The following is a 230,686-nucleotide window of genomic DNA, read 5'->3' as shown; positions in this document are numbered from 1 at the left end:
ACATATTTTTTTCCTCCACTTCCTTTACTGAAGCTTCTTGTTCGACGTTTCTATATTTTTTTTTCAAAACTAATTGCATATATACTGTCCCTCCTTCCTGTTGCAGTACATATTATGCACTAGGTAAGAATTTGTGAAGGTAAGTTTAATGAATTTAATTAATCCATTTAAAAAAGACCCTGTGTTTGATCCACAAGGGCCTTATCTTAAATAAGTACTTCTCAATTGTTGGTCATGTATTTCAATTTCGCTAATATAGTTAGCATTTTTCCGGTTCTACATAGGCAATACCAAAGGTTTCAACGGTAACTTCCTTTATTCTTTGGTCCTCCTCCGGCTTATCTCTAAAGTCACGCTTAACAGACACAATTCTGTCGGCCTCATCAATTCCCTCGATCACCTTTCCAAAGGCTGCATATTGACCATCCAGGTGAGGTGCATCGGCTACCATAATAAAAAATTGTGAGCCTGCTGAATCAGGATGCTGAGATCTTGCCATGGAAAGTACTCCCTTTGTATGCTTTAAATCATTCTTAACGCCATTGGCAGTAAATTCACCCTTAATACTATACCCAGGGCCTCCAATGCCAATTCCTTGGGGATCACCCCCCTGTATCATAAAGCCCGGAATCACTCTATGGAAAATAACGCCATTATAAAAGCCTTTATTGACTAATGATATAAAATTATTGACTGTATTAGGGGCAATATCCGGAAACAGCTCTGCCTTCATCTGATTTCCATTTTCCATGGTGATGGTCACTATGGGATTTTGTCTACTCATTAACATCTTCCTTTCCTCATTCATATTTTTTTCAATGTATCGAGTAAAGACTTCATTATTAATCATACTATAGCTTAATTGAATTTACCACTCATTTGTCCCATTACATAAAATGTCCATACTCCGTTAAAAAATACAAGGATTATACCAATTGAAGCTTTTTCCTAGCATACTTTGCCAATAGCAGCATAAAAACAGTACCCGTTAACAGGGTCAATACCAGGGACAGATAAAAATGATGATATGGTTGCCCGGTTAAAAAGAGATGTCCTAATGTTTGGAATTGCCAATAGTTAGGAAACAAATAAAATAAAAATTGTAATTGTTCCTTTACAAAAACAGATATGATGGGTACGGCTAAATATATTGGCATGAGCAGCTTAATAACCGCTATGGCACTTATTTGATTTTCTGCAAAGGATCCAATCAGCAACAAAATAATTAGACTAATGCCATAGGCCGAAAGAGTTGATATGGTTAAGTGTAAATAGCTAATTCCCTTTCCCACCATAATTAAGCTGCTGCCAATGGTTAGTAGTATTCCAATGCCAAGGGCAATGATACCCTTGGCAGCAATATATTGAATTGCCGTAACAGGTGAGGCATTAATAGCTCTAATCACCTTCGATTCCCGGTCAGAGACAATATTAAAGCCAGAGACAATCCCACCAAATAGACTGGCCAGCATCATCATGGATATGGTAAACAGCTCCAGTATAAAATAACTTTTTTCCTCCAGGTACTGATGCTCCACTTTGAAAGATTCACGATTCTCAATGACTGCTTGAAAGATACTTAAATAAACATTGGTAAGCTCTGGGGGTTCATCCCCCTCCAGCATCAGAATATAGTGACCTTCCTTCTGCATTAGACCCGGTACTGAATCTACAGCCTCCACTCGTTTCGTAAGGGCTTCGTAGCCTTCATAGACCTCAACCCTTCCATAAGCCTGAAGCCGCCCTTGCAGGGCCATATCAACCTTTTCCTCAACAGCAAAGGTCATGCCGGCATCCTCCACCGAAGGCAATAAAAACCTCATTCCCAGGGCCAGCAATAGGGGGGCGATAATTAAATATATCATTAAATTATCTCTAAAGGCCCTGGTCATATCCTGCTTCATTAAGCTAACAATTCCCTTCATGCCCTTCCCTCCTTCATTAGTCTTGTACTAACCAACCAATGGCATAGCCCGAAGGCTAACAAATTTCCGGCAATTAAAAGCTGTATTGACGATATAATAGAGCGCCCTGTTGGAAAAAGTAATTCACTGAAGGCATACATAATTGGATAAGATGGTATGAGAGTAATGAATCTTGGAGAAAAGGACGGAAAACCGTAGGAGATGGATGGGAGAATATTTACGGTTAATATCCCCAACCCTACAAAAAACCAATCGGAAATATTATTAAAGAAAACAGCTACGATTAAGCCAAGGAGTGTGTAAAAGCCAACACCTAAAATCATCAGCAGGGCCAGGGGCACCAGATTGATGGAAGGGCCAACAGTTAACAATATTAAGGAAAACCCATATACCAGCGACATTGTAATAAACACTAAATTCTTTGAAAGGATATAAAGAGCTGTGCCTCCAGGGCTTACCCGGTAGGCCCTGAGACTCCCCTCGTTTTTTTCCTGAAATACCAATACTGCAACCATTAAAAATCCTAAAATGAGCACCTCAAAGGTTAGCAATGGGGGGATTGCCGTCAACCTTCTGGGGACTACCCTTCCAGGTTTCCTCAAATAGTTTATTTCAAAAGCCCCTTCTGCTGTTGTTTCCCGAAGGGATTCTACTAAATTTTCCAGGGCAGCATTTACAACACTTTCATTTTCAATACTGATTTGATTCCGATGGACCACTGTAAAGTCAGGCTCCTCTAAGGTTCCATGGAAGATGATTCCCAGGCCCTTTTTGTCATTGTCAAGGGCTTCATATAGGGCTGTTATAGAAGGAACCACCTCTATATAGTCGTTATTAAGACCCTTCAGGCTTTTTTCCAGGACTTTTTCCTGACTTTCATCGTACAGGTACTGGATCTTTTCTTGACTGAAATTTTCCGGCAACAGGAACCTTACAAAACCAACCATGATGAACAGCGTACCCATTAAGACCCACAGAAGGGCATTTCGAAGGATTACCGCCATGTCTTTTTTATATAAATTAATTAAAGTCTTCATGGCGTCAACTTCCTTCCCGTTAATTTTATAAATATTTGCTCCAGACTGGCCTCTAAGGAATGGATGGTTTGGATTTTTTCCGTATTGATAACATGATTTAGGGCTTGGCGATCTGCTTTATTTTCTAAAAAAAACATTCCTTCCTTCAAGGCTCCCTGGCTGACATATTCTACCCTTACAGCCTTCTCTCCGTATTGCAGCTTCAGACTTTTTGGTGAATCCAGGGCAGCAATCCTTCCTTCATTTAAGAAGGCCACCTGATTACACAGGGTTTCCGCCACAAGCATATTGTGGGTGGTTAAAAAAATAGTACAGCCCTGCTGCTGCTTTTCTAAAATTATATCTTTAATTCTGTCGGCTGTAGTGGGATCAAGACCTGAGGTGGGTTCATCTAAAAATAAGATGCTTGGATTATTGATAAGTGCCCTGGCAAATACCAGCCTTTGCTTCATTCCCTTTGAATAGGCCTCAGCTTTTTTATTGGCAGCCTCCTTCAGGCCCACCTGTTCTAAGAGCAGCATCGGGTCAAGGGTATCGGTTTGAAATAGTCCCCCATAATATTTAAGATTTTCATATCCCGTTAGCTTTCCATAAAGATTAGGATGCTCAAAGGAAACACCTATTTGATTATAAAACTCCCTTCTTAGCCCTTGAATGGATTTTCCCCCATAAAGTACCTTTCCCCTTTGCAGCTTCAATAACCCGGTCATAATATTTTGAACAGTGCTTTTACCAGCCCCGCTGGGGCCAAGAAAGCCGAATATTTCCCCCTTGCCGATCTCAAAGGAAATATCTTTTACAGCATAGTTTCCCTTCCCCGTATAGTCATGGTATAGGTTTTCCACTCTAATCATTGCTTTCCCTCCCTTTTTTTAATCCCCCTGCCTCTGCTTTACAGCTCTAATCAAGCCCTCCATTTCAGCAAGATATTCATTAAGACGGTTCAAGCCCTCTAGCGTTAAAGCCACCTTAGTCTCTGACTTATTATTTTTAATTCTTTTGTGGATTTTTATATAGCCTGCCTCTTCTAAATTTCTCAGCTGAACCGATAGGTTCCCGGCAGTTAGCTCTAGTCCCTCCTTGATCTCATTAAAGGGCACCTTTTTTTCCTGATGGCTGGCTAGATAGGTTAGTATTAGTAATCTAACCCTTTCATGGATCACTTTATCGATTTCAAACTTCATCTGCTTCCTCACTCCCCTTTAGAACCCGCCAAAATAAAACTTGCCCCGTACATCATCAATAATCCCATTCCGAAGCAAACAATGGTTCCTATTAGTGGATGCAGACCAGTAAAGACCATCATCAGTAAAAAGCCTGTAACGACAAACCAGCCTCCAAGGAGACCCAGCTCTTTTATATGGAAAATATTAATGACTCCAAAGCACAGAAGCCCAAGAAAGATTCCTAAAAAGGGAACAATCAGGTTTCCCAGGCCCTGGCTATAGAAAAAGCCAGACACCATTATGGCCGAAAGGACAAAGGGAACAATTACCAATGCCGACTGAAGGGTATAAACCTCTCGCAGCAGCCGAATCAGTGTCATATTACTCTGATTTTTTTTGAAAGCTATAATTATATTTCTGATTTTTAAGCAGAATATTCCACCTATTAACAAAATCACCGCGCCATAGAGAACCCCTTTAACCTTAACGGGAACAGCTTCATAGGCTCCATAGGCTTGAATAACATAATAAAATAATCCTGCCAATGATATAATGGCAATGCCACTAAAGAGATATACCGTCCTTAGGGTCTCTGTCAGAGATATAAATTTAAAGATGTTACTGTTTTTTGAAATGGCTTGCTTAATATAGAGCAGGTCTTGAATAATTTCTTGGCTCTTTTTATTTGAATCCTTCATTTACAAACACTCCTTTCAGTTTATATTATAAACTTAATTATATTATAAACATATTTATGATAATGTCAAGTATTAACATAAAAAAAACCCTGCCTCCAGTAGGAAACAGGGTGTAAGGAAGGATATTTTGTTATTAAGACAGGTTTTTTACCCAGATATTCATGTCTTCAAAGCCCCCTGATATATGACAATTTTGTACCAGGGTACCTCGATATTCATAGTCATGTTTAGCTATCACATGGTTCATTCCAGCAGATTTCGCTCTTGTTAAGGAAAACAGATTAGGCACCTGCTTCTTATTGAGGCGCTTTTCCAAATGATTGATAATATAGCTTAACAAGCCCTTTCCACGATAGTGGGGCAGGGTTGCACAATCGGTAATCTCGGCATTATTGTATTTAGGGTTAATATCAGCCGATGCAATGCTTACAATTTGATCGTCGTAGGTTACAAGGGAAAATAAGGTTTCCTGGTCTATCACCTTTTTAATATAGGCCGGCTCATTCATGGGTGTTGGGTAGCTTTGAAAGACCTCAGCATATACCCTGGCCATTTCCATGACATCACCTTTTTCTGCATTTCTCAATTCAAAACCTTCAGGAAGCTGGAAGGTCATTTCTCCCTCATACTTGTTTTGGGCTGATTGAATAATTGCCTCTTGTTTTTCTCTTAAAGGGCTGATACTCCTTTCAGGATTAATAAATTGAGAATAAATATAGGCATCCTCACCATTGAAAAAGCCATCGATTTTCCCTTCCAGGGTTAAATCCATTTCCTCAAGCATGGCAATTTTCCCTTCGGTACCATAGACACTGACCTTTTCAATATTGTGGACCTTTTCAAGGCTTTCTATTTCCTTTAAATGCTTTTCCAAATGATTTTCATCATATTGATAGAAAATAACCCGTTTATTTGGTTCATCAACCAAAATATCCTCATGCTTACATTGATCTATTAATTTTCTTAGTTCCATCCTCTATTCCTCCTTTTCTGTTTAATTCCATCAATTCCTCCCTTACATTAAATTAATAAAAAAGGGCACGCTTCCTCGGGTGAGGAAGAGTACCCAGATTTCGCCTTAAAAGACTCATCTTAAGCCACCATAAAATGATAGCCTACCACTGACCCCTCTGGACCCGTGGGAATCCCATCTCATAACTGTTTTTCTTTATGGGTTTTGGCTCTTACAAGGGTCTCACTATTATCCGCCTAAACATATAACAGCTCAGCCCTTTCCCTTATTAACCATAAATACTTCACATAGATTAATTTTATTAAATTGACTTTTCTATTATAACATAATATGTTATTTTTTGCAAATTCCTTAACCTGGCAAGGAACTTGCTACATTAATATTAGTTTTTTTATATTATGTTAGTCTTTTAGTGGCTTATCAATAATACCGCCCCCCAGACAAACTTCACCATCATAAAAGACCACTGCCTGACCGGGGGTGATGGCGCTTTGGGGCTGCTCAAAGACCACTCTGCAGGTGGTGTCGGACGTGACATGAACAGTCACACCATTATCTTTTTGTCGGTATCGGAATTTTGCCGTACAGGTAAAGGTAGACGCCGGTGCCTTTCCTGCAACCCAGCTTACATCTGTAGCCAGCAGTCCCTTGGAAAACAGGGCCGGATGTTTATCTCCCTGTACAATATATAGTATGTTTTTCTCAAGATCCTTGCCAGCAACAAACCAGGGTTCACCGCTTCCAGATCCGCCGACCCCCAAGCCCTTTCGCTGACCAAGGGTATAATACATTAACCCGTCATGTCTTCCCTTTACTTCACCGTCAAGGGTCTGAATCTCGCCGGGTTGGGCAGGTAAATAATGGCTTAAAAACTCTTTAAAATTTCTTTCTCCAATAAAACAGATACCAGTACTATCCTTTTTCTGAGCCGTCGCCAGCTGATGGGCCTGGGCAATTTCCCTTACCTTTGACTTCGGTAAATGTCCAATGGGGAACATGGCTTTAGATAGCTGATATTGATTGAGGGCATTTAAAAAATAGGTCTGATCTTTGTTGGAATCAACACCCCTTAAAAGACGATAGCTCCCTTGATGATAGTCCACCTGGGCGTAATGGCCTGTTGCCAGGTAATCGGCCCCCAGGGTCATGGCATGGTCAAGAAAGGCTTTAAACTTAATTTCCTTATTACACATGACATCAGGATTAGGTGTTCTGCCCCTTTTATATTCCTCTAAAAAATAGGTAAATACCTTGTCCCAGTATTCCTTTTCAAAATTCACTGTATAGTAGGGAATCCCGATTTGATTACAGACCTTGATCACATCCTCATAGTCTTCTGAGGCTGTACAATATCCAAACTCATCGGCCTCATCCCAATTTTTCATAAAAATTCCAACGACATCGTAGCCCTGCTCCTTCAATAAAAGGGCGGCCACCGAGGAGTCCACTCCCCCCGACATACCAATAACAACACGGGTGTCCTCTTTTCGCTTATTCATCCAGTCACCTCTCCTTTTTAACAAATTTATCTATCGGCAGCCTGGTGCTTATATTATCATACCGATTTCTTAAGAATTATACAAGGGCAGTGAAAATTATTTTAATGAATTGACCTCTAAATCGGTAAAGAAATTGGGATCTCTTTTCTTAATTTCATTATAATATTTTCCTCGATTCCCTTCATACGGAAGATTTTCACCAAAGACCATATTTTCTAATATTTTCCTTGTTTGATTACCTACACAATTTTGCTGGTGGTCGCTGCACTGTAAACAGACTTCAAGGGTCTCAACCAGACTTTCCTTTAATCCTGTAATCTCCTGCTTATTAATTTGGCAACAGGGAATTTCCCATTCCCCTTCCACTAAATAGGCCTCTTTAGCGTGGGCTTCCTGTAACAGCCTTTTTAGAAGCTCAATGGCGCCTTGGGCCTTAAGACATGCCTTATCCTCGATGTTGCTAAAGGTAATATTATCAAGGGATCGGGTAATTCTTTGGGTATTAATATATAATTGTGAGGCCGCTCTTTTATAGGGAGTCTCCTTCCTTCTGGAAATACCAAGGGCTCTATTGACTAAAACTGCCACTATTAAAATTAAAAACACAAAAAATATCGTAACTGAATAGTAGTTTATGTATTGGGCAGGAATTGTATCCTTTAATCCCATTACACCGAAAATGAGAAATATCATGGCAGCACCAAGCTTTAAGGCAATTTCCGGAATCCGCTTTCCTAAACGGCTGCCAATTATAATTCCAATGGCACTGGTAAAGACCATTCCCGTAACTGTCCCTAACAAAATGCAAAGAGGATAATTGGCGCTGGTAGACAGGGTAATGGCGGTTAGTTGGGTCTTGTCCCCCAATTCACCTATAAAAAAGGCCATGGCCACCGTCATAATAGGCCCAAAACCTCTGTTCGTTGCGTTTTCTTCCTCTTCCTCTTCAATTTTCAATGTCCACAGCCCAAAAACGATAAAGGCAATGGCAGCAATCAATTGAATGGCATCAATGGGTATGAATTGGGTCAGATAGTTTCCTAAAACCACTGCAATACCATGATTCAGCAGGGAACCAATCAAAACCCCCACCAATACTTTTTTTAACGGATATTTCGCAGCAAAGGCCATGGCTAAAAGCTGAGTTTTATCGCCCATTTCTGCCATAAATATAAAGAAAAAGCCCCTTATTATTTCATATAACATGTCTCCTTACTCCTCCTTTGAAATCATTTTATAAAATAAAAAAAGCGAAACCTTTATGTTCAGTAAACCTGTTTTGGCTTACTCAACGTAAAAGTCTCGCTCCTTTAGATCATTCTAAAGTGGATAGCACCAGACCCGAGGTCAGTATGTTGACACTATCCGCAGCTTGCTGCAGCTACTCCCTTTTAGCAGTTAGTACCGAAATACAAATTATATTCTACCATAGGCTTTGGCTGTTGTCAATTGAGAATTACAAAAACCTTCCATGACAACAGCCGACCTTAAATAAATTCTACTACATTTTTTACCCACTTTTTAGATAAAACCCTTGGTATGCCAAATAAAGCCTTGACCACCTCTTCACAGGATACCATGGCCACTACCAAATAGACCGGCAGCTTTAAAAAATGTGCCCCTAAAAAGGCCATGGGCACTCCAAATAGCCATATACTGCACATTTCTAACATCAATGAAAAAGTGGTATCGCCGCCACTTCGTAAAATACCGATCACCAAAATGGTGTTAAAGATTTTAGCACAGATAAAAAGGGACATCACCTGCAAGATGTTTTTTGCATTTTCATAAACTGTAGGTGAAATATTATAGAAGCTGAGAATTAACGGGGCAGAAAGAAATAGCATTATTCCCAGGCCAATCCCAATGACAGGCCCCACCACAGAAAATCTAAAGGCATATTCAACGGCCTTCTCCTCCTCCTTAGCCCCAATAATATTACCGATCATAACAGCACAGGCATTTCCCAGTCCCATTGCCACCACCATAAAAACGCTTTGAACCGTATTGGCTATTTGTACAGCAGCAATGGCCTCGGTACTAATTCGAGCATAGGCTATGGAATACATGGTGGTTCCCAGGGACCAAAGCCCCTCATTTAAAATTACCGGCAGGCCGGTTTTAATATATCTGCGGAAAAGGGAAAAGTTAATATTAAACATTTCTCTGAAGGTTCCACCAATGACCATCCGCTGACCATAGATAATAGTTAGCAACAGGGTAGTTTCAATAATTCTGGCCAACAGGGTGGCAAGGGCCGCCCCCCTTACACCCATCATGGGGAATCCTAGCTTTCCAAATATCAAAATATAATTAAAGATGGCATTACTTAACACAGAAACAGCACTAACAAACATCGGCAGTTTGGCCTGGCCAATGCTTCTTGCCGTAAAGGAAAAGGAAAATCCCACAGCCGTTACAAAATAGCTAAAGCAAATAATTCTTAAATATTGACTTCCTAAGTTGATTACCTCTGTATCGTTGGTAAAAATCTGAAGAATTCGATGTGGAACCATAAAGGCACCAATTCCGAAGATTACACTTAATGATCCTCCCATTATCAAGGTTATGCCTATAATTCGCTTAATATTGGCAGTATCATTTTTCCCCCAAAACTGAGAGGTGAAAATGGCAGCGCCGCTATTGATGCCAAAAAGTAATAAAACAAAAATAAAGAAGTATTGATTGGCAAGGCCAACTGCGGCGATCTCAATCTCTCCCAATCTGCCAATCATTACAGTATCGATCATATTTAAAGACGAGGTAATCAGATTTTGAAGGGCAATCGGGAGGGCGATGGCCAACATTGTTCGATAAAAAACCTTGTCCTTCCAGTTTAATTTCTGCATTCAATCACTCCTAGACTGCCGTTATGGCTTATCCTATTTATTATACACGATTACTTGCCTTAATAAAATAATTAAAAGGATAAGTTATTTTATACACGCATTGTCTCCCACTTTCCTATTCTATAGGCGATTAGTATCACCATCATTTCAACAAAGTTAGATACCCCAAAGCTTACCCAAACCCATTCCACAGGGTACTTTAAAATGTTGACCACTAAAAATAACAGTGGAATCTGGGCTCCCCACCTTCCTGCAACGCTTGAAACTAAATAGGGGACATTATACCCTGATCCTGAAAAAACGCTTCCCAAGCCCATCATAACACTGGACATCATAAGACTTGGTATAATAATTCTCATCATGGGAATACCCACTTCGATTACCGATGCCTCAGTGATAAAAATACTCATTATTTGAGAGGGAAAGAAAAAAGCTATAATTGATAAAGCAAACATAAGGAGCACCCCATAGGCTGAAGCATATTTGGCTGTACTTCTGGCCCGCTGAAGATTTTCACTGCCCAAGCATTGGCCTACAATGGTACTGCTTCCCATGGAAAGCCCGATGAGGGGCATAAAGGCGAAATTAAAGAGACGGTTGCCGATTCCCATGGCCGCTACCGCATCGGTGCCATAGAAGGTAACAAATTTCAAGGTAAATATTCCCACCAGATTCCTTGATAGCGCCTCTGCTCCCGAGGGTAAGCCAATGGTAATTAGTTTTTTATCAATTTCAAAATTTAACTTTAGCAGTCTTTTTATATTGATCTTTACCTTGGTTTTGTTAGATAAGATAAAGCCAAAGCCCACCAGGAAGGTTACTGAAACGGAAATAACCGTTGCCAGGGCGGCGCCAAATACCCCCAGACCAAAGCCTGGAATCCTTGTGCCTGGAATAACGTCAAACATTAAAATCGGATCAAGTACAATATTTAAGACAGCAGCAATAATCATAATAATCATTGGTTTTTTGGCATCCCCTACACAGCGAAAGGCAGTGTTTACCGTATAGGAGGAAAACATAACGGGTAGAAAAAAGATTCGTATGTAACCATATTCCAGGGCTGCATGAAAGACCGTTGCTTCCTGAGTAAAAAAACCCAGTAGGGGTTTGAAAATAACAGAAAAAATTACCCCGGCAATAACAGCCACCAGAGCCTTAAAGGTAAGGGTTTGTTCAATACAAAGGCTGGTTCTATCCTCATCTCCCTTTCCATAGCTTTGAGAGATCAGGGAGATAGAGCTGGTTCCTATCACTTCATTTAGAACATTGACAATCCAAAACATTGTTGAAAAAATTGTAACCCCCGCCACGGCATCGGCAGATATTCTGCCAATCCAAACCATATCAACCAGATCGTAGAGCATTTGAAAGGCAAAGCCCAGCATAGTGGGTAATGCAATGGAAAATAATTTACTTGAGATGCTCCCCTCAAGCAGATTCGAAGCTGCACTTTTCTCCATAAAAAACCTCCTCACCCTTATCTGTAATCTAATGTAATCTGTATTTTACTCTAGTGCTTGCTTAAAGCAGCGGAATAAAGAAAATACTTTTTATTCTTGTGTAAATTATGTTACCATTTTAATAATAAACTTCAAAGCTCTTTACTATATTAACGAGGTGAAAAACATGTGTACATTGGTTTTTGCATATAAAGTACATCCCCGGTATGACTTGATTTTTTTAGGTAATCGGGATGAGTTTAAAAACAGGCCCACCGAGTCCGCCCACTTCTGGCAATCGAACCCCTCTATTTTAGCCGGAATTGATCTGGAAAAGGGGGGCACCTGGACAGGAATCACCCGACAGGGACGAATGGCCTTTATCACCAATCATCGAAATTTTTCCCTTTCATCTGTTTCTAAGCTTTCGAGAGGATATCTGACCCGTGATTTTTTAGCAGGTAATACCGATTCCCTGGATTATCTAAAGAATCTCGAGCAGCAAAGACGGGAATATGCTCCTTACAATTTAATTGTAGGAACCCTGGCACAGCTATGGTTCTATTCCAATATAGAAGATCAAATTCGTCTCCTTCCCGCTGGACTTTACGGCCTAAGCAACGGCTTTTTAGACACCCCCTGGCCCAAGGTAATCAAAGCTAAGAGCAGGCTGGCTCAGCTAATAACCGCTGAATTCACCCTCGACCAGCTATTTTCTATTTTAGCTGATACGGAACAGGCCCCTGATGAAGCATTGCCCGATACAGGCACCACCTTGGAATTGGAGCGAATGCTTTCCAGTATTCATATTGATAGCCCTAATTACGGAACAAGGTTTAAAACCATTATTTTAATTGATAAGTCGGGAAGGGTTGAATTTCATGAGGCGTCTTTAGATGAACAGAGACAATGGAAGCGGTCATCCTTTCAATTTCAACTGGAACAGTAGTCCTTTATAAAGGGGCAGCACCCATAACAGGTTTTGCTGCCCCTTTCCTTCTATTCCCTTAAATATTGGTTAAACCAGCTGGTTATCTCCTCAAGTCTTCGAATTCGATGCTTGGGCTTTCCGCTTCGGCTCAGCTCATGGTTTTCTCCCCTGAAAATACATAGCCTGGAATCCACACCGTGGTACTTTAAGGCCGTAAACATTTGATAGGCTTCGGTAATCCAGCATCGATAGTCCTCATCGGAATGAATAAAGAGGGTCGGTGTCTTTACCTGATCGGCATATTTCAACGGCGAATGCCACCATAACTTATCATGATTATTCCAAGGGGTAGCACCCTGCTGGTCATCCACGAAATAAAATCCGATGTCTGTCGTACCGAACTTAGAAATCCAGTTTGAAATGCTTCGTTGGGATACCGCTGCCTTGAATCTGTCAGTATGACCGATGATCCAGTTGGTCATAAAGCCTCCATAGGAGCCCCCTGTTACACCTACCCTGCTTTCATCTATATTGGGGTATTGCTTTAGGACCTCGTCGGTAAATTTCATGATGTCGTCATAGTCAACAGTACCATATTTACCCCTTATATCGGAAAAATCATTCCCCCTGCCGTCGCTCCCCCTTGGGTTGCAGAAAAAGACAAAGTAGCCCTCGTTAGCCCAGTATTGCATCTCGTGGTAGAAGACCTCTCCATAGACGGTCTTCGGCCCCCCATGAATATCCAGTATTGCAGGATATTTCTTTGATTCATCATAATCCACAGGCAGCATTACCCAACCTTCAATATAAAAACCTGAAACGACCTCCACCTTAAGGGGCTGGGGAACAGACAGCTTAACCGATTCACCAAGCCATTGATTAAAGCTGGTTAACCTAATCTCTTGCCCTTCTTTCAATCGATATATCTCCTGGAGCCTTAATCCCCGTAGGGCAACAAACAAAATTTCCTTTCCCTTGACAGCAAAGCCATCTACTGACCCCTTTTCATGGGTAAGCTGCTCTATCGTACCCTCCATTAAATGAATCCTGTTCAAATAGGCGCTGTCGTTAACGGTACTAACAAAATATAAATAATCACCATCAATTTGATAGGGCTTAAAGGTACCATAACGGCAATCCGACCCGACACTGCCATAGAGGCTTATATCCAGCGTAGGTGTTATACAGGTGATTTCATTGGTGGACAGGTCAATTTGATAAAATTTTCGATTTTCATTAATACCATAGTCCTTCATCTCGGTTCCAATAAAAATTAATCTATTGTCATTTATTAGGGTGCCATAGGCACAGGAAAAACGACCTTCCTTCAACAGCTCGGTGGTCTTTCCCGTTTCTAAATCATATAGTGAAATCCCATTGGTTCGTGAAGAAACCCCTTGAAAGCCCTGGGTAAAATAGACCACTTTATTTGTTTCCTTGTTGAGGCTAAAGGACACAACACTATCCTTTTCCTTAGATAGCACCTGGTATTGTTTAGTTTTTAAATCATATGTATATATTCTATTTCTTTTTTGATTGGTATAACCCTTTCCGTTGCTCCAAAAAGGAATTTCATCGATCACCTCATAATCCTGCTCCTCCTGGCGTTTTTTCAGCGCCCTGGCACGATCCTCCTGGCTTAGGATACTTAAATCCTCTTCCCCTGGTCCATCAATGGCAGTAAATACAAAGGTACCTTCCTTTGCCTCGTCAATTTCAGTCACCTTTAGAGGAATGCTGAAATATTTTTGGGCTTCTCCCCCTTCTGCATTGATTCGATAAAACTGTGTAAAATTCTCTCCCTCTGCCTTTCTATTTTGATCCTTTTCCTCTCGTATGCTTGAAAAGAGAATGTGCCTGCCATCTGCCAGCCACAGTAAGCTTGATTCCCTATTAAAGCTGGTTAGCTGCATCGATTGACTATTCTGAAAATCATATAACCAGAGATTGGAATCATAGTTATTTTCCTCAACATTGGCTTTGTGGACTGCAAAGCAGGCGTACCTGGCATCAGTCGACAATTCGATGCCAGACAAAAATCTGTACTCGGTAAACTCATCTAACTTTAACTTCCTCATAGAACTCCCCCATTTCTTTATGTCTATTTAATTTAGAATATCTACCTATATTTTATCAAAATAAAAACCATATGTACAAAAATTATTATTTTTAATAATATTCTAAACTTTAATTTTTTCAAAATAAAACAGGGTAACGATTTAATCAAATATCGTTTCCCTGTTAAAATGCTGATTATATCCTTGATCCAGCGCTAATCCCAGCAGGTAAAATATCCTTCCTTCGATAGATTCCCAGCAGCAGTCCGATTAAAGCCATATTCATGGTGAAATTTCCTCCCCCATAGGAAATAAAGGGCAATGAAAAGGAGGTAATGGGGAACAATGAAAGGTTCATCAATAGATTTGCCATTGCCTGCAAGGTAAATACAGTCACCACAGCACTGGCCCCATATCTGCCAAAGGGGTGGTGAATTTTTTTAGCGGCCAAAAACATTCTTCCGATGACCAGGCTAATGACAATCAGCATAAAAATCCCCGCGAGCCATCCAAAGGCCCCCACCAGGTAAGTAAAGACAAATTCAGAGTCCATCGAGGATAGGGAAAAGGTAATTTTCCCGAAGGCATTTTGATGATAAAGGGCCTGACTGCTCCCCAAAAGCCTGGCTTCCCTTAAAATTTCCTTTACTATAGTGTACTGATAAGCATAGCTCTCTGGATAGGACCTGAAATACAAAAACGTTGTCAACCGCAGCCAGCGAATATATGAGGATTTTAAGTATAATAGCCCACCCAATGCCCCTGTGCCATAGATACCGATTAAATATAAAAGGCGATTGCCCTTAAAGCTTTTATCCAAAATAGAGATAGTTAACATAATTAAAATACCACCACTTAATAAAATAGCATTGGGGAGGGTGGAATGGATGAAGGATAAAATAATTGCCAGGCCCCCTAGGCCCACTAACTTTAACATCCCCAACAACTCCCCTGTTCCCCATCTTCTTAGGAGCCCTGCATAGGAAATCAGTAGAACCGGCAAGGTAATGGTCACCATTGATATGGTAAAGCTACCCGATACAAATACAGCATCACCATTCACACTATAGGGAGATGCGCCTATGCCGATAAATAAAAATAGCAGCGTTGCGCAAAATATTTTTAGGGCATACTTTTCGATCAAGGTATAATCAAAATAATAGCAGCCCAGAAAGGCCCCTAACCCTACCAGGGTGTAGAAAAAATACCGTTTGCTGAAATAATCAAAGGGAAGCTGATAGGCAGGGTCCCTGGCGATAGAGAATAAAATGCCGCCCCCCATTAACACTAGGGTACCGACTAAAATAATAATGGACCATTCCACTTTGGGCTGATGGGTTTTGTGGAGATCCCTTCCAATGGCCACCGGGTCTCCCATTTGCTTAATGGCCCTATGGGCCGCTTCTTCCTCCGACATGCCCCTTTCAAGGCAGTCCTCCATTATTTCGTCAATATGACCCATTAGCTCCTGAGCCAGCTCCCGGTGAATCTTTTTATACTTAACCTGCCGGCAGACGGTTTCTATAAATTGACTGATCGCACTATTCAAGACAGGCACCCCCTATGACATGCTTTACCCCTTTACTAAATAGCTGCCATTCAGCCTCCTTTTCCTTAAGGAGCTTTTTTCCCTGGGGGGTAATTTGATAATACTTTCTTTTCCTGGCAGATGTGGTGTCCTCCCAATAGGATACAATCATTCCCTGGCTTTCCAATGTATGAAGGATGGGATACAGGGTTCCCTCCTTCAAAGTAAAGATTTTTTCCGACCGGGCCTCCAGCTCTTTAATCATTTGATAGCCATACATGTCACCGGTGCTAAGCAAGTTTAAAACCAGCATGGTGGTGCTTCCCTTGATTAGCTCCTTACTAATCTTCATTTTAATACCTCCTATATCTATGTATTGTATATCTATATATTAATTGATTTAATGAAGATTGTCAAAAAAAAATTGAGCCAAATTAGCTCAAAATGTGTTTTGCATAATCCATGATAATTTTCTCGATGGTATCCTTGGCCTCCCAGCCCAGCAGCTCCTTGGCCTGGTCTGACCTGATTTCTGAAAAAACTTCCTCATGAAGATTAGAGCAAATTAAGTTTGATGGCGAGCTACATAGGTCAATAATATTTTTCGCCACCGTTCTTATCTCCATGCTGTCGTCATTTGCTAGATTCAAAACTCCGCTGACCAAGGGCCCCTTTAATATGACTTTAAGGACCCGTGACAGGTCTTTAATAGATAAAAGCTGAATTCTTCGGTTTTGAGGAACAAAAACCTCAATGGGCTCTCCCTTAACTGCCCTGGAAAAGAAGTAAGGAATAATCGCCTTGTTCTCTTGCTTTACTCCTGTTATATTTACCGGCCGAAGGATCAGTAGCTTTTCCCGGGCAATTTTCATTTGACATAGCTCTTCAGCCTCTTTTTTAGAACGCTCATAGAAGGATTTGGGGGCCAGGGGAGATGCTTCTGTAATATACCCCCCTTGCCTTTCGTATAGATTAGCTGTAGAAAACAAGATGAACCTTTCAAAGTAACAGCTGTTAATTACATTTTCCGTCCCCTCTACATTAATGGATTTAAAAGCTTCATAGGCAAAATCACTGTTTATGTTGGTCTGATTCAATGCCGCCAGATGAATAATTGCATCTACCTTAAGGGAGAGTTGGAAGGGTATGGTAATATCCTGGGCGTAATATTCCTTTATCTTGCTTAAGCTTCCCTGATATTCCTGGCCCAGGCCTAAAGCGTAAATTTCGTATTCCGCTGGGTTTAATTCTTCAATCAGGCTTTGACCAATGAATCCATTGGCACCGGTTATTAATATACGCTTTTTCATTTACGGTCACCTTCGACTATGTTATTTCCCGATAAAGGGTATAGGCTTCGGCATAATTGGTGTTGATTTCTGCTCCCCGGTACATGGCTACCCGCCTAATGGTTTCCATATTCCTGGTCTGTACATGGTTTTCTGTCGTATATAAGGAAAGGGCCTTTAGCTTTGATTCAATATATTCATCAATATCTATATAATAGTTGGGTATGAAGCTTCGAGTAGACCCAAAGACCTCGTAGAACAGCACCTTTTTTAAAAAGGGTGCCTTGGAGGGTCGACACCATACCATTGAAGCCTCGTGAACAATTCGATGGTCTGAATTGATGTCATCCTTGGAATGGGTATAGATGATTTGGGGTTTAATTTTAAAAATTACTTCTTCCAGAGCGGTTACAATTTCCAATTGGGGAATGGTATCCAGCATAATAATGGGAAAATCGTAAAAATAGATTTCTTTAATTCCCAATAATGCCCCTGCTCTTCTGGCGTGATCTCTGCGGGTTTCCACCAGCTCCTTTTCAGGATAACGAACAGAGGTTCCTCCACATATAAAGCAGATATAAACATTATGGCCTTCCCGTACATGCTTTGCAATAGCTCCCCCGCACCCAATCACTTCATCATCCAGATGGGTTGCTATAACTAAAATATCCATAATCGGTTCCATTCCTTTCTCAGTTCATTCTCATCCTTTTTTATGTATTAAAAAACCTCGTTATCTCCCAATACAATATGAATGGCCCCGCCTAAATCAACATCCTCTCTGGTTTGGGGCTGAATAGCAATTAGGTGGTTGGTTTCCTTACTTTCTGTAAAGCCCTTCTCTAAAAATTTGTCACGATCAATACTTGACCCCCATACATTAATCAGCTCAAAGGGAGCCTCAAGGGTATCGGCCACCTCCAGTAATGAATTGAATACTGTCTTGTTACTTGCCTCTAAATCTACAATGTGGAGCCTGGCCATCGGTGCATAATATTTGTACACAACATAGCCCTGGGGCTCATCTTCCTCTAAATACATCAATATTTTGTAGTCTACCAGCGGCTTTTCAAGATACCGCCATTGAAAAAAAGCTTGATCTTTAATAACTGAAAAGGATCGTTTTTCAGCCAGACGATAGGATAATTCTTCGAGTTTTTTCCTATATTGAGGATAATTTTCCTTTGTTAAGGGACAGACCTTTTCCGGCAGCCTACCCTTTGACCGGGCCAGTATTTTCTTTTCTAGAAAATTAATTTCATTCAGGAAGGTCCAGCCTACCTTTTTATGGCCCGGTACCGCATTTTTGTTAGGAATACCAATGGCCATGGTAATCCCCTGGGCTGCGGCCTCCTTTAGGGCAAATTGACCCAATAGTGTAAAAAGCTTTTGCCCCTGATAATCAGGATGAACAAATACATTGTTACACAAGGCTCCTTTTTGAACCCTGCCATGAACCAGCATCCTTTGGTTTAACAGACAATAGCCGGCAGCCAATTGTCGCCCGTCAAAAACACCGTACATAATATTTTCTGGGTGAAGGAACAGCCAGCGGGCCATTTCCCTCGGCAGTTTCTGGCCAAAGGCGGCCTCCCAGGATTCAATAAATTGCTCCTTTTCCCACACAGCTGTAATTAATCGATAATCCATGAGTTTTCCCCCTCTCCTTGGTTCTTTTAGGGCCTTTCATAGCTTCCGCTGCCTTCATCAGCCACCCTTCCGTCTCGAATTTTAATTAGTCGATCTGCCTGCTTCATAATATCGGGGTCATGGGTTGCAATAATAAAGGTGGTCTTTTCATGCCTTTGAAGCTCCTTTAAAAGACTTAAAATGTTATTGGTATTGGCCGTATCTAAATTAGCCGTTGGTTCATCGGCCAGTACCACCTCGGGCTTGGTTACCAGGGCTCGGGCAATAGCCACCCGCTGCTGCTGGCCACCTGACAGCTCGTCGGGTCGATGCTCCAGGTACTGCTTGATTCCCACCGCTTCTGCCAGTTCCTCAATTCTGCGTCTTCGTTCCTCCTTGGGCACCTTATTGATCAGCATAGGAAAATCAATATTTTCATAGGCGGATAATATCGGTATCAGGTTAAAGTTTTGAAATATAAAGGCAATCCGTTCCTTACGAAAACGATGTAATTCCTTACTTTTTAACTGAGATACGTTTTTTCCGCTAAATATGATTTCACCCGAGGTGGGGGTGTCAATCAACCCCAATAGATTTAAAAAGGTTGATTTCCCTGATCCTGAGGGCCCGGCTACACATATATATTCTCCCTTTTCAATTTCAAGGTTTACATCATTTAAAGCATTCACTAGGTTCTTACCCATCTCATATTGTTTACTTAACTTTATAGTCTTGATTATATTCATTGGCCACCCTTCCTTTTATCAGTCTTTTCCCTCAAATTTTTCGTCAAGCCCTTCCCTTACAGCCCATATATTAAAAATGTCATCAGGGTATTCTATCAGTTCTTCCTTTAATATAGTAATAACACTGTACTTTCCAGGCTCATAGGGTGAAAAAAAGGTGTATCGCATCGGCTTTTCATATCCATTAACTTCCGTCACCTGGTCATACTCCACCGTTTTAATGTGCTTTTGGGTTTTTGAAAACAATTTAGCATAGATGGGATAATACCCCTCTTTATTAATTTTCATTTCAATTCCATGGTATGGCACCGATCTGCTGGTGGAAGTAAGGGCTATTGTCCAGGTTTCCTGATCCCTGTCAATAATCTGGCCTTCATAGTGATTGGAAATATTTAACCTCATCATATCACCATGGGCAATATCCGTTCCGCCAAAGGCCATGCTGGAAGGTACCTGCATAAATCGGTCTGAGCTGCGGTCATAGATCCAGATATCCTCCTTCAGCATTAAAATATCGGTGTTAACCCATCGGGAAGGTGATAAATAGCGCAGTAGAAGGTACTGGTTGTTATCCTTGGCCTTCATATTAATTAAATAGGTATCCCTTTTATCTTGATCAATTACCTCCATTTCAACCTGAAGCAGGGCATTGGGGTTCATTCTTCGGTCCATTTCCTTTAGTATTTCCGATACCTCCTGGTCTTGCCCGGGGTTCGCTTCAGCCTCTTGAGCTCCTTCCTTTGGGGTAATGCTTAGGGGCTGGGCCACCGCCCAGACACTGATCAATAACATAGAGATCAGACAAAGGAATACTCGAATGGTTGTTTTCATCTTAACACCTCCTCCAAAAATCTATTCTTCAATTTCCTGAAGTGCCGCTATGGGCGAAACCTTTAAGGAAGACCTTAAGGATACCAATGAGATCAGCAGCGTAATGAGTACGACACTCAATAAAAGGGTTAGTGCTGTAGAGAAATTAAACTGCATGTAAAAGGTGCTTCCCCCAAAGGCCAATTGTACCCCAGGATTGGTGGAGGATATTTTCAGGCTATTGATCAACTGCTGTATACCAAAGCCCAGCAGAATTCCCGTGATGGTGGATACTACATTAATCATTAATATTTCAGCTGTATAGATGCCAATCAGCAATGATTTTTCCGCTCCTATACAATAATAGGTACCAATTTCCTTTCTTCGGTCGAATAAATTGATTAAAATCATGTTAATGATCCCAATCATCACGAAGAAAATAACCAAATAGGTCAGGGCCGAAATCATCGTTCTGCCGGTGCCATAGAGCTGATCATCCTGCACATAAATATCATTAAAAGCATTGAATTCAATATCTAAATGGTTGGCATCGGCCCAAAAATTTAAATCCTTTACTCGACTGTCCACCGATTGGCCCCGCTTTAAATCAATGTTTAAAAAGTTCACCTCATCCGCAGTATAGCCTGAAACCCCGTTATAGCCCATTAAATCGGCAAAGACCAGGGTGGTGAAAAAGGGATTGTCGATTTTAGGCCGATAATAGCCTATGATTTTAAAATCCTCCGAAACGACATGATTAAATAGATCACTGCCTAAAACCGTTATTTCATCCCCCACACCGGCCTTTAGCTCCTCTTTATTAGCAATGTTCAGCAGCAGTACATTTTTATCCTCCGGTGTGATCATACGGCCCTCTACGATCTCCAGCCTGTCCTTCAGATAGGGCAGCATACTGGCATCTACTCCCCTGATGCTCAGATCCTTAAAGCGAAAGTCATTTAGATACAGATCCAGCACTACGGGAATGGTTTTGGCATAGACCGATTCAACATAATCTAAATCAAGCATGGCTTCCCGAAGGGCTTCGTGGTTTGTAACGGTCATTTCCTTTAAATCCTCGGAATTGGCATTAATTCTGCGTAAATCGGCATAGCCCTTTTGGGTGGCAACAATTTGAGACCTGGGATTATCCAGGGCCTGAAAGCCATTTCTAAAATTCGATACCCCACCGTCGCCAAAGGCCAGAAACAAATAGAGAATGGTGCTGACGGAGGTAAAAATGGCAAAGATAATGGTATTCCTTCTTCGGTTGGCAAAGACATTCCTCAGCCCCAGCTTAAACATTAGTGAAAATTGATTATTTACCTGTTTTAGGGGGCCTTCCTTGAAAGCTTTGCTGCTCTCTTTCTTTCTTTTACTTAGCTCACCCTTTAAAAGGGATACAATGCTTACATTCCTAAGCCTGGTAATAGGTACCAGGGGGGCCAGAAGCCCCGGTATGACAATTAACAGATAGGCCTGAATAAAATAGCTGGCCTTGAAAATAAAATACAGCTTACCCTGGGGAAAGAACACAATTCCCCCCAGCCCATTATTTGAAAGGTAATGTAATAAAAAGGCCATGGGAACCGTGGCCGCAAGCCACGCCACTGTCATGGTCAGGAGATTTTCTCCTAAAATCACCAGTATGTTTTCCAGGGGACTCATTCCCAGGGTGATGACCGTACCCATCTCCTTACGTCTCCTAATTAATGAAATGGTGACAATATAGGATACGAAGAATACTGATATGATTAGAAACAATAGTACCAATACCCTAAAAACCACCGATACCCCAATGGCAATGGGCATATGGGTTTTGTTTCCTATGTATTTGTAATCCACCACTTGATAATCCAAGCCCCGTTCTGCTATATAGGCTTCAAGCTTGGCCATTACCTGGGGGATATTTGCCTCGTCATAAAGTCGAATCAGATAGGCTGTGCAATCATCTGGGCTTACATCCAAATACTGTTGCAGCACCTCTAATTCAATGAAGTTATAACCATAAAACTCTGGAATTCCCTCAACATATCCTACAAATTCAATCGGTATCAAGGTGGGGGGCCTTGTATCGTCGGTAGACTCAACAAAAAGACCCATGGGCTTATTCAGGGCAATTGCCTCGGGTACCTCGGAAATTTCATCGGAATACAGGGCCTGAATCAATCTTTTATTCCAATTCTTTAATTCTGCCTCTTCATTAAAGCTAAGGGTTTGTAATTGTTCAATAACATATAGTAGATGAAACTGATTGCCCTCGGTGTACTGCTGGGGTATTTCCAAGTACAGCTGCGGTTTGGAAAGCCCCTGATTCAGAGCCTGGAGAAAGGCTTCGGTGCCTGACTCCCCGGAATAGCCTTGATTTTGAAATATTTCGGGAAAATCCCTGACTACCTGCTCCTTAAAATTCTCAAATTCTTGCCCGGCGACCTTAAAATCATCTTGGGTAAATTGATCAAGGTTTTGTATGATTTCATTCCTTTGCAGGGCCCACCTTAGAAAGGGTACCGAGGTCGAACCCGGAGCTGGAATTAAGTCTCCCCTGCCCTCAATGGTAACAATTCCCGGGAAAATTTTATTAAAATCCCTTCCCCTAACCCCAGTAACGGTTCCTCCCGACTGAATTTTTCCCTCCAGGGTATAAAATATCCCTCCCGTCTCTATGATGGGGGTGCCCAATTCTACCTCTGGTAGGGTGTTGACATACTGATTGAATTCATCGTCAATTGTCAGCAGGGTCAAGCCTTCCTTTTGTATTGAGGTAAAGGAGTCCTTCAGCCATACTGAATCGGGAGAATAGATATTAATATGAGCATTCCGGGCATCGATTCCCAATTGAACATATTCCTCATAAAAGCTATCCTGAAAGCTCAAGCTCAATATGGCCATCATAAAGCAAACCGCAAGCAGTATAAAAAACTTGATACCCCTTTTTTTATGTCTTGTAATTCCCCTAATGATTAATTTTAGATATAACATATTTACCCCCTTACTTAGCCTAATGCCAATCTGATGATGACTATTTTAAGCTATTGCTGTATCAATGCTGTGGCCATAATATAATCTCGATTGTTTTTTACCTTTATCTTAACAGGATATTTTTGCCCCTCTATTTTAATGCTATATTCTTCTTCAGAAGCAGTGGGGTCAATCCTTACACTGAAATTGGGAAAGCCAATCGAAAGGCCCAGACCTATGGCCTTACTAATGGCCTCCTTCTGTACCCATACCCGGTAAAAGGCCTCTAGTCGGCATTCTTTTTCAATGGATAGGTACTGCCTCCTCTCATTGGTGGAAAATACCGCCCCCATCAATGCTTCATGGTTAAGGCCTTCATTGATCTTCTCAATATCTACACCAATTTCTGCATTTTCGGCTACCCCAATCAACAAATACTCCTTTGAATGGGATAGGTTAAATCGAAGGCCTTCCTCACCAATTAAATAGGGCTTTCCATAACGGGTATAGCCATAGCTGACCTCCGAAGGCTTTCGTTTCAAAATATGAGCCAATAGAATCCTTGTTAAGGCCCTACGCAGGCCATAACGTTGCCTTCCGTCCCTTGTGTTGATTTTCTCATATTTAGCACGCTCCTGGGGAGTAAGATATTGGCCCAGTTGATCGTGCTGCCCCATAAAATCCTTTAGATTAATCAGCCAGGCCTGCTGCTTTTCTAAATAAACTGCTTTTTCCAGTAGAATTTTAACTGTGTTCTTCATTGACCCTGGATGGGAATAATCTAAATTCATCATTTAGTGCCTCCACCGCTTTTTCGTAGCCCATGGCATTTAAAAAGGATTGTCTATATCGATCAAGGCCTGCTTTCATTTCTTCATTTTGCAGCACCTGAATAATTTTCCTCCGAAGCCTTTCAACATTGATTTTTTTCTGTACATACACCGTTCCGCATTGACATTGCTCCACCAGCTTCCCATTGCTGACCTGCTCCGCCGTCAAGGGGCAAACCAGTAAAGGGGTCTTGTATAAAATGGCATCACTAATACTGTTAAATCCCCCATGGGAAATGAAAAGGGCCGATTCCTTCAATACCCTTCGATAATCCTCAAGGCTGAGATTGTCATAGATTTTCACATGGTCTGGAACCCTATCATAGCTGATTTTATTGTTTTTGGCTCCCCCAAAGGAAATTACCACCTCATAGCCTAAGCCCCTGGTGGCTTCGATGCAATCATCCCAGAAGGTATCGCTGAAGGCAATGGTGCCGAGGCTGATGAATATCTTATTTTTATTTTCTGGAATTTCACTGTCTTCCCGATAACTGGGCCCAATAAATTTTACATTTTCACCATATTCCTGACCGCCGGGATGAAATTCCCTGGAGGTCATAACAATTGAAAATTTACCCTGATGGGCCATTATTTCCTGGGGCTTGTCGGTAACGGCCCCATACTGGGCTTCAATACGCCTTCTAATTCGCTGGAACTTTAAGACATAGGGAAAATGCAGCAGGGCACTTTTTAAGAGCCCCAATGCAAAGGAGGGTGATTTTTTGATCACAACGGAATCTCCCATCAATGACGAGAAAAAATAGGCCATGGGAATGTCATAGGTTCTGGCGGCAATTTTACCCCAAATGGCCAGACTGTCACACAATATCAAATCTGGCTGCTCCCGCTCCACCTCCTCCATAAAAAAGGGCAGTATTTTTTCTGTTAAGGTATAAAATACATAAATAAAGGCGATGAATTCATGGAGTCGTTTATCCTCTGCCAGCTGATAATAATAGTCTTTAAACTCCCTGGGGTATGGCTTCAGCTGAATATTGTCAATTCCTTTAAATTTAGGGAAATAATCATCAAAGGTGTAATATATTAATTGAACTTCTTTTTTGGCCAGCTCCCTGCACATATTTAACTGGGGGTTAACATGGCCAGAGGCAGGAAAATTAACAAACATTATTTTCTTCAAGGATTTTCTCCTCCTTTTCCTGCTGTTCTAATTCCTCAAGCTCCCTCATCAGAATCGTTGCCTGGTAAAGCTGCTCAAAGGTTCCGGCATCGGTCCATTTTGATTGAAGCATGCCATAGGTAAGCTCCCCCCGTTGGGCATAAAGATTTAATACATCGGTGGTTTCATATTCATTTCTGGTGCTTTTCTTTAATTGCCACAGCAGTGAAAAAACCTCCGGCTTAAAGATCCAAAGCCCTGTATTGACATAATTAGAAAAGGGTACCTCGGGCTTTTCCACCAGCCGGGTGATTTTTTTCCCTTTAAATTCTACCACGCCATACTTACAGGGATTATCAACCCTGGTAATCAAGGTTTTGGCCTGAAACTCCTCTTGCTCGATTTCAAAATCATCCACAAAGCCCTTGATATTTTCAACCACAATATTATCTCCCAGAACCACAACAAAGTTATCGTCCTTTACAAACTCCTCTGCACATAGAAGGGCGGCACCGGTTCCTTCATTTCCCTCCTGAATGGCATAATGAATTTTTACCCCCCATTCCTTTCCAGTCTGCAGCAGCCTGAAAAAGTGGCCCAAGTATTCCCCCGAGGTTACAATTAAAATATCCTGTATTCCGATCTTTACCAAGGTTTCAATGGGGTAATAGATCATTGGCTTTTTATAGACCGGCAACAGATGCTTATTGGTCACCAGGGTTAAAGGATGAAGCCGCTTACCATGCCCCCCTGCTAAAATTACACCCCGCATAGATAACACCTCACTTGTATTTTTAAGTTTGAATTATGCTTTGCTGCCCCAGAAGCCGTGTATGTATCGTTTATCCAACTTTTCCTTGAGCTTTTTCCAATAGTCGGTATTAGCCACATACCAATCGACGGTTTTCCTTAACCCTTTTTTCAAATCATATTCAGGGCGCCACCCGGTGGCCTTTAGCTTGGACGTGTCAAGGCTGTACCGGAAGTCATGGCCTGGCCGGTCGGCCACATACTTAATTGCCTCGGGCCCTTTTCCAAGGTATTCTAAAATCATATGGGTCAGTTCCAGGTTTGTATATTCTTGATCGGCCCCAACATTATAGACCTCACCATTTTCCCCATACTGAATTAAATGGTAAATGGCACTGCAGTGATCATCCACATAAAGCCAATCTCTGATTTGGCTGCCAGAGCCGTAGAGGGGAACCTGAAGCCCCTCCAGCAGATTGGTGATAAAGAGGGGAATCACCTTCTCGGGGTAGGCCCAGGGCCCATAGTTGTTGGAGGCCCGGGTAATGATAACCGGCAAATCATAGGTGGCAAAGTAGCTATAGGCAAGCCTTTCTCCCCCGGCCTTTGAGGCAGAATAGGGGTTACGGGGCTTCAGCTCTGAGGCCTCATTGAAGCTACCGGTCAGGATTTGGCCATATACCTCATCGGTGGAGATTTGAATAAAGCGCTCCAGGCCGCCACGATTGGCCAGGGCATTTTCCAACAAAACATGAACCCCCAGCACATCGGTCTTTAAAAAGGATTGCTGGTCCTGAATGGAACGATCCACCGCCACCTCAGCAGCAAAGTTGACCACCACATTAACCCCTTCCATGGCTTTTTTGACGACCTGCTGATCACATATGTCGCCATGTATAAATTCAAAATCCTCTCTATTCATGAATTCCTCGAGATTATCCAGATTGCCTGAATAGGTCAGCTTATCTAAAACCCTTACCTTAACCTTTCCCTCATGCTGGTACAGATACCGCACAAAGTTTGAACCTATGAAGCCTGCTCCTCCGGTAATCAGATATTGTCTCATTTTCCTTCCTCCTTTTAGCCCTGGTATTTTTTATAAACAATGGTGGCATTATGTCCCCCAAAGCCAAAGGAATTGGAAAGGGCAGCACGAACTTCCTTTTCTCTGGACTGATTCGGAACATAGTCCAGATCTAATTCCGGGTCTGGATCAGTATAGTTGATGGTGGGGGTCAGGGTTGAACGATAGATGCTTGAAACCGTAATGATTCCCTCTATGACACCGGCGGCCCCAAGGGTATGTCCCAGCATTGATTTCGATGAGGAAATGGGAATTTCCTTGGCCCTTTCCCCGAAGCATTTTTTAATCCCCATGGTTTCGTACTTATCATTCAAAAAGGTTGAGGTACCATGGGCATTAATATAATCAATTTCCCCGGGAGCTACGCCTGCATTCTCCAGGGCCAGCTCCATGGTTGTAGCCATGCCTTCGCCATTTTCCTTGGGGGCGGTAATATCGGTGGCTTCACTGGTAATGGCATAGCCTGCCACCTCTCCATAGATGGTCGCTCCCCTTTGTCGGGCAATTTTTTCAGATTCCAGCACCATTACCCCTGCCCCTTCGCCCATGACAAAGCCATCTCTGGAAAGGGTAAAGGGTCTTGAGGCCTCCTGGGGCCTGTCATTTTTAACAGACATTGCCAAAATTTGATTAAAGCCTTTAATACATTCAGGCTCAATGTGGGAATCGGTTCCCCCTACGATTACAATATCGGCCATACCCGATTTGATCATTTGATGCCCTAAACCAATGGCATAGGCCGAGGATGCACAGGCAGTAGAAACGTTGAAATTTGGCCCCTTTAGCCCATATTTCAATGATATCCAGGCACTGGGTGCATTGGGCATAGATTTTACAATTATATTGGCATCGGATTGCTGCCGTTCCATTTCATTGTAGGAGGTAGTAATGACCCCCATAATAACTGCAATTTTTAACCGGTCATATTGTTCAAAATCAATGCCGCTCTGTTTGATGGCTTCATTGGCCGCCGCCAGGGCCATTCGTGTTGTTCTGGTCATTTGCTTTCGTTCCCGACGGGTGATTAGCTTTTCAGCATAGGCTTCAAATTCCCGGCTCACTTCAGCGGCAATTTGGGTTTCATGGCCTTCCGGATCAAAAAGGGTAATCCTTCCTACCCCCGATTGACCCTTCACCAATTGATTCCAGCTGGTTTCTAAATCAAGTCCCAGGGCAGTTACCATTCCCATCCCTGTTATGACTGTTCTATTACTCATGAATTTATCCCTCCTATGACTGATAAGTCAGAATGTTGAATTTTGGGAAAGGGCCAGCCCCTTAAGCCTTGATAAATCCTCAGGAAAATAAACTTCCTCTCCCAATTGTCGATGGCTTGTCAAAAGGGTTGACTTAATTTGCTCCTGGTCAAGCTCCTCTGCCATATCCATTGGTGATTTTATCAACCCAAAAACCTCCTGAACCGCATTATTTAGAGCTGCTGCTTCAATCTGATGACGTCTGGTTAAATAGGCCAGCTCATTTACGATCAGGGCTTTAAGCCTTAATACCAGATCAGCCTTATAGCGGCCGGGGTCGGCTATTGTCTTAAGAACGGGCGTATGCTCCCTTTCATAGGCCACCAAGCCCTTGTTGCCCGTTCCCCCGCTATAGCCCCCTTGAAGGAGTGCCAAGCCCTTTTCATATAACGGGCGATAGAGGCCATGGTACCGATCTTCCGTAAAATTTTCTATACTCCTTAAAATGATATTAATTCCGGTGGAATCAATAATTTCAAACAATCCGAAGGTTAAGAGGCTGTCCTTCAAAAGGGAATCTATTTCCTCGATGGCTAGATGCCCTTCCTGGTATATTCTATAGGCCTGGGTAATGACTGTGGTAAACATCCTGGTCAGCACCATATTGGCCTCAGGCTCCAGTACAAGGGGCGCCTTATTTACCCCTAATAACAGCTCCTTTACCAGATCCACATAAAAGTCCTCGGTTTCTTCCAGCTTATTGATTTCAACGGTTTGAATCACCTTGACAGGGTAAAAGAAGTGTAGTCCAATACATCGATTCTTTGTCTTTACCTGCTGAAAAACCACTGTCAGGGGGATCGAAGAGGTATTTGTTGCCAATACGCACTGGGGCTTTACTATAGCCTCCAGCCTTCTAAAGAGCTCCTGCTTAAGGTCTTTGTCCTCCCAAACCGACTCAATAACCAGATCACAATGCTTCAAGTCTTCATATGCCGCTGAAACCTGTAATTTCTCACGTTTTTCTTCATAGCCTGATTCATCTATGTATCCCCTTCGAAGAAGCTTTTTCAGCTGCTTTTCGATGGATGCCCTTAGGGGGGCTACGTCCTCCTGTCTTCTTAATACCAGTGTAAGCCGATGATCGTATTGAAGCAAATAATCCAATATATCCCTTCCCATCTTGCCTTTACCAATGATACCGATCTCCATATCCCTAACCCCTTCCTGCTGCCGCCTGATCCATATTCCCATAGATTGAAAAATATTTCTGGGCTGATCTTCCGCTTAGTCGGTACAGTGCTGTCACCCTGTCATAGAAGGCTCGCTCCGGTAGCTTGGTTTTCAATACTGCATTGGTTAAATTATAGTAGTCGTAATCCCGAATGACAATTTCATCCTGTAGCTCTTCCCACTGCTCTGTTCCAGGGAAGGGGGTAAGAATAGTAAAGCCTGAGTTGTAGATAGGGTTTTCCTCTACGAATCGTCCCACCCGTTCAAAATCTGCTTCATCATAATCAGGCCGAATAATATAGTTGCCGCTGACGTAAATGCCTGCCTCATTTAATATCTTCAATGCCTGTTGAATATTGGCTACTGTGTTATCCTTGCCATATTTAAGAAGCTCTTCGTCACTGGTGGCCTCTAAACCACAAATGGTTACCTTTAGTCCTGCTTTGGCAGCCAGTTCAATTAATTCAGGGTATCGAATGACCGTATCGGTCCTTACATCTGCTATGTAAAAGTGCTTATTAAGTCCTTCCTCAATAATTCTTGTAAATAGATGGCTGACCTTTCTAATATCGCCGAAGGTATTGGAATCGCAAAAACGAATAATAGGGTATTGATCCATCTCCTTCAGTTCAGCAATAATAGATTCCACCTCTCGGTGAAAATAACGGCCATCGGTCATCTGCCATAAATAACAAAAATTACATTTATGGGTACATCCCAAGGAAGTACTTAAATAATGAACCCGTTTATTCATATGGGGAATTCTGTAATCATAGTGATCGGTCAGGGCCCTATTAGGCGTTGCATTGTCCAACAGAAAATCCCTTTTGAATTCCTGAAAGCTGATTTGGGAAAGGGACCTGGTAAAGTAATAGCTGCTCCCTTGATTAATGGCCAGTCCCGGAATTTTAGAGTAATCTGCCAGCTTCCCCCTGGCCTTGAATTCCTGAATGACATGATAAAAGCTGGATTTACCCAGGCCAATGGCCAATAGATCAGCCTTGGATTCGTTAAAATCCTTGGGACAGGAGGTGGGATGAATTCCACCTACTATCGTAAGGATGTCAGGATTAACCTTTTTGACCAGCTCTAAAAGCTTCATCACCGAATTATACTGGGCCGTCAGGCAGGTAAAGCTGATCACATCGGGCTTAAAATCCTCCATTACCTGAAGCAGTCTGGCCACATGATCATAGTCAGCATCCTGATCTAGCTCTGCCTTTTGATCTAAAATGATGACATTTTCCTCTGGTACTACAGCCGCCAGCTCATTGAGGGCCAAGGGAGGCCCCACCAGCACCCTTCTGGCAATGGCTTTTTTTCCTTCTTCATCAGCATACTCAAACATTCTGAATTTATATGGAATGGGCGGGTTAACTAGTAATATGTTCATTTTTATCTCCTGCCTTATCTTGTTATTCTATGTACCGTATTGTAAATCCGGCCTGCATAAATTTGCTGACCTCCATTACAAAGCTAAATATTAAATCGCCATTTTGAAATTGTTCATTGCCCTTTAACAGTGTGTCAACTGATATGATTGCGGCGGGGGGCCCAGCATAGCCCACCTGTTCAATGGCACTATAAAATTGATCCATTTTGATATTTAATTCAGTACATTCATTCATAATATCCTCTCGAACAGCTCGGGAGGGCATATTAACAACAAAATACTTTAATTGAGACAGATCGATTTGCTGAGTATCAAGCATTCTCTTTAAGGCATTGTAGAAAATTGTTTTGTTATTTGCCTCCAGGGCAAATTCCTTCATTTCATTCAAATAGATCTGATTTACATGATGGGCCCCATTTTCGTAGTCTACCAGGGGATTATTCCAATGACTGGGGTAATTGTTGCACATGGCAGAACGCTTTTTCCCTCCGGCAGACTCAATATAGGTATTTTCTAAATAAAAGCCCTTCTGCTGCTGATCCACCGCCGAAAGAACAAAGGCCCCTGCGCCGTCACACAGGTACCAGCGTAAAAAGATATCCTCCTTGGTGACCTTTTCTTGATTATAAAATTCCGGTATAAAGCAGGAGCTCGCCACATGGGAGGATATGACCAGGGCATTTCGATACTCTCCTGATTTCAGCAGGCTATGGGCTACCTTGATGGCTTTATACACCGAGGTACAGTTGGAATGAATATGAAATTCTCCACAGATTTCTATTCCAAGGGCCTCTTGAATCCTTGTGGATAGGGGTGGCAGCTGATGGGAATAGGCACCACCAAAAATTAGCAGATCAATCTCCTTGGCCTCCAGGTTGGCATCCCTTAAGGCCGCCTGGGCTGCCTTAACCGACAGGCTCAGGTTATCCTCATCAAAGGTTCTAGTTTGACTATTAAAGGCATAATGGCAATACTCAATTCCCAGCATTTCCTTCATGATGGGCTGAATTCTTTCAGTCCATTTCTGAAGCTTCTGGGGGGCCTTGGTAAATTTACCTAAATAATCATTGATATCTTCAAATTTTATCGGATCACCGGGAAGATAAGCACTGGTACCCAATAATTTAACGTATTTTTCCATATACTACAGTTCCTTTCCTGAAAGATGATTTTCCTGGTAATACCTGTTGAAGGCCATGACATATTCATCGCCCCTTTTGGGATCATATTGAGTCGGCTGGGCTAATATATACTCCATTAATCCTTCGCAATAGGACAAGGTTTCTTTTTTACCTGTGACCCTATGGATTAATCCTATTTCCAACGCCTCCTCTGCCGTAAGGGTTTCTCCCTTTAAGACCAACTCCAGTGCCCTGCCCAACCCTACAAGCTCCAGGCTCCGGAGGGTACCCGTCACTCCGGGTAAAAATCCGAAGGTTGATTCCGGCAGTCCCAGCAAACTGCCCTTGCCGCTGATTCTGATGTGGCTGCAAAGGGCCAGTTCAAGCCCCGAACCGTAGCAAAGGCCATTGATGGCACTTATAACAGGAATATTAAGGCTTCGAAAATAGTCAAAGGTGGTTCGATTATCCAAATACCAGGTGGGATAGGCAATTAAATTTCCCTCGTTATCTACCAGGCTCTGGGAGGCAACAATCTCCTTTAATTGCTCTACATCAGCACCAGAGCTATAGTGCCGCCCATGCCCTCGAATAATGATGCCCCTCAGCCTTGTCTGGGTCACATGGCATCTAACCATGACGATAAACTCCTTCAAAAAAGCAGCAGTCATTTTATTGGCCGGCGGATCATGAATTACCAGATGGCCTATATCATGATTAATTTCTAAATATAGCTTGTTTCCTTCAATTCTCATGTAACAACCCACTTTTTTCATATTCTTTAATTATTAAGCTGCAAAATTCCTTCGATTCCTGCTCAAGCAAAAGCTGGCGATTTACATTTAAACCCAGCTGTTTATAATGCCTAAAGCATCTTAATATTGCTTCAATCTGTTCATCATGCCTGTTTTGCAGTAATTTATTAATATAATCTTCTACTTCCTCCTTGAGGAGATTCATATCTATCATCCTGTTAATAAAGCCCATTTCACAGAGCCTTTCAGCCCCTAATCTTTGGTCGGTTAATTGGGCCTCCCACCGTCTGCCTTCTTTACCCATCAGCAGCTGGCACCTTTCCATCACATCAAAATGAAATATATTTTCCTCCCTCGGGAATTGAACGGATAAATCTATTCCTCCCAGCCGAATATCACATTCCATCATTAATGCTAAAAATTCCATATTGCACCGGCCATTCCCCACAGCGATAACAAGACAAGGTCTACTATTAATCCAGTCCAATAAAGAGCCATTTGCTGAATCATTCACTGACCCTTTTTGTACGCTACCCTGGTTAATTATTACCAGTACCCTGATGCTGCCGTCCTTTAGATTGTTATCAACCATCTCCTGGTAGGAAAGCAGGTCGGCCATTTCAATAATTTCTAAGAAGCAAATCTTATTTTTTATATACAGGCTAGATCTGCCGGCCTCCTTGATCATAGGCTTCCCTCCTGATCCATTTGCTCCTTCATAAACGGCGGGATCTCATGAATAATTCGGTCATTAGATACCAAGAGCATCTTTACCGTTGCCTTGGTTACTCTTTTTCTTGTATCTTCACGATATATGCTTTGATTGGCAATTAAATAGTTGCCGTCATAATACCACTGGCTTTTTATCACGGCCCTGTCAAACACCCTTAACTCACCGATATAACGAATATTGGTTTCAATCACAATGGCCTGGAGGGAATGCTCCAGCATATAATCCAGCCATTTTACTTCCTTTAGAAATTGCCATCGGGCTACCTCGATATAATTAAGATAAACCGCATTATTCACATGGTTAAAGGAGTCCAGCTCGTATCCCCGTACCTCTAATACATACTCATGCCTCATTGCTTTTTTGTTCCTTTCTTTTTCTTTGGGTTTCTTTTATCAGCCTTTTTTTCAGCAGCCAATAGCGCCATGTCATAAAGGGAAGGTGGGGAGGTCTGATAAATAGCCAGTAGTAAATATGGATCAGCCGGTTGGCAGCCCTAAACCGAAAGGGATGCTCATATAGAACGCCGTCTTCTTTTTGGGTAAAAACACCGGCAATTTCTCCTTGAATGGCTCCCCAAACCTTAGCTCGATACAGTTTGTTGGGTATGACCTCCACAAAGGTGAAGTGGTAGCTAAAGGGAGGAAAAAAATAGAAGGTTCCTGTACAGCCTACATCACAATGCCCTTGATCAAAGCGAAGCCATACGAAGGGAAAAAAGCTGACCCACCTTTGAAATTTTTTAGTTTCATATATGTGCTTTACAAAATCCTCAAGGCTGGCCTCCTCTGCTTTAATGAACAAAGAGGAGGGAAAGTCGTATTCAGGTGGTGCTTCTTTTAGAAAATACTCCTTTATTCTTTTCAACATATGTATTAAACTCCCCGGGTTAATGCCCCCAGACAAAGCTAGGAGGCTAAATTAACAATTTCATTTTCATGAACATACAAAAGACAGGCTGTTTCGATGACTTGTTCAATGGTCTCTGCAGGGTTTCTTAACAAATATTTTCCAATGGTTTGAAGCTGTATATTGAGTCCATATTTCTTTTTCATCAACTCTACCAGCTCCACAAACAACAGGGAATCCCCATCTAAATCATCAATGATGGAGGTATCAAGGCTCAGTTCATCCTGCTCAACCTCGCACTCCTCAGCAAAGAATTCATAAATTAGTGTCTTTAATTCCTCTTTAATTTCAGCTGTTAATTCTCTCATGATGTTTCCTCCTCATTTTTTAAATTGATTACTAATTCCATAAACATGTTTTCTTCCTGACTTAGGGCCTGGGCCCTGTTTTCATTAACTCCATTGTTTACCGCCTTGACAATCCGATGAATTTGCTCCAGGGATTTATTTTGGGTTACCCCATTAATCATCTCTATGGCTGATTCCAGATGACTTTTATTGGGCACAAGCCTGTCGATCAGTCCTAGGGCCAAGGCCTCCTCGGGTGTGATTGTCTTACCGGTTAAAATTACTTCCAGGGCCTTTTGTCTTCCAATCCTTTCAGCTAGCCGAAGGGTGCCCCCCAGTCCAGGCAGAATTCCTAAATTTGATTCCGGAAGGGCCAAAATACCATTGGCCGTACAGACCCGAAAGTGGCAGCTAAGGGCAATCTCTAGGCCTGCACCGAAGCAGGCACCGCTGATGGCTGCAACCGTAATAATCGGCAGCCCTTCTATGTAATCTAAAATTTCCTTTCCTTTTCTTAGGCTCTCCCTTAGGTATTCCGGGCGATGTAGATTGGCTTTAATGTTATTTACATCAGCCCCGGCAGAAAAATGTCTTCCCCTTCCCTGTATGACCAAGCCTTTAAAATCTCCTTCACTTAGCCATTTCTTCAGGGCAGTCAGCTCTAAAAATTCACCCTGACTAATTTTATTCTGTATACCATTATCTATGGTTAATATGGCGATCTGATCTCGGGCTTCAAAAACCACGACCCCCGATTTTGTCCCATCTAAAACTTCCATTAGCTGGCAGACCCCAGGTTTACAATTTCGTTCTCATGTTCATAAATCAAATAAGCTGTCTCAATTACCTGACCAATGGTTTCGGCAGGATTCCTCAGTAGGTACTTGCCAATGGCCTGCAATTGAATATTCAGGTTATATTTCTTTTTCATTAATTCCACCAATTCTACAAATAACAAAGAGTCACCATCCAAATCATCTATAATGGAGGTTTCATCACCTAATTCCTCCAGTTCCACCTCGCACTCCTCTGAAAAAAAGCTGTAGATTAATTCCTTTAATTCCTCTTGAATTTCTGGTGTTAAATTTTTCATGATACTGTCTCCTCTCTTTGTTTTATTTCTTCAAATTGATTGCTTTTAGCCTTGGCCTTTTCCTTTAAGTACTTTTTCTTTTCACTCTTGTCCTTTAAATCCAGCAGACGGCACAGTAATTGGGAGATAATAAAGCCCTTTATTCGATCCCCCAGGGTCAGCTTAATATTTAATCCAACAGTTGTCAGCAGGACTTTTAAATTTTGTGCCTCTTTATGGTCCACCAGCTTTGTCTTATCGACATAATCCTCTAGCCCCAGCTCTAAAAAGCGCTGTAGGGTAGGCTTTCCATCCTTGGTCAGGCCCCTGTACAGGAAATATTCCGGCAGCATACCGGGCTCATCTCTAATATCAATGGTGGTCTCTTGAATATATTCCTCATCTATATCGGGGTCCTTTTTTCTTACGGGCCACTGATAATCCTCAAGGGTTAGGCCGCAATGAACGTTAAAGGCATTTTGAAGCTGATAAATTCGTTCGCCGGCATAGAAAATATCCTTATCGGTTAAGCTGTAGCCGTAAAGATAATTCATTATATTGGCGAAGTCTTGAAAGAAGGCGGTACCTGTATTGGGCAGTCCATGAATGGCGAAGATACAAATTCCTAGGCTGTCGACAACATATTTATAATTTTCATGCCACCACACAACTCGCCCTTTTTGATCAGGATGGGCCATTACCTTTTTCGCATCTACATTAAACACATGTTTTGCTACCACCTGGGCAAAATACCCGCCGGAAAGCATGGTATAGGGAAAGTTCTTTAAATGGTCCCCTCCCCTGGTGGAGGTCAGATAGCCCAGTGACCAGGCCAGTCGATCCTTAGATTGGGTGCCGGTGGTGGATTTGTTGATACAAAAGGCATAATCCTCAGCCCCCAGGGCTTTAGCTGCCCGATAGGTACCCTCGGCAATCAAATCGCCAATGCCTTCCCTGTCAATGGTTTTGTGAATCAAATATTCAATGGCTTCATCATCGCCAAATTGAATTTTTCGCCCATCCAGGTCAGCTTCTGTAATGATTCCCCGTTCCAGGCATTCGATAATTAAACCAATCACTCCCGCCATCTCAATGCTATCTACCCCTAAATAATCGGTTAACAGCTTCAAATGGATAATACTGGCCCAGTCAAATATCCCAAGATTTGGTCCTACACTGACGGCGGCTCCATAATCTATTCGGTCTCCCTTTTCGCCCTTATACTTCCCCTCTTTAATTTCATATTCCTTTGAACAGCCTACAGGGCAAGCATAGCAGGATTTTCTTTTTGTTTGAAAATCAGCCTTAAAGGAGGCAGGGTAAATATTCTTTGTCTTTTCATCATGGGCCGACTTACAGTTTCTAACGGGGATGTGCTTATCCTTGTCATAGGTTTCAAGCAAAAACAAGGTACCATTGACACTACCCATTTTTGATACCACTGAGCCGCGGCAGTTTTTAATCCATAAATCCCTTATTTCCTTAATTTTTTCCTGATTATAGATTTTGGGCCTTAGGTTACCCTTCTCTATTACAATGGCCTTAAGGTTTTTAGAACCCATTACACAGCCCATACCCATTCTTCCAGCAGCATGGCATTTCGACATAATTACGCTGGCATACCGTATGAGCTTTTCTCCCCCTGGCCCAATACAGGCTACCTCGCAATGTTCTCCATGCCTTTCTGTTAAGATATCGGTCACCTTATCGGTCCACATCCCCCACAGATCAGAGGCATCAATTATTTTGACCTCCCCCTGGCTGTCAATATGTAAATAAACAGGCTTATTGGCCTTTCCTGTAAAAACCAAATTGTCTATCCCCACCGAACGCATCCTGACTGTAAAATCACCACCAATGTTAGAGTCGCCATAGCGATCTGTTACGGGGCTCTTTGCCGTAATGGTACAGCGGTTACCTGCCAGCAGACCTGTCCCTACGGCGGGGCCCACTCCAAAAATCAACACATTTTTTTCGGAAAGGGCATCATTTATTATTGCCTCAGAATCATACAGGATCTTGGTATTAATTCCGATTCCACCGATGTATTTTTTTCTAATGTCAGGGGTAATTTCCTGTCGGGTAATTTTTTCATTGGTAAGATCCACATAAACAATATGATTATCCCTTGTTTTTTCCATTATTCTTTTTCTCCATTTTCAAATATTCTCAAGATAAAATTTTATAACTACTTGTAATATTCAGTTAATTTTATTCCCGCATCTACCATTTTTAGTCCCCCCTCATCCCTTAGGCATTTTTTACTATAACCTCCGGGGCCAGAGGACTAAAATTCTTCTTTAACCTCTTGATTTTGTTATAATTAAGAAAAGTCCAATCTAAATTAATTGTCTTGGAAAACTTAACAACAGAATCATCCAGACTCACTTCAATAAAGCTCTCGATGCCCATGGCAGCAATTTTTTCAATGGCCGTTTTCCAATACATTCTACCTGTCATGTTTTTAATTAATTCCCTTTGTAAATCCGGAGACTTTTGTAATATGCTATGATCAAAGCTTGATATAATTGGTATTTCACAATCATATACATCAAGTTCCGATACAAATTTTACAAAGGGCTCAATTCCCTTGGCTGCAAATTGTGAATGAAAGGCATAGGGGGCATTGACCTCCTTGACCTTTAAAGCACCCTTTATTTCTGACAGCCCCATGACCATATTAACTGCTGCTTCCATACCTGATATTACAATACAGTATTCGTTGTTTTCACTGCCTATCTCCACCTGCCCCAGTAGATTATTTTCTCGAATTATTTCCTCTACATCATGGCAGGTTAAGCCAACGATAACAGCCATGGCTTCATCCTCTCTGTTAGCCAGCTTAGGATATTGATAAATTGTTAAAAGCATATGTAAGCCAGCTTCAAAGGAGATTGATTTACCACAGGCCATGGCTGTGATTAATCCCATACTGTAACCTAGTAAAATGGCGGGTTCCATCCCTAGACTTCGATAACGCTGATAAACGATATAGTCACAGGTATATATGGCGATCCAATCAGTGAACATCTTGTCATGGCTGGTTTCAGCAGCATTAAATAAATAATTCCACAAATCCATATTTAATTCGTGTCGAACAACGGAGCAATAATAGTTCAGAATCTCCAGCTGTTCTTTGTCAAATCTAGTAATTAGTTTTTGATATTCTGCCCCAACTCCTTGAAATAGAAAGGCATGACGATCTTGAAGCATCGTTTCCATCTTGTCACCTCACTTTGTCTTAATATAGTATTACTTAGATTATGTCACACGATATCGCCAGATGCAAGTAATAATTTAATTTATTTTAACATTTTTATATTTAAAATATATTACTTAGTACTTATTACCTAGAAGATTTTTGTATCATTTTTGAGCTAAAAAAATAATGATTATCATCATTAATTCATTGTCAATAGTCCTGCTGTTTCAGTATTTTGAATTAACTCCTGTACTTCCCTATATTTAACAACCAATGGATATTTTAACATTATGATCATTTTACCTTTAAAATCATTGTAATTGGTTAATTAGATGTTATAAACATGTTAATATTTATACTGTTACATATTTACGCTTATTTGTTTATCTATAGTATTAAAGCCATCGAAGCACCCCCCTTGGAATTCTTCAATGGCTTAAAACTACGCATATTTATTTACTTAATTTTACACGCTGATCAATAAGCCTTATTTATTTTTAACATTATCTGACCTATTGATCCTGGCAAACATCAATCCAAGTGGCATTGGTCAATTGCTGTATTTCCTCTGGCGTTATTTTTAGGGCTGAATACCGGGACCCAGCTGCAGGATAAACGTACTCAAAATCCTTGATGGATTGGTCAATATACACATCTAAAGGCCTTTCAAGGCCGAAGGGACACAGTCCTCCCACAGGGTGACCCGTAACAGCTTCCACCTCCATATGATTTAACAGCTTTGCCTTAACCTGAAAGTAACGCTTGTATTTTCTATTATCAATCTTACCGTCCCCCCGGGCTACAATTAAAATATTTCGATCCCTTAACCGAAAGGCCAGGGTTTTGGCAATGAAGGCAGGCTCTACGCCGATGGTTTTGGCGGCTAAATCTACCGTGGCGCCGCTTTCAGCCAATTCAAAAACAGGATCAGCTAATCCCCTTTCCACAAAAAAACGTCTTACATTTTCTACACTCAATTCTAATCAGCTCCTCATCTTTCGGTTTTATACATAAAAGCTATTTCTATGTATAAAAAAAACCCCTTTCTTATGAAAGAGGAATATTTTTAGTGGTGGTTTTCCCCTCTCATCTTGCGAAATATTCCGCAGGAATTGGCACCGCTGCTTAAAATTCAAGCCGGTTGCCGGGTTTCATCGGGCCTTTTCCCTCCACCTCTCTGGATAAGAGTACTGCTAATTAAATTATATTATTTTGATTTTAATGGTTATTAAGGCTGTTGTCAAGCATTATTTTCATATTGTACCGTTATCTATGATTCATTTATGATAATATATTATTATACGTCAAATAATTATGTCCCAAATGATCGTTTCTATATTAGATTTAGGTTTATTAAGGTTACCTAAAATCAAGGTCTTACAACAACACTTTTTTAAATTAAAGTTTAAGCTCGCATCAGGCTTCTGGTGCTATGTTAAAACTTTTTTGGGGACATTTTCCAAAACGCTTGACACAATAATATACGTATCTAGAACTCAAAAAGCATTATGGGACTATAAAAATAGTCCCCAAGTCAGTTAGAAACCCTTAAAAAAGCGTAATACTTGATTTTAGCTATAGAAATTCCATATCACCAGTAACGCTATTAAGATACCTAACATCACCATCGATAAAATCGTCTGTCGCCTATTCCCTTTAGACGAATTGTAGGTATTTCGCTTTACCACTAAAAATAGCATCGTAATAAAGGCCAGTACTGTAAAGATAAGGTTGATGAAAAAATGTATTTTTATCTCATCATAGCTTCGGTTGTTATCCATCACCATACGTGCGCTCAGTAACAAACAGTTACCTACGAGGGATATTCCTATAAAATTCAGCAGACCAAAATACATCCGCCCATTTTGAAAAGAAATTCTATTCTTCTCTTTTCTAACAAGGCTACGTATCCATTGAATAAGATGAATCAACAACATCGTGATAAAATATAGCCCACATAGGGCGGCTGCAACAATGTATAGGATTAAAAAGGGCGTTGTTCTCCCTGCAGGAAGGGGCAGATAATCTGAGACCACTGAGGAAATTTGTATTACGCTGCCATTTTCCACCTGAAAATATAATTGAGGGATGGGATCAAACATAGAGCTTCCAGAAGCTTTACGATACACATTGGGTGCCGTTTGGATGTATTCAGCAGTCTCTGTCATTTGACTGACTTGAATTCGATTTTCTCCAATAGCCTCGACCTTTAAAGGGATAAAATAAGGATATAACTTAGCTACACTATGCTCTGGCCGTCGCGCCATCAGATATTTTCCCTCTAAGAGCTTTGCACCTAAACCCGTTCCTTCCATAGGGGTAATTGCTCCCCCCCGCTCTACAAGTGCCTTCGGTAAACCATAGCATAGATCGATTTCTCCCCCTTGATTCGTTAAGACAATTACTGCAAATCTTTCCTCTGGTACAAGATGGAAATTGCTTGAAAAGGCGATAGTATTACCTCCATGGGTTAACCCTCGTTTTTCCCCTGGGTACTCCCAAAAACCATGGGCAATATCTAGCATATTTTCGTTGGGCGTATAGCTTTGGGAAAGCATCTTATCTAAGGTTTCTCGTTTTTGAAATAAGGGGGTCTGCTCCTCAGGGAGAGGCATTAAGGCCATTGCAAAGGCTGCTAAATCTTCAACGGTGCCATTGGCAGCACCGCAGGGGTACAGTGACATATAGCTCCAAGAGGAGAGGCTAAACGCCCCTTCTCCCTATTACTCCTGGAGTGCTTACTGCTGGTATTGGTATTGATATGGATATACCACGGGATGGCTCCATCACCAAGCCCCCGCCATTTACATTGAATCTTCCTGTAAAATTTGGCCTTTTAAAGTTAATATCATAGGTCTTCATGGCCTGCTGATTGGCTTGTCCCCCGGTTTGGTTGATCATCATAAAGGGGGCAATTACTATTGTTTCTAGTGATGCCAGCAGCATTAGCCCTTCTTCTACCTTGGCTAGCTTTTCGTCATCTCCGCCTAATGCTATATCTCTTAATGGGTTAAAGGCTTTTGTTTCTAAATCTCCCTTTGATGCATAGTTTATTTCTTCTATTCCTTCTCTTAGCTTTGATGATGCTGCTGCTACTAATCCCAAGCCTGTTAATCCCGTGGCTATGGTGAGCCCTGTAACTGCTACTGAACCTATGGTTAACGCTGTGGCACTGGCTCCCAATGCTACGCCTATTGCTGGCACCATCATGGCTCCCACGCCTCCTGTTAATGCCACAAACATGCCTACTGCCGCTACCGCGGCCAACCCCAACACCGCTGCCCCTAGTATCTTACCCCAGCCTAGCTTTTTCCTCTTTTTTACTCCTTTATGTAGCACTCATGGTTATACATTTAGTAACTACGTATCCTTGCCCAGCACCTTTAAAGCAAAAGGAGTAATAATAAATGGAGTTCATTACCATTAATTTTTCTATATTTTATTTTACTACAAAAATATTGGAGGAAGCAAAAGAACCGTCCCCTCGCTTCTGTGTTAAAAAACTAAGAAAAACCTTGAAAAAGTTGTATCCACTTCAGCGGAATGTGAGCCCTATCACATTCGCAAAAAAAAATGGTCACATCAGCCGAAACTATGTGACCTGTAAAATATCCTACTACTTTGGGAAACAATCTTCAAAACTTTTTTTCGTTAGCTTGCCAAAATACCTTAGCAATATTTCTTTGATCTTTGAATTTTCTTCATAATACAAACTTTCAATTATGGCAACACCGATTAAATTTTTTGTTTCTTCATCGCCATTTGCAAGCATATCTTCAACAAAAACAAAAATAGTTTTTAGTTTGTCCTCATGATAACAATTAGCTTTATCCAAAATGAATTTCACAAATACAGATTCATAAAATACATATGGAAGATCTTCGTAATCATCAATATTTTCCTCATAAACTTTTCTTAGTTCAGGAAATTTGTTTATTAAATTACTTATAGCTTCTTTGTATTTGTACATAAACACCCTCCTATTGACCTTTTAGTGCATTGGTAATGTCCTCAATTAAAGCATTAACAACTGACTTGTCATAATCATTTAAGTCTCCAGCCCTTAATCTTCTTTGTAATGCGTTTAAATAGTCGTTAAGTTTTTGAGTATGGAATTTTCCATGTGTAGGAAGACCAGTTTTAATTTCATTTCTAACGGCATCCATTGTAGTTCCATTACCAATAGTATTAGGTCCACCTTGACCTTTGTATAAATCATTTACAATATTCTTTAATTTTTCGTTCGAAACATTGGGCTTTTGATTTATATCAATGTTAGGCGTTCCCTCATTTCCCTTATCATCCCCATTACCATTACTCCCACCATTATTCGCACTATAGGCAATCGTCAAATCTGTCATCTGTTGCCCTGTTAAGACTACTCCTGATGCGTTTACTGCTAGTTTTGGTATGGACATGGATATGCCGGAGGATTGGCCCATTACTACGGCTCCGCCATTTACATTGAATCCTCCTGTGAAATTTGGCCTTTTAAAATTAATATCATAGGTCTTCATGGCCTGCTGATTGGCTTGTCCCCCGGTTTGGTTAATCATCATAAAGGGGGCAATTACTATTGTTTCCAGTGATGCCAAAAGCATTAATCCTTCTTCAACCTTAGCTAGCTTTTCATCATCTCCGCCCAGTACATTATCTCTTAATGGGTTAAAGGCTTCGGTTTCTAAATCTCCTTTTTTAGCATATTTTAGATCTTCACGTCCTTCTCTTACCTTTAATGACGATGCAATTCCTAATCCCAGCCCTGTTAGTCTCATTCATCAGATTTGTTTTGATCTTACATGACCTTCCTTTTTTTAAAAAAGAAACCACGAGACAATTAAACTACAGAATTATCTCTAAGGTCTTGTTTATTAATTAAATATCTACAGTGACCATTGTTAGTGGTATGGTTGGCTAATTTTTGTAGCAGTAAGCGTTATATTTGTATGCACTCTAGATTTTGATAGAATCGAATGTATTGCAATATAAAATTTTACGTAAATTTACATAGAAAATCTTCTAATATTTTTTTTGTTGCAATTCCAGCATTTTCAATTCTCTCCTTGATATCGTTTATAATGGACGGATTTGACGCAACGTACTTATGTCCATTTTCATTATCAAATGCTCTTAACGTATCTACACACATATTAAATAATTCTAAGTCATCTACAGTTATCAACTTTAAAATGATATTTAGTTCCTCAGCAATTATTTCGTTATCAAGACAGTAAATAAGTTTTCTTTGCCATTCTAATGGCTTAGTTAAAACTTGTTTTGATAGTTCTTCCCAATCACTAGCAGAAAACTGCGATAACATTTCTTGAGCAACAGAAAAACCATCATCATACCATGAGTCAATCGTTACATCTTCTAATAAAAATTTGTCTAGTTGTTATACACTAAAAATCACCTCATCGTAGATATAGTAATTAAAAGCCTGATGGTTTAGGTGCATTAACTCTGTCTGTTGGATACACAGATATTATGACCTTAAATTTTTAACTTTACAATTTTAAATACTCTTCATATAAAGCTAACAACTCAATTCCTAGATTATTTGAGTAATCCCAAGAATCAATAATCATTCTTTGATAACTAGGCATAAATTTACTGCTTGATAAATTTTGTATCATACAATTTACTTGCTCTTTTATTATTTCTAGTTGAGTAACGTTGCTAATACTACCAGAACCACTTCTATGTGCGTTTATCTCATTATCTATTTCTAATAATACTTTATCCGTTTTTTGTAAAAACAGACTTGGTTTTATGGGATTAGATCGTTTAGATTGTTTATATACCATTGTGTTTCACCTCCTATGTATTGAGAACCAAATTGAAACTGCGGTGCTGCATTTCCTTTTAACATTACTGTACCTGGATTCACTTGAAATTGCTGTATACCAGTCATCTTATTCCATTCTGGTGGTAGTGCTAAATTCTGACGGTTCGTTAATGGATTAAATGTCTCAAATAAATATCTACCTTTTGCATTAGCATTTACCCCATCATAAAACCTTAATCCGTATGTACTATCGCCAGCTACATCCATTTTAATTGTCCTTACATCAAATGACTCTAATATTTGTTTTCTATACTGTCTAGGCACACCTTGTGATTTTAAATATTCCGATGCCTGCTTAACACCTGAGTATGTATCTTGAGTATTAGCCGTTCCCCCATTTCCCCTCATCTGATTTCCAGAAAATTGAGAGCTCTTATTTTCCTTCATTGCCTTCTCGTTGGCGCTGGAAGCTGTTTTTCTCGCTTGTTGATAGGGTTGGGCAAAGCTAATTTGCAGCATGGCTAAAAACATCATACCCTGTTGAAATGTTGCGTAGTTCTGTTCATCCCCTGCAAAGGCCAGGTCTCTTGCAAAATTGAAGGATTCTGTTTGGGTATCTTCTTTAAAGCCATGGGCTATTTCTTGCACTCCTTCGGCAGTATCTGACACGGCCATTGCTCCCATCACTGCCACTGATCCTATGGCCACCACCTTTGCGGCAACTACTGTAGCTGTTACTAATCCTGACCACTCCCGTGGCTGCGGCTGCCATGGTTCCTACTACCATGGCTCCTGCTACTATGGCTGGCAGCATACTTACTACTGCTACCGCTGTCAAGGCCAATACGCGGTCCAAAATTTTTTAAGTCTCATGCAGCAATAGAACCGCTCCCTTGACACTATTAAAATTGGAAATTTTCACTATTACAATCGTTATTTTCTATACCAATTCTTTCAAATTATTACATTGCTACTATACATTGTTGTCTGCTAATCCAGTATTACACTTTCCTTTTTATCACATCACCTTAATTGCCACGTTACATGTTATACATTTTTATCTGAACATCTTATTCAACAATTCTTACTGCAATAGCATTCTCCTTATACTCTTCTAAATCATCTAATGCTATCCAACTATCTTCCTCATCTCTAAGCTTATAAAATCGAATTGTTGTATACTCACCATCAAACCCTATTATTATATGAAATTTATAATTTGGAAAGTCTCTTTTTAACTTACACTCCCAAATTTCAGATAGCTTAACAGCCATTACAAGACCTTCTAACGGTTTTCCTATGCACCAGTCAAAATAATCTTCTATTCGGAATTCATTGTAGCTCGCCTCGAATCCAATTTTATCATAATAAACTGACAGTATTTTTTCCTCATCTAGTTCTTCAATAGTATCTTTGTACTTTTTTAATAGCACAAACCCCTTTATCTCAAAAAACTCTGGCCATATTCTCATTATTTTGTCTAGAAAATCCTGATGAAATAGTTCTACTCTATTTAGGCAATCCATCATATTTTTATTACACTTAAGCATTTATATCCCCCTTAAAATTATTTAAAATACTTTTCCTCACCTAATACTTGAAGGCCCTTATTTATAGCTCTTTGAACATCTTTAATTTGTAGTACCTTTTGTATCTTGTTAGGTCCTAAATTTCCAACTTCATCATATAATTTCCCTGTAACTGGGTCAAATCTATATTTAACATTATTAGAATCATGATAATGAACATCACCCGGTCTTTGTCCTGGCTTTGGATTCTCAACATCAACTCTCTCTGTTTTTCCATCCTGCCATAATGTTTTACTATCAACTCTAGTACCATTTTTCCCAAGCATCTCACCATCTTTATTAACACCAGTTTTCCGCTCATTCTTCTTTTCCCCACCTCCATTACCACTACCCCCACCATTATTCGCACTATAGGCAATCGTCAAATCTGTCATCTGTTGTCCTGTTAAGATTACTCCTGGAGTGCTTACTGCTGGTATTGGTATGGATATGCCAGGGGATTGGTCCATCACTAAGGCCCCGCCATTTACATTGAAGCCTCCTGTGAAATTAGGTTTTTTAAAGTTAATTTCGTAGGACTTCATGGCCTGCTGATTAGCTTGTCCTCCGGTTTGGTTGATCATCATAAAGGGGGCCGTTACCGTGGTTTGCAGCGTTGCCAAAAGCATTAATCCTTCTTCCACTTTGGCTAGCTTTTCGTCATCTCCACCCAGTGCTATATCTCTTAATGGGTTAAATGCTTTTGTTTCTAAATCTCCTTTTGATGCATAGTTTATTTCTTCTATTCCTTCTCTTAGCTTTGATAATGCTGCTGCTACTAATCCTAAGCCTGTTAATCCCGTGGCTATGGTGAGCCCTGTAACTGCTACTGAACCTATGGTTAACGCTGTAGCACTGGCCCCTAATGCTACGCCTATTGCTGGCACCATCATGGCTCCCATGCCTCCTGTTAATGCCACAAACATGCCTACTGCCGCTACCGCGGCCAACCCCAACACCGCTGCCCCTAGTATCTTACCCCAGCCTAGCTTTTTTCTCTTTTTTACTCCTTTATGTAGCACTCATGATTATACATTTAGTAATTACGTATCCTTGTACGTATCCTTGCCCAGCAACTTTAAAGCAAAAGGAGTAATAATAAATGGAGTTCATTACCATTAATTTTCTATATTTTACTACAAAAATATTGGAGGAAGCAAAAGAACCGTCCCCTCGCTTCTTCTTGCTTTAAATTCTACTTCTTCTATTTCTCCTTTTTGATAGGCCTCCACCCTTTCACGAAATTCCTTCTGCTCCTCTAGAATTCTTTCGGGTATTTGTATCATGTGTGATCCCCCTTTTTTGATTTAGAATTGTGAAACTTTACAGAAATGATTAAACTTTAGGTAATGAAACAAGATCATCAATGCCTATTATTCATGTATGTTTAATATGTTTTAATCAGAAAAATATCATATATTTCATATATTTTCAATATATAACATTGCAAAATTTTCACACTTTTTATCTCTTTTTTATCTGATGGATCTTCTTTCTTTTCTATTTACTGTTTTCGGGGCTACGATGAAAAACTAAAGAACCTCAGATTTTAGCATAAAAAGAGACCCTACAGATTAATCTAATTTAATCAATTGGGTCTTCATCTTTACTTTTACACAATAGTGACACTCTTAAAAAAATCATCTCACAATAAAAAGCTCTTAAATTAACTTTTTTAGTTCAGAGTTACTTATCGGATGAATAATTGCAGAACCTTGTGTCCATTTTGTATTGTCAAGATTTTCTGCCCACCCGCACGTATCACATTCTAAAATTAATTTTTTTTCTTTAGTTTTCTGTACTTCTGCAATAACATAGTTTAGTTCATCATCTTTACATCTTGGACAATCTTTTCCTGAACGCTGTTTAATTATATCCCATAATGTGTTACTAATACGCATAATTAGCGAATCGACCGTATCTGGCTTATGACTAAACATCCTTTTTTTCTCTTGAATAAGTTCAATTTCAGGGTTTGGGGAAAAGTAATCCCTGACATCAATATCTAATATATTATCTAATCTATATTCAAATATTAGCTCACTATTAAGAATATAAAGATGCTCTTTCAACCAATTAACCAAGCTATTAAAATAATTACAATAATTGTTAAATATTTCTTGATTTTGCTGAATACTTTTAAAATCCTCCCACAAATCATTATCTAAGCGTATTTGAAATTCTTCCATTTATTTTTTACTCCTTTCACTTTAAGGTGCTGGAACAGGATACGTAGTTATTAAATTTCCTGCTTTGTCTGTAAAAATTTTAATCCAAGTGGTTTCGCCCCCGCCGTACTTCAGAGCAGTATTCCCCACTATTTGTCCGACATCCACAACCCTTACATATTGACCACCTTCAATAACAGTAACTTGAGATCTAACAACGTCTTGACGTTGCAATATTTCTTTAAGATTTTCTGCCTTAATCGTAAAGATAGATCTACTATTCGCTAAAGGCCTATTGAAATGTCCATCACGAACGTGATCAAATCCTGCCGAAACTGGTTTTCCAGTTTCTCTTAGAGGTGTAAATCTAGTTTGTCCATTTGCAATATTTATCCTACTTTGAACTACGCCATTTCTTCTTCCATCTTGTATTTGATTTCCAGAAAATTGAGAGCTCTTATTTTCCTTCATTGCCTTCTCGTTGGCGCTGGAAGCTGTTTTTCTCGCTTGTTGATAGGGTTGGGCAAAGCTAATTTGCAGCATGGCTAAAAACATCATACCCTGTTGAAATGTTGCATAGTTCTGTTCATCCCCTGCAAAGGCCAGGTCTCTTGCAAAATTGAAGGATTCTGTTTGGGTATCTTCTTTAAAGCCATGGGCTATTTCTTGTACTCCTTCGGCAGTATCTGACAGGGCCATTGCTCCCATCACTGCCACTGACCCTACGGCCACCACCTTTGCGGCAACTACTGTAGCTGTTACTAATCCTGCCACTCCCGTGGCTGCGGCTGCCATGGTTCCTACTACCATGGCTCCTGCTGCTATGGCCGGCAGCATACTTACTACTGCTACCGCCGTCAAGGCCAATACGGCGGCCCCCAAGATTTTTTTGAGTCCTAGCTTTTTTCTGTTTTTTGCTGCTTCCTTCTGTTGTTCTTCTTGTTTTTTCTTTTCTTCTTCTAATGCCCTTGCTTCTTCCTCTGCCTGCTGCTTTGCCTGCTGCCCCTCTGATTCAATCATGGGCAGGGGGCTTTTGAGGTCTCCTTCAAGCTCTAAAACCAGTTGGCTTGATAGTCTGTTGTCTATATCAAGCTCTACGCTGCTGCTGGTGCTGTTGACCTTGAGGGTAATTAGTTCTTCTGCTTCAATGGTGATGTTTTTGCTTTCTTTGATGATCTCGGTTTCTTTTCCTTCTATTATGGCCTTGGTGATGGTTTTCCCGATGTTGAGGTCGTTGGCGGCTTGGATGATGATTTTATCGTTACTCACCACCTCTATGCTGTTTTCATCCAGCTTTACGTTCATCAGGCCTGTTTCGATGTTGATGTGATCTTCTTTTAATTTTAACTCTTTTCCCCATTTGGTTTCAAATATTTTTTCGGTTGTTTTTTCCATATTGGGGTTCTTTTGCTTTTCGGCTCTGCCTCCCCTTTCTGTGGTTATGGCCATGGCCTGGCTGGGGTTGGTGTTGGGGAAGTATAGGTTGATTTTTGTTCCCATATGGGGCATGCTATACCATGCGTTATTGGCCTCTGGGGAATAGGGAAACCAGTGGGCCTCTTCCTTTGTTTGGCCGGGGTCTATGTCAAGGTGTATCTTCAGTTGGTTTCTTGCTACATCGATTACCTTCCCCGGCAGGCTAATTCCCTTGAGCTTTTCGTTGACCCTGGCCTTGGTTTTGATGTAGGTGGGCCGCTGGATTCTGTAGGTGTATTTTAATAGGCTCTTCTCCATCTGAATGTGTATCCTGGTGATGGTATGGCCTATCTTATTTAGTTTTATCTGGTCTCCCAGCCCTAGTCTTTCAGATAGCTCTATTTCGTAATAGTAGCCTCTGATATCTGCCTGGGTTTCTGCATATTGTCTGAGGGTATGGTCTTGACTCTGGATTAGGGCTGTTTTTTGGGCCTGGGGCAATCCAAACCAAAATCTTGGCTTGGGGGCTGAAATATCTGGCACCAATATAGTTCCCAGGGTCGAGGCCATTCGCTTTAGAAATTCCCAGTCGGTTTCTTTGTATTGTAGTTGGATTGTATCTATGGCCTGGTGGGGGGCGGCTGTATTAATGTAATCTCCCTGGGGGTATTCCTTGACGATGGCCTCAAGGATTTGGTCAAGGGTCATGGCCTTATTCTGAAAGCTTCGGCTTTGGGGGTCAATATCCATCTTGTAGGTGGCTGATAGGCACTGAAGCTTAATATAGCTGATGCCGCCCCGATGCTCTACTTGTATTTCTGTGGGGATTCCTGAAAACAGTATGTTATCTTCTTCCTGATCAAGGGTGATTTCTATGGTGCTTTCTTCATGGAGGGCGGCTATGAATTCATCCACATTGGTCTCTTCTAATATTCCTGTTAGCTTCATGGTACTGTGTTGATTTAATTGATGAAGAATTTCCAGCTCCTCTATATGCTGTATGGGAAAGGCTCCCTTCAGCTTTATTTTATGGTAGCTTTCCATGCTCTGCATTTGATCCCCCCCTATTCCTGCCCATCTTGTTCTATACTAATGATTCCGCCAAAGACACAGGTTACATTGGCATCCTTCAACAGGGCCTTTTCTTTATCAATGATTAGGTTGGTGTCTAGGTGATTAATCCATTTGGTACAAATACTTGGGGTACAAACCGGCGGTGGTGATGACCTTTTACAGGTACCAAAGCTGATTATATTTGTTCCAGGCTTTGAATCAGCCACATTGAGCTGGGCCTTGTCCTTTAAATATACACCATGGGAAAAGGGCAGATTTAAAACATCCTTGGCTGATCCCAAGGAACAGGATATGACAGCTCCCCTTACCACATAGGTGGTTTTGTTGCCTCCGTCGGTTATTTGCTTTTTCATTTTCCCACCTTCCTTTGCACTTTCCTTATTCCTCCTCCAGCTCCTTAAGGATGAATCCCCCTATATTGCGTCTTAAAATACTTTCTGCCAGCTCCAATCTGACAATATAATATCTTTTTATTTTGTTGGTGATTTGAAACATACTATATTCCTTGGCTCGACTGTTATCAATCACAAGCTTCTTTAGGGTGCCGTCAGGGTAGTATTCTGTTTTGGGAGATAAACAATTAACTTCAGGCAGTTCCACATTCCAGTAAATTTCCTGCTCCTGGGTGTCGAAATTACACAACACCACAGATTTAAATTCCAAATTAGGACAATATCGCCTTAATATATGCTTAAAATCATCCGCTAGGAGCAACAGAGGCGTATCGATAAAATCAATGAAGTCTATCCTCTTTGCATTTTCTATGTAAAGAATATTTATTTTTTCTGCTAACTGATTTTGATGAAGCAGATCCCTCTGAAAGCCCTTAATTTTAGGTGCGGTGGCTATTCCTTGATCCTGCTGAATAATGAAATAGTGCATCTTCCTACACCTCCTATTCAATCCATTGAATCTGCTGTATTTGCCGTGGAGTAAAGGGTCCCGGCTCACTCAGATATTTTTTAGGAACGAGGGCCATTGTTAAATTGGTATTTTTAAAGCTGGCCCCCTCAAGGCAGGCCCCTGTGAAGTCTGCCCCTGTCAGGTTTGAATTGTCCATGACGGCATCCCTCAAATTTGCCTCTTTGAAACAAATTCTTTCGAACAAAGGGCTTTGCAAATTGTCAACTATAAAATACACGTCGCCGTTGCTGCCGTTAAAATTGGCGGCGGCTAAATTACTTTTAGAAAAATCGGTTCCCATTATGGCAGCGCCTTGAAAAGAGACCCCCTTCAGGTCACATTGACTAAATCTGGTTCCCCTTAAAACGCTGTTTTCCAAACTGCTCTCTGCCAGAATACAGGACTGAAAGGCCGTATAGGTAAAATTGCTATCTGAATAATCTCCGCCTCGCAGATCAAGACCTTCATAATACTGATAGCCATAGGCATAGGGATATTTTTTTTCAAGAAAAAACCTGACCTCATGGGAATCCCTTGGAGTATTATCAAGAAGATAGATGCTTTCACTGAAATCAAAATATTCCCCTACCCTGATATCCAGCCTTGAAGCCCTTAGAATATCCTGAAAGGCAGAAGTCGTTACGGCCCTCTGAATACCTTTTCTGGCCACCTGTTTAATGTATTCATGAAAAATGAGGGCCTTTTCCAGCTTAATGTCTTGTACCTGAATAGGAGTAATTTTCCCCACATATCGTTTTGCTTCGAGCCTCAGCCCTTCCTCATATTCATCCAGATACCTTAAGGCCCACGAGACATCATATAATTCCTCACAGGGGATATAATCGGCATACCAGGTATCATCATAGGCATTGATTAAATAGCAGTGCTTTCCACTAATTATTTGGGTTCTTAACAGACTAAAATTGATGTAGGCGATTTCTTTTTTTTCATCCCGGGCCTGCATCTCAGCAATTTTTTCGCAAATCCTGACAAAAGCTGCAATAAAGCCGGCCTGAATTTCAACATAGTTCTCAATCGTATACCTTTCCAGCTCCTTAAGCTTTTCCTGGAAAAGGGTATCGGCATATTCCTGAAAGTTTATTGGCAAATTATCCTTTTTCATTTTCTCAAGCCTCTTTTAATTTGTTTTAACTTCCTTACCCGTAACAGTAATATCCTTTTCTAAATCAATAGAGCTTTCCTTAGCTTCGATTTTGATATGATCTGTAGCCTCCATGTTGACGTTTCTTGCTTTAATTTCTATATCATTTACAGCAGTAAAGGATATTTTATCATTGCTGTTTAAGGTCACCGTTCCGTCGTCATTTAATGACATATACACCATGCCGTCCTTCGAGATGATGTCAATGCCGTTGGGACGAAATTTCAGTTCCTTTCCAAAGGCTGTACGTAAATATTTAACATTGGTATCTGCCATTCGGTGGGAAGGATCAAGGGCTTCAATGTTCTCGCTGGGGTCATGGGGCTTAACAGAGTTGATGACCATTCCCTTTTCCTCTTCATCATCTGGAAAGTACAGTCTGACAGTATCGTTAATCTCTGGCATACAGTACCAACCAGTTTCATCCTCTGAGGCATACATTGTGGCATAGGGAAACCAATAGGCTGTCGATACCTCTTGACTTTGGTCAATCTCTAGGTGAACCTTGACATTGTCCCGAGCCGTGGCAATTACCCTGCCAAATATTGAAGAGCCTGCAATCCTTTGATTGTGAATTCTGGGTCTTTGGGCTCCCTTTTCAAAGGCTAGTAGGTAACGATTTTTAATGACCGATTGATTATGTTCCTCCAAGGTAGCTTCAATCACGTGCATGGTCCTTTTAAAAAGCTTGACGGTGTCCCCCAGATTTAAAATTTGGTCAGTTTCAACCTCATAATAGATAAAGCTGTTTTCATGGGCCCCAGGCACATGCTGATGAAATTTCTGATAGGCCGCCAGGTCCTTTTTCACCCTGTAGTGATGTACCGTTAACTCATTCTTCTCAATTTTCGGAAGGCCAAAATAAAATTTAGGGCCTGGGGACAAGCTGTAGGGAACCAGGCTGGTCTGGAACCTGGAGGCCATTCTCTTTAAAAATTCCCAGTCGGTTTCCCGATATTGAATAATGGGTTTTTCAATGGCGGCCCCCTGGGTAATTTTATCCATGCAATCAGCCCTTTGATAGCCAGAAATAACCGACCTGATTAAATTTTCATAGGTCATACTTTGATTTTGAAAGGATCTGCTTTTAGGAACTAAATCCATTAAATAGGTGCAGGACAAGGCCTTAAGGGAAATATAATAGATACCTCCGCTATGGTTGACCTCCATTTCCACAATAATACCGCTGAAAAGGGTGCTGTCCTCCTTTTTAATTTCGATTGGCTGATCAATGCTCAGCTCTTTCATGTAATTGTCCTCTACGTCATGGGGCAGAATTCCCTTTAATTGCAATTGAGCGTGCTGATTCAGCGCCTGATGAAGCTTTAGGCTTTCGATACTAATCAGCTCATATTGAGCGATTTTAATATTCCCATAACTAACGGTAGCCGCCATGTTCTATCCCTCCTCATGGATTTCTATGGTATTCATTACACCATAAAAGAATAGCTCCCATTTTTTCATGTCCTTCTTGATGCAATTCATATTACATACAAGGGCCTTCCCCTTTAGGGATAGTACAAAGATTAAATTGTACAGCTGGCCTCCAATGACAAAATTTGGAAAGGTATAGTAGGCCACATTGGTTTCCCCTACCATCAACTCCCCGCTGTCTAAAATTTCAGAGGAGGGATTAACTGATAGAAAGCTGTCCTTCATCACATCCCGAAAGGCTGACACTTCATCATTTTCCAGCTCCTGCCGGGAATAATTAATTCCAATATTCACCGTATCCTTTTTATTTGTATAGATGATCTGGGGTCTAGCCTCGCTGGGATATTTAATTCTCGCTACGTTATCCGCCATTCGCCTTAGCTCCTGAGGAATATAGATGGAAAAGGATTTTTGAAACAACAGCTTTTTTTCTGTCTCAATTTTATGGTCCTTTAGCACTACCTTCCCGGCTCTTATTCCTTCCATTACCTCTCGTAGCTGATCTTGGAATTTTTCAGCCTCCTGGGCCTGCTGCCTCTCTTCCTTAATGACATTCACCACTTGAATGATCTTCTCATCAAAATGCTCCATCAAATTCTTCACTCCTTTTGTGCTGTTGGCCTATTTTACTCAATAAATGTTAGCAACAGCTTTTCATAAAAAAATTACATTTCTACATAAATTTACATATTGCTTAAAAATTCGATTTACATGAGGCTTTTCCTTTATTTTCAATATCGGCCTACAGTCCTAATTCTACAAAAAAAATCATTGCCTTATGAAATGTCATCATAAAGCAATGATTTAAAGTAAATTTATCGTAATTGTAATACCACTATCGGCATTGATGATATTGCTTGCACCATACCATATGGTCATTGACCATTCCAACGGCCTGCATATAGGCATAGCAGATGGTGGAGCCTACAAACTTGAATCCATGAGCAATCAGGGCCTTGCTCATGGCGTCAGAGATTTCCGTTTTGGCCGGTACCTGAGATGGGTCTGTCCAGCTGTTAATAATGGGCTTATGGTCTACAAAGCTCCAAATATATTTGTCGAAGGTACCATGCTCCTGTTGAAGCTTCAGAAAGGCCTGGGCATTGGTAACCAGGGCATTAATTTTAGCTCTATTCCTTATAATACCGGGGTTCAGCAAAAGCTCATCCTTTTTTGTCTGGTCATATCGAGCAATGATGGTGGCATCAAAGCCATCGAAGGCCTCCCTCATGGTTTCACGCTTTGTTAAAATGGTGTTCCAGCTCAACCCTGCCTGCATTCCCTCTAAGATCAGCATTTCAAATAATAAGGCATCATCATGAACGGGCTTTCCCCAGGCATTATCATGATATTCAATATCAAGGCTGGTTTTGGCCCATGGGCATCGTCTTTCTTCCAAGGAATCTTTCCCCTTTCAATCTAGTCTTACCCATATTATACCCTATTTTTTTAAAACAGCCCATAGGCCGGCGGCCAATAAAGCACCGGGTAGAGAAAGATAGGCCAGCTTAAAATCCCCTTCTTGGGGAGCTGATTTCCCAACTACTGCTTCCTTTTCTATTGTCTCAACTCCCCTGACGGAAAACTCCTTTAATAGTTTTGTCAATTCATTTCGGTAGGCTTCCTCTATGGTGTCTTCAAGGATTGTAATTTCCTCTAAAAGGGCTTCACCTGATGTAATATTTGTAGAGGATATCTCATTAAAGGCAATGGGCACCACAGCCTGGGGGCTTAGGGGAGTAAAATAGCCCTCCTGTTCAGTAAGGAATAGTAATACCTCATTTCCCCCTGTATCTAAGCTATAGTGGGTACTTACATTTTCCGGTGGTGTTGTTACAGTGATATAGGCTTCTTCACCGGTTCCCTTTAAATAATATTTCACCTGTACCCGCCAGGCAATCTCATTAAATCTCTCTTTTTCAACTTCTCCTGTTTTTCCTTCTACCACCCCGACAATAATGGTATCTGCCTTAACTAAATCCCCAGGTTCAAGATACATCCAACAGGCATTTGAAAAGCTCGCTGTCATTAAAAAGATAAATACCGCCATGATAAAGCTTGATTTCATAACCTTTAGCCTTTTCATCGTCAACTTCCCTTCTCTTTTTCTTTTTTAGACGCCATTTGGTTGATTCTTTAATTGCAAATCGAAATGCAACCCTTTCAATTGAAATTAAAATATATAAAGCGATAAAATGAATAAATTCCAGGTGGTTGCAATCTGGCTTACAAAAGATTGGTCTTGAACCAATCTTTTTATTTACAAACCTTTTCTCTGCCATATATTCTAAATGGGTTGGCGGCAAAAAGGAGAGTAAAATATGTCTAAGTTTTTTACATACGAAGAGAGGCTAACCCTTCAAAAATACCTAAAAGAGAGTGTATCATTTAAAGAAATTGCTCGGAGATTGCATAAGAATCCGACAACGATTTCCAGAGAAGTCCGTAAGCATCTTGCAGAAGTAGCCACTGGATATCCAGGGTTTCCATACAATGCTTGCAAAAACCGTATTAACTGTAGAAAGAAAAGGCTCTGCGGCAAGGAATGCTCGAGGCTTTCAGCAGCATACTGCAAACTCTGTCAAAAGTGTAACCACAACTGCCCTGACTTCATTGAGGAAATCTGTACTGCAAGATTTCGGGTACCTTACGTCTGCAATGGCTGCGAGCAGATCAGTAAGTGTACTTTGATGAAAAACCTCTACCATGCGGAGCATGCTCATGTTAAAGCTCATAAAATTATTTCTGAATCCCGTAGTGGTCTGTGTGTCAGCGAAGAAGAGATAGCCAGACTTAATGCAATTATCAGTCCGCTGGTGAAGCAGGGACAATCCATCCATCAGATTTATGTTACTCATCAAGATGAAATAATGTGTAGTGAAAAAACCATCTATAACTACATCGATGCCTGCTTGCTCGATGTGCGCAATATTGATTTACCCAGGAAAGTAAAGTTCCGCGAGCGATATAAAAAGCCGGAATTTAAAGTAGACAAGGGCTGCAGAATTGGTCGCAACTACGAGGCGTTCCAAAGCTTCATTGACGATAATCCTGATACTGCGATCGTCCAAATGGACACTGTAATTGGTTCCCAGGGTGGTAAGTGCCTACTAACAATACATTTCGTAGAAACTAATCTGATGCTTGCTTTCCTGAGGGAATCCAATACCTCTCAATCGGTAATTGATATATTTAATGACCTTGATCAACGGCTCGGACGTGAACCGTTTCGAAAACTGTTTCCTGTTATTCTTACGGACAATGGTAGTGAGTTTTCCAATCCCAAGGCTATTGAGTATGGGCCTGATTTGCGCACACGGATTTATTACTGCGATGCCGGTTGTCCTCACCAGAAGGGGGCTATTGAAGTCAATCATTGCCTGATTCGTAGAGTGCTTCCTAAAGGGACAAGCTTTAATCACCTAGTTCAGGAAGACATCACAACGATGATGAATCATATCAATTCCTACAAAAGAAAAAAGCTGAACAATCGTAGCCCATACGAAACGTTCAGCTTCTACCACGGAGAAGAGGTTTTGCATAAACTCGGATGTTCACCGGTTGCAGCCGATAACATCACGCTAAAACAAAGTCTTCTCAAAAAGTAACATTAGAAACTAAGTACTGCGCTGCCAACTATCCATGCTTAATCCATAAAACAGGGGTGGATTCTCCGATTACAAAAAAATCGAGAGGGAGTCGATCTCTGTTTGGCATGCCCATTTTAACCCATAATACACCAGATTTTTCGGAAAATCAAACTGCATTTGGGTTACAATAGTGGCTTTTTGTTTTCAAAACTGGCTTCTCGAGTACAAAAACTGCGTTTCGTTTACAAATATTCAGTTGTCGGTTTCAAATATTGCGTTTCACTTTACAAAATGGCATCTCGCCTTTCATTTAAGTCCATTTGGTTGATTTTGGTTCCTTGGGTAAGGGAATAAAATTGAAATAATCCAGTATTTGTTTAATAATCTATATTTTAGTGTTATAATTGTGATTATAAAAGTGCCAGAACATTAGCTAAAAGGAGGGTCTGATACTTGAAAGTAAAAGTTAGATGGATCATTATTGCAATACTAGCCATTTATTTAATTCTTATAATGAAACCTACCCCTGATCTTTTATTTGAGCTGTCAAACAGCAATTTTTCTTATCTATCAATTAGTTTTTTAGAAGGATATAGTCAAAACCAGAGTATTTCAATCAGCGACCCTGAAACTATTCAATGTTTTGTTGATTATATTACCTCCCTTGAGGCAAAGGAAATAAAGAATAATCATCCCTATGATAATTTAGATTCTCACCTAGCTATTGCGCTGTCATCTAGGGAAGATGAAACTGATACTTATTTAATGGAAATTATTAATGACCAGTATCTTTATATCTCTACCATGCTTAAAAACCAGAAGGCAAGGATAAATAAAACCTATATGCTGCAAGATGGAAAATTAGACCGTGAAGTATTGTACAAACTTTTAAATACCAATTAATGTGAGTCTTAAAAGGCAAAAATTTTTAAGAAATAGTGCTTAATAAAAAAGGAGGTGATTCTTTGAATCAATTTAATCAAACAATTGAAGGGCTACAAAGGAAGTACCCGCTCATCGGGGAAATGACCCGTTACCAGGAGGTCTTTTGGATCAATGAAAAATACGGCACCCTTCAACAGTTGCCCTTTAGTTCCAAGGATATTCAAGATGCCCGGGAAAGACTTGAAAGATTTGCTCCCTACCTGGCCCACTGTTATCCTGACACCAGGCCCACGAATGGAATGGTGGAATCACCCCTAAGGGCAATTCCCCAAATGCAGCAGGCCCTATCCAATTATTATGGACAAAAAATACCTGGTCAACTGCTGCTAAAATGCGACAGTCATCTTGCCATATCGGGTTCAATCAAAGCCCGGGGAGGAATTTATGAGGTATTAAAATTTGCTGAGAAGCTGGCAATCGAAGGGGGTTTGCTCTCATGGGAGGACAACTATGCTGTTCTTGCTGACACAGCCTTTAAGGCCCTTTTCTCTCAATATCGTATTGCCGTTGGCTCTACAGGGAATTTAGGCCTTAGTATCGGTATCATCAGCGCCGGCCTTGGCTTCGATGTAACCGTACATATGTCGGCTGATGCCAGGGAATGGAAAAAAAATCTGCTTCGATCCAAGGGAGTTACGGTCGTAGAGTATGCTGATGATTATCAAAAGGCCGTGGCTGAGGGCCGCCGCCAAGCAGCCCAGGACCCATTGTGTCATTTTGTTGATGATGAAGGCTCACCCGATCTATTTTTAGGCTACGGAGTGGCTGCCCAGGGTCTTCAAAAACAATTAGAAGAACAGGGTATCATCGTAGATAAGGAACATCCATTATTTGTCTATCTGCCCTGTGGTGTAGGGGGCGGCCCCGGAGGCGTCGCTTTTGGCTTAAAGCAGATTTTTGGAGACAACCTTTACTGTTTCTTTGGCGAACCCACCCACGCCCCCTGTATGCTATTAGGCTTGATGACTGGTCTACATGACGGCATTTCAGTTTTTGACATAGGTCTTGACGGAAAAACCGCTGCCGACGGCCTGGCGGTTCCCCGGCCCTCCCGTTTGGTGGGCAGCATCATAGAATCCCTATTAAATGGCTGCTTCACCGTTTCAGATCAGGAGCTGTTTAAGCTATTGGCCCTGCTGGCCGACACAGAGGAAATCTATATAGAGCCCTCGGCCTGTGCAGGCTTTTCTGGGCTGCATCACCTTTTCCATTCCCGGCCCTATTTAGAAAAGCATTTTACAGCAAAACAGCTTATACAAAGCACCCATATAGTTTGGGCCACCGGGGGAAGCATGGTACCCCGCGAGGAGATGGAAAGCTATTACCAACAGGGAAAGGTTCTGCTCAATTTGAATCAAAAAGCTTAAGACATTAGTCCTTTTGGATTAATGTCTTTTTTGAAACGCTTTTGAACTTAAATCTAAAGTTCATGGCGCAACTCTAAAAGCAAATTAATATACTACAGTAGAAATGGTATTTCAAAACAAAAGGAGGGATAATCCATGGCTACAAAGCTATTTAAACTTGTTATGAGTGCTGTTACCTCAACTGACACCGATATTAATCCCGAGGTGGAAAAATATTTTTATGATTTTGACGATGCCGACAGGGTCGGCAATACCATTACCATTCCAGCCACAGCCTTTACCGACGATGCTGGAAACACCATGACAGGAAACCTCACCACTGTCACAACCGATAATGGCTATTATTTACTCTTTGTAAACGGCGTACTTCAGCAGTCCAGTCTGTTTACCGTCAGTGCCGGCGGCTCACAGGTTGTTATTTCCCAGGCCTCCACAGTACCTGTTAGTGCGCCAATCACATTGGTAGTTAATAACTTTGCACCATCCTCCACCTCCACCACAACAATAACAGGTTAACTATTCATCAGGATGTGCATCAGCACATCCTGAAATTATATATCTTATTCAACCGTTTCTTTTCCAGCTCAATCAGCTCGCTATCGGGATATTGGCAATATCCCTTATTCAGTATTTTAATCGCCTTGCTGATACCAAGATATAAAAAAACAGGAATCACTTCAGGCCACCGGGCACATTGTAATAAATAATGGGTGGCTTCTTCTGTCCTTTCAAGGAACCACAGACAAGTGGCAACATAGCCAGCATTGATGATCTGTAGACCCTGACTTTTTTCCAATTGAAGAAAACAACTTAACGCCCCGTCAAATTCCTGATTTTTAAAATGAATTGCCCCCCTAATATAGGCGATAAAATCCTCTTTACAGGTAAAATAGCTTCCTTCCTGAACCCAGGGAAGCGCTTCCAGTATATCTGGCTTTTTTCGATACAATTCCTCTATTTTCTCTAATAGCTTTTCATTTAACGGCTCCCATTGTAGGCCCCGTATATAGGCCGTTAGGGCCTGCCTTTCCCTGCGGTTTTCTTCATAATATACTGCAATTTTATAATGAATCGTGCCGGGATTAAATCCTTCCGCCTGGGTTGACTTAAGGCCTTTTTCCCCGGTCAAGCCCTGGTAAAATTTCTTTAAATTTCTGTTACTGCTTCTATCCATTGAACCCCGCTTGTCATTCCATTGTACTCCTCTTGACCATTCAGGAAAGCTTTGACAAAGCCAATCCTGAAGCTGCCCTTCGATTGCCAGGGCTGCCAAAACAGGTTCCAAAGGGCCCTGGGGCTTAACAGCACCCAGCTTTGAAATTGATTGGGCCAGAGCTGTATTACCTGAGCGTATAAATTTCCCGATGACTACTTCTTTAAACTGAAGCTGTTGGGCAGCATTGTCAATGGACAAAAAAATATTCTTCAAAGCCTCATAGTCCTCTACCTGGGCCCAGGCCTCTACCAATACCAAAGGTTCCTTTCCATTCATCTTTAACAGGGGCAAAAGCAGCAATCTGGCCTTTTCTACCTTCTGCAGCCATAAAAAGTTTTCCATAATACTTCTCAGGCTTTCATATTGATCTAACTCTAATTCCCCATTGGCTTCGCCGACCAAAAGCAGCCTGTGAACCCAGTGATACAGAGATTTTTCCTTTGAATCCAGGGCCGGGTGCTGATCCATTTCCCCTAGCAGCTCCTTGGCTTTCTGCCATTGATCCCCAGCCCAATGGAGTTCAATCCGTTGTAATAAAAGCATACTAAAAAATGTGCTCCCTTTGTCAACTAGCTTTAAGCATCTTTCAGCCCTTTTTGTCTGACCCAGCATAGCATAGCAGTAAGCTTGAATACTGGCAACCTGATTTCCCTTTCCTAAAAACTGTTCCAGTCCGGAAGAATACCTTAAAAGCAAGCTATATTGCCGGAATTGAAATAAAATATCCATTATTTTAATTACCTGCTGGGTCCTTCCCAATTCCATGGCCTTCACCAAAAGTTCCTCCAGGCCCTTGAAATTCATTAGTCTTTGGCTTAAGAGCCCAATCTTACCTAACAGAGCCTGGCTTTCCCGTCCTTGACCATAGGCCTTTAGATAATCCTCCAGCCCCCGGGCGTAATTAAGCATCTGACAATGAAGGTCCCCCAGGGTCTCTATAACTATGGTATTGGATATCTCTGGCCTTGGAATCAAATAATTGGCCTGCCCTCTAATTTCCAAAGCCCTTTTCAAATCTTCAAGGGCCTCCTGAAGCTGACCTGACTGCCTGCGGCCTTCCCCCCGAAGGACATAAAGGTCCAGATAAAATGGAAAATGGCCTATTCCTTCGGTGGCCACGACTATGGCTTCATGGTACCTTTTTAGGGTGAGATAGACCCAGCAGAGGCATTTATACAGGTGAGGTGCGAATAAATAATCCAAATTTACCAGCCCACAGGCTTTATGAAGGTATGGGAGACTGGCTTCATATTGCTGCTCATTGATACACCTGACTCCATACTGATATTGAAAAAAGCTGTCTTCTTGATATTCCTGGGTTTTATCTAAGGGGTAATTTCCGATGGTGGTTAAATAAAATTTTTCTTGTTGTATAACGCTGATCTTCAAGGCTCTGACATTGCTTAACACCTCGTCGTCAATTCGCCCAAGGCAGTTAAATTGATATTCCTGCCGATTACGAATTAAACGAAGCCCTTGAAGGGCCGTTAGAATAGGCATCTTACTAAAATGAGGCACCAAGTGAAGCAGATACCCCTCTGCATTGGGATTTTTCAAATGGATCAAAAGCTGCTCTAGCTCCTTTTGGGAAATTGATTCGCTTCCATAGAGAAATAGCACCCATCGGCCCCTGGCCAGACTCAAGGCCAGATTTTTTGCATGGCTTTCATAGGTATTCCCTTCCAACGAATAGAGCCTGGCCCCTGCTTCCCTGGCCAGGGAAGGGGTTTGGTCCTTGGAAGCAAAATCCATCACCAGGATTTCCCCCACCAAGGGCTTCATTAATTTCAGGGTGTGGGGAAGCATTTTTTCATGATCCTTTGTGAGGATACAGAGGGTTAGCTGATTTTTTTCCATCGTAATTGCTTCCTCCCTTCTAAGGCTGCCCCAGGGTGGTATAAATTTCCTCTGCGGCCTTATACTGCCCCAGCTGGTAATGGCAATCCCCCAGCTTTTCTTTAATCTCTCTGCTTTCTGCCTGGGCTAAATAGTTTTCATAGAGCTGAAGGGCCCTGGCTGTTTTACCCAGTCGGCATAAAACCTCACCGTAATGGAGGATAAGGGGATGATAATAAGCATTCAACCGATAGGCCCTTTCAAAATATAATTCGCTATTTTCCCAGTCCTCTAGCTCAAGAAGGCAGATGCCAATTTCAACCAACAGCTCAGCTGTTTCAGGAGCCTTAATCAATTGATCCAGCTTGCGCTGAAGCACTTCACTCATTTTCAGTCTGCCCCCCTTCTCCGCCGGTATTCAAGACCTCCAGCAATTGTCTGATATTGGCCTGGGCATCCTCCAAGTGAACCGATACACTCTGGCATACCACATTGAGATGCTGAAAAAAATCATGCTGAATACCAAATATCTCTGTAATTTTCTCTGGTGTATCCAACAAGCCCTGGCGATTCATTAAGTGATAATAGATAAAAATTACCTGCTGACAAAAGCAGCGAACCAAGTCATCCTTAATAAATAATTGATAGGCCGCTATATTATTCTGATAGGCCCCCTCCAAAATAGGCCGATATTTTTCCTGGTCCTGTTCCCTGGAAAGGACCATCATTTTTCTACAGGTGAGCTTTCCCTTGCTCGCCCTCTGGCTAAGGCTTCGGAACAATCTGGCATAGCTTTCGATACTCTCAAGCAAAGCCATAAGCCTCGGTATTCTTTCAGAAACAGACAACCGGGCCCTATGGTCTAAAATCAACTGATGCACCGGCCTTTCGATTGTATCCTTACAGTAGCCTTCAATTACCTGCTTTAAGGATTGCCGTTGGGCTCCCTTTATTTTAGCCCCTCCCTCGGTGGCATTGATAATGGTCTTATGGGAATGAGTGGCGATTTTTCCCTCCAGCCCCTGCTTAAAGTCAACCCAAAGCTGATTAGAGGCAACCTGCTGCTCCTCATTTCCCTCTACATAAACCACAGGCTTAGCCTCTAAAATCTCCCTGGCCCGTTTCCCTTCCTCCTGTAAATAAAGGGCATCCTTGCTATGGGTCACCCCCTCAGGCCCATAGGCATAGTCCTGACCTACAAACACAATGGGGTCAGCCCCCAAATAAACCGCCAGCTCCAGGGCCAGGTGGGAAACATTGGCTCCTGCCTCCAGGGCACTGCCATCTCCTATAAACCTGTTTAACCACTCATTGATGGCCTCCTGTCTGCGAAAAAGGGGAATTTTTGCCCCGGGAAAGGCTGGATAAACCTGCCTGTCAACCAAGCCTAGGCAAAGCAGCGCCATGTCCTGGGGATAGTCAACATTTTTAAAATGATATTCATAGGTATATTTGGTTCGTTCAATGATGGTGAGAATATGGGGCTTGATTCCGTTTCTTAACAGGGGAATAATGGCCGATTCCGTTGATATAATCAAGCCTCTATCCTGTATTTTCTTTAAGTCCTCAAGGCCTTTGTCCAGGGAAGGGCCGTTGCCGATAATAAAGGCCGGTATATTTTGATATTGGTCTTTAAGGCAGCTTAAATAAGGATTGGTTAAGATTTCTTTGAGATTGGCTAAAAGATTGTGCAGACCAATTAAATTGTCTAAATGATCATTACCGATATAGAATACATAGAGTCCCAACTGAGAGAATACATACTGGTGAATCTTCATATACTGCTCCTTCCAGTTTCTCTGGGCCAAGGGAGTAAAGTACAGGGCAGGGACCGTACAGTTGGCAAAGACTATACTAAAGAACAATTGATCGAAGGCCTTTGAGAAATCCGTTATATCTCCCACTAGAAAAACAATTTTTTGGGTGCTGATAATGGCCTCCATATCAAAATAGTGGAGCATAGCAGCGAAGAGGTATAAATTTTCCTCAAAGACAATGACCAGGGTATGGGCCTGCTTTCGCTTAAACACCTCCGATAGATGATAACCAAAGCCGCTCCCATACATAAATACAGCACCCTTACCCTCTATGGGTACGTTATCACACCAGATACCGGCCTCCTGCCAGGGGTCGGTGCCAGTAATCTGAAAGCTATGATCTCCTTCACAATAGTGGCCTATGGGGTACCCATCGGGAGAATAGGTGACTTTAATTCGTTCCCATAGCACCGTTTCATCTACTTTCTCTAAAATATCCTTTATCCAGGGATTTAGAAGCATCAGGTTTTTTTTGTACATATCTCTTTTTTCATTCTCCCTGGCAATAATCACTGCTTTCACCCCCCATCCATTTCTCAAACAGAGGCAGAATTGTCAGCGCCAATGTATCGGTCATGGCTGCGATATCCCTATGTTTAATGGCCCCATGAAGATCATGCAGCCCCTTTAAAAGCGCCTCCTCGTCAATATAGGGGCCCTCTGCATAATAAATATGAATTAACAGGTTTTCCAGGTCCTCCAGGCCATTAAAAAGCTGTTGAAGACCGGTCTGATCCTGTCCCCTTTGCAGGGCATAAAGGGTTTCTTCAAGGGAATTTTTTAACATCTTACCCCTTCTTTTCAATGGTTCCATCATGATCCCCCCTGTCTTCACCGTAATCAGCCAGCTCCCTCCAAGCATGTTGCTGATAAGCATCCAGGTTTTTGAGGGTATAGTATACCGTGGCCTGAATTCTTGCTTCAAAAAAACTGATGGCATGCTGCTGTTTTTCTTGCTCCCTTTGGGTAATGAAGAAGGCCTCCAGCCCTCGGGCTTCTTTTTTAATTTCATGAAGCAGCCCTCTCATTTCAGAAAGATAACAGGCGTATCTGACCAACCTTTTTTTTTGATCTCTTTGATTGACTTCAAGGGCCACAGCCTTATCACTGTTTTCCATAGACATCCCCCTTTACTACCAGGCGCTTAGCCCTCCATCCACTATGATATTTTGACCCGTTACATAGCTTGAGGCATCTGAGGCCAAATAAATTAATGCTGCCACCATCTCCTGGGGCTGCCCCATTCTACCCAAAGGAACCCTGCTGCCATAATTTTTTATAAATAATTGATTTTGTCCGCTTTCATTCCCCCCTGGCGTCAAAGTATTGACCCTTATTTTTTCTGCTGCCCAATAGGTGGCCAAATATCGGCTCAGTCCAATCACCCCGGCCTTCGAGGCGGCATATACGGCCGGCGTATTGATCTTTTGATTTAAATAACTGGCTCCCTCATAGATTCTCTGATCAGGCCCCAATATTCCATAAATTGAAGCAGTCTGGACAATACTGCCCCCCTTTCCCTGTCTTACCATTTGGGCCCCTACGGCCTGGGCTGTTAAGAACATCCCCTCTAGGTTGACAGCCATAATCTGACGCCATTGATCCAGGGAATATTCTTCAAAGGGGGCAAAAAAAGCATTTAAATCGGCTGATTTACTGGCGGCATTATTATGTAATACATTAATCTCTCCAAAGGTATCCAGCACCTGCTCCACCATTCGGTCTACTGCTTTCTTAGAAGAGACATCACAGCCAATTCCCAGGGCTTGCCCTCCATAGGCTTCCCCCAGGTCTTTGGCAAAGGCCTCGGCATCCTGACTGCTTAAATCTACCACCACCACATTGGCACCAAACTCCGCCAAACCGGCACAAAAAACCCTGCCCAATATTCCCAAACCGCCGGTCACGATGGCAGTTTTATTATCTAATCTGAATAGATCCTGATAATGGGTACTACTCAATACTATATCCCCTCTCCCTCATTAAATATGCCACCAGTTTAAAATCTAGGGCACTGTCGATATCAATTGACCTTTCCGCCGGCATGATATAAAGCCTGGTATCATCAAAAAAGATTCCATTTCCCCTTAACAGAGCCTCCCGTTGCCAGGCGTAGATAGAAGCATTCAAATCATAACAGATGGGGCTTTCCTGACGGCAGGTCAAGGGCCTTAATAAAGGCTTCGACAGCTTTATCCTGCCTGCCTCATCCAGCTCCACCATGTTAAAATAGGGGGAGCGTCTGGAGGGGGTTCCGCTGATAACATTGGAGGCTCGGCTGTTTTCCAGTAGCTCAAGAACCCCAACAATATCCGATACCAGCCTCAGGGGGGCGGTGACATCTAAATCCACCACCACATCAAAGGTTTTTTCCGTCAGCTCCTCAGCCCGCTGTAGTGCATGCTGAATAACTGGAATTTTAGGGGCTTCATCGGTGGCCAGGGAGGCAGGCCTTTTAATGAAACAGCTGGCACCCCAATTCCTGGCCTGCTCTAAAATATCTTCACTGTCGCTGCTTATGGCTATTTCCTGAAATAAACCGGTGGCCCTGGCCTGTAGAATACTATAGGCCATCAAGGGCTTTCCCCCCAGCATCCGGGTATTTTTACCGGCAAGTCCCTTGGAGCCTGCCCGTACACAGATGGTACACAACCTATTTTCCAAAGACCCAGCCCCCTTCCTTTAGGGATTTTCTAGCAGCCTCAACCATTTTCAGTACAGTCAGCCCCTGCTGCCAGGTACACAGCTTGTCAAAGCTTCCCTCTAAAATGGCCCGATGCTCCATTTCGTAGGTATCGTCCCTTTGTAATTGGTATTGAATTACTTCATCATTGATTTGAAGCCTGTGGTTGACCAAATCTGCCCTGTAGGAGTTCCCCTCTGTTAAAAGGGTCGCCTCCCGTCTGGCCACAGGGTCCAGGTAGTTCATGTGAACCTGTACCATAGGGCATCCCTCCATGACCATCATCAAGCTCCAAAGATCATCACTGTTGATTTTTAATGAGCTATACTTTCCTCCCCGGGCCACCATAGCCTGCCAGGGCCCCAGCAGCCATTCCAGATAGTCCAGCTCATGGCTTAAATCCAGCAATACGCCGCCTCCCTTGGCAGTATCCGCAGAATAGCAGCTTCGATAGTCTTGATTGGGCCGCCAATGGGGCAGATATTGCCCCACATAAACCTGGCAATAAAGGGCTCTTTCATGCCGGAGCATATCCTTCAACCCCTGTATAATGGGATGAAATCGAAGGTTGTATCCCACATAAAGGCCCTTAAGGCCATGGGAAAAGGAAGGAAAATATTGATGAAACAGCGGCTTCTCCATCAATATGATTCCTTGAAAGCCAAGGCCAATTAATTCCTGAAGGGTTTCATAATGTCTGTGGGTTTCATTGGCTATGACAATATAGTGGGGCTTTTCCTTCATAAGTGCCTCTGAAAGGGTAAAATACCTAATCGGATACGCTACAGGCCTTTTACTGACGACAGCCACCCGATTGACCAGCCCCTGTAAAACACGTACATGTCTTTGGCCAATTGAACCATAGCCCACCACCAAACAATTCATTGGAACACCTCGCTAAAATCCCTTTCAGCCCGATGGAAATCCCCTAATTCACCGATATCCAGCCAATATTCCCTCAGGGGAAAAACAACAACCTTTTCCTGCTGAACCAGCAATTGCTCCAGAAGCTGGCTCATATCTAAGCAGGTATTCACAGGAATTCCCTTTATAATCCGGGGATGAAAAACATAAATACCAGCATTGATATAGGCAGTATACACCGGCTTTTCCTCAAAGCCAGTCAATTGTTCCTGATTCACCTTTACAACGCCATAGGGAACCTGTAAATCATAGCTTCTAACTGCCACCGTGGCAGCTGCCTGGTGGCTGCCATGAAATCTAAGTAATTCTTCAAAGCTCACCTTTGTTAAAATATCGCCGTTCATAACAATTACAGGCTCAGTGGTCTCATAATCAAACAAGCTCAAGGAGCCAGCTGTTCCCATTTTGAACTTTTCCTCCAAATAGTTAATTGTAACGCCCCATTGGCTACCATCACCAAAATATTCCTTAATCTGATCCTTTTTATAATTAATGGATAGGCAAAACCGGAAAAAGCCCTGCTCAATAAAGTGATCTAAAATAATCTCTAATAGGGGCTTTTCACCAATGGTCAGCATTGGCTTGGGGCACCCATCGGTCAAGGGCTTTAAACGGCTTCCCAGCCCCCCTGCCATGATAATAACCCATTGCTCCTTCTTAGTGGCCTCCAATAAATCCTCCAGCCTAACCAGGTCTACGATACACCCCGCTTCATTCAGCTTGGGTAGATGTCTGATTTGATAACGCCGCAGGATTTTCAGCATATTGTCTTCATTTTCATCTGCTGTCACAGTAATGGGGGCTGTGTTCATAATTTCCGAAACAGCCTGATTCAAGGAAATGCCCTTTAAAACCCCCCGCCGAATATCTCCGTCTGTCACTGTGCCCAACAATCGGTTATCCTCATCCACCACCAGGGCAATCTGAAGGGAATGTAAATCAATCAGCCTGATGGTCTCTTCAATTTTAGTATGGGGAGAAACCAAAACTCGCCTCCAATTATTCATAGGCCTCTTTCCTTTCCTCACTGCTTTGCGGGTATCCCCTTCACTATTGTATGATCGGCTACATCCTTCGTGACCAAAGCACCGGCCCCTACAATGGAAAACTTTCCGATGATTCGCTTGCTGTGAAGGGAGCTGCCCTGCAAAATACAAGCATTGGCCCCCACATAGGCCCCCATGGAAACCCTCACGTTGCCAGAAATATTGACGCCGGGACAAAGGGTTACAAAGTCCTTAATAACACAGTCGTGGGCAATGGTGCAATTCATATAATAGATGCCAAAGCTGCCTACTTCAATTCCGTTGGTCATCCTAACCCCTGGAAAGACAACATTTCCCACCTTTCTATTCAATGCCTCCAGCTGCCCATAGCCAAAGCTGGCCCCCGGGTGGATTAAATTAACATAGGGAAGCCGGGGATAGCGAGCCCATATTTGCTGGCGGATTTGGGGCGATCCGATTCCGATGATGAATTGGTATCCCCACCCCAGCAGATCATACAGGCTGGCTTCCGATACCTCAGGAAATTGATTGTATTCCCTTTTCACCCCTTGATCAATGAAAACAATCTGACTGTATCCCAGGTCCAGAGCGATATCTGCCGTTTCACGACCCAGGCCCCCACCGCCGAATATGGCCAGCCTCATGTTATTACCTCATTTTCGTCGTAGGCCCTTTGGGCGGTTTTGCCGATCAGCTCCCAATATTTCATGGGTGACATGCCTGTACCGGGTCTTTTTACGGCCAGGTTTTTAGCAGTAAAGGCTTCCCCTGTTTGTATGGGCCGTGCAGCCACCAGACTTTTACGAACAAGGCTGCAATTTTTCAGCTCTGTGGGCCCAGGCCCCTTGTGGGGCCTGCCCAGGGCCTGCTGAATCTGCCTGATCCCCTTCACCATTTCTGCAAACTCTCCTGGTTCTAATGAAGCCCTGTGGTCAGGCCCTGGCAGACTCCGATCCAGGGTTAAATGCTTTTCTATCACCTGGGCCCCCAGGGCCACTGCCGCCAGGGGCAGGGCAATACCCTGAGTGTGGTCTGAATAGCCCACCATCAAGCCAAAGCAGTTCATTAGCGTAGTAAGGGCCCTTAAATGAACCTCCTGAAAGGGAGCAGGATAGGCGGTGGTACAATGAAGCAGTGTAACCTTTTCCAGCAGCAGCCGCTGTCCCTCCTCTGAAAAATAAGCCTCTTTAAAGCCGACAAGGGAAGGCAGGGCATCGTTTTGCAGGTACCCGTAGGCCAACACCCCCAGGGCCTCCTCAATTTCCCCCAGGGTTGCCATACCAGTTGACAGAATCACCTTTTTATTTGATTGGGCTGCCTTTAATAATAATGGTCCATTGGTCAGCTCCCCTGAGGCAATTTTGATGATGGGTAACGACAGGGTATTGACCAGAAATACCAAACTATCTATATCAAAGGGGCTGGAAATAAGCTGTATTTTCCTTTGTATACAATATTCCTTTAACCGCAGATGGTCTTCAGGACTTAACTCCAGTTTTTTCAGCATTTCATACTGGTCTTTTTCCTGAACTTGAGCTTTTTGATACGCCGCCAAGGGGGTTTTTTCTGTAACCAATTGATCTGTACGGAAGGTTTGCAGCTTAACCGCATCAGCCCCCGCCTCCTGGGCAGCATCAATCAGCTCCCTTGCCAGCCTTAAGGAGCCGTTATGATTAACACCGATTTCTGCAATAACATAAACTTGCTTTTCCATCTTCGCCGCCCTGCCTTCCCTTAAAGCATAAAAAATTTCTTTTTCAAGGGTAACTTAAAATCCGTAGTTTTTTTAATAATCTTTAGTATCTCCTGGGCAGTACGGCCTCCCCCATAGGGGTTCACTGTAGCAGTACAGTCCATAGTCAGGGCCCTATTAATAGCCTTTTTAATTTCCCTGTGGTCAGGGGAACAGTTAATGACTGAGGCGGCCATCAGCCTGCCCCTTTGGCGATCACCAATATTCACCGTAGGCCTTTGGAAGGAGGGAACCTCATAAAGTCCACTGGAGGAATTTCCCACAACGGCATCCACCAGGCTGATCAAGCTGAAATAATATCGCTGTCCTAGGGAATCAAACAGCCTGGCATTAGGATGCTCATCTACAAAGGCTTCCAATTGCTGAATCATCCTTCTCCCCAGGGGGTCGGCATTGGGCTTGGTAAAAAACAGCCCAAATTCCGGCCCAAGCTGATGAAGGGCCAAAAGCAGCTCCTTTAGCTGCTGAAGGGATGATTTCTCTGACAGGGTAGCAGGATGAAAGGTAATTATAAGATTCTTATTAAGCAGGACTATATCCAGGGTCTTTTCTAATTCCGGCGCCTTCAGGAGTTTTAACTGCTTAATTCTGTCTATGGCGAGGCTCCCCACCAGATGAATATGCTGGGGGTCTTCCCCCAGTTGTCTGACAACCTGCCAGGAATGACCATTGGTAACAAAATGAAGGTGGGCCATTTTGGTGATGCTGTGGCGAATGGCTTCATCAAAGGCTCCCTCCGTAATGTCTCCCCCGGCAATATGGGCCATGGGCAGCCGGGCAATGAGGGCCGCCTGGGCTGCTGCTAATATCTCGTACCGGTCCCCCAATACAACCACCAGGTGGGGCTGTAAAAATTCAAAGGCTTCACCAAAGCCGATAACACCTAACCCAAGGGATTTCGTTACCCCCAGGGGCATATCGCTGGCCAGGAGCATATCCACCTTCCAATGGATGGTGAAGCCATCCCCTTCAATTTCCTGATAGGTTAATCCAAATTCCCTTGACAGATGGCTTCCTGTTACCACCACCTGAAGCTCAAGGTCTGGGTCTCCCTGTATTTCCTTCATTAGACTATACAGTAAACCATATTCGGCACGACTTCCGGTTACCACACATATTTTACGCATCAAATCCCACCCCCAGGGTTGAACTGCTGGGCAGGTTGATTATCCGCTGGGCTAAACTGGGAGCCACGGTTAAATTCATACTGGGACACCCTCTATACATGGGCAGTTGATTCAAGGGAGTCCAGGGGGGACGAGCCAAAATCCCTGCCCGATGAAGCTCCCCAAGAAGCTCCCCTTGTAGATGTTCAAGGGATTCATCCAGCAGCATGGCATTGAGCCAATAGTTGCTTTTAGAATGGGGCGGCTCCGAAAAAAAGCTAATCCCTTCAACCCCTTCCAGGGCTTGGTGGTACCGATAGGCCAGTCTTCTTTTACTGTTAAGAAATTCATTGATCTGCTCCATTTGTCCACAGCCCAGGGCTGCATTTATATTGGGCAGACGATAATTATAGGCCACCTCATCATGAAAAAATGCCCAGGAATGGGGTCGTTTGGCGGTGGTACTGAGATGCCTTGCCCTCTCTGCCACTTGCCTGTCTCCGGTCAAAAGGGCCCCTCCGCCGCCGGTGGTGACAATTTTATTGCCATTAAAGCTCAGGGCCGTAACCCTTCCCCAATGGCCCACATGCTTTTCCTGATAAAAGCTGCCCAGGGCCTCTGCGGCATCTTCAATCAATTCCAGTCCATAGGCGTGGCAGCAGGCTGATAGAGGGGCCAGGTCAACGGGATGCCCAAAGGTATGCATGACAATCAGCGCCTTGATGGGGCGTTGGGTGACCTTATTATAGCAAAGACCCCCTTTATAATAAGTTATTTTTTTCAAATATTCTTCAAGCCTATGGGGGTCTATTCCCAGGGTTACGGTTTCACTGTCAACAAAATGGGGGACAGCACCGCAATAGGCTACTGCATTGGCTGTGGCCACAAAGGTTAGGGCCGGAACCAATACCTCGTCTCCGGGGCTGATTCCCATTAGCTTAAGAGAAAGGTGCAGAGCAGCAGTACCATTAACCACCGCCACAGCATGGTCTATTCCAGTAAATTCCACCAGCTTCCTTTCAAATTGATCTACGTGTTTTCCCACTGAAGAAACCCAGCCTGTATCTATACATTTTTTTACATGGTTCCATTCTCCACTCCCCAAACAAGGCTCATGGAGGGGAACCGGTTTATCGGGTGATTTTAAGACCTCTCTTAATTTTTTGATCAAGCCTTCCATGTTCAACTGCGCTTTCATATTACATACCCTTCCCTCTGGTACAGCGTGAGATGCTTCGGCTCGCTAAACCATTTTACAGTTTCCTCAAGACCCTTCCTCAGGCCTGCCCCTCCTCCAAAGCGTGGGGTATAGGAAAATAAAGTCCTGGCCCTTTCAATATCAGCCCATAAACGTTCTACTTCACTCTTTTGGGGCCTTAGCCGGGTTATATCGGTCTTAACCTCGACCTTCCTTCCCATCATTTCAACTAGCAGCTGTACCGTTTCTTCAATGGAAATTTCGTACCCGCTGCCGATATTGACCACCTTTCCCAGGGCTTCATCACACTGGGCCACCCCTATAAAGCCTGCTACCGTATCGAAAATATAGTTAAAATCTCGGGTAGGTGACAAGGCTCCCAGGGAAATTTCTCTAGCCCCTTGAAGTATTTGACAAATGATGGTGGGGATGACAGCCCTGGCAGATTGCCTGGGCCCATAGGTATTAAAGGGACGAATGATGGCCACAGGAGTAGAAAAGGAACGATAAAAGGAGAGGGCCAGCTGGTCTGCGCCAATTTTAGTGGCGGCATAGGGAGACTGCCCCTGCAGGGGATGCTCCTCTGAAATGGGTACAAATTGGGCCGTACCGTAGACCTCACTGGTGGAGGTATGGATAATCCTTTCCAGTTCTAATTCCCTAGCTGCCTGTAATACATGAAGGGTTCCGGTCACATTGGTGTCAACATAGCTCTGGGGCGAAAGATAAGAATAGGGAATTGAGATGAGGGCCGCCAAATGAAAGACCACCTGACAGCCCTTCATTGCGGCCTTTGTTAAGTAGGGGTCCCGAATGTCGCCTGGAAAAAACTCAATGCTTTTTTGTATATCCTCCGGAGAATGATCCAGCCATCCCCTGGTGTTAAAGGAATTATATTGAACAAAGGCCCGTACCCGGCAGCCTCTCTTGACCAAGGCCTCTGTCAAATGGGAACCTATAAATCCATCGGCACCGGTCACCAGTATCTTTTTTCCCTCTAGCTTCATTTTATCCCCCCTGATTAATCTAGTACCTTGCGTCATCATAAATGAAAGATCAAATTTTCCAGCGTAAGACGGCAGGATTTGACCAGGGATCATCCGTTGATTTAGCTGACCCAGAGTACTAGGATTTATACTATCAATTTTATTTTTTATTTATCTAAATAGAACATGAAAAAGTCTTTAATGAAAGGGTTCTTTTTCTGTATCATCAACATATTCTAAAATGAATATATAATGACAAACCATTGTGTTTTTCATCTATAATTGGAGTGATAGATATGGAGCGTGCAGGACCCATCAATCGGCTTCTTTGCAAAAACGATAAAGTTGTCCATAATTTCTTAAAGGCAGGCCTACAAAAATCATTAAATGGAATGGGGGCAGGCAGCCATTCTAATTGGATCAATCGCCTTGCTGATCAAGGAATCATCAAGGTCATAACCTACCAGTACAACGCCCAGGCCCAGGCCAACAAATGGATTTATACCAATGATGATGAGATTCTAGCCTATGGTAATCAGGGAATATTAGACCCAGGGGAGGTTTCCTATTATAACCTTTATATTAATGGTGTTTTGCAGCCCCCCGTGAACTATGAAATAGAAAAGGGAAGACTTATTTTAAAAACCCAGGATCTTCCCCTGGTGGGTTCACCCATTATTATTTCCTTCGTTACCCTTCTAGGTAATGGAAGTACCCCCTTAAATAGGGCCCAGGCCACAGGCCATACACCAAAAGGCAGCATTACCTGGGGCCCGGTGGAGGATATTAAAATTGATTATGGGGCTTCTAAACAATACTTAACAGTAGAAAACGAGGTTTTATCTGGCCCTGATATAATTTATAGTGGTCAACAGGCCCTTTGGCATTATCAAATTAAAATTACCAATAATGGGCCCCTACCCATCAACAATATTACTGTAACAGACAGCATTTTACTGGATGAGTTGACCCAGCTTGAGGTATCCCCCCAGTCCGCCGGTGAGGTTGATATGAATGGCCCCTCTTTGACCTGGAAAATAGATGCTTTAGCTCCTGAAGCTTCAATGACCCTTACCATGACTATTTCAGGAGTCTTCAGGGCCAGTGGGCTGCGATTTCTTAATCGTGTCATAGCCATGGGGAATGATTCAACAGGCCATCTACGTTCCCAGGCAGTTTCGGGAAGGGCCATTGAGGTATTAAAGGGACTGCATTTAAGCCAGTCCATCACCGATGGCCCCCTGGTAATTGGCAGAGGGGGGTCGGCCCATTGGCGGATAGAAATGATGTTATATAATGAAAGCAACCAAGAGGTGACTGAAGCAATCGTCAGGAATTGTCTTTTAGCTTCCAGGGTTGAACAGATAAAAATCATTAGTGCTTCTCAGGGAAGAGCCAGCCTGATCGACAAAGCCATCGAGTGGAGGGCAGGCCCTTTAAAAGCCAGAGAAGCAGTATTTTTAGTGTTTGATATTGTAGCTTCCTTTGAAGGGGAAGGGGCTGAAAGGTTAAGCATCGCCGAAGCAGTGGGAAAAATCGATTCTATCGAAATTAACGGAGGGCCTTCGTCAGACATTAATATTAAGGTTTTACCTAAAAGGGATAGCTGTCCACCTCCCTTAAATCTTGAAAAACGAATTATTGTAGAGCCCTTAACGGCCTTTCGGGGGGAAGTAAAGAGCTGGCGGTTTTCCATCAAAATCACCAATCTTACGGAATCTACTATTGAAAATGTAATCGTCACCGACTATATTCTGCTGGATGAGATAAAGAAAATTATACCCCTTTCCAATATACCGGGAAAATATACCCTTTTAGAGGATCAAATAATTTGGCAGCTTGACTTTTTGTCTCCAGGCAAATCGATGGTTGCTGTTTTTGAGGTGACAGGAGCCTTTCAGTGGACTGGACTGCGTTCCCTAAGCAGGGCCCTTGGGGTTGGCCGTCGACTGAAGGGGGAGGTCTGTTGGCTGTCAAACGTTGCATCGGGCCCTAATATTAGGGTGCTGGATTTCATCAAGGATCAAAAACCAGCTTGTGTCAGCTTGAAAAAGGTATTTAGTCAATGTAAGCAGAGAAATTGCTTTGAGGATGTTTCGATAGACCTGGGGAATCATGAATTTGAAAGAATTCAATTTCAACCGGGTCACATTGTTAAAGGGAGTCTCACAATCTGTTCCCTGGCCCACCGACCTGATTTTAAACGAATTACCTTTCATTTGAGAATTCCCTTTTCAGTCTTCACCCGGGATGGCACCATTATATCTGGTAATTTACCCGATTTATTGAAGAACGTGGTGGTCTTTATTCCTCAGACCAGAGATGAGCTTACCCTTGATATTATGGTGGAAACCAACACAGTTTCCTTGGGTAAACCCTCAGTGCAAACAGGACAGCTCAGGCTTTCGGCAGGTATTTCATCGGTGATTAAGGTAATTGGCCTTATGGATATGCTTATCCCCAGCTTTGATTTGAATTATATACCCGGCCCCTGTGAAGATTATATTGAATATAAGCCCTGCAGGAAGCTAAATTATTGTCGGCCGGCTCTAGGGCAGCACTGTGATACCCAGTTGGGTAATTTAATCATTGAAAAGTACATTCTTGACGGCCCCCTAAGGATTCAGCCCCAGGGTCTTTATACCTGGAATATTCAGATTAAGGTTACCAACAACGGCTTTGGCCCTGTCAGCAATATACAGTTGACCGACAGCCTTCTGATAGATCAAATAAGCCAGATTCAAATATCCAGTACCAGCCAGGGCAAGGCCACGCACCGGGGGCGCCAGATTATTTGGCAGATCGGCACCCTATCTGCTGGCGAAATGGTAGTCTTAACAGCAACAATATGGGGTACCTTTACAAATCCATATGAAGTGCTGAATTTTCAGTATAATACCGTATCTAAAGGCTTGAAAAGGGTTTTTACAGATGAAGACGAGATCAAGGTCTATGGCAGTACCGGCATTCCCGACCCAGAGCAGGTTTCCTTCTTTAATTTGTTTATAAACGGTGTCCTTCAGCCCCATTCAAATTATGCGGTACAAGAAGGGCAATTAACCCTGACAACAGAGGATATTCCCCCTGAAGGAGCCCCGATTATTCTGGAATCCCTCGTTATTAAAGACTGTTCCGGAGGCCTGATTAAGGCGACCGACCTCTTATATAGCAGTCTGGCCAGCGGAAGGACCTATACGGCCCAGGATGGAATTCCTCTGTATGGAGAAGCAGTAATCCCTACCCCGACCCAAACTTCGTACCAGCAGCTTTTTATCAATGGTGTCCTACAGCCCCCTGTCAACTATCTGATTGAACAGAATGTATTAACCCTGACCACCGTTGATCTTCCCCTGAAAGACAGCCCCATCACATTACAATCAATCATATTAATCATAAAGGAGAGCTGACTAATCCTTCAGCTCTCCTTTAGCGACCATTACTTATTTTTCATCTTGATAAACTTCTCCTTGAATTATCACTCGACCTTGATCCGGGCACCTCATTTGAAATATCTTGGCTTTAGTATCACCGTAATCTAAGCTGCCGTTATTTAATAAAACATAGATGCTTGGGTAGATACTCTGCCATAATTCATGACATATTGGGGGACAAATATCCTCAACAAGATAGCTATCCCCTGCCTGATGATAATTTCCCCGACACTTGCTTTCTAAAACTGTTAATTTGACCTTCATATCAGCTTCTTCTTCACCAGGTGCATAGCCCCCACCATACCAGGCTCTGTTAATTGAGCTAAGGCAACCTGAATTTTTCCCCGCATAATGGGATAAATATACTGCTCAAATCTTACCTTCATTTGGTCTGGAAAATCGGGAACTGCCTTTGCTACACCGCCCCCCAGCACAAATATATGGGGTTCAATTACATGGGCGATGGCCGCCATTCCCTTGGCAAGGGAATCTAAGCCACTTTCGACAATTTCCCTGGCAATTGGGTGGTTTTCCTGGGCCAATAAAAATATTTCGTGGGCCTGCTCCAGGGCCAGTCCCCTTTCCCTGGCCTGCTTCAGCATACAGGTTCCGCTGACCATCCCCTCAAGGGAGCCGGAATTTAAATAGCTATGCTTCACCGGCTGGTCTGAGACAATAATGTTCCCTATTTCCCCTGCGTTTCCATAGGCACCGGATATAATCTCACCATTGATACACAAGCCGCCCCCCACCCCGGTACTGACAGTAATATAAAATACAATGGGTAGTCCCTTCCCTGCCCCCTCCATGCTTTCGGCCAGGGCCGCCACATTACAGTCATTTTCAATATAGCAGGGTATGCCGAAGGATTGGGTTATAATCTGGGCAAGGGGAATTTCATCCCATCCTGGCAGGTTTACCGGGCCCAGCACCACCCCTTCATGGGGATTTAAGGGCCCTGGCATACCGATTCCGATTCCGCCAATGGAGTAACGGGCCATCAGGTTATTTATTTGGGTCTTAAGATTATTAATAATATAATCCGGCCCCTTGTCTGCCTCCGTTGACAGCTTTTCCTGAAATAAAAGCCTGTTCTCCTGGTCAAACAGGCCAATACGAATATTGGTACCTCCAAAATCCACCCCAATTAAATGTTTTTCTTTCATATTTTTCCCCCTTTTTTGGACTGGTTATTTTGATTAATCACTTCTTTATTCAATAGTTTAAATCTTCGCCATCGCCCTATCAATTCCTCTAATTTTCCCATTATTTTAAAGCTAAGGATTCAATTTGCTGGCTAAAAAACAACACCGGCCTGAGCTATCATTGCATCAGGCCGGTGCTGTTTCTCTATGGTTTTAAAATCACTTTAATACAATTATCCTTCTTTTCATCAAAGATCTCATAGGCATGCTCCCCTTTATCTAAAGACAGCTTGTGGGTGATGATGTCTGTGGCATCGATTTTTCCCTCCTGAATGAGCTTCAATATGGGATCAACATAGCTATGGGCGGGACACTGCCCCATCTTTAAGGTAATATTCCTTGAAAAAAAGTCACCCAGGGGAAACATGTTGTATCGGGCACCATAGACCCCTACCATGGAAACCGTGCCTCCCTTTCTGACGGCCTGGGTGGCAATTTCTATAGCTGATTTTGAACCACCCTGAAGCTTTAATGCACTTTCAATCATCTCTAGGGTTGTCATTTTTCCATCCATACCAACACAATCTATCACCACGTCTGCCCCACCGTTGGTAATTTCCTTGATGTATTCGCCGGTGTTGTCATGATGCTGAAAATTAATGGTTTCTACACCATTGTAGCGATTAGCATGCTCCAGTCGATAATTAATATAGTCTACGGCTATGATTCGTCCGGCCCCGAAATAGGCTGCCCACTTCATGGCCAATAATCCTACGGGCCCACAGCCTAAAATCACCACCGTATCATCCTTCTTAACACCACCGTTTTCAACCCCCCAGTAGGAGGTGGGCAAAATATCTGTCAAAAATAGTACCTGTTCATCGGTCAATTCCTCTGGTACAATCGTGGGGCCAACATTGGCATAGGGAACCCTCAGGTACTCTGCCTGCCCTCCGTCATACCCACCAAAGGTTTTACTGTAGCCAAAATAGGCGCCTGTTTCACCATTCTCATTTGAATTATCACACTGACTCCACAAATCATGCTCACAATACCAGCAGTGACCGCAGGAAATTGGAAAAGGGATAATAACTCGATCTCCCTTTTTTACCCGGTGGACATCCTTTCCGACTTCCTCCACAATTCCCATGGTCTCATGGCCCAGCACAAAGCCCTTGGGCATATTGGGCACCATCCCATGGATTAAATGAAGGTCAGATCCACAGATGGCGGTGGAGGTCACCTTTACAATAATATCATCATCCTTTTTAATTTCCGGGTCACCAATATTTTTAACCTTTACATCCTTAATTCCTTCATATACGATGGCCTTCATTTAAGCGTCCTCCCAGCATAGGTTTAGATACTATTAGGTTTTCCATCGTATCAAGAAATATGTGCATGAAGCCCCAATATTTAAATTTAACAAGGTTCCTTTGGATACTTTTCAAGCAAAAAATCTAAGACCTGCTGGTTAAAATCCTTTGCTTCTTCATAAGCACCGTGGCCAAGCCCTTCATAAATTAACAGCTTGCTTGAATTAATTTTTTCTGCCATTTCCACTGAATTATTTTCTCCCACCACATGATCTTTATTACCTCCAATAATCAGAGTAGGGCACTGGATTAGATGCAGTTCATCATAGGCCTGATGGGTTAAACAAGCCTGTGCCTGAATTAAAAACCTATTGAAGGATTTTGGCCTGCTTATTCTGCTAATGATGGGGATAATGGGCTTATATCTTTTGTATTTTTCTTCCGTAAATGTCTTTTTAATTGTATCTGTAACCAATTCTTGATATTTATTTTCTCTGGCCATTTGAATCCAATTTTTAATAACCTGCTGCAATACAGGATTTTGCTTGGCAGCTGAAACACCTATTACTAGCTTCTTTACCCCTTCGGGATAATCAATTGCCAGGTACTGGGCAATCATTCCACCCTGGGAAATACCCATCACATAGGCATCTTCAAGCCCCAGCATTTCCATGGCCTTCCTTTGATCTCTTGCCATATCCCTGGTGGTCATTTCTTCTTCTAATTGATTTTTTCGACTAAAAATATAAACTTGAAATATTTTAGCAAAATGGCGATAATACCATGAAAGATTTAATGCATTGCCCTTAACGGTCTGTAGTCCATCACCTAGTCCAGGCAAAATAATGAATGGTTTATCGCCCCTACCGAAGGTAACATAGTCCATTTCAGTATCTCCCATAATGAGTTGTTTTTTTCTGGCATGATAGAGCATGTTCATTCCCTCCCTTATTTATAATCCACCCTTTAGCATTTCTATATAGCCCCTCAGCTTTTCAATGTATCGATTCTTAGCCTCATGTAAGTCAGAAAATTCATCTATCGATCTCATAAATTCTTCGTTAAAGCCTAATAGAAACCATCTAATTATATTCAAAGCTTTTGTACTATCTCCCTTGAAGGCAGTTTTATCTATGGTCTTCAACAGGCCCTGATAAAAGTTAAGACCCATTTCTCCATATTTTAGAATGGTTTGATGGTAAATAGCTGTTTCATTTGGTGAAAAAGCCCTTTTAATAAATTTGTACTGATTAGGATGCTGAATATACCAGTCTATTTCCAGTTCTGCACACTTAATAATTCTCTCCCAGGGGTCTGTAGGAAGTGACTCCATATATTCTTTAAAGCTGCTTGATAAATTCAAAATTACATTATCTAATAAAAAAAAGTATAGGTCTTCCTTACTGGCAAAATATTTATACAGGCTGCCCTTGCTAATGGCTGCCTCCTTTATTATTCGATTAGTTGAACCCTCATAATAGCCATAACAAGAAAATTCCTCCAGGGCTGAATTCAAAATTTTATGTCTTTTTTCACTTTTTAGCTCATGGAATAATTGTAAAGGCAAGTTTATCATCTCCAGTTCGGTGACCACGTGGTCCCTTCAAAATTTTATCTTAGTGACCAGCTGGTCACTAACTATAACATAGTATATTTTTAAAATATTGTCAAGCTTTCCGTCTGTTTGGTATTCCTTGAAAATATTTTAATTATCATTCCTATTTCCTCTATAATGAATTCTCTATACTTCAGCATATTTGACACACCTTTCAGCCTGTGCTATGCTAGTTATTATCAAATAGTTGCATGAACAACTAATAGAAGGAGGTCTACCATGGATTTACTGACGAAATATATTAGCCGTACTGCCCGCTGTGCCACCCTTTATCGAAGTAGTCAGCTGGAACAGTACGGATTAAACGGCTGCCAGCATTCCTACATATTGAATATTTGTAAAAACCCCGGTATTTCCCAGGATCAGCTGGCTAAAATCATTTATGTCAATAAAAGCAGTGTAGCAAGGCAGCTGGCCCTGCTGGAGCAGGGGGGCTTCATTACCCGAACTCCCCACGAAGCCGACAGAAGACAGATGCAGGTTTTTCCCACCGATAAGGCGCTCAATGTATACCCAAGGCTGATGGAAATACTTGAAAATTGGAATCAGCTGCTGCTGTCTGACTTTTCACCGGAAGAGCAAAGAAATCTCTATGCCATGATGGAAAGGGTGATGGAACGGGCCATCAGCCTGGTAACAGAAGGAACAGCAGGTGACAAGGAATGAAAAAATTTATTGAATATTTAAGGCCCTATTTTTCCAGAATGCTTCTGGGCCTTACAATTAAATTCACCGGCACCATCATGGATCTGCTACTGCCCTGGATTTTAGCCCATATGATTGACTATATTGTTCCGCAAAAAAATGTAAGACTCATTACCCTGTGGGGCCTGATGATGGTAATTGCCTCCATCGTTGCAGTGGCAACAAACATTATTGCCAATCGAATGGCCACCAGGGTTGCCAGGGACACAACGGAAAGAATTCGCCATGATCTTTTTCAAAAAACCGTAGCCCTTTCCTGTAGCCAGGTGGATGATTTTACAATTCCATCTTTAACTTCAAGGCTTACCTCCGATACCTACCATGTTCATCATATGATCGGTATGATGCAGCGGCTGGGTGTTCGGGCTCCGATCTTATTAGTTGGAGGCCTGATGGTGACCCTTACCCTAGACCCGGTGCTGGCATTGGTTTTACTGGGGGTACTGCCCTTTATTTCCCTTGTTATCTTCTTTGTTTCAAAGAAGGGAATTGCCCTCTACCAGAAGCTTCAGCAGTCGGTGGATGATATGGTTCGTATCGTTCGTGAAAACATCACCGGTATTCGGGTGATCAAGGCCCTGAGTAAGGGTACCTATGAAAAAGGCCGTTTTAAGAGCATCAATAGTAAAGTCATGAAGGATGAAAAAAGGGTGGGGCTCACCATGGCCATTACCAACCCCATGATGAACCTTTTATTGAATTTAGGCTTGACCCTGGTGATTTTGGTAGGGGCTTACCGGGTTAATGACGGCCTGACCCAGCCTGGCAAGATTATTGCCTTTTTAACCTACTTTACCATTATCTTAAATGCTATGCTTTCAATCAGCAGAATTTTTATTATATTTTCAAAGGGAAGTGCCTCCTTTCAAAGAATTACCGAGGTACTGGAAACTCCCGAGGATTTGCTGATAGAAGACCACCTGCCCAACCATTCCGATTACCATATTTCCTTTGAAGGGGTTTCCTTTTCCTACCATAAGCAACAAAACAATTTAACGGATATCAATTTTCAATTGAAGCCCGGTGAAACCCTTGGTATTATTGGCCCCACCGGCAGTGGAAAATCTACTATTTTAAAGCTCTTAATGCGCTTTTACGATGTAGATCAGGGAACTGTAAGAATCAATGGTCAGGATATCAAAAGCATTCCTAGAGAGACCCTCCACACAAAATTTGGTGTGGTGCTGCAAAATGATACCCTATTTGCCGACACGATTGCCGAAAATATTAGCTTCGGCCGAAGGCTTCCTGAGCAGGCCCTTCGGGAGGCCGCTGGTTTTGCCCAAGCCAGGGAATTTATCGAGGCCCAGGAAAGGGAATATCAGCATCAGCTAACGGTTAAAGGAAGCAATTTAAGCGGCGGACAAAGGCAGCGCCTGTTGATTTCCAGGGCCCTGGCAGCCAGGCCCGAAATCCTGCTTTTGGATGATTGTACCAGTGCCCTGGATTACCAAACCGATGCTCGCCTCAGAAGGGCTCTCCATAATCATTTTCAAGATACCACCACAATCATTGTGGCCCAACGCATCAGCTCCATCATGGATGCAGACCATATCATGGTTTTGGATGAAGGCCGAATCATTGGCTATGGAACTCACCAGGAGCTTATGGAAAATTGTGAAAGCTACGCAGAAATCAGTCGTTCTCAAATGGGGGTCAGTCAATATGCATAATAAAAAGAAGGGAAAAATTAATCATAAAATTATTCTCCGGCTGTGGGAATACCTCTTTCAATATAAATGGTGGCTGCTGCTTGCCCTGTTTCTGACCCTGACCAGCAATTTATTGGCGCTGTTGGGTCCTTTGCTTTCGGGCTATGCCATTGATGCCATTGAGCCTGGCAGGGGAGCTGTTATTTTTCAGCGGGTCTTTTACTACTGTGGCCTGATGATTGTCTTTTATCTGTTATCCTCGGCCTTGGCCTACGGGTTGTCAATCGTTATGATTAATTTAAGCCAGCGGGTTGCCCATAGCCTGAGGCGGGATGTTTTTGCAAAATTGTCAGATTTACCAGTGGGCTATTTTGATCGTTTTCAAACGGGAGATTTAATCAGCCGAATCACCTATGATATTGATACGATTAATGCCTCTTTATCCAATGATTTAATACAAATTTGCACCAGCTTGATTACAGTTTTTGGCTCCCTTTTTATGATGGTGATGATTTCTCCGGTTCTGGTACTGGTTTTTGCTGTTACCATTCCCATTTCCATCCTCTTTACCAGGTATATGACCAGCAGGGTACGCCCCTTGTTTAGAAGGCGTTCTGCCAAGCTGGGAGAGCTCAATGGCTTTGTTGAAGAGATGATCACAGGACAGAAAACTATTAAGGCCTATCATCAGGAAAAAAACATGCTGGCCCGGTTTGATCTTAAAAATCAGGAGGCCGTCGATGCCTACTACAACGCAGAGTATTACGGCAGTATGGTGGGCCCATCGGTGAACTTTATTAATAATCTGTCATTATCCCTGGTCAGTGTTTTTGGTGCTTTGCTGTATCTCTTTGGTCGTCTTTCGGTGGGAAATGTATCATCCTTTGTGCTTTATTCCAGAAAATTTTCCGGCCCCATTAATGAAATGGCCAATATTATCAGCGAGCTGCAATCTGCCGCAGCTGCTGCCGAAAGGGTATTTCGTTTAATTGATGAAGCCCCCGAATTAGATGCCCGGGGAGCTTATGATTTGACTGACGTTAATGGTGAAGTCACCATGAGCCATGTCAGCTTTGGCTATGGGCCAGAAAAAAACATTATTCATGACCTTAGTCTAAGGGCTCGTCAGGGCAGTCTGGTGGCCATTGTAGGCCCCACAGGAGCAGGAAAAACCACCCTGATTAATTTGCTTATGCGATTTTATGACCCTAACGGAGGTAAGATATCCCTTGACGGAGCTTCTATTCAAGGGGTAACCAGAAAAAGTCTTCGGGCCTCCTATGCCATGGTTTTACAGGACACCTGGTTATTCCAGGGAACCATTTTTGATAACATTGCCTACGGCAGAGAGAACACTACCCTGGAGGAAGTGGTTGCAGTTGCCAAGGCTGCCAAAATTCACAACTATATTATGCAGCTTCCCCAGGGCTACAATACGGTATTACGGGAGGACGGCATGAATATTTCCCAGGGCCAAAAACAGCTTTTAACCATTGCCCGGGCCATGCTGCTGGATGCAAAGATGCTGATTTTAGACGAGGCCACCTCCAATGTCGATACCCGTACAGAGCTTCAAATTCAAGAGGCTATGCGGAATTTGATGAAAAACAAAACCTGTTTTGTCATCGCCCATCGTCTTTCTACCATACAAAACGCCGACACCATTTTAGTGGTAAAGGATGGCAACATTGTCGAACAGGGAGATCATCAGACCCTGTTGGCAGCTCAGGGGCTTTATGCTAAACTATACCATGCCCAATTTGAAAGCTATTAACCTAAATGAAAATCCCTCCCGGTCAATAAAACCAAGAGGGATTTCTATTTCCTCTGTCAGTTGGTTATTCCATTCCACAACAGGGAGGGAATGAGAATAAAAGAAAAAATACCGGCATTTCTCTATATAGAACCTAAAATAAAGCCCTGCCATTCTTTACCGATTTCATAATTCCCCTTTGAATGGGATAAAATGTATTATAATTTAAGAAATTGTGCTATAATCTTTATAAATGGATTACTGTAGTATTTGAAAATTTAAGCAGATGATCTTACAATGAGATCTGGCCCACGGGCTATTTTTGACAGCATAAAAACGACTACCAATTATCTGATATTTAATCATTACTTAAGGAGAATTATTGTCTATGAGTGCACGGGAAGAATTATTAATTAGAGCTGCTGAGCTTTATTACCAGCAGGGCCTTAGCCAGAGTGCGGTTGCAGAAATTTTAGGCACCTCTCGCCCAACGGTTTCACGAATTCTTGAAGAAGCCAGAGAGCTAGGCATTGTCAGGATTACGATCCAAAGCTCAGTTAAAAAAAATGCCGAGCTTTCAAAAAGCCTTAGAAATACCTTTAAGCTCAAGGATGCCATTGTCATTCAAGGAGATTACAATTATGATGAGGGCCTAAAAAAATGCGGTGAGGTTGCCGCACAGTTTTTGCTTAGTATACTGGAAAACAACATGAATATAGGAATTACCTGGGGACCGGCCATTCAATATATCATTAACGCCCTTGAAAAAAATACAGATTTTTATAACATCCATATTATCCAAATGGCTGGAACCCTTGGTACGGGAAACCCCCATCTCGACGGCCTGGAGCTGGCCTTTCACCTGGCGGAACGCCTCAACGGAACCTATTCAAATATTTATGCCCCCGTATTTGTTGATAATGTCGATGTGTACAATCACCTGTTAAATGAACCTCAAATTGCCAACACCTTAGAAAAGGCCCAGCGTCTGGATATAATTTTAACCGGTATTGGCTCCTTGTTTCAGGAATCATCAACGCTGCAAAAGGCAGGCTACCTTAATGAAGCTGAACGCCAGGTGCTCTTGAAAAAGGGAGCCGTTGGTCATATGCTGGCACGCATGTTCAATCAAAATGGAGAAGAGGTTCAAAATCAATCAAAATATGTGGTTTCCGCTCCCCTTTCTACCTTGAAGACAGCAAAATGGTCCATCGGATTAAGTGCTTCCGTTGAAAAGGCCGTACCGGTGTTGACGGCGATTCGGTCAAATTTTATCAATACCCTTATTGCCGATGAAAAACTGGCAAAGGAGCTTTTACGGCTACATTCATTGGAATAAGAAATGGGTCTGACTTTCTTAAAATAGAAAGCCAGACCCATTTTTACGAGCATTTAATAACGGCCTTAACCACCTGAGCCTTCAGGGATTTATCGAATCCTTCCCGCCAGTTGTCTAAATCTACAATTAATGAAACAATTTCATCGGGCTTTACAATGCCTGATTCTAACAATTTCATTGTTTTTTCCCAGGAACTTGGTTTTTGTGATCTTGATCCGATATACCTAATTTCTTTTTGCAAAATAGCTTCTGTATTGATTTCATTAAAATGCTTCGGGAATACCCCCATTTGTATTACATCCGCCTTTTTCCTTGCTATCTCCAGACCTTTATTTAAAGCTGCCACCGCTCCAGAGCACTCAAATATCTTATCTGCCCCCCTACCGTTGGTTAGCCGATTAATTACTGCAACGATATCCTCCGTCTGTTGATCAACCACCATGTCAATTCCAATATTTTTAGCAATTTCAAAGCGATCTGCATCCTTGGTGACCCCTGCCAAAATGACATAAGCCCCCCGGGCCTTGACCACCTGGCTAAGGAGCAGCCCAATGGCTCCGGGGCCAAATACGACACAAATATCACCCTTTTCAACATTGGTTTTTTCCATTGAAGCATGGACACCGCAGGCCAATGGCTCTGAAAGGGCCGCCGAAAGAAGACTCACATTATCCGGTATTTTGTGCACACTCTCTTCTCTGCTCAGAACATATTCTGCGAAGCCTCCATCCACCTGGGTACCCAGGCCCTTGCGATGCGAGCATAGGTTATAGTCCTTTTCCTTACAGGGTTCACAGATGCCGCAGGTAGAAAAGGTGGTTTCAGTCGTTACTCGATCCCCTACCTGAACCTTTGTTACCTCTGGCCCGACAGCCGTAACATAGCCCGATAATTCATGGCCCAACACAACCGGGGTAACGGTACTGCTGTAGGTTCCATGAAAGGCATGTAAATCTGAGCCGCAAATTCCTGCATATTCAACCTTAATCTTTACTAAATTACCGGTTGCCTCGGGTTCCGGAAGGTCAACCAATTCCATATTATCGTATCCATCTTTCTTTTTCATTAATGCTCTCATTGTTATCCCTCCGTTATAAAAGAACTTGTTCTTTAAATTGAAAGATGTATGTCGTTGATTCAACATACACCTTTCTCAATTTTTCCAATCAAGCTATATAAATGTTTTAACCAATTCAGACAGCTTTAGCACCAGCCAATTTAGTATTGAACCGCCTGAGGTAATGCTGGACATCTGCGCAACACCCTCTGGAATACTATAGTTGGCACTGATCATCATATCTGTATAAACAGGGGCAAAGGCTGTGGCAACATAGAATGTAATAGCCAAAAGTATGGTACCTGTCACAACAGATCGAATGATATTCCCTTTATTATGGGCAACAATAAAGGCTACATAAAAGGGAATGGAAGCCAAGTCACCAAAGGGAAGCACCTTATTACCTGGTAAGATTGCAGCCAGCAGTATCATTACCGGTACAAGCAGTAATGCTGTAGATATTACAGCAGGGTGCCCAAGGGCAATGGCTGAATCTAAACCTATATATAATTCCTTATCACCAAATTTTCTTTGTAAAAATACCTTGGCTGCATCTGAAATAGGCAATAGACCTTCCAGTAGAATCTTGACCATTTTGGGCATTAAATACATAACTGCTCCCATTGTTACACCCAGAAGCCATATTTGACCAATTTCATACCCTGCCAACAGTCCCAGTACAATTCCCAGAAGAACACCTAAAATCATTGGTTCTCCAAATACTCCCAGTCTTTTTTGTATGGCATCTGAATCAGCATTGATTTTATTTAGCCCCGGTATTTTATCGACAACTTTATCAATGACAAAGCCAATGGGAACCCACATTAAAGAAGATGCTGTTGAAAGGGAAACCCCTTCGATTTCAAAAAATTCCTCCACATAGGGGGCTGTTTTATCAGTTAATACAAGTAATACGATTTCAAATAAAATTGTACAAATTACAGAAAATATAAGACTGCCAGTTACAACATAGCCTACGGCACCGGCAAACATAACATGCCAGTAGTTCCAGATATCAACATTCAGGGTTTTGGTCGTATTGGTCAAAATCATAATGAAGTTTACCAGAATACAAATTCCTATCAACACTGCGGCAATAGGAGAACCCCATGCTGCAGCAGAAGCCGACGCCCATCCCCCGTCAATAACGGTTAAATTTAAGCCAATTCTTTCGACCATCATTTGGGCTGCCTGCCCTAGATTATCCATTAATAAGCCAATGATTAGATTAATACCTATGAAGCCAATCCCCACTGTGATTCCAGATTTTAGGGATTGCTTTATTCCAAGGCCAAATATAGTACCGATAACTAATAAGGTGATAGGCAGAATAGCTGTGGCACCTAATCCGATGATATAATTAATCACATTGACAATGATATTCATATATTAACCCCCTTTAAGAATGTACTTATGACTTCAGTACTTCTAAAATCTGATTGTCAACCTTCTCAGCGCCGATGCCGGTAATATAGGCTGTGGCTTTAATGGCAGGTATACTGTAGGTGGTGGGCAGTATTGTAGAAGTTACGATTAAATCCGCCTCTCCTTGCTTAGAAGCCACCTCTGCAATTTTACATTGAATGAGCTTAATATTAATTCCATTTTTCTTTGCCAATTCCTCAACACGTTTAGCCACCAGGGTTGAGGTTGCTACACCCGTTGCACATGCTATGATAATTGTTTTTGTCATTTTCTCCACTCCTTTTAAATTATTTACTCAATTTGTTGTAGTATTTCTTCTAATTCTGCTGTTGTTGAGGCATTAATGATTCTGTTGATCATGTCCTCATTCTGAAAAATAGCCACCAGCTGTGTCAATACCTGAATGCTTGATTCCGGTTTGTCCAGCCCCATCATAAATATTAGCTTGATCTCTCCTTCCTGGTTAAAATCCTCCATCATTTTAAATTTCACTGGCTTTTTTAAGGTAACAACAGAAATAAAAGGGACCTGGGTATGAATTGGATCAGTATGGGGAATGGCAATATTATAATTGGTTAATCCAATTCCAGTTGGAAAAGAGGCTTCTCTCTCTTTAATTCCTGTATAAAAGCTCTCTTTTGCATAGCCCTTCTGAACAATATTGCTGCACATAATCTGGAATAGTTCATCCTGATCCCGACAGTCTAAATTCACTTGAATCAGATCTTTTTTAATTAATCCTTTTAAATCCATAAATAGCCTCCTGTTTTAAATATAGGGTTCCCTTAATCTAAAATTCCCACACCCTTTTCAATTGATCATTATTTTAATCAATTGTTCAAATTTTTATTAAATTAATCATATAAGAAAAGGTTTGCATTGTCAATTATAAAAATTATATTTGTTATTCCATATATTTACAAAGGCTATTTTTAACCTTATAATCGTAATATTTATAGTATTTTCATTATCTTTATTTTACTTTTCATATTGACAAATAATTTGTTAAATGAAATAATAGAGTTAATCATAAGTTCATTTTATTGAACATAATTTCAAAACCACTTTTCTTCTGTAGCTTGTCCTTTAAATTAATATAGAGAGGAGATTAACAATGTCTAAAAATTATTCTAATGAAGCGATTCAAAAAGCAGCACATAATATCCGTCGGCATTTGCTTAAGCTGACCATCGAACGTGGTGGTTGTTATTTGGGCCAGGCCTGCTCTTCAGCCGAAATTCTTTCTACCCTTTATATGAGAATACTCAATCTTGGTCCTAGCCAAGGGCCTGTGGTTCCGGGAGCCTTTCCTGGTGTTCCCACCCCTGATAACATGAATTACCTGAAGGGGTCTTCTTATCACGGCGATCCATCGGCGGATTTTGATCGTTTCTTTGTTTCACCTGCCCATTATGCCTCTGCGGTTTACGCTGCTTTAGTGGAATGTGGCCGATTATCGGAAGACGCAATGGAAAAATTCAATGTAGACGGCTGGTCTATGGAAATGATTGGAGCTGAACATTCACCTGGCTTTGAAACCACTGCCGGCTCCCTTGGTCAAACCATCAGTATAGCTGCTGGTACAGCCCATAGTAAAAAGCTAAAAAACGAAAGGGGCAGGGTTTTTGTCTTCAAATCTGATGGAGAGTTTCAAGAGGGTCAAACCTGGGAAGCCCTTCAAGCAGCATCCTTCTATGGCCTTGATAACCTGGTGGTTTATGTAGATGTTAACGGTCAACAGGTAGAAGGCTATACAAAGGACGTCATGAACATTGAACCCTTAGCTTCCCGTTGCGAGGCCTTCGGAGCCAGAGTGGTCAAAGTAGACGGCCATGATATTGAGGCTTTAACTGAAGCTGCTAAGCCACAAAATGATGGCAAGCCCCTTGTTGTATTAGCATATACCTCTGCCACCCATGGAATCCCACTGCTTGAGGAGCGTAAGCCCTTCCTTCACTTCGTACGTTTAACGGCAGAGGAAATCCATCGATATCAAGCATTTTACGACCAAATGTAATCAAAACTATAAATTAAGAGGTGATTTTAATGAAGCTTGAAAAAGGTGTACACGCTAAGCATTTAATTGATTGGGCCAAGGATAAGCCTGAGGTTGTTGTTTTATCGGCAGATCTAGGCAGCTCCTGTGAAATTAAAGAATTTAAAGAGGCGTATCCAGAGCGATATTTTTCTTTGGGAATCGCCGAACAAAATATGATCAGCTGGGCCGCTGGCATGGCCCGAGAAGGCTTTAGACCCTTTCTTCATACCTTCGCTGTTTTCTTCTATCGACGGGCATTAGATCAACTGCAAATGTCTGTGGCCTACCCCAATTTACCAGTAACCTTTGTCGGGTTTTTACCTGGTATTATGACACCGGGAGGAACCACCCATCAAGCCATTGAAGATGTTGCAGTTTTAAGGGGAATACCTAACCTAACCATATTGGATTGTGGTGATGCAACTGACGTAGAATCTGTTTTAGATGTAGCCAGGAAGGTTAACGGACCTGTCTATATTCGTATGCTTCGTGGTGAAATTCCAAGACTTTTTAGCCGAAACGAACCCATGGAATTAAACAAGGGCAGGGTATTAAGCACTGGTACAGATATTGCACTGTTTTCCAGCAATATTTGTACAGAGGAGGCTATGCGTGCCACTAAGGCCTTAAAGGAAAAGGGCTTGTCAATCGAGCATATTCACATTTCAACCTTGAAGCCCTTTACTGATCCCCTGGTGGTGGAAGCCTTGAAAAAGGTTAAATACGGCGCTATAACCATTGAAAACCATACTGTCATTGGGGGCCTCGGAACAGCTGTTGCCGATGTTATGGCTGAAAATGCCATTGGAAAGCCGTTGGTCAAGGTGGGCATCAACGATACCTATACCCACGGTGCCTCTAAGGCTTATTTGATGAAAAAATACGGCTTGGATGCCACCGCCCTGGTAGCAGGTGTTGAAAAACTGATTGGAAAATCTTTAAATATAAAGGAAGAAGACCTTGAGGCTGTTCGTCTGGAGGATTATTCTCAGGTTTAAAGGGATTGGATATATCAAGTCATAGATAAGAAAAGGGATTGTTACATTCTACGGTTTGGAGGTTAATATGTATAAAGCATGTATCTTTGATTTAGATGGAACCCTTGTCAATACCCTTCATTCAATTGCCCACTACGGCAATTTGGCCCTGTCTTATTATGGACTTCAGGAAATCCCTACAGAAGATTATAAGGATTTTTGCGGCTATCACACTGATGAATTCTATAGACGGATGCTCAAACACATTAATATAGAAAATCAATCTATAATTAACCGGGTTAAAAAACTAAATAATGAATTGTATGACAAGGACGTTCTCTATAAAATAGAGGCCTACCAGGGAATCAGCTCCCTTATTAATACCCTCAGGAACCGAGGAATCAAACTGGCGGTTTTATCTAACAAGCCCCATGCTACAACCCAAAATATTGTCTACTCTCTTTTTGGTAAGGATACCTTCGAACGATGCTATGGGCAGCGTAAAGGCTTTCCTGGGAAACCGGATTCCGCCCCTCTTTTGAAGTTAATCGACGAGCTTAACTTAAATAAGGATGATTGTGTCTATGTAGGAGATACCTCCATTGACATTGAAACAGGAAAAAATGCAGGCGTATTAACCGTAGGTGTTTCATGGGGCTTTCGAGATAAGGCCCACCTTGAATCCCACGGAGCAGATATGATTGTTAGTACACCCGAGGAAATACTGCATCAGATTCAATGGCAGGCCCCCATATAATAGCCATTAAAAAAGCTCATTGCCAGAAACTTTATTTCTTATCTGGCCAATGAGCTTTTTATTTATCTATCTTCATAATTGTTTATTTTCATGCTTGATTATTTTCTTAATCCCCTCTACAGCATAGTTAATTGATTCTGTCGAAAGCCAGATGATTTCTTTAATATGTCCATCGAATATATCTCATAAGAGTCCCTCAACAATAAAGCCGGCTACCCCTGATTCATTAAATCAGCAGTATGCCGGCCTTTAATTGAGACTATTCTATTTTTGTCATGTAGTCCATGGGATTAACCGGTTCACCCTTCACTCTAAATTCAAAGTGAAGATGGGGCCCTGTGGAGTTTCCTGTTGAACCCACTTCAGCAATCTTGTCACCCATTTTCACCGTATCACCCAGGGCTACGTTTAAGGTATCGCAATGGGCATATAGGGAACCGGTTCCATTTCCGTGGTCGAGGATAACGTAATTTCCATAGCCATTCATCCCCAATTCCTCGTAGGTTGCAATGACAGTTCCATCCTGGGCTGCAAAGATTTCAGTCCCTGTTGGTGCTGGAATATCGATACCATCATGAAAATAACTATCGCCTGTTACAGGATGGATTCGCTCGCCGTAGGGAGCACTGATACGATCATAGTTTGAAGGAAATTTTAACGGCTCCATCTCATCCAAATTGATTGGCTCCTTATCCTGGTAATACACTTGAAAAAATAGGTCAATTCTCGAAATCTTTTCAGGTGCATGACGATATTCATTGTCTGCTGTCATTGCGTTGACTGTTTCTTGATATAAGGCTTTAAAGCCTTCAAAATCAAAGGCCCCATTTTGATTTTCCACATAATTGTCAAAAACTACATTTTCATCAATCACAGGAACTACGTTCTTAGCCATTACCGTTCCGGTAATCATTAGACTAAGGCCAAGCCCCATGGAAATTGCCATTACCTTCTTTGAAACCTTTCTTTTTTTCATAATCATTACTAATCTCCTTTCAATTCCCCTTCTGTTATCACAAAGGGTTGTATAGATTCCTGCCTTTCTGTTCACACCCCAACTCATCAAATTTAGAATGATCTCTCCATAAAATTGTCTTTCTTCCATGCCCATGGCCTTTACCACCTGTTCATCGCAGGATAGCTCACATAACTCATTCATATGGTTTACCAATCGGTATACAAGGGGATTAAACCAGTGGATGCCATTGACTAAAAATGCCCCTGCCTTTAGCCATAAATCCTTTCGTTTAAAATGAATCAGCTCGTGCTGAAGGATCACCCTCAGCTCCTGATCAGTTAGCTTCACCTCGGGCAAAATTAAGCAGGGCCGAAGCAGGCCTATCATCATGGGGGTATCAATCAATTCGTTTGAAAGCAGGGGAATGGCCTTCCGAATTCCCATGTCTTCCTTACATTCCTGCATCAGCCCATAGGCCCGGGATTCCTCCATACTGAGGCTGGTTCTTAAAATTTTCCTTTTAAAGCGTAAATAGGTGCCATAGCGATATGTAGTCCATCCCAACACACCCAATAGCCAGACATAGGGCAAAAACGGCATGATTGGTGTGATGGGCCCCATATTTTTTCCTTCTAATGACAGCCGTAGGTCTTTATTTTTTAGTTCTGCCCCTTCCAGGGATTCATCAGTGAAGTGGGGATATATATTTTCTACTTGAATGAATTGAAGCATCTCATGCTCTTTAAAATCTGAATCAGCCCCTGCTCTAATCCCTATGGGAACCAGTAAAAAAACAACCACAGTCCAGGTAATATAGTAGTTCCATCTGGCTGAAAAGTGTTTAATGGTTATGGATTTTAGTCCTAAAAGTAGTATTGTTAAAATACTCCCCGTTACAGACATGGCTAAAACAGCTTTAAATATGGTATGCAGCATACCTTTACCTCCCCTTTAAAAGGATTTTCCGCAGTTCTTCAATTTCTTCCTGGCTGATTCCATCTCCTTCATACAGGGCAGTGATAAAGCTTCCAATCGATCCATTATGAACACGGTCTAAGTAAGTTCTGGCCTCCAAACACTTATATTCCCCCTCTGACATCAAAGGAATATACCGCTTGGCCTTCCCTTGCTTTACAGCCTTCAACACGCCTTTTTCCACCAGCCGAGACAAAAAGGTAAATACGGTGGTGGGCTTCCAATCCTTCTCTTGATTGAGCTTTTGTAAAATTTCAGCCGCAGTAATACCTTCTTCTGAAGCCCAGATAACCTGCATAACCTCCATCTCTGCCTCTGATATACGTTGCAGTTTAGACATTATTCTCACCTCCTTCGCTATTCACTCTACATGTTGTAGTATAAATTAATTCTACAGTGTGTAGAGTATAATGTCAAGGAAATTTTTCTCAGTATTTTATCTAGTTAAACAAAAACCCAGGAAAGCCCCCAAAATGAAGGCTCCAAAAAATAAATAAAGATACTAGAATAAATACTGTCAATTCTAGTATCTTTAAAGATTTCTTAAATTGATACCACTGTGTTTTAATATGGCATAGGTTTTGGATCACTCATTAGTTTAATTATGCCCATATCGTTATTACTAATAGGCAGGTTAACTATTTTTTGAGAGCCATATTCAACATCATCAAGTAAAGGGGTATAGGCCAATACATAATTGCTGCCGATGAAAACGAAAAGACAAATAGCAATTGTAATTAGATTTTTTAATATTTTTTTCATTGTAACCACTCCATACTTGTTAATATTAATATTAAAGAAAAATGCTATTTTACCTTAACTTACTCTTATAAGGCTTTAATGTGCAATTGGATTAGGATCTCCCATTGTCCTAATAGGCTGTTCTTGATTTATAATTGTTATAGGTTTATTTTGGTCTCGTAAATTAGGGAAACTCTTAATTAATGTTAGTTGACTACTGAATAAAACACTAAGACAGATAAATAGTGCAGTTAGTTTTCTAATTATTTTAATCATATGAAACCTCCCTCTTTACTTGTTAATATAAATTTCATAAAAGCACTTCATTACTCTTTAATGAGATTTTTTAATGAGTACTTGGATTAGGGTCTCCCATTATCCTAATAGGTTGTTCTTGACTTACTATTTTTATAGATTTATTTTGGTCTTGTAAATTGGGTAAACCGTTAATTAATATTAGTTGACTACTGGAAAAAACAATAAGACAGATAAATAGTGTAGTTAGTTTTCTAATTATTGTAAAAACTTCCCCTCCTTTCATTGTGACTAAGCTATGCTGATTTTACAAAATTTTCTTACTTTAAGTGTGTATTCCATACACTTTTCAACATTATTCGTTTTACAATATAATTCAATACAATAGGTATAAAGCTCCAGTAGCTTATCCTTAATTTCGTTAGTGGTAACGAATTCCTCTAACTGAATTAGATTTTTTTCTGCAATATTAAATTTATTGGTATTAATATGAATTTCTACCAGTAGAAGATGTAAATCCAGTAACGTCTCAATTTTAGTAACCTTTTCTGCAAGCATCAAACCACTATTGATTAAATTAATTGCTTCGTCTATTTTGTTAAGCTTCCAATAGATTTTTGCTTTACAATGTAGTAAATAAGGATAATAATTCGTTTCAATAATATTCTTATATTCAAAAGCACTATTTATATAATGCAAACTTTTTTCATAATCGCCCTTCATTTCATATAACTCAGCAATATTCTCATAAACCAGCATTAAGTTATCAATGGTTAGCTTTTCAGACTTCTTTAATATTCTGTTGTATAGCTTGATCGCCTTGTCAAAATGCTGTATATCTCGATAGGTATTGGCCTCGATAATAGCTATTCTTTGATTAACATCGTCATCAGAGCGGGCTATTTCTTTAAATTGACCTACTGCTTTTAAAACTAAATCATGCCTATTCTGTCTTCGATAACATAGGATTTTATTAAAGAGTAACGCCATATTCATTCTATCATAATTATCGGGCCTATGAAAATTAAGAATAGCTTCAAGTTGAGTAAAGTACAACAGTGCTTGGTCAATCAACATTAATTGATAATGACTTGTACCTATTAAATTATATAAAGAAGCCACTTTATCATATTCTTCCTTTTTAAGATAATAGGTCAAGGCACTGAAGAAATCTTGTAGAGCATGATTATATTGATATGTGTCATAATGAAACCTTCCACGGGTCATTTGCAGCTCTGCCACGACGGAATCAAGCTTCCATTCCTGGGCAAATTCAATTAGGTTCTTAATTCCCTTCTCTACTTGAGCTTCATTTTGCTGAGAAGGATTTTTAAGCAGCTCTTGCATATCGTCCAGCTCTTCTTTAATGAGCCGTTGGGCCTGTTCAACCTCTGTTTCCAGTAGAAAGTCGGGAGTAATTTCCTTTCCTAGATTAGGGTAATACTGATTTAAGGCAGAAGCGATAACAGTGGCGGCCCGATAGGTCAGGTTTCTTTTATTGTTTTCAATCATGCTGATTAGGCTTCGAGTAATTTCATCATTGGTTAAGTCATCTTGATTGAGTCCGATATCTGTTCGCAGCTTCCTTATTTTTTCTCCCGTACTCATGATTTTCATTAGTTGTTTTTCCCTCCTCCATAGGTTATTCTCAGAAAAGTAACACAATTATTTATTTTAAATATATAATTCATCCCATCAATTGTCAATAGGTGCAAGTTATGGGTAATTGTTCAAGAACAGATGGATATTGCCATAGACCTTGTGATTCTGTACATCGTATTTAAATAATTAAATGGAAAAAATTTTTTTAAGGCAAAAGTGTTAAATCAACGTAACACTTACAAACCCAACAAAAGAAAAGCACAGGATACCGAAATACCTGTGTGTGCCATAAGAATTATATTAGTTTGTTTATCAAGAATAAAGAAATGGAGAAAAGCATTATATACAAGAACTAACAGTCAATTCGTTTCAAATTTTCAAGAACATACTTTTGAAAAGCTGATCATATAGATGCTTTGATTTTTTTGGAGAAATAAAAAGGGGATATTCTCTCAAAAATAATAGAATATCTATGAAGAAGCTTTAATCCTTCCAAATTTATATTTTCCCAACTTATAAAGAATAGCAATAATTAATACAAAAATCATTATCGAGTCTGTCAAGAAATTGGTGTAAACATTCCGAAGTTCATATATACGATTAAGAACGAGGGGGGATTAGAATCTCCCCTCAAAATGTATGCTTAACTGACCGATAATCTTAGCCCAATCCCTAGTCCGCATCGTCCATTTCTTAGTGATATCAATCATAGAAAGATAGAGCATTTTTAGGAGAGAATCATCCGTAGGAAAAATGCTCTTTGACTTCGTAACTTTGCGGAGTTGTCGGTTAAAGCTCTCGATGGCGTTTGTTGTATAGATAAGCCTTCTAATTTCCTTCGGATACTTAAACATTGTAGAAACTTCATTCCAATGATCCCGCCAGGGTTTAATAGCAATGTAGTATTTTTCGCCCCATTTCTTATCTAGCTTATCTAGGGCATCCAGGGCGGTTGCTTCATCAATAGCCGTATATATGGGGTTCAAATCCTTAATAAAGGCTTTTCTATCTTTAAATGATAGATATCTTGTTGAATTTCTAATCATATGAACAATGCATCGCTGTACTTCAGTTTGGGGAAAAGTAGCTTCAATAGCTTCCTTAAAGCCTACTAAGCCATCAATAGAAGCGATTAGAATATCTTCTACACCTCGATGCTGCATATCACTAAGTACCTTAAGCCAGAATTTACTGCTCTCGTTCTCACCAACCCACATACCAATGACATCCTTCATGCCATCCAAATCAATGCCTATGATGATATAGACCGCTTTGCTAACGATCTTCCCGTCCTGACGGACTTTGTAGTGGATTGCATCCATAACAAGATGGGCATAGATTGGCTTAAGAGGGCGCTGCTGCCATTCTTTGATAATAGGCATGATTTTCTCAGTGATTTGAGAAATCATTGCAGGAGAAACGTCTATTCCATAAAGATTTTGAAGATGATCCTGAATATCTCGTACAGTCATGCCTTTGGCATACATACTGATTACTTGGTCATCGATGCTTGAAACATCCCGCTGATTCTTTTTTACGATAGTAGGTTCAAATTCACCGATCCGATCACGGGGAACTTCGATTTCAACTTCTCCATAATCAGAGCGTACCTTTTTAGAACGTTTACCGTTTCGAGCGTTATCAGTATCTTTATTCTTAAAATCATATTTGCTATATCCAAGTTCATGATCCAGCTCAGCTTCAAGCATTTCTTCAATTAAGTCCTTAAACTGTTCCTTAAGTAAAGACTGAACATCAGAAATATCCTTGAGTTTACCTTCTTTCATGAGTTCCCTAACTTTTGATTTGTCGATTAATCCTTTAAATGACATAATGGTGTACCCTCCTTAGTGATATTTTTATTTTATATCAACCTCGAAGTTTACACCATTTATTTTACACTCTCTCATTATCGTCGATTGTTGTATGTGTATTATTGAAAATTTCCATAATAAATAGTTAATATAGTGTACACTATATATGAAAAATCCTAATGCATAAGTATCAGTTATATCGTACTTTTTTGTTAAATATTTTTTGGAATTAATAGACCTTTTACTTAATCCTATTGGTAATAAAATTAAAAGAAACGCGGGACTTTTACCCTCTGGCATTACTTTATATCCTATTACAACATCTAAGAAAAGAATAAATACCCACAATACGACTATAAACCAATAAGGTTCGTCAATGTCCTTATTACTTAACACGTTTTTCAATCTGATCACCTCTTATTTAACAGTTAAACTTTCTATCATTTTGCAAGTTTTTACAATCTCACCATATACTATTTTTGTAAATAAAACAAGGCAACGAACTACACTTTTAACGCGTAATCTCTAGCACATCTATTTGTATTTCTAATATATCTATTATCTAACTTACTGATAAACGAGATGGAAATTTGCCCGATAGATATAAATATGGTATAATTTAACAATCTAATATAAAACCGAATAGGCTAAAAGGAGGTGTTTTTATCAAATATAAAAATGCAAATTGGAGTGATTTATAATGAAAAAAATTATAAAAAGTGTAAGTCTTATTAGTTTATTAATAGCTATAGTTTTAATTGTAGTAGAATATGGGTTTGATTATCATAGAATATCATTTTTAAAATATTTTTTCATTGGAGTAGCAGCTATATTGTCAATATTGAGAGAATTGTTAATTAAGGATGGTATAAAATAATTGTTTTATACTTATAAAATAAAAAAATGATAAATGGGATCAAGTGATCCCATTTATCATAGTGATTTATTACTACTCTATTTAACATCCAGCTGCCATTACTACGATAGCCGATGACTTTAAAGAATTTCAAAACGGGGTTGCCAACTTTTATATTATAATTCTAGCTTAAAGTAAGTAAATACTATACATTAGGATGCTTCTGATAAATTCAGAGGCCTTTTGTATGTGTTTAGCATGAACATTTCCCCTACAATCCCTAACAAAAAAGACTTTTAGAAAGAAATTTTAATCTTGCCGGCTGCCAATCCTCAAAATTATGATAAAAGTGGTAAATACAGGCTAAAATAATTGGTTGAATTTTGGCCTGTGTAATATAATAAATATAGGAGCGTAATACAATGAAAAGTATTTGCGGAAATGTTTTAGAGAACAGGAACGGTAAAATTGCTGGGGAATCGACAGATTGAAATTGCTGATATTCCAATGGATTACTGCTCTGTTTGTCAGGAGGAATATATTCCAGCATCGACCCTTGGTATGCTAGACAAGGTAAAACATTATAGTCAGTTATGCGGAGATTCTGAAGGTTCTTATTGAGACATTAAAACACAACCTTTCAAACAGTATGAATCAGAGCATCCACAAAATGAAGAACGCCAAACAACCTTGCATTTGAAACGGGTAACACCGAAGGGTGACCCAACCAGCTAAACATCGAATCGTCCTTGTGGAGTGACACGCTATTTCACGGATAAGTCCTCATAAATTGAGATCCAGGAGAGGTACGTACATCTATCTCTCTGACAAAGAGATTAGCACGATGTTTAGAAATTTCCAAGTGAGAGTGTCACTGATTCATCTGAACAATAGAATTAAATTATCAAAGAACATTCGGGGTAGTTTTGAACCCTGCCTCTATATTTATCTTACAAGGAGGAGTGTTATGAGTAAAAAAAATATTATAAAAATTAGTATAATAATATTGGCTATGCTATTAATTTTTTTGTTGCCAACTTTCAAACCAAGAACAACAACTTTTGAGGAAATTGTATTTGATAAGATCGATAACAAAGGTATAGCTACTCTATCATTCTATATTTTTAGATATAATATTGAAAATACAAACAAATATTCACCTGAGAATAAAATTACTAAAGAAAAAGATAAAATTAATAATCTGATAAGTTACCTTAACACATTTTCGTTACAAGAAAGAAAAAATACAGATAGTGATAATAAAACAGATGATACTAAACTGGTAATATTATTTGATTTTATAGATAATCATTCTATTCAAATTACAACGAAAGATTATCAAAATCTACAAATAACATTAGAATTATCTAACAATAAAGTAATTAGAAAAAATTACCAAATATTAAATAATAAATTAGATCAATATTATCTTGAAGATGTGTTCGATTCTATATAAAACTAAAAAATACGCTTTATATAATAAAAGACTTCTTATTAACAAAGAAATATTTATAAATCCTGTTAAATAGAAGTCATTTATACTTAGTATTACATTATTGGTTCTGCTTGAATTTTGTCTTAATGAATATTAGGATAACGACTAGAAACTGTTCTAAAGCCTAGGTTATCGAATACTAGAAAACCGACATCATTTGAAAACCCCCGGTTCTACCGGGGGCTCCCTTTATTTATCGGTGTAGATTAAGATGGCATCCCTTAAAAACTTCGCTAGTCCCGGCTGCCGTTTGTCATAGTAGGCGGTGAAGCGTTCATCATCCACATACATTTGACCAAGGTTGGCATGGGCCTCTTTGGAATATTGATTCCAAGTAAAGGTAAGCCATTGTCGGTGAAGGTCTGCTGCCTCCTGGGCAAGTGCTCCGGCAGGGTCTCCTGTGGCGAAGGCAGCTTCAAGGGTGTCTAATATTTTTTCTCCCAGCGCTTCAAATTTCGCATATTGTTCTTGACTCATCTGCAAGAACTTTTTATTGGAAGCCTCGACTACGTCTTTACCATATTTTTCTCGAATTTCCTTGCCGTATTTTTCCTCGTTTTCTTCAACCATGCTCTTTTTAAAGCCTTCAAATTTTTCCTGATCTGTCATGGGTATCCTCCTTTCCTCTTGGGCTATGGTCTTATCAACATTTTTAATCAGCATATCCAATTGGTTACGCTTGGCCAGAAGCTTTTTCCGATGCTCCCTCAAAGCAGCCACACTATCAAAGTCATCAGAGGTAATGATGGCTTTGATCTGTTCGAGACTAACGTCCAGCTCTCTATAAAACAGTATTTGCTGTAGACGATTCACCTCTGCCTGGCCGTAAATACGGTATCCCGATGAGTTGATTCTTGCCGGCTTAAGAATTCCCAACTGATCATAATACCGCAGGGTTCTTGTACTGACCCCGGCCATGGTGGCTAGCTTTTGTATTGTATATTCCATGGGTTCATCCCTCCTGACAGTTCTCATTATATAGGTTTACGCAACGTCAATGTCAACAGTATTTTTAAAAATTTTTTTATAGCTTATTTATAATTAAATTCCCCGATTCATATCTTTTCAATCCCTTCATGAATATATATAGGCGGCCGGTATTAAGCTTAAAAAGCCCAGGAGAAAAGTCTTCATTGAGACTCCTCCTCTGGGCTCTTATGATAAAGTCATTCAATTCTTCCAAAACTATCTAATAAAATTCATCATGGTCTTTTTCTCTCGTTCCGGCTCTTTAACGCTACCCTTTCCATTCTCAACCAACTTTAGCAACCAGGCCATATTTTTGCCCAATACCCGCATGATCTGTACACCTTCCTGGTCCTGTAGGGCTTCCCCGGGTCTGGCTCCATGGATAACATTCCAGTAATTTGATGTAGGAATCAGCATTTCTGAATAGTTCAGGAAATTGTTCAGCTGCTCAAAGGTGGGCAGTCCACCAGAGCGTCTGACGGCCACCACTGAAGCTCCTACCTTATGCCGCAGCATACTATCATTGACTCCTGCCACATAAAAGGCTCGATCTAAAAAGGACTTCATAGTACCTGCAATGGCTGAATAATGTACTGGTGATCCCAGTAGAATACCATCGGCCTCCTTCATTTTTTGAAGCCATTCATTGACGTTGTCATCGGACATGGCACAGCGTTCATCTTTATTTTTTACACATTGATAACAGGCAGTACAGCCTCTGATTTTCTGATTACCAACATGGATTATTTCTACCTCAATACCTTCCCTTTCCAGCTCCTCTGCCACCAATTTCAGGGCATGATAGGTATTTCCTTCTTTATTGGGACTTCCATTAAAAGCCAAAACCTTCAAAATAATTCCTCCTTTATAACGATTCTGCTGTCAGTATATATCAATGGAGCCGTAACTTCAAGTAGGCACTTTTTTGTTAGTTAAAAATTTCCTCCCATTGATTGAATGTAAATGTTTTAATGCTCAAGGCAAAAGACTGCGGGTAACTATACGGGTATACAGGCGAAGGGGCAGCATACCGTCATGGGGCTCCCAGGTATAATCGACTGACATTTGGCCCCAGGCTGTAATTCGTTTTACCCCTGCTGCATAAAAAATTTTACTTAATTGTTCATATTCTTCATCAGCACAGCTTAACCCTGCTGTTTGTAAATATCCTCGGTGGGGCCATAAAAGCTCCATCAGGGCCTCTCGTTTCACCGGCATCAGCCAAATATTTCGATAGAGGGGGGAGGGCTTTAACATGGGCCTCTGGTCTATCATGATTCCATAGCTCCTGGCTTCATCGGTTATTAGCTTTTTTTGACCCAGTACCTCCTCCATTTTCACCAGCTCATGGGTTAGTGTTATTTGTGCCTGAAGGGCCGGGCTTCTTTCTCCCTCTGAAAACGTCTTCACCATGGCCTTCATTTCCTCTGAAAGGGCCTGGGCCAGGTCTTCAAGCTCCTTTAGGGAATCTGTTTCATAAAAAATACATTGGGGAGAGCTGCAATATAGCTGATCTGTCAGGCATATTTCCCTTGCCAGCTCCCGTAATATTTTGGCTTCCCGCTTCTTTTTTGTCAAGTAGGCAAAACTCAGCCGCTGCCCCCATTCGATAAGGGGAATGGCTGGAGGAGCCAGTCGACGAATGGCTTCAATGGCTTCATCTGACCCCCAAATTGCCACCCCGTTGACCATTTCCATCAATTGTTGAATAATCACTTTATTTTCCGATGAAAGGTCAATGACGTACAGATAGGGCTTTAAACGGGGCTCTATATTGACCAGTTGAAGCAACAGTTTTGTAGAAATTCCTCCGTCTCCCTGGGGCAGCTTCACCAGGTTAATATTGCCCGTCAATAATCCCTCTATTACGCTGTAGACAGAAAGCCCCAGGGCATTTCCTGCCCCAATATGGAAAATGACCCCCAGGGGCTGCTCCCGGGCTTCTATACCCTCTCCAAGCTGACGCCAGGTAAAGGGGCCTTTTCCTAGTTCGGTATGGAGCTTTTGCATTAGTGCCTTACTATTTAACTGCTTCACAATTGTTTTTATGAAGGTACTGGCACTCTCCATTGACATGCCCCGTTCAGCAAGGTGCCGGGCCCACTCCTCTTGATCAAGCTGCCCGGTGAGCTTATCAATGGCTTCTATTACCACCCATGGTTCAGGTGGGTTCAACAACAGATCTGAAACAATATTTTCCTTTAGCCCCTTTAATTGATGGATAAAGTCTTCCGTTGAAATGGCTTCACCCCGGTAAATGCTGTTCATATTCCCCCTCCCTTCATATATTCTGTGGCAGCCACCGCACAGCTTTTTCCCCTTAATACCTCTGCTCTGCCCAACACCTCAAAATAAGGGGTTGTGATACCACAGCCACAGCCTCTTCCATCCCTTAATACTGCCATGTCTCCCATTAAAATTGACGAAAGGGGCATTGAAGAAACCAGGGGGCTAATAAAGCTCAGTAGACCAGGCTGGTCAAAGCCCAGGGGCGCCAGGGACCTAACATCTCTAATGATGATTCTGCTCCAGATAGGTACATGGATATGATGATTTTTACAGGCAGGATAGGCAACACTATGCTCTACGGCACTATAGAAATCTCTGCAATTTTCAGCTGGTATACCCAGGTATTCCTCTACTAGGGCATATAGCTTCTGGGGGCTGATCATAAAGCGATCATACCCCTTCCAGCCTCCTCCAGTTAATATGACTGATCTTTTATTCAACTTCAGAGGCTTTATTCCGGTCTCCTTCATTTTTTTTAACAGGAAATATAAATAGGCTGGAAAGCCTAACAGTCTAACAGGCAATTTTTGTCTGTTGAAACGCTGAAGGGCATCTATTACACCAAAATAATCGGCCTCATAATCATTCCCCAGGGCCCTTAAGGTATAGACCTTTTCCCAGGCTGGGGCAAAGCGGGTCATCCCCTGGGCGACTTTAATATTGCCCATCTGACTTTGAAGCTTGGGCTCATAGCCCAGTATGACATAATTGGTAGGCAGTATTGAAATCAGCCCATGGAATTTCATGGCCTTTACAGCCATTTTGGTTCCCAGTCTGAGGGTTTCACTGTCCAAAAAGACCTGACTCCTTTGACCCTGGGTGCCCGAGGAGGTGGCATGAAGGACGATTTCTTTTCTATCAATACTGAGAATTTCATGATACTTAAAAAACTGGGTAGTAATGGGGGGAATCTTCTCACAATCCTCTATGCTTTTCATTTCATCAACGGAAAAGTCATTCATAGCTAACAGCCTGTCATAAAAGCTGCAATGTCTTTGATGATGGCCAATGGATTCCTTCATGGCCTCAATAAAGAGCTTTTCACTTCCCTTTTGATCATATATTTTTCTATAGGCAAATAGCCTTTCTCTGGCTGTCATTGATTTCCCCCCATGAGACTAAAATGTTTTAATTATATTGTATCTGATTTCCATGGAAATTTCACTTTTAATTCATTTATTTCAGTGCATAGCCCTAAAATACAATAAAGCCATGGTCAGCCCCACAGGGAATCACCATGGCTTTATTCAGTAGTATTTTTAAGAACGAACAATTTTAGTATATTGCCCCTTGGTAATGAAATAGAATATTGCGTACACAACACCATAGGCGACATACATCATGGCAGAAAAGGTCAACACCGTCAAATAGGAATTTCCTGCATCGATCATGTTTGAAAAGACCATTGTATCGGCCGTCTTCATGGCAAATATACTGTGGATAACGCCCATAACCATGGGGACTGCAAATACTGGGGATAACCTTTTTGCAATAACCCTTTTTTCGACTTGATGGTTCATACCTATTTTTCTCAAGGTCTCGTACTGATTGCGTTCTTCTTCGGCTGCCATTACTTGCTTAAAATATAAAAGGCTGGCTGTCATTAATATAAATACAGCACTCATAAAAAAGCCTATGAAGCAGATCAGACCAAAGGTTTCTCTGGAATTACTGTAGTGATCGTGGATTGTTTGGTAGCCTCCTGCCTGACTTAAAATTTGATGCATCTCATCATTTAACGCCTTATTCTCAAAGGAATCGTCAAATGTAAAGAAATGGCCTTGGCCCCTTTCCTTGACCATTTTCTCGTTATTGAGCAATCGAGCAAAATCGTCATCATTTAGAACCAGCGCATGATGGCTGCCAAGGTGCAGAAACTTAACATAGATGATTTCGGAAATTTCTACTGCAAAATCATTAAAATCCAGCAATTGCTCCTTCATAGCATTTTCAAAATCGTCATTCTTAAATCTTAATAGGTATTTGGCTTCTCCAGCCTGTACCTCCACCGGCTTCAATCGGCTCTTTGAAAAAGTCACCAGTTCATTATACATAGATTCAGAATAGATTCTAAAATAATCATCCTGATTATAATAGGTTATATTCTCATAATTAATTTCCCCTACTTCTGGGTAACCACGATAAAGGGGGACATGATGATATGCCGGCGAAATACCATGTTTTTTAAAGACATCTTCAACCCCTTCCAGCAGGTTAGCTTCCTCACCATCGTAGTAATAAAGGTCATAGCCCACCATGTCATAGGCATTGTTTTCCATATTTCGGTAGAGGGTAAAGCCTGTGGCAATGGCGGTTGTGGCCACAGCAGACAGCACTGCAATGGTGGCCATAACTGAACCGATGGATTTCATTCTATGGGAAAAGGAGGAGGTGGATATTAGATTCACACCCTGATAATAGCGTTGCTTATTCCTTTTCATCAGGCTCAGCACCTTGGGAAGACCACCCCAGAAGAACAGGTAGGTGCCCAGAACCACCAGCAATAAAATAGGAATTGCCATTACCACCAGCTCAAAGGGATCCCCTAAATAAGCAAAATAATAACCGGTACCCATTAGCAGCAGAGACAACAGCAGTATCACATAAGAGCCCTGGGATCTACCCTCGGATTTCTTGTCTGCCCTGAATAATTCCACCAGCTCAAATTTGTTTATAACCCATAGACCAGAAAGACCCATAAGGGAAAAGATTGTAATGAAAATTAATAGGGTAATATAGATGGCCTGAACACCAATGGAAAAGGAAATATTACCTGTAAAGCCTGCCAGGGAAATATCTAATAAAAACATGGCCATTAGCTTGGAAAAGAAAATACCGGCTCCGATACCCACTGCCAGGCTGGTTAAACCTACCATCATGGTTTCAAGGAAAATGAGCTTGCCAATTCTTCTATTTGTCATGCCAAACAGGGCATAGGTAGAAATTTCCTTTTTTCTGGCCCTGATAAAGCTATTATTGGAGCTAATTAAGAAGAACAAGACAAATACCATAATAATAACGCCAAAGGTCAATAACAAAGCACGATACCGACCATCATAGGTAAAGGCGGCATTCACCTGCTCGTTCTGCATGAGGGCCAGGAAGGTATAAACTGTGAAAACACTGAAATTCAAGGAAAAAAAGAACATTACATATTTTTTGAAGTTACTTTTAATGTTTCGAAGGGCCAGGTCGAAAAGCCTCATTTCCCTTCACCCCCCAGCACACTCATAACATCAATAATGGCATCAAAAAACTGTTTTTTATCATCTCCTGCATAAAGCTCATTATAGATTTCACCATCTCGAATGAATAATATTTTCTGACAATAGCTGGCGGCAAAAACGTCATGGGTTACCATTAAGATAGTCGCCTTGTAAGCGTCATTAATATAGGTTAACAGCTCAAGCAAATCCTTGCCGGATTTTGAGTCAAGGTTTCCGGTTGGCTCGTCGGCTAAAATCAGCTTAGGTTCCGTAATCAAGGCTCGACAAGCAGCAGCTCGTTGCTGTTCTCCCCCAGAAACCTCATAGGGATACTTATCAAGTACCTCGGTGATTCCTAAATCATTGACCAGGCCAAATAGCTTTTCTTCAATATCCTTTACCTTTACACCCCTCAGGGTCAAGGGAAGGATGATATTTTCCTTTAAGGTCATTGTTTCCAATAGATTATAGTCTTGAAATATAAAACCAATGTTTTTCATTCGATGGGCTGCCAGTTGGTTTTTGTTGAGTCTTCCAATCTCCTTCCCATCCATTAAAAATCTGCCGGTGGTGGGCTTATCTATGCTGCCCAATATATTTAACAGGGTTGTTTTTCCCGATCCTGAAGACCCCATCACACCAATAAATTCTCCGGCAGAAACCTCAAAGCTGATGTTCTTTAAGGCGATATACTCCTTTGAACTCTTTTTTGTTCCATATGTTTTACTAATACTTTCAACTCTTAAAATCTGCATAATATTTACCTCCTTTTACGTTTCATGAGATAATTATATCCAATATACAAATTTGTAAGAATCGAAGCACCTTACATTTAAAAGGGTCTGTCTTACATTTTTGTCACCTGGTGCAAGGTTTGATAGGCCTTAAAGGATAATTGGAATTGGGCATATTCTCCATACTTTGATTGAACTGTTAGCCGGTGCCCCAGCAGATCGCTGAGCTTCTTTGATAAATATAAGCCATAGCCTGTGGATTTAACCCCAGTACGATTTTCAGAAGCGGTATAGCCTTTATTAAAAATCTGCCCCAGGTCTTTGGGTAAAATTCCTTTCCCTTGATTTCTAACCGTAATCGTCGTTTCATCGTCATTACAGCTGGTAACAATGTTAATACTAGCACCCATTGGGGTATATTTTACTGCGTTGGATATGATTTGAGACATAATATAGCCACTCCATTTCTCATCGGTCAAAACCTCTACAGCCTCACCCTCCAAAGAGATCTGGATCTTTTTATAACTAAAAAAGCTCGAATATCTTTTTAAGGCCTGGGCAATCAATTTCTTTGAGCTGACCCATGCCAGCTTGTAATCATCATGAAAATTATTGGTTTTTAGCTCATAGAAGACCTGTTGTATCGATTCTTCTATTGATATCAGCTCTCTGTCAATGCTTTGATAATAATCCGCCGGAACTGCTTCTTCATAATCCTCCAGGATTAATCTAAGGGCTGAAATCGGCACCTTAACATCATGAACCCATTTTGTGATAAAATCCAGTTCCTCGGTGGATTTTGTCCTGACATCTGCCTTATACCCTTCATATTCCACCACCAGGCTATGAACCAGGGCAGCATATTCCTGGTCCATCGGATAACCAAATTCTTCTGGTTCCTCTGATGAAGCCTTTAAATGGCAGTATTTTTTAAATTGCTTTACCCGCATTTTTAAAATTGTATAATCCAAGCCTACAAAAATAACAAAGAACAGGCTCCACCCTGCCAACAAATAAGTAGCATTGGACCTGGCCATATTAAATCGCTGATCTAAATGGTAGACTGCTAGTGAAAATATAAAAATCAGAAAAAAAAATGAATAGGTTAGCCATCGTTCCTTTAAATATTGTTTCAAGCTCATATTAATCGATATCCTTCTCCCTTAATGGTCTTGATATAGCCTTCTAGCCCTATTTCCTCCAGCCTTCTGCGCAGACGATTAACGTTAACCGTTAGGGTGTTATCATCTACAAAGCTTTCATCATCCCAAAGGGCCTTCATGATTCGAGTTCGACTGACAATATTACCGTGGTTCCTCACCAGCAGAGCTAGAATTCTACACTCATTTCTTGTCAGCTCGATTTCTTTTTCACCATTAAATACCTGTGAATGTTCTATATTCAGGATCAGATCTCGATACTGCAACACATTGAGCCCTTGATCGGTGTAGGAATAGGCCCTTCGCAGAGCGGCCTGTATCTTGGCGATCAGCAAATCCATTGAAAAGGGCTTTTCAATATAGTCATCTCCGCCCTGGGTAATGGCCCGAATCTTATCTCCATCGGTGTCCCTTGAGGAAATAAATACAATGGGTACATTGGAAAGCTGCCTGATTTTACCACACCAGTAAAAACCGTCATAGTAGGGCAGATTTATATCCATTAACACAAGATGGGGCTCAAAGGAGGTATAGGCAGAAAGAACATCAGCAAAATCAGTGACCTTTAAAACCGTATAGCCCCATTTTTCCAGCTTCTCTTTTATAATGTTTGAAATGGTGTTATCATCTTCAATAATTAATATCTTATACATGATTAGCTCCTTTCTTTAACCCGGCCCTGACTTCTTCTCATCCCTGGACTTACTTAATTCCGCAGGAATCAACAAAATAGGCTTGTATTATACTACGATCGTAATATTTATATTGGTTTTAAGGAGGTTGTGCATTACAATTGATTATTGCCTTCATTTTTTATTTTCAGTCTGGGCTTTCTCAGCCATACCCATTAGGTAGAGCTTTGTTAATTATTATAGCATATTTTTATCTACACGGGTTTTAGATAAATTGAAGCTACAGACCTATAGGGGGAAGGGCGTATTGTTCTGTTATTTTTTTACTGTCATTTGAAGGTATTGAAAAATATGTTCGTCCAACTCTTGACTAATTTGCAGCAGCTTTGTTTCATCACATGTATCCTTTTGATCCATTAATTGATTAATCTCTTTTCTTAATTTTTCTATGTGCTCCTCCAGTGCGGCCTTTTTCATTCATTATTCCTCCAATAAATTGCATTAAACTTGCTCAATAAGCAAATTATAACATTAAACTTGCTCTATAATCAACTTTATAGATCAGAAACGGGTGATTTTTATATGACAAACAATAACAAACAACGTAATTTAATTGGAAACCGGGTACGGCAGGCTAGACATAATTCCAAGCCTAAGATTACCCAAACAGATTTATTGGCACGACTGGCCGTTCGTGGCATAGAATTGGAAAAAACAACAATTTCAAAAATAGAAGCAAAAACAAGACCAGTAACTGACATTGAACTGGTGGCCCTTGCCGAGGCCCTAGGGGTAAGCATACTCTGGCTATTGGAAAAGGAGTAAAAAAAGTACTCCCTTTATGATCATTTCATAAAGGGAGTATTTTTTTCAGTCAACCAAAATATAATCAGCACTTACCCATCCTGTCATGTTATTGGTCAGCCTAACACTGTACCACCCCGACAGCTCGTCAATAATTGTGAGCTTTGTCCCTCTTAAGACCTTAGTCAAAATGGTATGCTGGGTACTGCCTCCTGCTCTGATATTTAGTACGCTGGCAGTTACCGTTCCAGTTTTGGAAGTCGAATTCTGCGTAGCAGAGGGATTTTCCTGTTCAGACACAAGCTGGTTGTACATCATAATTTTATCGTTACACCCAGATCTGCCCTCCAACAGATTCGACATACCATAGTAGAAGCTGCCGCCTACCTCACTATACCTTTGATTAATCAACAATTGTTGATCTATTTCTGCTGCAACCTGATCCTTATACAGCCCATGACCAATATATAGCTCTACATTGGTTCCTGCCACCTCATTAGACCACCATTTAACCAGGGTTTCGTAATCTGCCTGGGGATGCCCTATTTCCCAGTAGATTTGCGGAACAACATAATCAATCCACTGGTTTTTAATCCAGGTTCTGGTGTCACCATATACCGAATAATAGGATTCCTTTCCGGCTGTCTTAGACCCGGTCAAATCAACTGTATTGTTTTTCCAAATCCCCATGGGGCTAATTCCGAAGCGCACCTCCTGATTAATCTTTTTGATGGCTTCGCTAACCCCTTGAATCATATCATTAACATGCTGCCTTCTGGCATTGGCCACAGGCCCGTTTATTCCTTCTCCGGCAGGCAGGGGATAATCGGTTGGATAAAAATAATCGTCGAAGTGGATTGCATCTACATTGTAATTTGTGACAATTTCTTCTACAGTGGCGACAATATGCTCTTTAACCTCTTTTAATTCCGGGTTATAATAAAGGGCATTTTGATGGGTGATGACCCAATCCGGATTTAATCTGGCCGGGTGATTCTCACAAAGCTGATTCAGATCTGTGCCCGATGTGGTAACTCGATATGGGTTTAGCCAGGCGTGGAATTCCATACCTCGCTTGTGGGCCTCCTCCAGCATAAATTGTAAGGGATCATAGCCCGGGTTTTGCCCCTGAACACCAGTCAATACATCAGACCAGGGGTTAATGGCAGAAGGATAAAGGGCATCGGCCTTTGGCCTTATTTGAACAATTACCGTATTGATCCCCATCGCCTTCAGGGCATCAATTTTCTTTATGTACTCCTCTTTTTGCGCCTCTGGACTTATTTTCGTGTTTGGAAAATCTAAATTAAACACCGTAGCAATCCACACTGCCTGGATTTCCTTGGGGGAATCCATCTCAGCACCTTGGGCATAAACCGGTATACTATTCACCATCAAAAGGACAATTAATAAAACGAACATTTTTTTCAAGTATATTCCCCCTTTTCCTTTGTTTTAGCCAACATTAAGCATTGATTTCATTTTTTTCCTCAATTACCTATGTTATGCTACATTATATCATTTTCAATCGACAAAAACCATTTCAATTGTTGGTCTGTTTTTTACAGTTTCATTACAGACTACCTTTCTAAGCATTTTACATCAATGTTTTTTTCTACTACATAAGCAATCCCCCCTGGGCCTTCGGGGCCAGGGGGGACTGTCAGTAATTTTATTGAGTTATATATGCTTGGCACTTGTACCATAAAATGCAGATTTGTAGATTTCCTTCACATCTTCAACTGAGGATTGCCTTGGATTTGTCAGTGTGCAGGGGTCTTCAAAGGCATTTTTGCTCATTCTGTCTAATACTTCATTGAATTTTTCTTCAGAAATCTCAACTTCATCTACTTCTTTTAATGTAGTTGGAATACCAACCCTTTTATTTAGGGCCTTTAATGCTTCGACGAAGTCTTTGACTCCTAATTGTTTTTCTATTTCTGCAAATTTATCTGTGGCCTTCATATTATATTCCACGATGTAGGGCATCAGTATGGCATTGGCAAGACCGTGGGTAATTCCAAACTCTCCGCCAATTTTATGGGCTAAGCTATGGACTAAGCCAAGGGATGAATTGGTGAATGCCATCCCTGCAATGGTAGAGGCATTGTGCATGTCTTCTCTGGCTTTCATATTATCTCCTTCGGCATAGGCAACGGGAAGTTTGTGATATACTAATTTTATTGCCTCCATGGCCAGCGGATCGGTATAGCTTGTTGCATTGGTAGAAACATAGGCTTCTACAGCATGGGTCATTACATCCATACCTGTATTCGCTGTTATATGGGCTGGCATCTTGGCTGGTAGCTTTGCATCTAGCAGTGCGATATCAGGTGTAATTTCATAGGATACTAACGGATATTTAATGTGATTTTCTGTATCAGTAATGACCGAGAAAGCGGTAATTTCTGAAGCCGTTCCGCTGGTTGATGGAATGGCGATGAATTTCGCCTTTGTTCTAAGCTTTGGAAATTTGCCAGCCACTAAATCTTCAAACTTTGTATCTGGGTATTCATAATAGACCCACATGATTTTGGCTGCATCCAGGGCCGATCCTCCTCCAATAGCAATGATCCAATCTGGATTAAATTCTCTCATTTCCCTTCCGCCACGAATAACGGTTTCTACAGAGGGATTCGGCTCAACGCCATCCACGATAGACACCTTCATGCCTGCTTTTTCCAAGTTTTTTTGGGCTTCATCTAAAAAACCGAATCGTTTCATGGAGCTTCCACCGGTAACTAAGGTCGCTCTTTTTCCTTCCAAAGAAGCTAAATATTCTAATGCGCCCTCACCAAACACAATATCCTTTGGTACTCTAAACCATTGTAATGCCATTGTCATACTCCTCCTCTTATCATTTTATTTTTTTATTTTTTTATCTATAGCACTAGCAGCAGTTTTACCTGCGCCCATGGCCAGAATCACTGTGGCGGCTCCTGTAACAGAATCACCGCCAGCATATACATATTCTTTGCTGGTTTCCATGGTCTCTTCTTCTACAATAATACCTCCCCATGGCTGGGTTTTTAACCCTTTTGTGGTTTGTCGGATCAATGGATTGGGGGTTTGCCCAATGGCCACTATTACCGTATCAACTGGAATGATAAACTGACTTTTATCAATGGCGACAGGCCGCCTTCTACCCGAAGCGTCTGGCTCTCCTAGCTCCATTTGAATACATTCAATTCCATTTACAAATCCATTCTTGCCTATAATAGTTGTAGGATTGTTCAATAGTTTAAAAATAATACCTTCTTCCTTTGCATGATGTACCTCCTCTACCCTAGCCGGAAGCTCAGCCTCACTTCTTCGGTAGATAATATATACATTTTCTGCCCCTAATCGCTTAGCTGTTCTGGCCGCATCCATAGCTACGTTTCCGCCTCCGACGACCGCAACATTTTTTCCCACTTTAATGGGCGTAGCCGCATTTTTCTCGTAGGCCTTCATTAGATTAACCCGAGTAAGAAATTCATTGGCAGAATATACACCGTTCAGGTTTTCTCCTGGAATATTCAAAAATTTAGGTAGTCCGGCACCGCTTCCTATAAAAACAGCTCGATAGCCTTCTTTTATTAACTCGTCTATGGTAATGGAGCGCCCTACTAAAACATTGGTATGAATTTTGACACCATGCTTTTTAATATTCTCTACCTCTGTATGGACTAATTTTTTAGGCAGGCGAAATTCTGGAATACCGTAAGTGAGTACCCCTCCAGTTTGATGCAGGGCTTCAAATAATGTAACCGCATATCCCTTTTTTGCCAGCTCCGATGCACAGGTTAATCCAGCTGGGCCTGACCCAATGACCGCCACCTTTATTCCGTTAGATACACTTTCTTCAACATTTTCTTCATTAGGGTGCTCCATAAAATAATCTGCTGTAAAACGCTCTAATCGCCCTATTGCCACAGGCTCACCCTTTATTCCCCGTACACACTTTCCCTCGCATTGATTTTCTTGAGGACATACCCGCCCACAGATGGCCGGAAGGGCATTCTCTTTTGTAATAATCCGATAGGCCTCTTTGAAATTTCCCGTACTGACAGCCTGAATAAACTCAGGTATGGGTACATTGACCGGGCATCCTTGTATACACGGCTTATGCTTACACTGTAAGCATCGCCTGGCTTCTGCCATTGCTTCCTCTTTCGTATACCCCAGTGAAACCTCATGAAAGTTCTTATTTCTAACCTCAGGTGGTTGTTCTTGAATGGGTATTTTTTTCAGTTGTTGGTTCATTCATTATCCCTCCAAAGCTAGTCTGCATTTATGCTCTTCTTCTTTATACATCTCCTGTCTTCTCATGGCCTCATCAAAATCCACAGTATGACCATCAAAGTCTGGTCCATCCACGCAGGCAAACTTTATTTGACCGCCAACGGTAACACGACACCCCCCACACATTCCCGTTCCGTCGATCATGATGGGATTTAAGGATACATTGGTGGGTATATTAAGCTCCTTGGTGTATTGGCATATATTTTTCATCATAATAAGGGGGCCTATGGCGATGACTAAATCATATTTTTTCCCTTCATCTAAAAGGGCTTTTAACTGATCCGTAACAAACCCCTTCATTCCCTTTGATCCGTCGTCGGTGGCGTAGTAGACATGGCTGCATATGCCCTCCATTTCATTTTGTAAAATAATTAATTCTTCGTTTCTTCCCCCCAAAATTGCCTCTACATTCGCCCCCATTTCCCTCATTTTTTTTAGTTGAGGATACAGGGGTGCAATGCCAACACCGCCTCCTATTCCCAGAACATTTTTAACATTGTGAAGGGGTGCTGCTTGACCCAGTGGCCCGACAAAATCCTCTATGAAATCTCCAATCTGCCTTTGACTCAATTTTTTAGTAGAATAACCTACGATTTGATAAATAATGGTGACACTTTCTTCCTCTCGATCATAGTCAGCAATGGTAAGGGGCACCCGCTCACCTTCTTTATCTACCCTCAAAATGATAAATTGACCCGCTTCGCACTTACGAGCTACAAAGGGAGCTTTTATTTTCATTAACTCAACAGTTTTATTCAGCTTTTTTTTATCAATTATTTGATACATACATAGATTCCCCCCTGTGGATACGAGTAATAGATTTAAAATTAATGGAATGCTGCTCTAATACCCTGGGTCATTTAAAAGGCCAGATAGGGCCTGAGGCAAATTTTCTAAGAGTAAGGCAGAGGAGGAAGCCATATCGGGTAATATGGTGACTGACGACAACGCCACGTTAGGAAATTTGACCAGGGATAATCCGTTAATTTAGATGACCCAAGGTACTAATCATTGTAAAAAACTCAAGTTGATATTGTTAAAAAATAAACACTTTGATATACTAGAGATGATTCATTCTATAGGACATCTATCTGCCCTTAATAGCATTATACACGCTCTTTCAATTAAAAACTAACCCAATATTGAATAAAGTAATACAATTTTGAATGACTATGATATTTATTTAACATATATTTCAGGAGGTTCCCCATGCTGAATTCATTTGATCATGGACTAGAAAAGATTGATGGTTTGGAAACAGATCATGTTAAAATTTTATATTATGATTTACCAAAAAATTATTCTGGGGACTATAAATCCTATCATTATGCCCGTTTTTGCACAATTTTGAATGGACAAAAGAAGGTTACCCTCAATACCAATGATATATTTGTTTATAACCAACACAATTACTTGCTGCTGGCCCCCCATACAAAGGTTCATATGGAGATTGAGGAGCATACCCATGCCCTGGTATTTGAAATAAGTAACGATTTAGTTAAGGAGGTCTTGAGCAAGATTGATTTATCTGACCAGGTAAAGGAAGGCCTTACGATTAGTGACTTTTTCCTTGGAGAAAATAAATATAATATTGCGGATGATATTCATAAAATCTTCAGTGTATCGAAGAGCAATGATATAAACAAAGCCTTCTTAATTGATTTGTATGCTCAAAAATTAATCTATGAGCTGATTAAAAACAAGGCAGCCTACCACATTTTACATTCTAACAATGCTTTTCCTGTTCAACAAGCGATCCAATACATTGACAGTAATATTCATAATAAAATTAATCTGGAGGATTTAGCCCAAAGTCTGAATATGTCCTTATCACATTTATCACATTTATTTAAAAAAAATACTGGTATTCGCCTTACAGACTACATTAAAAGTAAAAAATTAGAAGTGGCTCTAACGTATCTTCCCCATGAATCGGTTACTGATATAGCTTACAATTTAGGGTATGATAATATCTCTTATTTTATTAAGCTTTTCAAGGGCAAATATAAAATGACTCCGAAGCAATACAAATTAAAATATTTTAAATAAATGATGGAATCAAAGTATAGGGAACATTACGCCTAAATAAAGGCTGCTCCATAATTGGAACAGCCTCAAATCTCACTTTTATATGGATGCTTAATTTATCTGGTTAAATTTGCCCCCAGGTCCCTTCCACCGACGCCAATCCCTTTAAAGCGGCTGTTGTTGGCTAGCTTAAGGAAGTTTCCAACATTCACCGAACCGTCGGCATTTCGCCAGCTTTCGTGGATATTTCTTAAGTTTGTAGGCACTGCCAGGCTGACAAATTCCCTTGAAGTTGGCGGTGTAATTTCTGTACCCCTGGTGGCACTGTTGGCCTGGTCTACCCTCATTTGATTGGTAATTTGATAATATTTTCGGGAATTATAGAATACGCTGCTGGTGCCTGTTCCCCTGTATTTATCACTTCCGGTTACCCCTATTTGGCTTGTGAAGGACAGTAAATTGACAAATACATTGTTGGAATGGGAATGTCTTGCAAAGTCAAAATTGCTCTTGGAACCCGGATTGGCTTTGCTATTATCAAAGCTTGTGCAGTTTATTAAGGTAATGGTACCAGGATTACTGTTATCGGTAAATCCATGGGCCTTATTGTTAAAGGCAATGGAGTTTTCCACCAAATGATTTACGGCAATGCTTGACCCGCCCAGCTTAAATCCGTTTCCATCGCTGCCGGAGCTGTTGGCACCGCTGGTGGTAATACCATTATTAAAGGCAACGGAATTTCTAATGACCACCGTACCGATTGGTCCCGTATCAGATTTTGTATATAGATCCCAGCCATCATCTACATTATTATATGCGATACAACCATCAAACACATTACCCGGGCCTACGGTAAGCTTGGCTGCAAAACCATCGGCATCCTCGTAATTATCGGGGTCTGCGTTATTGAAGGAGGTACAATTTAGAATGAGATTATTAGAGGGCCAATCTCTCATATTACTTTGGGAAGAATTTCTACGGCCCAGTTGAATCCCCGTATCCCGATTGGCCTCTGCAACACAAAGCTCTATTATATTGTTGCTTCCGGAAATATACAGGCCATTGTCGGCTGCACCGTAGAAGGTAATACCTCTTATTTTCCAGTAGTTACCGTCTAGCTGCAATCCCCTGGCATTTTTGCTGGGGTCACTGGAATTATAGGGCTGAGAAGAAAAATTCAGCACCGGTTTTTCATTACCATAGGCAACGATTTGCTTCATTTGGCTTGCCGTTCCATTATTGCCATGTTCAATGGTAATTTGATGATTATAATTGTATTGACCACCCCTTAGATAAATGACTCCCCCTGGAGCAACTCTCTTAATGGCCTCTGTCAATGCAATGGGGCTTGACAGGGTACCTTGACCATTGGCTGGGGCATTGGGTGCCGAGTAAAGCAGCATAGCCGTACCGCCATTTCCAGGATTTCCTGGATTCCCTGGGTTTCCTGGATTCCCCGGATTTCCTGGTTCCCCAGGCTCTCCAGGGTCTACGGGCCCTGACCCATCCTGGTATTCGATTTTTATTTCATCAATTATAACAGTGGAGTCGCTCTCGGTACGAATTTGTAGGAAGGATGCATTGGTGCCAATATTTGATTCAATTACGATAACTCCCCTAGGCAGTGACCCTACTGTTTGGTCAAATATCCTTGAATTACTTCCATGGATAGAATTTGCCCCACCTGTGGTATTATTATCGACCATAACCTGAAACTTCTTGCTGCTGGTTCCGCCTGTTCCAGCAATTCTGATGGTGATTCGATAGGGCTTTGAAAGATTGAATACGCCACCGGGTGTATAGCTGCTGGTGGTGGAATTGCTGCTCCGGGCACCAATAACCATTCTGCCTCCATTTAAGGTCACCTGACCATTCGATGCAGTAATCGTGCCCCCGCTCCTTAAGTACATTGGTTTGGAAGAATCCCCCGGCAAGGTTCTATAGGCCGTGGTAAACAAATTGTTTGTTGTGGCACCATTAAATTGATCCTGGTACAGCACTGTGCTTGCCAATGCCCCTTGTGTACCCATACCACCAATAATCAGTGTCGCCATCATGGTAAAGCACAAAAATATACTCCAAAATTTAAACTTCTTCATTTCTACCAATACCTCCCTTTAGAATGTACCGACTTAATCATTATTCAAGATCCAATTCGATTTTTTCAACCCTCCTTTTCTGCAAGCTTAGCCTTTGTCCCTTTAATCCGCTTTTCCTCTAATCCTGAGCATATAGAATGCAGTAAAACTGCCATATGCTTGATAAACTAATACTGCATAGAACCTTTAGTAAAGCATGTTAACGTTTGCAAAATGTTAACGTTTTCATTCTATAGCTTATGCTTATTATTGATTAATAATAAGCATTTTGGTGGGTGTATAGGAGAGGTTTTGTATAGAAGTCGCCTTCAATCAAATATTTGTAATTTGATTATATAACTAAAAATTCATAATTGTCAATACATAATAACCGTTTTGGTTTAGTTTTAGTAACATAATATTATTAAACATTTAATTGGCTATAAAAGCATAATTGCCAGGCCTTACCCCATAGGGATAAAGCCTGGCATAATTTACATATTTCAGTATTCAGATCTGAATACAGTAAAGCCATGTGCCTCACTTTTTCAGTGGTAAAAGTTTATACCACATCTCATACAATTTCATACAGTTAGATGGAACTTATTCATATTCCGTGTATTGATACGCAATTCTGGGCGTTCCATTCTGAACATATATGATACCACATTTTTCAAAACCGCTTTTTTCTATTAAACGCTGCATCGTATGGTTATCTTTATGGGTGTCTATCCTTAAGTTGGGAATTCTTGCTTTACAAAACTCCAAACATTGACTAAAAACGCCCCTTACCACGCCATCGCTGGCAACACGGTGAATGGTCCCGTAGGGTGCGTCATTTTTCCATGAACCATTTTCTATATATGAATAGGTTTCCTCTGGTCCGATTATAAAGGCAAAAACCCCGTGTATTTTATTGCTTACCTCATATACAAATAACTGTTCTTTTTCGATATCGCCCTCTAGCATTTCCTTTGAAGGATAGCTATCTGTCCATTGCGTTACGTTGCCATTGTCTGCCATATACTTTCTGGCAGCTGCGTATATATCCATGATTCTTTCCAGATCTTCGTATTTTGCACGCCGTATCATTTGCATCCCTCCAATGTTTTCAAACAACCTGCCCTAGATTGATTGCCCAGATCAGCCCCAATGACCCCTTCCTATAAATTCAATGATTATTCTCTTTACTTCCATTATATAACTAAAGTCAACTTACGCCCAGGGCTTTTCGTCATTTTCCACTGATTTTCCCAGTCTTGCTCTTAAAAGGGAATACAGAGTATTACATACTGCAATCAACAATAAATTAAATTTCTAATAATTTACAAGGGAAAATTGCTTCAGCTTATTTTAACCTGTCTTATTAGGAAAAGAATACTGTAAAGTTCTGCTTTCGTTCAAAAAGGCAGACTTTATCATGTTGTTCTATTTAGTCCTTTTAAAATCAATAACGATAAGGCTCCACAGGCTAACAGGCTGAACAAGCTGATAACAAAATGTACAGGAGTTGATTTATAATAGCCTGCCACACAGAAGGCCGCTGTGATTGGATAGATAGAGCTAAGCATACTTTGCATCCCCATAAAAAGGCCAAGGAACGAATAGATTTCAGCAAAAATCAAAGCAAGCCAGTACCCTTTTTCTAACCTATATACAATGGCTATAATGGGAGATACGGCGAGAAACAGGCCAACCCCCTCTAATAGATATATTTTTGCAAAGCTAAGGACAGTATTTAAATCAAGTAAAGAAATATGAAGCGCCACTTCTACGGTCAATGTAACTGCAAATAAGAAAGCGTACAGACCCACTGAGAAAAGGGCCGTAACAATCATCTTTGCCCCTACTAATTTAGAAACACTGATAGGAACCAGAACAAGAGATTTCATAGTATCGTCTTGATCTTCCCTGCAAATCATATAGCTGCCCATAAGTGCGATGATGGCAGGGAACACATACAGGCTCCCCAAGGATTGTGTCGCCGTCATGTACCATGTGGCTCTATCAACATAACGTTGCCCATAATATTGAAATTGCCCCTGCATCAATACGATAAAGGCAACCATGATGGCAGAAAAGACAGCAATCCATATAATTTTTGAGCGCTTCAGTTTTAATCCCTCTGCCCATAATAATGTTTTCATTTCATCCACCTACTTCCGTTTATAAAGTTCAGCAATCGTCCACAACGTTGAAGCTGTTCCCCATGCACTGATACACAAGAAGGCTTTCCCTATTTGAACCGACTCCTTCATAACAACTCCCTCAATATCCCGCATAAAAATAGCCGTCGTGCTGGAAAGGGGATGAATGTACATATTCACCATCAGCAGAATAAAGCCAAAGAATGTATAAACGATCGTCACGCATACCGGCAGGATATAGCCTTTCTGCGAGGTGGCCACAGTAAGTACGGGTATCATAGCCAAAGGTGTTAATAAGGCGATTTCCAAGCACTTGATAAACATAAAAGAAATACTGTCGGCTGTAAAGGGAATTATCCCCGTTGTAACCCCTGCCAAAATGGAACTGACAACAGTAAGCATCATAAAGCAGAGGGAATAAACCAGTACAACCATAAGTTTGCTGAAAAAGTATCCTGCCTTGCTAATAGGAATAATCCATAGCTGCTTTAACATATCATTTTGATTTTCATCGTACATCAACATGGTACTAAGCATTCCAAGTACAAGGGGCAGAATAATCCACGGTGTATAGGAAAAGGCTGTCCACTTATAAAACTGTATAGGGCTAATCTCTGTCCCATTTGTCGTGCTAAAGTAGAATACGGCGACAAGGGGCATGAATAAAGCGGCAACGAGCATCAACCATATAGATTTCCTGCGGCGAAGCTTTAGAAACTCCGTTTGAACAAGACTAAGCAATGCCCTCCCCTCCCGTAATTTTTTTAAAATAATCCTCTAGCGTGTCATTGCAAAGCTGTGAGCTTATTACAGAAATGTTTTCCATCATCAGGGTTTTGTTGATTTCAGCTATGTCAAGGGCTGTGTCGTAAAGGCGCAGCGTGTGATCATCCTGTACCGAGTATTCTTTTACATTAAACCTGCGTTCTAGTACCAAAGCAGCCTTTGCCGTATCGGAAACTTGTATCAGGATATATTTACGGTTTTTCTTTTCAAGCTCTGCCAAGCTACTTTCTTCCAGTAAAACTCCGCTATGGATAATACCAATATCATCTGCTAACAAAGAAATTTCAGAAAGAATATGACTGGAAATTAGAATTGTCTTTCCCTGTTCAGCACATAGCCTTCGGATAAATTTCCTGACTTCAGCAATGCCGATAGGATCAAGACCATTTGTAGGTTCATCCAGTATAAGAAGCTCAGGGTCATGTAGGATGGCGTTGGCAATTCCAAGGTGCTGTTTCATTCCTAGGGAATACTTGCTGAAAACTTTTTTATCCTTATAAGGCAATCCTACAATCTCGATCGCTTCTTTTACTGCGTTTGGCTTTGTTGTTCCCCGGAGTTTTGCAAAAATTTCAAGATTTTCCGTTCCCGTCAGATTAGGATAAAAGCCAGGCCTTTCAATAATGGCCCCAATACGAGGATAGATACGCTTCTCATTACCTTTAATGTCTTGACCAAAAACCTTGACTTCGCCGGAGGTAACGGAAGTAAGACCCAAAATCATCCTCATAACTGTGGTTTTACCCGCTCCATTACGGCCAAGCAGTCCATAAATACGGCCCTTTTGCACATTAAGATTAACTTTATTTACAACAATTTGATCTCCATATATCTTTGTCAACTGCCGGGTTTCGATGATAGGATTATCCATTTAAATCCCTCCCTTTCCTTCTGCTTTTATCTTTTGATAAGTGCATTATAATGCCCATAGCCTTCCTCATTCTACTTTTCAGTATATCGTATAAACCTTGCCAAAACCTTGCCGCTTTCTTGCGAGATTCTTGTTTTTAAATAAAAAAGCTCTGTTTTATCACAGAGCCTTTGGAAGTGTTATTGTAAACATCGTACCGCCATTAGGGGGAACTTCGACACGAATCTTGCCACTATGTACGGCCACAAGCTCCTGAACAATGGCTAGACCAAGGCCGTTACCAATCCCTCCACGGGATTCATCACTTTGATATAGCCGTTCAAAAATATGGGACAGATCCTTTTCGGGTATCCCTTTTCCATTGTCCGATACGATAATATCTGCTTGTTTTTCATCCGCCGAAATATGAATAAACACTCTATTTCCTTCACTGTGTAAGAGAACATTTTGAAGCAGGTTGTTGAGTATGCGTATATAGGCATTGCGATCTAACCGTATGCTGTATTCCGTTTCAGGGATATCAATTTCATAGGTAAACTTTTTATCCTCCAGCGTTGGTATCCACTCTGTTAAAATATTGCGGGAAAGCTCGTTCAAATCACAAATTTCAAATTGAAATATCTGCTCTCTGGCATCCAGCTTAACCCACTCAAATAGGGATTCCACAAAGTCTTTCAGATGGTATGCCTTGCCTAAAGCCACCTTGATATATTCATCCTTTTCCTCTCCCGTTACGATTTTCTCTTGAATGGCCTCCAAGTAGCCGACTAAAGAGGTCAAGGGCGTTTTGACATCATGGGAAAGGCTTGTCATAAGGCGCTTATAGGCTTGTTCCGATTGTTTTATCCTAATAAGCTTTGCCTGATCATTTACGGCAATTTCATTGATGCTATAACAAATCCTATTCGTCATATCACTTTTTCTCGTAAGAATTCGGCGATTCAAATTTCCGTTTTTGATATCTTCCAGGGCCTCCTTGATGATAGAAAGCTGTTCCCTGACACGATAGAGCCTTGTCCCAAGATAGATAATGACTGAGATACATAAAAGGGTGGAACAAATGAAAATTAGTGTCCAACTCATAGGCTAGGCCTCCTTATTAAAGCGATAGCCGACACCGTGTACAGTTAGGATAAAAAAGGGCTGGTCTGCATCCGGCTCAATCTTTTTTCTCAGTTTACTGATAAAAGACATGATATTGTTGTCATCAAAGGCATATTCATCCTCCCAAACATGCCTGTATATTTGTTTTTTTGTAAATACACATCCCTTGTTGGAAGCCAGAAATACCAGTAAATCAAATTCCTTGCTTGTAAGGGTAACCCCCTTTCCGCTTATGCAGACAGTTCGGTTCCCTTTATCAATTACCATATTTTTGAGATTAAGAATTTCCGGCTTCACTGCTTGGTTAAAGGTTGTATACCGCCTGATCAAGGATTCCATTCGGGCCATCAGTTCATTGATACTAAAGGGCTTTGTCAAATAATCATCCGCACCTAGCCGCAGGCCGGTTACTTTATCTATTTCATCTCCCTTAGCTGTCAGCATAAGTACAGGAACCGTACTGTTTTTTCGTAGTTCTGCTAACACTTGAAACCCACTGATACCAGGCAGCATCACATCCAGAATCACAAGACAATAAGTATCCTTCTGGTCTGCAATTTTTTCCAGCCCCACTTTGCCCGTAAAGGCAATATCGGCCTCCAGCCCTTCCTGTATAACACATTTTCTTATCAAAGCACAAAGCTCTGTGTCATCGTCTATGATTAAAATTCTATTTGACATGCCTTTCCCCTCCTGTATCCCTCGTCTTTTGGCCTAATGGTTTCTTTGGAAATCAATCATACAATCCCATTTTTACATCTCCACCAAGGCCACTGGAAGTAGGATAAAGCACCATTCTATCAACAATGCTCCCTCTAACAGCAGCTTCACTTTTTGTTAGATAATACATGGTAATTCCCTCCAACGCTCTTATTATATTTCTTTTGATCGAAATGTACAAGATATGAGATGGCCCCGGTGATCTCTTACTTTATGCTCAGAAGCCTGCTTAGAACTTATAAAAAATTATTAACCCACCAAATTAAATTTATAGGTTAAAAATGCCCATAGGTTTATTGATATTGCAAAAGCAAAGGCCACTATTAATAATTGTATCTTAAAGCTTAATTGTAGATCTAACGAAGATAACTTAACTACAAAGCTTAATACAAAAGCTATTGCAAAGCATACTCCAAAGGCTATTGAAGCTGCTTTACGTTTATTAGCTATTAAGTGCTCGTCCTTAAATTGACCCAATTTAGACCACCAAAAATAAGAAAAATACCCACCAAAAGCAAAATATAAAAAATATAGTGGATTATTATTTAACCCTCTGAATCCTAGAAAACCTAAAAAACCTAAAAAAAATAAATTCCTACTTGCACCTATTTTCATAAACAGCCCCCCATTAGTGGATATATCTATATCCTTATTAATGCAAATATATCTTATTAAGTTTTATGTTATTACTTAAAAACAAAAAAACATTAAGAAAAAATATTACCCCTACACAACTGTAGCCCTGGTAAACCAGGGCTAAGGGGTAAGGGTATATTCCAATCAGAAAAATTGTCTTTTATATTTTCCCGGCGGCATCCCCATAATATCTTTGAAGGCAGCAGCAAATTTACTGGGGTTGTTATATCCTACCCTGCCGGCAATGGTTGTAATATTGTCATTGGTTTCCCTTAGCATGCGGGCAGCCATTTGAATTCGATGATTTCTCATAAAGGCATAGATAGAAGTGCCATAAATTCCCTTGAAGCAGCGCTTCATGGCAGTTAAGGGAATTCCAAATTGCCTTGATAATTCTTCCAGCGTATGATGTCTTTCGATATGATCAGTCATATACTTCATCATTGCCTTGACAGTCTCTACCTGTTTTTTGGGAAAATAGCTTGGTTCCTCTCCTTTGTCGGGCATTTCTACCACACTTAAGAACAATAACAGCTCCAGTACTTTGATTTTTAAATAATCCTTTTTTATTCTGTCGGGTACGGTATAGAGCTCAGAAAAAATATGCCGAATTGAATCCTGGGCCCGCATAATAAAGGGATGGTTGAGAATACAGAATTTTATTCTAAGCTTTCCAAGGTCCACGTCAAACCCATTAAATACACTGTTCAGGGTTTTTTTAGCTTCTTCGATATAGATGGCAACGGTGATACCATGATAGTGACAAAGGGGAAAGTTGAACTTGTTGTGATGACCCTCTTTAGAATCAATTTGAAGATCCCCCTCCTGTAAATACAGATAGGTTCCATTTTTAAGCTCCCACTCTATACGCCCCTCATGGCAATGGTCAATGGCAATCATATCAGCATTAGGGCGAAACGCTGACAGGCAGCTTTGCATATGAAAATCATTATATAATACATCAATACCTGGGAACACGCTATAACGGGTCATCTGGCCTTCCCCGGTAGCATCCCTCATTTTATAGACAACGCAGTTTTCCTCTTTTTTGATTACCTTGACATTATTACCGTAAAACTGGCTCTCTTCCATTGAGTTTTTCATAATATTTCACCTTACCTATCACTAAACGCCGGCCCAGGGCCAACGTATTTTTATACGCTCCATCCCAGGCTTTCCTGCTGAATGGTGTAAAGCTTTTGATAGAGCCCCTTTTTCTTAATTAATTCTTCATGGGTCCCTTCCTCTGCAATTTTTCCCTTTTCCAATACGATAATTTTATCAGCTCCGGCTATTGTTCTTAGACGGTGGGCGATCACTATAACGGTTTTCCCTTCAATCAGTCTGGATATTGCCTCCTGAATCAGTTCTTCATTTTCCGGGTCGAGGGAAGCGGTGGCTTCATCAAGCAATACAACGGGTGCATTCTTAAGCAGCGCCCTGGCAATGGAAATTCTTTGTCTTTCACCGCCTGACAGGGTACTTCCATTTTCTCCAAGGATTGTTTCATAGCCCTGGGGTAAGCGACTGATAAATTCGTCGCAGCAGGCCGCCTTGGCAGCTGCCAATACCTCCTCTTTGGTGGCATTGAGCTTACCTATTCGAATATTGTTATAAATTGTATCGTTAAAAAGTACTACATCTTGAAAAACAAAGGACATATAGCCCATCAAATGCTCAGGGTCCAGGGTCTTCACATCAAGGCCGCCTATTTTTATGCTTCCCTGATTCACATCCCAAAATCTTGCTATCAGCTTAGCCAGGGTACTCTTTCCGCTTCCCGAAGGCCCCACCAGGGCGGTAATTCCCTTGGCGGGAATGGTGGTGGTAATGCCCTGAATAACGGCTTCTTTTGAATTAAGGTCTTCAGAATAACTGAAGGAAACATCTTGAAGGTCAATGTTGTATTTCGTAATTTCCTTCTCTGTATCCCCTTCCATAATGGGGGTTGTCATTAGGGTTCTCATCCTGCCGGTGGCAACTTGCATATATAAAAGCTCCGGTAAGAGAGTTAGCTCCGTTAAAAGGGGGCCATATATTCTAACCACAATTAAAAAGAACATTAACAATGGGATTAATTCAATTTTTCCTCCTGTTAAAAGATAGGTCCCTACAAATACGGTTAATCCAATCCCTGCCTGAAGGACAATTTGTGCCCCGGTAACAAAAACCCCTGCACCAAATTCCAGTTTCATAGACATTTTCATCATTTTTCGAAGGGCATCATCCAGGGCTGCAAACTTAGCGCCATCCAAGCCGCAGAATTTAATTACCTTAATCCCCTCTAAATATTCCTGAACCTGATCAGAGGCTTTGAGCTTCGATTCCACCTGTTTTTCCCCTAGCCCTTGCTGAATTTTTCTGCTTAGTATAATAATCAAAAATGCGATTGGTACGGTACAAAAGACGCTCAGTGCTAATCTCCACTCAAAAATAGCCAGACAAATGCAAATAATAGAAATCGAAATAGCATTGGCCAAGAGCTGAGGAATGATATGACTTAGTACATGCTCCGTTACAGCGCAATCACCCATAATATTGGTAGTCAGCTCCGATAAATCCTTGGAGTTAAAAAAGCTCATGGGCAGTTTTCTAATATGCTCTGCCACACGGGTTCTGGTTGCTTCTGATTCCCTATAGGAGGCAACATAGGTTTTTTTGTAGTCATTTTTGTTAGCCAAAAACACCAGAATGGCTGCAATGATCCCCAGGCCAAAGAAGCTCCACAGCCTTGCCCATGAGATTTCTGCGCCCATCAGGGGCTTTAGCAGTTCCCTAAAGATTTGGATGGTAATACCAAAGGGCAGCATTAGTGACAGGTTGGTAAGGGTGCAGGCCCCGATGGCCTTCTTGAGATCCTTGTATCCCTTATCGGTTAACATTAATTTATCTTTTAAATTAAGCATTGATTGTCATTCCCCTTCCTGTGTCCATTTTCCAATCTAGGGCCCTTGTATATTTTTGCCACATGGTATGATATTTCCCTTTCTGCTGAAGCAGTTCTTCATGGGTACCCTGCTCTATCAAATGCCCCCGATCCATCACAATAATTTTATTGGCACTTTTTATGGTACCCAGCCGGTGGGCTATGATAATGACGGTTTTATTTAAAATCAGCTTTTCAAAGGCTTTTTGAATTAAATGCTCGTTTTCCGGGTCGGCAAAGGCAGTTGCTTCATCAAGAACAATAATTGATGAATTCTTGACGATGGCCCTGGCAATGGCAATTCGCTGCCTTTCTCCTCCTGAAAGGTGAACTCCCTTTGTCCCAATAACGGTATGATAACCATTAGGGAGCTTTTCAATAAACTCGTGGCATTGTGCCGCCCTGGCAGCAGCCATTACCTCCTCATCGGTGGCATTTTGATTCCCGATTCTAATATTATCCATAATACTTTGCTTAAATAAAAATACATCCTGAAAGACAAAGCTGACCTCTTCCATTAAATCCTCCAGCTTTAGCTGTCGAATATCTACTTTGCCTATTTCAATACTGCCCTCTGTTACATCAAAAAATCTTGCAATTAGGTGGGCAATGGTACTTTTACCTCCCCCCGAGGGCCCCACGATAGCAGTGATTTCCCCCTGCTTTGCTTGAAAGGAAACATTTTTTAAAGCAGTTGTTTCACCATCTTCATCGTAGGAAAAGGATACTTCCTTAAATGCTACACCATAGTCTCGAATATTTTGGCTCTGGGCTGTCTGGGGCAATTCTTTTTGATTTAATATATCATCCATCCGTTCGATACCGCTCAAGATTCTCATGCCATCTGTGGTTACGTACATGATTTTCATCATGATGGAAGAAATTGAGGGAACAAATAAAAGATAGAAAATAAAGGTCATGGCATAAGCTTTGTAATCATCCGTTCTTGTACCAATTAGAATTCCCACCGGAATTAAAAATAAATAGATGTTATTTATAATGGTCATAAAGGCAGACATATAATTTTCCCAGCTCAAGGTATAGGGAACCACATAGCTGGTATAGGCCTTAATGGTCTCGTGGAGTCTTCTAAAGGAATAGACCGTCTGTTTAAAGACCTTGACAACTGTAATCCCACGAATGTATTCAACGGAGGCATTATTCATTTCCTCAAGGGAGGATTGATATCGGTCCATCATGAGCTTAGCCCCTTCGTTTCCGTAGGCTTTTATCTGGATCCCAAAGGCCACCGCCACCCCCACCAGGGCTGCCAAGCCAAAGCGCCAGTCAACACCAAGCAAAATCACAAACATAACAACGGGAGCCACCATGGAAGCCACAATGTCAGGCAGTTGATGGGCAATAAAGCCTTCGATCTTTTCGATGTTTTCGTCCATGACTTTACGAAGCTTACCGCTCCCAAAGGTTAGATGAAAGCCCAGGGGCATTTTGGCAATATGGGAGGCGAAGTTTACCTTTAGCAAATACAGGGTGCCAAAGGCTGCCAGATGAGAACACATTAATGCTGCGAAATAAAGGATTACGTTCCCCAGTACACCCCCAAGGGCAATCCAGCCAAGGGTAATAATCCATTGAACATCCAGATTTGAAAAATCAGGATATACTCCCATGACCTCCTTGATAATATAGTAGATGGCAAGATAAGGAATAAAGGAAGTGACGGATGCCAGGGCAGACAATATACCTGAACTGATCACAAGGGGTTTCTTTGTGGCTGCAATCTCCAGTAGCCTTGCTTTCCCACTCTTTGGCCCACTGTTGTTGGGTTTTTTTTCCATACTTTCGACCTCTTTCTTTAGGTTGTTATTGAAATTGATAATCATAATCATATAATTATCCTACCCTATTTATTGCTTTTCTTCTACGCCGAAAAGTAATGATATTATGCCAAAAAGTATTTTAGGTACCGGGAATGGCTCCCAGTACCTAAGCTAATTAATTACCTTTGATTAATTCGGAAGGATTAATTCCATATTTTTTCCTAAACTTTTTTGCAAAATGGCTGGCATCACTATAGCCGACCCTTTGAACTGCCTCCGTTACCCTCAGCTTTTTCTCTTCCATCAAGATCCGGGCCTGCTCCATTCTTTTGTCAATAATGTAAGCATGAACTGGCATTTCAAAGAGCTCTTTAAAGCCGATTTTTAGCTTATACTCGTTTAGATATACCATTCTGGCCAGCTTACTGATCGTTGGTGGAGAGACGATATTGCCATCAAGAATTTTTCTAGCCCTATGGAGGGCTTCTATGTCTGATGACGTAAGCTTACTGGCAGTAGGCTCTTCCCTTTGAAAAATCAATTCGTTTAAAAAGACGGCAATCAGTTCCAATACCTTGCCTTCAAGATAGATTTTTTTAAGTTCGTCTCGGTAATGGCAATTAATTATTTCATTAAGAATCAACCTTATGGCAGAAGAATATTTAGCTTTATAAAAGCTACACCCATCAAGGCTGCTATAGGCTGCTTCTCTTCCCACATGCTGAAAAAAGCTGGCTATAGTCTGTTGATCCAGTTGTATATTGATGCCTGAAAAGCTTTTGCCCTGATCATATCGACAAATTCCGTTTCCTTCCATTTTACTGAATAGATAACATTCTCCACTCTCCATTTCAAATTCTTTTTTATTATCTTCAAGTCTCCATGGAAATAATCCCCCCAGGCAAAAGGCAAGGCTGTTATGCTCCACCCTTCCTCCCAGTACAACGGTATCCTTTAAGGTCACGTTGGTAATGTTAATCTCCATTGAGGGCTTTAATATGATTCTTTTGCAATATCCCATCCCGGTTTCCTCAGGAAGGCGCAGCTCTTTTTGAAAGGAGTAGGTACTGAAGATTTCATTAAAAATGTCACACATGGGACAATCTTCCTTTTCAGGATTAAATACTTTATATTGACTTAACTGATTTTCTAACAAAGCGATCACCCTTCTTATTCCCTGCTAATCCTTCAAGCAGAAAATTAATACAGTATTATATCAAACATCTACTGAAATTTCCGCTCCATCCCGATGATAAGAGCTCCATTTAGACGTTTTTATTTTGCTGTCTGTTCATATTCTTAGTCTGATAAATGCTAGTTCTCACCTTAGTTGAAATACAGCTACTACCTCTATTATATCATATTAGCCTTTGCCAGTTTACTAATATGACAATCGCAGTAGTGCAGAATAAACCTTGTTTCCATGGGTTTATGAACAACTGAAAAAAGCCATTTTGGATGTTGACTCCTATTGTTCAATGTGATAAACTGTATTTTATTCATCGGAGGGTATATAATATTTTAAATTATATGCTGGATAAGATGTCGGGATTGCACCCGGTATTTTATCCGGCTTTTTTTATCTAATTAAATCTAATATCTTTAGGAGGTAATCGGATGTTAGTATCAAAACCTAAAGTGCGATTATCCGGGACCTTGCCGATAAAAAGAATTCTTCTTATTGTCGGCAGGTGCCCGAACTATGTTCTACAAGGTTATACGGCGCACAGATAAAGACAGGGCAAATTTCCATAGACTGTTGTCTATAAATGTACGTCTGTCAGCGCACAAAAAGAACCCCCTATTGTTACAGGAGTTCTTTGGTTTCATCAGATTGAAATTGTTTAAAGGGTATTGGGGATAATTGATTATTTTAGAACCATTTCAAAATAGCCTGCAATTCGTTCCAGGGTCCCGCTGATTCGATTATTGACCCATTGGCCTGCATCGGCCTTATCGGGCTGGCTTACGGTTTGGGTTGCAAAGTCTATTGTCATCTGCCTTGCCGCTTCAAGTATTTCTGAAACCTTAGTGTGATCCTTTAAATTTGTTAATAGCTCTCGGTAGTCCTCTTGAAGCTTCATTAGCTCCTCTTTACCCGGCTGAAATTTCCCAATTTGATTGGTAATACTAAATTCCTTCGCCTGCTGTGGAGACAGGCTTGTCTTAGGAAGGGAAAGTCGTGCCCTGGCTTGATAAAATCGTTCTTCAATGGATTGGTGATTGTCTACCTTTTCCTGATTATGTTTAACATAATCCTGAATTAGGGAATCAAAGCCCTGCTTCACATCACCAGATAAAAATCTTTCGCTAAAATGCTGTAGGGCTGCCGTAGATGAAGCAAGCTCCAACTGGGCTTCGTAGGAATTCAACTGCCTATGTATACCACTATACAGGCTAATACCGCCGGAAGTAAGGCTGTCAAGCCCATCTGTAATATTTTTCAGTATTTTTTCTAATTCGTATACCTCTTGGTTTGAAAGATCATCGAAGGCATTGCTATCGTGTAAATATTGACTAAAGATCAGCCACTGATCCTGAGGCTTGTAGGAAAACAGATCGTTTGGGTCAGCGTTTTTCACATGCTGGCTATTTTCTATAAACTTATCCATTTCATTTCTTAGCTCAATTACCTCATCAGAAACCGTTAATGAAAAGGCCTTTCCATTTAATTCTCCTTCAATTGTCTTCCCTGCCAGATGATTAGCTGGTAAATTATTACCCGATTCTTTTCGCCTGGCATAAAGCATACCCTGGTAATTGATATCAATTTTCATACTCATTGAAACCCATCCTTTCAAAATTGAAGCCCTTAAATCAAAATATAAACGCCCAATTTTTTTGGTTTTTAATCTCTATATATTCTATCGGCCTGTTAGCTTCATTTCTTTAAACATAATTGAGGGACATAACTGTTACTTTATCATGACGTATTATTTTTCCTGAAAGACTCATATTTTACGATGTGAATTTTTTAGATGTTATTGAAAGGCTCCTATCTAAAGGATGTTTCTGTTCTTTAAAGCCTCATGCTTAAAATCTCCCCTGGCAATCCGTCAATTTCACATACTTTTACTGACTCAAAGCCATTATTAATTAGTATTTTTCGAGAGGGAATGTTATTGGGGTCAATGATTGCTTTAACGCTCAAAAGCTGTCCATCTTCCTTGGCTCTTTTAATTAATATCTTTGCCACCCTACTGCCAATTCCCACTCCCCAATATTGAGGCAATAGCATATAGCCAAGCTCTGCTTCCTTTGAATCCTTTTCTTTGATTTCCAGCTTGGCCAGGCCTATAAAATTACTGTTTTCAAGTATTTTAAAATTACCAAAGGAATAATGAAGCCCATTGTTTTCCAATAACAGGCAGTATTCCTTCCTTGCTTCCTCTAATGGAATGGCCCTTTCAGTAATCATGGCCATAACCCTTTCATTTCCTACTAGTTGATAATATAGGTCAAAATCCTCATCTGTAAATTTTTCTAACAATAATTTTTTCATTCTCTGCCTCCCTGCTTAGATTAAAGTTCAATCATTCTAGCTTTCCACGCATTAATCTATGAACATTTTATTCTGCGCTCCTTTGGTCTTTGCTCTAGGTGGATAAGTTCATCTTTTTAAGAAGGGCAGTAATTCTAATGGTACAATCCCTTTTACGATTAGATGGGCTTCTCCATGAGTCTGACAGGGGAAAGTTAACACCATCCTTAGCTGCCTGGCCTAGATCCCAATAGCCATCTTCGCCTTTGTTTTCCTCCAGCCACCGAACAGCAAAGCTCAGCTGCTCCCCTGCCGCTTTATAGCCCGCCAATAGCTCAAGGGCAGAAAGATATCGGCTGGTCTGTTTAGAGGCAAATTCCTTTGGCAGATCAGCTATTTTAAAATCATAGACATAGTATATGCCCCCTGGAAGGTTGATCAAATACTTAAAATAGCTTCTTTCGGTTTCAGGCTTCAGTACACCCTGCAGGAGTGCCACCTGATAAAAGGAGGCAAAATCCCTTAGCCTGCCGTTATGGGGCCTTATGCCAAAGACCTTGATGTAATACTCTATATATTTTTCATGGCAGTATTTTCCCTCGGCAAAGGCAAATTCAATAATGGCGGCCCATTTTTCTGCAATAGGCTTCATAAGTTTATTTTCAGGTGAAAGGAGCTTCAACCAGGCGGCAAACATAAGGCAGGTAAAGACGTGCCAATCCCTAAATTTTTCTTTTCTGTCGGGTATATCAACAATACCCTTTAAGCAATTCTCTATATAGGTGATGGCTTTTTGAATTCCTTCGTCCTTCTCTGTTAAACCCAATATTGTAAGTCTTCTTAAGGCCTGCTCGGTGGTAATGGCCTGCTTTTTTCCTGGATTGCTTAGGGTATGGAAATATCCCCAGCTGCCATCGGGTCTTTGTAAAGCTAGTATTTCCTTTACCCATTTTGACTCCTTATATTGCTCCTCAAGCATTACCACCCCTCCAATCTTTCATCCTACTTTGATGTAAATTCTATTTTTTTTTAATAATCCCTCCATAATTTTTCCATATAGTAAAGCCTATAGTAAATTCACCATAGGCATAATCAATTATTTATAATTAAAGATATTTGATTAAGGTTTTTCTAACTGCTCCCCTTTCGACCATCAGCTCCATAAAATACTCCTCGATCCGTTCACCCAAGCCTACTTTGTAAAGATTAACTCCGAAGATTGCTTCATTTGAAAGTATCGGCTGAAGCTGCTGGTGAAAGGGCCCCTTATCTCCCAGAGAAATTGATTTAAGATAGCCCGTCAGCTCCTTCAGTAACGGGTCAGGACTTAGCTCCATTTGGTTCCCCTCATCATTTACCCCCATCAGATACCTGCACCACCCTGCCAGCACCAGGGGAATATATTTTAAATCCTTGGCCTTTATATCTGCCCTTTTTTCATACGCCTTTATTGTCTCACCAAAGCGAATACTCAGCTTTTGGGAGGTATCGCCTGCAATTCGCTGAGGGGTATCAGGCATAAATGGATTGGGAAGCCTGACCTTTAAGACCTCCTCTAAAAATCTTCCGGGGTCAATGATCTCTGGGTTGACCACGACAGGCAGTCCCTCCATGTAGCCTATTTTTTCCACCAAAGTCTTCAGTTGAGGGTCCTTCATCTCCTTGGCTATGGAATTGTAGCCCAATAGACAGCCATAGATGGCAAGGGCCGTATGCAGGGGATTGAGGCAGGTACATACCTTCATTTTTTCTACCCTTTCAACAGTCCCTCTGTCAGTAAAAATGGCTCCGGCCTCCTCTAGCTTGGGTCTGCCATTTGGAAACAGGTCCTCTATTACGAGATATTCAGGCTCCTCTGCATTTACAAAGGGAGCTGCATAGCTCTTTCTTGAAGTAACAATATCTTCAACATCCTCAAAGCCACATTCCTGAAGCATACTTCTAATACCAGGGTCGGGCCTGGGCGTAATTTTGTCGATCATAGTCCAGGGGAAGGCCACCTGGTTAGGATTATTAATGTATTCTACGAAGCCTGGGGCTGCCAGCTCCCTTTCTTCCCAAGCCCTTGCATAGGCCAGTACAGCGCTATGCAGCTTGATTCCATTTTGGGAACAATTGTCCATACTGACAAGGGAAACCGGCTGCTTCCCCCTTATATATCTTTCGTAAACCAGTGTTGTCAATTTTCCCATAAAGCTTGTTGGTGAATGGGGCCCCTTATTAAAATCTTCAATCACTCCGGGAAGATACTCACCCCTGGAATCCACCAGGCTATAGCCCTTTTCAGTAATGGTGAAGCTTATCATTTGCAGGCTGGCGCTGGCGAAAATATCCGTTAATCTATTCCAATCAGCCTTCTCCTGGGAATCCAGCACCAAAGACTCCGCAATACTGGCTATTATTGTTTTTTCTATGGTGCCATCGGCCTTTATTGTCACAAGACAGGTCAGGTTATCATGGGCTTGGTATAATTCCCGTATCATCTCATCCCCTGCCGCAATCACTCCTTTATTACCCTTGCCTTCATTCAGCATGTTTTGCAGCATGTTGGCCATAAGGGCTCTAAAAATATTACCAGCCCCAAGGTGAATCCAGACGGGTTCTTTCTTTGTGGCTTCCTTAACCTCCTCTATGTTAAACTTCGGGAGCTTAAAGCCTGCTGATTCCCAAAGGGCAGTCTTTTTCAGTTCATTTAGGTTAAGTCTCATTGTCCTACTCCTTATTTTTATTTAGACGATAGCTTGTGGGTTTTTGCTATTGCTTCCCATAAACCCATTAAGTAGCAGGCACCCAGGGCCCGATCATATAGACCATAGCCTGGCATGGCCTTTTCCCCCCAGATCATTCTTCCATGATCAGGTCTAATCGGCCCCGTCATGCCTATTTCGTAGAGGGCCCGCATGATCTCGTACATATCTAAAGAGCCATCGCAGGAAGGGTGGGCCGACTCATCAAACTTGCCAGGCCCAAGATGAATTAGATTTCTAACATGAGCAAAATGAATTCGGCCTTTAAAGCTCCTGATGATATCGGGAATATTATTGGAGGGATCTGACCCAAGGGAGCCGGTACACAGGGTCAAGCCATTGTTTTCTACAGGCACAGCATCCAGTATCCTTTGTATATTTCCTTTATTGTTTGCAATCCTTGGCAGGCCAAATACAGACCAGGCCGGGTCATCCATATGAATAGCCATCTTAATATTATACTTTTCACAGGTTGGCATGATCGCCTTGAGGAAATATACTAAATTGTCAAACAGCCTTTCTTCATCTACTCCCTTATACATTTCAAACAATTCCTTTACCCGGCCCAGCCGCTCTGGCTCCCAGCCAGGTAAAAGAAATCCATTGGAGCCTGCGTCCATTTCCGCAAACATCCTGGTAGGGTCGATTTGATTGATCAGCTCCTGGTCATAGGAAAGCACGTAGGAACCATCTGGCCTTTGCTTTGCCAAATCTGACCTAGTCCAGTCAAATACCGGCATAAAGTTATAGCATATTAAGTTGATCCCTTCCTTTCCTAGATTCTTTAGGGTTTTGATATAATTTTCAATATATTGATCCCTTGTGGGGAGGCCAATTTTAATATCATCATGTATATTAACACTCTCAATCCCCAATATTTCAAGGCCTGATCCTTCCACCTCGGCCTTCATTGCTTGAATATCAGCAATACTCCATACTTCACCGGGCTGAGCGTTATACAGGGTTGTTATGACTCCGACACAACCGGGAATCTGTCTTATTTGCTCAAGGGTTACCGTATCATGCTTGCTCCCAAACCATCTAAGTACCATTTTCATATATCCATCTCCTATGCTAAAATACTAGTATATCAGTATGAATAAACTTGGCTTTATTCAAAAAAATTAGTCTGCCTTTCTGAAACTAATCCCAAGGGCATACACCTTTATATCAGGTCATTAGGAGAAGCCTAATTCCTTAAGTTCAAAAGTTCAGCCATATAAATTATTCCTGGGAATACTCAAAGCTCCTCATTAAGGTAGCCTCTACATCTGTCTCCTTGAAATATTCAGGATACTTTTTAATTAGCCCCAGCTCCTCCATGGAAAGCTTGGAAAGATGCTTGATTAGTATTTCAGAAGCACCTGCTAAATTGCTGCTGCATATGTTTTCTAAAATTTCCTCATGCTGAAGCACGACATTGGAAAGTATGTCAAGATCCCATAGGGACATCAGCCTGATTCTTTTATAATGGCCTGACATACTCTCTATAATCTCCCAGCACATTTCCTTATCTATGGCCTTGAAGAAGGCATGATGAAAATTATCATCGTAGTTTAAAAATGATATATAGTCGTTATCCTTAAGGCTTTGCTTTTGCATTTCAATACAGTGCTTCATTATGGCTATATCACTTTCCCTATAGCATTTAATAAATTGTCTGATTGCCTTTTCTTCCAGGCTTTCCCTTAGAAAGCGCTCCTCTAAAACCCGCTTTAAATCAATTTTGGAAACAGTGGTTCCCTTTTGAGGAATAATCTCCACAAGGCCCTCCTTTTCCAGCTTGATTAGCGCATCCCTTACCGGAGAACGGCTCACATTCCATTTTTCTGATATATCCTTAACACTCAGAACTTCACCAGGCTTTAGATTTAAGGTCATAATATTTTTACGAAGAGTGTAATATACACTATCCCCAATGTTAAAAGATGAATGTTTAAATAAAGCAATCTCATTTGTATTCATACAACCCTCCATAAAATAAATAATTTATCGTCATTTAATCGATATGTATGCTGTTTATATTAACCTCAACAGCAGTTGGCATCGCATATATAAATCAATGTGTCATTTTATGCTAAATTAATTTAATTCTATCATATTTATTCCCATTTTTGTAATGATTCTAAATTAAAACCTTTTTCACTAACTATATTGATATTCACGCTGGAAACAATAAATTTGGCAGCCACATTACAATCTGCGGGAACAGCGCCAAAAGTACTACCTGAAGTACAATCATTGCAATAAAGGGAACCGACTCCTTAACATATTCTTCGGTAGGACAACCAATCAATTGGCAGGTAGTGTACATTGTAACCCCCACCGGCGGGGTCATCCCTCCCATCGTGATAATGGTCATCATTAGAATTCCAAAGTGTACCGGATCAATCCCTACACTTTTAACAATTGGAAGAAATATTGGTGTCAGCAATAAGGTATTTACCGTAGCCTCCATAAACATTCCTGCCACAAATAAAAAGGACAGGATGATGAACAATAGTAGCTGGGGGTGGGTGGTGATGCCGGTGATGAATTGCGCCATTGTTTGGGGTAGTTGATTGTAAACAATTACGTACCCAAAAATTCCTGAGCAGGCAATGATCAGCATGATCATTCCATTGTCGTTTATCGTTTGGCGCAGCACCTCAATTGCCCCCTTAAAGCTTAGTTCCTTGTAGATAAGGGTACCGACCAAAAATGCATACACTACGGCGAAGGCCCCTGCCTCTGAAGGGGTAAAAATACCAAATCTAATGGTCACTATTAAAACAATTGGGAATAATAATGCCCAGAAGCTTTCCATCATGGATTTTGTAATGGCTTCTTTGGACGCCCTTTCCATCTTAGGTATGGTACAGAGCCCCTTTTTTTCTTTGTCCTTCATTGTAAAATATACAGTGCCCATTAATATACCACACATCATCATACCGGGAATAATTCCGGCAACAAAGAGCCTGCCTATCGAAACCTCCCCGGTAAAGCCATATAATATCAACCCAACGCTGGGAGGAATCGTGGCGGTAATCAGAGAGGTTAAGCCAATTACAGCGGCGCTGTAGCCCTTCGGATAGCCCTGCTTTGTCATATCGGGGCCCAACAATCTTGATTCCATGGCGGCATCGGCAACGGCTGACCCCGAGACACCGCCCATCAATGCAGATAATATCACTGAAACCTGAGCTAAGCCTCCTGTTAAGTGCCCTGTAATGGTTGTAGAGAATTTTACCAGTCTTTCTGTTATTCCTGCGGCATTCATTAAATTCCCTGCCATGACAAAGAAGGGTACTGCCAAAAGGGGAAAGGACTGGGTAGCAGCGATCATCTTCTGTACTGCTATACCAAGGGGAAGATTTGATTGTACTATAAAAAAGGTTAAACTGGAAATTCCAATTGTGAAAGCAAGGGGCATGCCCATTAACAGCAATAAAATAAAAATCAATATCAATATTACCATGATCGAACCTCTCCCTCCTCGTGTTTCACCTCATTTAACGACTGTTTTTGGCTGGCCTCCTTTATAACCTTTAATATTTTTTCACAGTTTGTGAGAAACATCAGGGTGCATCCCACCGGTACGCTGATGGTTGCATAGGAATAGCTTAAGCGTAAGGTGTTAAAAAGCCTTTCATAGTTGTCAATTGACAGATTGACTCCATGGTAGATTATTATAGTTAGAAATGCTTGAATACAGAGAAGATTAACTATTTTGATTATTCTTCTTGTCTTTATGGAAAGCCTGTTGACAAGCATATCTACACCAATATGGCTGTCATTTTTAAGGGCAATGTCTGCTCCTAAAAACACCACCCAGCCAAATAACAGCTGTGCTGCATCGATTGACCAGGCTATGGGAAAGCCAATCCATCTGACCAAAGCCGCAATAAAAACCAGTAGAACAATAAAAGTGATCAACACCGTTCCTATCAAGATTTCAGCTTTTTTAATGATATTTAAAAACCCACTCATGATCCCACTCCTTTTAGAGAAGTCTACTTACCTAATAGCGCATCGACCTGTTTTTTTGCCTCCAGAAGATTATTTTTTTCATAGACTGATTGGCTGGCTTCTTTAAAGGGTGCTATATTCACCTCTATAATTGTCACGCCCTCCGCCTTCATTAGCTCTTCGTTTTCAGTCAGGCTGTTAAGTGTTTGCTGAGAAGCGTATCTTCCTGCGTTTTCTGCTTCTTCAATCAATATTTGCTGTATATCGACAGGTAATGCTTCAAAGAATTGATTGCCCACTATAAGGGGTGACATTAATTGAAAATGCCCAGTTTTAGCTATGTATTTTGAAATTTCATAAAGTCTGGCCCCTACGATGGCCGGATATTGGGCCTCAAACCCATCAATTACCTTTTGCTGTAAGCCAGGGTATACCTCGCCCCAGGCCAGGGCCGTAGCATTGGCTCCCATGGCATTAACTGAGTCTGTAAATATGGGGGAGCCAGGAGTTCTAATCCTTAAGCCCTTTAAGTCCTCCGGTTTTTCCACTGGCTTACTTGTCATAAAATGTCTGTCGCCCTGGTACCAATTAAAGGACAGTACCTTATAACCACTTGCAGCCACTTTATCGTACCAGCCCTTGAATAAATCAGAGGTTACCAATTTTTCTGCCTCCTCATAATTATCAACAACATAAGGGGCCGCCAGGACGCCTATTTCCGGTACGATTTCCGACATCAGCGCAGCATCTGAAATGGCAGCAACGTTTGCACCCATTTTGGCCTGCTCCATAACATCCTTTGTATCACCCAGTTGGGAGCTGGGATAAACCTCTACCTTCATTCTTCCGTTAGTCCGCTCTTCTACATTTTTTTTCAGCTCCATGGCCCCAAGATACATGGGGTCCTGGTCAGTAACCACCATGCCTACCTTTAGAACAAAGACCATGTTATCGTTTTCATTATTGCTGCCTGTTGTTGCTTGCTTTGAGCATGCAGAAAAGGTTGTCAAGATAAAAACCAGGGATAATGCCAATATTAGTTTCCTCTTCATTTCCATCTCTCCTTTAAATTTTAGTGATATACTAATATATTAGTATAATAATATATTAGTATAGTTTTGACATGACTGTCAACAACAAAATTCATAAATATGGTAATTTTCTGATTTTTGCAGAAAATACTGTTCCTCCTAACTCTTTGTTGTTACTAGAATACTAACGGTTTGCCAATAAAGAATACCCGAACAGGTTAACCTATTTAGACAACTGACTGCCTATCAATATGGATTATAAAAAAAGATTCATCAGAGACTTGACAATTGAATAACATATCTGTATTATTGTACTAAGTGATTAATACAATAATACAGAGGAGTGATCAAATGACCTGGGAGCTGCAATCAGATCGACCCATTTATGCTCAATTAATTGACCAAATTGAGTTAATGGTCTGTACTGGTATTTTTCCCCCTGGCTCTAGGCTGCCTTCAGTAAGGGATCTCGCCAAGGAAGCTGCCGTCAATCCCAATACTATGCAACGGGCCCTGGCCAAGCTGGAGGAGGATGGCTTGCTGTACACTAACCGCACCAGTGGAAGATTTGTAACGGAGGATATGAAAATGGTTCAAGAAATTAAAAGAAAAAAAGCGCAGGATCATATTCACTATTTTTTAAATAAAATGACCGAGCTGGGTTTTGATCGTACAGAAATCATCAATATTCTATCTGTCACACTGGAAAAGGAGGCTAAAAAGGATGAATAATATTATTGAATGTAGAAATTTAACCAAGTTTTACGGCAATAAAAGGGTATTAAATGATATCAACTTAACCATACCCCGGGGACAAATCATTGGACTATTAGGGCCCAATGGCAGCGGCAAGAGTACATTAATAAAGCTTTTTAATGAGCTCTTAACCCCCGCCAGCGGCGAAATTTTAATCGCTGGTCACAAACCTGGAATCGAAACAAAGAAAATCGTTTCCTATCTGCCTGAAAGAACCTATTTAAATGAATGGATGAGGGTATCGCAATTAATACAATTTTTTCAAGACTTTTATGGGGATTTTAATGCCGAAAGGGCCTATGATATGCTGACCAAATTAAAGATTAATCCCAATGATAGGCTCAAAACCATGTCAAAGGGTACGAAGGAAAAGGTACAGCTTATTCTTGTAATGAGCCGAAATGCCGAGCTTTACTTGCTGGATGAACCCATTGGCGGTGTTGATCCTGCCGCAAGGGATTATATTTTAGATACCATTCTTAACAACTATAATGAAAATGCTACGATTATCCTTTCTACTCATCTGATATCAGATATAGAAAAAATTCTTGATTATATCATATTTATCAAGGATGGCGAGGTTGTTTTAACCAAGGCTGTGGACGAAATTCGAGAGGAAAGTGGAAAATCAGTAGACGCTTTATTCAGGGAGGTATTCAAATGTTAAGAAAGCTATTGAAATGGGAAATAAAGGCCACCGCCAGGATCTTTGTTCCATTATATATCACTTTACTGCTTTTTACCCTTGTAAATAGATTCTTGAATCCCTTTGAGATGATTGCTGGTTCTGGCGGCTTAAATTTTGAGATGATACTGGGCTTCCTCGGCATGATTACCTACTTCGCCCTTATTGTCGGAATGGTTGTTATTACCCTGTTAATTGTTCTTCAACGGTTCTATAAGGGGCTTTTACAGGATGAGGGATATCTTATGTTTACCCTGCCCGCAGCCACTTGGCAGCATGTTGTCAGCAAGCTGACGGTGGCAAGCCTTTGGTCTGTTTTAAGCACCCTAACTGCCTTTGTCTCTGTGCTGCTGATTGCAAGGGTGGAGGATATATACGAGGTAATAATCGACGTATTTCGTATGGCTCAGGAATATTTAGGCACTCCCTTCCTACTGCTATTACCCGTTGGTTTACTTCTCATCATTGCCATGGCCATATTAATGATTTATGCAGCCTTGACCTTAGGTCATACCTATTCCAAGCACAAGCTAATGGCATCCTTCGGTATGTATGGTCTATTGTACATCATTAATCAAGCCTTAATTGTTACAACCATCGTGGGCTTTGGCCGAAGGCATCTACAAAATCTGTTGGCATCATCCCAACCAACCCCTGTCGAGGCCATGAAATTATTAGTTTTCTATATTCTATTTTCCGCCCTGTTATCTGCCGCCTATTTTGCAATAACCAATTGGCTATTAAAAAGAAAGCTGAATTTGGAATAATATTAAGCAAGATCAAAACTCCTCCCTTACTCTCTAATAAAGGGAGGAGTTTTGATGCTATCAGTACAATCCAAACAGCCTCAACAGCTTTTGCCAAAAATTCAATCGAGCAGAGGGCCCCTGATCTTTAATTTCAATTCCTTGTTTCTCGATTGGATCAGCTCTTAACACGAACTGAAGGTCAGTGGTATTTGTGTTTTTATCAGACACGAAGGAGATGATCCGATCCCCTCCCATAAGGCCCGTAAGGATTTCGTCGATTTGGCTGTCTATGGCGGCATCAAGATGAGCAGTTTGGCTTCTAAATTCATTTGTACCCATTTTATAAGAAGTAAAGCCATTCCGTAATTTTTTCACGGCATCATTCAGCTCTTCACCAGCAAAATATAGCCTATTCGCCAAAGAATAGACTTCTGACGAAGATGCCTTTAAAATTGTGGTACCACTTGCCAGGTCAGAGGCTCCTGCTTGTAAGTGGGCAACCCCACCTGTATAGCCTTTTAGCCCCTTTGTAAAATTTACGACATTGTCAAGCTGGGTTTTTACTCCCGCAAGCTCAGAAATACCAGCTAAAATATCGCTATAATTTTCTGGTGTCAAAGGGGGAAATTGGGGATTAAAATCAGATAGCTGCCCATTTACCGTATCAAAGACAGCCTGTTGCATTGCCAAGGCTCCCTCCATCAGCATATCATTTTGCTGGGATAATTGAAACAGCCTATCTTTTAAGGCCATTGCTCCCTTATTGAGCTGATCGACCCCTTTATCAAGCTCCGATATACCTTTGGTAAATGCCTTTAAGACATTGATGTATTCCCCTATCCCCTTCTGAAAATCCTCAACGGCCTTCAGTAGCTCTCCTGCTCCGTTATCAAGTTCTGCGATGGCATTGACAAGCTGTGCCATTTCCTCTGTAAAGGTACTATCATCAATGGCCAAATCAAAGAACAACCGAATTCCATTAATGGTAATGGCATCCATTTCAAAGTCATGGACATCGGCTGTTATAGAAAACTCAATGCCTTTTCCAGGCAATGCCGTATAGGAAAGCTGTTTTTTGCTACCTGCATTGGCAATGGTGGCGCCTTCTGCCTGAATATTGTCGCATAGCCTGGTATCAAGGGAAAGGGTGATTTGCAGGGCATAATCTTCAAAAAATATAGGATTCGCTTGATCGTTTTGCTTCACGTCCATTTTAATTTCCAGGGTACCGCTTTTTCCCGCCAAATCATCCGCTGAAATTTCCTTTCCGTTCAACCTATATTGAATAGAAAAATTCCATGGTAAATTGGCTGCTGCAAGTGTACCCTGGTAGTACAGCTTGTCGGCCGTGGTGGTTAGGGTGATTTCATCGCCTCTTTGTTCTAATTTCTCTGAAGTAGTCAGATTGCGTACTTCTGTATAATTTCCAAAATCCTTAATTGCTCCTCCATTAAAAATGTTAACAACATAAATGCTGCTGACGCTGCCATCCTTATTTAGTATGCCATAAACAACCTCTTCTTTTTCTGTTGCCTTGGTTTCGGCATAGACCGATACTGATAATGAAAGCATCATCACCATCATTAAAATTAAAGCCACGATCCTCTTCATATCATCCTTCCTCCTTTATCATCATAATATTTCCTGCTGCTGTGGGATTCCATCGCTATTCCTTCGAACTGATCTTGTTACTGAGGTTAACCAGTGTAGTTCTTTGGATTGCCCCATCAAAGAGCACCAGTAGTGCCGGCAGCACACACACCACCATGGTTAAGGAAAACAGGGTACCTCTCCCCATCAATGTTCCAAGCTCAGCTATAACAGGATTTGAGGATGTCAACCCTAAGGTAAAGCCCGCTGTCGCCAGGATTGATGAAGAGATTAAAACCGTCATCAGATTCCTGTCAAGGGTTTCCTTCATGGCTTCTGTTTTGGGAAGCTCCCTTCGGCTGTTTAAATAACGGTCGGTTAATAATATGGCGTAGTCTACCGTAGCACCGAGCTGTACCGTACTGATGACCAAATAGCCGATGAAATTAAAGGATTGCCCTGAAAAATAGGCAAATGAAAGATTGATCCAAATGGCCGTTTCAATGGTGAATAACAAAATTACCGGTATAGAACAGGATTTAAAGGTTAACAGCAGGACAATGAATATTCCAATAATGGCAATCATATTCACAAGTCTTGTATCCTTCGATACGATATTTTTCATATCGTAAAGGGTGGCACTTTGACCTGCCAAGTAATATTCAGGATAATACTTTGCCGCCGTATCTAAAACGGCCTTTACTGTATTAAAGCTCTCACTGCCCTCCTCAGGCATATTGGTATACAGAATCATTCTTGCAAAATCCTCAGAATAAAACTGATTTACCACCTCATTCGGCACATATTCATATGGAATTTCGGCACCAACCGAAGTAACATAAGAAATCACCGTCTTAACACGGGGAATCTCTGCCAGGTCATGGCACAGCTCCAATTCTTTTCCGGTATCTCCCCTGGGAACCAGTAAAGCCAGCTGATTTTCCTTCCCGAATTGTTCTTCAATTAAGGCATTATCCTTTCCTGCACGGGAGACCCCCGTAACCCCTCCCGTTCCATACTGGAATTCTATATTTGACTGTGCCAGAAAGCTGGGGATGACAATGAATAGGGCAAGAATAAAAAATGGAATTCTAATTTTCATCAACCATCTGCCCGCCCCTCGAAAATCAGGTATCAGTCTGGAATGTCTTGTTTGATCCACCAGCCTGTGGCAGACAAGGACAAGGGCAGGCATCAATACCATTACTGATATAAAACTGAGTAATACACCCTTTACAAGATTCAGCCCCAGGTCAAAGCCAATTCCAAACCGCATAAAGGTTAAGGCTAAGAATCCTACAACGGTGGTTGCCGCACTGGCCCCCACGGTGGAGAATACTTTCTTCATAGCCTGCACCATGGCTTCTTGGGGCGCAAGAGTCATTTTGTATTCATTGAAGCTGTGCATCAAAAAAATGGCATAATCCAATGATACGGCCAACTGTAGTATTGGGCTGATGGTTTGGGTGATGAATGAGATTTCACCGAACAGAATATTGGTTCCTAAATTGAGAAGAACAGCAACCCCAATGGAAATCAAAAACAACAGAGGTTCCACCCAGGAGGTGGTGGAAAGAATCAGTATGATAATGATAATAGGCAGTAATATAATCATTGCCTTGATTACTTCCGAGAAGGACATTTCCTGGGTAGTTGCCGTATTGATGGAATCACCTGCCAGGGCATTGTCTGGCCCGATTAGGTTACGCAGGGCTCTGACAGCATTTTGCTCCTGGCCCCCTTCAATGGATATTGTCATTAGCGCATTGTTATCTATAAGATAATTCTTTACAATTGCAGGATCTAAAAATTCAACCGGTATGGTAAGCAGGGTCTGAATACCTACCGCATCATCCAGCCAGGTCACTGAAGAGACCCCTTCTATTTCACCGATTCTTTTTTTGTATTCCAAGGCCTCCTGTATGCTTACATTGAAAATCATTGCCCTTGCATTAGGAAAATCACTTCCAAAGGCTCCCTCCATTACCGTTATTGCAGTGGTGGACTGGGCTTCCTTAGGCAGATAATCCCCCAAGTCATAATTAACGCCAACCATCATAGCAAAGATTGTACTCATAAGGGTAAGCAGGAAAAATACAAAGATAACCGACTTTTTGTGTTTCATAATAAAGTAACAATAACGATCCATTGGTAACCTCCTTGATTTTATTAAACACCTCGTTGACAATAATCTATGTGTATAATATAATCATCATGACTAATAGTCAACAGACAGATGCTTTAAATATGTTTGTTGTTAAACAAATATCTAACTTCTGTTTAAAAAGCAACGCCTTAATTAAAATTGGAGGAATATTTGATGAAAAATACAAAGGTTGACCGCAGGGTTAAGTACACAAAGATGATATTGAAGGAAAGCTTTATCAAATTACTGACCAAAAAGGATATTGCTAAAATCACTGTTAAGGAAATTTGTGAAGAGGCTGATATCAACCGGGCAACCTTTTACGCCCATTATGCTGATCAATATGATTTGATGAGAAAGATTGAGGATGAGCTGTTTCAAAATGTTGGTTCTTATTTAGAGGAGTACATTAAGAGTAAGGCTGATATCAACCTGGTGGAAATGATAGAGAAAATATTTGAATATATAAAGGAAAACGCCGAGCTATGTAAATTGCTGTTAAGTGAGCGGGGCGACTTGAACTTTCAAAAAAAGGTCATGATGCTGGTATATGACAAGAATATCAAGGAGCTGATTGACGAATATGCCCTTTCAAAGGATGATGCAGAATATATTTATTCCTTTACCATTACCGGCTGTGTAGGGGTCATTCAAAAATGGCTTGATGAGGATATGAATAAATCTGCCCGTTTCATGGCAGAAATGTTGGTTAAAATTGCAAAGGAATTGCCAACCTTTTTTTCTAAATAAAAATCGATGAGTTGTATTAACATCCTCTCGAGGTTCAGCTTTTCATTTATAAAGACTTTAGGCACAAACACAAACCGTCAGGAATTGGATATCCCCCTATCAATATGCTTTTCCCTGACCAATGGGCTTTAATCTAACAAAAAACCGGTTATGGTGAAATTTCACCATAACCGGCATATTACAGCTATACATTATTCATCCATTACCGTTGCAATAATTTTCAGGGCCTCTTCTACAGATTCCCTTCTCACCCTCTCAAAGGGAAATAACGTTGTTGTATTGATATCCAGCCCCCTTTCCTTTAAAATTTCTTTAAACAATCCGAAGCAATTACATTCAATATCATATAGCCTCATCAGTGCTAAAATCTTTTGCTTAATGTCAATAATTTGTTCATAATTGCCGCCATTTTTGGCTTTTACCCATTTAGACCAAAGCTCCGGAAAGAGATTGGATAGGGCACCAATTGAGCCTTGGCCTCCAAAGTCGACGTTATCCAGAAATTGATCATCGAATCCTGAATACATTTTAAAATCAGGAAAGTCTTTTTTAATCACCTGCATTAAATCCCTTGTATGGCCAAAGGACGAAACCGATTCCTTCATTCCCACAATGTTGTTATTGGATTGAAGTAATCTGACAACCGTTTCGGGTGTGAAGTCTGTATGGGTTCGGGCGGGAAAATTATATAAGTAAATATTTCCCTCGATGCGTTTGGCCAGATAATCATAATAATGAAAAATATCCGCCTGGGTCATTCCATAATAGTACTGGCCGATAATAAGCACTCCCTCTGCCCCTCTTTTTAAAGCGAAATTGGAGAGCTCAATGGTCTGCCTGTAATCAATAGAGCCTGTTCCAGGTAAAACCTTGACACTTCCATCAATTTCAGATAAATAAAAATCTAAAAAATCTATTTTTTGATCGACGGAAAGGGTGGTAAATTCCCCGGTGCTTCCTAAGGGCACAATTCCATCTACACCATGATCAATTAAATGACGTATCAATCTTCTATTACCTTGATAATCAATGCTTCCGTCATCATTAAATACCGTCAACGCCGGTGTTACAATTTCTGCCTGCATATCATTCACCTACCTTAAAATTTTAACTACACCATATAGAACGGTGGAAATGGTTACCATTGAAATTCCAATCAGCGACTCGTAGGAAATAAGCTTTAATCTTTCTTTGATTTCCATATTAACACTTCCGGCGCTAACATGAAAAAAGGAGCCATGGGGAAGACCGTCAAACACAAAGCTGCCGGAATGAATCATTGCACCAGCGGCCAAGGCGGCTACACCATAGGATAAGATTGTTTCGCCAAATACCTGACTTGCCAAAGCTGTACCTGCTGTTGAAGAGGCTGAAGCTGCTCCCATTAAAATACCGGAAATCGGCGCCAGTAAAAAGGCTGGCAGTCCAACGGAATTTAACGACTGAATGATCACATCTTTTAAAGTTGAATGGGCAATAATTCCTGCCAAGGTTCCTGTTCCAATCAACAACATGGCTACGCCGCTCATTTTTCCCAGACCAAACTCTAAATAAGAGATGGTATGCTTTATTTTCCCCATTGCCAGGATGCCAACCAACCCTCCTACGGGCAATGCTATTAATGGGTCGATGGTAATATTAAAGAGGGGACGGCAAAGTAAAAGAAGAATTGTTACAGCAGGCCCTGCCAGGGAAGCTGCCAGGCTTGGCAGGTTTTCTTGATTTTCCACAGTATTTTCATTAATAACCTCTGTTCCCTTTTTAGACAGCCGATTGGCAATGAGGGTTGTAATAATTATTGCAGTAACGGCAGCAGGTATACCAGCCGCCATCATCGATGTAAGGGGTACATTAAAGGCTTCTGCCGCTGCAATGGCATTGGGGTTTGGACTCATAACATTTCCTGCCTTCACGCCGCCGATCATGGCAATTAATATACCCAATTTTCGATACCCTGCTTTTTGGGCAATTTGGATGGCAATGGGAGAAACAGTAATGACGGCCACGTCGCCAAAAACGCCTACAGCAGTCAACATCCAGGTAGCCAGGGTCATGGCCAGCAAGGCATTTTGGGTACCCATCTTTTTTACAATTGATTCTGCAATGCGGGCAGCTGCACCTGATTCAATCAATGTTCCTGCCAGTACGCCGGCCGCTACGATTCTAATAATGGCCGAAACGATATTTTTTGTACCGTCTATCATATAGGTGACTGTATTGGATAACCCTACTCCCCCAACTAATCCGCCAATTATGGCACCGATAATCATGGCATAGGTCGGCGGAACCTTTTTCAATATTAAAACGATTGCAATTACCAATGCTAATATGGCCCCTAGGGCAGATACACTCATTTAATTCACCTCTCTCTTTTCATCATTAAATCTTCAATATCCCGCCTTCAGAGCCTGAAGCAGCAAATTTAGAATAAAGGGCCAGGTAACCTCTTTTAAACTTTGGTTCAGGTCGTTTCCATCCTTTCATTCTCGCTGCAATTTCTTCATCACTTACCAACAATTTTATGCTACGGTTATCAACATCAATTTCAATTTTATCTCCATCTTTAACAATAGCAATCGGACCGCCTTCAGCCGCCTCAGGAGAAATGTGCCCTACAAAGCAACCATTGTTTGTTCCTGAAAATCTTCCGTCTGTGATTAAGGCTGTTGTTTTGGCTAATCCTCGACCATATAAATACTTCATGGCTTTAAACATTTCACGCATTCCAGGGCCGCCTTTGGGTCCTTCATAACGAATGACAACAACATGTCCATCTCTAACCTTTCCCTTTAATATTGCTTCCTCTGCCGCTTCCTCACTGTCAAAGCAAATTGCCTCGCCGATAAAATGATAAAGGCTCTTATCAAAGGCCCCAGGTTTAGTGACGCCGGTTTCTGGTGCCAGGTTCCCCCTTAATACCGCTACACCTCCCTGGAACCCAAAGGGCTCCTCTACTGAACGGATCACCCGTGTATCTTCGGGGTATTGATAGCGATGGGACTCAATATTTTCCTGAACTGTTCGGCCTGTAACGGTCATGGCATCCAGGTCTAGTTTTGTCCTTAGGGCTTCCATCACCCGTGGTACGCCTCCGGCCCTGTGGAAATCAATACAATTGTACTGACTGGATGGATTAATCTTTGCCACCTGGGGGATATTACGGCTTAATTCGTCAAATGCTTCCAACACATTTATATCCAGCTCCGCCTCATGGGCAATTGCGGTTAAATGCATCACTGCATTGGTACTGCCGCTGATTGCTAGACAAACCTTAATGGCATTACGAACAGCACTTTCGGTGATGATCTGACGAGCCGTTATTTTTTTCTTGGTCAATTCTACAATTTTAATCCCGGTTTCTTGGGCAATTCTTAAACGGTCAGCGGAGGTTGCAGGAATCATTCCGCCATCGGGTAAGGTCATTCCCAGAGCCTCCGACAGACAGCACATGGTATTGGCTGTTCCAAGATAGGAACAGGAGCCGCAGCTTGGGCAGCTTAAGTTCTCCAGGACAGTATATTCATCCTCAGTGATCTTTCCTGCACTCAGCATTCCCAATGCCTCGGCACTGGAGGTCTGATCAGACTGCCTGCCGTCAAATTCAATACCGCCTTCCATGGGACCTCCAGGTATCAGTATACATGGAATATCCAGTCTAGCCGCCGCCATTAGCATACCCGGTACAATTTTATCGCATGAACCCAGTAATACAATGGCATCCAATAATTGGGTCTGGGCAAAGGTTTCCACACTGTCACAAATAACTTGACGGGAAGGTAGGATAAAATGCATTCCATCATGTCCCTGGGCCATTCCATCGCAGCATGCAATGGTTCCGAATTCTACAGGGGTTCCACCGGCACGATAGATTCCATCCCTCACCCGTTGTGCCACCTGTCGTAAATTAAAGTGTCCGGGTACACCCTCATTCCAGGAATTTGCAATCCCTATAATTGGACGACGCAAATCATCAGTTGTATAGCCCATGGATTTATAAGTGGCTCGATAATACTGATTTTCGATTCCCCTCAAGGTCTTTTCACTTCTGAATTCCATTTAAGATTCCCCCTCTTTAAATTTGTTTTTTCGTATATATGATAACTTATTTATATACGAAAATCAATATCTTTGTAAGAAAAAATATATGCTATTTCTACATAAAAATAGAAGATACCTAAAACTATGCCAATTCTTGCAATAGTTTCAGAGTATCTTCTCTTACTTTTATAATAAATTATGATCAATTAAAATTTTTTCGATATTATTTTTATACTTCAGCAATGACTTTTTGATCAGCTCTTTTTTCTCTTCTGTTTTTCGAAAGCTGGGGAAAACGACACTGAGCCCCGCAACCACCTCACGATTTTCACATATTGGAACGGCAATACAGCTTGTATGCTCTCCACTTTCTCCATCTTCCGTAGCGAATCCGTTTATTCGAACATCCTGCAGCTGCCCTTTTAATACATTCATATCTGTAATTGTTCTGGAGGTAAGGGGAAGTAAGCCTTCTGGGTAAATTAGATCTAGCTCTTCTTCAGTATGACGGGATAAAATTGCTTTTCCTAAGGCCGTCGAATATGCCGGTAAGCTTCGTCCAACCTCTGATACAACCCTGATGGGTTCCTGCCCTTCCACCTTTAGCAAATAAAAGACCTGCCCCTCTTTTAGAATACCTAACTGACAAGTCTCATTACAGTCATTAGAAAGTGAATTCATCTCCTGACGAATTAAATCCAAGGTAGAATTTTTGCTGGTAAAAGAGGAACCTATGTAATATGCCTGGATACCTATTGTATATTTATTGGTAGTGCGGTCCAATTCCAGGAATCTAAAATCCAATAATGTTTTCAGTATAGGCGAAATTGTGCCCAGGGGAATATCGGTTTTTTTGGTTAATTCACTGAGGGTAAACCCACCAGGATGATTAGAAATAGCCTGAAGTATTGAAATAACTCTATATGTTGGATTATGCACCATTCATACGCTCCTCATTTAAGAATTATTTAATTATCATATCATCTTATACTTAATTATACAATAGTAATCAGGCTTACTGACTTAGAAATTAATACTTAATCCCAGCAATAGCTTAAATTCTATGCTCTCTATTACTACTATTGCCAATGAATCGAAATTAATATCCTCTATTATCACTTTATTAAAGTTCTTTGGCTTATGCACTATTTTCCTGCCCTCAACCAGAAATCTGCTGCAAATCTTTTAGTTAATTTGAAAATCAACATATATCCTTTTTTGTTAGTTTTGAAAGTTACTTTTATAAGGGAGGCCAGCAGTTGAGAGGGAGTAAAAAAGGAAAAATGTTTGAAAAAGTCTTTTCTTTTGTTTTATAATGTATATGGCATGGAAAAAGCAACCATTTCCAGGGTGGTTCTACTCTGCCCTAACAAAATTGGTCAAGTAAAACCAATTGAAAATTGAAATAGTTATTGTAAAAAAGGTTTAGAGGTCCTCATTTTTCATTTAACTTTACAAAACGAGAGCAATTAAAAGGAGGAAAATATGAAAAGACTTTTTTTGGGGGTTATAGCATTATTATTCCTTTTTACTGTCTGGATGGTAATCGGGCAGTCAAATCAAAAGATAAAAGTAACGGCCCAATATCTACAGGGAAAGATTACTACTCAGGTAAAAACTGAAGACATCCAAAATATCGAATCAACAATTTTTAGATATAAGACTCATTATCTTGATCAATATATCAACGTAGGTCCAGAAGTACAAGTTTATATATTTCCTAATGAGAAAGAGACCCATGTCTTTGAAGTACATGCAGAGTTATTTGAAGGAAAAAAAGACAATTTAGAAGTGGAGGTTGCGGTTAAATACCAGGATGGAACGGAAGAAATACTTGGAAATGTAACCATTCCGGGCATCAAGAAGCAAGTATATGATGATTTTGTCATTAAGCCTGAATTTGAAGAAGGATCAATTTTCTATCGAACTAACGGCTTAACAGCAGTAATTAAACAAGACGAATACGATGAAGAAATATTGTTTTATTCTGATCCCAACCGTGAATTTCCAAATATTTCTGTAGGTTTTCAGAAAGATCATTCACTTTATCCATTAAGTGTCTATGAGGTAATACCTGAAACTGAAGCCTTGAATAGAAACTATGAAGGATTTGCACCTGTGGATTTTACCAATATTTCAGAAGGCCATAAGTCATATATCGTAATTGAACACGGCATGTTTGATTTATGGTGGGATGGACTTTATCCTTATGATAATGAAGGGAATGAGGTGATTTATGAAGCTAGAGAAGAAGATAGCGGCATTGTTTTGGCAAGAGACAATGAAACACTTGAAATATCAAAAGCAAGTCACGAAAAATGGACTAAAATGGTAAATAAAATCCCGAATATTAAATTTCTTATAACATCTTTCAATAAATAATGAATTTAGTACTGTAAATATTGATTTAAAAGTGGCTTAAAAAATTGATTTTCTCAGCAATAAAAAAAGATGAATCCTAGTTTGCACTATAAGATTCATCTTTTTTCTTTCTCTTTTCTAGTATGAATATATGGAATATTTAAGATCATTGTAATACCTAAAACAATTGCCCCTGATATTTTAAGGGTATTTATCTCATAGTATAGTCGTTAAAAACTGCTGAATACTTGACACCAGGCTACTAAGACAGAACCGGCCTACAACGGTGACTGCTTTAAATTACAACTTATACAAAATCCTCACGCATAGGATTAAATATATCCAGCAGCACACCTTTTTTCAGGCATTTGCAGCCGTGCTTTACCCCATCCATTTTAAGCATTGTATCTCCTGCCCTTACAATTTTCTTTTCACCCTCTATTTCAAACTCAAATTCACCGCTGACTACATAGGTTATCTGAGTATGGGGGTGATGATGGAGGCTTCCTATTGCCCCTTCTTCAAAGGCATTTTCAACACACATTAAATCCTGACTATATGCTAGAACCCTTCTTACAACGCCATCGGCAACCTCTCTGGGTGCTGTTTCATCGCGGAATACCCATCTTTGATTTAGCATTTTGTTATACTCCTCCCGTCTATTATTGGCTGTTGCTGCATTTTTTTCTTTAATACATATTTTTTAAATATGGGCCATACAACACTGATAATTGCAATTAACAAAAAGATCAAGGAAATTGGTCGTGTAAAAAATTTGGTGTAATCTCCATCTGCATAACTAACGCCTTTTCTAAAATAGGCCTCTAAGTTTTGGCTAAGGATAAAGGCTAAGATAAAGGGACTGGTAGGCAGTTCACCCAGGGCCATAATTACCCCCAACACACAGCAACCAATCATAACATAAATACTAAAAATACTATTAGCAGTACCATATGCACCTATAAAGGCTAAAATCAAAATAGAGCTGTATAGGAAGTGGTAAGGTATTTTTAAAATCAGTGGGAACCATCGCTTTGCCACAAGCTGCATAATCACTACGATAATAGCACTGACTAAAATTCCTGCAAATATTAAGTAGGATATTTGTGGATTTGAAGTGATCATAAGAGGACCAGGCTGCAATCCATGGATCATTAACCCGGTAAGGAGCATGGCTGTAATACTGTCTCCTGGTATTCCTAAGGCCATCATGGGAATAATGGCTCCACCGATTGATGCATTATTAGATACTTCGGAAGCCCAAATGCCCCCTGGATGCCCTTTACCAAATTCTTCAGAATCTTTACTGCTTGACTTGGCATGGGCATAGGCAATCATGTTGGAAACACCCGACCCCATACCTGGAAGAAACCCTACCCACAGACCGATCAGGAAGGTGCGTATAATAATTCCAATATTTTCTGTAAAATCCTTGATGCTGATGCCCAGGCCGCGAATATTACCTTCCTTCACCTCTGGAAGTACCTGACAGCCCTTTGCATAGTTTGTTGCAATTTGACGGCATGCAAATATACCCAGTGTAATGGCAATAACGCTGATGCCGTTGTCTAGGTTATGATTACCAAAAGTAAAACGCAGCACCCCCGAGACTTTATCCATTCCAACTGAGCCTAATAGGAGTCCCAACGATGTAGCCAAAAGACACTTAAACATACTTCCCTGGGATAATGCTGCTACCAATGTAATGGCTGCAAAACACAGGCTGGCATATTCCCATGGCCCCAATTTCAGTGCAAAATCAGCAATTACGGGGCTTAAAAAGGTTGCAATTAGAATCGATAGCAGTGTTCCTATAAAGGAGGCCAAAATTCCGATAGTAAGGGCCCTAGTGGCCTCGCCCCTCTCTGTCATAGGATAGGCATCGAAGGTTGTTGCAATGGATGAGGAGCTACCTGGGATACCAATTAAGGTGGCACCTATAAAAGAGCCCGATACGCCACTTACATACATAGCAATCAGCATAACGAAACTAGTTACTGTGTCCATTCCTATGGTAACGGGAAGCAGCAGAGATATACCAATTGCCGCACTAAGCCCTGGAATGGCACCAAAGATAATCCCAACTACTGAGGTTAATATGATCAAAAGTAAATTTATAGGCTGAAGAATTAGTAATAAGCTAGATAAGTAAGCTTCCATGATACACCCCCTAGAATTTGCCTTGTGGCAGCATGACTCCAAAGCCTTTTGCAAAGATCAGATAAAGAGCTGCTGAAATTACAATGGAAAGAATTATGTTTACGGCAAGTGAAACCTTTTTTTCTCCACTAAGCATATTGACTAAAGCAAAGGCCATAAAGGGTGTTGCCCATATAAACCCAACATATGTAAGGGCAATGGCATAAGCAATCAATACTCCAAAGGCAATCCCGAGCCTTTTCCAGCCATCTTTGGTTAAGTATGTCTTTTCTTCTTCCTTTTTGATTTCTGACTGTACAATTATGCCGATACCGCAAATAACCATCAGGGCCTCTGCCAGGTATGGCAGAAGACGAGGCCCTGGATCTACAATATTTTCCGGAACTCTGATTGAGCGTGTATGATAAAAGAAAAATATAGCAGTTAAAATAGCACCTATTCCGATTAACCTGTCCTTTTTCACGGTTCCTCTCCTCGTAAATTATTTTTTAAATTAACCCAATATATATTATTTTGTTACGTTGAAAATCGAAAGGGACTTTGCCACATCAGTTAATGTGTTTAGTTCATCTTCAAGTATCGCTTTCGATTCTTCTATACCATACCACTCAGGAACCTGGCCCATTTCCTTCATTCCGTCAACATAGGGAGAACCCTCCTCCACAATGCCCTTTAGGGATTCGCTAATTACTTTAACCTGCTCCTCGTCCATACCAGCTGGCCCTATAATATAGTAATTGGTTACGGCATACACATTTTCGTATCCCATTTCCTGAATAGTTCTATAGTTTTCAGGTGCATTGGACTCAAAGTCTGCAATTTTGGCTCCATTTGCTCCGACAGTGGCTATAACCTTCAGCTTACCTGCCTTTTCATACTCTAAGCCATTTGCTAAAGAAATACTTCCAATATCAATAAAACCACCTGCTAGGTTAGTTAATCTGTCTGTTTCTGCCGAAGCCTCTACATAATTAAACTTAATATCTAATTTATTTTCCAGCGTACCCATTAAGAATTGAGTGGTTCCATTAGGAGATATTCCTGCTTTGACTTTTCCAGGATTTTCTTTAATATACGCTAAAAATTCTTCAAAGGTATCATAAGGTGCATCTACCGGCACCGCAAGGGCTCTAAGTCCATTATTTCCGATATTGGCAATAAGGGTTACATCCTCTAGGGGATGAATATCGGTAGCCCCTGTAACATACTGTGTTATCAATGCTGAGTGAACCATTGCCAGATTTAAACCGTCAGGCTTCTTGCTAACAAGGCTCTTAAAGCATGCTACAGTGGTATCAAAGTTTACTGGTTGAAAATTAATTCCATTTATCTTGTTCCAGCTTTGGGTCAAATATCTAGTTGTCAAGTCAGATCCACCCCCTGGTGTACCAGGTATTAAAATGTGAACTGAATTATTGGTCCACTTAAGACTATCATCTGACACGTTTTCTACATCTTTTGTATTTGATCCTGTATTTTTTTGAGCACAGCCGCTAACCACCATCATCAGCATTAAAGTAACTAATAAACACCCTAAAATTTTTTTCATTTTTTCACTCTCCCTCACTTTGTTAGGTCATTGATTTTGGTATTTAAACCCGACTTTATTTATTTTTCAGTGTAAAAAATTTGTTTGCTTTCAAGTAATCCCTCCCTTTCCAGCTTTTCTATATTCATTCTTTGGGGATTACCGCTGACATCTGTTTGACAGTAGAATCTGCCATTTTTTTCTTCAGGCTGATATAGGGTATACTCCCCAACAGGCCTACTGATTGGCTCATGATATTCTATTAGCTCATCTTCATTATAGAGACAGCCAAATATTGCGTTAAGATAAATCCTGCCCCCTGAAGAAAATCTTACATGATTTTTACGGGCCATATCTCTGATTTGAATCAGATCATCCATTCTTGTCATTCTGCCTACAGAAGGCTGCAAATGATCTACGCCCTTCTCAATATAAGTTTCGTAGGCATAGGAAATTCGCATAGATTCACCAAATGCAATAGGAATCGTAACCCCCATATCCTTCAAGGATTTAATCCCATTCATATCGTGGGAATGAATTGGCTCTTCAAGCCAGGCAAGATTATAGGGCTTTACCAATTCCGAGAAGGCAAAGGCTGTCTTTACATCCCATTTCTGATTGGCATCAACGGCTATGTTAACGTTGTCTCCAACTGCCCTTCTAACCTTTTCTATTCTTCTTAAATCCCGTTCCATATCATCACTGCCCACTTTGAACTTGATTGTCGTGTAGCCTTCTTCCACGTATCTCGTCATATCCTCTATCAGTTCTTCATCATCCAGTAAAATAGACCCTCCGCCTTTATAAGCAGCCGCCCAGTCCTTTGTTGCCCCCATGAATCTATGTAAAGGCTGCCCGGCCCTCTGGGCCAAAATATCTAGCATCATTAAATCTAGCATACCTACCATTACGGCTTGCCCACTTTGAAAACCGCTGTTTCTGATTTTCCAATACAGCGTCTTTCGCCATTCATTATAGCTTTTCTTCTCGCCATTCAGAATCATGGGAAGAATATCCTTTACAAAACCCCTTGCTACTGAAAGGTGGGCACAGGCCCCTTCATCATCATAAAGCTCAATACACCCCTGCTCCGGAGCGAACTTTCCCATACCGCCGGTGGCGTCTTTAAATGGCTTTGGCAGCGGGATCGGCCTAAAATGATAGTATACAGCCTTTGTAAAACGAATCTCATCTTTATAATCAAATGAAAACATCCTTTACCTCCTCGTATAATATTTTTTATGGGCTTTTCTCTTAATTCTCACTTAACCCAGGATACTAACCTAAAAGCTCAGCCAAAATCACCTCCCCTTCTTCAGAGACCTTTAGATTGATATTACCTTTATCCGCAGAATGTAGGATAATAATGATAATCTCTTGTTATTTGTGACGAGGCAGCAATCCTAATAGAAATTGAGTGGAAAACTATTTTTGGCTTACAATGCCTTAAAATTCAGAAAATAGAAGCAGCTGATCTTCTACTTGAAAGGAAAACGTTTAACTTTTTTCAAAAAAAATAACTAGCAACTGGTAAATTATCTCTTAGTCAGTACAATCTTAACTAACTATTTTAATTTTAAAATATCTGTTGTTTTTTTAACATGTATTCTCTATATAAAAATAAAGCTCGTGTGTTGTATGTTTTGTACAACTATTTGTTTTCCACACATTTTAGTATATCATTGATTTGTTTACCGCCAAAATAGCAGCCTTATTTTTTAATCTTAGGCTCTATCTTTAAATAGTAGACATTAAATTAGGTAGAAGGTTATTTAGTACTGGCACCGGGTTTCCCTATTGAAAAAGTGGATGGCACCTTTGGTTATTTAAAGCCTGTTTCAATTGCTTTGAGTCAAAAAATAGAATATCATGAGAATAGAGAAAAAATCGAAGGAGGAATTGTATTGATTATATACGAAGGCTGTAAAAACGCAAATGCAGAAGACATTTTCTATGCCTTTCAAAGAGGCTTCTGTGATTACATAATCAAAATGGAGCTGACACAGGAAGTTTTTATAGAGCGATTTTTTGGTCCTGAGGGAAATCAGCTGGAGAACTCCTTTATTGCCTTTGATGATGACAGGCCAGTTGGAGTGATTTTGGGTGGGATAAAGGTTTATGAGGAAATCAGAACTATGCGTTGCGGTACCCTTGGTGTCGACCCGGATTACAGGGGAAGTGGAGTTAGTAAGGAGCTCTTTGAGCTCCACAGGCAATCAGCCCTTAATAATGGCTGTAAGCAATTGTTTTTAGAAGTGATTGCCGAAAATGAAAGAGCCATCAAATTTTATAAAGGACTTGGCTATGAAAGGGTATATGACCTTAGCTACTATTCCTATGAAGTGAAGGCCCAGGAAAATAAAGCAAAAGCACCCATAGAAGTACAGGAGATATCACTTGAGGCCATAAAGGTTCTTTCAGAAGGGCTGGGGGATATACATATCAACTGGCAAAATGATTTTGATTATATGGAAAAAAAGACTGGCATCAAGCACTTCGGCTGTTACAAGGAGGGTCTACTGGTGGCGGCCTTAAGCCTTCATTCAGCCGGGAGCCTTCATTTTATATGGACAAAGCCCTCTGAAAGACATCAAGGAATTGCAAGGGCTTTGATAAACAGGGGAGCCGAAGCGCTACAGCTTAAGACATTGCATATTAGCTTTCCCAATAATGCTAATCTTTCGGGCTTTGCAAGGCATTTAGGCTTTGCTAAAAAGGAAATTGTACAATATGAAATGTACTTAACCCTTTAGCAAAATAAAGGGCTAAGGTAGAAAGTAAGGGATGGCACTTTGGCACTGGGTAATTGTAGGCATACCTAGACTCTGAAAAAAATATTTGTGACAGACTTATAATCCTCAGCATCATATTGAAAAATGAACATAGAGGGTTCTCGATTGAGGTTAAATTCTATGTAAAATACTTGACATTTGTTGAGAATGATTATAATATTCATTTATTGAGTTAGTTATGATTAACTAAACTTATCTAATTTATTAAATACAAAGGAAGGGATATCTTATGAAACTTAAAGGTATTAAATTCATTACTGCAACAGTAATTGTATTGTCCCTGGCCTTAACAGGCTGCGGAAAGGCTTCAACTGCACCGGATGCCACTGAACCCCCTACCAACCCAGAGGGTGTTACAGCGGGTGAGACTATGTTTCCACTCACCATCAAACATGCCTTCGGTGAAACGGTAATAGAGCGCAAACCAGAACGTATTGCTACCATCTCTTGGGGAAATCAAGATGTATCCTTAGCATTAGGCGTTGTTCCTGTAGGAATTTCTAAGGCTAACTATGGAGTTGTTGACGATAGTGGTCTATTACCCTGGACAGCAGCTAAATTTAAAGAATTAGGCGTTGAAAGCCCGACTCTTTTTGATGATATTACTGAACTAAACTTTGAAGCCATCAGTGATAGTCAGCCGGATATCATTCTTGCGGCCTATTCAGGTATTACTCAGGAAGAATATGATTTATTAAGTGAAATTGCTCCCGTAGTGGCATACCCAAACCTGCCCTGGCAGACCTTCTGGAGAGAGCAGATCGTGATTAATGCAACGGGTATGGGGATGAAGGCTGAAGGAGAAGCACTGGTTGAGGAATTGGAAGCATTGATTGAGGAAAAAATTGCAGAATACCCACAGTTTGAAGGAAAGACTGCTGCCTTCTTCTATTTCAATCCAGCTGATTTAGGAAATTTCTTTGTGTATCTTCCCAATGATCCCCGGGCCGCTTACCTTACAGACCTGGGAATGACCTTTCCTGAAAGTGTAACTAAACTGGCTACAGAATCCGATAGCTTTGCCTTAGAAATCAGTGCAGAAAATGTGGATTTATTAGAAGACGTCGATATTATTATTGCCTATGGAGATGACTCATTATTGACTGCATTACAAGCCGATTCCTTAATGGGAAGGATACCGGCAGTGAAAAGGGGCTCTGTTGTATTAATAGAAGACGGTACACCTCTGGCGGCCTCTGGAACCCCCAGTGCCCTTTCTATTCCGGCGACAATCGATGACTATCTTCGTATCATCGGAGAGGCAGCTGATAAGGTAAAATGAAGCATTCCAAAATAGTCATCCTGGTGATTGGCAGTCTACTTATTTTATCCTTGTGTATTTTGGCTTCTTTAGCCTTTGGTGCCCGATTCATCAGTTTTGATGAGGTCATAACAACTTTAATTCATTCTAATAAAGAGACCATAAATGAAATTGTAGTTCATGAACGGATCCCAAGGACTGTTTTTGGTATCATTGCCGGAGCCGCCCTTGGGGTCTCTGGTGCCCTTATGCAATCTATTACCCGTAATCCAATTGCAGACCCCAGTATTCTAGGGGTTAATACTGGCGCCTCTTTATTTGTCGTCGGTGGTATCACCTTCTTTCACATTAATTCAGCTAATCAATATATTTGGTTTGCCCTGGTGGGGGCTGCCGTTACGGCGGTCTTTGTTTATAGCATCGGCTCCATGGGGGCCGGAGGGGCAACCCCCATCAAGCTTGCTTTAGCCGGTGCGGCTACCAGCGCTGCCCTGTCCTCCATTGTCAGCAGCATCATTCTACCCCGTACCGAGGTAATGAATGCCTTTCGTTTTTGGCAGGTTGGCAGCATCAGTGGCGCCACATGGCAGGGCATCTGGACAGTCTTACCCTTTCTTGCAGTGGGTCTATTAATCGGTGTGTTGGTGAGCCCCGCCCTGGATGCCCTTGCCCTGGGAGAAGATCTTGCAACGGGGTTAGGCGTTCGTACAGGAGTGATTCGATTGACAGGCGCCTTTGCCGGGGTATTGCTGTGTGGTGCCACTACTGCCCTTGCAGGCCCTATCGGCTTTGTAGGTCTAATGATTCCACATATTATGCGATTGATCTGTGGGCCTAATTTAAAGATCATTATTCCCATGTCAGCCATTGGGGGCGGAATCCTATTAACCACTTCCGATGTCCTTGGAAGGCTCATTGGAAGCCCAGGAGAGCTTGAGGCAGGAATCGTAACCGCCTTTTTGGGGGCTCCAATATTAATTATCATTGCCATGAGGGCGAAGGGGCGTGGAATATGATGCAGAAAGAGCTTAATATTGTTCAATCCGGCTATCGTCATAGACGCTTAAGATGGATCATTGTTACGCTACTCCTAGGTTTATTAGTCTTAGCCCTTTGTGTTACTGCCCTTCTACTTGGGAATACCGTCTATTCCCTTGATGTGGTAATTAAGGTTCTTTTGGGTGAGCAAATTCAAGGTGCCACCTTTGCAATCGCTACCCTCAGACTACCACGGATGCTTGCAGGCTTACTGGTTGGTATGGCATTTGGAATGGCTGGCAGTACTTTTCAAACCATGCTTCGGAATCCCCTGGCCAGCCCAGATATCATTGGAATAACCTCTGGTGCCAGTGCAGCTGCTGTTTTTTGCATACTGGTACTTAAGGCCAGCGGTAGTATTGTTTCTATCAGTGCCATGGCTGCGGGCCTTGGAGTGGCCCTATTGATTTATGTCCTATCCAGTGGCGGTAACTTCTCTGGTGGTAAGCTGATCCTCATTGGAATTGGCGTACAGGCCATGTTAAATTCCTTTATTTCTTATCTGCTGCTTAAGGCCTCCCAATATGATGTACCCGGCGCCCTTAGATGGCTCAGTGGAAGCCTCAATGGCATCAGAATGTCTTCAATCCCTGGTTTAGCTCTGATTGTGATATTTTTTGGCCTGGTAATCATCCTGCTGGGCAGAGATCTAAAAATTTTAGAGCTGGGTGAGCAGTCGGCAGTCACCCTTGGTGTAAGAACAAACCTTACTCGAATCATGCTGATCTTAAGCGGGGTATTCTTAATAGCCTTTGCCACTGCCATCACTGGACCCGTTGCCTTCGTCGCCTTCTTATCGGGGCCCATTGCAGCTAAACTGGTGGGAGTTGGTTCCTCTAACGAGCTGCCATCGGGCCTGGTAGGTGCTATTCTAGTTTTGGGGGCAGACTTAATTGGTCAATTTGCCTTTGATGTTCGGTTTCCGGTTGGGATTATCACCGGCATCCTGGGGGCACCCTATCTACTTTATCTACTCATTCGTATGAATAGAACAGGAGGAGCGGCATGAATACTTCACATTTATTAAAAGCTAATCATATCATGGCAGGATATGATAAAAAAACCATCCTTGAAGGAATAGATATTACAATCCCAGACCATCAAATCAGTGTGATTATCGGTGCCAACGCCTGTGGAAAATCCACCCTGCTTAAAACCCTTTCCAGGTTGATTCAGCCAACGGCTGGAGAAATTTTACTGGACGGTAAAAAAATCACCACCATGCCCCCTAAGGAATTGGCAAAGGTTCTGGGGCTGCTTCCCCAATCCCCGGTGGTGCCGGAGGGTATTACTGTGGCGGATTTGGTTGGTCGGGGTCGGTTCCCCTATCAATCCTTTTTCAAGGGTTTAGGCAAAAAAGATTACGAGGCGGTGGAGGAGGCCCTGGCCCTTATGGGTATTACAGACCTGGCAAACAGAAGCGTTGACGAGCTTTCTGGCGGCCAGCGTCAACGGGTATGGATCGCCATGGCCCTGGCTCAACAGACGGACATACTTCTTTTAGACGAGCCTACCACCTTCCTTGACATTACCTATCAGGTTGAAATTCTTGATTTACTGACAGATTTAAATAAAAAGCGTGGCACCACCATTGTAATGGTACTTCATGATATTAATTTATCTGCCCGATATGCAGATTATATATTCGCTGTTCACAAAGGAAAGCTCATTGCCCAGGGTGCCCCCTCAGATATCATTACAGAGACGTTGATCAAGAAGGTCTTTGATCTTGACTGTACGGTCATCGCTGACCCCGTATCTGGGTCCCCCTTTATTGTACCCAAGGGCAGGCACCATGTGAACTGTTAAAGCTTCAATCCTTAGTACTAAACAGAGCCTATATCCTAAAAGTTAAACAGGATATAGGCTCTATCTGAATATTTTTAGCACTAGCCTCTTATAACGCCATCTACATAAGTCCTTTATACGCTATCTAGCACATACTATTTTTTGAACAGGGGATTGACCCCTGATGCAACTAATCCTCCATCGCATAGTATGTCTACACCTGTAAGATATCCTGCACCTTCACCAGCGCAGTAGGAAAAAAGACTTGCAATTTCCTCTACACGGCCAAACCGCTTAATAGCACAAAACTTGATATAGTCATTGGCCTCCTCCTTCTCTAATTCTCCCATGGGTGTTTCAAAATTACCTGGTGATATCGAAAGTACCCTTATCCCTTTATTTCCAAATCTGGCAGCATCCTGTTTTGCAAACCATATTACAAAATTCTTCGATATACCGTAAGCAACGCCGGAACGTACTTTTTGGGGATATAAATTAACACTTCTCATGATTTTTTTCATAAAGTATTCCGGGTCCTTCAGACTGTATTTATACTTCCTGACCGGCATGACAATCCTAGGTGTTAAATAAGCTGACATGGAAGATACATCTATAAGACAGGAACCTTTCTCCATGACCTTATAAAAGGCATTGTTCACATAAATAGTTCCCAGGGCATTTACCTCCATAATGGTTCTTGCATCCCCCATATGGGGTGACATTCCCGCTGCATGAATTACTGCAGCCACCGTCCCCTTGGCTTTTGCATAATATGCCAGCTTCTCGACGCTGGTATAGTTCGAAACATCACAGGGAAAAGCCTCCGCTTCAATTCCTGCGCCCTTTAGTTCCTTTACAGCACCCTCTAGCTTCTGAGGGTTTCTGCCGCATATAATAACATAATGATCCTTTCCCATAACCTTGGCGGTGGCAAGTCCCATACCACTGCCGCCGCCTGTTATGACACACACTTTTCGCATAATCTATTTTCCCTCCTTCTTCAGTCTTTTTTTATCTAGTCCTTTTAGTACTATTTTGTAGCTATTTTTTTATAAAAATAATACTAACTAATGTAATTACTGCCGTTAAAATTACTTTTTTATTTTTCATGGTTACCCCTCATCTCTCTTTTTTTATAACCTTTAGCATTGTCCGCACTTCCCACATCTCCATAACTCCTCTGCCACGGCTTCCCAGGCATTCGCTGCATTTAAACATTTCTCTGATAGTTCATTCACATCCTCCGGATTCTGTAAATCTGTGGAATGGGCTCCTGAAGTGTTGACTGCTTTAGCCAGTGCACCAGGATTATCTAAAAGGGGACAGGGCCTTAAATGGTTTGTGTTAAAGGGCTGTCCTTTTCGATATTCCGTAAACAGTGGTGATTTTAGCCCTTCCAACAAGGTTTTTTCTTTTATATTGGAATCAGAATAATGAATAAAGGCACAGGGTTCCATATCTCCATTGGCATTAATATGCAGATAACGCCTCCCGGCTGCAAGACAGCCCTCGGAATATTCACCGTCATTCCAGAAATCCAAGGTAAACAGTGGTTTCGTTTCCCGGAATTCCCGAATTTTACGATACATGAATTCCCGCTGTTCAGCACTGACCATCAGCTCTGGAACTGCATCCTTTCCTACCGGCATATAGGTAAAGAACCAGCAGAATTTCGCTCCCCATTCTATCATTTGATCAAAGTAGGCTTCCGATCCGATAATATCCACATTCTTACTGGTATAGCAACAAGAAATACCAAAGGGGATTTTCTTTCTTTTTAGCAAGGCCATGGCTTCTCTTACCTTTAGGAAGGTTCCATCACCTCTCCTGAAATCTGTTGCCTCTTCAAAGCCCTCCACACTAATTGCCGGAATAAAGTTTTTAACCCTCAACAGATCATCGGCAAAGGCTTCATCAATTAAGGTTCCATTGGTAAAGGCAGTAAACTGACAGTCTGGATGCGCCTCGCATAAACGAATAATATCTTTTTTCCTGACCAGGGGCTCTCCTCCGGAATAAAGGAAGAAATAGGTCCCCAGTTCATTTGCCTGACTGATAATAGAATCCAATGCTTCATAAGACAGGTTCAGTTTACCGCCATACTCAGCCGCCCAGCATCCTGTACATTTAAGGTTACAGGCAGAAGTCGGATCCATCAGTATCGCCCAAGGAATATTACAGTTGTGTTTTTTCTCCAGTTCCCTTTGTTTTTGAAATCCGATCATGCTTGCATTAATGAAAAAGTTTCGAAAGGTGACCTTTAAAATTTCCGGGTCAGCGTCTTTATATAACCCTAAAACATAGCGGTACCAGTTATTATCAGGGTTTTCTACAATATCACGAAGGGTTTTTCTCTGTGACTCCCAGTGTCCATTTCGATCAAATCCATCGGCCCAGTTTAAAAGCTTCGGCAAGTTTTTCTCTGGGTTTCCCGATACATATTCAATTACTTTTTGTAGTACAAATGCCTCTGTCTTGTCTTTTATGCTCATCATTCATCGCTCTCCTATAATAAGTTATTTAGGCAACCTCTATCTAAAGTGTTAGCCTTTCTTTTCTATATCTTAATCTTAGTACGGTAAGGTAACGTGAAAGTAAATTAAAAAGGATTTTGAAATCATAATTTTATCAGGTTAGAACGACTTATTTCAAAATTTCCTTTATATAATGAAAATCAGCAAAAAAATAAGCCGTAGATTGATCCATCGGCTTATCGGTAGAATGAATTATAGCTTAAATTTATCAGATAATTTCTGTAATTTTTCTGCCTGGTTCGACTGGTTTTCTGCTGAAACTGCTGCTTCATTTAAAGCTAGATTAATTTCACATAGACTGGAATTAATCTCTAGAGTATAATCCGAGCTTTTATCCGCCGTCTCAGCAACATCATTTATCATATGACTGATTTTACGGATGGACTGATTCACAGCTGTAGCTGATTCCTTTACTGAGGTTGATATATTTTTAAAGGCTTTTGCATCCTCTTCATATTGCTCTCCGGTTTGAAGAAGCAATTGGTAATCTGCTTTTACATTCACATCGATATACTTTAGAATATCCTGTGAGCTCTCCGTCAGGTTTTCAAATACTTGAGTTACCTGAGTTACCAGCCTTTCAATGACTGAAATTGCATCCGAAGATTGGTTGGCCAGTTTTTTCACCTCGTTGGCAACAACCAGAAAGCCCTTTCCCCCTTCTCCAGCTCTTGCCGCCTCAATAGATGCATTCAGTGCCAGTAGATTAGTTCGTACTGCAATTTCTTTAATGGCATTGGATATTACTGCTATTTCCCCTACGATCTTTCCCTCTTCAATCGCCCTTACTATTTTTTCGTGTTTATCAGAATAGGTAGTATCTGCCTTGGCAAGAGAGTCTACCACTCTTTTCTTCATGTCTGATGCCCTGGTCTCCATTTCATCAGAAGCCTTTAGTGCAAAAGCAATTTGCTGGGTAAGGGACTGATTGGCCTCGACAATCTCTTCGATGACCAAGGATGCCTTTTGGGTCACCTCTAATAGATAAAGTGCGTCTTCCGAAAGCCTCGAGGAGGTATCATAAATTGTATTAATGCTGGAGGAGGAGCTTTTTGCCGTTATGGCTATTTCATGGCTTGATGCATTGATCTTTTTTGATATTTCCTGCAGCTCTGAAATCAAACATTTAATTTTTGATGTCGCCTTATCAAACCCATGTCCAAGCCTTCCAATCTCATCATTTCCTTCAAAAACCAGTTGGTTTGACAAATCCCCATCTCCCAGTTTTTCTGTATAAAGTAACACCTTCTTCAGTCGATTTAAAACGAATTTATCATAAATGAAGACAACAATCATGACCGAGATAATTATATTTAATCCAGATGATACATAAAAGCCGATTTCACCTTCTAAATAACTGGTTTCTACTCCCAGTGAGGAAATGGCATTTCTTCCTGTGACAAAAACTGCATTCACTAGCTGCCCTATATTGGTGCTTAAAATTTGTACGATGATCACTGCAATAACCAGTTTAAACTTAATTGAGTCCACGGTTGCACTCTTTATCTTTTCTCTAATCTTCACTTAATAACCTCGCTTCATTCGTCAATATGCTAAAAAGAAAACTGGCCATCATCCGCGTATAAAAAGATATGAATTCTGCCATTAATGACTGTTGGAATCCATCACTTTATTGATCATTTTCATTGCAAAGGAAGGTCTGAGACTGTATAAAAGGTTCATTACCTTACAATCTTTTCCGATAAAGACACGGAAACGGTCGTTTTCCATAGCATCAACAATCAGCTTGGCAGCTTGTTCAGGGGAAAGCATATTTTTTGCCCTTTCGTCTTCTGCTGCCGGCTTGCTTCCCTTAATATCAGAATTAATCTTGATATCCGTAGCGACACCCCCCGGAACGATCACCGTAACCTTTACATTGGTTTTCTTTAATTCTGAATGAAGGGCTTCCGTCATTACCTTCACAGCTGCTTTAGAAGCGCCGTAAATACTCTGTCCAGGTACTGGCAGAAAGCCTCCCATACTGGATACATTGACCAGATGGGCTTCGGGCCGCTTCATTAAATAGGGTAAAAAGGCCTTGGTCATGTAGAGTGTACCATAAAAATTTACATTCATGACCCGGTCGATTTTATCAAGCTCCAGTTCGTTGAGATTAATAAAGGGCTGAATAATTCCTGCACAATTAATCAGACCATCCAGGTGTTTGTATTTTAATGCCGCCTCCTTTGCAAATTCCAGCACCTGTTCTCTATTTGATATATCCACAACATGGGTATAAAGCCTTCGATTGTTTCCTGATAATTTAACTGTTTCATCCAAAGCAGCTTGATTAATATCTACAGCGATGACTGATGCTCCTTTTGAAAGTAATGCTAGTACGATTTGTCTTCCTACTCCATTTCCTCCACCTGTGACTACAATACTTTTGTTAAAAGCTTTCATAATAACTGTCTCCTCCTGATTACTGGTATTTTTCCTAAAACATTGTTGAGCAAAATCAATAATTTGATTATAATTACAATTTACATGATAAAGGTAAACTCAAGATAAATTGACCAATATTTTTTTGTGTTTTATTATTTATTACCTTTTTCAAATAAACCATTCGCCGTTAATGATTGACACTGAATTTTTTTATATTGTCTTATATCTCTGTCAATGGCCATTGCTGCAGCCTTCCCAGCCCCCATGGCTAATATGACAGTTGCCGCCCCTGTTACCGCATCTCCGCCTGCATAAATCCCTTTTCGTGAAGTAAGGCCTGTTTTTTCATCGGTAATAATCCCTCCCCATATTTGCGTTTCTAGCCCACAGGTTGTTGATTTAATTAATGGGTTTGGCGATGTCCCAATGGACATAATGACACAATCAGCCTCAAATAGCCTCTCTGATTTTTCTTTTACAATGGGCTTTCTCCTTCCGGAAGAATCCGGCTCTCCTAATTCCATTTCAACGCATTTGATCCCTTTTACATGATTCTTTTCATCACCTAAGATTTCTACCGGATTCGTTAAAAAATGAAAATGAATCCCTTCCTCTCTTGCATGTTCAACCTCTTCTTTTCTGGCTGGCAGCTCCTCTCCAGAACGGCGGTATACAATCATCACCTCATCTGCTCCCAGTCTTATCGCACATCTGGCCGCATCCACTGCTACATTTCCGCCGCCGATGACAGCAACTTTTTTGGCTTTATAAATCGGTGTTCTAGCATCATGCTGATATGCTTTCATCAAATTCACCCGGGTTAAAAATTCATTGGCTGAATAGACACCCTTCAGATTTTCTCCTGGAATCCCCATAAATTTGGGAAGACCTGCTCCTGTTCCTATAAAGACTGCCTCAAACCCTTGATCTAACAATTCATCAATTGACAATATCTTCCCGATGACCATGTTCGTTTTTATTTCCACACCCATTTGAACCAACGTGTCAATTTCTTTTTCTACAATCGCTTTGGGCAGCCTGAACTCCGGGATACCATATACCAATACACCTCCAGCCAAATGAAGTGCTTCGAAAACAGTTACTTCATAGCCCTTTCTGGCCAGATCGCCAGCACAGGCCAAACCAGCAGGCCCAGAACCAACAATTGCCACCTTATGCCCATTTGATACCTCTAAAAGGGGAGCCTCCTTATCATTTTTAATGTGCATATCTGCGGCAAAACGCTCCAGTCTACCAATAGCAACCGGCTCTCCTTTTATCCCTCTGACACATTTACCTTCACATTGGTTTTCCTGAGGACAAACTCTTCCGCAAACAGCCGGAAGTGAATTGGAGCGGGAAAGAATCTCATAAGCCTTTTCAGCTTCACCCTGGGCTATTTGACTGATAAATTCAGGTATATCAACTTGAACAGGGCATCCATTGACACAAGGCTTATTTTTACACCTTAAGCATCTTTCTGCTTCCTCCATTGCCTGTTCTAAGCTATACCCTGGTGCCACTTCCTGAAAGCTCTTAATTCTTGCCATCCTGTCGTGATATAACATTTCATTCTCTTTTAATGACATATTTAGCATTTTACTGAACCTCCTTTTTTAAAAGATTACAAATATTTTCATGGGATTTACGTTCAAAGGAATGGTAAAAATTAGCCCTCTCCATTGCTTCATCGAAATCAACCCTGTGCTCATCAAAATCCGGCCCATCCACACAGGCAAATCTGGTTTCTCCATTGATGGAAAGGCGGCAGCCTCCACACATACCCGTTCCGTCAATCATAATTGGATTCATACTGACCACTGTCTTGATCTTATATGGTTTCGTTAATTGACATACAAACTTCATCATTATTAAAGGGCCGATTGCAAGAACTTCATCATATTTTTCCCCGCTTGCAATTAGATTTTTTAATTGATCCGTTACCAGACCTTTCAGGCCATAGCTGCCATCATCAGTCATGACATAAAATTGACTGGAAACCTGACGAAACTCATCCTCTAATAGAACCAGCTCCTTTGTTCTGAAGCCTGTAATCGAATGAACCTCTGCTCCTTGCTCATGTAACTTTTTTGCAACCGGATAGGCAATGGCACATCCGACTCCTCCACCGATGATTGCAACCTTTTTTAACCCCTTAGTATGGGTGGCGATTCCCAGAGGACCGACAAAATCACAAATGAATTCTCCTTCTTTTTTTTGATTTAATTGCTCCGTTGTGGCGCCAACAATTTGGAATATAATAGAAACAGTTCCGGCGCTTCTGTTAAAATCTGCTATGGTCAGGGGAATCCTTTCTCCCCTTTCATCCACCCGCAAAATGACAAACTGACCTGGCTCAGCTTTTTTTGCAATCAAAGGTGCTTCTATTTCCATGGATACGACAGTTGGATTCAATGTTTTTTTCTTTACTATTTTGTACATATAATAACCTCTCTTACTTAAAGTTTAACCGTTTGTAAACGGTCCATTTGCTGTGCTGCATGCCTTCTTTTACAACTATAAGGTTTTTGCGTAAACCTACAGTAAACTTTCATAACTATTCAGTCACAATTAAGAATTCCTTTTCTTCAATAAAAAAAGAGTACCGCTAAGGATACTCTCTTGGTATTTAAAATTTCATCCAATGGTATGTGATCTCTTGCTTTCTCATAAATCTAAGAAATCCATTTGAATGAGATTTTCACAGTTTACTTTTAATTTATCTTCTTTTCGGTAAAACAATTGTAAATGTGCTTCCTGAACCGGGTATGCTGGTTACTGAAATATTGCCCCCACACAATTCAACAATTCTCTTGACAATTGAAAGTCCCAGTCCAAAGCCTCCAGTTGTATGGGATCCATCTCCCTGATAATATTTATTAAATATATGTTCGAGTACTTCCTTCTCCATACCAATACCTGTATCAGATATTTCTATGGTGATGCTGTTGTCTACAGCCACCATGATAATTGTAATCTCGCCGCCTGGCGGGGTAAATTTAATGGCATTGCTGATAAGATTCACCCATATTTGCTGCATCATTTCAGCGTTTCCATAGTATTTAATCGGGGAAAGCTCCATATTTAAAGTAATCTGTTTTTTCTCCATTTCCCGAAACATTAATATTGTACTTCTTTTAATCTGTTCATCCAGCTCAAATTCCTTCTTATCTGTTATGACTTCCTGTGCATCAAGCTTTGACAGCAATAAGGTATTCTGTGAAAGTGCCGCCAGTCTTCCGGATTCTTCAGCTATAATTTGAAGATATTCTTTTCTTTCCTCTTCTGTAACATTATTTTCTAGAATAAGCTCTGCAAATCCCCGGATAGAGGTGATGGGGGTCTTAAACTCATGGGAAAAATCATTGATGAAATTCTGCATTTCAGCCTTCGTATTCTTTAATTCCCTGACCATTCGGTTAAAGTTCTCATAGATCGGCTTATATTCCCCCGAATTTTCCAGATCTAGCTCGACATCCAGATTTCCTTCAGCTACACTGTTAATCCCTTCTGAAATTTTTTCCATCCTGGATTTTAGATTTTTTATAATTTTATTGAGAGAAAAGCCTACGACAAGGCCCATACACGGAATCATTCCTAGCATGAAAATGGCATTATCTCTGTCAACACCATGTACTGTAAAGTTAATCAATCCAAAGGCCATGACTGAGCTTACAAGAATTACTACATAAAACCATACTGCCCAGCCAATCATACCTATTTTTTTATTTTTATACCTTCTCTTTTTTTTCATATTCATCTATCCCACTGTATTTTTTTATTCACTGAAGAAATAATTACCCTTCATGTATCTCTGCTTTATATCCCAGGCCTCTAATTGTAATAATTTCAAATTCCTGATAATCCTGAAACTTATTTCGTAATCTGTTGATATGGGTTTTGATCGTCGTTTCATCGCTTTCGGTATCATAGCCCCATACTTCATCAAGAAGCTGGGCCTTTGTAAAAATGGTTCCGGGATAGGAAAGCAGTTTATAGAGCAGTTCAAATTCCTTTTTGGGTAAATCTACTGTATTCTTTCCCTTTCTTGACACTGTATAGCTCGTCGAATCCAGCGTCAGCTCACCAATTGTAATTTTTCTTTCACTTGCTATGTTGGCCCTTCTGAGCAAAGCCTTAATACGCCAGAGCAGCTCTTCATAATTAATCGGCTTTGTTAAATAATCATCCGTACCAGAAGCGAAGCCCGTTCTTTTATCATCAAAGGTATGCATTGCGGTAAGCATAATAACTGGAATGGTCATTCCTGCTTCACGTAACTCCTTTACCAGATCATAACCGTTCATAACCGGCATCTGTATATCTGCTATAATAAGGTCGATATGCTTATGATCCAGTATTTCCAGGGCTTGTTCTCCATTCACTGCCTCTTCAACCGTATAATAAGGTTTCAATCTTGCACAGGTAAGGAGCCTTGTATGTTTATCGTCTTCAACTACCAGTATCGTTGCCATCTAATCCCTCCTGATAATAACTACCCTGATTTTAATTTACAGGGGTAAACTAAGGGTAAACTATCCTGAAACTATAATATATGAGTTAGCCGGTTCCCGGGAAGCTAATCCTTATTAGGCAAGGAAAAGATATCTGCAATTAACCTCGAACCAATTCTATCCCCATTTCATAGGCTCTATTACAATCTATGGGGAACACATCCTGACGTCTCTTTTCCTTTGCCTCAACGTTGAACATATCTGCTACAACCTTGGTATAATCCGGAAATTGGTAAGTATCTGTACTATATAATGACATTACCTTACCTCTGAAAATCCTTTTAAACAGACTTTCATTCGATATAAATAGCTGGTCATATTTTACTTGCCCAATTGCTTCTTCTGGAACATTCATAGTATATATCAAGCCCACATGAAGTTCTTTAGGAAAAAGTGATCGTTGGTCTACATTACTATACATCAAATAAGGAAATAATAGTCTTTCCATTAGGGATCTCATTTCCCCTGACACATTTCCAAAATAGATGGGTGAGCCTAAAATAATGGCATCTGCCTCCTCTACCCTTTTTAGCAGAGGCCGTAGCTCATCTTCAACCCTACATTTTCCATAGCTTTTACCACCCTTCAGCTTACAGGCAAAGCAGCTGATACAGCCTTTAAAATTCAGATCATATAAATGAACCAGTTCTGTCTCAGCACCCTGTGAAGCAGCCCCATCAAGGGCCTGCCCAAGCAAGGTTGCAGTATTCCATTTTTTTCTAGGACTTCCATTGAAGGCTATTATTTTCATTACTGAATGCTCCTTTCAATTATATATTTGCTTTAAAAATAGCGCTTAGATGGTTAATATGGTATAATTTTAAAAACATACTAATGAGGTGAAATTTATGATTAAAAAGGCTTTAAAATCAGCAATCGGTATAAGCATTGGAGTAACAATTGGGAGTGTTGTTTTGCCTCGAATTATATTTTCTGATCTTTATAACGATACCTATCCGCCAATATTAGTACAGTCACTACTGTACCTTACGTTTTCTTATGTTGTTTGCTTTCTCGTTTATCTTTTCATGGGATGGATTAAAGTAAAAATGAAAAAAGAAAGCTAGTCCCTATGGGCATAATGGTCAACGGAAAAGCTAAAAGAAGCTTTTATTAAATGGAAAACAAGGATTACAAATAAAAACTTTCCCTCCTTTTCATTAAATGATAATATCTTCACCAATAGTAGTCTGAAAATACTGAAACAGTTCTACCTCCAGGGTTTCAGTATTTTCTGTAACTGGCTCCTGTATGACAGCAATCTTCAGCTTTGAACCCAGTATACCCTTTGGCTTTTCAGGTCTAACAATAAATCCCATGCTTTTGCCTCTGGTAACCGGCTTTGCATCAAGATATGCCTTCGTATAGAACTGAAGGGAAATATCCCCCTGACATTCATACTCAACGACAGTAAAATACATACCCTTAGGACAAAGTTCCAAAAATTCCTTTTCAAAATTTGATTTATGTTGAGCCAGTTCCTCCGAAGTAATCTGCTCTTGTACCCTGGGGTCATTAAATATCTTTTCCAGCTCTGCCCATACATTCATCAGATAGACTCGGTTAATTTGTGCCCAATGGGCTTCTCCCGTAATCATATTACGAAACCTCAGCTTATCAGGATATACACCGCCTATCCTTAAGGTAATAGGTTTTTCTACCGGATAAGTAACCGTGTCGGGGCGCATGACAAAGCGAAGGGCCGCATCTTCGCTAAAGGCTGGAATTGATAAATACTCCCCTTGTAGCTCTAAAGTTGTTAGCATTAAGGTATCTATTCTCTGATAGTTTATACCCTTCGCCTGCCAGCCATTACGAAGGAAATCTGAAAGCAACCATATTGACTCCCAATCCTGAAGATTAAGCCATCGGCTTTGACAAGCGGCTACTTCATAGGCTTTTCCTCCAATGAAAAATCTGTCAACTGACTGAAATGGATTAATAAAATCATTATGCTCCTTGCTCCGCTGCAGCTCTCGATTGCTTTGTGGCCTTTGTGGAGTATCCACTAGCTGTAAAGCCTCTTCCGCCTCACGCTTCTCTTGATAGACCTCGTCGTACTGTAAAACCAATAATTGAAGCTGTCTACTATTTCGAACTACTCCAATAACGTTGCAAATAATCCCCTTTATCTCACTAGTTTTATCAATCACAAAAATTTCTTCTGTACGAGTCAATAGCTCCTGCAAGCTATAAATGTTCATAAAATCACTCCTTGTCAGGGGTCGTTTTTCAAGGTATTTTTTCTATCAATAAAATCATTATACCATGGTAGTTATATCCAACAAACTATATAAGGGTATTTTGACTACAAAATAATCGCTAGTATTTAGGTGCAAAAAACTAACTTCTAATAGGTAGGCCAAATTATAGCAGACTTTAGTTTTTATCTCTATCAATTTGATATAGGCAAGTTATTTATTTGGTTATGTAAAACACTTCATAAATGAGACAAAGAATGTCTGATTCAGACGAGCATAAGCGTATATGGAAAAGAAAGAGGATGACCCTTGTGATAAAATTAGCATAGTTAAGATTTTTTTTAACAAACTTAAATTTTAATATCGGGGGAGGTATTACATTGAAGAAGAAAATCAACCAAATATTCATGATCTTGTTATGTATCATTCTAATTTTTTCATTGGCAGCCTGCCACCCCCAACAATCCCAGGGAGGTAATACAATATATCAGGCAGGAAGCTATACTGCCAGTGCAAATGGAAAAAATGGCCCCCTAACCGTTGAGGTGGTTTTTTCCAGCGAAAGAATTGAATCGGTTAAAGTGCTGGATCACAGCGAGACACCCGGATTCGCTGAAACACCAATAGAAAAGGTGCCTGAAAAAATAGTTTCCGATCAAACTTTAGCAGTTGAAACAATCACCGGTGCTACTTATACCAGTGAAGCAATTTTAGCAGCAGTTGAAGACTGTGTGAAGCAAGCAGGTGGAGATATAGCTGCCTTAAAAACCAAAGAAAATACTGTATCAAGTAAGGTAGAAGAAGTATCCTATGATATTGTTGTTGTTGGTGCTGGTGCAGCCGGTTCGTCAGCGGCTTTAGCAGCAAGCGAAAAATCAGATAAAGTATTATTATTAGAAAAGACGGCTACCCCTATGGGTGCTGGAACGCTTGCAGGCGGTTTGTTTGCTGCAGACAGCAACCTGCAGAAAAAGGCAGGGAAAACGGTAGACAAGGAATGGTTATATAACGAATACATGAAATCCTCAGCAGGTTATATGAACTCAAATCTGGTTCGTACCATAATAGAAGAATCGGGTAAAACCGTGGATTGGCTTATGGAGAACGGTATGAAGCTGAATCTGATAGATCCAGGTACTGGAGGCGCTTTTGTTCATATCGGTATGCCTACTATCCTGCATGGCTATGCAGAGGGCGGCACGGTAGCCATAACAAATCTTATAAAGAAGTTTGAGGAAAATGGCGGCACAGTAATGTTTTCGACACCAGCAACAGAGTTACTGAAGGATTCTGAAGGTAAAATCACCGGAGTCTTGGCAAGGAAAGAAGATGGAACGACACTAAGGATTAATGCAAAGGCTGTTATAATCGCTACAGGTGGCTATGCCGGAAATGAAGAAATGATGAAGGAATATATAGGTTCAAAATATACCTTTGGGCAGATATTGACCAATACTGGAGATGGAATAAAAATGGCATGGAGTGCCGGAGCGGATGAATATGGAATAGGAACCATGCATTATTTCGCCCAAAATTTTACACCCCAAGAAACTGAAGCTTTAGTTTCTAAGTTAGGCCCAGAATTCTGGAATCTAACTAAATTTTCATATTATCCTCATTTACGGGTAAATACCCATGGCCAGCGTTTTTCAGATGAAACTTTGGCAACCAATTTTGCTATCCACAGCGCACAGCTACACATGCAGCCAAAACAGACTGAATATCTGATTCTTGATACTGCTGTTCTGGAACAAATCGCCCAAAGGGGTTATGCATCTGTAGAAGAGCATTACAGCACCTTTAAGAATAACCGCAATTTCTATATGGAATTCAATGAACCCTGTGACACCGATGAGCTCATTAAACAGGAAAATACACCTACAGATTATGTACCACTCCTTGAAAAGGCATTGGGAACAGGGGTGGTCTTTAAGGGCAAAACGATTGAAGAGCTTGCTAATAACATGGGTGTAGATGCGTCTGTATTTAGTGAAAGTGTAGCGCAGTTTAACAATGCCATCAAGACAGGAAAGGATGACCTGTTCTTTGCTAAAACTGAAACTCTGGTTCCAGTAGAAAAAGGCCCCTTCTATGCTGTTAAATATGTTGCCCGTAATCTAAGCTCCCTTGGCGGAGTGAGAATCAACGAGAGAATCGAAGCAATCGATGCAGAAGGAAATCCAATTCCAGGTTTATATGTTGCCGGTGCTGATGCCGGAGGAATGTATGGAAAAGCATATGTTGATTTCGAGGGAGGCACATTAGGATTTGCTTATACATCTGGTAGACTAGCAGGTGAAAATGCGGCTTCTTATATAGACAAATAATTTGAATCTCTCTTTAGAATGTGATATATTTTAGGGGATAATTATCAAACTAAGGTAATTATCCTCTATTATTTATGGAGGAGGGCTATCATGATCAATTTATTTGGATTGATTCAGATGTATAATACATATGATCATAAAAATGTTTATTATAATGTGGCAAGATGCCTTCTAAAGAACTATAACCGTATCGATACGATGACATCTACACAGATTGCCGAGCTATGCAATGTATCTCCTTCAACTTTAAACAGATTTTACAGGATGATGTCCTTTCCAATGACCGTTTCCCAGCTTCCTAATTTAGTTAGTATGACTAAAGATAATTATATGTTCGACGGAAATTATGTCCCATTGACGATAAAAAATACCAGCGAGTCTTCGGTTGATTATTATATGCATGACCTATTAGAAGCAATTAATTCATTCTATAAGTCCATAGATAAAAGCCAAATCAAGAAACTCGTAGAAGAGATAGCTTTATGTAGAAAGGTAGTCTTCTTAGGTTGTCCGATTCCACAGGGAATTTGGAGATTTCAAATGGACTTAGCATTAAAAGGAATTGAAACCTGTGCGTTTATGGACCCCAATTATCAGTACGAGGCCTTAGCCCATCTTGAAAAGGATACCATCGTGTTCTATACACAGTATTATAGGCTCGGAGATAATCGATTTAAAAAAAGTATTTTAGCCTGTAGAGATAGAATAAAAAAACTGGTAGTGATGACGAATAACCAAGCGCATCCTTTATCTCCACTGGCTGATTATGTATTTATGTATCCGGGTAATGCCACTGAACGGGATGCAATTTTAATGAATATATATATTAATCTTATTGCGATGACTTTTTGTGAAATAAGGAAGGAAAACTCAATATAAACTAACCAATAGGCTGCTCTAGCCTCTAAATTTAGGCGTTTTTATAGGGGGTAGGGTGTTTACATACCTGTAAAGGAGGGTCTCCCATATTTTTGAATATAATCACTCAGAGAATTATATCAGAATTTATCATATTTAGATTATAAAAATGGCCTCCTCCCCTTGGAAGGAAGCCATCTTTATATAAGCCTAGTACCCTTATAATCCTATTTTATTTACGTAAGGAATAGTTTAAATAGACAATACTACTATTATATTGTTTTCCGTCCCATTCTGTATAAACCAGTTCTTTACCTGAAGGACTCCAGCTGGTACTCAGGTATTGGATGTCAACGGCTATTTGGGTGGAATCACCGGTTAGCAGATCGTGGATATAAAGGCCGTCTACCGTTCTACCGTTTACATCAGCCTTCAGTTTGTAGGCTATCATTCTCTGATCCGGCGACCAGGAAACGCCTTCCAGTTCTGCACCCTCTGCTATTATTTTTCTGTTGCCTCCATTCCTATCATAAAGAGCCAAGGTTTTTTTAGCACCATCACTTTGTATAGCCAGTATTTGGTTTCCGTCGGGAGAAGGGAATACACTGTGAACATGACTCATATTCAAGCTTACCTTTTCCTTGGAAGACAGGTCTAGCCTCCATAGGCTTTCATCGGAATTTGTATTGTAATAAACATGATTCTTTATTTTTTCAACTATAACCAAAGATTCATCCTTTAATTCGTCTATAGAAGTGATCTCCCCAGATGTACTTGCTATATAGGCGCCTCCACTGTAGGCGGCTCCAATAATTGTCTCATTATCTGCCCATTTTGCACCCATAGCCCCTGCTATATCAGCCCCTGTAATACCAAAGGTCTTTAGGGTACCCATATTCATCACATAAAAGGAGGGATCTCCCAGTGTAAATTCATAATATAGCAGGTTTTTCTTATCAGAGGATAGGGTAGCACCTCCTAGATTCACGTCCTTTTGTTCCTTTAACAGTTGATATTCTTCAGTATTAATGTTATACAAATACAAGCTTCTTGGATAGGAATCTGACAGCTCCAACAGGCTCAATTTATCCAGTGAAGTATTTTCTTTTGAAACAATCACCGTATTTTCATTTAACCAGTCAGTAATTGCCACATTCTCGTACCGGTCAATTTTTACTACCGAAATAATCGGCTCACCAGTCTCCTTACTCCCATCATCAATGATGGTTATGGTTTTTCCCGGCTCCTGAATGGTAATCCGATCTCCATCCTTTGCCTTTTCACAAGCAGTAATGATTAAAGGTAATGCCAGCATTAATATGATTTTTTTCATTTTCGTGTTTTTCATTTTACTCGCCTCCTCGATATACACATATCTTATCAAGGGATTATTTCTATAGGATATACAAATGTTTCAAGATTGTAAACAAATGCTTCAAAGCTGTTAATTATTTTCCTGGCCTGATGGCCTATAGGCAGGAAACAAAATTCTGAAGCTGGTGCCCTTTGAACCAGTCCTCACTAGGACAATGGAACCCCCTTGTATTTCAGCATACTTTTTAGCAAGGGATAGCCCCAAGCCTGCCCCGCCGTTTTCCCTTGATCTGTTTTTATCAACGGTAAAAAAGGGTTCATAGATTTTATGACGGAGTTCTTCTGGGATACCAATGCCAGTATCGGCAATTTCAATTATCACCTGGGCATCCTTTAAGTAATTCCTCACATAAATATTGCCCCTCGTTTGGTTATATTTAATCGCATTATCCATAAGATTCACAAGAATAATCGTCATGCTGTCTTTATCAGCCTCTACATAGGCCTCCGTTAAATCGGTTTCCAGTTTGATTCCAAACTTATCAATTTTACCCTTCAAGCTGTTAATTACCCCTTGAATTACCTGCTTTACATCCAGCTTTTCCTTATTGTATTCGAAATCATATTTTTCCATGGCAGACAACTGCAAAACCTTTTCAACCATTTCATAGAGCCTTTGGGTTTCACCTTTAATATTATTTTTTGCCGTTTCCAGTAGCTTATCATCATCAGGGTACATTTCCAATAAATCAATATAGGCTTTGATCGAGGTAAGCGGTGTTTTAAATTCATGGGTTACGTTCCCGATAAATCGTTTTTGTTGCTGATCAAGCAAAGATAATTTATTGACGGCTAAGGTTAGTTTTTTCTGTTCCTCCTCCATATCCTGAATGGTCCTCATAATTCTCCCACTCATAGCATGAATCCCCTCACTGAGCTTTCCAATCTCATCCCTACGTTGAAGTATGGTGGTATCATAATGTCCTTCCCGAACTCTACCCACCATTTTTTCAAGCCTGATGATTCCGTTGGCAAAGGAGCTAAAATAAAAATAAGCTAGGATAAAGCTTAGAAAAAATACAACGGCTCCGATATAGATAAACAATTGTCTGATGCGATTGTAAAACCCTAGCTCTCCTGATAGAGAGTAGTAGAATTGAACGACCCCCACCTGTTCATTTGCTACCTTTAATGGTGTCAGATAATATAAAGAATCCCTTTCCACCAGATAAGCAGTTTTATTATTTAACGCAAATTCCAATGTTTTTTGAATACTATCGGATTCCATATGGGCGACCCTTTTACTGACTAACGTCCCCTTGCTGTCATACAAAGCCAAAGGCTGGCCGCTTATTAATTCTAGTTCCTCTGCAAATTCCTCTCCTTTTGTTTCCAGAAAGGTTTGAGGTACCTTATTGTCTTGAGCCAAAAGTGTCTGCATAAAATATATATTTGCCCGTTGGGCCTGCTGCTCTAAATACGCTTCATATTGCGATTGCTGATTCACCTTAATTCCCCTCAGCACCGTTAGACTTAATATAAATACAGTAAGAAGCAATAGGGCCGCCAGAAAAATACTAAATTTAATTTTTATACTTGTTCTCACCGTAACCTCCTAGGGCTTTATAGCCAATACCATGAAGGGTTTGTATAATTTCACTGAAATCAGATCCCAATTTTTTTCGCAGCCTTTGTATATGAATGTCTACGGTACGGGTACCGCCGATATATTCCATTCCCCATACCAAATCTAAAAGCTGCTCCCTCGAATAAACCCTATCGGGACTAGATACCAACAGTGCCAGTAGATCATATTCCTTTGGTGTCAGCTCCAGTAGCTTATTTCCTGCAAAAGCAGTTCTTTTACTTAAATGAAGCTCGACTCCACCTAACCTGACGATATCAGACTCCTGTCCTTTTCCAATAGTCTGAATTCTTCTTAGCAATGATTTTAAACGTGCAAGGAGTTCCCGCATATCAAAGGGCTTTGTTATATAATCATCTGCCCCCAGCTCAAGCCCCAGTACTTTGTTAACAATATCCTCCTTTGCCGTCAGCATGATAACGCCAATAGGTTCTTCATTCTGGAGCTTCTTTAAAATATCATATCCATCCATTCCCGGCAGCATTACATCTAAAATAATGGCATCAGGACTGAATTCTCTTAACTTTTCCAAGGCCGCATCCCCATGATAGACTACTTCAACTATATATCCTTCTCTTTTTAATGCATATGCAATTGCATCTGCAATTTTCTGTTCATCCTCAATTACCATAATTTTTCCATTCATTTTCACCATCTCTTCCTGACCAAAAAACGTCGATTAATTTCCATGCCCTTCGACTAGCCCTTGAGGCAGCAACATATTTGACATTGAAGCTGTAACAATATGCTATATTCCAATCTCCTGCATTTTCGCCGTAACTTTTTTTATTCTGTCCTCAGTATCCATGCCATTGAATTTCGGAAACAGCGTTTGGCTCACGATTTTACCATCGCTCATGAAAAGGATACGCTCTGCTCTGACGGCCACCTTGACATCGTGAGTCACAAGCATAACCGCAATACCCTCCATATTGATTTCGGAAAATAGGTTCATAATCTCCTGGGCCGATTTTGAGTTAAGGGAGCCGGTCGGCTCGTCACCAAAAATTATTCTTGGGCTGCTCATCAATGCACGGCATATTCCCGCACGCTGAAGCTGCCCTCCCGAAACCTGAGTAATATCACGGTTTTCCAGTTTCTCGATACCCGTCCTTTTCATCAGATTTCTTGCCTTTTCTATTATTTTCACAAGATTTTTTCTGTTGCTACCCATGGACGGAAGAATGATGTTATCCAGGATATTCAGGTTTTTCAATAGGGTAGGCTGCTGAAAAACAAAACCCATTTTTGTTCTGCGCATATCGGCAAGTTCATTTTCACTTAGTGACAATAGATTTCTGCCGTCAAAAGCAACCCTTCCACCATCAACAACCTCCATACCGCTGAGGACAAACAAGAGCGTCGATTTTCCTGATCCGGAGGGCCCCATCACCGCAACGAATTCGCCTTCGTTAATTTGAACAGACACACCATCAAGGGCATTGCACCTCTCATCACCCTTGCCAAAAGATTTTACAATATTTTCACCGAACACAATCTGTTTCATAAATTACTCCTTTATATTTTGGGATATTTTTATAGTTTCCACCCTCGACATGCCAACCAATGTTGCGATCAGCACCGAGCACGCCATCATCAATGGGCAAAGCAGATAGGCTGTAAGCGGATTAACTGTAAACCGAAACGACGATGCTCCAAACCAAGAAATCATCGCACCTGCAAGTACCTCCCCAAGGGTGTTTGCCAGGAGTATTCCTAAAACAATTGCGATTATTAGAACGAATACTGAACGAAAAACATACTGTAGTGTAATATCCTGGTTTGTAAAACCGAATGCCTTCAATAGGGCAATGGCATGCCGATCCTTTGCTACAATCATTTTCATAAACAGGAGTGTAACCAGGATCGTTATTATTAGAGCAGCCCAAGTTCCGACAAGGGAGGCTTTTCCTATAGAACTGATCGTTGAGCCGAAGGTCTGCAGTATATATTCATTAATATCTGAAACCTTTGCAAAATGATATTTGCCCGCATATTCCAAAACCTTGCCATCAACAAGAGATTGATTCGAAAGCTCCACACTGATTACGCTCCACATCATGTCTGCTGAATGATCGGTAAAAACAGCTTTAGCAGTCTTTCCTCCGTTAGTGATGTCGGAGTAAATTCCAGATACCGTGAGATGCTTCTCCTTTTCCTCAATCATTAATGTAATCACATCTCCAACTTTTTTACCCAACTCGTCTGCGTTCATCACCGAAAGTGCAATCTCATCTTCGGCAGCAGGGGCCCTGCCCTCGGAATATTTTACGGGGAATACCGAATGATCACCCAGTTCAATTTTTAGGCGTTCCACCGTGCCATCCATCCTCTTTACATTGAATGTCTTGGTTATAAGCACAACATATTTGGATATGGCCATGTCGTTCTCCATATCCTTTATAATTTTCGCTGCTTTCTGAAGAATATTATCGGTTTGCTGAATGTCGATGCGTATATGGCTTTTTCCTATCCCCATATAGGTGATAAAATTTTCTGAGGAAATGGTATTGTACAGGTTCTGGGGAACAATGATGATAAAGGCCGAAATCGCTAGCACTACGAGCATGGTTCCGTACAGCCTTTTCCTCGCGAGAACATCTTTGATGCCAAGAAAAATATTCGTATCAAGCAGTCTATTTTGGCTCAGACGAAAATGCGAAGCACCTGAAAATTTTTCCTGGAATGTTCCAAAGCGAATAGCCTCTGCAGCCGATATTTTTCGAAAACGTTTCAGAACCCGCCTCACATAGGCAATGATTGTAAGATAGACCAGCAATACACCACCTACTCCAAAAATCAAAGCCAAAGAAGCATGCTGGCTTTCCCCCATATAAAGTCGTATGTTATCAAGAAGTATGCCCCTGAACACAAAAGAAAGCATAAATCCGAGAACACAGCCCGCTGCCCCAATCACTGCATATTTTGCAAGATACATTTTCCTAATGTCAGAAACCCGCAGCCCAATTGCTTTCATGGTACCTATTTCCCGGTAATCGTCCTCAATTTTCGCAAGTAATGTAAAGCGTATGCATAGAAATGCAATGGCGACCACAAGCACGCTTACAAGCAGGATCACCCCAATCATCAGCCCATCGGAAATTGCGTTCATGGCTTTAAAAAGGGGATAGGTAACCGTCGGTCCGTTTGTTTCAAGTCCTGCGGAAACATAAGCGGCTTCAAATGCGCCAAGGTCAGACAAGTCCTTTAATCTAAACTCAATCAGATACTCTATATTTCCGAAATTTTTTATTTCTGCAAAGTCATTTTCGCTCACAAGAAACCTCTTTGACGACGCCAGCAGCGAATTCATTTGAGAATCCCGCAGAAACCCCGCAACAGTAAACTCCTTTCCATAGATTACCGCCCTGTCACCGGTCCTTGCTGTACCGTCCTTCATATAGCTGATGGGGATATAAATTTCCCCATCGAACACCTTAATAACATTTCCGTCAAGATCAAGGAGATAATCAAATTTTTGGCCCTGGGTACATAGTCCGTTGTCCTGAATGCTGTCCGAAAGCGAGTTTCCTTCAATGACAATCTGAGCTCCGTCAACATTGAGAAATTCAAGAATCTGAAAATCCTCCACATTGCTGTTCTGCTCCGCAAAAGCCGCAAGCCGTACTGTATCCATCTCCCCAGAATGCATTTGCATAAAATGCGGTGTTTTTGCCTGGGTCATTAAGCTATTGATCGCACCGGATAAATTGACTATAAGCACTGCAGCCAGCGAAACAAGCATGGCAGCGGCAGCGATAAATATAACTGTTGTCAATGTAATCATCCTGCTCTTTAATATGTCATTCCGGATCATTCTATAATACATAGGTCACCTCCATTTTCAAGCATTTTCACCGTTTTTAAAAAAGCCATAAGCTCTCATTCCTTTAAAACAAGCCCCCTGAACGTAGCAAGAAACCATAAAGCGGTTATAAATAATATGCAAAAATTCCAATAAATAGTTATATGGAATGATCAGCAGAAAGGCTGCAACGGCCGTGTTTAAAAGAAGGGACGGCATAGGTCACAAGGCCATGGAGGAGGCTCTAACCCCGGGCCCAAATGACATAAGCCCGCTGCGTCTATGGCTGAAATCAGCTATCCCGACCTGGGAAGAAGAATTTTCTGAAAGACTTCCCAGATTATTCATGGCCGCCTCTTCCGCTACCGAACATCTGCATAACAAATAAAAGGCTTCCATTTTCCACACCCAGCAGTCTCTCTAGATTGAAAACAAAGGCCCGTATACGTGAAATCCGTTCCTCGTGTGTCATCTCAATCATATCATCATCAAAAACGGTATTGGTATAGGCCATAACCATTTCCATGCACTCATAGGGATAGGGCGTATTGAATAGTCCCTGCTCAATCCCCTCTCGGATGATATCCGCTAGAATTGGTGTAACGTAGGTGAGTATGGCCTTTTTTATTTTATAGTGCATAAGTGCATTCTGAGGCTTATGGATGTGTTCAATAATTTCCCTTCCTCCCTCGCTGCTGATGTTCAGTGCCATGACGACCCGTACAATGCGTTCATAGATCGGGATGCTTTTATCTTCGTTAATTTCCCGAGCCACATCCAAAATACGGTCATTGTACCGTTCGATAAGTGCATCCATAATATCCTCTTTCGATTTGAAATGATAATACAGCGTTCCTCGTGCAATTCCCACCTTTTCTAAAATATCATTTGTGCTTGTGCCGTCAAAGCCCTTCTGGGCGAAAAGCTCTTCAGCGGCGTCAAGTATCTCATTTTTACGTTCTTTAGCTTCTTTTACTATCCTCATCTTTATATCTCCTTAATACAGACCGACTGTCTATCTAATATTAGAATAATATACTATTTATAAGCTGTCAAGTAAATTACAAGCTGTTTAGTTTCATCCCAATACAGCATAGTCAGGAATACGTCGTGCCGCCGTTAGATTACCCCCGGTAATCCTTGCGTAATTCCTCCTGTGATAAATACAATAGGATTGGGGAGTTTAGCCATGAAGAATGTTGCCAGTACCCATACCGCTATAGCCGATATAATCCTTCCGATTATCATACTACAAACAAGGGAAATATACACGTTTAGCTTGAATTTTCTGTACAGCAAGCTTGTAGTTGCTCCATATGCAGCCAATTCAAATACCATGAAAGGTAATACTGGAAACTGGTGGCATGCCCGTTAACAATGAACTTAAGAAAGGAGTGATTACCCCCACAGCGATGGCATAGGGTAATAAAAAAAACCACAAAAAGAGCTATTTCGAATAGCGTCCCTTCATGGTTTATTTCCCATTCATTTATGACTACAATATACTTAAGCCTTCTTGGCCTTATTTAACAAGTAATAATATAGCACAATGTCATACATTAAGTCAATTTGCATTTCTCCTATTTCATATTTAGATCAAAAACCATCCTTTTTAATATCTCTGGGATCCTTACCTGTTCGTATACCTTTGAAGCTAGCCTGTCTTAACAGATTATCCTTGGTCCATTCGGCGAATTTGATTTCTGCCACCAATTCCGGTTCCAACCATGTAATTTTTTCCTTTGTCCTGGGCTTTGGTGGGAGACTAAAGGGCGGATTCATCCTTTTTAGATGCTCAAATTTATTCTCTAGGTTTTTAATGTCAGTCTCCCTTAGGCCGGTGCCGGCACGTCCGGCGTAAACTAAATCCTGACCTTCATAATAGCCAAGCAGGAGTGAACTGATTCCCCTTTTTTTCTTGTCTGTGAGGGTATATCCTCCTATAACGAATTCCTGCCTTTTATCACATTTTAGTTTGATCCAGTCACCGTTCCTTGTTCCGCTGTAGATGGAATGGGGTTTTTTCCCTATGATTCCCTCCATACCAGTCTCACAGGCCGCAGCAAAGCATTCCTTCCCCTTTCCTCTTACATAACGACTGTAGTAAAGGCCTTTAGGAGCTTCCTTCATCAAGGCCTCTAGCATTTCTCTTCTGTCAACCAAGGGGCGTTCTCGAAGATCTGCACCATCCAGGGCAAGGAGATCAAAGACGATAAAAGTAGGATTTTTGGCCTGTGGATTCTTCATATAGCTTTGCAAGGCCTGAAAATCTGTCTTACCCGATTCGTCGGTTATAACGACTTCTCCGTCCAGCACTATGGCCCTGCCCTTAGCAAGTTCTATAAGGGAAGAGGTAACTGTATGAAATCGGTTGCCATAATCATTACCGTTTCTAGTTATCAGCCGGACATCGTTTCCTTCTACAAAGGCCATAATTCTATAGCCGTCATATTTTAGCTCATATAACCAATCCTCGCCTTCAGGAATCTGACTAACCGATTTCGCCAGCTGTACACTGGCCCTGTCGAAGGGGTTCCTCATAACCTTTTCTTCTTCCCCCCTTTCGATTTCCTCCATGGTGCGGCCCGTCCTGATGCTGGTGGTAAATTGAGATATCCCATTGTCAGCTTTAACATACTCATCCTTTTCTTTTAGTAAAAGCCAGTTATCCTTTGCCTCGCTGGATTTAGCTTTCCATCTGACTAAAGCCCACCTTCCCTTAAGTCGGCTCCCTTTTAAAACAAACTTCAGCTCACCTTTATGGAGTCCTTCTTCCACACTTCCATATGGCTCCCAGAAGCCTTCATCCCAAAGCATGACCACGCCACCACCGTATTCCCCCTTTGGAATTGTCCCTTCAAAATTTCTGTATTCCAGTGGATGGTCTTCCACCTGTATAGCGAGCCTCTTATCACGAGTATTATAGGAGGGGCCCTTGGGTACTGCCCAGCTCAAAAGAGCTCCCTCCCATTCCAGGCGCAAATCGTAATGTTCTCTGCGGGCCATATGATGCTGTATAACAAATCTCAGGCCATCTTCAGAAGATGCTGTTTTGCCTTCCGGCTCTAAGGTTTTTTCAAAATCCCTTTTTTGGTTGCACTCCCGTAGCTTTTCAGTCATAAACTCCCGTAGCTTCCCTTTCTTTTATTGTTTTTTCTAACATATAGAAAGCCATGATCTATTTATGTAATACCATCATGGAAACACCTCCAGGTTTATTGTTTCCTAGCTGATTATAAGTATTCGGTATGCTTTTGATAAAATATACCGAATCTCCCCATAATATTGATGAAAGAAATAGAGAGCAAATATTTTGCTATCTAATCTCCTTTTTTGCTTTTATTAATTAGATTGTAAGTAGCATATATTAAAGGCGATAGTCCAAGATATTGTATAGCTGCAGTTCTATTAAAAAATTCAAATTCTATCAGAACTGAAATTATAATCACTAAGGCAGAAAATACAAGCAATTTAAAGAAGGTAGATTTATCACTTAACATTTTATTCTCTCCCAATTAATCCTTTTGCTAAAACAGAATGGTTTTGCTGCGTGCCTCAGGGTCAAGCCCGGTGGTGATCACAAAATATATATTATATCAAATGCTCTAACCCATCCTTTGATATTAGCAACTCAAGATTATCAAATAATTTCTCTTCGTCCCAATTCCACCATTTAAGCTTTAGCAATAATTCTATTTTTTCATCGTTAAAACGTTTCTTGATAAATTTAGCTGGGTTTCCGCCATATATTGTATATGGTTCAACATTTTTTACTACAGTTGAGTTAGCAGCAATAATGGCGCCATCACCAATTTTAACACCCGGCATAATGGTTACATTTTGACCTATCCAAACATCATTGCCAATCACCGTATCTCCCTTAAAGGGCAGCTGTTCTACTGATGGAGTGACCTTTTCCCAACCATCTCCAAAAATATTAAAGGGGTAGGTTGTTATGCCATCCATCCTATGATTTGCTCCATTCATAATGAATTTAACGCCCTCTGCTATTGCGCAAAATTTACCTATGATTAGCTTATCTCCTAGAAATTCGTAATGATGCTCTATATTATCATAAAATTTTTCAGGGGATTTTTTAGTATCACTATAATAAGTATATTCCCCAATTTCTACATTGGGCCGTTTAGGCAGATTACTTATATAACAAACTGTTTTGATATTTTTATTTGGATATAGTTTTTTCTTATCTGGTCCTGTCATAGGATATACACTTCCTTTCATCTTTTGATAAAATAAAAAACCTTCCCTAACTATCAAGTTTCGGAAAGGTCATATATTGTATCATAATATATAGGGGTAGCCAAAGTAACTATCCTAACCCATAGAGAATAGTATACTGGTACTCAATAAACGAGGTTAAATATGACACATTTATAATCCTATCCAAAACTTATAGTAGTTTAGACCAACTTAGAATAGCATAACCTAACATCAATAGATATACTCAATTCTACTTATACTACTGTAGCTTGTAAAAACTTGGATAAGATTATCTGATCATTTTAACTAATCACCTCATATTTTTAATTTTCAACTCACCTAAATTATAAACAACATGATCATATCGGTCAAGGGTAATATATTAAAATATATTGCATTTTTTGTACACGTACATAAGACTCATTATATACAAAAGGTTACTGATATAACCTTTTTACCGAAATCGATCCCTGTGGGTTAGTATAGGAGCTAGAGGATTTTCCCTATTTTTTGCAGGTAGCATATAAAAATCGCCCATACCCTATTTCCGCTGCATTTTTCATTAATTCTCCATTCAGCCAAAGTGCAATATCGGCAAAGTTCCTATCTTTTAATGGCCATTTGGCATACTGCTTTAAAAGATATTCTTCGTCCGACAACTTACTTAATTTTGATACCCATTTATCGTGCAGTAACTTTATTGTTTCTTTTGCCTTTTCAACATTTCCTGGCCAGGGAATATCTTCTTTATTTAATGTGCCATCTCCGAAATTGCAATCTAATGCAGTAGTCCACCAATATATAATATGCCACATAATCCATGCAATACTGGAGGGCCCAATCTCATAGCCTTCACTTTCAGGCCAATCTATCAACCACCCATCGTCTTGCTTGCGTACCTGGAGAGCCGTGGGGCTGAATGACCAAAGGGCCTCTTTTTCCTCAAGATTTTCAGTATGATAAAGATAAAGCTGCCAGCACATATCTAGCTGAAATAGTATATTCTCTTTGATTTGATGATCTCTCATTGATTGCAACCTCTCCCTATACATTCGCAGTTTTGCTACGTTAGCATCACTTTAGATTATCTGGATACACCCCTAAGCCATGCTTAATACAATAAACATATAGTTTTCCAACGGTAGTTAAAGGAAACCTACAAGTTGGACTTTGCTCTGGATACAAACGATTTAAAAATACTCTGTCGCTTTTCACATAGGCAGCAAAAGAAAGATAATGTTCTTTGGTCATAGGATGGTCAAAGGTGACAAAATAATCAGTATCTATTTCCTCTACTGTGATTTTGGGTACATTAGATGTATCCTTCGGTAGGATAAATTCTAATTTTCTTCCACAACAGAAGATAGAGGCACTTCCTGTGCTAACTAAAATATTTCTACAGGAAGGACAGACATAAAAACGGACTTTGTCAATATTACCACTGTCCGGCTTGTTTGAAATGATTTCGCCCTCCATCATCTGTGTCATATCTACACCTAAAATGGCGGATAGTTCCGGCCATAGCGATAGGTCGGGACACCCTAAGCCACATTCCCACTTGGATACGGTTTTATTTTGAATACCCAGTGCATCTGCAATATTTCTTTGTGTCAAATTCTTTTCCTTTCTCAGTCTGGAAATCAATTTCCCTATTTTCACACAATCCATGTCTCCACCTCCATTTCTGCTTAGTATAGCATATTTACAAAAACCTTGCGATTATTTGTACCAATCTCGCTGGAAGCTGCTTCAAATCAGTAATATCTAAAGTATTTTCAGTACCGTAAAGTTCACGGATAGCCTCTTTATCCTGGCCGATAGCTGCAGCAAGGAATTGAATTCCTTTACGCCGATATTCCTGTAAAGTATCTTTCATATCGTAAACTGCTTTTTCACCTGTATAATCAGGCATAGCCTTGGGCTGCCCGTCACTGATGCTGATTATTAATTTGGTTTTTTGCGGTGCATTGAGCAATCTATCGGAAATAATACGTAATGCCATACCATCCCGGTTATTGCTGCGTGCCTGAATGTTCATAAGGGCATATTTTTCGTCTGTGTCTTTGCTTTCAAAGTCTACATAGGCAAAAATAGACATTTGCTCCAGTTTCGAGCGGTCCGCTGTATCTCCGTAAATCATTATCGGAATGCCACACCCACAGCAGAATTCATATAGCGCTATGGCTGCCTGTTTTGCTGCATCTAAGCGACCGAAGGCTGACATAGACGCTGATTCGTCAATCCTAAGAGCAACTGCAAGGGAGGGTTCTTCCGCAGGCGGCCGCTTACGGGCAAATACACGGAACCCTAAAGAGGTTGCTTGATCAGCACAGAATTTTGTACCGTAAAGCTGAGATTTAGCAAATTCAGCTGAAATTTCATGCTCCAAAAGTGGGTTTGTTTTGCGAATTAGTTCCCGAATTACTGGCAACAAGACGGCAGCCATATTATGGTACTCTTCTCTATTTTGATCGGTAACCTCCGGGCGGTGGACAATAAGCTTGATCGCTTCATGACAGCTGCCTTGAACACTTCGTCGTGCTTCCATGTTTAACCGTCTACGAAACTCTTTTTTTTGAATTTCATTTGTAACGGATTTATCCAACTCATGGTAAGATGGAGTGCCATTTTCTCCATTATCGTTGCTTGAAACATCGGTATTTTTATCACTGCTAGTATCCGAATGCCCCTCGCTGTCTGGTGATTTTCTCAGACGGATTGCATTTGTATCAGCTTTATCTGTGTTAGCAGAGTATTCACCATCATCGGAAATATTTAGTTCCATAACCTCCGTATTTTCTACACCTGAAGTAGAATGACAGCTTTCATCTATTTCTGCAAGCTTATCTATCAAGCCATGCTTTGCTAATGCCTCTTCTAAAATTTCAAGCTCCTGTGGATCAGTGGTGATTTTGTAGAGTGCCTTATAGTATAGTGTATTTAGTACTGATTCACCACTTTGAACAGCATCTACCCAAAAAATATAGGATCGCATCCCAGCCACACCTTTGATTGCATTTGCCCGGGCTGTTTCATCCAGCAAGATAATTGCATCCGCTAAAAGTGAAAGAACACCCTCAGAGTGATAGCCTGTCTTAGCTTTGGCCCTTTCTATCATAACTGATTTGGGGGGTAAGTCTAGTTTTTCGGCATGTTGTACTCTATCACGCAACGCTTCATTTAAGGGACGGTAGCCATTATAGCCACGGTTTGTTGTAATAACAGCAATAAAATCTGGATGTCGATGTGCGATGCGAGTTGGTAGGTTTAAGCTACCATCAGGCTCTAATGCGGAATTAAGAGCCATCAAAACAGCAGCATCCCGAATCACTGTCGGTTCCTGGATTTCCAAGAGCCATCCATTTTCATAAGCACGGACAATTTCTGATGGATAATAACGATATTCAACCGTATCTGATTTATCATTTTCCGCCAATACTGGTAGAATAGCACCCAGCACATCGGATTTATCCATATCTGCAAAACAGGTTATTTTCGTGTAAGGCAGGTTAAAATTGGCAGACAGGGCTTTTGCAAGCTGGGTTTTTCCCGAACCCGCATCTCCCTCCAGTAAGATTGTACTAATTTTCATTTCACCACGGTTCCAATTTCTTATTACTTCTTGGTATATACGTTTTTCTGCTTCACTTTCAATATGTGAAGGGGGTTTCTGCCAGACAAGAGACTGCTCTTGTTCTGTTAGCTGCCTGCCAGGTGATAGAACACAAGTCCTTTTCATCTTAATAACACTCCAATTCTTCTAAAATACGACTTAGCACTCGTTGTCGTTCTCCAATTAATTCCCCTAGTTCATTCAGGCATTGAGCAAATGTTTTTATATCTTCATTAATGTTTTGGTTATTACTACAAATCTCTACGGGTAGTACACCACCTTGTACTCCAATTCGTTCCACGGTTGGTTTTTCCGGGTCGTATAGAAGCGGAAACCGATAAGCCTCCTTAAAGTAAAGTAATGTCCTGGCCAAAAAAATCATCAAATCAAATACTTGATGTATAGGAATCTCCTGAGCTAAAATTGAATTGCCTCCATTGTCAAGTTTCCAAATCTGTGCGGCAATCTGCATTTTTTTATTTTCCTCCAACATTGGCACACCTAAAGTCAAAGCTTTGATGTCTGAGTCATATGCATTTCTGCCATCTATGCGGTCATAACCCTTTGAAATCATAACTGTTTTTTCATTCATCGCCATATCCTCCTTGCATTAGGATTATCATCTAAACACTGGTCTCTTAAATTTTCTAATTCTGCTGTAATATCTTCGTGTGGATCATCATACTTTAACACTTTAATAACTGACAGTTCAAAGCTTTCTCTGCCATATATGTTCCAAAGCTCCTGTAATCGTTTATTGGGGTGCCAGTTAGCCTCTAATTTTACATTCGTGCTGTTGAAGTCCGCTTTTGTATCTTTAGAGATACCTAAAAACACCTCGCTTGTTTCTTTACAACAGTAAGATATTACGCCCATTTCAGGACGCCTGTTTTTATAGGCTTCCAAAAGTTCTTTTTTTCTTTTTAAATTCATTGCCCTCACCTCGACTTTATTATATCCTTAAAGTTTTATAAAAATAATCCACGCTCCGTAGACCAAAGGAATTGGCTCTATTGTAAATTTTAGGTTGTAAATAAAGTATAATGCATAAAAAAAGAGCATATTCAACAATCCCAAGTATAACGACATACCTGAAAGGATTTGATGATTATGCTCTGTTTTTATTATCCCCAAACGAGAATAAAACAGGCTGAAAAAAGAAAAACTTTTCACCTTTGAAACAATTTACTTAATTATAAAAAATAAAATGTTGGATCTTCCTCTTAATAGCCAGTCTAGTATTGATACAGCATCAATGGTATCTAAAATCAAATAAAAAAATATTTACATTTTTAAAGAATGATCTCTATTTGTCAGATATCTGTAGATTTTCTACAGTTGAGAAAATATCTTCAAAGGCCTGTGAGCCAAGACCGTAAAGGAATTGTGTAAAGTTCAAATCATGATCGTATCCATCATAGATATGAACGGTTAAATTATCTTTCCTTAATTCCTCAAATCGGTTTTGAACATCATAGGTACCTTGAACAGGACAATTTGCATCATAGGTACCCTGAAAAATATACATAGGAATATCAACCTTAGTCATTATATCCTCGGTTTTGGGCAGTTCAAAATGGGCCTTAAACCAATCTGTCATAAGGGGCGGCATCATTGTTGACATATTTTCCTCAATCCATTGATTATCGTCATTTTCAATTGCTTCAAAAAGGCCATCTTTAACTGGGGTCATTATAACGGAAAAATCCTCTACAGTTAATAAGCCATCACCATCTACATCAATTTCTTCAAATGCAGCTCCGCCCAATAAACTGTCGATAATTTCATTAGGATCTGTTTCATATTGTTCCTTTGTAATCCCTTCAGCGCCAGGAACATTAAACAAAAGTGTATAATTAAAAAATGACATTTCGCCACCTAACTGGTACTCCAATACATCACGCATATTATCGTTGCAGTATCCCATAAGGAGTAGTGCGTCGGCTTCTACGCCATATTCCGCTACGGCCAGCGGTGCAATAATGGTACCCTCGCTTGCTCCAAAGAGTATAATATCTGCCTCTGCTAAACGAACATCTTGTTTTAATTGCTCAATCATATATTGGATATCCTGCGCTATGTTTTGAGGCGTATATTGTTTATAGCCATTTACATCAATATCAGCATAATAGGTTCCTTCATCCCCTAAGCTAATACCTCTTGTATTGTAAGTAAAAAAGGCTGTGCCATCACTGGTGAATTCATCCGCATATACATCCAGATATTTAAACCTGATCCTTGAAATGTCGTTTTGACGGCGCATCTCATAAGTATTGGGACCTGTACCATGAACGAAAATTACAAGCTTTTCAATTTTTTCTTCCCCTGCCGGTACCGAAAGTCTGCCGGTTACTTCAAATCCGTCAAATGATTTAATGGTCTTAATTTCATCTTCACGGCCTTGTAGCCCAAGGGATTTAATTATGGCAATTGCATTATCCAAGTCTGCACCTGACAGTGGTTCACTTCCGTTAAAATTACCATTTTCATCAGCTGATAAAATGCCACAGGCTACAACCCTTTGAATACTATCTATTGCCCATGAAGGCAATTTCTGCTGATCCATAAAAACTGGAACATCTATCGGCTGGGGCAATTCCATTAAATTATTCATCGCCAGGGCTGCTTCTGCGCGAGTAATAATATTGTTCGGACGAACAGAGCCATCACTATACCCTGCTATATATCCATTTCTCTTTGCTGCCATTAACTCATAATAATCCTCAGTTTCCAAGCCAACATCTGAAAATACCTCCTCCGTTCCCAGTACCGTATAGATATGGAAAGTTTCATTCATCATTTTTATAAAACTAGCTCTGGAAATACTGTTTTCAGATGCATGAACTGTGGATATAGGTGCAATTATAAGCAATAAGGATACAAATAAAGCTGTAAATTTCTTCATAGCATTTTCCTCCTATCTTTTTTGTTCATTTTATCACCGTTACAATCAACTTTAATACTTATGTTATTATTTTAACTCACTGTGGTCACAGATAACAATAGTTTTATTCAAATAGCCATATTTATTATTCCATCAAAGGTAGCTACCTCTTATTTTCTCATTAAATTAACAAATCTAATATTGTGATGCGATTATTGGTTCCTAATTCAAATCTAATTCTTTTTCCATTAAAGCTGATGCAATATGAAACGCCTTAATCCGCCGTATGGCCAGTGTGTGTTGTGGCGTACCTTCCCTAAATTTGGGCTTCACCTTCTCAATCTTTTGAATAAAGGAGGGTATAGCTTGCCTCGCTTCCTCTAATTCTATTTTTGAATAGTTAATTGCAATATCCTGCCTTAATGCACTTGCTATCAGTGAGGCCGCTAGATAGAATACCTTGAGATTTCGAGAAATCATAGCTATTTGCGAAGTGCCTGGGGGCTGTTTTTGGGAAAGTGTTTCTTTTGCTTTCTCATTTTTTCGAATGATTGATAATATTGCTTTCTGTGCTGCTTCTAATTCTGTTGTTGTCAATTCATTCATTTTATTTACCTCCATTTAACGTTTCAGTAGTATACCTACGATCTGTAAAATTACTTTATTTTAGAGACAAGTACTTTTTACTCATACCTCTGTTATTCATTTTACCATATTTTTTTGGATTAAACGTGTATGGAATGGGAGGTATAATTCTATTGTTTTCTTTGTCGCCACATTGCAGCCCATCATAAGCGGCTTCGCTGCCACAATAGCCCGTATCTGTGGCACGACCACACAATACTACATTAGCGCCGTTATTCATGGCCTCAATAAAGGGTTCCGCTCTCATGAGACCAACAATGTTCGCCTTCCTTCCTAAAAATCTCCTCCACAATTTCTGCACTCTCATCTACTGTTGAATTTGTCCCACAGGTCCCACAGGAGCCTACTAATAAAGGAATTCCTGCCCTCATTGCTCCGATTACGCATATGCTCAAGTCATGTTCCAGCATCGATCTCGAATACTTACATTCCCCAAGTGCCAATGAGGCGGGACCGGAATCAGTAGATCCGGCGTCAATCGCAATAACATCTGGTTTCATTGCCATTCCTCGATCGAAGGACTCTTGATTGATACCTCCTCCCAAGCTTCCTATGGGCATTAAAACTCTGCAACTTTTCATTATTCAAACTCCTTTCAGTATTATAAAGTATTAGATATGTTCTCATCTCTAAACAGTTATTTACATCGGGTACCTTATCATGTAATAAGTATAGCTTTTGATTATTAATAAGTGAAATACTATAATGTTTATAAATATTATAGGTATTTCTCTATAATTGCAATTGAAAATGAAAAAATGACCCAACCCTTTCACTATCATGTATGTGACTTATACACTGATATTTAAACCGGCAGAAGTATTACAAGTAGCCGAGATGAGTTGCCTTACTGCCATTCGTTTCCCAAAGTGACGAATCTCTCACATGAAAGTCACAGAGATGTAAGTTAAAAGCTCTATTATATGAGTAGACCATGAGAAAAGGAGGCTTACGTAATGGAGCTATTAAGAATTGAAAATCTATGTAAATTCTATTGCAAGGGCGAAAACCAGGTTACCGCAATTATCGGCTCCTCCGGCTCGGGCAAATCCACATTGCTCAGTTAATAAAAACATACTAAAAAAGGAGTGTTACAGCATTATGAAAATCAGTATCAAAAACATGAGTATGACATACAAAACAGGAAAAAAGGCACTAAGCAACATAAGTTTAGAATTGAACAGCCCGAATTTTATAGGACTTTTGGGTCCCAACGGTGCTGGAAAAAGTACCTTTATGAAACTATTGGTATCGAAGATAATACCGACAGCCGGAGAAATAATTGTTGATGGTAATTCAATTAGGAAACACGAAAAAGAGCTCAGAAAGCATTTGGGTTATTTGCCCCAAAGCTTTGGTTTATATGACGAATTAACCGTTTATGAGTTTTTGGATTACATATGTGCCTTAAAAGAAATAAAAAACGACGTGAAAGATATAATCGGACAAGCCATTGAACAGACCAATTTGCAGGAAAAAAGAAATTTCAAAATTAAAACTCTTTCAGGCGGTCAGAGGCAGCGTGTTGGTATCGCCCAAGTATTACTTGGAAATCCTGAGCTTATCATTTTAGATGAGCCTACAGTTGGACTTGACCCAGAGGAAAGAATTAAATTCAGAAATATATTTTCACAGACAGCAAATGACAAAATAGTGTTACTTTCCACTCACATCATCGATGATATACAAGCCATTTGCAATAGAATTATAATCATTAATAACGGTACGGTTTTATATGACGGAACTTCGCCGGATTTAATAAAAGCGGTACACGGAGGTGTAGGCTTTATTGAGGAAAAAGATAACGAGGCTTTAGAAAAAAGAATTGGAGGTAAGTACATAATCACATCCAAATTGTTTACCGGTAATGGCATCTCTTGTCGTGTGATCGGCAAAGAAATAGAAAGCTCTATACCACTGATCGAGCCTACCCTCGAAGATGCGTACACATACGTCATACACAATGGAGGTGTCCATTAAATGAAGAATGCATTTTTTTCCTATGAAACAAAGCGGATTCTGAAGTCTAAATTTACTAAAATAATTATTTTGTTGGCGTCAGTTTTTCCTTTGATTTGTGCCCTACTCTCACCATACATTAACGAAGATATTAGCATTTTGATATTGGGAATAAATAGCTCTACTCGTTTATCTCAAACGATACTTTTTCCGGCAAAGGCAGGGGCAGTACTTTCATCTCTTGCATTTATTGCACTAACAGTTTTTGAGTTTGATAAAATACTTCGGTTTCGAGTGAATTATATAATTGAACCAATATCAAGCTCTATAAAGATAAATTTAACCAAAATTACAGGCTTAATGTGTGCCGGTCTTATTTCAACAGTCGGTTCGATGATAATTATGATCCCTCACTATATATTTAACATAGGTAGTCTAACCAATTTTAATTATTTCCTGCTCAGTTACTTCTTAATAATTTTGGGTTCGATTGTGTTGGCAATTCTTATGACCGCAGGATTTTATCTTATTTTTAGGAATGTTAATATAACCTGCATTATTATGTTTTTATCGGTGCTCTTTAGTTTTTTGGCAGGAAATATCGATTATCAATATATGTGGGTTCAGACAGGTGCCAGTGGACTTTCTGAAAATTTCGGAAACGGTAATATCGTTTTTGGAATGCTTTGGAATAGGTTGTTTGGTTTTTTGGTAGCTATGTCGATATTTTTATTCGGAATGTTATGCGATAGATGTTATGAAAAAGGATTATTTAAATCTCTCTTTAAAAATTGTAAAAAATATAAATTGTTACCGATTTGCTTTTTAGTTTCTATTCTTGGAGTGTTTTTTGTTTATCAAAATGAACCAATTTTTAAATCACTCTCGCTTACGGATGCCGCGTCTATGCTGATTAGTGGTAAAAATGAAACGCCTGTAAACTTAAGTGTCATAGGAACTTCAAATATGTTTGTAGATCTTAAGATAGAAAAAGACAAAAATTTTGCTGCCGGAGCTTATTGTCAAGAATTGCAAAATAGTACGAATGAGCCTCAAAACATATATTTTGAATTAGCAGACGGCTACCACATTAATGAGATCAAATTAGACAATGTAGATATAAACTACAAACAGGTTTCGCCAAAGATTATAAATAGCGCAAAACTTAGCAACGTTTTTGAAATAAGCATTCCAAAAAACACGAAAGCTAAATTAGATATAAGGTATTCAGGTACGCCGAAAGCCTTAAGTGTAGTTAAAGATTTTTCTAAAGGAATTAACAAAAATTATGTAAATCTAGGGAAAGCTAAAGACATTGCTCCTGTTCTTTGTGTTGAACAAAATGACAGGATCATTAAAGGGACAATAGAAATAGATTCAAAGTTTACAGTCATAACGCAAGGAGATAAAAATCGCAAAATTTCTGAACACGATGGTGTTACTGCTTGGAGTTTTTCTTATGATAAACTAAGTGACTTATCTTTGATAGCCGGACGATATGGAATATTTGAAAGAAATGTAAGTGGTACCGATGTGGAGTTTTTCTATCCATTGGCTGCGAGTAAAGAATTTAAATCCAGGGGAAATGACACCCTCGATATCTTCTCGTTCTTTTCGGAAATTTATGGGCCGCTGGGCGGAGATAGTCTTAAAGTAGTTATAACATCAGGAGTACATGGCGGAAATGGATCTCAAATAGGAAATATTTCTTATATTTCCGAAGATTGTTTAACAAAAAAATCCAACGTGGATTCAGCACAAGCCTCCTCTTCAGATACGTTTGCTTTGTTGACCCATGAAATTGCACATCAATGGTGGGGCGGTGGAATAGATGCGTCGAACAAAAACAGCGATAATCAAATCGATCAAAATCACGATGAATGGTCAAATGAAGCTTTTGCGGAAATTAGCGCTTATTTATTCCTGAAAAACAAATTTGGAGAAAATTATGCCCAAAATTTACTGCTGAAAAAATGGAAAGAAGAAGCAAATGATTTAAATCGAAACTTTTATCGAAGAAATCCTGAATACATGAACAAGCTATCAATGATTCCAAAGTACAACGTTTCATTATTTTTAAGAGGCAATAAACTTTATGGTTTGGGACCGCTCACAGTTTACAATGTTTATAATTACATTGGTGAAGACAATTATTTTAATTCCATGAAAGTTATCTACAAAGAATATTATGACAAAAATGATAAAAAACTATCTTTTTCTGAGTTTTTAAATATTACTGGTGTTACAGAGGAGGTAGCCGTCAATGGATATTAAAATTCTTAAATACGAACTGAAAAAAGTAATTTTTTCAAAAATGTTTGCCATAACTTTCATTATTGCACTATTCTTTACAGTGCTTGACCTCTATACAGAAATCATACAAGGTGTTTCTGGTACGGCACCTTTTTCTCAGTGGAGTTATTGCAAGTTTTTGTGCGACATAAATACGATTATGTTATTAACGCTAATGCTTTCCTGCACAGGACTTTTTTCAAGAAACGAACAAAGAGTAAGAGAAATTACTTCATGTACGTCTTTACCACAGAAAAAGTATTTGGCAACAAAAAGTTTAGCCCTGTTTATTTCTTACATAATTATTGCAATATGTTGCATTTTGATAAGTTTGCTGTTTTACAAGACAACTTTTAACTTTACGTATTTTCAAAGCTTCTCATTACCGGCCTTAATAATACTACTTCCCACTTTTGTGTTTGTTTTTGGAACGAGTATGTTTTTAGGCAGCAAAAGCCAAACCTTGCTTTATGCTTGGATTCCAATTGTCTTGATTTTATCATTGATGAGTTTTAACAGCACACCTTTTATTGATATTTTCGCCAAAGGGTATGTAACTTATATGCCTACAGTGCTACCCGTTGATAGTTTCGGTGAACCTGTTTTTAGTTTGTCTTTCGGTTTTATAATGAGCAGGCTGCTATTTACTCTAGTAGGAATGGTTTTATATGTGGCTTCCTTTAAGAAGCTTTCTGAAAAAACAGATTGAAATTTGTAAATGCTACTTAGCTCTGTCGTACAGCAGGAAGTAGAAAATCTTGGTTACGTAACAAAATACGACAGTTCTACTTGGGCACCTTCTTCAATTCCTAGTATTATAAAAAACGAGAAATACAAAGATGATTATTGCTGGGTAACACCTTTACAGTTGACCCGATTACCAGACGACGATTGGATAATATGGGAGAAGAATACCCCTGCCAGAAAGGATGTAAAAGTGCAGGTTAGCTACAATAAAGGTAAAATTCCCAGTAAGGCGGTATGATTATCGAAAGCGCTTTTCTGGAAGCATTTCGACTATTGATTGTAATAGAACATATTATAGAATTCCTGCAAGTCAAGACTACCGGTGGTCTTGACTTTGTTTTATACCTCAGCTTGTATATTCCCGTCACAAGAAATAAAATAGAGCTATAGAGGTGTTTATCCGTGAGTTATATAATGATAAAAGAAGCAGTGAAAAATTGGGGAATCACAGGGTATCATTGCCCTACTGGTAAATTAAAAAATGGGAAATACATGACTTGTTCCTGCTGACACTGAAAAACCGACTGACGGAGGATATAGAAACAGTAAAGTAAAGGATGGTGAAAATAAATGAAACGGATTTTTTTGGTTGAGGACGATAAGGCAATCGCTAAAAACCTTATACTTTTGCTCCATTCGGAGGGATTTACAGTCACCCACGCCCCTACGCAGAGTGAAGCCCTTGACGCACTTGTCGGGAATAAATTTGACTTGGCGCTTGTTGATATTTCTTTGCCTGACGGAAACGGCTTTACGGTTTGCACGCAAATCAAAGAAACAGGGGATGTTCCCGTTATCTTTCTGACGGCTTCCGGCGATGAGGCGAGTGTTGTTACCGGGCTGAACATGGGTGCCGACGACTATATCACCAAGCCTTTTCGTCCCCGTGAATTAATTGCACGAATTGGAACCGCCCTGCGAAAAGGCGGGCGTTTGGGGTCGGATTTTGAAATTCGTGGGCTTCATGTCGATACGGCAAGCGGCATTGTGAAAAAAAACGGCAACGAGATTTTTCTTTCAGCCTTAGAATATCGCTTGTTGCTGGTGTTTATTAGCAACCCAAATAGTATTATCACGAGGAGCAGGCTACTTGACGAATTGTGGGACGCGGCGGGCGAGTTTGTCAATGACAATACACTGACCGTGTACATCAAACGCTTACGGCAGAAGATAGAAAACGACCCAGCAAGCCCGCAAATTATTTTGACTGTTCGCGGAACGGGGTATAGATTGGGGGGCGAGTATGCTTCGGAATAGAGAGTTTCGACAGTTTGCCACTTTGTTCTCCTTACTGACCGCCACCACTGTAATGTTGGGATTTGCCATCAATGCGGCTGCGGGTATCCTTGCTACTTTTTCTGCCACCGCCTTCGGCACAGTGTTTTTCGTGTTTACCAAAGCCCGATACAAAAGCATTGCAGAAATTGCAAATCAGATCGACCTTGTACTTCATAATGCTGACCATCTATATATTGGTGAATCGGACGAGGGGGAACTTTCCATTCTGCACAGCGAGATAACAAAAATGACGCTGCGTATTCGGGAGCAAAACGATGCGCTGAAAAAAGAAAAAGAACATTTTGCCGATTCACTGGCCGACATAGCCCACCAACTTAGAACCCCGCTCACATCTGTGAACCTCATTCTGTCATTATTAGCAAATAATCCTGATGAAAATGAGCGGAAAGCATTTTTACGAGAAACAGAGGAATTGCTTGTGCGGATGGATTGGCTGATTACTTCCCTCTTGAAATTATCCCGCTTGGACGCGGGCATTGTGTTGTTCCAAAGGGAGCAGATCGAGGTAAACGCTCTTGTATGCACCGCGCTTCGGCCGTTCCTAATTTCAATGGAACTGCACGATATTGCTTTGCAAATAGACGTACCGAAAAGGGTAATTATTCAGGGCGATTCAGGTTGGCTTTCGGAAGCAATTCAAAACATCCTCAAAAATTGCATAGAAAGCATAGGCGATCACGGGAAGATTGAGATTTCTTGTAAGGACAACCCACTGTTTACCGAGATTGCCATCCACGACAGCGGCACGGGCTTTGAAAAAGAAGATTTGCCCTGCCTGTTTGACAGGTTCTATCGTGGGAAAAACCCAAACGCTACAGGATATGGGATTGGACTGGCTCTCTGCAAGATGATCATAACACGGCAGGGAGGGACGATTACCGCCAAAAATCACCCCCAGGGCGGTGCGATATTTGCCATTCGTTTCCCAAAGTGACGAATCTTTCACCTGAAAGTCACAGAGATGTAAGTTAAAGGCTCTATTATATGTATATGGGTAGACCATGAGAAAAGGAGGCTCACATAATGGAGCTATTAAGAATTGAAAATCTATGCAAATTCTATGACAAGGGCGAAAACCAGGTTACCGCCCTTGACCATGTTTCCCTTTCCATTGAAAAGGGGGAATTTACCGCAATCATCGGCTCATCCGGCTCGGGCAAATCCACATTGCTTCACATCATCGGCGGCGTGGACGTGCCGACAAGCGGAAAGGTATATTTGGACGGGCAGGATGTATATGCTAAAAGCAATGAAAAGCTCGCCATCTTCCGCAGGCGGCAGGTCGGACTGATTTACCAGTTTCACAACCTCATTCCTACCCTGAATGTGGTGGAAAACATCACCTTACCTATCCTGATGGACAAGCGCAAGGTCAACGAGGAACGGCTGAATGACCTGCTCGAAATGCTTGGGCTAAAAGACCGCAAAACCCATTTGCCCAATCAGCTTTCGGGTGGTCAGCAACAGCGGGTTTCCATAGGACGCGCTTTGATGAACGCCCCGGCGGTCATGCTGGCCGACGAACCCACGGGTAGTTTGGACAGCCGAAATGGACATGAAATAATCAAACTGCTGAAAGAAAGCAATAAAAAATATGGGCAGACCTTGATTCTCGTCACCCATGACGAAAATATCGCCCTGCAGGCAGACCGTATTATCTGCATTTCAGACGGCAAAGTAGCAAGAGACGAGAGGGTGCGGCCATGAATATTTTTAACAAAATCACTCTGCAAAGCATGAAAAAAAACCGTACCCGAACAATTGTCACGATTATCGGAGTTGTTCTGTCCTCCGCCATGATTACGGCAGTAGCTGCCTTTGGTACCTCCCTGTTAAATTTTATGGTAAATAGTTCTATTGCGAAATACGGCGGTTGGCACGTTGAGTTTTTGGATGTTGATTCCTCTTTCGTGCAGGAGCGAAGGAACGATAAAGATGTTACAAATACCGCAACGTTTGAAAATATCGGCTATGCAACGCTGGACGGCGGGAAAAGCCCCGAAAAGCCCTATCTTTTTATCGCCGAATTCAGCGAGAAAGCCTTTGATACCTTGCCCATAAGCCTGATTTCCGGCAGGCTGCCTGAAAATAGCGGGGAAATTCTTATTCCTGCCCACGTGGCGGCAAAAGGCGGTGTTCGATTCAAAGTGGGCGACACGCTTTCACTTGATGTTGGGAGCCGCATTGATGGAAACAAAAATCTTGGTCAACACAACCCTTATCAGTCCGGGGGAGAATCAGGATCGGTTAAGGAAACTCTTGTGCCAAAATCAAAAAAAACCTACACGGTTGTGGGTATCTGCGAAAGACCCGGTTTTGAGGAACATTCCGCACCGGGATATACCTTGATAACAAAAGCAGACACCAAGGACCAGGCGAACAGCTTCAGCCTGTTTGTCACACTAAAAAATCCGCGACAGGTCAAGGCTTACGCAAGCAGCACAGTTGGAGCAGGGGCTTATGTCTTTAATGATTATGTACTGCGCTTCATGGGCGTTTCGGATAATAAACTGTTCAATACGCTTCTGTACACGGTTGGTGGAATACTGGTTGCAATCATCATGACAGGTTCAATTTTTCTCATTTATAACTCGTTCAACATCTCGCTGAACGAACGCACACGCCAGTTCGGGATTCTCTCGTCGGTGGGCGCTACAGCAAAACAGCTGCGAAATTCGGTACTGTTTGAGGGACTTTGCATTGGCGCAATCGGCATACCCATTGGCATTTTGACTGGCATAGGCAGCATAGGACTTATCCTTCCCATTGTTGAAGGAAAATTCAAGGACATCCTGTACAGTACCATACCTTTAAGCTTGTCGGTGTCAGTCTCCGCAATTGCCGCAGCAGCTGTGGTTAGTTTGATTACCATTTTAATTTCCGCCTATATACCGGCCAGGAAAGCCGCAAACACTCCCGTGATGGAGAATATCCGCCAGACAAATGAAGTGAAAACTGAACCGAAAGACGTAAAAACATCTAAATTTGCGCAGCGTATTTACGGTTTGGAGGGAACTCTCGCTCTAAAGAACTTTAAGAGGAACAAAAAACGCTACCGCGGCATTGTTCTGTCCCTTGTTTTAAGCGTCGTGTTGTTTATATCGGGAAGTTCTTTTGGAACAACTCTGAAACGTCTTTCAAACCATTATACAATGGACATAGATTATGATATTCTTTTTTCTGCCGAGGATATGGACGACAGCGAAATGTTCCCGCTCTACGACAAACTAAAAACTGCAGACGGGGTTTACGAAAGCTCGTACCAGAAGATTTTTCCATATTCATGCGCGGTTAAGGCAAAGGATTTTTCAGACCGTTACCGGGATTACGCGGGCTATGCCGAACCTGAGGAAACAATACATCTAGCAATGGACCTCCAGTTTATTCCGGACAGCGAATATTTAAGCTTTATTAAAGACCTGGGGTTTCCTCCTGAAGAATATACTGGGCAGAACGCAAAAATGATTGCCGTCGCCAAACAACGGGTTAACAAGAAAGACGAACCCGGCGAAGTATTTGATATGTTTGCAAATCGCTCCATGGATTTTCGCATCACTTCCGAAACAAATGATGAGTCAATGCTGGAACAAGGGCAAAAAATAAACATTACATTTGTCGATAACTACCCGGTGGATCCGCCCCCGAAACAATCTTCAGTACCCATACAGAATCCACGCATTTTTATTATAGTAGCCCCTTATTCTCTTATAGAAAGCTTTAACCCCCAGCATACCCATGCAAATATAGGTCTGGCCTTCCGGTCAAAAGATCCCTCCCAAACCATATCTGAAATGGAAGGGATGATTCAGGGCACGGGAATTACGTCTGCGTATACCTTGCACAATGTGTATGAAATACTAGAACAATACCACAGTATATCCTTTGTTATTGATGTGTTTACTTATGTTTTTGTCATCATGATTTCGCTGATTGCAGTTGCCAATGTGTTTAATACAATTTCCACCAATATCAAGCTGCGTAGGCGAGAACTTGCCATGATTCGCTCGGTGGGCATGTCAGACCGCGATTTCCATAAGATGATGAATTTTGAGTGTGTCTTTTATGGAATGAGGACACTGCTATTCGGACTTCCAATAGCCGGTATCATCTCCTGGCTGATTTACGAGGGTTTGGCCTCCGTAGAAAGGATCGATAATTTTGAGTTTATATTCCCCTGGGGCAATATGGCAATCAGCGTGTTCAGCGTACTCTTTATCGTGTTCATTACAATGCTGTATGCCATTAACAAGTTAAAAAAAGAAGACATTGTTGACGCGCTTCGGGATGATATGACTTGATCAAAGCCGATATTGACTTGATATAAAATTAAAAAAACATCTGCATGATTCGGTTCAAGTGATTCGCAATCGTCCCGAAAGGCGATTTAGATAAAATATAGAATTCATCCTACAGAAATAATGTGAAAATTACAAAGAAGTGCTGAACTGCGGTAATAAAAAAACTGCAGTTGTGGTAGATGATGTTAGAGGCCAAAATGTTGCATACGGCGGTTTTGATTGTTATTTCAGTACCGCCGTTTTCCTTTTTCAAATTTATTTCATCTTTCGGGCATTTATGACTTCCGCTATTGGAGAGCCAATTATGGAAGCCAATTAAAATAAATTCATCATCTACAATTAGCGCCTTGGTATGAACTGGTGGGGAATATTTAAGGTTCTCTTTAAGATCAAAAATCCAAGCTCATGATGTGAATCCTATATCTCTTCTGGGCTTGCCGGTAGGTCAAGGTATGCAACGACATACCCTGGTGCATTATATAGTCATCACTTTTTCTTTTTCTGATATTGAATCATCTCCTTTCTGAAATAAAAGAAGCCAGTAAATAATCCGTATTTTTAAAAACGGGATTATCCACTGACTATTTATATAATGTGGTTATAATACTGACTTAATACCATTCGCTCGTTCCATGATTTCCTGTACTATTGATGTTTTGGCATCTGCATAGTGCTGAACATGACGCCACTTATTCTCTGCCAAGCTTCGCTTTACTTGCGCATATTTGTCCCGGTCACTCTCATTGGACCGCAACCAATCACGGAATCGTAGCATTCGTTTAACCTCAGAAGTGCCTACACTGAATACATGTAGGTTAATATCAGTATCAGGACCCTTGAACATACGATGTTCAAACCATTCAGGTTCTCGAATCAGCAATGTGTACCCTGCTGCCTCCAAAGCCGGACTATAGGAGGACTCAACGGCAGAATCTTCCACAACTAAGAGTATGTCTATAATTGGCTTTGCACACAATCCCGGTACTGAGGTTGAGCCCACGTGTTCCAACTGTATTATCCTGTCTCCCAATATTGAACGAATCCGTTTAGCTTCCCTTTCAAAGTCTTTAGGCCATTGTGGATTATATTCAACAAGAGTAACAGGGGCATTATGCGGTTTCAACTCACCCACAATGAACTCCTGAAGTTCTTCATCCTTCCTATATGTAAAGCTGAAGTCGTTCTGCTTTGATGTCATGTACCTACCTCCGTTCTACCATAACACTTACCGCTTTTAAGCTTCATTTCCTTTTCTTCTATTAGCCATTCCAATGAGTATTGCTTCCTAAGCATTATTCATTATATTATACCATATTTTAGCCTAATTTCTTCGATTTTTGAGTTAGATTCTATAAACTCAACGGTTTTGGTTACATTGCATTATGATGTTTGATTCCCTCCTGCAAAATCATTTCATTCGGCTCAAAACGTACTACAAAAGTATATGGGCGAATATTAAAGCTGAAAAGCTATGTTTTTTTCTGATTGAAAAAACATAGCTCTAAATTTTCCCTTGAGGGCGAAATGATCTAGTTCTTTTATAGGTTCTTACTTCTTCTCCATTAATTCCTCCGTAAGCTTCATTATCTGTGGTGCAATCCTTTTGCGCTGTTTCTTTGTTATACAGATAAAAATCGGGTAGGCCATCGCCACTCCCACAATGCCAATTACCCCCACCACAATACCGGGGAGAAAATAGTCCTGCCAGACCAATGTACAGGTCATACCAATTCCAAGCAGCAACGTCCCAATTATGCCGACGATGATAGATGCCATTGTGCCTGGCCTTGTGGCATCTCGGTCGAGCCTGCGAAGCAGCTCCATTTTATTTTCCTCTTGAGGAACATATTTTTGCCGGATACGCTCCACTTCTTCCTGCTGTTTTGCGGAATAGGTATAATTAAACTGCTCATTTTTATTCCCCATTATAGACGACCTCCTTTTAAGGTGATGGTTCTATTATACTTCACAATTATTTGAGAATATAATATCACGTTCTTTAATTGTTTATCTCCAAATTTTTCAATCTTCTGTTCCCTTGCCTCACCATAAATATTGCCATGACAAAAATGATCAAGCACACTACTGCACCTGCCACTGAATTCATAATGTATTGAAACCTTTCTCCTCCACCAAAGGCGGCAAACATGGCAGTTTGAAGCATAAATATCGCTACCAGTGCCACAGCGAAATTGAGGGCCTTGGATGCAGACATAACAGGACTGTCCAGTTTGTGTTGCTTTATTATATTGATGATTGAAATAATAATGCGATAAAAGGCATAGGCCGCCATAGCATAAATCAGAAACCCGGAATACATATAGCCCTTTCCACTGTTAACCATCTGAAAAACCACACCAGCCAGGGCTACATTCAGCACAAAAAGCAAATAACCGCAAAGGCAGTATGCCCGCAGTTCCCCTTCAATGTCCCGCTCTTCTTTGTGGAAGTGATATAAAAGTAGGAAACGAACAGCACATATAACGGCATAGTATGCTGCCACAGCACCATACCAAAAGGACTTATAAATTACTCCGGCAATCAATTGAAAAATAGCGTATGACAGGTTAACGGAAAGGGAGAGATACAAGGTAGTTTTTTCCCTGAACTGAGTATCAGTAATATATTGCCGAGTGTACTGATTTTCATGCAATAGCGTTTTTATACGACCCAGCATGTCCGGTATATTTATCACAAGTGTTACCAATGCGTAAGCGGAAAATACATAGATAGCATAGACAAAGGATGATTCCTCCAATCCCTTTAGAAAGGTAAAGGCCAGAAGTCCACTGCTCAAAACGGTAAACAATATCACCCAAGCTGCTCCAGGGCGCAGTAGTTTGCAACATATCTCTTTAATTCGCTTCATCTATGTTCCTCCACAAGGTCACGATAAATGTACTGCCCTGTCCTGCTATACTTTCCACCGAAATCTCACCCTTTACAATATCTATAACCCGTTTTACCAAGGCAAGCCCTAAACCATTACCCTGTGTGGTGTGGGAAGGCTCACCCTGATAGAATTTTTCAAAGATATGCCGCCCTACCTCCGGTGTCATACCGCAGCCGGTATCAGACACCTTCACCACGGCATACCCATTTTCTTCCTTCAGGCTAACTGTGATCTTACCTCCCGGCTGGGTAAACTTCACTGCGTTGGAGAGCAGGTTATTCCAAGCCAGTGTCAGCAGTTCCCCGTCAGCCCTAACGGATATATCATCAATATCTGTTTCAATCTCCAGATTTTTTTTCTCCCATTCCCTCTCAAAGCCCAGCATACATTCCCGAAGCTGTTCACCCAGGTCATATTCTTTCATATCAGGAAAAATCTGCTGGTTTTCCAGCTTGTTTAGCTTCAGGATATTGGTAATCAATTCTGAAAGCCTGCGTGTAGTATCAGAAATTGTCTTTGCGTATTCCACACGTGTTTTCTCTGGTAAAGCTGAATTTTGCAGCATGGTAGAATAGTTTTGAATGACTGAGAGGGGTGTTTTCAATTCGTGGGAAACACTGGCAATGAAATCTGTACGTAGGGTTTCCGTTCCGCTTAACTCTGCCGCCATTTTATTGAAATCCTCAATGATAGCATCAAACTCATTTAGGCTATTAAAACCATGGAGAGGTTCGATTCGTGCAGTAAAGTCACCTCGTGTGATCTTCCTAGTGGCATTCAAAATACGCTCCACTGGAAGCTGCACTGTAAAGTGACGGCGAAGACCATCAACGATGGTACAGAGTAGGCTTAAAAACATCACATTAATTAAGGTTATGATGGCACTGGACTTCACGTCCACAAGGGTTACGTCTAAACTGTGTAAAAAGAGCAGAAAGCAACAGGTTACAATAAAAGAGATAAGCAGAAAAAATATAAAGTAGTTTCTAATAGAAAACATGCTTCGATTAATTCTTTTATCGTGCCCCGATTTCCTCATTTCAGCACCGCCTTGTAACCTAAGCCATGAACAGTTATAATTTCGAAATCATCGCACTGAGAAAACTTATCACGTAGTTTCGTTATATAGACATCCACCGTGCGGGGTCCTGAGGAAGTTTCCATATCCCAAAATTCATCCATCAGCTGGGAGCGGGTAAAGGTTTTTTTAGGATAGGTCAACAGCTTATAAAGTAAATTGAACTCACGAACGGTCAAAGGAATTTCCTCTCCGTTCAGGTAAGCGGAATGTTCCTCCACATCCATCACCAGGCTGCCTACTGTCAGCTTTTTACTGCTGACGATTCTAGCACGGCGCTGCAAGGCACCGATGCGTAAGATAAGCTCGTCAAGGTCGATGGGCTTTACCATATAGTCATCGATCCCGGCACGGAAGCCCTTTTGTTTGGAAATAATATCGTCGCGAGCCGTCATAAAGAGAATGGGGATTTCCTGATTCAGCCTGCGTACTGTTTCAGCAAACTCAAAACCATCTATACCAGGCATCATGATATCAGATATGATAACATCAAAAAACTCTCCGTACATGGCTTCATAGGCTTCGTTTGCATTCAAACAGCCCACTACCTCATAATCATTCTGATTCAGAAAAGAACAGACCGCATGATTTAGCTCACGATCATCCTCCACAACAAGTATTTTTAACATGGGTCTCCCTCCTTTTTGTTATTGATTATAACATACAGATGTTAAAGTTTTGTTTATAATTCCCCTTTTCAATTTTTTTATCAATCTTCAAAACATGCGACACGCCGTCTTAATAAATTAGGTCCTATCCCATTATTTTCTCATTATACACTGATCACTGACTTCATCAGGCTTCTCGGCCTTTATCAAAAAAGTATCCTTAAATATATCCTCCACCTTCTTATAAGCATCAACTGTACCAGCTTCCACCTTTTTGTATACAGCAACCACGCCATTTTCAATAGCTTTATAGTTGTTCACAACTGTTTTTTCCACAACCTTTGGTACTTTCAGTTTATATGTCTCCATATGATCCTCCTCCTTATTTCAGTCCCTTACAAAGGGGAATCAGGCATATCAGTAACAAGATGCCGATCACACCTATGATGATTCCCGGTACCATCATCCCAGTCCAAACCATTGTCATACACATGCCAACCCCCAACATTAGGGTAGCAACAATACCAAGGACCACCGTTCCAATGGCCTTGCCACTCAATTTAATTGCTGCTTTTCCTTCCATCCTGCGACGTATGACCAGCATAGTGATCAGTACCACAATTCCAATACTAGCAACAACAATTCCCTGGTTAAAAGCGTTCCATTCCTGTAGCAGGCACATACACAAGCCGATAGCAAATAATAGTCCTCCGATCGTTCCCATAAGCAAAGATACAAAATTGCTCTTTTTCATTTTCACTACCTCCTATATTTTTTTATGACTTTCTTAATTCTTGTTTAAATTATAGGGTTAAAATGTTTTTGAAGTAATAATAAAATGTTTAAGCATGATTAAAATTTGGTTATTCTGTTCGATAAAAGACACCTTTGAGGAGAAACCCCCAAAGATGTCCAGTCATTTCTTTCTTATTGATGATTCATCCCAGCGCCGTCTGTATAAAGATCCAGATGGGTAACCATCAGCTTGCCATCCACTTCTTTCAATCTGTTGAATTCGGTAACTATCATATCGAATGTGGGGGCATTTTCTACTCCCTTTGGTGTCAAATACATATGGTAGACCAATGCTGCCACATTGCCCTCTACAATCATCTGCATAATGGGGCCCATTTCCATGCTGCAGGCGTCACGCTGCAGCTTCATGCTTGCCTGATAATCACGGAATTTTTGTTCCTCATCACCAATAGCACAAATGGTAGCATCAGCGGTGTAAAGGCTATTGGACCATTTCACCCAGTTCTCATAGTCCGGCTGCCATTCTCCCCATGCGATGATCAAACGATTTTTAATCCTATCTGCCAGGGTTTCGGCCTTAGCCATTCTTGCAGCTGCTGCTGCCTGTTCTCTAAGTTCTTTGCTTTTTTCTCTCATTTTGATAACCTCCAATTTTTTTATTTTCTGTTGATAATTATAGTTTACAGCGTAATTGTTTAAGAACTATTAACATGATGTTTCCCAAATATGAAACCTTTTTTATTTTGCCGGCCAATTGAACCATCGGCGTGCATTTTCACCTAAGAGGGCAGCCAGTTCCTGTTGTGAAAGCTCAGCATTCCCCTTGACTCCATACAGAATTTCTCCCCAGTTTTCTCCCATCTGGTTCACTGAAAAATCACTGGCCCACAGAATACGGTCTGCTCCAAAGGCAGAAATAGCTTTTCGCAGTACTGGCTGTAAATCCCTGCCTGGAAAGGAAGGAATTCCAAACATGGTAGAATAATGGGCCCATTTTAAAGCAATGTTACAAAATTCTGAGAGGGCCAGCACCCGATCAAACATCTCAAGCTGCTCTTCCTGGGAAAAGGGCTTTCCTCCGCTTAGCGTAGTACGCATTTGATTATTATAAAGCCCGCAGTGATCGACAATGATCTTCAGCTCCGGGAATTTTTGGGCAGTACGGGCAATCAGATCGGGCTGATCTGGAAGATAGAGACACAGGGGTAAACCAGATTCTGAAACTGCCTCCAGGATATGATTATATCCCCCCTCCACAAATGCCTTGATCTCCACAGGATTCATACCAGGAATGATCCGGATGGCTCTGCCATAGGGAGAATCTTTTACCATCCTGATAATGGCCCCATATTCCGGATCGTTGCGATTAACACGCAGCACCCACGAAAACCGATCCGGATACATCTGTGCGGCCAGCTCTGCTGTTGGGCAAACAGGACGAATTTCTCCGTTATTCAAATTATGATGAGGGTGGTAGCTAAAGAAATCCTCCAGCCAATACTCATCAATTAAGATTGAACGAATGCCCAGAGCATCCATTGCTGTTAGAGTTTCCTCAATTTTTCCCGGTCCTATATGGACCTGAGTATCGACAATGTCAAACTTTGGCTGTAATTCCATGAAATATCCTCCTTATATTTTTCTTTACCTGAAGCATATGCTAGTGCTTGAAACTACTATCAAGGAGTGAACTCCTCTATCATATTTTTTCTGAAAATATAGTAAGAAACCAGCTCCCTTCGTTTTTCTGTATTCTATCGTCTATTTATTTTTAAAATAATAAGGAAATGTTTATGTTTTATTTAAAGTGGGAGAATGGGAGCAGATATCTTTACCCTTTTCGATTCTCGTTGCACATCTCCAAACCACCTTGTTGCGCTCTCTCCGTCTCCGATATGAAGCGCCACAGTCTCCACACACAAGAAGATTTCCCAAAAGAAAAAGACGCTCATTTTTATGAACGTCCAAATACTTTAATCTGTTCTAAATACACAATAAAAACAGCATTTTCTCATATTACTTCATTATTGGGGAACGCTGAAATGTTTTATCCTGTTTTTTGCTTCATCTTGCTGTAAGTAATCCTCACGAACTGCCTAGCGATAGAGGTTAAAGCTTAAGGCTTTGTTTTTCTATAAAAAATATTTTACTTCACGACAATAAGCCTCACCATTTCATTTTTATAGTCATCAGTAAATATTTATTACCCATAGCTGAAACACGTCCTTTCTAGGTTTATTAGAACAATCTTTCTACGTGTCCAGCAAATCCAATACACTCTATCGTGGAAGGCTAGTGGTTCTTGGTGTGAAAGTCATAATCTAAGCCAGTCTTTCTTTTTTTGATTTCATATGGTTTCCAATACTTATTGTACAATGGACGATAATATGTTCTTTCTTAGTTAACATTATTTTTCAGATGGAGCTTCATAAAGTCCCGAAGATTAGTTGTCTCCCTATATAACCCATCTCACAAATTTCTTCGAAAATAACCACTGGATTGACAGTCCATATAAAAAAAACACTTATTGATTAAAACGATATGATACCTAAAGAGGCTAAAATATTTGTTATAATTACTAATATTGGTATAGATATTACAGTTCTAAAAATAAATAGTTTGATTACATCCCAAAAACTTAAACCAATTTTACTTTTAACTAGAATCATTCCGGTTTCAGACATAAAAACCAACTGGGTAAATGCTAATACACCAATAAAAAATCTTGATGCTTCAGAAGGTGAGCCGCCAATAAACAAAGCTGGCAAATACATATCAGCAAACCCAGCAACCGATGCAGGTGCCATGACTGCTGCTACTTCCTTGCTATATCCTATCATAGTATATAAAAATACTAGTGGTGCACTAATAATATTAAAAAATGCGGTGTACTCTGCTACTACCAAAGATAATGTTCCAACCACCATAATTATAGGTAAGAACCCAACATATATATTTATAATATTCTTTATTGAATCAATTATTACATCTCTAATTTTGGTATTACCAGCTTGCTTAATTGCAGATTCATATGCATGTTGCAAAACAGTTTTACCTTCTGGAATCTCAATTCTATTTGGCTTTACCCCTTCATAATAAGTTGGTGGAAATTTCTTAAGTGGCATTCTAGATATTATAAAAGCTAATAGAACTGTTACTAATGCAATAGATCCATAAAATATTGGAAAAATATGTCCAAAGCCTAACTCTTCAGCTACTGCAGAAGCGAAAGCAATACCTACAATAGAAAAACTAGTTGCAATTATATAAGCTTCTCTTTTGTTATAGTATCCCCTTTGATATTGGTTATCCGTTACCACAATACCAATTGTACCATCACCAACAAAGGATGCAATGGCATCGATAGTTGAATAACCAGGTACTTTAAATAATTTTTCAACTACAGAACCTAATAAAGTCCCTATAAATTCGACAATTCCAAAATGTGTTAACAAAGGAAGAGCAAGAATACCAACAAAGAAAGTTATATAAAGTGTGGTTAAAAGACCACCATCTCCAGCCATTAGCCCACCAGTATCACCATCTAAAATCACACCTGCAAACTCATAGTTTGCAAGCCAACCATTCAGCACCATAAGATACAAGAATGAACCAACTACTCTCAATACAACATTCAAAGGTGATGCTTTAAATACAGAATTAAAAAACTCATTTTTTGAAGTGTAAAAAGTGAAAAGCACAGTTGCAATTAACACAATCCAAGCACAAATAATGGTGAATCCAATGAATGGATCTAGCATATTACCTGTAACAAAATTAACAATATGTGAAATAGCAATTTTGCTTTCACCATTAATATTAAAAGGCATTAGAAAAAAGATAAATCCAAAAATAGATAATAATATAAATTTCAATTTATTTATCATACATACAACCCTCCATTTTGATTTCGTATCCATTCACATTTTTTAGAGTAACATATACTGAAGAGAGTTACAATAGATTTTTGCATATTTTATCGATATTTTGTATAAATATTCTATAGTATTAAAATCAAATAATCCAAAAGCCCACTTTTTGCTATACCCATTGGTTTCAATCAAAAAATTATTTCACACTGTTGTAAAATCAAACTATAAATACTTTTATCTTTGCCATGGCTATAACCACTAGCTTTTCTAATCTAAATTTATTTCAAAAAAATATACCTGCTTCTATTAAAATTTAAAGTGTATATAAAAGTTATTACTTTATTATATATACGCAATCTGCTTCGATTAAATTACTGACCTGTCTACTATTTTAACCAGCCATCATACTAACCACATTGAACAACGACTAAAGTATACTTCTTTTGCTTTATCTGTTAGAATGACTAGTTTTTCTCTATTTCAAAATAGCTTAGAAAATGTCATTATATTTGTAGTTGAATTAAATCCTTTCTGAAATAAAAATAGCTGCACAAAAAACTTGCCGCCTAGACAACGGTTATTTTTTTATTTTCCGTTAGGCGGCAAGTGTGTACTTGCTTCATGTTCTATTTGATTTCTTGATTGGCGGCTGTATAGTGAATAGGCAGTCTATTTTATTTCTTTCGCACTGGTCTGATATACTTGAAAAACCGTTCAGGATCGTGATACATGTAAATGATTCTGCCAGGAGAGGTGTCAAAACAATACTCTGTGTCTGCAAAATCAAAAGTTGTCATTGCCTTTTCAATCATTTTCTCCACACTACGATTTTCCTGCTCATAATCGAATGGCCCATGTTCAAAAACAATATACTCGGCTTCGGGAACATCAATCATAAGCATTTGTGGTGGTACTTCGCCTTTATAATCAAATGGTAGACGTACACCGTAACACTCTGTACGTGGAATACCCCAATCGCAGAGTCTGCCGTTAGGGTCATTAATGTACGCCATAATCTGACCGCTGCCACTGTTTACTTCGCTCCCGCCATCGTCATCCAATTTACCCTTGATACTATCGAGCAAGCCACAGATAGTTTCGCAGTCCTGTCCCGGAATCAGGCTTTGCTTTTGCCAAAAATCCCAATATCCATTACTCTCATAGTTTTTAATGTGCATAAACTTATGTGCAGGAATGGTTACAAAATAAATTTTAATATTCTCTACAGATTTCACCATACCGATCTCTCCAAATCCTAAAAAGTAGCGGTCAAAAGGGTTTATTTTTGTACGAAGAACGACGGGATTAGGCTTTTTTCGGTATTCACTTGGCGTTACACCATATGCTCCTTTAAAAGCTCTGGTAAAAGCTTCATGTGATGAAAAACCATAATCAAAAGCAATATCCAAAAGGCTTTTCTTACTATCCCTAACCTCTTTTAGCGCAAAGGCTAATTTTCTATGTCGCAGGTAATCCCTAAATTGTATACCCGATATTTCTTTAAATTTCCTCGTTGTATAAAATTCGGAATAACCTAGCCTGCGAGAAAGAAAGCGTAATGTTAAGGCTTCATCATTATAATTTTTAATACATTTGTCAATTTCATCGATAATTAATTGAATTTGCTTCTGCCACTCGTACATTCGTCTGTTCACCTCGTTTCAACCACCCTACATTTATTATACAGAATGGAGGAGGTTACTGCTTGATTTTACTTGCTATTATTTTCAAGGATTTTAACACCGTTTCTCTTTAAAGCATACACTACGATTTAAGGCCTTGGATTACCCACCAAGCTTAAGTATATGATTTATATAAATCCGATAGATAATTTACAACCTAAAGGTATTTTTACGTTTAGTTTGAAAGGAATATTGTTCTGCATATTGTAAAAGCTGAAATATTAGTATACGGCGAAACACTCTATTTTGAAGATGCAGTACCTATAATCAAAACAGCAAAACTTTTTTATCAGTCAGAAAGCTTGCTGAAATATTGGGAATTCAACTTAGATCGGATAACGAGACACGTACTGCTACTTTCAGTCAATAAAGTATAAACCTTATAACTTACAGCATAACTCACAGCATTAAATCTGCTGTGAGTTATGGGGGTTTATAAACAATCTTCAATGTACTTTTTTGCCTGCCCATCACGAGGTGCTCCATTTGTTAGCACCTCCCAATTGAGAATCGATCTTAAATAATTAATTATATTAGTTAAAATTTTAACCACGTTTTTATTGTGGGTTTTTCTTATCAATGATAAAATAGAGGTGAATTTAAGGAGAAAATCTCACTCTACATGGTAAATTCTAGTGTTTAACTGCAAAATCTCACCATTAACGGAGGTGATTTTGTTAATAAATCTCCATTTCATTCAACAAAACTGGCTTCCACTCTTTTTATACTGATGCACTTCTATGGTTGTTGTGATTGATTTTCTAGCTTTCACTGGATATTCATAATTGCAGAACGAATGATTCATTATGTATCGCTGAGATTACGCTCTTGAATTCCCGTAGCAAATTAATCACATTAGGAGGAGAACAATGAAGAAAATACTCATCACACTACTTTGTATCTGTATGATGCTTTCGCTGGTAGGCTGCACTCAGGATTCAAACAACCCAACTCCCGAGGCGCTCATTAACGGCACCTTTGAAGGAACCGCCAGTGGAATGCAAGGCCCAATTGCAGTAAGTATTACTGTTACAGACAGTAAAATTACAGCCATTGAATTGATTGAAAACCCTGAAACCCCCAGTGTGGTGGCTGTTGCCGTAGAAAGAATTCCTGCCCAAATTATTGAGCATCAAAGTCTGGCAATTGACGTTGTAACAGGTGCGACATTGACAAGTCACGGAATCATCAATGCAGTTGCCAATGCTGCTGAAACTGCTGGTCTGGATGTGGCGGCTCTGAAGAAAAATCAGGTTGCCCGTACCTCCAAGGATCCGCAAACTTGGAACGCCGATGTGCTGGTGATGGGCGGTGGAGGTGCTGGACTGACTGCTGCCATTAATGCTGCTCAACAGGGGGCTAAGGTTATTTTAATTGAAAAAGGCTCTGTTTTAGGTGGAAACACGATGATGGCCGGTTCCGCCTATAACGCAGTGGATCCAGAAGCACAGGCTGTGATGATTCTCTCAAAAGCCCAAAAGGACACCCTGGATAGCTATCTTGCCCTGGATCCCTCTGATCCTAAATTGAAATTTGATCTTTATCCCGAATGGGAAACTGTTTTAAATCAGTTAAAAGATGATATTAAAGGATTTTATGCCGCCAATAAAGGAAAAACCCCGGGAGTGGATATGCCTGGCTTTGATTCAGTGGCCTTACATATGTGGCACGTTTATTCCGGTGGACTCAGACAATTATCCCACGGCAGTTGGATTGCTCCAAATATTGACTTGGTGAGAACCTTCGCTTCCAACGGACTGGAAGCCTTTAAATGGATGGGAGAAATTAATCTAGAGGCTTCTTATGGGGCCACGGCACAATATGGGGGTGTCAATGGTATTGGAACGGTATTGGGGGCGATGTGGCCCAGAACCCATACCTTTATGCCGGGCACTGAACGCATCGCTCAGCTTGAAAAAGTAGCCAGGGAAAACGGGGTAACCATTTATACAGAAACCAGGGGGACTGAACTGATTACAGATGCCTCTGGCAGGGTGGTTGGCGCTAAAGCTGAACAAACTGATGGAAGTCAAATTACCATTAACACCACTAAAGGCGTTGTTCTTGCCACTGGCGGATACAGTGCAAACGCAGCCATGGTTAAGGAGTATGATCGATATTGGGGTGATGATCTATCAGATAGAACCCTCTCTACCAATATGGGCACCAATACCGGTGACGGAATTGTTATGGCCAAAGCAATTGGCGCTGGCTTAACTGGTATGGAGGTGGCACAGATGATGCCCTCTTCCTCTCCTGTAAAGGGGACAATGACAGACGGCATCTGGGCCGACGCTGCAGAACAACTGTGGATTGATGGCAACGGAAATCGATTCGTCAACGAATATGCGGAACGGGACGTACTGGCCAAAGCTTCTCTGGCCCTTGAAGATGGTATTTTCTACATCGTCTATGCGGGCAGGGGCAATGTGGGGAATCCCAGTGAATTGCTTAAAGGAGCCGCCTATGATGAACGAATTGCTGCCATGGTGGAAGGCGGCCATATCTGGTACGGAGAGACCTTAGCAGAATTGGCAGAGGCAACCAAAACACTTGCGGCAGGGGTAGCTCCAGGATTCACAGAAGCACAATTGCGGGCAACCATTGAAAAGTACAACAGCTATGTGGCAACTCAGAAGGATGAGGATTTTGGCAAAGAAGTTCTGGCAGGCGCCATTGATCTCGATTATATAGAGGCAACAGAGGGAGTCGGCATTTGTATCAGTCCAAGAAAGGCGTCTCTGCACCATACCATGGGGGGCGTGATGATTGATACGGAAGCCCATGTATTAGATACAGAAGGCAACATTATTCCTGGTTTATGGGCGGCCGGAGAGGTAACCGGTGGCATTCACGCCGGAAACCGGCTGGGAGGGAATGCCATTACAGATATCTTTGTATTTGGTAAAATCGCCGGTAAAAACGCCGCTGCCGGAAAATAGAAAGCTTTCAATATATTATAAGATAAGTCCTGGGCATTTTTGCTCCAGGACTTATTGCTTAATTTTCTGATGAATTGTTCTGCTCTTTTAATATAGCTTCTATTTGTTTCTTGGCTCCTATACAAATGAAATGGCGCAACCCAGTGTTTACAAGGGTTGCGCCGTTTTTGCTTCAAAGCTTGAGAGCATATAATCATGAAATTCATTCATATCCGTTCTATTTTATGAACCACTTCCTGCCTGAATTCTGTGCAAAATCTCTATTGCATAGCCTACTAAATTTGTACATACTTATAGCGCATTTTTATGCTATTGTTTTGTAAGCGATGAATAATTTACCGTTCACCACTTCCTATTATTTCAAATAAACTAGACTATATCGGCAATGCTCCCCTGTTTTCCGGGTTTATCGTTTCCGTTTCGATTAGACCAGTGCATCGTTCCTTTATAAAATCACTCCATGGCAGTAGCATTTCTATACCTTTGGGCTCATTTTTGTGGTCGGCATATATAACAATACTGTGTAGAGATACTGGAACACATTGATCCAAACACCAGTGTCGCAATAGTACCAAAAGCTATCTTGCCTATACCAGGAATATTGAGTTTTATCGGCTCAGCTCCAGTAGCCACAATGACTAAATCCGGAGAGATTTCCTTGATTCTTCCAGTTGTTGGTTTCAATATGGTCGTGAGTACACGCATCAATGCTGTTTTTCCCGCTCCATTTTCTCCTAAAAGTCCATAAATCCCCTGCGGTATTAATCTCTTGTTAAAAACCAGCTTGACGCAATCTGTCATTGAGTACCTCTTTGTACACGGACATATCACGTTCGCCGATAATTGGCTCTCCTACTATTTTTCCGGTCGAATCCACAAATATTGTGGTTGGATAAGCTACCATATTGTGTCGAGATATTGCTTCAATACTTTGTCTGGAACAATGCTTATATATGTGACACCTGTATCTTTTGCAATTTTTTGTGCCAGTTTCAAGTGCTCTTCATCATCTGCATCACCTACAATGGATATCAGTTGTGTGCTCTCTGGCATATCTTCGCTCATTTTCTGTAAATCGGGCAATTCCTTTATACATGGACGACAGAAGGTAGCCCATATATTGATCATTGTCAGTTTGTGCTCCGCAAAAATCGAGCTGTCAACAGCTTCCCCATTGAGATCATATGTATTAAAAGAACCAAGGTCGCTCATCATAACCGTAGTTGGTTTTATGCTTGCCCTAATGGCCGGGAGCATTTCCATAAACTCGTTATAATAATCTTTCATATTGGTATCAAAGGAAGAGGTATCGACTATAGGCTGATCATAGATGTATACGGTACCATCTTTCCTGCTGATTTCTTCTGAAATGGCATTACCCGTAATGTCTGAGGCTTTTTTTCCAGACTGCATCCATTCATCCCACTTTTGGGCAGGATATCCTAAAACTCTGAATAGACAGTATTCACCCTTTTGAGGCATGAAGTATACATCCATATGGTTGGAAGGGTCAGTTTCAGCCTTGGGAATATCCTCCCCAATCATAGAAATATCACCAAACATGATTTCATATTTTCCAGGTATAATAGTATGTTCATCAAGATATTTGCCTGGCAGCTTAAGTGTTATACCCAAGCCATCATCCGTATAGTCCGTAAAATCTGTATAATCATAGTTTTCTTCCTGAGGATCCACGATTTGGTATCCTCTGAAAATTTATTCTGTGTACACCCAACTAAGAATACAGTACACATGAATACGCATAATAAAGCTGTAAAAATTTTACTTTTAATATTCTTTTTCATTACTTTTCTCCTTAACGTGTAATTTGATTATTTTTTCTACCTGGATTGCATTTTGGGTGCATTTATTCTTACATAAACCACAGCGGATGCACTCTGCATGGTTCGGAGTTTTCACAGGCTCCACATTCATTGGGCAAACCCTGCTACACTTCCCACAGTTTGTGCATTGGCTCTGGTCAATGTAATAGCGATAAAAACTAAAACGGTTGAATATTGCATAAAAGGCTCCAAGCGGACACAAATACTTACAAAACGGTCGATTTATCATCATGGAGGAAAGAATTATAACGACTAACACAAACATTTTCCATGAGAATAACCAACCTATGGTGGATTGCAAAGCCTTATTCATACTGATTAGGGGAATACCGCCCTCCAATGTCCCTGCCGGACATAGATATTTACAGAAATACGGGATTGTAGACCCGTAGGAGTCTGCAGCCAATAATGGCAATAGTATTACAAGGAAGATCAGAGTTAGATACTTACCAAACCGCATAATCCGGTCAAGCTTTTGTGGGATTTTCAGTTTTGAAACGGGAACTTTATGTAAAAGTTCTTGTATAAAACCGAAAGGACATAGAAATCCACATAAAAGTCTTCCAAATAATATTCCCATAAGGGCTAAAAATCCAAGTACATAGAAGGATATTCCGTAAATCGAAGAACCTGCCGATACCTGAAGCGAACCGATAGGGCAAGCACCGAGAGCTCCAGGACATGAATAACAATTCAAAATTGGCAGGCAGAGGTTTTTGCTTCTTCCTGTGTATATCTTACCCTTCCAAAAACCGGAAATATTACCATTCATAAGAACGGCAGATAAGCATTGAATGATCCTACGTTTTGATTTTTTAACCAATACCAATACACTCCAAACATATGTTTATAGCTTTTCTATATACTGCTTCATACTCTTGGTTTAAAACACCAACCATTAGCAATCCAATAGCAAAAAAAAATATGAAACATTGTATAAATCGCATTTTTATTCTATTTATCATAAATACCCCCTTTTACCTTTCTTCATAATGTTTATTGAACATGCCAAGTTCATCACCAACATTTTGATAATAGCAGACAGTTGTTTCTTAACTGCGTATAAGTTGTGTCAAAGATGTAATATTTTCTGTATAATCGGATATAGCTGCAAGAAGCAATTTTACAATTTAATAAAAGAGAGTTATACTTACCATAATAATATAATTTTATAGAAGGTTGTTTTACATCTTAGAGACAACTAAGTGTTATACTTTAATAATTATTTGTAGTAGAGAGAGGATAGTGAATCACTTTGCTAAATATTTTAATTGTAGAAGATGAGCAGGCAATCAATGATTTAATTTATGTAAATTTGGTCGATGAAGGATACTCCTGCACACGTGCCTATGATGGGAAAGAAGCAGCCGATCTCATTGAAAACAATGATTATGACCTAATTTTACTAGACATCATGTTGCCAAAAATCAATGGATATGAATTATTGGATTATATACAGCCATTTGGAACACCCATAATTTTCATTACTGCCAAAACCGATATCAATGATCGAATCAGAGGGCTGAGACTCGGAGCCGATGATTATATTTCCAAGCCATTTCAGATGGGTGAATTACTGGCGAGGGTAGAAGCAGTGCTTAGGCGTTTTGGAAAAAGCGAAAGAAAAATTGAATTGTACGGCGTAACTATTGATTTGAAATCCCGTGAGGTACAAAAAGGCGGCCAACTTATTGACCTGACCGTGAAAGAATTCGAATTGCTAATTCAGTTAATTCAAAATAAAAATGTAGCGCTTCGGCGCAGTTGGTTATATGAACGAGTATGGGAAAGCGAATTTACTGGAGAGACAAGGACGCTTGATACTCATATCCAGCGACTACGGAAAAAGCTTAATTGGGAAGATTATATCAAGACTATATTCCGAATAGGCTACCGACTTGAGGTATTCAAATGAAGATGTTTGCGAAAATCTTTTTCTGCACGATGATTATTCTCAGCATCGTACTATCCCTATCTGGTTATCTACTCATTGCATCATCATACAAGAATGCGGTTGAACAAGAAATACAGCACGCAATGGATCAGTACCAATATATCAAATTTCTACTTCGAGCCGCTCTTATTAACCAGCAAACTCAAACAGATAATGATTTGTCTGATACGTTTTCATCAGAATTCTCAAAGTTTAGGGATCAGAGTCTGTTCGGATTCTCAAACGAAGGGAATTACATTTCCATTTTTGCGGAAGATCAGACTTCTATTTATTCGTCCTTTCCCTCTTATTCAAACTTTAATATATCTGACTATGACGTAAATCAAAAAATCATCAACAAAATAGAACAAATCGGTGATAGAACCTGCGTTATGGTACTTGGTAAGATCAAGCAGAGCAACCAAACGGTCTACCTCCTTACCGCGACCGACATTCAGACCGTTATTGACCAAAAGGATAAAATGATCCGGAATTACGGTATGATTTATTTCATTACAATTGGTTTCGGAACTGTTCTGGTTATTATTTTTTCCTCTTTGCTAACCAACCAAATCCGAAAAATGTCGTCCGCTGCGGCCAGGATTGCCAACGGGAATTACAATGAACGGCTGAAGGTTTATTCTAATGACGAAATGGGGGAACTTTCAAAGAGGTTCAATACTATGGCGGAGACTATTGAGGAGAGAATTGCCGAGCTTTCAAATACCGCCAGACAGAAGGAAGATTTTGTCTCCAATTTTGCACATGAGTTGAAAACACCCCTGACATCTGTCATAGGCTATGCGGATATGATATATCAGAAACAACTGTCTAGGGAGGATACAAAGAATGCGGCGGCTTATATTATAGACGAAGGTCTCCGCCTTGAGGCACTCTCACTCAAGCTAATGGATCTGATTGTTTTAAACCGGCAGGATATTATCCTTGAGGAACTACCCGCAGATGAAATCCTGCAGAATATCGCGGATACGCTTAAACCTTTGCTATTAAGTGAAAACATAAAGTTTCGACTTGAAACAGTAAAAGCCTACATTAAGATTGACTATGACCTGCTTAAATCGCTTCTGCTCAATCTCATAGACAATGCGGTAAAAGCGGGAAGCACAGAGATTACTCTAACTGGGAAAATCAAGAGAAATAGCTACATTGTCCGGGTTTCGGATAATGGGCATGGTATTCCGGCAGACGAGCTCGACCGTATCACAGAGGCTTTTTATATGGTGGACAAGTCCCGATCCAGAAAGCAACATGGTGCAGGGCTGGGCCTTGCCCTTGCTTCAAAAATAGCTGGAATACACGGTAGTCGGTTGGAATTTGCCAGCATACCAGACAAAGGGACGACAGTATCGTTTTCTTTAGCAATGGAAGGTGGTGGCGAGAGTGATTAAGCAACGTATCCTGTCAGTGGTTGCCGCTGTTCTCTCACTACTTATTGTATTCATGGGATGGCTTTTGACGAATGATTTGCTGAATCGACAGCATTTGAACTTGATGAATAGGGTGAATTCCATCAGCGTCAAGGAAGTTTCGGAAAATGAGCTAAGTGTCGAACCGGCAAAAGTCACTTTAAACAGCCAGGAGATTTCGAATATCCTTAAAGTAATGCATTCCGGCAGCAAGAGACATTATCATGATCCTTATGATGAACAGCTGACGATGGAAGAGGCCATCAAAGCAGCAAATTCTGGTCTGTCTTATTTTTGTGACAAAGGCGTTTTATCGAAAGAGTTCCTGAAGAGTGGCTTTACGCGGACTAATGCGTTTTTATACGATTTACAGTCCGTTGGACAAATCCCTAAACCTGTAGGCACTGGCACCTTTCCGGACCCGGCGTATAGTTTTTGGTCGATTAATCTGAGCAATCATAATATTTCTGTAAATCTAACACTAAATGCACTAACGGGCCAGATATGGATGGCAGATATCAGTTCTTCTTCTATTAATGTTAATTTTGATAGTATAAAAGTATTAGATATATTAGAGCAGTATGAAGCATATCTTGGTCTTACCAGCAGCGCTGAATTAAGGAGCGACGAAGCATACGCCTTCAAAAGTTATGAAAATAATCAGATTGGGATAACAATTCATAAAAGATCTGGAAGATCCGGACATTATGAATCTCTGCATTTTTCTCTGATATCAGCATCTAATTGACAGCTTAGGAATGGCTTTCCGGTTTGTTGCAAGCTCTGCTGGTGCAAAATTATTCAAGCGGAAATCATAAAAATCTCCCACACATTATCCAATAATATGTGTTGGCATCCCTTGAGTATCCGGGATAAAACTGAAAGGGCGTTTTTACCTCTGCATATTTTTGCAAGACTTGTTCCTGTGCAGGGGGTGTTCTTTTTGCTCCATCTGCTTAATTTCTTTCAAATGTTGTACCGTTTGTATATAAAAACCGTAAGTGATCCAAAAAACAGCGTTATTCCAGAGAACG

The 230,686-nt window shown here is 40.8% G+C and carries 218 protein-coding genes and 1 riboswitch (1 of these 219 running past the window's edge); of the genes, 42 read left to right on the top strand and 176 right to left on the bottom strand.

Annotation, left to right across the window (positions count from 1 at the left end):
* The 12 genes from ACYQ1I_RS13695 to ACYQ1I_RS13640 form a co-directional block, all read right to left on the bottom strand.
* Positions 1-79: the 5' portion of a hypothetical protein gene (locus tag ACYQ1I_RS13695; protein WP_459766247.1), read on the bottom strand. 242 nt of this gene lie to the left of the window's left edge; only the first 79 of its 321 coding nucleotides appear in the window; it begins with the start codon at positions 77-79; its stop codon lies beyond the left edge, outside the window.
* A 180-nt stretch (positions 80-259) separates the two neighbouring features.
* Positions 260-784 carry a peptidylprolyl isomerase gene (locus tag ACYQ1I_RS13690; RefSeq protein ID WP_459766245.1) on the bottom strand — a complete coding sequence of 175 codons (525 nt, stop codon included), beginning with the start codon at positions 782-784 and terminating at the stop codon, positions 260-262.
* Positions 785-926: 142 nt separating this feature from the next.
* Positions 927-1,925 carry an ABC transporter permease gene (locus tag ACYQ1I_RS13685; RefSeq protein WP_459766243.1) on the bottom strand — a complete coding sequence of 333 codons (999 nt, stop codon included), beginning with the start codon at positions 1,923-1,925 and terminating at the stop codon, positions 927-929.
* Positions 1,922-2,962, bottom strand: coding sequence for an ABC transporter permease (locus ACYQ1I_RS13680; protein ID WP_459766241.1), 1,041 nt, complete (start codon positions 2,960-2,962; stop codon positions 1,922-1,924). The genes ACYQ1I_RS13685 and ACYQ1I_RS13680 overlap by 4 nt, the downstream gene beginning before the upstream one ends.
* On the bottom strand, positions 2,959-3,816 hold the full coding sequence (locus ACYQ1I_RS13675; RefSeq protein ID WP_459766239.1) for an ABC transporter ATP-binding protein: 858 nt from the start codon (positions 3,814-3,816) through the stop codon (positions 2,959-2,961). Before ACYQ1I_RS13675 ends, ACYQ1I_RS13680 begins: the two co-directional genes overlap by 4 nt.
* Before the next feature lie 18 nt (positions 3,817-3,834).
* On the bottom strand, positions 3,835-4,146 hold the full coding sequence (locus ACYQ1I_RS13670; protein WP_459766238.1) for a transcriptional regulator: 312 nt from the start codon (positions 4,144-4,146) through the stop codon (positions 3,835-3,837).
* A gap of 8 nt (positions 4,147-4,154) precedes the next feature.
* Positions 4,155-4,826 (bottom strand): hypothetical protein, encoded by a 672-nt coding sequence (locus tag ACYQ1I_RS13665; RefSeq protein WP_459766236.1) that lies wholly within the window; start codon positions 4,824-4,826, stop codon positions 4,155-4,157.
* Positions 4,827-4,959: 133 nt separating this feature from the next.
* A complete protein-coding gene (ablB, locus tag ACYQ1I_RS13660; RefSeq protein WP_459766234.1) occupies positions 4,960-5,799 on the bottom strand; it encodes a putative beta-lysine N-acetyltransferase in 840 nt (279 codons plus the stop codon).
* Between the two features lie 401 nt (positions 5,800-6,200).
* Entirely contained in the window at positions 6,201-7,298 is a 1,098-nt protein-coding gene (gene mnmA, locus ACYQ1I_RS13655) for a tRNA 2-thiouridine(34) synthase MnmA (RefSeq protein WP_459766232.1), read from the bottom strand.
* 96 nt (positions 7,299-7,394) lie between these two features.
* Positions 7,395-8,504, bottom strand: a complete 1,110-nt coding sequence (locus tag ACYQ1I_RS13650; RefSeq protein WP_459766230.1) for a TMEM165/GDT1 family protein — start codon at positions 8,502-8,504, stop codon at positions 7,395-7,397.
* 281 nt (positions 8,505-8,785) lie between these two features.
* Positions 8,786-10,147, bottom strand: a complete 1,362-nt coding sequence (locus ACYQ1I_RS13645; RefSeq protein ID WP_459766228.1) for an MATE family efflux transporter — start codon at positions 10,145-10,147, stop codon at positions 8,786-8,788.
* Positions 10,148-10,236: 89 nt separating this feature from the next.
* On the bottom strand, positions 10,237-11,610 hold the full coding sequence (locus ACYQ1I_RS13640; protein ID WP_459766226.1) for an MATE family efflux transporter: 1,374 nt from the start codon (positions 11,608-11,610) through the stop codon (positions 10,237-10,239).
* 166 nt (positions 11,611-11,776) lie between these two features.
* On the opposite strand from ACYQ1I_RS13640, the gene ACYQ1I_RS13635 reads away from it, so the two are divergent.
* The gene (locus ACYQ1I_RS13635; protein WP_459766224.1) at positions 11,777-12,538 is read left to right on the top strand and encodes an NRDE family protein; all 762 of its coding nucleotides are present in this window, start codon (positions 11,777-11,779) and stop codon (positions 12,536-12,538) included.
* A gap of 50 nt (positions 12,539-12,588) precedes the next feature.
* On the opposite strand, the gene ACYQ1I_RS13630 is transcribed toward ACYQ1I_RS13635, so the two are convergent.
* The 47 genes from ACYQ1I_RS13630 to ACYQ1I_RS13400 form a co-directional block, all read right to left on the bottom strand.
* Complete coding sequence (locus ACYQ1I_RS13630) at positions 12,589-14,598, bottom strand: S9 family peptidase (protein WP_459766222.1); 2,010 nt, start codon at positions 14,596-14,598, stop codon at positions 12,589-12,591.
* A 175-nt stretch (positions 14,599-14,773) separates the two neighbouring features.
* A complete protein-coding gene (locus ACYQ1I_RS13625; protein ID WP_459766220.1) occupies positions 14,774-16,126 on the bottom strand; it encodes an FtsW/RodA/SpoVE family cell cycle protein in 1,353 nt (450 codons plus the stop codon).
* Entirely contained in the window at positions 16,119-16,457 is a 339-nt protein-coding gene (locus ACYQ1I_RS13620; protein ID WP_459766218.1) for a PadR family transcriptional regulator, read from the bottom strand. The genes ACYQ1I_RS13625 and ACYQ1I_RS13620 overlap by 8 nt, the downstream gene beginning before the upstream one ends.
* A gap of 82 nt (positions 16,458-16,539) precedes the next feature.
* Positions 16,540-17,415, bottom strand: a complete 876-nt coding sequence (locus tag ACYQ1I_RS13615) for an NAD-dependent epimerase/dehydratase family protein (RefSeq protein ID WP_459766216.1) — start codon at positions 17,413-17,415, stop codon at positions 16,540-16,542.
* 16 nt (positions 17,416-17,431) lie between these two features.
* Positions 17,432-18,067 carry a PIG-L deacetylase family protein gene (locus ACYQ1I_RS13610; protein ID WP_459766214.1) on the bottom strand — a complete coding sequence of 212 codons (636 nt, stop codon included), beginning with the start codon at positions 18,065-18,067 and terminating at the stop codon, positions 17,432-17,434.
* Positions 18,068-18,114: 47 nt separating this feature from the next.
* On the bottom strand, positions 18,115-19,044 hold the full coding sequence (locus ACYQ1I_RS13605; protein ID WP_459766212.1) for a GNAT family N-acetyltransferase: 930 nt from the start codon (positions 19,042-19,044) through the stop codon (positions 18,115-18,117).
* A 26-nt stretch (positions 19,045-19,070) separates the two neighbouring features.
* The gene (locus ACYQ1I_RS13600) at positions 19,071-19,769 is read right to left on the bottom strand and encodes an ABC transporter ATP-binding protein (protein WP_459766210.1); all 699 of its coding nucleotides are present in this window, start codon (positions 19,767-19,769) and stop codon (positions 19,071-19,073) included.
* Positions 19,770-19,787: 18 nt separating this feature from the next.
* Positions 19,788-20,600, bottom strand: a complete 813-nt coding sequence (locus ACYQ1I_RS13595) for an outer membrane lipoprotein-sorting protein (RefSeq protein WP_459766208.1) — start codon at positions 20,598-20,600, stop codon at positions 19,788-19,790.
* Between the two features lie 21 nt (positions 20,601-20,621).
* Positions 20,622-23,561, bottom strand: coding sequence for an ABC transporter permease (locus ACYQ1I_RS13590; RefSeq protein ID WP_459766206.1), 2,940 nt, complete (start codon positions 23,559-23,561; stop codon positions 20,622-20,624).
* Between the two features lie 50 nt (positions 23,562-23,611).
* Complete coding sequence (locus tag ACYQ1I_RS13585; RefSeq protein ID WP_459766204.1) at positions 23,612-24,334, bottom strand: 4'-phosphopantetheinyl transferase family protein; 723 nt, start codon at positions 24,332-24,334, stop codon at positions 23,612-23,614.
* Positions 24,285-25,511 (bottom strand): glycosyltransferase, encoded by a 1,227-nt coding sequence (locus tag ACYQ1I_RS13580; protein WP_459766202.1) that lies wholly within the window; start codon positions 25,509-25,511, stop codon positions 24,285-24,287. Before ACYQ1I_RS13580 ends, ACYQ1I_RS13585 begins: the two co-directional genes overlap by 50 nt.
* Positions 25,489-26,262, bottom strand: a complete 774-nt coding sequence (locus ACYQ1I_RS13575) for a sugar phosphate nucleotidyltransferase (RefSeq protein ID WP_459766200.1) — start codon at positions 26,260-26,262, stop codon at positions 25,489-25,491. Before ACYQ1I_RS13575 ends, ACYQ1I_RS13580 begins: the two co-directional genes overlap by 23 nt.
* 33 nt (positions 26,263-26,295) lie before the next feature.
* The gene (gene rfbB / locus ACYQ1I_RS13570; protein ID WP_459766198.1) at positions 26,296-27,306 is read right to left on the bottom strand and encodes a dTDP-glucose 4,6-dehydratase; all 1,011 of its coding nucleotides are present in this window, start codon (positions 27,304-27,306) and stop codon (positions 26,296-26,298) included.
* A 14-nt stretch (positions 27,307-27,320) separates the two neighbouring features.
* Entirely contained in the window at positions 27,321-28,541 is a 1,221-nt protein-coding gene (locus tag ACYQ1I_RS13565) for a beta-ketoacyl-[acyl-carrier-protein] synthase family protein (RefSeq protein WP_459766196.1), read from the bottom strand.
* A 27-nt stretch (positions 28,542-28,568) separates the two neighbouring features.
* Positions 28,569-29,732, bottom strand: coding sequence for a 3-hydroxyacyl-CoA dehydrogenase family protein (locus ACYQ1I_RS13560; protein WP_459766194.1), 1,164 nt, complete (start codon positions 29,730-29,732; stop codon positions 28,569-28,571).
* A 4-nt stretch (positions 29,733-29,736) separates the two neighbouring features.
* Entirely contained in the window at positions 29,737-31,146 is a 1,410-nt protein-coding gene (locus tag ACYQ1I_RS13555; protein ID WP_459766192.1) for a B12-binding domain-containing radical SAM protein, read from the bottom strand.
* 22 nt (positions 31,147-31,168) lie between these two features.
* The gene (locus ACYQ1I_RS13550) at positions 31,169-32,287 is read right to left on the bottom strand and encodes a 3-oxoacyl-ACP synthase III family protein (RefSeq protein WP_459766190.1); all 1,119 of its coding nucleotides are present in this window, start codon (positions 32,285-32,287) and stop codon (positions 31,169-31,171) included.
* 3 nt (positions 32,288-32,290) lie between these two features.
* A complete protein-coding gene (locus tag ACYQ1I_RS13545; protein WP_459766188.1) occupies positions 32,291-33,022 on the bottom strand; it encodes an enoyl-CoA hydratase/isomerase family protein in 732 nt (243 codons plus the stop codon).
* Positions 33,012-33,710, bottom strand: coding sequence for a Clp protease/crotonase-like domain-containing protein (locus ACYQ1I_RS13540; RefSeq protein ID WP_459766186.1), 699 nt, complete (start codon positions 33,708-33,710; stop codon positions 33,012-33,014). The genes ACYQ1I_RS13545 and ACYQ1I_RS13540 overlap by 11 nt, the downstream gene beginning before the upstream one ends.
* A complete protein-coding gene (locus ACYQ1I_RS13535) occupies positions 33,707-34,108 on the bottom strand; it encodes an acyl-CoA thioesterase (protein ID WP_459766184.1) in 402 nt (133 codons plus the stop codon). The genes ACYQ1I_RS13540 and ACYQ1I_RS13535 overlap by 4 nt, the downstream gene beginning before the upstream one ends.
* Positions 34,098-34,622, bottom strand: a complete 525-nt coding sequence (locus ACYQ1I_RS13530) for a hypothetical protein (protein WP_459766182.1) — start codon at positions 34,620-34,622, stop codon at positions 34,098-34,100. The genes ACYQ1I_RS13535 and ACYQ1I_RS13530 overlap by 11 nt, the downstream gene beginning before the upstream one ends.
* 38 nt (positions 34,623-34,660) lie before the next feature.
* On the bottom strand, positions 34,661-34,969 hold the full coding sequence (locus tag ACYQ1I_RS13525; protein ID WP_459766180.1) for an acyl carrier protein: 309 nt from the start codon (positions 34,967-34,969) through the stop codon (positions 34,661-34,663).
* On the bottom strand, positions 34,966-35,727 hold the full coding sequence (locus tag ACYQ1I_RS13520; protein ID WP_459766178.1) for an enoyl-CoA hydratase/isomerase family protein: 762 nt from the start codon (positions 35,725-35,727) through the stop codon (positions 34,966-34,968). Before ACYQ1I_RS13520 ends, ACYQ1I_RS13525 begins: the two co-directional genes overlap by 4 nt.
* On the bottom strand, positions 35,727-36,041 hold the full coding sequence (locus ACYQ1I_RS13515) for an acyl carrier protein (protein ID WP_459766176.1): 315 nt from the start codon (positions 36,039-36,041) through the stop codon (positions 35,727-35,729). The genes ACYQ1I_RS13520 and ACYQ1I_RS13515 overlap by 1 nt, the downstream gene beginning before the upstream one ends.
* Positions 36,038-38,161, bottom strand: a complete 2,124-nt coding sequence (locus tag ACYQ1I_RS13510; RefSeq protein ID WP_459766174.1) for an aldehyde ferredoxin oxidoreductase family protein — start codon at positions 38,159-38,161, stop codon at positions 36,038-36,040. The genes ACYQ1I_RS13515 and ACYQ1I_RS13510 overlap by 4 nt, the downstream gene beginning before the upstream one ends.
* Before the next feature lie 109 nt (positions 38,162-38,270).
* Positions 38,271-39,242, bottom strand: coding sequence for an ACP S-malonyltransferase (locus tag ACYQ1I_RS13505; protein ID WP_459766172.1), 972 nt, complete (start codon positions 39,240-39,242; stop codon positions 38,271-38,273).
* Positions 39,243-39,734: 492 nt separating this feature from the next.
* Positions 39,735-40,199 carry a YbaK/EbsC family protein gene (locus ACYQ1I_RS13500; RefSeq protein ID WP_459766171.1) on the bottom strand — a complete coding sequence of 155 codons (465 nt, stop codon included), beginning with the start codon at positions 40,197-40,199 and terminating at the stop codon, positions 39,735-39,737.
* Positions 40,200-40,305: 106 nt separating this feature from the next.
* Positions 40,306-40,410, bottom strand: a riboswitch (SAM riboswitch).
* Positions 40,411-40,793: 383 nt separating this feature from the next.
* Positions 40,794-41,906 carry a serine hydrolase domain-containing protein gene (locus tag ACYQ1I_RS13495; protein WP_459766169.1) on the bottom strand — a complete coding sequence of 371 codons (1,113 nt, stop codon included), beginning with the start codon at positions 41,904-41,906 and terminating at the stop codon, positions 40,794-40,796.
* Positions 41,907-41,925: 19 nt separating this feature from the next.
* Positions 41,926-42,561: a hypothetical protein gene (locus tag ACYQ1I_RS13490; RefSeq protein WP_459766167.1), complete on the bottom strand. Its 636-nt coding sequence runs from the start codon at positions 42,559-42,561 to the stop codon at positions 41,926-41,928.
* Between the two features lie 277 nt (positions 42,562-42,838).
* On the bottom strand, positions 42,839-43,192 hold the full coding sequence (locus tag ACYQ1I_RS13485) for a DUF7674 family protein (protein WP_459766165.1): 354 nt from the start codon (positions 43,190-43,192) through the stop codon (positions 42,839-42,841).
* Positions 43,193-43,202: 10 nt separating this feature from the next.
* Entirely contained in the window at positions 43,203-43,997 is a 795-nt protein-coding gene (locus ACYQ1I_RS13480) for a hypothetical protein (RefSeq protein ID WP_459766163.1), read from the bottom strand.
* 218 nt (positions 43,998-44,215) lie between these two features.
* Positions 44,216-44,542, bottom strand: coding sequence for a hypothetical protein (locus tag ACYQ1I_RS13475; RefSeq protein WP_459766162.1), 327 nt, complete (start codon positions 44,540-44,542; stop codon positions 44,216-44,218).
* 187 nt (positions 44,543-44,729) lie between these two features.
* Positions 44,730-45,029, bottom strand: a complete 300-nt coding sequence (locus tag ACYQ1I_RS13470; RefSeq protein ID WP_459766160.1) for a hypothetical protein — start codon at positions 45,027-45,029, stop codon at positions 44,730-44,732.
* Entirely contained in the window at positions 44,993-45,679 is a 687-nt protein-coding gene (locus ACYQ1I_RS13465; RefSeq protein WP_459766158.1) for a hypothetical protein, read from the bottom strand. Before ACYQ1I_RS13465 ends, ACYQ1I_RS13470 begins: the two co-directional genes overlap by 37 nt.
* Positions 45,633-45,866: a hypothetical protein gene (locus ACYQ1I_RS13460; protein WP_459766156.1), complete on the bottom strand. Its 234-nt coding sequence runs from the start codon at positions 45,864-45,866 to the stop codon at positions 45,633-45,635. The genes ACYQ1I_RS13465 and ACYQ1I_RS13460 overlap by 47 nt, the downstream gene beginning before the upstream one ends.
* Before the next feature lie 214 nt (positions 45,867-46,080).
* Positions 46,081-46,560 carry a hypothetical protein gene (locus tag ACYQ1I_RS13455; RefSeq protein ID WP_459766154.1) on the bottom strand — a complete coding sequence of 160 codons (480 nt, stop codon included), beginning with the start codon at positions 46,558-46,560 and terminating at the stop codon, positions 46,081-46,083.
* A 17-nt stretch (positions 46,561-46,577) separates the two neighbouring features.
* Positions 46,578-47,471: a hypothetical protein gene (locus ACYQ1I_RS13450; protein WP_459766152.1), complete on the bottom strand. Its 894-nt coding sequence runs from the start codon at positions 47,469-47,471 to the stop codon at positions 46,578-46,580.
* A 243-nt stretch (positions 47,472-47,714) separates the two neighbouring features.
* The gene (locus ACYQ1I_RS13445; RefSeq protein ID WP_459766150.1) at positions 47,715-47,864 is read right to left on the bottom strand and encodes a hypothetical protein; all 150 of its coding nucleotides are present in this window, start codon (positions 47,862-47,864) and stop codon (positions 47,715-47,717) included.
* 375 nt (positions 47,865-48,239) lie between these two features.
* The gene (locus ACYQ1I_RS13440) at positions 48,240-48,767 is read right to left on the bottom strand and encodes a hypothetical protein (RefSeq protein WP_459766148.1); all 528 of its coding nucleotides are present in this window, start codon (positions 48,765-48,767) and stop codon (positions 48,240-48,242) included.
* A gap of 21 nt (positions 48,768-48,788) precedes the next feature.
* Positions 48,789-51,215, bottom strand: coding sequence for a contractile injection system protein, VgrG/Pvc8 family (locus tag ACYQ1I_RS13435; protein ID WP_459766147.1), 2,427 nt, complete (start codon positions 51,213-51,215; stop codon positions 48,789-48,791).
* Positions 51,216-51,226: 11 nt separating this feature from the next.
* Entirely contained in the window at positions 51,227-51,589 is a 363-nt protein-coding gene (locus ACYQ1I_RS13430) for a DUF4280 domain-containing protein (protein ID WP_459766146.1), read from the bottom strand.
* A gap of 25 nt (positions 51,590-51,614) precedes the next feature.
* Complete coding sequence (locus ACYQ1I_RS13425; RefSeq protein WP_459766145.1) at positions 51,615-52,118, bottom strand: hypothetical protein; 504 nt, start codon at positions 52,116-52,118, stop codon at positions 51,615-51,617.
* Positions 52,119-52,131: 13 nt separating this feature from the next.
* Positions 52,132-53,262, bottom strand: a complete 1,131-nt coding sequence (locus ACYQ1I_RS13420) for a pentapeptide repeat-containing protein (protein WP_459766144.1) — start codon at positions 53,260-53,262, stop codon at positions 52,132-52,134.
* Positions 53,263-53,277: 15 nt separating this feature from the next.
* A complete protein-coding gene (locus ACYQ1I_RS13415) occupies positions 53,278-54,696 on the bottom strand; it encodes a phage baseplate assembly protein V (protein WP_459766143.1) in 1,419 nt (472 codons plus the stop codon).
* A gap of 3 nt (positions 54,697-54,699) precedes the next feature.
* Positions 54,700-55,326 (bottom strand): hypothetical protein, encoded by a 627-nt coding sequence (locus ACYQ1I_RS13410; RefSeq protein ID WP_459766141.1) that lies wholly within the window; start codon positions 55,324-55,326, stop codon positions 54,700-54,702.
* 244 nt (positions 55,327-55,570) lie between these two features.
* A complete protein-coding gene (locus ACYQ1I_RS13405; protein WP_459766139.1) occupies positions 55,571-56,134 on the bottom strand; it encodes a DNA-3-methyladenine glycosylase I in 564 nt (187 codons plus the stop codon).
* 42 nt (positions 56,135-56,176) lie between these two features.
* Positions 56,177-56,821, bottom strand: a complete 645-nt coding sequence (locus tag ACYQ1I_RS13400) for a hypothetical protein (RefSeq protein ID WP_459766137.1) — start codon at positions 56,819-56,821, stop codon at positions 56,177-56,179.
* A gap of 235 nt (positions 56,822-57,056) precedes the next feature.
* On the opposite strand from ACYQ1I_RS13400, the gene ACYQ1I_RS13395 reads away from it, so the two are divergent.
* From ACYQ1I_RS13395 to ACYQ1I_RS13380, 4 genes are all read left to right on the top strand, one after another.
* Entirely contained in the window at positions 57,057-58,343 is a 1,287-nt protein-coding gene (locus ACYQ1I_RS13395; protein WP_459761661.1) for an IS30 family transposase, read from the top strand.
* A gap of 435 nt (positions 58,344-58,778) precedes the next feature.
* Positions 58,779-59,228, top strand: a complete 450-nt coding sequence (locus ACYQ1I_RS13390; RefSeq protein ID WP_459766135.1) for a hypothetical protein — start codon at positions 58,779-58,781, stop codon at positions 59,226-59,228.
* Between the two features lie 62 nt (positions 59,229-59,290).
* Complete coding sequence (gene dsdA, locus ACYQ1I_RS13385) at positions 59,291-60,637, top strand: D-serine ammonia-lyase (protein ID WP_459766133.1); 1,347 nt, start codon at positions 59,291-59,293, stop codon at positions 60,635-60,637.
* A 135-nt stretch (positions 60,638-60,772) separates the two neighbouring features.
* Entirely contained in the window at positions 60,773-61,153 is a 381-nt protein-coding gene (locus ACYQ1I_RS13380) for a DUF4183 domain-containing protein (protein ID WP_459766131.1), read from the top strand.
* A 19-nt stretch (positions 61,154-61,172) separates the two neighbouring features.
* Here the strand turns inward: ACYQ1I_RS13380 and ACYQ1I_RS13375 are convergent, their stop codons facing one another.
* Genes ACYQ1I_RS13375 through ACYQ1I_RS13310 form a run of 14 tightly spaced genes read right to left on the bottom strand, consistent with a single transcriptional unit; the run spans position 61,173 to position 75,184 of the window.
* Entirely contained in the window at positions 61,173-63,710 is a 2,538-nt protein-coding gene (locus ACYQ1I_RS13375) for a glycosyltransferase (protein ID WP_459766130.1), read from the bottom strand.
* Positions 63,711-63,729: 19 nt separating this feature from the next.
* Positions 63,730-64,077 (bottom strand): tetratricopeptide repeat protein, encoded by a 348-nt coding sequence (locus ACYQ1I_RS13370; RefSeq protein WP_459766129.1) that lies wholly within the window; start codon positions 64,075-64,077, stop codon positions 63,730-63,732.
* Positions 64,070-66,019 carry a motility associated factor glycosyltransferase family protein gene (locus tag ACYQ1I_RS13365; RefSeq protein ID WP_459766127.1) on the bottom strand — a complete coding sequence of 650 codons (1,950 nt, stop codon included), beginning with the start codon at positions 66,017-66,019 and terminating at the stop codon, positions 64,070-64,072. The genes ACYQ1I_RS13370 and ACYQ1I_RS13365 overlap by 8 nt, the downstream gene beginning before the upstream one ends.
* A complete protein-coding gene (locus ACYQ1I_RS13360) occupies positions 65,997-66,320 on the bottom strand; it encodes a hypothetical protein (protein ID WP_459766125.1) in 324 nt (107 codons plus the stop codon). Before ACYQ1I_RS13360 ends, ACYQ1I_RS13365 begins: the two co-directional genes overlap by 23 nt.
* Positions 66,295-66,624: a hypothetical protein gene (locus ACYQ1I_RS13355; protein ID WP_459766123.1), complete on the bottom strand. Its 330-nt coding sequence runs from the start codon at positions 66,622-66,624 to the stop codon at positions 66,295-66,297. The genes ACYQ1I_RS13360 and ACYQ1I_RS13355 overlap by 26 nt, the downstream gene beginning before the upstream one ends.
* 15 nt (positions 66,625-66,639) lie before the next feature.
* On the bottom strand, positions 66,640-67,467 hold the full coding sequence (locus ACYQ1I_RS13350; RefSeq protein ID WP_459766121.1) for an SDR family oxidoreductase: 828 nt from the start codon (positions 67,465-67,467) through the stop codon (positions 66,640-66,642).
* Complete coding sequence (locus ACYQ1I_RS13345) at positions 67,460-68,170, bottom strand: acylneuraminate cytidylyltransferase family protein (protein WP_459766119.1); 711 nt, start codon at positions 68,168-68,170, stop codon at positions 67,460-67,462. The genes ACYQ1I_RS13350 and ACYQ1I_RS13345 overlap by 8 nt, the downstream gene beginning before the upstream one ends.
* Positions 68,160-69,074 carry a Gfo/Idh/MocA family protein gene (locus ACYQ1I_RS13340; RefSeq protein WP_459766117.1) on the bottom strand — a complete coding sequence of 305 codons (915 nt, stop codon included), beginning with the start codon at positions 69,072-69,074 and terminating at the stop codon, positions 68,160-68,162. The genes ACYQ1I_RS13345 and ACYQ1I_RS13340 overlap by 11 nt, the downstream gene beginning before the upstream one ends.
* The gene (locus tag ACYQ1I_RS13335; protein ID WP_459766115.1) at positions 69,071-70,120 is read right to left on the bottom strand and encodes a nucleotidyltransferase family protein; all 1,050 of its coding nucleotides are present in this window, start codon (positions 70,118-70,120) and stop codon (positions 69,071-69,073) included. Before ACYQ1I_RS13335 ends, ACYQ1I_RS13340 begins: the two co-directional genes overlap by 4 nt.
* A 17-nt stretch (positions 70,121-70,137) precedes the next feature.
* Positions 70,138-70,764, bottom strand: a complete 627-nt coding sequence (locus ACYQ1I_RS13330) for a PglD-related sugar-binding protein (protein WP_459766113.1) — start codon at positions 70,762-70,764, stop codon at positions 70,138-70,140.
* The gene (neuB, locus tag ACYQ1I_RS13325) at positions 70,761-71,834 is read right to left on the bottom strand and encodes an N-acetylneuraminate synthase (RefSeq protein ID WP_459766111.1); all 1,074 of its coding nucleotides are present in this window, start codon (positions 71,832-71,834) and stop codon (positions 70,761-70,763) included. Before neuB ends, ACYQ1I_RS13330 begins: the two co-directional genes overlap by 4 nt.
* 20 nt (positions 71,835-71,854) lie before the next feature.
* On the bottom strand, positions 71,855-73,000 hold the full coding sequence (neuC, locus tag ACYQ1I_RS13320) for a UDP-N-acetylglucosamine 2-epimerase (protein ID WP_459766109.1): 1,146 nt from the start codon (positions 72,998-73,000) through the stop codon (positions 71,855-71,857).
* Positions 72,993-74,177, bottom strand: coding sequence for a LegC family aminotransferase (locus tag ACYQ1I_RS13315; RefSeq protein WP_459766108.1), 1,185 nt, complete (start codon positions 74,175-74,177; stop codon positions 72,993-72,995). Before ACYQ1I_RS13315 ends, neuC begins: the two co-directional genes overlap by 8 nt.
* Entirely contained in the window at positions 74,174-75,184 is a 1,011-nt protein-coding gene (locus ACYQ1I_RS13310; protein WP_459766106.1) for an NAD-dependent 4,6-dehydratase LegB, read from the bottom strand. The genes ACYQ1I_RS13315 and ACYQ1I_RS13310 overlap by 4 nt, the downstream gene beginning before the upstream one ends.
* Before the next feature lie 275 nt (positions 75,185-75,459).
* On the opposite strand from ACYQ1I_RS13310, the gene ACYQ1I_RS13305 reads away from it, so the two are divergent.
* Entirely contained in the window at positions 75,460-78,570 is a 3,111-nt protein-coding gene (locus ACYQ1I_RS13305; protein WP_459766104.1) for a DUF4183 domain-containing protein, read from the top strand.
* A gap of 33 nt (positions 78,571-78,603) precedes the next feature.
* Here ACYQ1I_RS13305 and ACYQ1I_RS13300 read toward each other — a convergent pair whose 3' ends face one another.
* The 5 genes from ACYQ1I_RS13300 to ACYQ1I_RS13280 all read right to left on the bottom strand — a co-directional run bounded on the left by ACYQ1I_RS13300 (position 78,604) and on the right by ACYQ1I_RS13280 (position 82,622).
* A complete protein-coding gene (locus ACYQ1I_RS13300) occupies positions 78,604-78,858 on the bottom strand; it encodes a TIGR04076 family protein (RefSeq protein WP_459766102.1) in 255 nt (84 codons plus the stop codon).
* The gene (locus tag ACYQ1I_RS13295; protein WP_459766100.1) at positions 78,855-79,760 is read right to left on the bottom strand and encodes an ROK family protein; all 906 of its coding nucleotides are present in this window, start codon (positions 79,758-79,760) and stop codon (positions 78,855-78,857) included. Before ACYQ1I_RS13295 ends, ACYQ1I_RS13300 begins: the two co-directional genes overlap by 4 nt.
* Positions 79,761-79,944: 184 nt before the next feature.
* Positions 79,945-81,075, bottom strand: coding sequence for a zinc-dependent alcohol dehydrogenase (locus ACYQ1I_RS13290; protein WP_459766098.1), 1,131 nt, complete (start codon positions 81,073-81,075; stop codon positions 79,945-79,947).
* 86 nt (positions 81,076-81,161) lie between these two features.
* Positions 81,162-81,995, bottom strand: a complete 834-nt coding sequence (locus ACYQ1I_RS13285) for an alpha/beta fold hydrolase (protein ID WP_459766096.1) — start codon at positions 81,993-81,995, stop codon at positions 81,162-81,164.
* Positions 81,996-82,007: 12 nt separating this feature from the next.
* Positions 82,008-82,622, bottom strand: a complete 615-nt coding sequence (locus tag ACYQ1I_RS13280; protein WP_459766094.1) for a TetR/AcrR family transcriptional regulator — start codon at positions 82,620-82,622, stop codon at positions 82,008-82,010.
* Between the two features lie 267 nt (positions 82,623-82,889).
* Between ACYQ1I_RS13280 and ACYQ1I_RS13275 the strand changes: the two genes are divergently transcribed.
* The 4 genes from ACYQ1I_RS13275 to ACYQ1I_RS13260 all read left to right on the top strand — a co-directional run bounded on the left by ACYQ1I_RS13275 (position 82,890) and on the right by ACYQ1I_RS13260 (position 88,119).
* Positions 82,890-83,336 (top strand): MarR family winged helix-turn-helix transcriptional regulator, encoded by a 447-nt coding sequence (locus ACYQ1I_RS13275; RefSeq protein ID WP_459766092.1) that lies wholly within the window; start codon positions 82,890-82,892, stop codon positions 83,334-83,336.
* Positions 83,333-85,048, top strand: coding sequence for an ABC transporter ATP-binding protein (locus ACYQ1I_RS13270; RefSeq protein ID WP_459766090.1), 1,716 nt, complete (start codon positions 83,333-83,335; stop codon positions 85,046-85,048). The genes ACYQ1I_RS13275 and ACYQ1I_RS13270 overlap by 4 nt, the downstream gene beginning before the upstream one ends.
* Positions 85,041-86,801, top strand: coding sequence for an ABC transporter ATP-binding protein (locus tag ACYQ1I_RS13265; protein ID WP_459766088.1), 1,761 nt, complete (start codon positions 85,041-85,043; stop codon positions 86,799-86,801). The genes ACYQ1I_RS13270 and ACYQ1I_RS13265 overlap by 8 nt, the downstream gene beginning before the upstream one ends.
* Positions 86,802-87,168: 367 nt before the next feature.
* On the top strand, positions 87,169-88,119 hold the full coding sequence (locus ACYQ1I_RS13260) for a sugar-binding transcriptional regulator (RefSeq protein WP_459766086.1): 951 nt from the start codon (positions 87,169-87,171) through the stop codon (positions 88,117-88,119).
* Positions 88,120-88,162: 43 nt separating this feature from the next.
* Here the strand turns inward: ACYQ1I_RS13260 and ACYQ1I_RS13255 are convergent, their stop codons facing one another.
* The 4 genes from ACYQ1I_RS13255 to ACYQ1I_RS13240 form a co-directional block, all read right to left on the bottom strand.
* The gene (locus ACYQ1I_RS13255; RefSeq protein ID WP_459766084.1) at positions 88,163-89,197 is read right to left on the bottom strand and encodes a zinc-binding dehydrogenase; all 1,035 of its coding nucleotides are present in this window, start codon (positions 89,195-89,197) and stop codon (positions 88,163-88,165) included.
* 93 nt (positions 89,198-89,290) lie between these two features.
* Positions 89,291-90,562 carry a PTS galactitol transporter subunit IIC gene (locus ACYQ1I_RS13250; protein WP_459766082.1) on the bottom strand — a complete coding sequence of 424 codons (1,272 nt, stop codon included), beginning with the start codon at positions 90,560-90,562 and terminating at the stop codon, positions 89,291-89,293.
* A 25-nt stretch (positions 90,563-90,587) separates the two neighbouring features.
* Positions 90,588-90,869: a PTS sugar transporter subunit IIB gene (locus tag ACYQ1I_RS13245; protein ID WP_459766080.1), complete on the bottom strand. Its 282-nt coding sequence runs from the start codon at positions 90,867-90,869 to the stop codon at positions 90,588-90,590.
* 23 nt (positions 90,870-90,892) lie between these two features.
* Positions 90,893-91,354, bottom strand: coding sequence for a PTS sugar transporter subunit IIA (locus tag ACYQ1I_RS13240; RefSeq protein ID WP_459766078.1), 462 nt, complete (start codon positions 91,352-91,354; stop codon positions 90,893-90,895).
* Between the two features lie 361 nt (positions 91,355-91,715).
* Between ACYQ1I_RS13240 and ACYQ1I_RS13235 the strand changes: the two genes are divergently transcribed.
* From ACYQ1I_RS13235 to ACYQ1I_RS13225, 3 genes are all read left to right on the top strand, one after another.
* Positions 91,716-92,618: a transketolase gene (locus tag ACYQ1I_RS13235; RefSeq protein ID WP_459766076.1), complete on the top strand. Its 903-nt coding sequence runs from the start codon at positions 91,716-91,718 to the stop codon at positions 92,616-92,618.
* Positions 92,619-92,647: 29 nt separating this feature from the next.
* Positions 92,648-93,637 (top strand): transketolase family protein, encoded by a 990-nt coding sequence (locus ACYQ1I_RS13230; RefSeq protein WP_459766074.1) that lies wholly within the window; start codon positions 92,648-92,650, stop codon positions 93,635-93,637.
* 67 nt (positions 93,638-93,704) lie between these two features.
* Entirely contained in the window at positions 93,705-94,373 is a 669-nt protein-coding gene (locus ACYQ1I_RS13225; RefSeq protein ID WP_459766072.1) for an HAD family hydrolase, read from the top strand.
* Between the two features lie 259 nt (positions 94,374-94,632).
* Here ACYQ1I_RS13225 and ACYQ1I_RS13220 read toward each other — a convergent pair whose 3' ends face one another.
* The 6 genes from ACYQ1I_RS13220 to ACYQ1I_RS13195 all read right to left on the bottom strand — a co-directional run bounded on the left by ACYQ1I_RS13220 (position 94,633) and on the right by ACYQ1I_RS13195 (position 100,736).
* On the bottom strand, positions 94,633-96,267 hold the full coding sequence (locus tag ACYQ1I_RS13220; RefSeq protein WP_459766070.1) for a M56 family metallopeptidase: 1,635 nt from the start codon (positions 96,265-96,267) through the stop codon (positions 94,633-94,635).
* Between the two features lie 4 nt (positions 96,268-96,271).
* The gene (locus tag ACYQ1I_RS13215; RefSeq protein WP_459766068.1) at positions 96,272-96,646 is read right to left on the bottom strand and encodes a BlaI/MecI/CopY family transcriptional regulator; all 375 of its coding nucleotides are present in this window, start codon (positions 96,644-96,646) and stop codon (positions 96,272-96,274) included.
* Positions 96,647-96,870: 224 nt separating this feature from the next.
* Complete coding sequence (locus ACYQ1I_RS13210; protein ID WP_459766066.1) at positions 96,871-97,068, bottom strand: hypothetical protein; 198 nt, start codon at positions 97,066-97,068, stop codon at positions 96,871-96,873.
* 75 nt (positions 97,069-97,143) lie between these two features.
* Complete coding sequence (locus ACYQ1I_RS13205) at positions 97,144-97,323, bottom strand: hypothetical protein (protein WP_459766064.1); 180 nt, start codon at positions 97,321-97,323, stop codon at positions 97,144-97,146.
* A gap of 270 nt (positions 97,324-97,593) precedes the next feature.
* Positions 97,594-98,919 (bottom strand): hypothetical protein, encoded by a 1,326-nt coding sequence (locus ACYQ1I_RS13200; protein ID WP_459766062.1) that lies wholly within the window; start codon positions 98,917-98,919, stop codon positions 97,594-97,596.
* Between the two features lie 602 nt (positions 98,920-99,521).
* The gene (locus tag ACYQ1I_RS13195; protein WP_459761563.1) at positions 99,522-100,736 is read right to left on the bottom strand and encodes an IS256 family transposase; all 1,215 of its coding nucleotides are present in this window, start codon (positions 100,734-100,736) and stop codon (positions 99,522-99,524) included.
* A 682-nt stretch (positions 100,737-101,418) separates the two neighbouring features.
* Between ACYQ1I_RS13195 and ACYQ1I_RS13190 the strand changes: the two genes are divergently transcribed.
* The 3 genes from ACYQ1I_RS13190 (at position 101,419) to ACYQ1I_RS13180 (ending at position 103,030) form a co-directional block, all read left to right on the top strand.
* Entirely contained in the window at positions 101,419-101,595 is a 177-nt protein-coding gene (locus ACYQ1I_RS13190) for a hypothetical protein (RefSeq protein ID WP_459766060.1), read from the top strand.
* Between the two features lie 447 nt (positions 101,596-102,042).
* Positions 102,043-102,195, top strand: a complete 153-nt coding sequence (locus ACYQ1I_RS13185; protein ID WP_459766058.1) for a YgiT-type zinc finger protein — start codon at positions 102,043-102,045, stop codon at positions 102,193-102,195.
* A gap of 346 nt (positions 102,196-102,541) precedes the next feature.
* A complete protein-coding gene (locus ACYQ1I_RS13180; protein ID WP_459766056.1) occupies positions 102,542-103,030 on the top strand; it encodes a hypothetical protein in 489 nt (162 codons plus the stop codon).
* 228 nt (positions 103,031-103,258) lie between these two features.
* Here the strand turns inward: ACYQ1I_RS13180 and ACYQ1I_RS13175 are convergent, their stop codons facing one another.
* From ACYQ1I_RS13175 to ACYQ1I_RS13135, 9 genes are all read right to left on the bottom strand, one after another.
* Positions 103,259-104,017 (bottom strand): MerR family transcriptional regulator, encoded by a 759-nt coding sequence (locus tag ACYQ1I_RS13175; RefSeq protein ID WP_459766054.1) that lies wholly within the window; start codon positions 104,015-104,017, stop codon positions 103,259-103,261.
* Positions 104,018-104,254: 237 nt separating this feature from the next.
* Entirely contained in the window at positions 104,255-104,890 is a 636-nt protein-coding gene (locus ACYQ1I_RS13170) for a flavodoxin family protein (protein ID WP_459766052.1), read from the bottom strand.
* 123 nt (positions 104,891-105,013) lie between these two features.
* The gene (locus tag ACYQ1I_RS13165; RefSeq protein WP_459766051.1) at positions 105,014-106,306 is read right to left on the bottom strand and encodes an acyl-CoA reductase; all 1,293 of its coding nucleotides are present in this window, start codon (positions 106,304-106,306) and stop codon (positions 105,014-105,016) included.
* Positions 106,303-107,427 (bottom strand): LuxE/PaaK family acyltransferase, encoded by a 1,125-nt coding sequence (locus ACYQ1I_RS13160; protein ID WP_459766049.1) that lies wholly within the window; start codon positions 107,425-107,427, stop codon positions 106,303-106,305. Before ACYQ1I_RS13160 ends, ACYQ1I_RS13165 begins: the two co-directional genes overlap by 4 nt.
* Before the next feature lie 159 nt (positions 107,428-107,586).
* The gene (locus tag ACYQ1I_RS13155; RefSeq protein ID WP_459766047.1) at positions 107,587-109,533 is read right to left on the bottom strand and encodes an FtsX-like permease family protein; all 1,947 of its coding nucleotides are present in this window, start codon (positions 109,531-109,533) and stop codon (positions 107,587-107,589) included.
* Positions 109,530-110,288, bottom strand: coding sequence for an ABC transporter ATP-binding protein (locus tag ACYQ1I_RS13150; protein WP_459766045.1), 759 nt, complete (start codon positions 110,286-110,288; stop codon positions 109,530-109,532). The genes ACYQ1I_RS13155 and ACYQ1I_RS13150 overlap by 4 nt, the downstream gene beginning before the upstream one ends.
* Positions 110,289-110,380: 92 nt before the next feature.
* Positions 110,381-111,409, bottom strand: a complete 1,029-nt coding sequence (locus tag ACYQ1I_RS13145; RefSeq protein WP_459766043.1) for a sensor histidine kinase — start codon at positions 111,407-111,409, stop codon at positions 110,381-110,383.
* On the bottom strand, positions 111,406-112,080 hold the full coding sequence (locus ACYQ1I_RS13140) for a response regulator transcription factor (RefSeq protein ID WP_459766041.1): 675 nt from the start codon (positions 112,078-112,080) through the stop codon (positions 111,406-111,408). The genes ACYQ1I_RS13145 and ACYQ1I_RS13140 overlap by 4 nt, the downstream gene beginning before the upstream one ends.
* 294 nt (positions 112,081-112,374) lie before the next feature.
* Positions 112,375-112,536, bottom strand: a complete 162-nt coding sequence (locus tag ACYQ1I_RS13135) for an aspartyl-phosphate phosphatase Spo0E family protein (protein ID WP_459766039.1) — start codon at positions 112,534-112,536, stop codon at positions 112,375-112,377.
* Between the two features lie 105 nt (positions 112,537-112,641).
* Here ACYQ1I_RS13135 and ACYQ1I_RS13130 point away from each other — a divergent pair, with 105 nt between their 5' ends.
* Entirely contained in the window at positions 112,642-112,884 is a 243-nt protein-coding gene (locus ACYQ1I_RS13130) for a helix-turn-helix domain-containing protein (protein WP_459766037.1), read from the top strand.
* 45 nt (positions 112,885-112,929) lie between these two features.
* Here the strand turns inward: ACYQ1I_RS13130 and ACYQ1I_RS13125 are convergent, their stop codons facing one another.
* The 4 genes from ACYQ1I_RS13125 to ACYQ1I_RS13110 all read right to left on the bottom strand — a co-directional run bounded on the left by ACYQ1I_RS13125 (position 112,930) and on the right by ACYQ1I_RS13110 (position 117,933).
* Positions 112,930-114,285 carry a family 10 glycosylhydrolase gene (locus tag ACYQ1I_RS13125; protein ID WP_459768175.1) on the bottom strand — a complete coding sequence of 452 codons (1,356 nt, stop codon included), beginning with the start codon at positions 114,283-114,285 and terminating at the stop codon, positions 112,930-112,932.
* A gap of 258 nt (positions 114,286-114,543) precedes the next feature.
* The gene (locus ACYQ1I_RS13120) at positions 114,544-115,701 is read right to left on the bottom strand and encodes an iron-containing alcohol dehydrogenase (RefSeq protein ID WP_459766035.1); all 1,158 of its coding nucleotides are present in this window, start codon (positions 115,699-115,701) and stop codon (positions 114,544-114,546) included.
* A 24-nt stretch (positions 115,702-115,725) separates the two neighbouring features.
* Positions 115,726-117,108, bottom strand: coding sequence for an NADPH-dependent glutamate synthase (gene gltA / locus ACYQ1I_RS13115; RefSeq protein ID WP_459766033.1), 1,383 nt, complete (start codon positions 117,106-117,108; stop codon positions 115,726-115,728).
* A 3-nt stretch (positions 117,109-117,111) separates the two neighbouring features.
* On the bottom strand, positions 117,112-117,933 hold the full coding sequence (locus ACYQ1I_RS13110; protein ID WP_459766031.1) for a sulfide/dihydroorotate dehydrogenase-like FAD/NAD-binding protein: 822 nt from the start codon (positions 117,931-117,933) through the stop codon (positions 117,112-117,114).
* A gap of 423 nt (positions 117,934-118,356) precedes the next feature.
* On the opposite strand from ACYQ1I_RS13110, the gene ACYQ1I_RS13105 reads away from it, so the two are divergent.
* The gene (locus ACYQ1I_RS13105) at positions 118,357-119,196 is read left to right on the top strand and encodes an AraC family transcriptional regulator (protein ID WP_459766029.1); all 840 of its coding nucleotides are present in this window, start codon (positions 118,357-118,359) and stop codon (positions 119,194-119,196) included.
* 95 nt (positions 119,197-119,291) lie between these two features.
* Here ACYQ1I_RS13105 and ACYQ1I_RS13100 read toward each other — a convergent pair whose 3' ends face one another.
* From ACYQ1I_RS13100 to ACYQ1I_RS13000, 21 genes are all read right to left on the bottom strand, one after another.
* On the bottom strand, positions 119,292-121,274 hold the full coding sequence (locus ACYQ1I_RS13100; protein ID WP_459766028.1) for a right-handed parallel beta-helix repeat-containing protein: 1,983 nt from the start codon (positions 121,272-121,274) through the stop codon (positions 119,292-119,294).
* Positions 121,275-121,856: 582 nt separating this feature from the next.
* Complete coding sequence (locus ACYQ1I_RS13095; RefSeq protein ID WP_459766026.1) at positions 121,857-122,345, bottom strand: GNAT family N-acetyltransferase; 489 nt, start codon at positions 122,343-122,345, stop codon at positions 121,857-121,859.
* Between the two features lie 326 nt (positions 122,346-122,671).
* Positions 122,672-123,400, bottom strand: coding sequence for an ABC transporter permease (locus ACYQ1I_RS13090; RefSeq protein ID WP_459766024.1), 729 nt, complete (start codon positions 123,398-123,400; stop codon positions 122,672-122,674).
* A gap of 9 nt (positions 123,401-123,409) precedes the next feature.
* Positions 123,410-124,141, bottom strand: a complete 732-nt coding sequence (locus ACYQ1I_RS13085) for an ABC transporter permease (RefSeq protein WP_459766022.1) — start codon at positions 124,139-124,141, stop codon at positions 123,410-123,412.
* Positions 124,134-125,057 (bottom strand): ABC transporter ATP-binding protein, encoded by a 924-nt coding sequence (locus ACYQ1I_RS13080; RefSeq protein ID WP_459766020.1) that lies wholly within the window; start codon positions 125,055-125,057, stop codon positions 124,134-124,136. The genes ACYQ1I_RS13085 and ACYQ1I_RS13080 overlap by 8 nt, the downstream gene beginning before the upstream one ends.
* 159 nt (positions 125,058-125,216) lie before the next feature.
* The gene (locus ACYQ1I_RS13075; RefSeq protein WP_459766018.1) at positions 125,217-126,140 is read right to left on the bottom strand and encodes a sensor histidine kinase; all 924 of its coding nucleotides are present in this window, start codon (positions 126,138-126,140) and stop codon (positions 125,217-125,219) included.
* A gap of 3 nt (positions 126,141-126,143) precedes the next feature.
* On the bottom strand, positions 126,144-126,842 hold the full coding sequence (locus ACYQ1I_RS13070; RefSeq protein WP_459766016.1) for a response regulator transcription factor: 699 nt from the start codon (positions 126,840-126,842) through the stop codon (positions 126,144-126,146).
* Positions 126,843-127,130: 288 nt separating this feature from the next.
* Positions 127,131-127,496 carry a DUF3796 domain-containing protein gene (locus ACYQ1I_RS13065; RefSeq protein ID WP_459766014.1) on the bottom strand — a complete coding sequence of 122 codons (366 nt, stop codon included), beginning with the start codon at positions 127,494-127,496 and terminating at the stop codon, positions 127,131-127,133.
* Positions 127,497-127,661: 165 nt separating this feature from the next.
* Positions 127,662-128,621 (bottom strand): AraC family transcriptional regulator, encoded by a 960-nt coding sequence (locus tag ACYQ1I_RS13060; protein WP_459766012.1) that lies wholly within the window; start codon positions 128,619-128,621, stop codon positions 127,662-127,664.
* A 50-nt stretch (positions 128,622-128,671) separates the two neighbouring features.
* Entirely contained in the window at positions 128,672-130,423 is a 1,752-nt protein-coding gene (locus ACYQ1I_RS13055; RefSeq protein ID WP_459766010.1) for an ABC transporter ATP-binding protein, read from the bottom strand.
* Entirely contained in the window at positions 130,416-132,242 is a 1,827-nt protein-coding gene (locus tag ACYQ1I_RS13050; RefSeq protein ID WP_459766008.1) for an ABC transporter ATP-binding protein, read from the bottom strand. Before ACYQ1I_RS13050 ends, ACYQ1I_RS13055 begins: the two co-directional genes overlap by 8 nt.
* Positions 132,243-132,399: 157 nt before the next feature.
* Positions 132,400-133,389, bottom strand: a complete 990-nt coding sequence (locus tag ACYQ1I_RS13045) for a helix-turn-helix domain-containing protein (protein ID WP_459766006.1) — start codon at positions 133,387-133,389, stop codon at positions 132,400-132,402.
* A 703-nt stretch (positions 133,390-134,092) separates the two neighbouring features.
* A complete protein-coding gene (locus ACYQ1I_RS13040; protein ID WP_459766004.1) occupies positions 134,093-135,007 on the bottom strand; it encodes a hypothetical protein in 915 nt (304 codons plus the stop codon).
* A gap of 236 nt (positions 135,008-135,243) precedes the next feature.
* Positions 135,244-135,726, bottom strand: coding sequence for a GNAT family N-acetyltransferase (locus tag ACYQ1I_RS13035; RefSeq protein WP_459766002.1), 483 nt, complete (start codon positions 135,724-135,726; stop codon positions 135,244-135,246).
* Between the two features lie 94 nt (positions 135,727-135,820).
* Positions 135,821-136,684, bottom strand: coding sequence for a prenyltransferase/squalene oxidase repeat-containing protein (locus ACYQ1I_RS13030; protein ID WP_459766000.1), 864 nt, complete (start codon positions 136,682-136,684; stop codon positions 135,821-135,823).
* A gap of 127 nt (positions 136,685-136,811) precedes the next feature.
* Positions 136,812-138,413, bottom strand: coding sequence for a mannitol dehydrogenase family protein (locus ACYQ1I_RS13025; protein WP_459765998.1), 1,602 nt, complete (start codon positions 138,411-138,413; stop codon positions 136,812-136,814).
* A 17-nt stretch (positions 138,414-138,430) separates the two neighbouring features.
* Entirely contained in the window at positions 138,431-139,510 is a 1,080-nt protein-coding gene (locus ACYQ1I_RS13020) for a mannonate dehydratase (RefSeq protein ID WP_459765996.1), read from the bottom strand.
* A 166-nt stretch (positions 139,511-139,676) separates the two neighbouring features.
* Positions 139,677-140,417, bottom strand: a complete 741-nt coding sequence (locus ACYQ1I_RS13015) for a GntR family transcriptional regulator (RefSeq protein ID WP_459765994.1) — start codon at positions 140,415-140,417, stop codon at positions 139,677-139,679.
* A gap of 196 nt (positions 140,418-140,613) precedes the next feature.
* Positions 140,614-141,909, bottom strand: coding sequence for a TRAP transporter large permease (locus tag ACYQ1I_RS13010; RefSeq protein WP_459765992.1), 1,296 nt, complete (start codon positions 141,907-141,909; stop codon positions 140,614-140,616).
* On the bottom strand, positions 141,903-142,421 hold the full coding sequence (locus ACYQ1I_RS13005) for a TRAP transporter small permease (RefSeq protein WP_459765990.1): 519 nt from the start codon (positions 142,419-142,421) through the stop codon (positions 141,903-141,905). The genes ACYQ1I_RS13010 and ACYQ1I_RS13005 overlap by 7 nt, the downstream gene beginning before the upstream one ends.
* A 23-nt stretch (positions 142,422-142,444) precedes the next feature.
* Complete coding sequence (locus tag ACYQ1I_RS13000) at positions 142,445-143,452, bottom strand: C4-dicarboxylate TRAP transporter substrate-binding protein (protein ID WP_459765988.1); 1,008 nt, start codon at positions 143,450-143,452, stop codon at positions 142,445-142,447.
* A gap of 330 nt (positions 143,453-143,782) precedes the next feature.
* On the opposite strand from ACYQ1I_RS13000, the gene ACYQ1I_RS12995 reads away from it, so the two are divergent.
* From ACYQ1I_RS12995 to ACYQ1I_RS12985, 3 genes are read left to right on the top strand one after another with little or no spacing between them, the layout of a single operon-like run.
* A complete protein-coding gene (locus tag ACYQ1I_RS12995; RefSeq protein WP_459765986.1) occupies positions 143,783-144,163 on the top strand; it encodes a GntR family transcriptional regulator in 381 nt (126 codons plus the stop codon).
* The gene (locus tag ACYQ1I_RS12990) at positions 144,156-144,854 is read left to right on the top strand and encodes an ABC transporter ATP-binding protein (RefSeq protein ID WP_459765984.1); all 699 of its coding nucleotides are present in this window, start codon (positions 144,156-144,158) and stop codon (positions 144,852-144,854) included. The genes ACYQ1I_RS12995 and ACYQ1I_RS12990 overlap by 8 nt, the downstream gene beginning before the upstream one ends.
* Positions 144,848-145,639 carry a hypothetical protein gene (locus ACYQ1I_RS12985; RefSeq protein WP_459765982.1) on the top strand — a complete coding sequence of 264 codons (792 nt, stop codon included), beginning with the start codon at positions 144,848-144,850 and terminating at the stop codon, positions 145,637-145,639. Before ACYQ1I_RS12990 ends, ACYQ1I_RS12985 begins: the two co-directional genes overlap by 7 nt.
* A 60-nt stretch (positions 145,640-145,699) precedes the next feature.
* Here the strand turns inward: ACYQ1I_RS12985 and ACYQ1I_RS12980 are convergent, their stop codons facing one another.
* Complete coding sequence (locus tag ACYQ1I_RS12980; protein WP_459765980.1) at positions 145,700-147,232, bottom strand: hypothetical protein; 1,533 nt, start codon at positions 147,230-147,232, stop codon at positions 145,700-145,702.
* 55 nt (positions 147,233-147,287) lie between these two features.
* Positions 147,288-149,360 (bottom strand): efflux RND transporter permease subunit, encoded by a 2,073-nt coding sequence (locus ACYQ1I_RS12975; RefSeq protein ID WP_459765978.1) that lies wholly within the window; start codon positions 149,358-149,360, stop codon positions 147,288-147,290.
* Positions 149,361-149,531: 171 nt separating this feature from the next.
* Between ACYQ1I_RS12975 and ACYQ1I_RS12970 the strand changes: the two genes are divergently transcribed.
* Complete coding sequence (locus tag ACYQ1I_RS12970) at positions 149,532-150,107, top strand: TetR/AcrR family transcriptional regulator (protein ID WP_459765976.1); 576 nt, start codon at positions 149,532-149,534, stop codon at positions 150,105-150,107.
* A gap of 191 nt (positions 150,108-150,298) precedes the next feature.
* On the opposite strand, the gene ACYQ1I_RS12965 is transcribed toward ACYQ1I_RS12970, so the two are convergent.
* The 4 genes from ACYQ1I_RS12965 to ACYQ1I_RS12950 all read right to left on the bottom strand — a co-directional run bounded on the left by ACYQ1I_RS12965 (position 150,299) and on the right by ACYQ1I_RS12950 (position 155,087).
* Complete coding sequence (locus ACYQ1I_RS12965) at positions 150,299-151,192, bottom strand: dihydrodipicolinate synthase family protein (RefSeq protein ID WP_459765975.1); 894 nt, start codon at positions 151,190-151,192, stop codon at positions 150,299-150,301.
* Positions 151,193-151,201: 9 nt separating this feature from the next.
* Positions 151,202-152,461: a GntP family permease gene (locus ACYQ1I_RS12960; RefSeq protein WP_459765973.1), complete on the bottom strand. Its 1,260-nt coding sequence runs from the start codon at positions 152,459-152,461 to the stop codon at positions 151,202-151,204.
* Positions 152,462-152,486: 25 nt separating this feature from the next.
* Positions 152,487-154,163 carry a dihydroxy-acid dehydratase gene (gene ilvD / locus ACYQ1I_RS12955; RefSeq protein WP_459765971.1) on the bottom strand — a complete coding sequence of 559 codons (1,677 nt, stop codon included), beginning with the start codon at positions 154,161-154,163 and terminating at the stop codon, positions 152,487-152,489.
* A gap of 168 nt (positions 154,164-154,331) precedes the next feature.
* Positions 154,332-155,087: an IclR family transcriptional regulator gene (locus ACYQ1I_RS12950; RefSeq protein ID WP_459765969.1), complete on the bottom strand. Its 756-nt coding sequence runs from the start codon at positions 155,085-155,087 to the stop codon at positions 154,332-154,334.
* Between the two features lie 543 nt (positions 155,088-155,630).
* Between ACYQ1I_RS12950 and ACYQ1I_RS12945 the strand changes: the two genes are divergently transcribed.
* A complete protein-coding gene (locus ACYQ1I_RS12945; protein ID WP_459765967.1) occupies positions 155,631-156,527 on the top strand; it encodes a hypothetical protein in 897 nt (298 codons plus the stop codon).
* Between the two features lie 286 nt (positions 156,528-156,813).
* Here ACYQ1I_RS12945 and ACYQ1I_RS12940 read toward each other — a convergent pair whose 3' ends face one another.
* From ACYQ1I_RS12940 to ACYQ1I_RS12920, 5 genes are read right to left on the bottom strand one after another with little or no spacing between them, the layout of a single operon-like run.
* Complete coding sequence (locus ACYQ1I_RS12940) at positions 156,814-157,146, bottom strand: cupin domain-containing protein (RefSeq protein ID WP_459765965.1); 333 nt, start codon at positions 157,144-157,146, stop codon at positions 156,814-156,816.
* A complete protein-coding gene (locus tag ACYQ1I_RS12935) occupies positions 157,140-158,666 on the bottom strand; it encodes a tripartite tricarboxylate transporter permease (RefSeq protein WP_459765963.1) in 1,527 nt (508 codons plus the stop codon). The genes ACYQ1I_RS12940 and ACYQ1I_RS12935 overlap by 7 nt, the downstream gene beginning before the upstream one ends.
* A 10-nt stretch (positions 158,667-158,676) precedes the next feature.
* Positions 158,677-159,129, bottom strand: a complete 453-nt coding sequence (locus ACYQ1I_RS12930; RefSeq protein ID WP_459765961.1) for a tripartite tricarboxylate transporter TctB family protein — start codon at positions 159,127-159,129, stop codon at positions 158,677-158,679.
* 45 nt (positions 159,130-159,174) lie between these two features.
* Positions 159,175-160,215: a tripartite tricarboxylate transporter substrate binding protein gene (locus ACYQ1I_RS12925; protein WP_459765959.1), complete on the bottom strand. Its 1,041-nt coding sequence runs from the start codon at positions 160,213-160,215 to the stop codon at positions 159,175-159,177.
* Between the two features lie 59 nt (positions 160,216-160,274).
* On the bottom strand, positions 160,275-161,408 hold the full coding sequence (locus ACYQ1I_RS12920) for an enolase C-terminal domain-like protein (protein WP_459765957.1): 1,134 nt from the start codon (positions 161,406-161,408) through the stop codon (positions 160,275-160,277).
* A 591-nt stretch (positions 161,409-161,999) separates the two neighbouring features.
* On the opposite strand from ACYQ1I_RS12920, the gene ACYQ1I_RS12915 reads away from it, so the two are divergent.
* From ACYQ1I_RS12915 to ACYQ1I_RS12895, 5 genes are all read left to right on the top strand, one after another.
* Entirely contained in the window at positions 162,000-162,947 is a 948-nt protein-coding gene (locus ACYQ1I_RS12915) for a GNAT family N-acetyltransferase (RefSeq protein ID WP_459765955.1), read from the top strand.
* Between the two features lie 268 nt (positions 162,948-163,215).
* Positions 163,216-164,268 (top strand): iron-siderophore ABC transporter substrate-binding protein, encoded by a 1,053-nt coding sequence (locus tag ACYQ1I_RS12910; protein WP_459765953.1) that lies wholly within the window; start codon positions 163,216-163,218, stop codon positions 164,266-164,268.
* Positions 164,265-165,263 carry a FecCD family ABC transporter permease gene (locus ACYQ1I_RS12905; protein ID WP_459765952.1) on the top strand — a complete coding sequence of 333 codons (999 nt, stop codon included), beginning with the start codon at positions 164,265-164,267 and terminating at the stop codon, positions 165,261-165,263. Before ACYQ1I_RS12910 ends, ACYQ1I_RS12905 begins: the two co-directional genes overlap by 4 nt.
* The gene (locus tag ACYQ1I_RS12900; protein WP_459765950.1) at positions 165,260-166,294 is read left to right on the top strand and encodes a FecCD family ABC transporter permease; all 1,035 of its coding nucleotides are present in this window, start codon (positions 165,260-165,262) and stop codon (positions 166,292-166,294) included. The genes ACYQ1I_RS12905 and ACYQ1I_RS12900 overlap by 4 nt, the downstream gene beginning before the upstream one ends.
* Positions 166,291-167,094: an ABC transporter ATP-binding protein gene (locus ACYQ1I_RS12895; protein ID WP_459765948.1), complete on the top strand. Its 804-nt coding sequence runs from the start codon at positions 166,291-166,293 to the stop codon at positions 167,092-167,094. The genes ACYQ1I_RS12900 and ACYQ1I_RS12895 overlap by 4 nt, the downstream gene beginning before the upstream one ends.
* A 134-nt stretch (positions 167,095-167,228) precedes the next feature.
* Here ACYQ1I_RS12895 and ACYQ1I_RS12890 read toward each other — a convergent pair whose 3' ends face one another.
* From ACYQ1I_RS12890 to ACYQ1I_RS12845, 10 genes are all read right to left on the bottom strand, one after another.
* On the bottom strand, positions 167,229-168,053 hold the full coding sequence (locus ACYQ1I_RS12890) for an SDR family NAD(P)-dependent oxidoreductase (protein WP_459765946.1): 825 nt from the start codon (positions 168,051-168,053) through the stop codon (positions 167,229-167,231).
* Between the two features lie 162 nt (positions 168,054-168,215).
* Positions 168,216-169,568, bottom strand: a complete 1,353-nt coding sequence (locus tag ACYQ1I_RS12885) for a radical SAM/SPASM domain-containing protein (RefSeq protein WP_459765944.1) — start codon at positions 169,566-169,568, stop codon at positions 168,216-168,218.
* A gap of 231 nt (positions 169,569-169,799) precedes the next feature.
* A complete protein-coding gene (locus ACYQ1I_RS12880; RefSeq protein WP_459765942.1) occupies positions 169,800-171,131 on the bottom strand; it encodes a methyl-accepting chemotaxis protein in 1,332 nt (443 codons plus the stop codon).
* 81 nt (positions 171,132-171,212) lie between these two features.
* Complete coding sequence (locus tag ACYQ1I_RS12875; RefSeq protein ID WP_459765941.1) at positions 171,213-172,013, bottom strand: SDR family NAD(P)-dependent oxidoreductase; 801 nt, start codon at positions 172,011-172,013, stop codon at positions 171,213-171,215.
* Positions 172,014-172,147: 134 nt separating this feature from the next.
* Positions 172,148-173,584, bottom strand: coding sequence for an NADPH-dependent glutamate synthase (gene gltA / locus ACYQ1I_RS12870; protein WP_459768173.1), 1,437 nt, complete (start codon positions 173,582-173,584; stop codon positions 172,148-172,150).
* Between the two features lie 10 nt (positions 173,585-173,594).
* Positions 173,595-174,437, bottom strand: a complete 843-nt coding sequence (locus tag ACYQ1I_RS12865) for a sulfide/dihydroorotate dehydrogenase-like FAD/NAD-binding protein (RefSeq protein WP_459765939.1) — start codon at positions 174,435-174,437, stop codon at positions 173,595-173,597.
* A gap of 277 nt (positions 174,438-174,714) precedes the next feature.
* Entirely contained in the window at positions 174,715-175,749 is a 1,035-nt protein-coding gene (locus ACYQ1I_RS12860; RefSeq protein WP_459765937.1) for a sensor histidine kinase, read from the bottom strand.
* Positions 175,750-175,792: 43 nt separating this feature from the next.
* Positions 175,793-176,470 (bottom strand): response regulator transcription factor, encoded by a 678-nt coding sequence (locus ACYQ1I_RS12855; RefSeq protein WP_459765935.1) that lies wholly within the window; start codon positions 176,468-176,470, stop codon positions 175,793-175,795.
* 139 nt (positions 176,471-176,609) lie between these two features.
* On the bottom strand, positions 176,610-177,260 hold the full coding sequence (locus tag ACYQ1I_RS12850; protein WP_459765933.1) for a flavodoxin family protein: 651 nt from the start codon (positions 177,258-177,260) through the stop codon (positions 176,610-176,612).
* Positions 177,261-177,669: 409 nt separating this feature from the next.
* The gene (locus ACYQ1I_RS12845) at positions 177,670-178,713 is read right to left on the bottom strand and encodes a hypothetical protein (RefSeq protein ID WP_459765931.1); all 1,044 of its coding nucleotides are present in this window, start codon (positions 178,711-178,713) and stop codon (positions 177,670-177,672) included.
* A gap of 377 nt (positions 178,714-179,090) precedes the next feature.
* Here ACYQ1I_RS12845 and ACYQ1I_RS12840 point away from each other — a divergent pair, with 377 nt between their 5' ends.
* Entirely contained in the window at positions 179,091-181,037 is a 1,947-nt protein-coding gene (locus tag ACYQ1I_RS12840; protein ID WP_459765929.1) for an FAD-dependent oxidoreductase, read from the top strand.
* A 90-nt stretch (positions 181,038-181,127) separates the two neighbouring features.
* Positions 181,128-181,916: a MurR/RpiR family transcriptional regulator gene (locus tag ACYQ1I_RS12835; protein ID WP_459765927.1), complete on the top strand. Its 789-nt coding sequence runs from the start codon at positions 181,128-181,130 to the stop codon at positions 181,914-181,916.
* A gap of 211 nt (positions 181,917-182,127) precedes the next feature.
* Here ACYQ1I_RS12835 and ACYQ1I_RS12830 read toward each other — a convergent pair whose 3' ends face one another.
* From ACYQ1I_RS12830 to ACYQ1I_RS12805, 6 genes are all read right to left on the bottom strand, one after another.
* Positions 182,128-183,243 carry a TolB family protein gene (locus ACYQ1I_RS12830; RefSeq protein ID WP_459765925.1) on the bottom strand — a complete coding sequence of 372 codons (1,116 nt, stop codon included), beginning with the start codon at positions 183,241-183,243 and terminating at the stop codon, positions 182,128-182,130.
* 96 nt (positions 183,244-183,339) lie between these two features.
* Positions 183,340-184,815: a sensor histidine kinase gene (locus ACYQ1I_RS12825; RefSeq protein ID WP_459765923.1), complete on the bottom strand. Its 1,476-nt coding sequence runs from the start codon at positions 184,813-184,815 to the stop codon at positions 183,340-183,342.
* Positions 184,793-185,500, bottom strand: coding sequence for a response regulator transcription factor (locus ACYQ1I_RS12820; protein ID WP_459765921.1), 708 nt, complete (start codon positions 185,498-185,500; stop codon positions 184,793-184,795). Before ACYQ1I_RS12820 ends, ACYQ1I_RS12825 begins: the two co-directional genes overlap by 23 nt.
* Positions 185,501-185,602: 102 nt before the next feature.
* Entirely contained in the window at positions 185,603-186,361 is a 759-nt protein-coding gene (locus ACYQ1I_RS12815; RefSeq protein ID WP_459765919.1) for an ABC transporter ATP-binding protein, read from the bottom strand.
* A gap of 3 nt (positions 186,362-186,364) precedes the next feature.
* Positions 186,365-188,683 (bottom strand): ABC transporter permease, encoded by a 2,319-nt coding sequence (locus ACYQ1I_RS12810; RefSeq protein WP_459765917.1) that lies wholly within the window; start codon positions 188,681-188,683, stop codon positions 186,365-186,367.
* 316 nt (positions 188,684-188,999) lie between these two features.
* Positions 189,000-189,644 carry a TetR/AcrR family transcriptional regulator gene (locus ACYQ1I_RS12805; protein ID WP_459765915.1) on the bottom strand — a complete coding sequence of 215 codons (645 nt, stop codon included), beginning with the start codon at positions 189,642-189,644 and terminating at the stop codon, positions 189,000-189,002.
* Positions 189,645-189,848: 204 nt separating this feature from the next.
* On the opposite strand from ACYQ1I_RS12805, the gene ACYQ1I_RS12800 reads away from it, so the two are divergent.
* Positions 189,849-190,034: a hypothetical protein gene (locus ACYQ1I_RS12800; protein ID WP_459765913.1), complete on the top strand. Its 186-nt coding sequence runs from the start codon at positions 189,849-189,851 to the stop codon at positions 190,032-190,034.
* A 221-nt stretch (positions 190,035-190,255) separates the two neighbouring features.
* On the opposite strand, the gene ligD is transcribed toward ACYQ1I_RS12800, so the two are convergent.
* The 11 genes from ligD to ACYQ1I_RS12745 all read right to left on the bottom strand — a co-directional run bounded on the left by ligD (position 190,256) and on the right by ACYQ1I_RS12745 (position 200,603).
* Positions 190,256-191,779, bottom strand: a complete 1,524-nt coding sequence (ligD, locus tag ACYQ1I_RS12795) for a non-homologous end-joining DNA ligase (protein ID WP_459765911.1) — start codon at positions 191,777-191,779, stop codon at positions 190,256-190,258.
* Positions 191,780-192,250: 471 nt separating this feature from the next.
* The gene (locus tag ACYQ1I_RS12790; RefSeq protein WP_459768171.1) at positions 192,251-192,880 is read right to left on the bottom strand and encodes a Vat family streptogramin A O-acetyltransferase; all 630 of its coding nucleotides are present in this window, start codon (positions 192,878-192,880) and stop codon (positions 192,251-192,253) included.
* 503 nt (positions 192,881-193,383) lie between these two features.
* Positions 193,384-193,908: a DinB family protein gene (locus tag ACYQ1I_RS12785; protein WP_459765909.1), complete on the bottom strand. Its 525-nt coding sequence runs from the start codon at positions 193,906-193,908 to the stop codon at positions 193,384-193,386.
* Positions 193,909-193,954: 46 nt separating this feature from the next.
* A complete protein-coding gene (locus ACYQ1I_RS12780) occupies positions 193,955-194,548 on the bottom strand; it encodes a helix-turn-helix domain-containing protein (RefSeq protein WP_459765907.1) in 594 nt (197 codons plus the stop codon).
* A 34-nt stretch (positions 194,549-194,582) separates the two neighbouring features.
* Complete coding sequence (locus tag ACYQ1I_RS12775) at positions 194,583-196,619, bottom strand: AAA family ATPase (RefSeq protein WP_459765905.1); 2,037 nt, start codon at positions 196,617-196,619, stop codon at positions 194,583-194,585.
* A gap of 1 nt (position 196,620) precedes the next feature.
* Complete coding sequence (locus ACYQ1I_RS12770; RefSeq protein ID WP_459765903.1) at positions 196,621-197,085, bottom strand: DUF6530 family protein; 465 nt, start codon at positions 197,083-197,085, stop codon at positions 196,621-196,623.
* Positions 197,082-197,426 carry a GIY-YIG nuclease family protein gene (locus ACYQ1I_RS12765; RefSeq protein ID WP_459765901.1) on the bottom strand — a complete coding sequence of 115 codons (345 nt, stop codon included), beginning with the start codon at positions 197,424-197,426 and terminating at the stop codon, positions 197,082-197,084. The genes ACYQ1I_RS12770 and ACYQ1I_RS12765 overlap by 4 nt, the downstream gene beginning before the upstream one ends.
* A 373-nt stretch (positions 197,427-197,799) precedes the next feature.
* On the bottom strand, positions 197,800-199,398 hold the full coding sequence (locus tag ACYQ1I_RS12760) for an S-layer homology domain-containing protein (protein ID WP_459765899.1): 1,599 nt from the start codon (positions 199,396-199,398) through the stop codon (positions 197,800-197,802).
* 201 nt (positions 199,399-199,599) lie between these two features.
* Positions 199,600-199,983, bottom strand: a complete 384-nt coding sequence (locus ACYQ1I_RS12755) for a hypothetical protein (protein WP_459765897.1) — start codon at positions 199,981-199,983, stop codon at positions 199,600-199,602.
* A 55-nt stretch (positions 199,984-200,038) separates the two neighbouring features.
* Positions 200,039-200,269 (bottom strand): hypothetical protein, encoded by a 231-nt coding sequence (locus ACYQ1I_RS12750; protein ID WP_459765895.1) that lies wholly within the window; start codon positions 200,267-200,269, stop codon positions 200,039-200,041.
* Entirely contained in the window at positions 200,247-200,603 is a 357-nt protein-coding gene (locus ACYQ1I_RS12745) for a hypothetical protein (protein ID WP_459765894.1), read from the bottom strand. The genes ACYQ1I_RS12750 and ACYQ1I_RS12745 overlap by 23 nt, the downstream gene beginning before the upstream one ends.
* Before the next feature lie 520 nt (positions 200,604-201,123).
* On the opposite strand from ACYQ1I_RS12745, the gene ACYQ1I_RS12740 reads away from it, so the two are divergent.
* The 7 genes from ACYQ1I_RS12740 to ACYQ1I_RS12710 all read left to right on the top strand — a co-directional run bounded on the left by ACYQ1I_RS12740 (position 201,124) and on the right by ACYQ1I_RS12710 (position 210,617).
* On the top strand, positions 201,124-202,002 hold the full coding sequence (locus ACYQ1I_RS12740; protein WP_459765892.1) for an ATP-binding cassette domain-containing protein: 879 nt from the start codon (positions 201,124-201,126) through the stop codon (positions 202,000-202,002).
* Positions 202,003-204,255 (top strand): gluzincin family metallopeptidase, encoded by a 2,253-nt coding sequence (locus tag ACYQ1I_RS12735; protein ID WP_459765890.1) that lies wholly within the window; start codon positions 202,003-202,005, stop codon positions 204,253-204,255. It abuts the gene before it with no gap.
* Entirely contained in the window at positions 204,245-204,982 is a 738-nt protein-coding gene (locus ACYQ1I_RS12730) for a hypothetical protein (RefSeq protein WP_459765888.1), read from the top strand. Before ACYQ1I_RS12735 ends, ACYQ1I_RS12730 begins: the two co-directional genes overlap by 11 nt.
* 608 nt (positions 204,983-205,590) lie before the next feature.
* The gene (locus ACYQ1I_RS12725; RefSeq protein ID WP_459765886.1) at positions 205,591-206,277 is read left to right on the top strand and encodes a response regulator transcription factor; all 687 of its coding nucleotides are present in this window, start codon (positions 205,591-205,593) and stop codon (positions 206,275-206,277) included.
* Positions 206,264-207,253, top strand: coding sequence for a sensor histidine kinase (locus tag ACYQ1I_RS12720; RefSeq protein WP_459765884.1), 990 nt, complete (start codon positions 206,264-206,266; stop codon positions 207,251-207,253). The genes ACYQ1I_RS12725 and ACYQ1I_RS12720 overlap by 14 nt, the downstream gene beginning before the upstream one ends.
* Before the next feature lie 89 nt (positions 207,254-207,342).
* Complete coding sequence (locus ACYQ1I_RS12715; protein ID WP_459765882.1) at positions 207,343-208,026, top strand: ABC transporter ATP-binding protein; 684 nt, start codon at positions 207,343-207,345, stop codon at positions 208,024-208,026.
* On the top strand, positions 208,023-210,617 hold the full coding sequence (locus tag ACYQ1I_RS12710; protein WP_459765880.1) for an ABC transporter permease: 2,595 nt from the start codon (positions 208,023-208,025) through the stop codon (positions 210,615-210,617). The genes ACYQ1I_RS12715 and ACYQ1I_RS12710 overlap by 4 nt, the downstream gene beginning before the upstream one ends.
* A gap of 598 nt (positions 210,618-211,215) precedes the next feature.
* Here the strand turns inward: ACYQ1I_RS12710 and ACYQ1I_RS12705 are convergent.
* From ACYQ1I_RS12705 to ACYQ1I_RS12650, 12 genes are all read right to left on the bottom strand, one after another.
* Positions 211,216-211,740 (bottom strand): GrpB family protein, encoded by a 525-nt coding sequence (locus tag ACYQ1I_RS12705; RefSeq protein WP_459765878.1) that lies wholly within the window; start codon positions 211,738-211,740, stop codon positions 211,216-211,218.
* A gap of 425 nt (positions 211,741-212,165) precedes the next feature.
* Positions 212,166-212,543, bottom strand: coding sequence for a hypothetical protein (locus ACYQ1I_RS12700; protein ID WP_459765876.1), 378 nt, complete (start codon positions 212,541-212,543; stop codon positions 212,166-212,168).
* A 73-nt stretch (positions 212,544-212,616) separates the two neighbouring features.
* Positions 212,617-213,486 carry a hypothetical protein gene (locus tag ACYQ1I_RS12695; protein ID WP_459765874.1) on the bottom strand — a complete coding sequence of 290 codons (870 nt, stop codon included), beginning with the start codon at positions 213,484-213,486 and terminating at the stop codon, positions 212,617-212,619.
* Positions 213,473-214,549, bottom strand: a complete 1,077-nt coding sequence (locus tag ACYQ1I_RS12690; RefSeq protein WP_459765872.1) for a HAMP domain-containing sensor histidine kinase — start codon at positions 214,547-214,549, stop codon at positions 213,473-213,475. Before ACYQ1I_RS12690 ends, ACYQ1I_RS12695 begins: the two co-directional genes overlap by 14 nt.
* Positions 214,546-215,217, bottom strand: coding sequence for a response regulator transcription factor (locus ACYQ1I_RS12685; protein WP_459765870.1), 672 nt, complete (start codon positions 215,215-215,217; stop codon positions 214,546-214,548). Before ACYQ1I_RS12685 ends, ACYQ1I_RS12690 begins: the two co-directional genes overlap by 4 nt.
* A gap of 132 nt (positions 215,218-215,349) precedes the next feature.
* Positions 215,350-215,565 (bottom strand): hypothetical protein, encoded by a 216-nt coding sequence (locus ACYQ1I_RS12680; protein ID WP_459765868.1) that lies wholly within the window; start codon positions 215,563-215,565, stop codon positions 215,350-215,352.
* Between the two features lie 13 nt (positions 215,566-215,578).
* Entirely contained in the window at positions 215,579-215,950 is a 372-nt protein-coding gene (locus tag ACYQ1I_RS12675) for a hypothetical protein (protein WP_459765866.1), read from the bottom strand.
* Between the two features lie 173 nt (positions 215,951-216,123).
* Positions 216,124-216,588, bottom strand: a complete 465-nt coding sequence (locus ACYQ1I_RS12670) for a hypothetical protein (protein ID WP_459765864.1) — start codon at positions 216,586-216,588, stop codon at positions 216,124-216,126.
* A 102-nt stretch (positions 216,589-216,690) separates the two neighbouring features.
* A complete protein-coding gene (locus ACYQ1I_RS12665) occupies positions 216,691-217,572 on the bottom strand; it encodes an amidohydrolase family protein (RefSeq protein WP_459765862.1) in 882 nt (293 codons plus the stop codon).
* Between the two features lie 171 nt (positions 217,573-217,743).
* On the bottom strand, positions 217,744-217,887 hold the full coding sequence (locus tag ACYQ1I_RS12660; RefSeq protein ID WP_459768169.1) for a recombinase zinc ribbon domain-containing protein: 144 nt from the start codon (positions 217,885-217,887) through the stop codon (positions 217,744-217,746).
* 596 nt (positions 217,888-218,483) lie between these two features.
* Positions 218,484-219,839, bottom strand: coding sequence for a YjiH family protein (locus ACYQ1I_RS12655; protein ID WP_459765860.1), 1,356 nt, complete (start codon positions 219,837-219,839; stop codon positions 218,484-218,486).
* A 659-nt stretch (positions 219,840-220,498) separates the two neighbouring features.
* Positions 220,499-221,467, bottom strand: coding sequence for a helix-turn-helix transcriptional regulator (locus ACYQ1I_RS12650; RefSeq protein WP_459765859.1), 969 nt, complete (start codon positions 221,465-221,467; stop codon positions 220,499-220,501).
* Positions 221,468-222,375: 908 nt separating this feature from the next.
* On the opposite strand from ACYQ1I_RS12650, the gene ACYQ1I_RS12645 reads away from it, so the two are divergent.
* Positions 222,376-224,448 carry an FAD-dependent oxidoreductase gene (locus ACYQ1I_RS12645; protein WP_459765857.1) on the top strand — a complete coding sequence of 691 codons (2,073 nt, stop codon included), beginning with the start codon at positions 222,376-222,378 and terminating at the stop codon, positions 224,446-224,448.
* Positions 224,449-224,937: 489 nt separating this feature from the next.
* Here the strand turns inward: ACYQ1I_RS12645 and ACYQ1I_RS12640 are convergent, their stop codons facing one another.
* The 4 genes from ACYQ1I_RS12640 to ACYQ1I_RS12625 all read right to left on the bottom strand — a co-directional run bounded on the left by ACYQ1I_RS12640 (position 224,938) and on the right by ACYQ1I_RS12625 (position 227,191).
* Positions 224,938-225,249 (bottom strand): ATP-binding cassette domain-containing protein, encoded by a 312-nt coding sequence (locus ACYQ1I_RS12640; RefSeq protein ID WP_459765855.1) that lies wholly within the window; start codon positions 225,247-225,249, stop codon positions 224,938-224,940.
* Between the two features lie 96 nt (positions 225,250-225,345).
* Positions 225,346-226,143 carry a TlpA family protein disulfide reductase gene (locus tag ACYQ1I_RS12635; RefSeq protein WP_459765853.1) on the bottom strand — a complete coding sequence of 266 codons (798 nt, stop codon included), beginning with the start codon at positions 226,141-226,143 and terminating at the stop codon, positions 225,346-225,348.
* 93 nt (positions 226,144-226,236) lie between these two features.
* Entirely contained in the window at positions 226,237-227,064 is an 828-nt protein-coding gene (locus ACYQ1I_RS12630; protein WP_459765851.1) for a 4Fe-4S binding protein, read from the bottom strand.
* A 43-nt stretch (positions 227,065-227,107) separates the two neighbouring features.
* Complete coding sequence (locus ACYQ1I_RS12625) at positions 227,108-227,191, bottom strand: CD1871A family CXXC motif-containing protein (RefSeq protein WP_459768167.1); 84 nt, start codon at positions 227,189-227,191, stop codon at positions 227,108-227,110.
* Positions 227,192-227,547: 356 nt separating this feature from the next.
* On the opposite strand from ACYQ1I_RS12625, the gene ACYQ1I_RS12620 reads away from it, so the two are divergent.
* The 3 genes from ACYQ1I_RS12620 to ACYQ1I_RS12610 are packed head-to-tail and all read left to right on the top strand — an operon-like array spanning position 227,548 to position 230,400.
* Positions 227,548-228,207 (top strand): response regulator transcription factor, encoded by a 660-nt coding sequence (locus ACYQ1I_RS12620; RefSeq protein ID WP_459765849.1) that lies wholly within the window; start codon positions 227,548-227,550, stop codon positions 228,205-228,207.
* Positions 228,204-229,634, top strand: coding sequence for a sensor histidine kinase (locus ACYQ1I_RS12615; RefSeq protein ID WP_459765847.1), 1,431 nt, complete (start codon positions 228,204-228,206; stop codon positions 229,632-229,634). The genes ACYQ1I_RS12620 and ACYQ1I_RS12615 overlap by 4 nt, the downstream gene beginning before the upstream one ends.
* On the top strand, positions 229,627-230,400 hold the full coding sequence (locus ACYQ1I_RS12610; RefSeq protein WP_459765845.1) for a hypothetical protein: 774 nt from the start codon (positions 229,627-229,629) through the stop codon (positions 230,398-230,400). The genes ACYQ1I_RS12615 and ACYQ1I_RS12610 overlap by 8 nt, the downstream gene beginning before the upstream one ends.
* Positions 230,401-230,686: the final 286 nt, after the last annotated feature.

The organism is Alkaliphilus crotonatoxidans, from assembly GCF_054658015.1.
The sequence above is the reverse complement of the archived record's forward strand: the minus strand, read 5'-3'. Positions and strand labels throughout refer to the sequence as shown.

What these genes read in the sequence shown, in the direction of transcription:
- ACYQ1I_RS13690 (WP_459766245.1), bottom strand. Translation starts at nt 784, where the DNA reads ATGAGTAGACAAAATCCCATAGTGACCATCACCATGGAAAATGGAAAT.
- ACYQ1I_RS13685 (WP_459766243.1), bottom strand. Translation starts at nt 1,925, where the DNA reads ATGAAGGGAATTGTTAGCTTAATGAAGCAGGATATGACCAGGGCCTTT.
- ACYQ1I_RS13680 (WP_459766241.1), bottom strand. Translation starts at nt 2,962, where the DNA reads ATGAAGACTTTAATTAATTTATATAAAAAAGACATGGCGGTAATCCTT.
- ACYQ1I_RS13675 (WP_459766239.1), bottom strand. Translation starts at nt 3,816, where the DNA reads ATGATTAGAGTGGAAAACCTATACCATGACTATACGGGGAAGGGAAAC.
- ACYQ1I_RS13670 (WP_459766238.1), bottom strand. Translation starts at nt 4,146, where the DNA reads ATGAAGTTTGAAATCGATAAAGTGATCCATGAAAGGGTTAGATTACTA.
- ACYQ1I_RS13665 (WP_459766236.1), bottom strand. Translation starts at nt 4,826, where the DNA reads ATGAAGGATTCAAATAAAAAGAGCCAAGAAATTATTCAAGACCTGCTC.
- ablB (WP_459766234.1), bottom strand. Translation starts at nt 5,799, where the DNA reads ATGGAACTAAGAAAATTAATAGATCAATGTAAGCATGAGGATATTTTG.
- mnmA (WP_459766232.1), bottom strand. Translation starts at nt 7,298, where the DNA reads ATGAATAAGCGAAAAGAGGACACCCGTGTTGTTATTGGTATGTCGGGG.
- ACYQ1I_RS13650 (WP_459766230.1), bottom strand. Translation starts at nt 8,504, where the DNA reads ATGTTATATGAAATAATAAGGGGCTTTTTCTTTATATTTATGGCAGAA.
- ACYQ1I_RS13645 (WP_459766228.1), bottom strand. Translation starts at nt 10,147, where the DNA reads ATGCAGAAATTAAACTGGAAGGACAAGGTTTTTTATCGAACAATGTTG.
- ACYQ1I_RS13640 (WP_459766226.1), bottom strand. Translation starts at nt 11,610, where the DNA reads ATGGAGAAAAGTGCAGCTTCGAATCTGCTTGAGGGGAGCATCTCAAGT.
- ACYQ1I_RS13635 (WP_459766224.1), top strand. Translation starts at nt 11,777, where the DNA reads ATGTGTACATTGGTTTTTGCATATAAAGTACATCCCCGGTATGACTTG.
- ACYQ1I_RS13630 (WP_459766222.1), bottom strand. Translation starts at nt 14,598, where the DNA reads ATGAGGAAGTTAAAGTTAGATGAGTTTACCGAGTACAGATTTTTGTCT.
- ACYQ1I_RS13620 (WP_459766218.1), bottom strand. Translation starts at nt 16,457, where the DNA reads ATGAAGATTAGTAAGGAGCTAATCAAGGGAAGCACCACCATGCTGGTT.
- ACYQ1I_RS13615 (WP_459766216.1), bottom strand. Translation starts at nt 17,415, where the DNA reads ATGAAAAAGCGTATATTAATAACCGGTGCCAATGGATTCATTGGTCAA.
- ACYQ1I_RS13610 (WP_459766214.1), bottom strand. Translation starts at nt 18,067, where the DNA reads ATGGATATTTTAGTTATAGCAACCCATCTGGATGATGAAGTGATTGGG.
- ACYQ1I_RS13605 (WP_459766212.1), bottom strand. Translation starts at nt 19,044, where the DNA reads ATGGATTATCGATTAATTACAGCTGTGTGGGAAAAGGAGCAATTTATT.
- ACYQ1I_RS13600 (WP_459766210.1), bottom strand. Translation starts at nt 19,769, where the DNA reads ATGAATATAATCAAGACTATAAAGTTAAGTAAACAATATGAGATGGGT.
- ACYQ1I_RS13595 (WP_459766208.1), bottom strand. Translation starts at nt 20,600, where the DNA reads ATGAAAACAACCATTCGAGTATTCCTTTGTCTGATCTCTATGTTATTG.
- ACYQ1I_RS13590 (WP_459766206.1), bottom strand. Translation starts at nt 23,561, where the DNA reads ATGTTATATCTAAAATTAATCATTAGGGGAATTACAAGACATAAAAAA.
- ACYQ1I_RS13585 (WP_459766204.1), bottom strand. Translation starts at nt 24,334, where the DNA reads ATGATGAATTTAGATTATTCCCATCCAGGGTCAATGAAGAACACAGTT.
- ACYQ1I_RS13575 (WP_459766200.1), bottom strand. Translation starts at nt 26,262, where the DNA reads ATGCGGGGTGTAATTTTAGCAGGGGGGCATGGTAAGCGGCTTCATCCT.
- rfbB (WP_459766198.1), bottom strand. Translation starts at nt 27,306, where the DNA reads ATGAGACAATATCTGATTACCGGAGGAGCAGGCTTCATAGGTTCAAAC.
- ACYQ1I_RS13565 (WP_459766196.1), bottom strand. Translation starts at nt 28,541, where the DNA reads ATGAGTAATAGAACAGTCATAACAGGGATGGGAATGGTAACTGCCCTG.
- ACYQ1I_RS13560 (WP_459766194.1), bottom strand. Translation starts at nt 29,732, where the DNA reads ATGGAGATCGGTATCATTGGTAAAGGCAAGATGGGAAGGGATATATTG.
- ACYQ1I_RS13555 (WP_459766192.1), bottom strand. Translation starts at nt 31,146, where the DNA reads ATGAACATATTACTAGTTAACCCGCCCATTCCATATAAATTCAGAATG.
- ACYQ1I_RS13550 (WP_459766190.1), bottom strand. Translation starts at nt 32,287, where the DNA reads ATGGAAAAATACGTTAAATTATTGGGTACCAGTGCTTATCTTCCCGGT.
- ACYQ1I_RS13545 (WP_459766188.1), bottom strand. Translation starts at nt 33,022, where the DNA reads ATGAGAATTGAAGGAAACAAGCTATATTTAGAAATTAATCATGATATA.
- ACYQ1I_RS13540 (WP_459766186.1), bottom strand. Translation starts at nt 33,710, where the DNA reads ATGATCAAGGAGGCCGGCAGATCTAGCCTGTATATAAAAAATAAGATT.
- ACYQ1I_RS13535 (WP_459766184.1), bottom strand. Translation starts at nt 34,108, where the DNA reads ATGAGGCATGAGTATGTATTAGAGGTACGGGGATACGAGCTGGACTCC.
- ACYQ1I_RS13530 (WP_459766182.1), bottom strand. Translation starts at nt 34,622, where the DNA reads ATGTTGAAAAGAATAAAGGAGTATTTTCTAAAAGAAGCACCACCTGAA.
- ACYQ1I_RS13525 (WP_459766180.1), bottom strand. Translation starts at nt 34,969, where the DNA reads ATGAGAGAATTAACAGCTGAAATTAAAGAGGAATTAAAGACACTAATT.
- ACYQ1I_RS13520 (WP_459766178.1), bottom strand. Translation starts at nt 35,727, where the DNA reads ATGGAAGTTTTAGATGGGACAAAATCGGGGGTCGTGGTTTTTGAAGCC.
- ACYQ1I_RS13515 (WP_459766176.1), bottom strand. Translation starts at nt 36,041, where the DNA reads ATGAAAAATTTAACACCAGAAATTCAAGAGGAATTAAAGGAATTAATC.
- ACYQ1I_RS13510 (WP_459766174.1), bottom strand. Translation starts at nt 38,161, where the DNA reads ATGGAAAAAACAAGGGATAATCATATTGTTTATGTGGATCTTACCAAT.
- ACYQ1I_RS13505 (WP_459766172.1), bottom strand. Translation starts at nt 39,242, where the DNA reads ATGGAAACGATGCTTCAAGATCGTCATGCCTTTCTATTTCAAGGAGTT.
- ACYQ1I_RS13495 (WP_459766169.1), bottom strand. Translation starts at nt 41,906, where the DNA reads ATGTCACTGTACCCCTGCGGTGCTGCCAATGGCACCGTTGAAGATTTA.
- ACYQ1I_RS13485 (WP_459766165.1), bottom strand. Translation starts at nt 43,192, where the DNA reads ATGTACAAATACAAAGAAGCTATAAGTAATTTAATAAACAAATTTCCT.
- ACYQ1I_RS13480 (WP_459766163.1), bottom strand. Translation starts at nt 43,997, where the DNA reads ATGAGACTAACAGGGCTGGGATTAGGAATTGCATCGTCATTAAAGGTA.
- ACYQ1I_RS13475 (WP_459766162.1), bottom strand. Translation starts at nt 44,542, where the DNA reads ATGTTATCGCAGTTTTCTGCTAGTGATTGGGAAGAACTATCAAAACAA.
- ACYQ1I_RS13470 (WP_459766160.1), bottom strand. Translation starts at nt 45,029, where the DNA reads ATGGTATATAAACAATCTAAACGATCTAATCCCATAAAACCAAGTCTG.
- ACYQ1I_RS13455 (WP_459766154.1), bottom strand. Translation starts at nt 46,560, where the DNA reads ATGCTTAAGTGTAATAAAAATATGATGGATTGCCTAAATAGAGTAGAA.
- ACYQ1I_RS13450 (WP_459766152.1), bottom strand. Translation starts at nt 47,471, where the DNA reads ATGATGGTGCCAGCAATAGGCGTAGCATTAGGGGCCAGTGCTACAGCG.
- ACYQ1I_RS13445 (WP_459766150.1), bottom strand. Translation starts at nt 47,864, where the DNA reads ATGATACAAATACCCGAAAGAATTCTAGAGGAGCAGAAGGAATTTCGT.
- ACYQ1I_RS13440 (WP_459766148.1), bottom strand. Translation starts at nt 48,767, where the DNA reads ATGGAAGAATTTCAAATACGCTTAGATAATGATTTGTGGGAGGATTTT.
- ACYQ1I_RS13435 (WP_459766147.1), bottom strand. Translation starts at nt 51,215, where the DNA reads ATGCAGAGCATGGAAAGCTACCATAAAATAAAGCTGAAGGGAGCCTTT.
- ACYQ1I_RS13430 (WP_459766146.1), bottom strand. Translation starts at nt 51,589, where the DNA reads ATGAAAAAGCAAATAACCGACGGAGGCAACAAAACCACCTATGTGGTA.
- ACYQ1I_RS13425 (WP_459766145.1), bottom strand. Translation starts at nt 52,118, where the DNA reads ATGCACTATTTCATTATTCAGCAGGATCAAGGAATAGCCACCGCACCT.
- ACYQ1I_RS13420 (WP_459766144.1), bottom strand. Translation starts at nt 53,262, where the DNA reads ATGAAAAAGGATAATTTGCCAATAAACTTTCAGGAATATGCCGATACC.
- ACYQ1I_RS13415 (WP_459766143.1), bottom strand. Translation starts at nt 54,696, where the DNA reads ATGGCGGCTACCGTTAGTTATGGGAATATTAAAATCGCTCAATATGAG.
- ACYQ1I_RS13410 (WP_459766141.1), bottom strand. Translation starts at nt 55,326, where the DNA reads ATGGAGCATTTTGATGAGAAGATCATTCAAGTGGTGAATGTCATTAAG.
- ACYQ1I_RS13400 (WP_459766137.1), bottom strand. Translation starts at nt 56,821, where the DNA reads ATGAAAAGGCTAAAGGTTATGAAATCAAGCTTTATCATGGCGGTATTT.
- ACYQ1I_RS13395 (WP_459761661.1), top strand. Translation starts at nt 57,057, where the DNA reads ATGTCTAAGTTTTTTACATACGAAGAGAGGCTAACCCTTCAAAAATAC.
- ACYQ1I_RS13380 (WP_459766131.1), top strand. Translation starts at nt 60,773, where the DNA reads ATGGCTACAAAGCTATTTAAACTTGTTATGAGTGCTGTTACCTCAACT.
- ACYQ1I_RS13375 (WP_459766130.1), bottom strand. Translation starts at nt 63,710, where the DNA reads ATGGAAAAAAATCAGCTAACCCTCTGTATCCTCACAAAGGATCATGAA.
- ACYQ1I_RS13370 (WP_459766129.1), bottom strand. Translation starts at nt 64,077, where the DNA reads ATGAGTGAAGTGCTTCAGCGCAAGCTGGATCAATTGATTAAGGCTCCT.
- ACYQ1I_RS13360 (WP_459766125.1), bottom strand. Translation starts at nt 66,320, where the DNA reads ATGGAACCATTGAAAAGAAGGGGTAAGATGTTAAAAAATTCCCTTGAA.
- ACYQ1I_RS13355 (WP_459766123.1), bottom strand. Translation starts at nt 66,624, where the DNA reads ATGGAAAACAGTGATAAGGCTGTGGCCCTTGAAGTCAATCAAAGAGAT.
- ACYQ1I_RS13340 (WP_459766117.1), bottom strand. Translation starts at nt 69,074, where the DNA reads ATGAATTGTTTGGTGGTGGGCTATGGTTCAATTGGCCAAAGACATGTA.
- ACYQ1I_RS13335 (WP_459766115.1), bottom strand. Translation starts at nt 70,120, where the DNA reads ATGAATAATTGGAGGCGAGTTTTGGTTTCTCCCCATACTAAAATTGAA.
- ACYQ1I_RS13330 (WP_459766113.1), bottom strand. Translation starts at nt 70,764, where the DNA reads ATGAGGCTGGCCATATTCGGCGGTGGGGGCCTGGGTCGTGAAACGGCA.
- neuB (WP_459766111.1), bottom strand. Translation starts at nt 71,834, where the DNA reads ATGGAAAAGCAAGTTTATGTTATTGCAGAAATCGGTGTTAATCATAAC.
- neuC (WP_459766109.1), bottom strand. Translation starts at nt 73,000, where the DNA reads ATGCGTAAAATATGTGTGGTAACCGGAAGTCGTGCCGAATATGGTTTA.
- ACYQ1I_RS13315 (WP_459766108.1), bottom strand. Translation starts at nt 74,177, where the DNA reads ATGAAAGCGCAGTTGAACATGGAAGGCTTGATCAAAAAATTAAGAGAG.
- ACYQ1I_RS13310 (WP_459766106.1), bottom strand. Translation starts at nt 75,184, where the DNA reads ATGAAGCTAGAGGGAAAAAAGATACTGGTGACCGGTGCCGATGGATTT.
- ACYQ1I_RS13305 (WP_459766104.1), top strand. Translation starts at nt 75,460, where the DNA reads ATGGAGCGTGCAGGACCCATCAATCGGCTTCTTTGCAAAAACGATAAA.
- ACYQ1I_RS13300 (WP_459766102.1), bottom strand. Translation starts at nt 78,858, where the DNA reads ATGAAGGTCAAATTAACAGTTTTAGAAAGCAAGTGTCGGGGAAATTAT.
- ACYQ1I_RS13295 (WP_459766100.1), bottom strand. Translation starts at nt 79,760, where the DNA reads ATGAAAGAAAAACATTTAATTGGGGTGGATTTTGGAGGTACCAATATT.
- ACYQ1I_RS13290 (WP_459766098.1), bottom strand. Translation starts at nt 81,075, where the DNA reads ATGAAGGCCATCGTATATGAAGGAATTAAGGATGTAAAGGTTAAAAAT.
- ACYQ1I_RS13285 (WP_459766096.1), bottom strand. Translation starts at nt 81,995, where the DNA reads ATGAACATGCTCTATCATGCCAGAAAAAAACAACTCATTATGGGAGAT.
- ACYQ1I_RS13275 (WP_459766092.1), top strand. Translation starts at nt 82,890, where the DNA reads ATGGATTTACTGACGAAATATATTAGCCGTACTGCCCGCTGTGCCACC.
- ACYQ1I_RS13270 (WP_459766090.1), top strand. Translation starts at nt 83,333, where the DNA reads ATGAAAAAATTTATTGAATATTTAAGGCCCTATTTTTCCAGAATGCTT.
- ACYQ1I_RS13265 (WP_459766088.1), top strand. Translation starts at nt 85,041, where the DNA reads ATGCATAATAAAAAGAAGGGAAAAATTAATCATAAAATTATTCTCCGG.
- ACYQ1I_RS13260 (WP_459766086.1), top strand. Translation starts at nt 87,169, where the DNA reads ATGAGTGCACGGGAAGAATTATTAATTAGAGCTGCTGAGCTTTATTAC.
- ACYQ1I_RS13255 (WP_459766084.1), bottom strand. Translation starts at nt 89,197, where the DNA reads ATGAGAGCATTAATGAAAAAGAAAGATGGATACGATAATATGGAATTG.
- ACYQ1I_RS13250 (WP_459766082.1), bottom strand. Translation starts at nt 90,562, where the DNA reads ATGAATATCATTGTCAATGTGATTAATTATATCATCGGATTAGGTGCC.
- ACYQ1I_RS13245 (WP_459766080.1), bottom strand. Translation starts at nt 90,869, where the DNA reads ATGACAAAAACAATTATCATAGCATGTGCAACGGGTGTAGCAACCTCA.
- ACYQ1I_RS13240 (WP_459766078.1), bottom strand. Translation starts at nt 91,354, where the DNA reads ATGGATTTAAAAGGATTAATTAAAAAAGATCTGATTCAAGTGAATTTA.
- ACYQ1I_RS13235 (WP_459766076.1), top strand. Translation starts at nt 91,716, where the DNA reads ATGTCTAAAAATTATTCTAATGAAGCGATTCAAAAAGCAGCACATAAT.
- ACYQ1I_RS13230 (WP_459766074.1), top strand. Translation starts at nt 92,648, where the DNA reads ATGAAGCTTGAAAAAGGTGTACACGCTAAGCATTTAATTGATTGGGCC.
- ACYQ1I_RS13225 (WP_459766072.1), top strand. Translation starts at nt 93,705, where the DNA reads ATGTATAAAGCATGTATCTTTGATTTAGATGGAACCCTTGTCAATACC.
- ACYQ1I_RS13220 (WP_459766070.1), bottom strand. Translation starts at nt 96,267, where the DNA reads ATGCTGCATACCATATTTAAAGCTGTTTTAGCCATGTCTGTAACGGGG.
- ACYQ1I_RS13215 (WP_459766068.1), bottom strand. Translation starts at nt 96,646, where the DNA reads ATGTCTAAACTGCAACGTATATCAGAGGCAGAGATGGAGGTTATGCAG.
- ACYQ1I_RS13210 (WP_459766066.1), bottom strand. Translation starts at nt 97,068, where the DNA reads ATGAAAAAAATATTAAAAAATCTAATTACAATTGCTATTTGTCTTTTC.
- ACYQ1I_RS13205 (WP_459766064.1), bottom strand. Translation starts at nt 97,323, where the DNA reads ATGATTAAAATAATTAGAAAACTAACTGCACTATTTATCTGTCTTAGT.
- ACYQ1I_RS13200 (WP_459766062.1), bottom strand. Translation starts at nt 98,919, where the DNA reads ATGAAAATCATGAGTACGGGAGAAAAAATAAGGAAGCTGCGAACAGAT.
- ACYQ1I_RS13195 (WP_459761563.1), bottom strand. Translation starts at nt 100,736, where the DNA reads ATGTCATTTAAAGGATTAATCGACAAATCAAAAGTTAGGGAACTCATG.
- ACYQ1I_RS13190 (WP_459766060.1), top strand. Translation starts at nt 101,419, where the DNA reads ATGAAAAAAATTATAAAAAGTGTAAGTCTTATTAGTTTATTAATAGCT.
- ACYQ1I_RS13180 (WP_459766056.1), top strand. Translation starts at nt 102,542, where the DNA reads ATGAGTAAAAAAAATATTATAAAAATTAGTATAATAATATTGGCTATG.
- ACYQ1I_RS13175 (WP_459766054.1), bottom strand. Translation starts at nt 104,017, where the DNA reads ATGGAATATACAATACAAAAGCTAGCCACCATGGCCGGGGTCAGTACA.
- ACYQ1I_RS13165 (WP_459766051.1), bottom strand. Translation starts at nt 106,306, where the DNA reads ATGAACAGCATTTACCGGGGTGAAGCCATTTCAACGGAAGACTTTATC.
- ACYQ1I_RS13160 (WP_459766049.1), bottom strand. Translation starts at nt 107,427, where the DNA reads ATGACAGCCAGAGAAAGGCTATTTGCCTATAGAAAAATATATGATCAA.
- ACYQ1I_RS13155 (WP_459766047.1), bottom strand. Translation starts at nt 109,533, where the DNA reads ATGAGGCTTTTCGACCTGGCCCTTCGAAACATTAAAAGTAACTTCAAA.
- ACYQ1I_RS13150 (WP_459766045.1), bottom strand. Translation starts at nt 110,288, where the DNA reads ATGCAGATTTTAAGAGTTGAAAGTATTAGTAAAACATATGGAACAAAA.
- ACYQ1I_RS13145 (WP_459766043.1), bottom strand. Translation starts at nt 111,409, where the DNA reads ATGAGCTTGAAACAATATTTAAAGGAACGATGGCTAACCTATTCATTT.
- ACYQ1I_RS13140 (WP_459766041.1), bottom strand. Translation starts at nt 112,080, where the DNA reads ATGTATAAGATATTAATTATTGAAGATGATAACACCATTTCAAACATT.
- ACYQ1I_RS13135 (WP_459766039.1), bottom strand. Translation starts at nt 112,536, where the DNA reads ATGAAAAAGGCCGCACTGGAGGAGCACATAGAAAAATTAAGAAAAGAG.
- ACYQ1I_RS13130 (WP_459766037.1), top strand. Translation starts at nt 112,642, where the DNA reads ATGACAAACAATAACAAACAACGTAATTTAATTGGAAACCGGGTACGG.
- ACYQ1I_RS13125 (WP_459768175.1), bottom strand. Translation starts at nt 114,285, where the DNA reads ATGTTCGTTTTATTAATTGTCCTTTTGATGGTGAATAGTATACCGGTT.
- ACYQ1I_RS13120 (WP_459766035.1), bottom strand. Translation starts at nt 115,701, where the DNA reads ATGGCATTACAATGGTTTAGAGTACCAAAGGATATTGTGTTTGGTGAG.
- gltA (WP_459766033.1), bottom strand. Translation starts at nt 117,108, where the DNA reads ATGAACCAACAACTGAAAAAAATACCCATTCAAGAACAACCACCTGAG.
- ACYQ1I_RS13110 (WP_459766031.1), bottom strand. Translation starts at nt 117,933, where the DNA reads ATGTATCAAATAATTGATAAAAAAAAGCTGAATAAAACTGTTGAGTTA.
- ACYQ1I_RS13105 (WP_459766029.1), top strand. Translation starts at nt 118,357, where the DNA reads ATGCTGAATTCATTTGATCATGGACTAGAAAAGATTGATGGTTTGGAA.
- ACYQ1I_RS13100 (WP_459766028.1), bottom strand. Translation starts at nt 121,274, where the DNA reads ATGAAGAAGTTTAAATTTTGGAGTATATTTTTGTGCTTTACCATGATG.
- ACYQ1I_RS13095 (WP_459766026.1), bottom strand. Translation starts at nt 122,345, where the DNA reads ATGATACGGCGTGCAAAATACGAAGATCTGGAAAGAATCATGGATATA.
- ACYQ1I_RS13090 (WP_459766024.1), bottom strand. Translation starts at nt 123,400, where the DNA reads ATGAAAACATTATTATGGGCAGAGGGATTAAAACTGAAGCGCTCAAAA.
- ACYQ1I_RS13080 (WP_459766020.1), bottom strand. Translation starts at nt 125,057, where the DNA reads ATGGATAATCCTATCATCGAAACCCGGCAGTTGACAAAGATATATGGA.
- ACYQ1I_RS13075 (WP_459766018.1), bottom strand. Translation starts at nt 126,140, where the DNA reads ATGAGTTGGACACTAATTTTCATTTGTTCCACCCTTTTATGTATCTCA.
- ACYQ1I_RS13070 (WP_459766016.1), bottom strand. Translation starts at nt 126,842, where the DNA reads ATGTCAAATAGAATTTTAATCATAGACGATGACACAGAGCTTTGTGCT.
- ACYQ1I_RS13065 (WP_459766014.1), bottom strand. Translation starts at nt 127,496, where the DNA reads ATGAAAATAGGTGCAAGTAGGAATTTATTTTTTTTAGGTTTTTTAGGT.
- ACYQ1I_RS13060 (WP_459766012.1), bottom strand. Translation starts at nt 128,621, where the DNA reads ATGAAAAACTCAATGGAAGAGAGCCAGTTTTACGGTAATAATGTCAAG.
- ACYQ1I_RS13055 (WP_459766010.1), bottom strand. Translation starts at nt 130,423, where the DNA reads ATGCTTAATTTAAAAGATAAATTAATGTTAACCGATAAGGGATACAAG.
- ACYQ1I_RS13050 (WP_459766008.1), bottom strand. Translation starts at nt 132,242, where the DNA reads ATGGAAAAAAAACCCAACAACAGTGGGCCAAAGAGTGGGAAAGCAAGG.
- ACYQ1I_RS13040 (WP_459766004.1), bottom strand. Translation starts at nt 135,007, where the DNA reads ATGAGTATGAAAATTGATATCAATTACCAGGGTATGCTTTATGCCAGG.
- ACYQ1I_RS13035 (WP_459766002.1), bottom strand. Translation starts at nt 135,726, where the DNA reads ATGAAAAAATTATTGTTAGAAAAATTTACAGATGAGGATTTTGACCTA.
- ACYQ1I_RS13030 (WP_459766000.1), bottom strand. Translation starts at nt 136,684, where the DNA reads ATGCTTGAGGAGCAATATAAGGAGTCAAAATGGGTAAAGGAAATACTA.
- ACYQ1I_RS13025 (WP_459765998.1), bottom strand. Translation starts at nt 138,413, where the DNA reads ATGAGACTTAACCTAAATGAACTGAAAAAGACTGCCCTTTGGGAATCA.
- ACYQ1I_RS13020 (WP_459765996.1), bottom strand. Translation starts at nt 139,510, where the DNA reads ATGAAAATGGTACTTAGATGGTTTGGGAGCAAGCATGATACGGTAACC.
- ACYQ1I_RS13015 (WP_459765994.1), bottom strand. Translation starts at nt 140,417, where the DNA reads ATGAATACAAATGAGATTGCTTTATTTAAACATTCATCTTTTAACATT.
- ACYQ1I_RS13010 (WP_459765992.1), bottom strand. Translation starts at nt 141,909, where the DNA reads ATGGTAATATTGATATTGATTTTTATTTTATTGCTGTTAATGGGCATG.
- ACYQ1I_RS13005 (WP_459765990.1), bottom strand. Translation starts at nt 142,421, where the DNA reads ATGAGTGGGTTTTTAAATATCATTAAAAAAGCTGAAATCTTGATAGGA.
- ACYQ1I_RS13000 (WP_459765988.1), bottom strand. Translation starts at nt 143,452, where the DNA reads ATGAAGAGGAAACTAATATTGGCATTATCCCTGGTTTTTATCTTGACA.
- ACYQ1I_RS12995 (WP_459765986.1), top strand. Translation starts at nt 143,783, where the DNA reads ATGACCTGGGAGCTGCAATCAGATCGACCCATTTATGCTCAATTAATT.
- ACYQ1I_RS12990 (WP_459765984.1), top strand. Translation starts at nt 144,156, where the DNA reads ATGAATAATATTATTGAATGTAGAAATTTAACCAAGTTTTACGGCAAT.
- ACYQ1I_RS12985 (WP_459765982.1), top strand. Translation starts at nt 144,848, where the DNA reads ATGTTAAGAAAGCTATTGAAATGGGAAATAAAGGCCACCGCCAGGATC.
- ACYQ1I_RS12980 (WP_459765980.1), bottom strand. Translation starts at nt 147,232, where the DNA reads ATGAAGAGGATCGTGGCTTTAATTTTAATGATGGTGATGATGCTTTCA.
- ACYQ1I_RS12975 (WP_459765978.1), bottom strand. Translation starts at nt 149,360, where the DNA reads ATGGATCGTTATTGTTACTTTATTATGAAACACAAAAAGTCGGTTATC.
- ACYQ1I_RS12970 (WP_459765976.1), top strand. Translation starts at nt 149,532, where the DNA reads ATGAAAAATACAAAGGTTGACCGCAGGGTTAAGTACACAAAGATGATA.
- ACYQ1I_RS12965 (WP_459765975.1), bottom strand. Translation starts at nt 151,192, where the DNA reads ATGCAGGCAGAAATTGTAACACCGGCGTTGACGGTATTTAATGATGAC.
- ACYQ1I_RS12960 (WP_459765973.1), bottom strand. Translation starts at nt 152,461, where the DNA reads ATGAGTGTATCTGCCCTAGGGGCCATATTAGCATTGGTAATTGCAATC.
- ilvD (WP_459765971.1), bottom strand. Translation starts at nt 154,163, where the DNA reads ATGGAATTCAGAAGTGAAAAGACCTTGAGGGGAATCGAAAATCAGTAT.
- ACYQ1I_RS12950 (WP_459765969.1), bottom strand. Translation starts at nt 155,087, where the DNA reads ATGGTGCATAATCCAACATATAGAGTTATTTCAATACTTCAGGCTATT.
- ACYQ1I_RS12945 (WP_459765967.1), top strand. Translation starts at nt 155,631, where the DNA reads ATGAAAAGACTTTTTTTGGGGGTTATAGCATTATTATTCCTTTTTACT.
- ACYQ1I_RS12940 (WP_459765965.1), bottom strand. Translation starts at nt 157,146, where the DNA reads ATGCTAAATCAAAGATGGGTATTCCGCGATGAAACAGCACCCAGAGAG.
- ACYQ1I_RS12935 (WP_459765963.1), bottom strand. Translation starts at nt 158,666, where the DNA reads ATGGAAGCTTACTTATCTAGCTTATTACTAATTCTTCAGCCTATAAAT.
- ACYQ1I_RS12925 (WP_459765959.1), bottom strand. Translation starts at nt 160,215, where the DNA reads ATGAAAAAAATTTTAGGGTGTTTATTAGTTACTTTAATGCTGATGATG.
- ACYQ1I_RS12920 (WP_459765957.1), bottom strand. Translation starts at nt 161,408, where the DNA reads ATGTTTTCATTTGATTATAAAGATGAGATTCGTTTTACAAAGGCTGTA.
- ACYQ1I_RS12910 (WP_459765953.1), top strand. Translation starts at nt 163,216, where the DNA reads ATGAAACTTAAAGGTATTAAATTCATTACTGCAACAGTAATTGTATTG.
- ACYQ1I_RS12905 (WP_459765952.1), top strand. Translation starts at nt 164,265, where the DNA reads ATGAAGCATTCCAAAATAGTCATCCTGGTGATTGGCAGTCTACTTATT.
- ACYQ1I_RS12900 (WP_459765950.1), top strand. Translation starts at nt 165,260, where the DNA reads ATGATGCAGAAAGAGCTTAATATTGTTCAATCCGGCTATCGTCATAGA.
- ACYQ1I_RS12895 (WP_459765948.1), top strand. Translation starts at nt 166,291, where the DNA reads ATGAATACTTCACATTTATTAAAAGCTAATCATATCATGGCAGGATAT.
- ACYQ1I_RS12890 (WP_459765946.1), bottom strand. Translation starts at nt 168,053, where the DNA reads ATGCGAAAAGTGTGTGTCATAACAGGCGGCGGCAGTGGTATGGGACTT.
- ACYQ1I_RS12885 (WP_459765944.1), bottom strand. Translation starts at nt 169,568, where the DNA reads ATGATGAGCATAAAAGACAAGACAGAGGCATTTGTACTACAAAAAGTA.
- ACYQ1I_RS12875 (WP_459765941.1), bottom strand. Translation starts at nt 172,013, where the DNA reads ATGAAAGCTTTTAACAAAAGTATTGTAGTCACAGGTGGAGGAAATGGA.
- gltA (WP_459768173.1), bottom strand. Translation starts at nt 173,584, where the DNA reads ATGTCATTAAAAGAGAATGAAATGTTATATCACGACAGGATGGCAAGA.
- ACYQ1I_RS12865 (WP_459765939.1), bottom strand. Translation starts at nt 174,437, where the DNA reads ATGTACAAAATAGTAAAGAAAAAAACATTGAATCCAACTGTCGTATCC.
- ACYQ1I_RS12860 (WP_459765937.1), bottom strand. Translation starts at nt 175,749, where the DNA reads ATGAAAAAAAAGAGAAGGTATAAAAATAAAAAAATAGGTATGATTGGC.
- ACYQ1I_RS12855 (WP_459765935.1), bottom strand. Translation starts at nt 176,470, where the DNA reads ATGGCAACGATACTGGTAGTTGAAGACGATAAACATACAAGGCTCCTT.
- ACYQ1I_RS12850 (WP_459765933.1), bottom strand. Translation starts at nt 177,260, where the DNA reads ATGAAAATAATAGCCTTCAATGGAAGTCCTAGAAAAAAATGGAATACT.
- ACYQ1I_RS12845 (WP_459765931.1), bottom strand. Translation starts at nt 178,713, where the DNA reads ATGAACATTTATAGCTTGCAGGAGCTATTGACTCGTACAGAAGAAATT.
- ACYQ1I_RS12835 (WP_459765927.1), top strand. Translation starts at nt 181,128, where the DNA reads ATGATCAATTTATTTGGATTGATTCAGATGTATAATACATATGATCAT.
- ACYQ1I_RS12830 (WP_459765925.1), bottom strand. Translation starts at nt 183,243, where the DNA reads ATGAAAAACACGAAAATGAAAAAAATCATATTAATGCTGGCATTACCT.
- ACYQ1I_RS12820 (WP_459765921.1), bottom strand. Translation starts at nt 185,500, where the DNA reads ATGAATGGAAAAATTATGGTAATTGAGGATGAACAGAAAATTGCAGAT.
- ACYQ1I_RS12815 (WP_459765919.1), bottom strand. Translation starts at nt 186,361, where the DNA reads ATGAAACAGATTGTGTTCGGTGAAAATATTGTAAAATCTTTTGGCAAG.
- ACYQ1I_RS12810 (WP_459765917.1), bottom strand. Translation starts at nt 188,683, where the DNA reads ATGTATTATAGAATGATCCGGAATGACATATTAAAGAGCAGGATGATT.
- ACYQ1I_RS12805 (WP_459765915.1), bottom strand. Translation starts at nt 189,644, where the DNA reads ATGAGGATAGTAAAAGAAGCTAAAGAACGTAAAAATGAGATACTTGAC.
- ACYQ1I_RS12800 (WP_459765913.1), top strand. Translation starts at nt 189,849, where the DNA reads ATGAAGAATGTTGCCAGTACCCATACCGCTATAGCCGATATAATCCTT.
- ligD (WP_459765911.1), bottom strand. Translation starts at nt 191,779, where the DNA reads ATGACTGAAAAGCTACGGGAGTGCAACCAAAAAAGGGATTTTGAAAAA.
- ACYQ1I_RS12790 (WP_459768171.1), bottom strand. Translation starts at nt 192,880, where the DNA reads ATGACAGGACCAGATAAGAAAAAACTATATCCAAATAAAAATATCAAA.
- ACYQ1I_RS12785 (WP_459765909.1), bottom strand. Translation starts at nt 193,908, where the DNA reads ATGAGAGATCATCAAATCAAAGAGAATATACTATTTCAGCTAGATATG.
- ACYQ1I_RS12780 (WP_459765907.1), bottom strand. Translation starts at nt 194,548, where the DNA reads ATGGATTGTGTGAAAATAGGGAAATTGATTTCCAGACTGAGAAAGGAA.
- ACYQ1I_RS12775 (WP_459765905.1), bottom strand. Translation starts at nt 196,619, where the DNA reads ATGAAAAGGACTTGTGTTCTATCACCTGGCAGGCAGCTAACAGAACAA.
- ACYQ1I_RS12770 (WP_459765903.1), bottom strand. Translation starts at nt 197,085, where the DNA reads ATGAATGAAAAAACAGTTATGATTTCAAAGGGTTATGACCGCATAGAT.
- ACYQ1I_RS12765 (WP_459765901.1), bottom strand. Translation starts at nt 197,426, where the DNA reads ATGAATTTAAAAAGAAAAAAAGAACTTTTGGAAGCCTATAAAAACAGG.
- ACYQ1I_RS12760 (WP_459765899.1), bottom strand. Translation starts at nt 199,398, where the DNA reads ATGAAGAAATTTACAGCTTTATTTGTATCCTTATTGCTTATAATTGCA.
- ACYQ1I_RS12755 (WP_459765897.1), bottom strand. Translation starts at nt 199,983, where the DNA reads ATGAATGAATTGACAACAACAGAATTAGAAGCAGCACAGAAAGCAATA.
- ACYQ1I_RS12750 (WP_459765895.1), bottom strand. Translation starts at nt 200,269, where the DNA reads ATGAGAGCGGAACCCTTTATTGAGGCCATGAATAACGGCGCTAATGTA.
- ACYQ1I_RS12745 (WP_459765894.1), bottom strand. Translation starts at nt 200,603, where the DNA reads ATGAAAAGTTGCAGAGTTTTAATGCCCATAGGAAGCTTGGGAGGAGGT.
- ACYQ1I_RS12740 (WP_459765892.1), top strand. Translation starts at nt 201,124, where the DNA reads ATGAAAATCAGTATCAAAAACATGAGTATGACATACAAAACAGGAAAA.
- ACYQ1I_RS12735 (WP_459765890.1), top strand. Translation starts at nt 202,003, where the DNA reads ATGAAGAATGCATTTTTTTCCTATGAAACAAAGCGGATTCTGAAGTCT.
- ACYQ1I_RS12730 (WP_459765888.1), top strand. Translation starts at nt 204,245, where the DNA reads ATGGATATTAAAATTCTTAAATACGAACTGAAAAAAGTAATTTTTTCA.
- ACYQ1I_RS12725 (WP_459765886.1), top strand. Translation starts at nt 205,591, where the DNA reads ATGAAACGGATTTTTTTGGTTGAGGACGATAAGGCAATCGCTAAAAAC.
- ACYQ1I_RS12720 (WP_459765884.1), top strand. Translation starts at nt 206,264, where the DNA reads ATGCTTCGGAATAGAGAGTTTCGACAGTTTGCCACTTTGTTCTCCTTA.
- ACYQ1I_RS12715 (WP_459765882.1), top strand. Translation starts at nt 207,343, where the DNA reads ATGGAGCTATTAAGAATTGAAAATCTATGCAAATTCTATGACAAGGGC.
- ACYQ1I_RS12710 (WP_459765880.1), top strand. Translation starts at nt 208,023, where the DNA reads ATGAATATTTTTAACAAAATCACTCTGCAAAGCATGAAAAAAAACCGT.
- ACYQ1I_RS12700 (WP_459765876.1), bottom strand. Translation starts at nt 212,543, where the DNA reads ATGGGGAATAAAAATGAGCAGTTTAATTATACCTATTCCGCAAAACAG.
- ACYQ1I_RS12695 (WP_459765874.1), bottom strand. Translation starts at nt 213,486, where the DNA reads ATGAAGCGAATTAAAGAGATATGTTGCAAACTACTGCGCCCTGGAGCA.
- ACYQ1I_RS12690 (WP_459765872.1), bottom strand. Translation starts at nt 214,549, where the DNA reads ATGAGGAAATCGGGGCACGATAAAAGAATTAATCGAAGCATGTTTTCT.
- ACYQ1I_RS12685 (WP_459765870.1), bottom strand. Translation starts at nt 215,217, where the DNA reads ATGTTAAAAATACTTGTTGTGGAGGATGATCGTGAGCTAAATCATGCG.
- ACYQ1I_RS12680 (WP_459765868.1), bottom strand. Translation starts at nt 215,565, where the DNA reads ATGGAGACATATAAACTGAAAGTACCAAAGGTTGTGGAAAAAACAGTT.
- ACYQ1I_RS12675 (WP_459765866.1), bottom strand. Translation starts at nt 215,950, where the DNA reads ATGAAAAAGAGCAATTTTGTATCTTTGCTTATGGGAACGATCGGAGGA.
- ACYQ1I_RS12670 (WP_459765864.1), bottom strand. Translation starts at nt 216,588, where the DNA reads ATGAGAGAAAAAAGCAAAGAACTTAGAGAACAGGCAGCAGCAGCTGCA.
- ACYQ1I_RS12665 (WP_459765862.1), bottom strand. Translation starts at nt 217,572, where the DNA reads ATGGAATTACAGCCAAAGTTTGACATTGTCGATACTCAGGTCCATATA.
- ACYQ1I_RS12655 (WP_459765860.1), bottom strand. Translation starts at nt 219,839, where the DNA reads ATGATAAATAAATTGAAATTTATATTATTATCTATTTTTGGATTTATC.
- ACYQ1I_RS12650 (WP_459765859.1), bottom strand. Translation starts at nt 221,467, where the DNA reads ATGTACGAGTGGCAGAAGCAAATTCAATTAATTATCGATGAAATTGAC.
- ACYQ1I_RS12645 (WP_459765857.1), top strand. Translation starts at nt 222,376, where the DNA reads ATGAAGAAAATACTCATCACACTACTTTGTATCTGTATGATGCTTTCG.
- ACYQ1I_RS12640 (WP_459765855.1), bottom strand. Translation starts at nt 225,249, where the DNA reads ATGACAGATTGCGTCAAGCTGGTTTTTAACAAGAGATTAATACCGCAG.
- ACYQ1I_RS12630 (WP_459765851.1), bottom strand. Translation starts at nt 227,064, where the DNA reads ATGAATGGTAATATTTCCGGTTTTTGGAAGGGTAAGATATACACAGGA.
- ACYQ1I_RS12625 (WP_459768167.1), bottom strand. Translation starts at nt 227,191, where the DNA reads ATGGTTGGTGTTTTAAACCAAGAGTATGAAGCAGTATATAGAAAAGCT.
- ACYQ1I_RS12615 (WP_459765847.1), top strand. Translation starts at nt 228,204, where the DNA reads ATGAAGATGTTTGCGAAAATCTTTTTCTGCACGATGATTATTCTCAGC.